The sequence below is a fragment of the Streptomyces sp. CNX435 genome, assembly GCF_059570575.1.
Map to the genome: position 1 here is coordinate 516,439 of NZ_JCANTA010000001.1, position 230,686 is coordinate 747,124.

Here is a 230,686-nt window from a genome sequence, read left to right on the forward strand (position 1 = left end):
CGCCGACCGGCGCCTCGGCGGCGCGGTCGTCGCCGCGAACGACGAGTTCTTCGCCCCGCGGGAGAACCTGCTGAGCCCGGAGCCGGCGGCGTTCGACCCGGCGGCCTTCGGCCACAAGGGCAAGGTCATGGACGGCTGGGAGACCCGCCGCCGCCGCGGCGCCGGCGCCGAGAGCCCGCACCCGGCCGACGGTGACCACGACTGGGCGCTGGTACGCCTCGGCGCCCCCGGCGTCGTCCGCGGCATCGTCGTCGACACCGCCCACTTCCGCGGCAACCACCCGCAGACCGTGAGCGTCGACGGCGCCGAGGTCCCGGGCACGCCGTCCCCCGGCGAGCTGCTCGCCGACGGCGTGCCGTGGACCGAGCTGGTGCCCCGTACCGCGGTCGGCGGCCACGCCGCCAACGGCTTCGCCGTCGCCGGCGACCGCCGCTGCACGCACCTGCGCCTGCGCCAGCACCCCGACGGCGGTATCGCCCGCCTCCGCGTCCACGGCGAGGTCGTCCCGGACCCGGCGTGGCTGGCGGCGCTCGGCACCTTCGACCTCGTCGCGCTGGAGCACGGCGGCCGCGTCGAGGACGCCTCCGACCGCTTCTACTCCCCGCCCGTCAACACCATCCGGCCGGGCCGCTCGCGGCAGATGGACGACGGCTGGGAGACCCGGCGCCGGCGGGACCACGGCCACGACTGGATCCGCTACGCGCTCGCCGGCCGCGGCGAGATCCGCGCGGTGGAGATCGACACGGCGTATCTGAAGGGCAACGCGGCGGGCTGGGCGGCGCTGTCCGTACGGGACGGGGACGACGGCGAGTGGACCGAGGTGCTGCCGCGCACCCGGCTGCAGCCGGACGCCAACCACCGTTTCGTGCTCGCCGCCGCGGCGGTCGGCACGCACGCGCGGATCGACATCCATCCGGACGGGGGGATCGCGCGGCTGCGCCTGCACGGAAGCCTTCTCCAGCGGTAGGCGCCGGGTCTGGCATGGTGACGGTGTCCGGATCGGTCAGTTGCAGATGTGCCAGCTGATGTCGGACTCGCGGTATGCGATCCTCGTCCCGGACTTGTTGTACCAACTGGCGGCGGTCCAGGTGCCGCCGTAGAAGGTGCACCCGACGTCCAACCACTTCGCGTCGGTATCGGCCGTGGTGTCCCAGCACTTCCTGCCGAGCGGACCGCCCGGGACTCCCGGGTTGCCGCCGCTGCCCGTGTAGTTGGCCTGGATGCATACCTTCCAGACGTTGGGTGCCGCGCTCCAGTAGGCGCGGAAGCGGACCCTTTCGCCGTCATCCACCTCATACGGGAGGCTTGCGAAGTACTGGCCCGCCTTGGTGTCGGCATCCCCCGCCTCGGCCGCGGTGGCGGCCGGGGCGAGAGCCGTCGCGGCGGTCGCGACCGCCGCGCACAGGCCGATACCGGCCGTCGTCTTGCGCAGGATCATGCGTCCACTACGTCGTACTGTTGCCATGCGTCGTCCTCCATATGGAGATGCGAAACTCACTGATGAGGCCGCTGTGGCACGACCTCGTCGAGTGTGCAGGCAGCACCTTGTACGCAACCTTGACGAGACCTGACGATTCGGCCGCAGCCGCTGTGCACCCCGCCATACCGGCGTGCCCGCCGACCGGGATAACGTTCGAGACACGAACGTGCCCACCACCGTGGAGGAACCGATGGCGGAATCCGCACCGGAGGTGCTGACCTGCGGCGAGGCCATGCTGCTGATGCTGGCCGAGCCCGGGATGCCGCTGGCGCGCGCCGTGAACTTCCGCCGCGCCATCGGCGGTGCCGAGTCGAACGTCGCCGCCGGGCTCGCCCGGCTCGGCCACCGGGCCCGCTGGTTCGGCCGCGTCGGCGCGGACCCCGCGGGGGAGGCCGTCCTCGCCCAACTCCGCGCGGACGGCGTGGACGTCTCGTACGCCGACGTCGACCCCGACGCGCCCACCGGCATGCTGCTTCGCGACAGCCACCCGCGGCGCGCCATCGACGTGCAGTACTACCGCGCCGGCTCCGCCGCCTCCCGTCTCGCCCCCGAGCACATCAGCCCGGAGATCGTCGAGGGCGTGCGGGTGCTGCACGTCTCCGGCATCACGCCGATCCTGTCGCCGTCCGCCGCCGAGGCGACGGGCAAGCTCGTCGAGCTCGCCCACGCCGCCGGCGCGCTCGTCTCCTTCGACCCCAACGTCCGCCGCAAGCTCGCCGGCCCCGAGCGGTGGGCCGAGGTCGTGGGCCCGCTGCTCGCCGAGGCCGACCTGCTGCTCGCCGGCGACGACGAGCTGGAGACGCTGACCGGCGAACCCGCCGACGACGCCGCGGCCCGGCTGCTGCGCGGCCGTACGGACACGGTGGTGATCAAGCGCGCCGACCACACCGCCACCGCGCTCACCGCCGCCGGCGAGCGCGTCGACCAGCCGCCGTACGACGTGCCGCTCGCCGACCCCGTCGGCGCCGGTGACGCCTTCGCCGCCGGTTTCCTGTCCGCCCGGCTGCGGGACCTGCCGCTGGACCGTGCGCTCGCCGAGGGCGCATGCGTCGCCGCCCTCGTCATCCAGACCGTGACCGACACCGACGGGCTGCCGACCGCCGCCGCGCGCGACCGCGCGCTCGCCGCGTTCACCGCCGGGGGCGACTCGGTCCACCGCTGAGCACCCGGTCCGTACGGGTCGCGGCGCCGCCCGGGCAGACCGCCGCACGGCCCGCACCACCGCCACCGCCACACCGCCGCACCACCACTGCCGTACCACCACCGCCGCACCGCCCAGAGAGAACCACCGGAGGAAGCACCGTGTACCGCTGGGAGATCACCCGGGCCGCGCTGGAGCAGCGGGTCGTCGCCATCGTCCGCAGCGACACCTACGACGGTGCCGCCGCCACCGCCGACTCGCTGCTGTCGGCCGGCCTCACCAGCCTGGAGGTCTCGCTCACCACGCCCTACGCGCTGGAGCTGGTCAGCTCGCTGCGCCGGGAGGTCGGCGAGGAGGCGGTCATCGGCGCCGGTACGGTGCTGGACGCCGCCTCCGCGCGGCTGGCCGTCGACGCCGGCGCCCGCTACCTCGTCGCGCCCGACCTCGACGCCGACGTCGTCGCCACCGCCCACCGGTACGGCATCCCGGTCTTCGCCGGCGTCGCCACGCCCACCGAGCTGGTGCGCGCGCTGGAGCTGGGCGTGGACGTCATGAAGCTCTTCCCCGCCGCCGCGCACGAGCCGGGCTGGGTCAAGGACGTACGGGCCGCGCTCCCGCAGGCGGCGATGCTGCCCACCGGCGGGATCTCGATCGCCGACGCCCCGGCCTGGATCGCCGCCGGCGCGGTGGGCGTCGGGATGGGCTCGGCGCTGTCCGGCGGCGACCGCGAGGAGGTCGCCAAGCGCGCGGCCGACCTGCTGGCCCGGCTGGCGGCGGCCTGACACCACCGCCGCCGCCCGCCGTACGACCCCTACGGCGCCTCCGCGATCTCCGCCACCCGTACCGGGCGGCGCTCCCGGCGGGACAGCTCGCACGCCTCGACCACATACAGCGCCGCCAGCGCCGCCGCCCCGTCGCACGGGTTGGCCAGCTCGCCGCGGGCCACCCGGAGGAACGCCGCCAGCTCCGCCTCGTACGCCGGCGCGAAGCGCTCCAGGAAGCCAGGCCACGGCGTGCCGCCCGGCGGCGGCCCGCCCGGCTCGACGGAGGTGATCGGGGTCCGCTCGGTCAGGCCCACCGCGATCTGGTCGCGCTCCCCGGCCAGCTCCATCCGTACGTCGTACCCCGCACCGTTCACACGGGTCGCCGTCGCCGTGGCCAGCGTGCCGTCGTCGAGGGTGAGCAGCGCCGTCGCGGTGTCGACGTCGTCCGCCTCGCGGAACATCGCCGGGCCCGCGTCCGAGCCCGCCGCGTACACCTCGGTCACCTCCCGGCCCGTCACCCACCGCAGCGCGTCGACGTCGTGGATGACGCAGTCCCGGTACAGCCCGCCGGACAGCGGCAGGTACGCCGCGGGCGGCGGCGCCGGGTCGGAGGTGACGGTCCGTACGGTGTGCAGCCGCCCGAGGCGCCCCGCGCGCACCGCCTCCCGCGCCGCCGCGTACCCCGCGTCGAAGCGCCGCATGAAGCCCATCTGCAGCACGATCCCGGCCGCCGCCACCTCCGCCAGCGCGGCCCTGGTGCCCGCCAGGTCGACGGCGATCGGCTTCTCGCAGAACACCGGCAGTCCGGCCCGTGCCGCCGCGCCCAGCAGCTCCGCGTGCGCGGCGGTGGCCGCGGCGATCACCACGGCGTCCACTCCCGCCGCCAGCGCGTCGTCGGGCGTGGCGACCGCCTCCGCACCCGTGTCCGCCGCCACCTCGGCGGCGCGCCGCGGGTCCGCGTCGGTCACGACGAGCGAGGTGACGTCCGGGTGCCGCCGCAGCGCGGCCGCGTGGAAGGCGCCGATCCTGCCGGTGCCGAGGAGTCCGATGCGCATGGCCTCAAAATCTCCCGCGGCCAGCGGCATTGTCAATTGTCAGGACAACCGGACGTGAAGGCTTCCGGTGTCCCGGCCCGGCGGTTACGCTCCCGAGCGTGACAAAGCGCGGTACAGCCCCCGTCCCTGCACTCCGGCTCGGTGTGGACCGCAGCAGCCCGGTCCCGCTGTACTTCCAGCTGTCGCAGCAGCTGGAGGCGGCGATCGAGCAGGGGGCGCTGACCCCCGGCAGCCTGCTCGGCAACGAGATCGAGCTGGCCGCCCGGCTCGGCCTGTCCCGGCCCACCGTGCGGCAGGCCATCCAGTCGCTGGTCGACAAGGGGCTGCTCGTACGGCGCCGGGGCATCGGCACCCAGGTCGTCCACAGCCAGGTCCGCCGCCCGCTCGGCCTGACCAGCCTGTACGACGACCTGGAGGCGGCCGGCCAGCGGCCCGCGACCCGGGTGCTCAAGGTGGCGGAGGTGCCGGCCACCGCGGACGTCGCCGCGGCCCTCGGCGTCGCCGAGGGCACGGAGGTCGTCCGGCTGGACCGGCTGCGGTTCACCCACGGGGAGCCGGTGGCCGTGCTCTGCAACCACCTGCCCGCCGCGCTGGTCGGGCTGCGCGCCGACGAGCTGGAGACGACCGGCCTGTACCGGCTGCTGCGCCGCGCCGGCATCGCGCTGCACAGCGCCCGGCAGCGGGTCGGCGCCCGGCCGGCCACGGCGGCGGAGGCGGAGCGGCTGGGTGAGGAGGAGGGCGCGGCGGTGCTGACGATGGAACGGTTCACGTACGACGACACGGGGCGCGGGGTGGAGTTCGGTGCGCACCTGTACCGGGCCTCGCGCTACAGCTTCGAGTTCCAGCTGCTCGACCGCGGCTGACCGCCCGGGGACCCCGCGAGGACCCCGTGAGCACCCCGCGGGGACCCCACGGGGTGACTGGCGGGTAGCCACGGGTCAGAATGATCGGACAAGGCATTGACTCGGTCCCCGCCCCCGGCTAGAACACCTCCAGCCGCCATGCGGGCGGCCGGGGACGACCTGGGAAGAAAGGCGGGTATCCAGATGGCGCGCAGCCGTATGGCCCGTAGCACGCGCGTGTTCGCGGCGGCGGCGATGACCGCCCTGCTGGCGGTCGCCGCCGCGGGCTGCAGCGACTCCGGTGGCAAGGACGCCGAGGAGAACGACGGCGGCGGTGGCGGCGGTGGGGGCGTGAACACGCCGCGCATGGAGATAGCGATGGTGACCCACTCCGCGCCCGGCGACACCTTCTGGGACATCGTCCAGAGCGGCTCCAAGCAGGCCGCCGCCAAGGACAACGTCGAGTTCCTCTACGCCAACAGCGAGAAGGACGACGAGCAGGCCCGGCTGGTCCAGACGTTCGTCGACAAGAAGGTCGACGGGATCATCGTCACGCTCGCCAAACCGGAGGCGATGAAGAGCGCGGTGCAGGCCGCCGTGGACGCCGGCATCCCGGTGGTGACGATCAACTCCGGCGCGGAGTTCTCCAAGGAGTACGGGGCGCTGAGCCACATCGGCCAGGAGGAGTCGGTCGCCGGTGAGGCGGTCGGCGAGGAGCTGAACGAGCGTGGCCGCAAGAAGGCCGTCTGCGTCATCCACGAGCAGGGCAACGTCGGCCTGGAGCAGCGCTGCGAGGGCGTGAAGAAGACCTTCTCCGGCTCGGTGGAGAACGTGACCGTCGACGGCGCGAGCAAGCCCAATGTGCTCTCCGGGATCCAGGCGGAGCTGGAGGCGGACGGCGGCGTCGACTCGGTCGTCACGCTCAACGCGGACGTCGCCGCCGCGGCCGTGGAGGCCAAGGACGCCGCCGGCAGCGAGGCCGAGGTCGCGACCTTCGACCTGAACGCGGCCGTGGCGGAGTCGCTGGAGAGCAAGCAGCTCACCTTCGCCGTGGACCAGCAGCCCTATCTGCAGGGCTACCTGGCGGTCGACGAGCTGTGGCTGTACGAGACGAACGGCAACGTCCTCGGCGGCGGCCAGACCGTGCTGACGGGCCCGGCCATCGTCACCGAGGAGGACGCCCCCGAGCTGAAGAAGTTCACGGAGCGCGGCACCCGGTGAGCCCGCGGTACGCCCCGGCCCGGCGGCACGACGCCGGCCGGGGCGCCCGTCGCACACAGTCAACGACCAGGACGAATCGGGGACCCCGATGACCACCACCCTTCCGGCGGACGCCAAGGCGCCGGACGAACGCCTGCTGCACGCCTCCCCGCTGCACCGCCTCCTCGGCCGTCCCGAGCTGGGCTCGGTGATCGGCGCCGTCGCCGTCTTCCTCTTCTTCGCCGTCATCGCGGACAGCTTCCTGTCCAGCCTCGACACCGTGCTGTACGCCGCCTCCACCATCGGCATCATGGCGGTGCCGGTGGCGCTGCTGATGATCGGCGGCGAGTTCGACCTGTCGGCTGGCGTGCTGGTCACCTCCGCCGCGCTGACGTCGACGATGTTCGCGTACGAGATGACCGCCAACGTCTGGGTGGGCGTCTTCGTCTCCCTGCTGGTCACCCTCGCCATCGGCTTCTTCAACGGCTTCATGCTGATACGCACCGGGCTGCCCAGCTTCATCATCACGCTGGGCACGTACCTGATGCTGTGGGGCGCCAACATCGGCCTCACCAAGAGGATCCAGGGCACGGTCTCCACGAACTCCATCGACGACATGCAGGGCTTCGAGTCGGCGCGGGTGCTCTTCGCCTCGTCCCTCGACATCGGCTCCTTCAAGCTGCGGGTGACGATCCTGTGGTGGCTCGCGCTGGTCGCGCTGGCCACCTGGCTCCTGCTGCGCACCCGCTGGGGCAACTGGATCTTCGCGGTCGGCGGCGGCAGGGACGCGGCCCGCGCGGTCGGCGTCCCGGTGCACCGCACCAAGATCGGGCTCTACCTCGGCGTCGCGCTGGCGGCCTGGATCTCCGGGCAGCACCTGCTGTTCTCGTTCTCCGGCGTCGTTCAGTCCGCGGAGGGCCGCGGCCTGGAGCTGCACTACATCGCCGCGGCCGTGATCGGCGGCTGCCTGCTGACCGGCGGCTACGGCTCGGCGATCGGCGCCGCTATCGGCGCACTGATCTTCGGCATGGCCAAGCAGGGCATCGTCTACGCGCAGTGGGACTCGGACTGGTTCTGGTTCTTCCTCGGCGCGATGCTGCTGCTGGCGACGATCCTCAACTCCTGGGTACGCAAGCGCGCGGAGGCGGCCAGATGAAGACGCAGGCCACGGACCACCCGGCCGCCTACGGCGGGCCCCTGGTGGAGCTGGCGGACGTCAGCAAGTACTACGGCAACATCCGCGCGCTCGAAGGCGTCTCCCTTGAGGTGCACGCCGGCGAGATCACCTGCGTGCTCGGCGACAACGGTGCGGGCAAGTCCACCCTGATCAAGATCATCTCGGGCCTGCACCAGCACGACGCCGGCAGCTTCCGCGTCGAGGGCCGGGACTCGCGGCTGTCGAACCCGCGTGAGGCGCTGGACCAGGGCATCGCCACCGTCTACCAGGACCTCGCCGTGGTGCCGCTGATGCCCGTGTGGCGCAACTTCTTCCTCGGCTCCGAGCCGACCCTGGGCCGCGGCCCGCTGCGCCGCCTGGACGTGCCGAAGATGCGCGCCACCACCCACGCCGAGCTGCTGCGCATGGGCATCGACCTGCGGGACGTGGACCAGCCCATCGGCACCCTGTCCGGCGGCGAGCGGCAGTCGGTGGCGATCGCGCGGGCGATCTACTTCGGCGCCAAGGTGCTGGTCCTGGACGAGCCCACGGCGGCGCTGGGCGTCAAGCAGTCCGGCGTGGTGCTGAAGTACGTCGCCGCCGCCCGCGACCACGGCCTCGGCGTCGTGCTGATCACCCACAACCCGCACCACGCCCACCTCGTCGGCGACCGGTTCATCCTGCTCAAGCGCGGGGTCATGGCCGGCAGCCACGCCCGCGCCGACATCACCCTGGACGAGCTGACCCGGCAGATGGCCGGCGGCAGCGAGCTGGAGCAGCTCAGCCACGAGCTACTGCGGGGCCCGGGGGGCGGCGACCCGGTCGGCAAGACCGGCAGGGTCGACAAGGTCAACAAGGCCGGCAGGGTCGACAAGGCATAGTGACACCGGGGGCGACGTTCACGCCGTGCGGCCACCCGGCTACCCTGCCGTCGTGCGGCGGGCCGTACGGGCGCCGGCGCTCCGTCGCGGTCCGCACGCGACCGCCATGCGGCACCCGGCTCTCGTAGGGCAGAATCGTCCACGTCAGCGATACCGACAGGGGAGAGGACGCCCCCTTGCGCGAACGTGCACGCAGTGAGCACCTCCGTGCCCCGCAGTGGTGTGGCCGGACGCACCGCCACGTCCCGCGAGGGCTCGCCGGCGGCGACTCTCGCCGGGACGCCGCCGCGGACGGGGGGAGCCGGTGAACCCCGCCGCGCCGCAGCGAGCGCCCCGCGGCGCCGCCCGCGCCACGGTGCTGCGCAGCGTGAGCCACCGCGAGCGGCGCTCGCACCTGACCGCGCCCCGGGTGCCCACCGTCGGCATCGACATCGGCGGCACCAAGGTCGCCGCCGGCGTCGTCGACGCCGACGGGCACGTCATGGAGCGTGCGACCACCGAGACGCCCGACAAGTCCAAGAGCCCGAAGGTCGTCGAGGACGTGATCGTCGAGCTGGTCCTCGACCTCTCCGAGCGCCACGACGTGCACGCCGTCGGCATCGGCGCCGCCGGCTGGATCGACGCCGACCGCAGCCGGGTGCTCTTCGCCCCGCACCTGTCCTGGCGGAACGAGCCGCTGCGCGACGCGCTCTCCGAGCGGCTCCGGGTCCCGGTGATGGTCGACAACGACGCCAACGCCGCCGCCTGGGCGGAGTGGCGCTTCGGCGCCGGCCGCGGCGAGGACTACCTCGTCATGATCACTCTCGGCACCGGCATCGGCGGCGCCATCCTGGAGGACGGCCAGGTCAAGCGCGGCAAGTACGGGGTGGCCGGGGAGTTCGGCCATATGCAGGTCGTGCCCGGCGGGCACCGCTGCCCGTGCGGCAATCGCGGCTGCTGGGAGCAGTACAGCTCCGGCAACGCGCTGGTCCGCGAGGCCCGCGAGCTGGCCGCGGCGGAGTCCCCGGTGGCGTACGGGATCATCGACCGCGTCAAGGGCAACGTCGGCGACATCACGGGCCCGCTCATCACCGAGCTGGCCCGCGAGGGCGACGCGATGTGCATAGAGCTCCTGCAGGACATCGGCCAGTGGCTCGGCGTCGGCATCGCCAACCTCGCCGCCGCCCTCGACCCCTCCTGCTTCGTCATCGGCGGCGGCGTCAGCGCCGCCGACGACCTGCTCATCAAGCCCGCCCGGGACGCCTTCGGCCGCAGCCTCACCGGCCGCGGCTACCGGCCGGAGGCCCGCATCGTACGGGCCCGCCTCGGCAACGACGCCGGGCTGGTCGGCGCCGCGGACCTGGCCCGGCTGGTGGCCCGCAGGTTCCGCCGGACCAACCGGCGGCGCGTCGAGCGCTACGAGCGATTCGCGCAGGTGGTCGGCAAGTGACCCTTCAAGACTCCGGGGAGCGGCCCGGGCCCGGGCCCGATCCCGCACACAATGGGCACATGCACCACCGCCCCCCGCGTCGTGTGACCCGTTCCTGGAAGGCGTACCTCGCCATCGCCCTGCTCGTCGGCATCCCGCTGGTCTACGGCTTGATCTCCACCCAGCAGAGCCGCGAGAGCGGCCGCGACAAGGCCGAGCGCGCCGCCTACACCGACATGCAGCCCGGCTGGCCGCCGCGGCTGCTGCGGCGCATCTACCAGGTGCCCGTCCCCGGCGGCGCCACGTACATCAGTTACTACGAGGAGAACGCGCTGCACGACAGCTCCCTGTACGTCGACTTCACCGGCCCGCAGGAGGCGCTGGACGAGTACCTGGAGACGATGCTCGCGCGCTCGGACGTCAGGCCCCTGCCCCGGCTGCGGGACGGCTTCAACCCCATCACCCCCGCGCAGGCGGAGACCGCCGGCTGGACCTTCACCGAGGGGGACTGGTCGGGACTGAAGCTCAAGCAGTCGGGCGCGCGGCCGGACCTGCTCGTCGCCGTCAACACGGCGAACCCCGAGAAGCTCGTGGTGCGTACGGTGTCCACGACGGAGTACTGACGAGGAGTTGTCACCGGCATCATGGAGTTGACGAAGAAGGGCCACTCCTGTGTCCGGCTCGCCAAGGACGGGGCGGTGCTGGTCGTCGACCCCGGCGGGTTCAGCGAGGAGGACGCCGCGGTCGGCGCGGACGTCCTGCTCGTCACCCACGAGCACCCCGACCACTTCGACGAGGGCCGGCTGCGCGCCGCGCTCGACGCCAACCCCGCGGCCCGGCTCTGGACGCTGCGCAGCGTCGCGGAGCGGGTCTCCGCGGCGTTCCCCGGGCGGGTGCACACCGTCGGCGAGGGCGACGTGATCACCGCGGCCGGCTTCGAGGTGGAGGTGCACGGCCAACTGCACGCCGTGATCCACCCGGACATCCCGCGGATCACCAACGTCGGCTACGTCGTGGACGGCGCCGTCTTCCACCCGGGCGACGCGCTGACCGTCCCGGGCCGGGCCGTCGAGACGCTGCTGCTGCCGGTCATGGCGCCGTGGAACAAGCTCTCCGAGGTCATCGACTACGTCCGCGAGGTCGCCCCGCGGCGCGCGGTCGACGTCCACAACGGACTGCTCTCCGACCTCGCGCCGCTGGTCTACGACCGCCTGCTGGGCCCGGACGGGCCGGGCGTCGGCGGCGCCGAGCACATCCGGCTCGACCGGGGGGCGAGCCTCACGCTGTAGGCGTACCGCCGCACGTGCCCCGCCCCCCCCGGTCGCCGCCGTCAGCGGGTGATCTCCAGCAGCTCGCCGTCGGTGCCGACGGTGTTGTTGGTGACGTACAGCTCGTCGTCCGGGCCGACGGCCAGGCCGTTCGACATCATCAGCCGGTCGCCGGTGGCGATCTCACCCACCTCGCCGGTGTCGGTGTCCACCTCGTGCAGCGCGCCCGGCTGCGGTGCGCCGTCCGCGCCGAACCCGGTCGTCAGCGACAGCGCGACCAGGTCGCCGGAGGAGTCCAGCCCCAGGTCGCTCACCGCGGTCAGGTCCTCGGCGAGCACGTGCGGGCGGTGGCCCGGCTCGATCTTCCAGATCCGCGCGGCGCCCGGCTGCAGGCCGCCCATGTCGGAGACGTAGACGGTGCCGTCGGGCGCGCGGACCACGCCGCCGGGCACCGCCTCGGTGCCCTCGCCGCCGGCCGTGCTGTGGGGGAAGACCGCCTCGGTGGTGATCTCGCCCGAGCGGGATATGCCGAGCAGGTCGTTGCCCGCGGAGTCGGTCACCAGGTAGCCGCTGTCGGTCTCGGCCAGGCGGGAGGCGTTGCTCTGCACGGAGGTCGGCTCGGCCTCGGTGGGCTCGTGGCCGAGCACCCAGTCGGGGTCCATCCGCGTCTCGTACGCGACCAGGTCGGCGTACGTGCGGCCGGTGGGGGCCCGGTGCAGGGTGCCGAGCCGGGCGGCGTCCGCGCCGAGCCCCGCGCGGAACTCCACGTCGGTGCCGCCGCCGTTGAGGACGACGTAGCCGAACGGCCCGGTGGCCACGTCCACCGGGCCGGTGACGACGGTCTGCCGGGTGTCGTCCATGATCACCGCGGCGGACGGCAGGCCGGTGACGACCCGGCCCTGCTGCTCGCCCTTGACCTGGTAGACCGCTCCCGTCCGGCCGACGCACGACGTGCCGTCGCCGGCGTCGCAGCCGGGCCGGCCCTCGCCGGACTCGGCGACCAGCACCGTGCCGTCCCGGTCGACGGCCACGCCGCGCGGGTTCTTCAGCCCCGCGGCTATCGTCCTGAACTGGACCTCGGCCTCCCGGACCTCGGCCTCCCGGACCTCGGCCTCCCGGACCTCGGCCTCCCGGACCTCGGCTTCCCGGGACTCGCCGGCGCCCGCCGCCGGCAGGGCCGTCGCCCCACCGATGACCCCCGTCACCAGGGCGGTGATGCCGCCCATCAGCCCGGTGGTCCGGGTCGCCCTCTTCAGTTTTGTGTTCGTGCTCGGCATCTCTCTCCTTGCGCGAATGTCGTGACCGGCGCCCGCGGGAGCGCAGCTCAAGTGTTCCAGCCGCACGCCCTTCCGGGCGGCGAACGACGGGATCCCCGGGGCCCGCTGTCAGAGCCGGGAGGTACCTTGTCGGCATGGCTGTGCGCATCGCTACGTGGAACGTCAACGGGATCAATCCCCGGCTGCCCCGCATCCTGCAGTGGCTTGAGGAGACCGCGCCCGACGTGGTGTGTTTCCAGGAGCTGAAGTGCACGGCGGAGGCGTTCCCCGGCGCCGCCCTGGCCGGCCTCGGGTACGAGGCGGCGATCCGCGCCGACGGCCGGTGGAACGGGGTCGCGGTGATCTCCAAGGCCGGCCTGGCGGACGTCACCGAGGACCTGCCGGACCAGCCGCCGTACGAGGGCGTGACCGAGCCCCGCGCGCTGGGCGCGACCTGCGGCCCCGTGCGCGTCTGGTCGCTGTACGTGCCGAACGGCCGCGACGTCGGGCACGCCCACTATGCGTACAAGCTGAGCTGGCTGGAGGCACTGCGCGCGATGGCCGCCGAAGAGGCCCAGGGTGAGCGCCCGTTCGCCCTCCTCGGGGACTACAACGTCGCGCCCAAGGACGAGGACGTCTGGGACATCTCCCTCTTCGACGGGCACACGCACGTCAGCGAGGCCGAGCGAGTGGCGCTCGTCGAGCTGCAGAAGTCCGCCGGCCTCGCCGAGGTCTACCCGCGCGCGCTGAAGTACGACATCCCCTTCACCTTCTGGGACTACCGCCAGCTCGGCTTCCAGAAGAACAAGGGCATGCGCATCGACCACATCTATGGCAACGGGTCGTTCACCGCCGCCGTGACCGACTCCTACGTCGACCGGGAGGCGCGGCGGCCGGGCAAGGACAAGAACCCGTCCGACCACGCCCCCGTCGTCGCCGATCTCGACCTCTAGCCGCTACGCCCCGGGCACGAGCAGCCCCAGGTCGATCGAGTCGGCCGCGGCCTTCAGGCCCGTGGGACCGGGGTGCAGGTGGTCGCCGCTGTCGTACGCGGGCAGCAGCCGCTGCGGGCGCTCCGGGTCCCGCAGGACGGCGTCGAAGTCGAGCACCGCGTCGAAGTCCGCGTCCGCGCCGTCGGCGCCCGCGCGGATGAAGTCGTTGACCGCGGTGCGCCGGGCGTCGACCTCGGGACTGCAGTCGCTCCAGCCCTCGCACGGCGCGATGGTCGCGGCCACCACGCGCAGCCCTCGGGCGTGCGCGCGTTCGGAGATGCTCCGCAGCCCGGCGATCACCTGGTCCGCGCTGCTGCCCGAGCGGACGTCGTTGATGCCCTCGAAGACCACGACGGTACGGGCCGAGGTCTGCGCCAGCACGTCGCGCTCCAGCCGGTTCTGGGCGCTGACCCCGCCGACGTCGGTGCTCACGCCGTCGCCCTTGTACCGGTCGGTGACGATGCGGTTCGCGGAGATGCCGTGGTTGAGCACGCCGTAGCGGGGCACGTCGTCCTGGGCGCGCAGCCGGGCGGAGAGCACGTCGGGCCAGCGCTGGTTGGTGTCGACGCCGGAGTCCTCCCCGTCGGTGATGGAGTCGCCGAGCGTGACGACGGAGCCGGGGCCGCCGCGCACGTCGACGCCGGTGAGGAACGGCCAGGTGCCGAGGGTGCCGGTGAAGGCGTCGGCGCCGGTGTCGGCGGCGCGGTCGCCGCTGCCGTCGGCGCTGATGTACGAGGTCTGCATGGCCAGCGCGTGCACCGGCGCGGCGCTCACGGTCTCCGGCAGGTGGATGCTGACCAGCAGGTTCGAGCCCGGCGGCACGGTGAAGCGGGCCGGGTCGCTGACCGCCTGGGCACCGGCGGCGACCGTGGTGCCGGTCCCGCCGCCGAACGTCAGCGGCACCGGCCGGCCGGCGGCGGCGGCGCCGTCGCCCTGCACGGCGACGGTCGCGTGCCCGATCCGTACCGGCGACGCGGCGAAGGTGTTGGCGAGGCGTACCCGGGTGTGCTCGCCGCCCGCACCGGCGTGCACCACGAGCCGCAGCGTCCGGTCGGTCCACGGCCCCACGGCGGTGTAGCCGGAGGTGCTCGCCGCCCAGCTGCCGGTCCAGCCGGTGGCCTCCGGCCGTACCGAGGCGGCGAAGACGTGCAGGTCGGAGTCGGGCCCCGGGTCGTCGGGCAGGGTGAGCGAGTCGATCCGCTTGCCGCGGGTGACCGGCACGGTCACCGCGTACAGCCGGGTGGGCTCGGCCCGCGGCCCGTCGGGGGTGTTCAGCCGCGGCAGGGCCAGCGCCTTGGTGGTGAGCGGCCCGGCGCGCCAGTCGGGCGCGGTCAGGTTGTACGGGCTGGAGCTGCCGTCCGCGTACCGCACGGTGCCGGTGCCGGAGACCCCGGTGCCCGGGCCGCCGGGCGAGGTGCCGGCGACGAGCAGCGAGACGGCGTTGCCGGAGCCGCGCAGCGCGACGGACTGGCCGTCGGCGACGACGTTGTCGGGTGCGCCGCTGCCGTAGCGCGGCAGCCGCAGCCCGGCCGCGTCGATGTCGAGCGTGCGCCCCGGCGTCCAGCCGGCGGCGGCCAGGTCCCGGGCGGGCAGGGAGCTGCCGGCGCCGTCGAAGTCCGCCGCGCCGGGGTCGGCGTCGTCGCTGACGGCGGTGTTGTCGAAGAGCCTGTCCAACGGCAGCGGTTCGGCGGGCCGTTCCGCGGCCTGGGCGGCCACCGGCGCGGCGGTGGCGGTGAGTGCGAGCAGTGTGGCGGTGGTGACGAGGCGAATCCGCAAGGTGGCCCTCCGGGTCCCGGTTCGGCTTCTCGACATGACCAGTTATCTCAGGGGGGCGCAATGAAGCTAAGGAGACACGGGTGAACGGTCAAGACGGCCTTCCGGGAAACTCCTGGTGAGCGAATCGGATCCGCGCGCCTGTGGTGCTGCCGCCCGCCCGGGTGCGAGGGTGGGAGCATGAACATCTCCTTCCTCGACAACTGGCGCAGACGGCACGGCTCCGCACGCGAGCCGCAGACGTCAGACGTGCCGGCGCCGGTCGACCAGGAAGGCGTGACCGAACTGCTCAGCGAATGCGAACTGCTGCGCGTCCAGGCGGAGTCGGCGGGCGTCGAGCTGGACGACACCCCGCGGTCGCTGGAGGAGCTGGACCAACTGCTGCCCGGCTGGCGGGACGACCCGGAGGTCACGCCCTGGCTGGGCAGCGACGCGGGGCTGTATCTGGGCACGGTGATCGTGCGGACGGTCGCGGGTGCGGAGTGGGCGATCGACCCGGAGGACGGTGCGCCGGTGGTCCGGCTGTCGTCGGGGCGGGAGATGGACGTCCTGGAGATCGGCGCCGAGTGGGCGGCGAACGGCTCGCCGGAGCTGTCGCAGATGTACGGCGAGGTGGCGGCGGGCTGAGCCCGGCGGCCGGGCACGAGCGGGCTCGTACGGCGTGCGGCAGACGCGCGCGGGTACGGTCCTTCTCCCCGGCGACCTGCCCCCCGGCGACCGCAGGGCGGCAGCGCCGGACCGCCGGCTACGTGAACGCGATGTCGTACTCCAGCCGCCAGCGGTCGGCCCGTACCACCGCCTCGGAGGTCTCCACCGCCCGGCCGTGCTCGTCGTAGTGCGTACGCTCCACCGTCGTCACGCACTGCCCCGGTGCGCAGCCCAGCGCCTCCGCCTCCGAGGTCGTCGCCGACCGCGAGCCGACCAGCTCCGCGGCCCGCACCACCCGGACCCCGATCGCCGCGAACCGCCCGCGCACACCGCGCCGGGCGTACGGCCCGCGCTCGGGGAAGACCACGTCGGTGCCGTCGGTGAGCGCCAGCGGCTCCCAGCTGACGGCCAGCTGCACCGGCTTGCGGTCGGCCAGGTACTCGTACTGTGTGCACATCACCCGGTCGCCCGCCGGGATGCCGAGCCGCCGGGCGGGCTCCCGCGGCGCGGACCCGGGCGTGGAGACCGCCTCCCAGGTCAGCGGCACGCCGTCGGGCAGGAGCCGGGCGGCGAAGGGGGAGTCGACCGCGCCCGTGCTGCGCAGCAGGCTGCCCACGGGGGTGCGGTCGGCGACGAACACGCCGCGGCCGAACTGCCCCTGGGCGTAACCGGCGGCCTTCAGCACCCGTACGGCCCGGTCCACGGTCTGGTCGCTCGCCGCGTACGCGCGCTTGAGCTGGGAGCGCGACGGGATCTGCGCCCCCACGGACAGCTCGCCGCCGTCGATCCGCTCCCGCAGATCGTCGGCGATGCGCTGGTACACCGGCCTGGCGTCGCCCATACCGGGGCTCCTCTCCCGCAACTCGCCCGACAGGCTAGGTACTCAGGGAGAGAGTGCGTACCTAGGTCGCGGAGGGTTCCGCGGCGCCCGCCGGGCGGGTACTCCGGCCGCTCGGGCGCGGTGGGGCAACGTCACGACTTGCCGTGCTTGCCCGCCGGCTGGGCGAGCGGCGTCTGCGCCTGCTTGGTCACGTCCCCGACGAGTTCCACCACATCGGGTCCGTACGACTGCGAGTTGACGACCTTCAGCAGCAGCACGAAGGAGCCGGTGCCGTACTTCCGGTTCAGCCGACTCTCGTTCTTCACCAGGTAGCGCATCGCCGCCTGGTTGGTGATGGAGCGCTGGCCGCAGGAGATGAACACCGGCCTGGCCTCCTGGCCGGCGGCCAGCCGGGCGAGGAGGACGTGCTCGCTCACCCCGTTGTCCAGCCGGTAGCGCTCCGTGCCGACGGCGAACGCACCGCGGTCGGGGCCCGGCTCGGGGTCGGTGTTGATCCGTACGCCCGGCAGCAGCGACTGCATGTGCGCGGCCATGCGGCGGTTGGATATCGGGGTGCCGACGCAGAACTCGGTGCGGTCGCCGAACGCCTGCTGCGCCGTGTCCTGCGCGACGACCTGCGCGTGCGCCCCGCAGGACTTGATCACCGCGGACAGCTCCAGCAGGGCGAGCGCGTCGTGCTTGGCCACGCTCCAGTCCCCGCCGCCGGCGTCCCGGTTCACCACCACGAGGGCCTCCGAGTTGCGCGGCAGCCCGAAGAAGCGCTCCCGGCGCCGGTGGCGGCGCCCGCCGAGGGAGCCGTGCACATACCACCCGAGCGCGGCGCCGACCACGAGGCCGGCGGCGGCCGAGACGAGGACGAGGATGGGTTCGCTCATGACGGGGCATGCTAGCGGTCGTCCGCATCGTTGTTCGAGGCCGCCGTCCGCACGGGTTCCGGTTACCGCGACCGCAAAGTCTCTGTAGCACGGACGAAATAATGCGGGTGTCGAATGCCCGCCGTGGCGGAACAGGCACTGCCGCCGGAAATGGCGGAATTCGCGCGATTCATACGGCAGATCACGGGATGGCTGGACGAAGAGTCCGGCTGGTACGGAGTCTTTCGCCGCGGCGATCCCGACGGGCTGCGGGCCTGCCTGGACGGCTCCGCTTTGCCCCCGTGGGACGTCGTCGAGTCGCTGCTACAGGACCTGGCCGGGCGCGGTGACCGGCGTGCGGCGGACGCGGCGCTGCCGCGCGCGCGCGAACTGCACCGGGCCGCCGTCGCCGCCCACGACGCCCGCCACCCCGACCGGGCCGCCCTGACCGCGGTGCTCCGCGCCCGGGTCGCGGAGCACCGCGAGGCGGAGGAGTCGGCCGGGCGGCTGCGGGACCGGCTGGCGACGGAGCGGAACCCCTGGACGGCGGAGCGGCTGGAGCACGAGCTGGCCTGGGCGTACGACGACGCCGCCCGCGCGGCGGCGCGCTGCGCGGAGCTGCGCGACCGGATCGAGGCGGTGCAGGCGGCGGGCCGGGCGCCCGCCGCGCCGCCCCCGGCGGCCCTGAGGGGCGCCCGGTTCGCGGGAGCCGCGCCGGCGCCGCCGCCGCTGCTGCCCGCCGTGGGCGCTGCATACGAGGGCGGTGTGGAGCAGGCAGGTGCGGACGGGGCAGGTGTGGACGAGGGCGGCGGCTACGGAGACGTGCCGCCGGACACCGCCGGGGGCGGTGCCGCGCATGGCGACGGGGGCACCGGGCCGCCGTCCGCTGCCGGCCGCGCCGACCGGCCCACCGCCGGCGCCGGCACGCCCGTGCCGCCCGGCCCGACCGCGACGTCGCTGCCGCCCGCGACGTCCGCACCCCGGGGCGCGCGCTTCCCGGATTCCGGCACCGGGCAGGCGCCCGGCCCGCCCGGGGCAGGCGCCCCGGGGTCCGCGGACGACGCGGCCATGCCGCCGCCCCGGGGCGCCCGCTTCCCGGGCTCCGGCATCGGGGAGGCGGGCGGCCGGCCCGCGGCCGGGACGGCCCCGGAGTCTCCGGGCGGGTCGACACCGGGGGCCGCCGCCGCGCCTGCCCTGCCGCCGCCGCGCGGCGCCCGGTTCGCCGGAACCGGCGCCGGCGGACGGGGGCGGCGGAAGGCCGCCGCGGAGGCCGAACGCGCCGCTGCCGACCGGCGGGCCGCCGCGCGACGGCTCGCCGGGGAGACCGCCGCCACCGTGGCCGCGCTGCGCGACGAGGGCCGTACCGGCGAGGCATACGCCCGGCTCAGCGCCGCCGCGGCGGGGCCGCCCGAGGCGCTGCCCGCCCTCGCCGCGGAGCTGGAGCGCACCGCCGGCACCGCCGAGGTGGCGACCCTGCTGTGGGAGGCCGCCGCGCTGCCCCCCGAGCGGCTGACCGGAGCCGCCGACGCCTTCGCCGCCGCCGGCCGGACGCGCGAGGCGCTGCAGCTCGTCCGGCACGCCGCCGCCCGGCCCGTATCCGAGCTGGCCGCGATCCTCGCCGCCCTCGACCGGGCCGGCCGCGACCGGGAGTCGGAGGAGCTGCTCGACGCCTTCGCCGGCGCCCGCAGCACCGACGAGGCCGTCGCGCTGGCCTCGGCCGACCCTGGCCGCCTGGTGCCGCTGCTGCTGCGCGCCGCCCGCCGCCACCCCGCCCAGCGGTACCGCCGGCTCGCCCACGCGCTGCGCTCCGCGGGCCTGCCCGGCGCGCCCGACTCGGCCTGACCCGGCCCGATCCGGCCCGTCGCCGTTCGGTGCGCCGCTCTTGCCAGCGCCTCCACGGCGACTTACGTTCAGACATCTGCCCCGGCTTCTACGTGCGTAGAGCTTCCGGCGTCCCGTCTCAGGAGCAGCCATGGCCAACGTTGTACGCGCCGCACTCGTCCAGGCGACGTGGACCGGCGACACCGAGTCGATGATCGCGAAGCACGAGGAGCACGCGCGCGCCGCCGCCGCCCGCGGCGCGGCGATCATCGGCTTCCAGGAGGTCTTCAACGCCCCCTACTTCTGCCAGGTACAGGAGCCCGAGCACTACCGCTGGGCCGAGCCCGTGCCGGACGGACCCACCGTCGTGCGCATGCGGGCGCTCGCCCGCGAGACCGGCATGGTCGTGGTCGTCCCCGTCTTCGAGGTCGAGCAGTCGGGCTTCTACTACAACACCGCCGTCGTCATCGACGCCGACGGCACGGTGCTCGGCAAGTACCGCAAGCACCACATCCCGCAGGTCAAAGGCTTCTGGGAGAAGTACTACTTCAAGCCCGGCAACGTCGGCTGGCCGGTCTTCGACACCGCCGTCGGCAAGGTCGGCGTCTACATCTGCTACGACCGGCACTTCCCCGAGGGCTGGCGCGCCCTCGGCCTCGGCGGCGCCCAGCTCGTCTACAATCCCTCGGCCACCTCCCGCGGCCTGTCGGCGTACCTGTGGCAGCTGGAGCAGCCCGCGGCGGCCGTCGCCAACGAGTACTTCATCGCCGCCATCAACCGCGTCGGCGTCGAGGAGTACGGCGACAACGACTTCTACGGCACGAGCTACTTCGTCGACCCGCGCGGCCAGTTCGTCGGCGACGTCGCGAGCGACAAGGAGGAGGAACTCGTGGTGCGCGACCTCGACTTCGACATGATCGAGGAGGTCCGGCAGCAGTGGGCCTTCTACCGGGACCGCCGCCCGGACGCGTACGAGGACCTGGTGCAGCCGTGAGCGCCGGAAACGCCGGGAACGCCGCCGGCGTACACCGCGACCTGCTCGCCCGGCACCGGGCCGTCATGCCCGACTGGCTCGCGCTCTACTACGCCGAGCCTGTCGAGATCACCCACGGCGAGGGCCGGCACGTCTGGGACGCCGAGGGCAACCGCTACCTCGACTTCTTCGGCGGCATCCTCACCACCATGACCGCGCACGCCCTGCCGGAGGTCACCAAGGCCGTCGCCGAGCAGGCCGGCCGCATCCTGCACACCTCCACCCTCTACCTCAACCGCCCCATGGTGGAGCTGGCCGAGCGCATCGCCCACCTGTCCGGCATCCCCGACGCGCGGGTCTTCTTCACCACCTCCGGCACCGAGGCCAACGACACGGCGCTGCTGCTGGCGAGCACGTACCGCGGCTCCAACCAGGTGCTGGCCATGCGCAACAGCTACCACGGCCGCTCCTTCACCGCCGTCGGCATCACCGGCAACCGCGCCTGGTCGCCCACCAGCCTCTCCCCGCTGCAGACCCTCTACGTCCACGGCGGCATCCGCTCCAGCGGCCCCTTCGCCCACCTCGACGACGCCGCGTTCACCGCCGCCTGCGTCGCCGACCTCCGCGACATGCTGTCCCAGACGCGCGGCGTCGCCGCCCTCATCGCCGAGCCGATCCAGGGCGTCGGCGGCTTCACGTCCCCGCCCGACGGCCTCTACGCCGCGTTCCGCGAGGTGCTCGCCGAGGAGGGCATCCTGTGGATCACCGACGAGGTGCAGTCCGGCTGGGGCCGTACCGGCGACCACTTCTGGGGCTGGCAGGCGCACGCCGCCAACGGCCCGCCGGACATGCTCACCTTCGCCAAGGGGATCGGCAACGGCGCCTCCATCGGCGGCGTCGTCGCCCGCGCCGAGATCATGAACTGCCTGGACGCCAACTCCCTGTCCACGTTCGGCGGCAGCCCGGTCACCATGGCCGCGGGCCTGGCCAACCTCGGCTACCTCCTGGAGCACGACCTGCAGGGCAACGCGCGCCGCGTCGGCGGCCTGCTCATCGAGCGGCTGCGGGCCGCGACGGCGGGCCTCGCCTCGGTGCGCGAGGTACGCGGCCGGGGCCTGATGATCGGCATCGAGCTGGCCACGCCCGGGCACGCAGCCGCGGTGCTGGAGCACGCCCGCGCGGGCGGACTGCTCGTCGGCCGCGGCAAGTTCGGCGAGACGCTGCGCATCGCGCCGCCGCTGTCATTGACCGTCGCGGAAGCGGAGGAGGGTGCCGCCGTTCTCGAACGGGCCCTGCACGCCGCCGACGCCGGAGAGGAGCACAGGCCGTGAGCCGTACAGTCATCACCGGCGGGCTGGTCATCACCGCCGCCGACGAGATCCACGCCGACGTGCTCGTCGAGGACGGCCGCATCACCGCCCTCGCCGCGCACGGCAGCGACGCCGCCGCCGGCTGGCGCGCCGGCGCCGCCGCGATCGACGCCACCGGCAAGTACGTCATCCCGGGCGGCGTCGACGCCCACACCCACATGGAGCTGCCCTTCGGCGGCACGTTCGCCTCGGACACGTTCGAGACGGGCACCCGCGCCGCCGCCTGGGGCGGGACGACGACCATCGTGGACTTCGCCGTACAGAAACAGGGCGGCGCGCTGCGCGAGGGTCTGGACGCCTGGCACGCCAAGGCGGACGCCCAGTGCGCCATCGACTACGGCTTCCACATGATCATGTCGGACGTGAACGAGTCGTCGATGAAGGAGATGGACCTTCTCGTGGGCGAGGGGGTCACCTCGTTCAAGCTGTTCACCGCGTACCCCGGGGTCTTCTTCAGCGACGACGGTCAGATCCTGCGGGCGATGCAGCAGGGCGCGGCCAACGGCGGCCTGATCATGATGCACGCGGAGAACGGCCTGGCCATCGACGTACTGGTGCAGCAGGCGCTGGCACGCGGCGAAACGGATCCGCGCTACCACGGCGAGGTCCGCAAGGCGCTGCTGGAGGCGGAGGCGACGCACCGGGTGATCAAACTGGCGCAGGTGGCCGGGGCGCCGGTGTACGTGGTGCACGTCTCGGCGCAGGAGGCGCTGGCGGAGCTGGCGCGGGCGCGGGACGAGGGCCTGCCGGTGTTCGGCGAGACCTGTCCGCAGTACCTGTTCCTGTCGACGGACAACCTGGCCGAGCCGGACTTCGAGGGTGCGAAGTACGTGTGCTCGACGCCGCTGCGGCCGAAGGAGCATCAGGCGGCGCTCTGGCGGGGCCTGCGCACGAACGACCTCCAGGTCGTGTCGACGGACCACTGCCCCTTCTGCTTCACCGGGCAGAAGGACCTCGGGCGCGGGGACTTCTCAAAGATCCCGAACGGGCTGCCGGGTGTGGAGAACCGGATGGACCTGCTGCACCAGGCGGTCGTCGACGGGCACATCTCGCGGCGCCGCTGGATCGAGATCGCGTGCGCGGCACCGGCCCGGATGTTCGGCCTGTACGGGCGCAAGGGCACGATCGCGCCGGGCGCGGACGCCGACGTCGTGGTGTACGACCCGGCCGCCGAGCAGACGATCAGCGCCGAGACGCATCACATGAACGTCGACTACTCGGCGTATGAGGGCAAGCGGGTGACCGGGCAGGTCGAAACGGTCCTGTCGCGCGGTGAACTCGTCATCGACCGGCGGACGTACGTGGGGCGGGCCGGCCACGGGGCCTATCTGGCGCGGGGGCTGACGCAGTACGCGTAGCCCGCCGGGCATCCCGCGGCGGTGGCGGGGGAGGGTCCCGCACGGCCCTCCCCCGCCCCGTACGGTCTAGCCGAGATCCGGGCGGTGGGAGACGCGGATCTTGTTGATCAGCGTCTTGCCCGTGCCCGCGACCAGACGCAGGTTGAGCTGCCCGTCGGTGACCGTCACCGTGAAGGTGCGGTCTTCGGCGGTGTAGATACCGGCCTCCAGCGCGAGGTCGAGGTTGTCGACCTTGACGCCGCCCTCGGCCATCACGTCGAAGACCCGTTTCGTCGGCTCCTTGGCGCTGAGCTCGGCGAAGCCGAGGTCGACCTCGTAGACCCCGTCGGGCAGGCTGTCGAAGCGGTACTCGTACGCGCCCTCGCGGGCGGTGGAGTACAGGGCCTGCTCGTCGGTGCCCGCGATGGTCTGCTTGGTGGACGTCTTCGACGTCGTACCGAGATACCCGAAGGAACCGGACGCGTACTCCTGGTCCGTGCCCCAGGTGTCACCCAGGGCGTCCACGGCCTTCGCGGACGCGCCGGAGTCGAGCGCCGCCTGGTAGGCGGGCACGACGACCTTCAGGGGGATCTCGATCACCGGCCTGCGGCCCGACTCGGAGCCGAGCAGCAGCGTGCCGGTGAGCACCGAACCGGGGGTGGCGCCCGTCGTGTCGAAGGTGAGTCCGAGCTTCTCGCTGTCGCCGGCTTCGAGAGTGCCGGAGGCGGCGGACGGGGTGACCCAGCCGGCGCCGTCCTTCTCGGCGACCGTATAGCCCGTCGACGTACCGGAGTTGGCGATCTCCAGGGTGCGGGTGCGGGACTGCTCGGTGGGCACCACCAGCTCGTACTCCTGGCTGGCCGCGCTGACCAGAGCCGTCGTCAGTGCCGTGTCGGCCACCTCGATGCCGGCGGCCTTCACCGAGCGACCGGCGGTGGCCGTCGAGTAGTGCGTGCCGGTGATCGTGATGTCGTAGTCCGTGGCGTCGGTGCCCGCCGGGACGGAGACGAGGTAGGCGCCGTCGGCGCCGCTGGTTCCGGTGGCGACCTCGCTGCCGTCCTTGGCGACCGTGACGGTGGCGTCGGCGACGCCCTCGCCGTCGTTGGCGTCCGTCACGGTGCCGGACACCAGGCCCGACTTGCTGGTGCGGAAGCCGATGGCGAGGCCGTCGGAGACGACCCCCTGGTTGAAGGAGTAGAGGAGGGCGTCGGTGCCGGTCGGGTTCTCGACGCCGATGGTGGCGCCGGAACCGTTCTCGTACGAGCCGGTGCCGATGTCCTTGTAGTGGTACGAGAACGAGCCGTCCTCGCCCGCGACCACGGAGAAGGAGATGCGCTGCGTGGACCCCGACGTGATCATCACGTCACGCCACTCGACGGTCACCGTGCGGTGCGGTGCGGTGCCCTGCGTCGACGTGTAGATGCCGGAGTCGGCGTCGAGCTGGAGGTTGTCCCAGAAGGGATAGAGGGCACCGTTCGGCGCCGAGGTCGTCGGCAGGGTGCCGTTCGCCGACGACGTCGAACTCGGGCCGAAGTAGAGCGAGCCCTCGGTGTTGGCCGTCAGGGTGTGGTACGTCTTGCCGTAGAAGGAGACGGGGAACGGCAGCGCGACCGGCGCGGTGCCCGTAGTGTTGCTGGACACGGTGAGCTTGGTGTCGCCGGTCGGGAAGCCGCCGCCGCCGACCAGCCGGCAGGTCGTGCCGAACGTGTCGGCCCGGGAGGCCAGTTCGAGGTTCTTCGTGGTGTCCGCGGTCAGCTCCAGTCCGATGCTGGAGACGGCGGCGCAGCGGCTGGCCGGAGTGACGGCCAGGTCGTACGTCCCGACGGGCAGCGTCAGTTCGTACGTGCCGTCGGCCGCCGAGGTCGTCCTCGCGGGCGTGCCCTGGACGACGATCGAGGCGCCCGCCTCGGCGCCCGTCTCGGTCGAGACGACACCCTTGAGGACCGCCGTCGGCGCCTCGTCGACGGAGACGTCCTTGGTGACCGTCTCGTTCTCGACGATGGTCGCGGTGGTCGTGGCCGGCAGGTAGCCGAACTTCGACACCGTGATCCTGTAGTCGCCGACCATGCCCTTCGGCAGTGCGTACGTGCCGTCGGCGGCCGTCGTACGGGTCGACTTCATCGGCCCGTCGAGGGTGACGGTGGCGTCGGCGAGCGGGCTGCCGCCCGAGGTCACCGTGCCCTGCAGGGCGCCGAGCGGGCCGCGCGGGGTGGCGCTGACCGCCGCGAACGCGTCGAGACGGCCCTCACCGAACACGTTGTTCCTGGCCGCCGTGCCGCCGCACGTCGTGTTGTCCACGTCGACCGCGGTCTCGTCGAGGATCTTCTCCGTCGCCGCGATGTCCCCGCGGATCGCGGGCGAGACCGACCACATCAGTGCCACCGTCGCCGCGGTGTGCGGCGAGGCCATCGACGTACCGGAGATCGCGTTGTATCCGCCGCCCGCCCAGGAGGAGCGGACGTTGACACCCGGAGCGGCGAGGTTCGGCTTGATGACGCCGTTCTCGCCGGTGCCGCGCGAGGAGAAGGAGGCGATGGTGTTGTTGATGTCGAAGGCGCCCGACGAGTACGAGTTGTCGTACGCGCCCGGGGCCCCCGACGTGTTGCAGGACGGGCCGGCGTTGCCGTTGGAGAACGCCGGGAAGATGCCCGCCGTGCGCCAGGACTGGACGGTGTCCTTGTACCAGGTGTCGATCACGTTGGCGCCCCACGAGTTGTTGACCACGTCGGGGGCGAGATCGGGACGGGGGCCGGCACCCGTCACGTCCGTCGGGGCGACGATCCACTGGCCCGAGGCGAGCAGTGACGCACGGGAGCAGGAGCTGGACTCGCAGCCCTTGGCGGCGATCCACTGCGCGCCGGGCGCGACGCCGACCTGGTTGCCGCCCTTGTCGTCGCCGGCCATGGTGCCCATGGTGTGGGTGCCGTGGCCGTTGTTGTCACAGGGGGCGTTGCCCGAGCACACCTTCGCCGGGTCGAACCAGTTGTAGTTGTGGTCGTACGTACCGTCCGACTTCAGGCCCCGGTACTGGGACCCCAGCGCCGGGTGGTCGTACTGGACGCCGGTGTCGATGTTGGCGACGACGACGTCCTCGCCGCGCCCGCCGAGCTCGTTCCACACCTTGGGAGCGTTGATCCGGTCGACGTTCCACTCCACGGCGTCGATCTTCGGCTCACCGGTGCCCGGCAGCGGGTCGGGGATCTCGACCGGGTCGTCCGCTTCCAGCGCGGCCACGTCGGAGCGGGCGGCGAGCTTCTCGGCGAGGGCCTCGGTGCCGGTCACCTTGATCTGGTTGCTGATCCAGAACGAGGTGTGCGCGGCGCCTGCGTCCTCGATCAGGTCGATCAACGGGGCCTGGGACTTCTCGGCGAACTCGGTCTTGACGGCCCGCAGTTCACGGGCCTTGGCCGTCTTGCTCTCGGCCTTGCCTACGTCACCGAGGTCGGCGGAGTCCTTGAGCACGACCCAGAAGTCGACCTTGCCCCGGTCGTTCCCGGTGCTCTGGGCGGCGAGCTGTCCGATCAGCTTGCTTTCGGCCTTCGCCTGGTAGGGGCTCGACGGCACGGGGGCCGGCCGGGCCTGTGCGGGTAGTGCGCTCAGCGTCAGTGGAAGTGCGACGAGGACCACGGTGAGACCCCGTCGTATCCAACTTCGTCTAGCCACGAACTCTCCTTGGGTGAAAGCGGGTTCGTACCGACGCTCAAGCCGCCCGTGCTCCGTGGTGCGGGCACAGGTGGGGGGCGCGCAATGGCGGGATGAGCCGCGACAGATCATGCAGAAGGGCGGCCCCGGCCGACAGGGCACGATTTGCGCCGCGTCCGGACCGCCGGGGCGCGCCCGGGCCCGCGAAGCCCACGCGCCGCTTCCCTCGCCACCTGCGCGTACGACGGCGGGAGCCCGCCCGGACCGGGCCCGGCTCAGGGCGAAATCTCGCCAGAACGCGTGATTGACGCCTTTATGACTTGTCGTTAACTCGACATACCCGTCGGTGGCCCGGCCGGTCGGATGGCCGGGCTCGGCCACGGCGCACTCCGGCAGCGGCGGTCGTCCGGCCGTATCCCGGCGGCGAAAGCTGGACGCGCGTAGACCACCTCTTGCCAACCCCCGGGAAGAAGTCCAGGATGGTGCCTCCCCGACGGGCGGGAGTTCACCCCCGGGCGGGACACGGCCAGCACGTCCCGCGCGGCGCCCGCCAGTTCCTGTAGAACCAGCCACCTGACCCACACATCCGGCATCGTTCCCGAAGGGGGCCGAAGTGGATTTCGGACTCGTGCTGCAGACCGACCCGCCCGCATCCGCCGTCGTCGGCCTGATGCGCCGCGCCGAGCGCAACGGCTTCCGCTACGGCTGGACGTTCGACTCCACCGTCCTGTGGCAGGAGCCGTACGTCATCTACAGCCGCATCCTGGAGCACACCGACCGGCTCACCGTCGGCCCCATGGTCACCAACCCCGGCACCCGCGCCTGGGAGGTCACCGCCTCCGCCTTCGCCACCCTCAACGAGATGTACGGCAACCGCACCGTCTGCGGCATCGGCCGCGGCGACTCCGCCATGCGCGTCGCCGGCCGCCCGCCGAACACGCTGGCCCGCCTCGGCGACGCCATCCGCGCCATCCGCGACCTCGCCGAGGGCCGCGAGGCGCTCGTCGACCGCGAGGCCGGCACCACCCTGACGCTGCCGTGGGTCGAGAACGGCCGGCTGCCGGTGTGGATGGCGGCGTACGGGCCGAAGGCGCTGGCGCTCGCCGGGCAGGTCGCGGACGGCTTCATCCTGCAGCTGTCGGACGTCTACCTCACGGAGTTCATGGTCAAGGCCGTCCGCACCGCCGCCGCCCAGGCCGGCCGCGACCCGGACGACCTGACGGTCTGCGTCGCCGCCCCCGCGTACGTCACGGACGGCACCCCCGAGGCACTGGCGCACGCGCGCGAGCAGTGCCGCTGGTTCGGCGGCATGGTCGGCAACCACGTCGCGGACCTCGTCGACCGCTACGGCGAGCACTCCGACGTCGTCCCCGAGGCGCTCACGGCGTACGTCAAGCAGCGCCAGGGCTACGACTACTCCCACCACGGCCGCGCCGGAAACCCCTCCACCGACTTCGTGCCGGACGACATCGTGGACCGCTTCTGCATCCTGGGCCCCATCGAGGCGCACCTGGAGAAGCTGCGCCGGCTGCGGGACCTGGGCGTGCACCAATTCGCGATCTACGCGATGCACGACGCGAAGGAGTCCACCATCGACGCGTACGGGAAACACGTCATCCCGGCGCTGGACTGAGGGAGGGACCATGGCCGCCGACGCCGCGTCGCCGTCGTACCCGCCGAAGTCCGCCGGTGGCAGGGTGGAGCTGTCGCCCGCCGACGACCTGACGCACAGCCGCTACGCCAACGGCGACCTGCTGCCCGTACCGGGCGAGCAGCGCACCTGGACCACGTACAACTTCGCCGCGCTGTGGATCGGCATGGCGGTGAACGTGCCGACCTGGACCCTGGCCGCCGGGCTCATCTCCCTCGGCATGGACTGGAAGCAGGCCGTCCTCACCATCACCCTGGCCAACGTCATCGTGCTGCTGCCGATGCTGCTCACCGGGCACGCCGGGCCGAAGTACGGCATACCCTTCCCCGTGCTCGCCCGCTCCTCCTTCGGGCTCAACGGCGCCAACCTGCCGGCGCTGCTGCGCGGCGTCGTCGCCTGCGCCTGGTTCGGCATCCAGACCTGGATCGGCGGCCAGGCGATCTACTTCCTGGCCGGGAAGATCTTCGGCGCCGGCAGCTGGTGGGCCGAGGCCGGCACCTGGGGCGGCTACCCGTGGCCGCAGTGGCTCTGCTTCGTCCTCTTCTGGCTGATCGAGGTCGGCATCATCCTCTTCGGCATGGAGGGCGTGAAGAAGCTGGAGAACTGGGCGGCGCCGCTGATGCTGGCCGGCGCGCTGGCGCTGCTGATCTGGATGGCCGACCAGGCCGGCGGCTTCGGGCCGCTGCTCGACCAGCCGTCGCAGCTGGGCTGGGGCACCGAGTTCTGGTCGAAGTTCTTCCCCGCGCTCATGGGGATGATCGGCTTCTGGTCGACGCTGTCGCTGAACATCCCGGACTTCACCCGCTTCGGCGCCGGACAGCGCGCGCAGATCTGGGGCCAGTCCCTCGGACTGCCCACCACGATGGCCGCGTTCGCGCTGCTGTCCGTGCTCGTCACCTCGGGGTCGCAGGCGGTCTACGGCAAGCCCATCTGGGAACCGGCGGAGCTGGCCGCGCAGATGGACAGCAAACTGGGCGTCGCCTTCGCCCTGTTCGTCATCCTCCTCGCCACGCTGACGACGAACGTCGCGGCGAACCTCGTCAGCCCCGCGTACGACCTGTCCAACCTGGCGCCGAAGGCCATCGGTTTCCGCACCGGATCGCTGATCGCCTGCACCGCCGGCATGCTGATGTTCCCGTGGGAGCTGATCGCCAACCCGGACATCTACATCTTCGTCTGGCTCGGCACCTACGGCGGCCTCCTCGGCGCGGTCGCCGGCGTGCTCATCGCCGACTACTGGCTCGTCCGCCGCACGGTGCTCGACCTGCCCGGCCTGTACCGCCGCGGCGGCGCGTACTGGTACGCGGGCGGCTGGAACTGGCGCGGCGTCCTCGCCTTCGCGGTCGGCGGGCTGCTGGCCGTCGGCGGCTCCCACACGGACGCGGGCGCGTCCGGCCCGTACCCGGAGGACGGGCTGATCCCGTTCCTCAAGCCGCTCGCGGACTACGGCTGGGCGGTGGGCCTGGGCGTGTCGCTGGTCCTCTACACCCTGCTGATGTCGGGTACGCGCGGCAAGCGGCTCACAGCCGGGCCAGCAGGGGCGGCAGTGCCTCGCTGATCGGCTCGCGGATCACCTCGGCGGCGAGGTGGTCGTACGGCGTGGGCTCGGCGTTGACGACGACTAGCCGGGCCCCCGCCGCCGCGGCCCGGCCCGCGAGCGACGCCGCGGGCTGCACCTGGAGGCTGCTGCCGACCGCGAGGAAGACCTCCGCCGCCTCGGCCACCGCCACCGCCGTGGCCAGCACCTCCGGGTCGAGCGGCTGCCCGAACATCACCGTCGCCGACTTCAGGATCCCGCCGCACTCCCGGCACGGCGGATCCGGCTCCCCGGCCGCCACCCGGCGCAGCGTCTCCTCCATCGGCCCACGCCACGGGCAGGCGGTGCACACCGCCGTACGGGACGAGCCGTGCAGCTCCAGCACCTTGCGCTCGGGCATCCCGGCGAGCTGGTGCAGCCCGTCGACGTTCTGCGTGACGACCCGCACCGGCGTCCCGGCCCTGGCCAGGTCGGCGAGGGCGGTGTGCGCGGCGTTGGGGCGGGCGTCGCGGGCGGCGCCGTCGCGGCGCATGAGCCAGGACCGGCGGCGGATCTCCGGGTCGGCCATGTAGTACTCGTACGTGACGAGCTTCTGCGCCTCCGGATCCCGCCGCCAGACCCCGTTCGGGCCGCGGTAGTCGGGGATCCCGGAGTCCGTGGAAATCCCGGCGCCGCTGAGGATCGCCACCAGCGGCCGCCGCCCGTCACCCTCCGCCGTCGTCGACATGCGCACAGGCTAGGGCCGCCGCCCCGGTCCGGCCACGGATTAATGCGAGAGCCCTCCAAGCCACCGCGCTGCGGGGGTGCACCTGTGTGGTTACGGGCGTGCCCCCGCAGCGGCGTCCCGGACCGCGTGGTCCGGGCCCGTCTCCGCCAGCTCGTCCAGCACCTCCAGCGCCTCAGCGGCCCAACGCCCGGTCGGAGACGCCCGGTTCCGCGGGGAGCGCTCCGCCCCGCCGGGGGTGCAGATCTCGGCGCAGGGGCTCGGAGAGGACTAGAACGTCCTCGGCCGGGGGGAAGCGATCGTCCATGGAAGATCACCATACTCGCCCTCGAATACAGCCCCCGATCCAAGTCGACCGCTCCGGAAGCCCCCGCAGCCGGTGTCTGGCCAGATGCCCCAAGTGGTGTAGCCGTAGGCCAGCGACGCGCCGTCGACTGGACCGGGTGGCCGGGTGGCCGGGTGGGAGCGGGGTGCCCTCAGGGGGTGGGATGACGAGGTCGGTCGTGCCGGAGGCGCACGCCTCCCCGTAGTCGTCAAGGTCCGCCATCTCGAAGTCGACGGTGGAGGTGAGGCGGCCGTGCTGATAGATCCTCAGCCGGTGAGCCGCAGCGATGCACACCTGCGGCCCTCGATCCGATGACCTGCTGACGGACGCTCTTACTCAAGCGACTCCGCGACCGTTGCACGTGGGGCAGCTATCGAAGTTCAAACCACTACCCGACCACGGCGCTTCCCTGGTAACTGTCCCAGACCCGTGGCATGTAAAACACGTGCCCGGCAGGCCGGGATTCGTCGTCCGCTTCCGGTTCCTCTTTCCCTTCCGGCGCTTTTCCTTGCGGTTCGACGTCTTGCCCATCTCGTCCCCTTCGACAGGCGGTGCGCGGTGCGGCCGGTAGGCGACGTCTCCTGCGTGGGGGAGACGCCGCCGTCGGGGCGGTGCCGCTTCCGTCAGGCGGGCGGGAGTTCGCCGGACTTGACGGCGTTCACGAACGAACTCCAGGCGTCCGCCGGGAAGACGAGCGCGGGCCCCTGCGGGTCCTTGCTGTCGCGGACGGGGACGGTGCCGGTGGCGGCCGCGGTGGCCGGTGCCCACTCGACGCAGTCACCCCCCGCGCCGTTGCTGTAGCTGGACTTGACCCACTCCGCGCGGGAGAGGTCAGGAGTGGTGTTCATTCGGCAGTTCCTCCATCGCCGATCGGATGAACTCCGCCGTCTCGGTGGGAGACAGCGCGTAGGACCTCACCAGATCGTATGCCCGCTGGCGGGCGGTGACGCCCGCCGGGCCCTCAAGCAGCGTTCCGGTGTCGATGCCTTCCTCGTAGGCGACCGGAAGGCCGGTGTCGAGGGTCATCAGCGTGAGCGCGCCGCTGCCCATCAACGCATGCTCCCCGTGTGCGCCCGGGAGCAGTTGGACGGTGGTCGACGAGGTGTCCACCGCCTCGGCGAGCCGGGCCAGTTGCTCGCGCATCACGGCCGGTCCGCCGACCGGCCGGACCAGCACGGCCTCGTCGATGACGCACGCGTAGTCGGGCGGGGTGTCGGCGTACAGCAGCTCCTGGCGGCCCAGCCGGGCCGCCACCTTGTCCTCGATCTCCTCCGGCGAGGCGTCCGGGTCGTAGGCGCGGAAGATCGCCCGGGCATAGGCGGCGGTCTGCAGCAGACCCGGCACGATCATCCCCGCGTACTGCCTGATGAGGCGCGATCTGTGCTCCAGCTCCATCCGCCGCCGGAACTGCGCGGGGTGGATCTCCAGCGACTGGCGCACCAGCTTCTCCAGCCGGGCGAAGTGGCCGCCGGTGTCGAAGAACTCGTCCAGCGCTTTCGAGAGTCCGGGCGGCGGCAGCACCTGGGCCGTCTCGACCCGGGACAGGTGGGCGCGGCTGGCCGGGACCTTCCCGGCCAGGTCTTCGAGGGACAGGCTCATCTCGGTACGGAGACGTCGCAACTCGGCTCCGTAGAAGTCCCTGTTCGAGCGGAACGGCGTCAGTTCGCGTGGCTGTTGCGACACGGTGGTACCCCCCGGGGTCCCTGGTACGGACGTGTCGAGACTAACCGAAGTGAACACGATATGAAATCGAACAACTACGTAAAGTCACCTAGTTGCGGGCAGCGCCGTGCGGGCCGGGTCGGCTCCGCACGGGGCTTCCCTGTCCGTCACGACCCGGCCCGTGGACTGGCGCTTCAGCCGCCGATGTCGGGCTGCGGCCCGGCGCCGTCCTGGAGGATGGCGGGGACGTCCTCGGCGGGGTCGAGGGTGTAGTCGTAGAACGAACGGGGGTCGAAGCCCTCGCCGCCGGTCTGCTGGTCGCCCTCGCAGTCGACGAAGATGTTGCCGTTGTCGACGAGCTGGGCGTCGTCGTCCTTGATGAGGGGGTCGGTGACGCCCTCGAAGTAGCTGTTTTCGATGACGGAGTTCGACGCGCCCCGGGACCAGTTGCCGCTGCCGGTGTTCTGCAGGTAGTTGTTGTACAGGTGGGCGTTGGCGACGTTGTCGGTGCTCGGGTTGCGCGAGTTGGTGTCGCTGAACCAGTTGTGGTGGATCGTCATCTGGGCGGTGACGTTGTCGGTCCAGCCGATGCCGAAGGTCTTGTTGTTCTCGTTGATGATGTTCCAGGACACCGTCAGGTTGGTGGTGTCCTTGCGGCTGTCGATCAGGCCGTCGTTCATCCGCTCCAGCCGGTTGTGGTCGATCCAGACGTGGTCGGCGGTGTCCATCTGGATGGCGTCGTAGTCGTAGTCGTCGTCGCCGGGGTCGTCGTCGGGCATCCGGGTGTCGCGGATGGTGAGGTTGCGGATGATGACGTTGCTGACGCCCTCGGCGAGGAAGAATCCGCCGCCGACGATCTCCCCCTCGGTGCCGGCTCCGACGATGGTCTTGTCCGAGGCGACGCGCACCTCGTGGCCCATCTCGGGGTACTCGATCGCCCCGCCGACCCGGATGACGTAGGGCTCCTCGGCGGTGGCGTACCGCTCAAGCTCCTCGAAGTCGGAGACGGTGACGGTCTCGCCGGCGGCGCCGCCCGTGGTGCCGCCGTCGGTGGAGGCGAAGCCGTCGGGCGTGTCCGGCCACTCCTGTACCGCCGGGGCGGCGGCGGTGGCGTCGCCGGACAGTGCCCGCGGGCCCAGTAGTGAGCCGCACAGGGCGACCGCCGCCGCCAGTCCGGCGTACCGCCACCAGCGGTGCCGGCGATGTCTCACGGTGGGTGAAGTCATGGTCTTCTCCAGTGTCGTGGGGGGTGAGAGACGGCCGGATCGATCCCGCACCTGGTCGAAATTTTCGAGCCTTCGCCATGAAGCGCGGTGAATATAGGAAGAGCTTGCTCACGCGTCAAGGCCTGAATCTGCGGGATTCCTGCGACGACCGGTGACTCGAAAAGTTCGAAGAGACGACTACTAGACTCTTGGCATGTCCTCAGCAGACCAGGCCCGCCCCGCCGACGGCCCGGCCACCGGGCCGCTGACCACCGCGGAGATCGCCGCGCACGCCGGGGTCTCCGTCGCCACGGTCTCCAAGGTGATCAACGGGCGGCCGGATGTCGCCCCGGGCACCCGCGCCCAGATCGAGGAGATCATCCGCTCCCACGGTCACCGCAGGCGGAAGCGGGCCGCCCGTCCTGCCGCCATGCTGGAACTCGTCTTCCGCCAGATCCGGGACTCGTACCACATCGAGATCATCAAGGGCGTCCAGCAGGTGGCGCGCGAACACCGGCTCGCCGTGGTGCTCTCCGAGCTGCAGGGCCGCCTGACACCCGGGCGCGGCTGGGTCGAGGACGTCTTGTTCCGGCGCCCGGCCGGCATCATCGAGGTCTATTCCGTGCTCACCGACAGCCAGAGCGGTCAGCTGCGCAGCCGTGGCATCCCCTTCGTCCTCGTCGATCCCAACGGGGAACCGGCTCACGCGTCCCCGTCGGTGGGCGCGACCAACTGGAACGGCGGCCTGTCGGCCGCACGTCACCTCCTCGGGCTCGGGCACCGGCGCATCGCCGTGATCACCGGGCCGGAAAACGCCCTCGCCAGCCGGGCCCGGGTGGACGGCTACCGGACCGCGATGGAGACCGCGGGCGTGCCCGTCGACCCGGCCTTCGTCCGCCTCGGCGACTACCGGGCCGAGGACGGCCTGCGGCACGCACGGGAGCTGCTGCGCCTGCCCGCTCCGCCGACCGCCATTTTCACCTGCAACGACGCGCTGGCGCTCGGCGTGTACCAGGCCGCCGCGGAGGCCGGGCTGCGCATCCCCGAGGACCTCAGCGTCGTCGGATTCGACGACCTGCGCCCGGCGCAGTGGACCGTGCCGCCGCTGACCACCGTGCACCAGCCGCTCACCGAGATGGCCGTCACCGCCGCGGCGATGGCGGTCAAGCTGGCCCAGGGGCAACCGCTGGCACAGACCCGGGTGGAACTCCCCACCGAACTCGTCGTGCGCGGCAGCACCATGCCGCCGCGCCGCCCGTGACAGGCGCGCGGGCCCGGAGGGGCAGGCCGGGCATGCTCCTCCCAGAAGGGCGGCCCCCACGGCCTGGCCACCGTCGCCGACCAGGCGGCCGGGCTGTGGTTGGAGCGCTCGCTGGCCGCGCTGCTGCTCGGGTCTGTGCTCGTCGGGGAGGAGGGTGTGCACGCCGGCCCCGGGCGGCTCGCGGCGCTGCGGGGGGACGCGCCGGTGTGGATCGTGGACCCCGTCGACGGCACCCGGCAGTTCGTCCGCGGCGAGCCCGGCTTCTGCATGCTCGTCGCCCTCGCGCACCGCGGCGAGGTGCTGGCCTCCTGGACGTACCTGCCGGCCAAGGACGTCATGGCCGTCGCCCGCCGCGGCGGCGGCGCGTACGTCGTCGGCGGCGAGGAGCTGCACGCCGGCGTGTCCGAGCCCGGGCGTGAGCTGGAGGTCGCTGTCTCCCACCACGACTTCACCACAGATGCCGAGAAGCGCGCCGTAGCACGCGGCAGCGGTCTTGAACCAGATGGGCAGCTGATGCGTTATTACGTGTGGACTGTGCGATGTTCGACTGACGGCTGGGCGCTGTCCTGCTGCTGAACGGTTTCTCGATTCCTGTGGAGCGGCTTTGTCGCAGCAGCGGGTGGTGATGTGGAAGGGATCGATGAGGTGAGATGCGTGGCACCACACGTGAACCAGACGGTGGGACCTCACGGCCGTCTGATTCAGAGCGGCAGCTGAGCAGGGTGCCCTCGGCACCGGCTGACGCCATCCAGGGCTGCGGCGACCCCAATACCGCCATCGCATCAGCGGCTTCCAGCTACTCGCCGAGTGCGCGAGGAGATCGATCCGTGCCATACACACAGGGCAAGCCGGCATCCCCGCCGGCAATGACAGCCAAGGCGGCTCATCGACATGCCGAGAAAAGAGACGGGTAAATCGTGAAGGGACCGGCGAGGTAGACATAATGGAGGAACAAGAGTCCACTGGGGCGGATCAGACTGAGCGGTGGCCACAGATGTCGGTCAGCGCGCGATTGGGCCTTCTTGGGGATCGCTGGGCTGGACTTGAGCGCAGTTTCGCTGCAATACATGCCTTCCATGAGCGGACCACGCGTAGAATAAATCATGGAACAAGTCAGGCGGATCGACAGGGTGCGGGGGAGGAGCTGCGCGGTCAGACGAACGCCTGGCTAGGGCGAGAGTATGACTGGTATGCAGCGGCACAGAGGATAGAGCCCGACGTAACGGATCCCGCTGACCAGCAAACGCTGAACGACCTGCATCGCCATGCTGCCGATTGGAGATCCAGCTTTGGCCATCAAGCAAACTGGAGCCGGATAGACCAGGTGCAGCGCTCGCTTCTTACGGAGGTCCGGCCGCCGGATCGGGACAGTCGGGTGAACCCGGAAACCCACCCGCGCGCATATCTGACGTCGCCGTCCGCTCCCTACTCTGACAACAATACACAGGGGCTGCTGCGGGATCGTACTGCGATGGATTATCTGCCGACGGGCTCAGGGTCGCGCGGCCCCGCTCCGGAAGGTCAGCAACACGACGCAAATCGGCCCACACGGCAGAATTCTCCGACTCCGACTCCGACTCCGGCTCCGACTGCGCGCCCCCGTGCGAGTGGGCGCTGAACGGGCATTCCACTCGTCAAGCGCCGGTGGGCGTCAGGAGGCGGGAAAGGTGCTTAGCTACTAGCTAACCGAAGAGAACACGATAAGAAATCGAACAACTGCATAAAGTCACCGAGTTAACGGTCGACTCCGCCCTGTTCGGGGCCCCGGCTCAACCCACCCCAACCCCTGTGCGGCCATCTTCAGGACGGTTCGGGTGCGGACCAGGGCGGAGAATCCGTACCGACAGTGACGGCAGCACCGGCGGAGCCATAGCGCACTGGCAGGGCGCTAGCCTGCACGCGTACTGCAGTAAGGAAGCCGACCGCTTGGTGCTGATCATTCAGTGGACATCCGGATCGGTCATCCCTTCCGCATTCCGCGCCCGGGGCCGCCGCATGGTTCGATGGACATGTGACCGACGATTTCGTGGCCTCCGCCGACGCCCTCGACCGGGTCGAGGACGCCCTGCGCAAGGCGGCGGCCGAGGAGGTCATGCCCCGGTTCCGGCAGCTCGGCGCGCACGAGATCACGCAGAAGGACGGCCCCCACGACCTGGTCACCGTCGCCGGCCAGGCGGCCGAGCTGTGGTTGGAGCGTTCGCTGGCCGCGCTGCTGCCCGGGTCCGTGCTCGTCGGGGAGGAGGGTGTGCACGCCGGCCCCGGGCGGCTCGCGGCGCTGTGCGGGGACGCGCCGGCCGGCGGCAACGCCCTTCCCTTCACCGCGGCGCGGGACGCCGAAACGGCGCGTCATATCCTTACCCTGCTGGCCGGACCAGGCCGGGGCGTACCCGGGGCGGCCCTTTGACGCGGGCCCTCAGCCCCGGTCGGCGACGACGGGAGTGGCGAGGCGGATGACGACGCTGGTCGACGTGGTGGTCGTAGGCGCGGGGCCCAACGGGCTGACCGCCGCCGTCGAACTCGCCCGACGGGGCTTCACGGTCGAGGTCTTCGAGGCCCGCGACACCATCGGCGGCGGGGCGAGCACCGCGGAGCTGACCCTGCCGGGCTTCCGGCACGACCCCTGTTCCGCCGCCCACCCCTTCGGCATCGGCTCCCCGGTCTTCAACGAACTCCCGCTGGCCGACCACGGCTTGGAGTGGGTGCACGGCGAACTGCCCATGGCGCATCCCTTTCCCGACGGCTCCGCGGCCGTGCTCTCCCGCTCCGTGGGCGAGACGGCGATGTCGCTCGGCAGCCGCGACGCGGGCGTCTACCGCCGGCTCGTCGAGCCGTTCCTGGGCAAGTGGGAGACGCTGTCGTGGGACTTCTTCACCGCCTCGCTGCGCTCCGTGCCCCGCGACCCCGTCACCCTCCTGCGGCTCGGTCAGCTCGCCATGCCCGCGTCCCTGCTGAACCGCCGCTTCCACGGTGCGCACGCCCGCGGCATGATCGCCGGCCTCGCCGCCCACGCCATCGCCCCGCTGCACACCCCGGTCACCGCCGCCATGGCGCTGACCTTCGCGCTCGCCGGCCACGCCGTCGGCTGGCCGGTGGCCCGCGGCGGATCGCAGGCCATCTCCGACGCGCTCGCGTCGTACCTGCGAGAGCTGGGCGGCGAGATCCACACCGGGATCGAGGTGAAGCGGCTGGACGAGCTGCCGCCCGCCCGCGCATACGTCTTCGACACCACCCCGACCGCGCTGGCGCGCATCGCCGGCCTCGGCGGCGCGTACGACGGCTTCCGCTACGGCCCCTCCGTTTTCAAGATCGACTACGCCCTGGACGGGCCGATGCCCTGGACCTCCGAGGAGGCGCGGCGCGCCACGACAGTGCACGTCGGGCCCACGGAGGGGGAGATCGGCGCGGCGCTCGACGCCGCCGTGCACGGGGTCGAGCCCACGGTGCCGTTCCTCATCACCTGCCAGCCCACGATCGTCGACCACACCCGCGCGCCGGCGGGAAAGCACACCCTCTGGGTCTACGGGCACGTGCCCAACAGCTGGGAAGGCGACGCCACCGACGTCATCGAGCGGCAACTGGAGCGCTTCGCGCCCGGCTTCCGCGACCTGGTGCTGGCCCGCGCCACCGCGGGACCGCCCGAACTGGCCGCGCGCAACGCCAACTACGTCGGCGGCGACATCGCCGCCGGCGCGTTCTCCGGCACCCAGACCCTGCTGCGCCCGCGGCTCGCCCGGGTGCCGTGGGCCACGGTCCACCCCCGCGTCTTCCTGTGCTCCTCGTCCACGTACCCCGGCCCGGGCGTGCACGGGATGGGCGGCCACAACGCGGCCCGCGCGGTCTTCCGGACGCTGACGCGGTCCCGCTGACCGGGCGGCGCCGAGGGCAGTGCCGACGGCGGCTCTCCCCGGCGGCGCTGTTCTCCCGAGGCGCTCTTTCCGGGGTTCCGCGGACCCCCAGCGTGATGTCGGATTCTCGCTAGCGTTCGCCCCCGCGGTGCCCGACTCTGGAGTCATGTTCACCGACACGGAGCGCTGCGTACGGGCCGTCCAGTCCAAGGACGCCCGCTTCGACGGCTGGTTCTTCACCGGCGTGCTGACCACGGGCATCTACTGCCGGGCCAGCTGCCCCGTCGTCCCGCCCAAGCCGCAGAACATGCGGTTCTACCCCAGCGCCGCCGCCGCCCAGCAGGCCGGCTTCCGCGCCTGCAAGCGGTGCCGCCCCGACACCAGCCCCGGGTCCCCGGAGTGGAACCACCGGGCCGACCTCACCGCCCGCGCCATGCGGCTCATCGCCGACGGCGTCGTCGACCGCGACGGCGTCGCCGGCCTCGCCGCCCGGCTCGGCTACAGCACCCGGCAGATCGAACGCCAGCTCCGCGCCGAACTCGGCGCCGGCCCTCTCGCCCTCGCTCGCGCCCAGCGCGCGCAGACCGCGCGCGTGCTCATCGAGACCTCCCCGCTGCCCATGGGCGACATCGCCTTCGCCGCCGGCTTCTCCTCCATCCGCACCTTCAACGACACCGTCCAGGAAGTCTTCGCGCTCGCCCCCACCGAGCTGCGCCGCCGCGCCGCCCGCAGCCGCGCCGGCCGCAACGGCACCACCCCCGGGGTTATCAGCCTCCGGCTGCCCTTCCGGCAGCCGCTCACCCCCGACAACCTCTTCGGCCACCTCGTCGCCACCGCCGTGCCCGGCGTCGAGGAGTGGCGCGGCGGCGCGTACCGGCGCACGCTGCGGCTCCCGTACGGACACGGCATCGCCTCGCTCACCCCCCGACCCGGTCCGCATCCCTATATCTCAGCCCGGCTCGCCCTCACCGACCAGCGGGACCTGGCCATCGCCATCAGCCGCTGCCGCCGGCTGCTCGACCTCGACGCCGACCCCGTCGCCGTCGACGAACAGCTCGCCCGCGACGGGCAGCTCGCCGAGCTGATCGCCAAGGCGCCCGGCCGGCGGGTGCCGCGCACCACGGACGGCGCCGAGTTCGCCGTACGGGCCGTCCTCGGCCAGCAGGTCTCCACCGCCGCGGCCCGCACCCACGCGGGCCGGCTGGTGACCTCGTACGGGACGGAGATCGAGGACGCCGAAGGCGGCCTCACCCACCTCTTCCCCGAGCCCGGCGCCCTCGCCGGACTCGACCCGGACGCCCTGGCCATGCCGCGCAGCCGGCGCACCACCCTCACCGCCCTCGTCGCCGCCCTCGCCGCCGGCGACCTCGACCTCGGCGGCGGCAGCGACTGGGAACAGGCCCGCCGGCAGCTCGCCGAGCTGCCCGGCATCGGCCCCTGGACCGTCGAGGTCGTCGCCATGCGCGCCCTCGGCGACCCCGACGCCTTCCCGGCCACCGACCTCGGCGTCCGCAAGGCCGCCGCCGGACTCGGCCTGCCCGGCAGCCCCGCGGCCCTCGTCCGCCACTCGGCCGACTGGCGGCCCTGGCGGGCGTACGCCGTGCAGTACCTCTGGGCGGCGCCGCCAGCCGGCGACCACCCGATCAACCTGATGCCCACGGAGTGAAGGACATGCGAACGCACACCACCGTCGACAGCCCCGTAGGACCCCTCACCCTCGTCGCCGACGACGACGACCTCGCCGGGCTCTACATGACCGACCAGCGCCACCGCCCCGCCGACGAGACCTTCGGCACCCCCGCCGACCCCGCCGACCCGCCGTTCGCGGCGGCGGCGGCGCAGCTCACCGCGTACTTCGCGGGCGAGCGCACCGACTTCGACCTGCCGCTGCGGCTGGCCGGCACGCCGTTCCAGCAGCGGGTGTGGGAGCAGCTGCGGCAGATCCCGTACGGCGAGACGATCTCCTACGGAGAACTCGCCGAGCGCGTCGGCAACCCGGCCGCCTCCCGGGCCGTCGGCATGGCCAACGGGCGCAACCCCGTCGGGATCATCGTCCCGTGCCACCGCGTCGTCGGCGCGAACGGCAGCCTCACCGGCTACGGCGGCGGCATCGACCGCAAGAAGCAGCTGCTCGCGCTGGAGCGGCGGGAGGGCTGAGAGCGTCCGCGGCCGTACGGGCCCGGGGCCGGCGGACGCGCGCCGGCCCCGGGTCCATGGGCATTCCGGCGGCCTTGCGGATAGGGTCGCAGCGGCGTGACCAGGACCAGAGCGAGGGGTGGCAAGTTGACGCACGGACCGGTGACCCGGGTGCTGATCGCGGCCGACAAGTTCAAGGGCTCCCTGACCGCCGAACAGGTCGCCCAGCGGGTGACGGCCGGCCTGCGCCGGGTCGCGCCGGACCTCGCCGTCGAGGCCCTGCCGGTTGCCGACGGCGGCGACGGCACCGTGGCCGCCGCGCTGGCCGCGGGCTTCGAACGCCGCGAGGCACGGGTCACCGGGCCGCTCGGCGAACCCGTCACCGCGGCGTACGCGCTGCGCGACGGCACCGCCGTCGTCGAAATGGCCGAAGCCTCCGGGCTGCAGCTGCTGCCCCCCGGCCACTTCGCGCCGCGCACCGCCACCACGTACGGCAGCGGCGAACTGCTGCGCGCGGCGCTGGACGCCGGGGCGCGGACCCTCGTCTTCGGCGTCGGCGGCAGCGCGACCACGGACGGCGGCGCGGGCATGCTCGCGGCGCTGGGCGGGCGCTTCCTCGACGCGGACGGGGCGGCGGCCGGGCCCGGGGGCGGGCCGCTCGCCGGGCTCGCCCGGGCGGACCTCACCGGTGTCGACCCGCGGTTCGCGGACGTGGAGCTGATCCTCGCCAGCGACGTCGACAACCCGCTGACGGGGCCGACCGGGGCGCCGGCGGTCTACGGGCCGCAGAAGGGCGCGAGTGCGGCGGACGTCGAGGCGCTGGACGCCGCGCTTGCGCACTACGTGCGGGTGCTGGAGAAGGCCGTCGGCCCGCGGGCGGCGTCGCTGGCGCGCCAGCCGGGTGCGGGGGCCGCGGGCGGCATCGGGTACGGGGCGCTGGTCGGCCTCGGCGCGGTGTTCCGGCCCGGGATCGAGGTGCTGCTCGACGTCCTCGGCTTTGAGGCGGCGCTCGCGCGGGCGGACCTCGTGATCACGGGGGAGGGGTCGCTGGACCGGCAGACGCTGCACGGCAAGGCGCCGGCGGGGGTGGCGGCGGCGGCGCGGGCGGCGGGGAAGCGGGTGGTGGCGGTGTGCGGGAGGCTGTCGATCGACGAGGCGGCGCTGCGGGCGGCGGGGATCGAGCGGGCGTACGCGCTGTCTTCGGTGGAACCGGACGTGGCGCGGTCGATGCGGAACGCGGGCCCGTTGCTGGAGTCGGTGGCGGAGACCCTGGCCCGCGACTACGTGTGAGGGTGTGGGGATCCCCGTACCCTCCCCCTACGCCCTGAGGGCGTGGGCGGTACCCCCACTTCCCGAAACTCAGGGCTGCGCCCCGAGACCCCCCGGGGGGCTGCGCCCCCGCACCCCGCCGGCCGCCGGGGCTGCGCCCCCGGACCCCGCTGGGGGCTGCGCCCCCGGATTCGGCCGGGGCTGCGCCCCCGGACCCGCTGGGGCTGGGCCCTGCACCCGGCCGGGGCTGCGCCTGCACCCCGCCGGGCTGCGGCCCCGGACCTCGCCGGGGCTGCGCCCCTGCACCCCGCTGGGGCCGCGCCCCTGCACCTCGCCGGTGCTGCGGCCCGACGGGCAGGCCGGAAACGCCGTCGCGCCCGGGGGAGGAATCCCCCGGACGCGACGGTGCGGTCCGTTCTCGTACGCCCCGGGCCCGCGGCTCAGCTCTGCGCTGTGGCGCGCGCCTCGCGGCGGCCGACGCGGAACGTGTTCACCCGGCGTGCGGTGGCGAACAGCGGGATCGTGGCGGCCGTCACTATCTGCAGCGCGCAGCCCGTCTGGAGCAGCAGCTGCCCGTTCGGCGCGTCGAAGGCCCACGCCCCCAGGCAGGTCATGCTGACGAAGATCCACACGAGCGTGGCCACCGCGAGCCGGCCGCGCGGCTTGGGGTACTCCACCCGGCTCACCATCAGCCAGGCCACCCCGATGATCGCCAGCAGCGTCGGCACGAACGGCAGCTCCAGCAGCACCACGGAGATCACCGTCAGCGCGCCGAAGGGGCTCGGCATGCCCTGGAAGACCCCGTCCCGCACCGTCGTGCAGGAGAACCGCGCAAGCCGCAGCACCACCGCCAGCACCACCGCGACCGCGGCCACCGTGGAGACCCGCTGGTACGCGTCATCCGCGACCATGCCGTAGACCAGCACGAAGTACGCGGGCGCCAGCCCGAAGCTGATCAGGTCGGAGAGGTTGTCCAGCTCCGCGCCCATCGCCGAGCTGCGCAGCTTGCGCGCCACCAGGCCGTCGAAGAGGTCGAAGACCGAGGCGAGCAGCATGAGGATCACGGCGGTCGCGGCGCTGTGCCGGGCGATGCCGCCGGCGTCGTCCTCGCCCATCAGGTGCGGGACGAGCACACCGGTGGTGGTGAAGTAGACGGCGAGGAAGCCGCAGGTCGCGTTCGCCAGCGTGAGGGTGTCGGCGATCGACAGCCGCGTCGACAGCGGCATGTCGTCGTCCTCGTCGACCTCGGAGACCCAGCCGGCCTTCGTGTCCGGATCAATCACGGTCAAGGCGCGTCACCCCCGCCGTGGTGGCCTGGCCGACGTCCACGCCGGCGGCGACGCCCTGCGGCAGGTACACGTCGACCCGGGAGCCGAAGCGGATCAGACCGACGCGCTCGCCCTGCTCGACCTTGGTGCCGCGCGTCACGTACGGCACGATGCGGCGCGCGACCGCGCCGGCGATCTGGACCATCTCGACGTCGCCGAGTTCGGTGTCCAGGTGCCATACGACGCGTTCGTTGTTCTCGCTCTCCTTGTTGAACGCCGGGACGTAACCGCCGGGGACGTGCTCCACGGAGCTGACGGTGCCGGCCAGCGGCGCCCGGTTCACGTGCACGTTGAGCGGGCTCATGAAGATCGCGACGCGGGTGCGGCCGTCGGGCCACGGCATGATGCTCTGCACCACGCCGTCGGCCGGGGAGATGACCCGGCCCTCGGCGATCTCGCGGTCGGGGTCGCGGAAGAACCACAGCATGCCCGCTGCCAGCGCGGCGGGGGGCACGGCGGCCAGCCGGGCGGGCCAGCGCCCGGCGCGGCGGGCGCGGACGGCTGTGACGGCCGCGGTGGCCAAGGTCGGCAGGAGCCACGGCGATGCTCCGCGCGCCAGGCGAACCCGGCGGCGCGGAACGGTATCTGAGCTGTGGGGCATGTTTGACCTTCGTAGCGGGAGGGGGCCGCGGTGATGGGGGACGGCGGCTTGTCGGGGATGCTATCGGTTGGCACCGGCAACTCGGCAAGCCGAAGCGAGCTTTCATCTGCCGGGGCGCCGTGGCCGGCTGCCACGCCACCCCTTGCCGCCTGCCCCTGAAGCTGTCCTTCAGCCCTGGGGCCCGTACTCCTCCAGCAGCCGCCGCCCGATGATCATTTTCTGGATCTCGGCCGTCCCTTCGCCAATGAGAAGCATCGGCGCCTCCCGGTAGAGGCGCTCGATCTCGTACTCCTTGGAGAAGCCGTAGCCGCCGTGGATGCGGAACGCGTCTTCCACGACTTCCTTGCAGTACTCCGAAGCGAGATATTTGGCCATCCCCGCCTCAAGGTCGTTACGTTCTCCGGTGTCCTTTTTGCGTGCCGCTCGGACCATCATCGCATGGGCCGCCTCGACCTTGGTAGCCATCTCGGCCAGTTTGAACTGGATCGCCTGGTGCCGGGCGATCGGACGGCCGAAGGTCTGCCGTTGCTGGGCGTAGTCGACGCCGAGTTCGAAGGCGCGCTGGGCGACGCCGCAGCCACGCGCGGCGACGTTCACGCGGCCCACCTCGATCCCGTCCATCATCTGGTAGAAACCCCGGCCGGCCCCGCCCGGGCCGCCAAGCACGCGGTCCGCCGGGACGCGCAGCTCCTCCATGATCAGCTCGGTGGTGTCGACGCCCTTGTAACCCATCTTGTCGATCTTGCCGGGGATGGTCAGTCCCGGCTGCACCGTGCCGAACCCGGGCTCCTTCTCCACCAGGAACGCCGTCATCGACCGGTGCGCCGGCGCGTCCGGGCCCAGCCCCTCGTCCGTGCGGCACAGCACCGCGACCAGTGTCGACGTGCCGCCGTTGGTGAGCCACATCTTCTGGCCGGTGAGCAGGTAGTCACCGCTCTCCCCGTCCCGTACGCCCTTGGACGTGATCGCCGCCACATCCGAGCCGAGCCCCGGCTCCGACATCGAGAACGCGCCGCGCACCTCCCCGGCGGCCATCCGGGGCAGGAAGTGCTCCCGCTGCTCGGGGGTGCCGTGCTGCTTGAGCAGGTACGCCACGATGAAGTGCGTGTTGATGATCCCCGACACGCTCATCCAGCCGCGGGCGATCTCCTCCACGCACAGCGCGTACGTGAGCAGCGACTCGCCGAGGCCGCCGTACTCCTCCGGGATCATGAGGCCGAAAACGCCCAGCTCCTTCAGGCCCTCGACGATCTGCGCGGGATACTCGTCCCGGTGCTCCAGCTCCGTGGCCACCGGCAGGATCTCCTTGTCGGTGAAGTCGCGGACCGTGGCGACGATCTCGCGCTGGATCTCCGTCAGCCCCTCCGTCTGCGCCAGTCGCCCCATCACCGCTCCCCGCCGCGCTCGACCGGCTCCGGGCGGCCCGGCTGCTCCCCGCCGCGCTCCTCGGCGTACGCCGCCGTGGGGACCATCACCTTGCGCCGGAAGACGCAGACCAGGGTGCCGTCCTGGTTGTGGCCGCGGGTCTCGACGTACACGATGCCGCGGTCGTCCTTCGACTTCGACGGCCATTTGTCCAGGACCGTCGTCTCGCCGTAGACCGTGTCGCCGTGGAAGGTGGGCGCCACGTGCTTCAGCGACTCGACCTCCAGGTTGGCGATCGCCTTGCCGGAGACGTCCGGCACGGACATGCCGAGCAGCAGGGAGTACACGTAGTTGCCGACGACGACGTTGCGGCCGAAGTCGGTGGCCCGGCCCGCGTAGTGGGCGTCGAGGTGCAGCGGGTGGTGGTTCATGGTCAGCAGGCAGAAGAGGTGGCCGTCGTACTCGGTGACGGTCTTGCCGGGCCAGTGCTTGTACACCGCGCCCGGCTCGAACTCCTCGTAGGTGCGCCCGAACTGCATGTCAACCCTCCGGCGGGGTGAAGGCGGTGGTGCGGGTCAGGCCGGCGGCGCGGCCCTTGCCCGAGACGACGAGGGCCATCTTGCGGCTCGCCTCGTCGATCATCTCGTCGCCGAGCATCGCCGAGCCCTTCCTGCCGCCCTCCTCGGAGGTGAAGTACTCGTACGCGTCGAGGATCAGCTCGGCGTGGTCGTAGTCCTCCTGCGACGGCGAGAAGACCTCGTTGGCGGCCTCCACCTGGCCCGGGTGCAGCACCCACTTGCCGTCGAAGCCGAGGGCGGCGGCGCGGCCGGCGACCTCGCGGAAGCCGTCGACGTTGCGGATCTGGAGGTACGGGCCGTCGATGGCCTGCAAGTCGTGGCTGCGGGCGGCCATGAGGATCCGCATGAGGATGTAGTGGTAGGCGTCGGCCGGGTAGCCGGGCGGCTGTTCGCCGACGACCAGGGACTTCATGTTGATCGACGCCATGAAGTCGGCGGGCCCGAAGACGATGGTCTCCAGCCGCGGCGAGGCGGCGGCGATGTCGTCGACGTTCACCAGCCCCTTCGCGTTCTCGATCTGCGCCTCGATGCCGATCCGGCCCACCTCGAAGCCCATCGTCTTCTCGATCTGGGTGAGCAGCAGGTCCAGGGCCCTGATCTGCTCGGCGTCCTGCACCTTCGGCAGCATGAGGCAGTCCAGGTTCGGCCCCGCGCCCTCGACGACCGTGATGACGTCCCGGTACGTCCAGTGCGTCGTCCAGTCGTTGACCCGTACCACCCGGGTCTTGCCGCGCCAGTCACCCTCGTTGAGGAACTTCACGACGGTGTGCCGCGCGTCCGGCTTCGCCAGCGGCGCGCACGCGTCCTCCAGATCCAGGAACACCTGGTCGGCCGGGAGCCCCTGGGCCTTCTCCAGGAACCGAGGGTTGGATCCCGGAACGGCGAGACAGGAACGCCGCGGCCGCAGGCGGTCGGGCCGGGGGTGGGCGGGGCTCATGAGGGGACCTCCAGGGGGTCGAGCTTGTTCGCGAGCCGGATCTCGTCGACGATACGAAGGCCCGCTGCGCGGAGCGCGTCCGGTCGTGCCGCCGGTGCGTACCCGTCCGCGAGGTCCGGGCGGGCCTGGCCGGCCGGCAGTCCCCGGGCACCTTCCCGGGGTCCGGGGTCCGATCCCGGTACGGCGCGGCGGGCGCGCCGTGGTCGCTGGCGGTGGGCGGGGCTCATGAGGGGACCTCCAGGGGGTCGAGCTTGTTCGCGAGCCGGATCTCGTCGACGATACGGCCGATGATCTGCGTGATTCCGAAGTCCTTCGGGGTGAACACGGCGGCCACTCCGGCGGCGCGCAGCGCCCCGGCGTCCGCGGCCGGGATGATCCCGCCGACGACGACCGGCACGTCGCCGGCGCCCGCGCGGCGCAGCAGGTCCAGCACGTCCGGGACCAGCTCGGCGTGCGATCCGGAGAGGATGGACAGGCCGACGCAGTGCACGTCCTCGGCGGCGGCGGCCGTGGCGATCTGCTGGGGCGTCAGCCGGATGCCCTGGTAGACGACCTCGAAGCCGGCGTCCCGGGCGCGTACGGCGATCTGCTCCGCGCCGTTGCTGTGGCCGTCCAGGCCCGGCTTGCCGACGAGCAGCCGCAGCCGGCCGGTGCCCAGTTCCGCGGCGGTGCGCGCGGCCCGGGCCCGTACGGCGGTGAGCGCGGCGGCGCCGTCCGTGCCGGCCGCACCGTGCGGGGCCGCCGACGCGGCGACCGGCGCGCCGCCGACGCCGGTCGGGGCGCGGAACTCGCCGAAGACGTCGCGCAGCGCCCAGGCCCACTCGCCGGTGGTGACGCCGGCGCGGGCGCACTCCAGCGACGCGGGCATGAGGTTGGCCGTACCGGCGGCGGCGGCCTTCAGCGCCGTCAGCGCCCGCTGGGCGCGGGGCTCGTCGCGGGACAGCCGCCACTCGTGCGTCGCGGAGACGACGCGCGCCTCCACGTCCGCGTCGACGGTCATGATCGCGGCGTCCAGGTCCGCGGTGAGCGGGCTGGGCTCGGTCTCCGTATGGCAGTTGACGCCGACGACCCTCTCCTCGCCCGACTCGACACGGGCGCGCCGCTCCGCGTGCGAGGCGACCAGCTGCCCCTTGAGATAGCCGGACTCCACGGCCGCGACGACCCCGCCCAGCCGCTCGATGTGCGCCATCTCGGCGGTCGCGCCCTCGACCAGCCCGGCCACCCGCGCCTCCACCACATGGCTGCCGTCGAAGAGGTCCGGGTACTCCAGCAGGTCGCTCTCGTACGCCAGCACCTGCTGGATGCGCAGGCTCCACTGCTGGTCCCACGGGCGCGGCAGGCCGAGCGCCTCGTTCCAGGCGGGCAGCTGCACGGCGCGGGCGCGGGCGTCCTTCGACAGCGTCACCGCCAGCATCTCCAGCACGATGCGCTGGACGTTGTTCTCCGGCTGCGCCTCGGTCAGGCCGAGGGAGTTGACCTGCACGCCGTAGCGGAAGCGGCGCTGCCGGGGGTCCTCGATGCCGTAGCGCTCGCGCGTGACGGCGTCCCAGATGCGGGTGAACGCCCGCATCTTGCACATCTCCTCGACGAAGCGGACACCGGCGTTGACGAAGAAGGAGATGCGGGCGACGACGTCGCCCATCTTCTCCGGCGGCACCTGGCCGGAGTCTCGGACCGCGTCCAGGACGGCGGTCGCGGTGGACATCGCGTACGCGATCTCCTGCACCGGCGTCGCGCCCGCCTCCTGCAGGTGGTAGCTGCAGATGTTGATGGGGTTCCACTTCGGCATCCGGCCCACGGTGTACGCGATGGTGTCGGTGGTCAGCCGCAGCGAGGGCCCGGGCGGGAAGACGTACGTGCCGCGGGAGAGGTACTCCTTGACGATGTCGTTCTGCGTGGTGCCCGCCAGCCGCGCGATGCCCGCCTCGTCCAGGCCCTGTTCCTCGGCGACCACCTGGTAGAGCGCCAGCAGCCACATCGCGGTGGCGTTGATGGTCATGGAGGTGTTCGTCCGCGTCAGCGGGATGCCCTCGAAGAGCCGGCGCATGTCGCCCAGGTGCGAGACGGGCACGCCGACACGGCCGACCTCGCCGCGGGCGAGCACGTGGTCGGGGTCGTAGCCGGTCTGGGTGGGCAGGTCGAAGGCGACCGACAGGCCCGTCTGGCCCTTGGCCAGATTCCGCCGGTACAGCTCGTTGGACGCCTCGGCGGTGGAGTGGCCGGCGTAGGTGCGCATCAGCCAGGGCCGGTCCTTGGCCGCCATCAGACGTTCCCGGCGTGCTCGACGGCCCGCGCCGGCGCGCTCCCGCGGCCGGGCCCGGCGGGCGGGCGGGGCGGCGCGTCCGCCGCACCGGGCGTGCGGAAGAGCTGGATCGCGTCGATGTGTGCGGCGCGCTTCTCCTCGTCGCGTACGCCCAGACCCTCGGCGGGGGCGAGGCAGAGCACGCCGACCTTGCCCTGGTGCAGGTTCCGGTGCACGTCGTACGCCGCCTGGCCGGTCTGGTCGAGGGGATAGCTCCGGGAGAGGGTGGGGTGGATCTTTCCCTTGTCGATCAGCCGGTTGGCCTCCCACGCCTCGCGGTAGTTGGCGAAGTGCGAGCCGATGATCCGCTTCAGCGACATCCACAGGTAGCGGTTGTCGTACTCGTGCACGAAGCCCGAGGTGGAGGCGCAGGTGACGATGGTGCCGCCGCGGCGCGTGACGTAGACGGAGGCGCCGAAGGTCTCCCGGCCGGGGTGCTCGAAGACGATGTCGACGTCCTCGCCGCCGGTCAGCTCGCGGATGCGCTTGCCGAAGCGCTTCCACTCCCGCGGGTCCTGCTCGTGCTCGTCCCGCCAGAAGCGGTAGCCCTCGCCGCGGCGGTCGATGATCGCCTCGGCGCCCATGCGGCGGCAGATCTCCGCCTTCTCGGGGCTGGAGACCACGCAGACGGGGTTGGCGCCGCCGGCGAGCGCGAACTGCGTGGCGTACGAGCCGAGTCCGCCGCTGGCGCCCCAGATGAGCACGTTGTCGCCCTGCTTCATGCCGGCGCCGTTCCTGGAGACGAGCTGGCGGTACGCGGTGGAGTTGACGAGCCCCGGGGCGGCGGCCTCCTCCCAGGACAGGTGGCCCGGCTTGGGCATCAGCTGGTTGGACTTCACCAGCGCGATCTCCGCCAGTCCGCCGAAGTTGGTCTCGAAGCCCCAGATGCGCTGCTCGGGGTCGAGCATCGTGTCGTCGTGGCCGTCGGCGCTCTCCAGCTCCACCGACAGGCAGTGCGCGACCACCTCGTCGCCCGGGTGCCAGGCGACGACGCCCGGGCCGGTGCGCAGCACGACGCCGGCGAGGTCGGAGCCGATGACGTGGTACGGCAGGTCGTGCCGCCTGGCGAGTGGGGAGAGGCGGCCGTAGCGCTCCAGGAAGGCGAAGGTGGACACCGGCTCGAACAGGGACGTCCACACCGAGTTGTAGTTCACGGAGCTGGCCATGACCGCCACCAGCGCCTCGCCGGGGCCGAGTTCCGGCACCGGCACCTCGTCCAGGTGCAGCGACCTGCGCGGGTCCTTCTCGCGGGTGGTGAGGCCGTCGAACATCCGCGCCTCGTCCTTGTGCACCGTCACGGCCCGGTAGGACTCGGGCAGGGGCAGGGAGGCGAAGTCGGCGGCCGTGCTGTCAGGTGCCTGAATCGCGGCGAGTATCTCGTGCGTCTCGTTCATGGTGCTGCCTCCGGCGAAGCGCGTCGGGGACGCTTGAGGGACGTCGGGGGTGAGAGCTGTGCGTGCGGTTCGGCTCCGGCGGGTGGTGCCGGTGTGCGAGGTGCGGCGCGGTGGCGCCGGGGCGCCTGTGACGAGGCGCGTCCGGGTGCGCGAGCCGGGGGCTTGCGGGGACGGCCGGCGCACGCTCTGCCGTCGTGCGCCGGTCACCCGGATGTCCCGTACCGTATGGCACGGCGTGCCAGGCCGCAAGACACTCGGTGCCAACAAATTCCCTCAGATGTCGCCACCGGTGCACGGATGAGCGTGTTTAGCTACGCGAACGGCCACACGTAGGCTCCCCGGCCGGGAGCGGCCGGGGAGCCCGTGGTGCGGGTGAAACGCCTGGTCAGCCCTTCTTCAGCGCCTTCTCGATAGTGCGCATGACCTCGCTCAGCGGCGCGTCCGTGCGGGCGACCGCAACGAGTACGTCCGAGCCCTCGCCGCCGGCCGTGAGGACCGCGGGCGTGCCCGCCGCAGCTGCCTCCGCGGCGCCCGGCCCCGTCGGTCCGTGCGGCAGTCCGACGCCGGCGAACCGGGTCCGTACCACCGCGAAGGCCCGGTCGAGCTGACCCTCCACGTCGCCCTCCGCGCCCCCGCGCAGCCAGCGGCGCAGCACGTGGTTGTGGGCGGTGACCACGGCCGAGGCCGCGACCTCCGCGAGCAGCGGGCCGTCGTCGCCGTCCTGGTGCGCGCCCTCGTCGAAGTGGCCCAGCAGATAGCGGGTGAAGAGCCGCTCGTAGCGGGAGACCGAGGCGATCTCGCGCTCGCGCAGCGTCGGCACCTCCCGGGTCAGCCGGTAGCGCTCGACGGAGACCGCGGGCTGCGCGGCGTACATCCGCATGACCTCCCGGATGCCCCGGCACACGGTGTCCAGCGGGTACTCGTGCGGCGGCGCGGCGTCCAGGACGGCCTTCACCCGCTCCAGGGTGTCGTCGTGGTCCGGGAAGATCGCCTCCTCCTTGGAGCGGAAGTGGCGGAAGAAGGTGCGGCGGGCGACGCCCGCGGCGGCGGCGATCTCGTCGACTGTCGTCGCCTCGTAGCCCTTGGTCGCGAACAGCTCCATCGCGGCGGCCGCGATGTCGCGGCGCATCTTCAGGCGCTGGCTGCTGGAGTTCGAACGGCTGGGCTTCGCTGGCTGGGACATGTAAGGAACGTACTCCATGCGCGGGCCCCCTTCGGCCGCCAAGCCGCGGGCGGGGCCGCCGGGGCGGGGGCGGCCGGCGCGCTCAGCGCCGGGCGGTGGCGTACTCGCGGAAACCGCGGCCCGTCTTCACGCCGAGGCAGCCCGCGGCGACCAGGTGCTCCAGCAGCGGCGCCGGAGCCAGGCCCGGATCGCGGAACTCGCGGTGCAGCACGCGCTCGATAGCCAGCGAGACGTCCAGGCCGACGACGTCCAGCAGTTCGAACGGGCCCATGGGGTAGCCGCCGCCGAGCTTCATCGCGGCGTCGATGTCGTCGAGGGAGGCGTAGTGCTCCTGGGCCATCTTCACCGCGTTGTTCAGGTACGGGAACAGCAGCGCGTTGACGATGAAGCCGGCCCGGTCGCCGCAGTCCACCGCGTGCTTGCGCAGCCGGACGCAGACCTTGCGGACGGTGGCGTGGGCGTCGTCCGCGGTACGGACCGTGCGCACCACCTCGACGAGCTTCATCACCTGCGCCGGGTTGAAGAAGTGCATGCCGATCACGTCCTCGGGGCGCGCGGTCGCGGTGGCGCAGGCGATGACGGGCAGCGAGGAGGTGGTGGTGGCCAGCACCGCGCCGGGCCTAGCCACCTTGTCCAGGGCGGCGAACAGCCCCCGCTTGACCGCCAGGTCCTCGGCGACGGCCTCCACGACCAGGTCGGCGCCGGCCAGCGCGTCGAGGGCGCCGGCGGGGGAGATCCGGGCCAGCGCGGCGTCGCGGTCCGCGGGGGAGAGGCGGCCCCTGTCGGCGGCGCGGCGCAGCGACGCGGCGATACGGGCCTTCGCCGCCTCCGCCTTCGCCGCGCCGCGGGCGGCGAGCACGACCTCGTACCCCGCCTTCGCGAACACCTCCGCGATGCCGCTCGCCATCGTGCCGGAGCCGGCGACGCCGACCGCCTCGACCGGCCGCGGCGGCGCCGCCCACGCCGCACCGGCGGCGGGGGAGCCGGCGGCGGGAGGAGAGGCGTCCGGCACGACGGTGCCGCTGCCGGGGGCGTCGTACGCGTAGAAGCCGCGGCCCGCCTTGCGGCCGGTCAGCCCCGCGGCGGTGAGCTGGCCGAGGACGGGCGCGGGGGCGTGCAGCCGGTCCTGCGACGCGGCGTACATGGCCTCCAGCACCGTACGGGCGGTGTCGACGCCGATGAGGTCGAGCAGCTCCAGCGGGCCCATCGGCAGGCCGCAGCCGAGCTTCATCGCCGCGTCGATGTCCTCGCGGGTGGCGTACCGGGACTCGTACATCGCCGCCGCCTGGTTGAGATACCCGAAAAGCAGCCCGTCGGCGATGAACCCGGGCCGATCGCCCACCGCGACGGGCTCCTTGCCCAGCTCCCGCACCAGCGCGTTGACCTGCTCCACCGCGGACGGCTCGGTGAGGACCGAGGAGACCACCTCCACCAGCCGCATCGCCTGTACCGGGGTGAAGAAGTGCAGGCCGAGGACGCGCTCGGGACGGGCGGAGGAGGCGGCGAGCCGGGTGACGGACAGCGCGTTGGTGCCGGTGGCGATGACCGCGCCGGGGCGGACGACGCGGTCGAGTCCGGCGATGACCTGCTGCTTGATCTCGTACGACTCGGGCACCACCTCGATCACCAGATCCGCGTCGGCGGCGGCGCGCAGGTCGGGGAAGGTGCGCAGCCGGGCCAGCACGCCGGCGCGGTCGCCCTCGGTGAGCCGGCCGCGGGCGACGGCGCGGTCGGTGGCGCGCTCCAGCGCGGCGACGCAGCCGGTGGCGGCGGCCTCGCTGACGTCGATGCCGACGACCTCGCGGCCGGCGCGCGCCAGCACCTCGCACAGGCCGGTGCCCATCGTGCCGAGGCCGACGACGGCCACGGTGGGGAAGGGGATCGAGGGGGACTCGGGGGACTCGGGGACATGGCTGCGGTCCATCGCGGGACTCCAGTCGTGACGCGGGAGATGAGGGTCGGGCCGGGCCGCGTACGGCGGCGGGGGCCGCGCACGGCGGCGGGACCGGGGCACGGCGGCCCACGGCGGGAACCGCGCGGCGGCGGGGCGCGCGGCCGGCCCTGTCCCGGGGCCGGGCGTCCTCGCCACGGACACCGGGGCGCCCGTCGCGCGTGCTGTCAGTTGCCGAACCGACTTCAGCTCTCGGCGGCTGCGTCACCAGACCGCCCGAGCAGGGTGTGCTGCTCGTTCGCCGAGCTTAACTCGCGAGTAACCATGGGCGCCAGGGGGAGATTCGGGGAATGTACCTACCAGCCGGGGCACACATGGAGTGAACCCCGATCGACGAGGCCCTCACCGACCGGTGACGGGACACTACTCTGGGTGCCGGCGAGGGCAGGGGGCGAGGCATGGACCAGGAGTATCTGGCGCTCACCGAACGGATCCGCGGCAGGCTGGAGGACCCGCCGGCGCGGGCGCGGTTCGACCGCATGACCGCGCTCGCGCGACAGCGGACGACCACCGCCCACGACGAGCTGGCGCGGGTGCTGGAGCTGCCCGGGGAGCCGCTGTGGGCCCGGGAGCTGGCGGCCTTCGCGCTGGGTACCGCGGGGGACCGGCGGGCGTTCGAGACGCTGGTGCTGCTGCTCAATTACCGCGATCCGGTACGGGCGGAGAGCGCGGCGTGCGCGCTGGCCCGGCTCGGCGACCCGCGCACCGCGCGGGCGGCGGCGGCGCTGGCGACGAACCCGCTGCGCACCGCGTACGCGCTGCACGCCATCCGGCTGCTCGTCCGGCTGCGCGCGCCGGAGTCGGCGCCGGCGCTGATCAGCACCCTGCAGCGGCTGGTGCGCGAGCCGCAGCACCACTGGCCGATCGCCACCGCCTGCGTGGAGGGGCTGGGTGAGCTGGGCGACCCGGGCGCGATCCCGGCGCTCTCCGAGGCGCTCGGCTTCCCGCAGCTGTGGCGCGCGGCCACGGCGGCCATCACCCGCATCGGCCCGCGCACCCCGTCGCAGTGAGGCGGCGGACCCGGGGAGCGGCGCGAGCCGCGGGCGCGGCGGTACGGGCGGGCGCCCGGGGCGTACGGCCGTGAACCGGCGTCAGAGCAGGGTCAGCTGCGTGTTCTCCGGGCCGTCCGGCTGCGCTCCGGGCTCCTCCGCGGGCTCGATGCGGCGCGCGACGCCGGGCGCCGACGGACCTATACCCAGCTCCGTCGCGTACTCGTGCACCTGGCGGGTGATCTGGCGCTGGTACCACTTGGGCGCGTACGACCCGCCCGCGTACATCGTGCGGTACCGGCGGACCAGGTGCGGGTGGTGCCGCTCCAGCCAGGCCATGAACCACTCCCGCGCGCCCGGCCGCAGGTGCAGCACGAGCGGCGTCACGGACGTCGCGCCCGCCAGCGCCACCGCCCGTACCGTGGCGCGCAGTTGCTCAGGTGAGTCGCTGAGGAACGGGATCACCGGCGCCATCAGCACCCCGCAGCCGATGCCGTGCTCCGCCAGGGTGCGGACCACGTCGAGCCGGCGGTGCGGCGCCGGCGTGCCCGGCTCGACGGTCCGCCACAACTCGTCGTCGAGGAAGCCCACGGAGACCGCGACGCCGACGTTCGTGACCTCGGCCGACTGCTTCAGCAGCGGCAGGTCGCGGAGGATGAGTGTGCCCTTGGTGAGGATCGAGTACGGGTTGGCGAAGTCCCGCAGGGCGGCGAGGATGCCGGGCATCAGCCGGTAGCGCCCCTCGGCCCGCTGGTAGCAGTCCACGTTCGTGCCCATGGCGATGTGCTCGCCGCGCCACCGGCGGCTCGCCAGCTCGCGCCGCAGCAGCTCCGGGGCGTTGACCTTCACCACGATCTGCGAGTCGAAGCCGCGGCCGGTGTCGAGGTCCAGGTAATCGTGGGTCTTTCTCGCGAAGCAGTAGACGCAGGCGTGACTGCAGCCCCGGTAGGGGTTCACCGTCCAGTCGAAGGCCATCCGCGACGCCCCCGGCACCTTGTTGACGATGGAGCGCGCCCGCACCTCGTGGAACGTGATGCCCTGGAACTCCGGGGTGTCGAACGTGCGGGTGACGACGGCGGCCGTGCCGAAGAGGGCGGGCGGCACGCCCCCCGGGCCCGCGCCGCCGTCGGCGGCCTCGTCGGTCAGGTTCTCCCAGCGCATCGGTACCTCCCGTTGATCTGTCGCCGAGAATAGAACACACGTTCCCTTCTCGTCGAGTCCCCCGATCGAGTGATGCCGAACGGTGCCGCGTGGGACGCGCTTGCCGCGCGGTTCGCTGCTTCGGGTGGTTTTCTCCCACCGTCTTTACGTTCCTCCCGCGCCCCGGCTCCGCCCGTCCGCCGCGAAAGCCGCTGATGAGCGGCCCGATGGACGCCCTGGGCAACCGAGTTGGCGCGCCGCTTCGCGGCCGTACGGGGGGTGTGATCGCGTTTGCCCCGGGATCTGGTGCGGTGCGAGAAATGGTCCGGCGCAGGCGGACGATGGGGAGCTGGCAGGTGGGGACGACCCTGGTGAACGACGAGCCGGTCACCGTGCCCGCGGCCGGCCCGGCAGCGGGACCGGCGCAGCCGTCGGTACGTACCGGAAAGGTGGGACGTACCGGAAAGGCGGGACGCACCGGCAAGGCCGGGCCGCCGGCCGGGCCCGGCACGGCCGACGGCGACGGCGACGGCGGTGCGCTCAGTCCTCGGCGCGTACGGCTGGTCTTCCCGGCTCTGATGCTCGCGCTGCTCCTCGCCGCGCTGGAGCAGATGATCATCGCCACCGCCCTGCCGAAGATCGTCGGCGAACTGCACGGCCTGGACCGGATGTCCTGGGCGATCACCGCCTACCTGCTCACCGCCACCATCGGGCTGCCGATCTACGGCAAGCTCGGCGACCTCTTCGGCCGCAAGGGCGTCTTCCAGTTCGCCATCGTCGTGTTCGTCATCGGCTCCGCGCTGGCCGGCGCCGCACGCAGCATGGACCAGCTGATCGCGTTCCGCGCGATCCAGGGCATGGGCGCCGGCGGCCTCATCATCGGCGTGCAGGCGATCATCGCCGACATCGTCCCGGCGCGTGAACGCGGCCGCTACATGGGCCTGATCGGCGGCGCCTTCGGCCTGGCCTCGGTCGCCGGACCGCTGCTCGGCGGGTTCTTCACCGACGAGCTGTCCTGGCGCTGGTGCTTCTACTTCAACGTGCCCTTCGGTCTGGTCACCCTGCTGGTGACCGGCCTGGTGCTGAAGCTGCCCAAGCCCACCGCCCGGTCCCGTCTCGACGTCCTCGGCGCGCTGTTCCTCGCCGCCGCCTCCACCTGCCTGGTGCTGCTGACCAGTTGGGGCGGCGTGGAGCACGCCTGGACCTCCGACGTCATCCTCGGCCTGGGCGCGGGCGCCGTCGGCGCCACCGTACTGCTGCTCGTCGTGGAACACTTCGCCGTCGAACCCGTCATGCCGCTGCGGCTCTTCCGCGACAGCATCTTCAACGTCACCTCCCTGGTCGGGGTGGTGACCGGGGCGGCGATGTTCGCCGCGGCCAGCTACCTGCCGACCTTCCTGCAGATGGTCGACGGCGCCAGCGCCACCGAGTCCGGACTGCTGATGCTGCCGCTGATGATCGGCACCGTCGTCGCCTCCATCGTCGCCGGCCTGCTCATCACCCGCACCGGCCGCTACCGCCCCTACCCGGTGCTCGGCTGCGCCCTCGGCGCCGTCGGCATGTGGCTGCTCTCCCGCCTGGACGAGGACACCGGGCAGCTTTCGTACAGCATCTGGATGGCCGTCCTCGGCGTCGGCCTCGGCCTCGTCCTGCCGGTGCTCATCCTCGCCGTGCAGAACGCCGTACGCCCCACCGACCTGGGCATCGCCACCAGCGCGCACAACTACTTCCGGCAGATCGGCGGTTCGGTCGGCGCGGCCGTCTTCGGCACCGTCTTCTTCGACCGGCTCGCCCGAGAACTGGCCGGCACCCTTCCCTCGCCGCCCGCCGGCGAAACGCTGCTGGACCCGGAGTCGATCACCCCGGAGGCCGTCCACGCGCTCGACGCCGAGTTGCGCGACGGCTACATCCGCGCCTACGCCGAGGCCATGCCGGGCATCTTCCTCTACCTGGTGCCCGTGCTCCTTCTCGGTCTTCTGTTCGCCTTCCTGCTGAAGGAGAGACCACTGGTGTCCCAGAACCTCCCGGGGCCGGGCCCCGTCGCGGACGAGTATCCGACGGTCGACTCCGCGGTGCCCGCGGCCCGCGCCGGCACACTCACGGGCGCCGGCGCCGGCGTGCCCGTGTGCGGCAGCGTGCAGCACCAGGACGGCACCACCGTGCCGCGCGCGGCGCTCACGCTCATCGACGGCGCGGGCCGCCAGGTGGGGCGCGACGCCAGCCGCGAGGACGGGCGGTACGTGCTGCCCACGCCGGGCTCCGGCTCGTACGTCCTGGTGGCCGCGGCCGGCGGGCACCAGCCGCAGGCCGTCACCGTCACCGTCGGGGACCGGCCGGTCGAGCTGGACCTCGTGCTCGGCGGCGCCGGCCGCATCTGCGGCACCGTCGCGGCGGCCGACGGGACGCCGCTGGGGAACGTCGTCGTGACGCTCACCGACGCGCGCGGGGAGGTCGTCGCCTCCGCGCGCAGCGGCCACGACGGCGCGTACGCCATCGGCGAGCTGGTCTCCGGCGAGTACACCCTCGCGGCCACCGCCCCCGGCTTCCGGCCCGCCGCGCTGCCGGTCTCCGTGCAGGCGGCGCGCGAGACCCGGCAGGACGTCGAGCTGGCCGGCGGGGCGATGCTGCGCGGCACGGTACGGGCGTACGGCGGCCGGCCGGTGGAGGACGCCAGGGTCACGCTGCTGGACGCGGCCGGCAACGTCGTCGACACCGGCACCACGGGCCCGGACGGCGCGTTCCGCTTCGTCGACCTGTCCGCCGGCGAGTACACCGTCATCGCCGCCGGGTACCCGCCGGTGGCCACGGTGCTGCGCGTCGAGGGCGGCGGGCGCACGGAGCGGGACCTCCAGCTGGGGCACGGCGACTAGACCCCGCCCGGTCGGCGCGGGACCGGCCGGCGGGTGCTCGCCGCGGGCGCGGCGCCGTCGCTCGCAACCGCGCGTACACCGGACGGCTGAGGGCCCGAACCGACCTCGAAGTGGCTGGTCGCAGGGTGTTCCAGGGCAGTTGACGTGGTCTGGACCTCTGTACGTATCCACAGGGGTTTCACCGCTTCGTCCGACCGCGTACCGTGGCTCGTCATGAAGGTCTTGATCAGCGCCGACATGGAGGGGGCCACCGGCGTCACATGGCCCGCCGACGTGCTTCCCGGCGGCCCGCAGTGGGAGCGCTGCCGGCCCATGTTCACGTCCGACGTCAACGCCGCCATCGAGGGCTTCTTCGCCGGCGGCGCCGACGAGGTGCTGGTCAACGAGGCGCACTGGACGATGCGCAATCTGCTGCTGGAGCGGCTCGACGACCGCGCCCAGCTGCTCACCGGGCGGCACAAGTCGCTGTCCATGGTCGAGGGCGTGCAGCGCGGCGACGTCGACGGCATCGCCTTCGTGGGGTACCACACGGGTGCGGGCACCGAAGGGGTCCTCGCGCACACCTACCTGGCGAACTCGATCACCGGCGTCTGGCTCAACGGTGCGCGGGCCAGCGAGGGCCTGCTCAACGCGCACGTCGTCGCCGAGTTCGGGGTCCCCGTCGTGCTCGTCACCGGCGACGACAAGACCGTCGAGGACGCCAAGGGGTACGCGCCCACGGCCCCCGGCGTCGCCGTCAAGGACTACGTCTCGCGGTACGCCGCGGTGTGCCGCACCCCGGCCCGTACCGCGGCCGACATCCGGGCGGCGGCCACCGAGGCCGCCGCGCTCGCGGTGCGGACGGAGCCGGTGCGCGGCGGGCCGTTCACGGTGGAGCTGGAGTTCGACGCGGAGCACCTGGCGGGCGCGGCCACGGTCGTGCCGGGCGTGGCGCCGACCGGCGAGCGGCGCGTGGCGTATACGACGGAGACCATGTACGACGGCATCCGCTGCTTCAAGGCGGTCACCACGCTCGTCTCGGCCGCCGTGGAGGAGCAGTATGGCTGACCCGACCGCACCCGGCCCGACCCCGCACGCCCCGGCCCCGCACGCCCCGTCCGCGCCCGCCCCGGGCCCCGACGACGCGGCGCTGGACGAGGTGGTGCGCTTCACCTCCGACCTGATCCGCGTCGACACCACGAACCACGGCGGCGGCGACGGCGTCGAGCGCCAGGCCGCGGAGTACGTCGCGGAGCGCCTCGCCGACGCCGGCATCGAGCCCACCCTGTTGGAGAAGGCCCCCGACCGGACGAACGTGGTGGCCCGCATCGAGGGCACCGACCGCGGCGCCGACGCCCTCCTCGTCCACGGCCACCTCGACGTGGTGCCCGCCGAGCCCGCCGACTGGACCGTGCACCCGTTCTCCGGCGAGGTGCGCGACGGCGTGGTCTGGGGCCGCGGCGCCATCGACATGAAGAACATGGACGCGATGGTCCTCGCGGTCGTACGGGCCTGGGCGCGCGCCGGCGTCCGCCCCCGCCGCGACATCGTCCTCGCCTTCACCGCCGACGAGGAGGCCAGCGCCGAGTACGGCTCCGGCTACCTCGCCGAGGAGCACGGCCCGCTCTTCGACGGCTGCACCGAGGGCATCAGCGAGTCCGGGGCCTTCACCTTCCACGCCGGCGACGGCCTCCGCCTGTACCCGGTCGCGGCCGGCGAGCGCGGCACGGCCTGGCTGCGGCTGACCGCCCGTGGCCGCGCCGGCCACGGCTCGAAGGTCAACGCCGACAACGCCGTCTCCCGCCTGGCCGCCGCCGTCGGCCGGATCGGCGAGCACCGGTGGCCCGTCCGGCTCACCCCGACGGTCCGCGCGGCGCTGATCGGGACCGCCGCGGTGTACGGGGTCGAGGTCACCCCTGAGGAACTCGACGAACCCGGCTTCGACGTGGACGCGCTGCTCGCCAAGCTCGGCCCCGCCGCCGCCCTCATCGCCCCCACCGTGCGCAACAGCACCAACCCCACCGTCCTGGCCGCCGGCTACAAGGTGAACGTCATCCCGGGCAGCGCCACCGCCCAGGTCGACGGCCGGATGGTGGCCGGCGGCGAGGAGGAGTTCGCCCGCACGCTCGACGAGCTGACCGGACCGCACGTCGACTGGGAGTTCAGCCACCGCGAGGTGCCGCTGACCGCCCCCGTCGACGCGCCCCTCTACGCCGCCATGCGCTCCTCCCTGCAGCGCTTCGACCCCGACGCGCACGTCGTGCCGTACTGCATGTCCGGCGGCACCGACGCCAAGCAGTTCTCCCGCCTCGGCGTCGTCGGCTACGGCTTCTCGCCGCTGAAGCTCCCCGCCGGCTTCGACTACCAGGCGCTGTTCCACGGCGTGGACGAGCGTGTGCCGGTGGAGGCGCTGCACTTCGGCGTGCGCGTGCTGGACGACTTCCTCAGATCGGCCTGACGGCACACCGCCCCCGAAACCGCGCGGGAAGCAAGCAACGACCAGCGAGCGCGCCGGTGAGCGCACCGGCGCCGCGACCACCAGCGGAAAGAGACGACGCCGCCCGTGACCACCGCACCGTACGGCACCTGGACCTCCCCCCTCACCGCCGCCCTCGCCGCGACCCACGACGGCCGCCCGGAGTATCTGGACACCGTCGGCGACGAGGTGTGGTGGACCGCCCCGCGACCGCGGGAGGGGGGCCGCCGGGCGCTGGTGCGGCTGCGCCCGGACGGCACCGAGGAGTCGGTGCTGCCGCCGCCGTGGAACGTGCGCAACAGGGTCATCGAGTACGGCGGCCGGCCCTGGGCGGGCGGGCCGCGCGCCACCGGCGGCCCGCTGATCGTCTTCACCCACTTCGCCGACCAGCGGCTGTACGCGTACGAGCCCGACCGGGGCGCCGCGCCGCGCCCGCTCACGCCCGTCTCCACGCCCGGCGGCGGGCTGCGCTGGTGCGACCCCGTCGTGCTGCCCGAGCGCGGCGAAGTGTGGTGCGTGCTGGAGGAGTTCACCGGCCCGGCCCCCACCGACGTACGCCGCGCGCTCGCCGCCGTGCCGCTCGACGGCTCGGCGTCCGCCGACCGCGCCGCCGTCCGCGAGCTGACCGACGACCGGCACCGCTTCGTCACCGGCCCGCGCCTCTCCCCGGACGGCCGGCAGGCCGCCTGGATCGCCTGGGACCACCCGCAGATGCCCTGGGACGGCACGGAGTTGCGCGTCGGCGACGTCACCGGCGACGGCCGGCTGGCCGGGGTCACGACGGTGCTCGGCGCCCAGACCGGCCCCGAGGCGGAGTCCGTGGCGCAGGCCGAGTGGCTGCCGGACGGCACGCTCGTGGCCGCCACCGACCGCAGCGGCTGGTGGAACCTGCACCGGGTCGACCCCGCCACCGCCGTGACGAGCCCGCTCTGCCCGCTGCCCGAGGAGTTCGCCGACGCCCTGTGGAAGGTCGGGCTGCGCTGGTTCGCCGTCCTCGGCAGCGGCCTCGTCGCCACCCTGCACGGCACCGGCGGCACCCGCCTCGGGGTCCTCGACCCCGCCACCGGCGACCTGGCCGACGTGCCGGGCCCCTGGTCGAACTGGGCCGCGGCCCTCGCGGTCGCCGGCGACCGGGTCTTCGGCCTGGCCGCGAGCCCCGCCACCGGGTACGAGGTCGTCGAGCTGGACACCGCCACCGGCTACGCCCGGGTCGCCGGCAACGCCCATTCGGACGCCGTCGACCCGGCCCTCCTGCCGCGGCCCGTCTCCCGCACCTTCGCCGGACCCGAAGGACGCGAGGTGCACGCCCACGTCTACCCGCCGCGGCACCCGGAGTTCACCGGTCCCGAGGGCGAGCTCCCGCCGTACGTGATCTGGGCGCACGGCGGCCCCACCGGGCACGTACCGCTCGTACTCGACCTGGAGATCGCCTACTTCACCTCCCGCGGCATCGGCGTCGCCGAGGTCAACTACGGCGGCTCCACCGGCTACGGCCGCGCCTACCGCGAGCGGCTGCGTGAGCAGTGGGGCGTCGTCGACGTCGAGGACTGTGCCGCCGTCGCCCGCGCGCTCGCCGGCGAAGGTACCGCCGACCCCGCCCGGCTGGCGATCCGCGGCGGCAGCGCGGGCGGCTGGACGACCGCCGCGTCCCTCACCTCGCCGCTCGCCGAGGGGCTGTACGCGTGCGGCACGATCACCTATCCCATCCTCGACCTGGCCGGCTGGGCCACGGACGAGACCCACGACTTCGAGTCGCGCTACCTGGAGTCGCTGGTCGGCCCGTTCGCCGAGGTGCCCGGGCGGTACCGCGAACGCTCCCCGGTCCACCGCGCCGACCGGATCACCGCGCCGTTCCTGCTGCTGCAGGGGCTCGACGACGTGATCTGCCCGCCGGTGCAGTGCGAACGGTTCCTGGACGCGGTCGCCGGCCGGGGCGTGCCGCACGCGTACCTCACCTTCGAGGGCGAGGGCCACGGCTTCCGGCGGGCCGACACGATGATCCGGGCGCTGGAGGCCGAGCTGTCGCTGTACGCGCAGACGTTCGGCTTCGCGGCGCCGGACGTGCCCGCCGTCGACCTGGGCGCGCCCGTACTCCCCGCCGGTACCGCCGTCCCCGCCGCCGCTGCTGCCGTCCCCGCTTCCTCCGCCCCGGCTGCCGGGTCCGCCGTCGCGCTCGTCCGCCCCCGCCGCCTGCGCCCCGGCGACCGGGTCGCGGTGGTCGCACCCAGCAGCGGGTTCCCGCGCAAGGAGCTGGACGCCGGCGTCGAGGTGCTGCGCGGCTGGGGCCTCGACGTCGTCGTCCACCCCACCGCCTACGGCGAACACGACCGGCTGTCCTACCTCGCCGCCGACGACGCCGCCCGCGCCCGCGACTTCGAGCGCGCGTGGTGCGACCCGGAGGTCGCCGCCGTCTTCTCCGGCCGGGGCGGCTACGGTGCCCACCGCATGCTCGACCACGTCGACTGGACCGCCCTGCGCACCGCCGGACCGAAGGTCTACGTCGGCTTCAGCGACGCCACCGCCCTGCACGAGGCCGTCGCCACCCACCTCGGCGTGGTCACCCTGCACGCCCCGATGCCCGCCTGGGTCCCGTTCGCCGCGGACGACGCCACCCGCGAGCACCTGCGCCGCACCCTCTTCGAGCCGGCCTCCGTGCAGCGCCTGACCAGCCCTGGCGCCCGCGCCCTCGTCCCCGGCCGCGCCCGCGGCGTGACCCTCGGCGGCTGCGTCAGCCTGCTGGCCGCCGGCCTCGGCACCCCCGGCGCCCGCACCGGCGCCGCCGGCGGCATCCTGCTCATCGAGGACACCGAGGAGGAGGACTACCGCCTGGACCGCATCCTCACCCAGCTCCGCCGCACCGGCTGGCTGACCGGCGTCGCCGGCGTCGTCTGCGGCACCTGGGCGGACTGCGGCCCGTACGACGACGTCCGCGCCGTGCTCGCCGACCGGCTCGGCGATCTCGGCGTGCCGGTGCTGGAGGGCCTGGACTTCGGCCACGGCGTCCCCGCCCTCACCGTGCCGCTCGGCGTCCCCGCCGTCCTCGACGCGGACGCCGGCACCCTCACCTTCGACACCCCGGGGCTCGCATGAGACGACCCGCCCGCGGCGCCGCGCGAGCCGCGCCGCGGCCGCCCGGCCGGTCGCGGATGCCGATCGACGAACCCGCGCCCGGCTCCCGTACGGACCCGCGCGAACTGCTGGACACGTACCTCGACCACTACCGGGCCGAGGTGCTGCGCAAGCTGGACGGCCTCGCCGAGGAGGAGCTGCGCTCCAGCCGGGTGGCCTCCGGCTGGACGCCGCTGGAGCTGCTGGTCCACCTGACGTGGGTGGAGCGGCGCTGGTTCGCGTGGGGCTTCGCCGCCCGGCCGCTGCCGGACCCGTGGGGCGACCGCGACCCGGACGACCGCTGGACGGTCCCGGCCGACGTCACCACCGAGGAGCTGAAGGAGGCGTTCCGCGCGGCGTGCGCCGGCTCCCGGGAGATCGTCGCCGGCGTCCCGCTGGACCGCACGGCCGCCGTGGGCGGGCGCTTCGCGACCGCCGCCGAGGCGCCGTCGCTGGCGCTGATCCTCTTCCACGTGCTTCAGGAGTACGCGCGCCACGCCGGCCATCTCGACATCGTCCGGGAGTTGGCCGACGGCGTCACCGGCGAGTGACGTCCGTCTGAGCGTCCCCGCCGCCGGGCACCGCCTCGGTCGCGCGCCCATGCCGGGCCCACGGCTCGTGGCCGGCGCCGAGCAGGGCCGCGCGGAGTGCCCGTACGGGGGCGGTGGCGGCGTCCTGCGAACGGTGGGCCAGAGCGAGGGTCAGCTCCCAGCGCGGCAGGTCGGCGACGGGCAGTTCGACGAGTGCGCCGGCGGAAAGGTCCGGGCCGACCGTCGAGCGGGTCAGCACCCCGACGTGGCTCCCGCGGCGGGCCAGGCTCGCCACCGTCTCGGCGGGCGAGACGGGGTACAGCCGGGTGGACGGCACGGGCGCCGCGCGCAGCAGGTCGAGGAAGCGCGCCGCGCCGTCGCCCCACGTCGTACAGGCCACCGGGTGCGCCGCGAGGTCCCGGATCCGCAGCGGGCCGCCGCCGTCCAGCGCGTGCCCCGGGCGGGCGACGCAGACCACCGGGTCGGTCAGGAACGGCTCCACGGTCAGCGTGTGCGGGTACGGGCCGGGCACCACGAACCCGACGTCGACGGTGTGGTCGTCCAGGCCGCGCACCACCTCCTCGCTGTGCGCGTCGGTGCACGCGACCTCCACGTCCAGCGGCGCGAGCGCGTCGAGCACCCGTGGCACCACGCTCGGCGCGAACGTGGCATGCAGGGCGACCCGCACCCGCGGCCGGCCGCGCTCGGCCCGTACCACCGCGACCGCCTCCTCGGCGAGCGCGAGGCAGCGTTCGGCGTACGGCAGCAGCCGCTCGCCGGCCGCGGTGAGCCGCACGCCCCGGCCGCCGCGCACGAACAGCAAACGGCCGAGATCGCGTTCGAGCCGGGCCATCCGCTCGCTGACGGCCGGCTGGCTCAGCCGCAGCCCCGCCGCGCCCCGGCCGAAGCTGCCGGCCGCGGCCACCGACCGGAACACCCGCAGATCCTCCAACGACACAGCCATAGGAAAACCCTATGTCCGGCCATCGGAAAGTCGCCCCTTCCCTGCCGCCGGGCCCGCTTGTGAAGATCGGCCCATGAACGGGTACGCACCGATGCACGACGACGACCTCACCGCGGCGGCGCTCGCCGCCGAACACCGGCGCCTCGGCGCCGCCGCGACGCGGCTGGTCGCCGACTACGCCGCCGCGCTCGACGGCCTCCCCGTCTGCTCCGGCGCCACCGCGGCCGAGCTGCGCGAGCGCTTCGCCGGGCCGCTGCCCGACCGGGGGGCGGACCCGGTGGAGCTGCTCGACGCGCTCGCCCGCGACGTCGTCGCCGACGCCACGCACATCTCCAGCCCGCGCTACTTCGGGTTGTTCAACCCGGCGCCGCTGCCGGTGGCCGTCTGGACCGACGCGCTGTGCTCCGCGCTCAACCAGAACGCCGCGGCCTGGCGGCAGTCGCCGACCGCGACCGCGCTGGAGGAGCGCGTGCTGCGCTGGCTGTGTGACCTGCTCGGCTACGGCGACGGCGCGTTCGGCACGCTCACCAGCGGTGGGTCGGAGGCGAACCTCATCGGGCTGAAGTGCGCCCGGGACGCGGCGGCCGGGTCCGCCGCCACCGCAGGGCTCGGCGGGGCGCAGTTGCGCGTGTACGCCTCGGAACAGGCCCACTTCTCGCTGGTCAAGGGCGTGGACATGCTCGGGATCGGCCGGGCGAACCTGCGCCGTGTCGACACCGACGCGCGTTTCCGCGTCCGCGTCGGCGAGCTGCGCGCCGCCGTCGAGCGGGACCTCGCCGCGGGGCTGCGGCCGGCCTGCGTCGTCGGCGTCGCGGGCACCACGTCCACCGGGGCCGTCGACCCGCTGGCCGAACTCGCCGAGGTGGCCGCGGAGTACGGGCTGTGGTTCCACGTCGACGCGGCGTACGGCGGGGCGCTGGCGTTCTCCCCGGAGCACCGCGGGCTGCTGCGGGGCGTGGCGCGGGCGGACTCGGCGACGCTGGACCCGCACAAGTGGATGTTCGTGCCGTTCTCCTGCGGCGCGCTGCTGGCCCGCGGCGGTGCGCGGGTGCTGCGGGACGCGTTCGACACCGACCCGGCGTACCTGGACGACCGGCGGGGCGCGGAACGGCCGCCGGCGGACGGCGCCCCGGACGACGGCCCGCCCGACTTCTTCCGGCTCGGGCAGCTCGGCACCCGGCGCGCCAACGCGCTCAAGCTGTGGGCCGCGCTCGCCGGCCTCGGCCGCGACGGCTACCGGCGCATCGTCGAACGGCAGGTGGACCTCACCCGGCACCTCGCCGCGGAGCTGGCCGCCGCCGACGGCTTCGAGCCGGTCGGCGACGTGCAGACCGCGGTGTGCTGCGTGCGCTACCTGCCCGCGGCGGTACGCCGGGCGCCGGCGGGGACGCGGGACGCGGTGCAGCGTGCGCTCCAGCAGCGCGTCGAGCGCGGCGGGCGGGCGTGGGTGGCTACCACGGTGCTGGACGGGCGGCGGGCGCTGCGGATCAACGTCAACGGGTTCCTCACCCGCCGGGAACACGTGGACGAACTCGTCGCGCTGCTGCGGGCGGAGGGGCCGCGGGCGGCGGCCGAGGTCGGTGCCGATGTCAGTGCCGATGGCAGTGGCGATGTCAGTGGCGGGCCGTAACGTCGGGGCATGAGCAGCACGCCACCGCCGGGCCGCGAGGTCCCCGCCTGCCACGAGTGGACGCCGCCCGACGAGCCGGGCGGCGCGGCCCGCTCACCCGCCGCCGCGTCCCCCGTGCCCGCCGCCGGGCAGGGCGGGGCGCTCGCGGCGATACGGCGGTGGCAGGCCGGCCGGTGCGCGGTCTGCGGGCTGCGTCCGGTCCGGCTCGTCATCGACCACCACCACGTCTCCGGGCTGGTCCGCGGGCTGCTCTGCGAGTCGTGCAACGTCGCCGAGGGCCGCCGCACCTCGTACTACGCCGAGCCCTACGCCTCGTACCGCCGCCGCCCGCCCGCGGTGATCGTCGGTCTCACCGAGCGCTACCCCCACTGGCGCCCCAACGCCTACCACTACGTCCTCGGCGACCCTCCCGACGACCCCGCGCTGGCCGCCCGCGTCCTGGACCACCTCATACGCCACCCGCCCCGGCGCCCCGCCGGCCGCCCGGTCGAGATCCCCGGGCTGCCCGGCCACTACCTGGTGGGCGACGAGATGCGCCGTCTCGCCGAGCGGCTGGCGGCGGAGGCATAGTGGAGACATGACTGTCCTCTTCAGACGCACGGTTCCGGTCCTCCGCATCTTCGACATCGCGAAGGCCCGCGAGTTCTACGTCGACTACCTGGGCTTCACGGTCGACTGGGAGCACAGGTTCTCCGACGGCCTCCCGCTCTACATGCAGGTCTCCCGCGGCGGCCTCACCCTCCACCTCAGCGAGCACCACGGCGACGCCAGCCCCGGCGGCACCGTCTACGTCGAGGTCGACGGCGTGGGCGAACTGCACGCGGAGCTCAAGGCCAAGGACTACGCGTACCTGAAGCCGGGGCTTGAGGAGGACGCCGGGATCGGCACGGTCCTGGAGCTGACCGACCCCTTCGGCAACCGGCTGCGGCTCGTCCAGCCGAACCCCTGACCCGGGGCCGGGGCGTACACTCACCCGGTGCCCGAGAACGACTTCATCGCGGCCGGCGCCCGCACCGCGATCCGACTCCCGCGCCCCGCCGACGAGGAGGAGTTCCTCGCCCGCGCCCGCGACAGCGCCGCGCTCCACCGCCCGTGGCTCGCCCCGCCCGCCACCCCCGCGGACTACCGCGCCTATCTGGAGCGGCTCACCGAACCGCAGACCGAGGGATTCCTCGTCTGCGAGCGGGAGTCCGGCGCGATCGCCGGCTTCGTCAACATCAACGCCATCGTCCGCCGCGCCTTCCTCTCCGGAGCCCTCGGCTACGCCGCCTTCGTCCCCTACGCCGGCCGCGGCCACATGTCCGAGGGGATCGACCTCGTCGTCCGCCACGCCTTCACCGATCTCGGCCTGCACCGCCTGGAGATCAACGTCCAGCCGGGCAACGCCGCCTCCATCGCGCTGGCCAAGCGCGCCGGCTTCCGCCTGGAGGGCTTCTCGCCCGACTACCTGTTCATCGGCGGCGCCTGGCGCGACCACGAACGCTGGGCCCTGACCGCCGAGATGGTCGACGGCCTGGGCGGCCGACGTTAGGGCCTGTCGTCAGCGGCGGCGGTCGACGTACTCGAAGATGCTGCCGTCGGGGTGGCGGGCCACCAGGTTGCGCCCGATCGGGGTCTCCGAGGGGCCCGCGACGATCTCGGCGCCGACCGACCGCAGCGTCGCGTACGCCTCGGTCACGTCCTTGACCGCCAGCGTCGCGGTGATCTTGCGCAGCACGTCGAGGGTCTGCGGCGGGCCGGACATCAACAGGAAGCAGCCGACCGCGGCGACGGAGACGCCCGCGTGCGAGAAGCGCTGCGCCTGTTCGCCGGTCAGCCTCTCGTACGCGGCGACGGCGGACTCCAGATCGTCCACGCAGATGCGCAGTGAGGTGCCGAGGATCTCCATGGGGAGAGTCTAGGGGCGGCGAAGGCGCGCGGGACGCCGGGCCGTTGGAGCAGATAAGGGCCGGGGCCGCCGACGGTCCGGCTGCCGCGCGCGGGCGCCGCGGCCTCACGGCACCCGGCAGAGCACCTCGCCGTGCAGCACGGCGAACCACGCGCCCGGTGCCCCGCCCCACTCCCGCCAGCCGGCCGCGATCCGCTCCAGCGCCGCCGCGTCCGCGTGCCCGCCGTCCACCGCGAGGCGGGCGTACGACGACGCCGTCGTACGGTCCGCCCACGACTCGCTCCACCACGCGCGCTCCTCCGCCGACGCGAAGCACCACGCGCTCGCCGAGGCCGTGACGTCCGCGAACCCCGCCTCGCCGGCCCACGCCCGCAGCCGCCGTCCCGCGTCCGGCTCGCCGCCCGAGGCGCGGGCCACCCGGCGGTAGGTGTCCAGCCAGCCGTCGAGGGCGGGCACGTCGGGGTACCAGGTCATCGCGGCGTAGTCCGCGTCCCGCGCGGCGACGAGCCCGCCGGGCCGGCACACCCGGCGCATCTCCGCCAGCGCCCGCACCGGGTGCGCGAGGTGCTGGAGGACCTGGTGGGCGTGGACCACGTCGAACGAGTCGTCCGGGAAGTCCAGCGCCTCCGCGTCGGCGACGGCGAACTCCACGTTCGCCACGCCCCGCGCCGCCGCCACCGCGCGCGCCTGCGAAAGGATCCCCGGCTGCGCGTCCACCGCCGTCACCCGGCCCCGCGGCACGAGGTCGGCGAGATCGGCGGTGATCGTGCCGGGGCCGCAGCCGAGGTCGAGGACGTGCATCTCCGGGCGCAGTTCGCCGGTCAGGTACGCCGCCGAGTTGGCGGCCGTGCGCCAGCGGTGCGAGCGCAGCACCGAGTCGTGGTGTCCGTGCGTGTATACGGCCATGGGCGGCAGCGTAGCTCCGGTCTCGTATGACGAGAAGTATCGTCTCGGAATGCGGTCACCGAAGGCACGGCCCCTGTCTGTGCGCGCGTCGCCCGGGTAGTCGCCCGGGTAGCAGCCGGGTCGGGATTGCCTGATCCTGGAGACGGAGACAGCCGGCGAAGGAGAGCCGCAGATGGGCGATAGCGACCGGCGCCGGGGCGGCATCGCCCCCGCGCAGCTGAGCGACCAGCAGCTGATCAAGGAGCTGGAGACCATCCACCGCACCCGCCACGACACCCTGCTGCACGGCTCGGCGGCGGCGCTGGCCGCGCACAACACCCGCATGGCACAGCTGGAGGGCGAGTACCTGAGCCGGCACCCCGAGCGCTCCGTCGCGCTCGGCCGCACCCGCGAGGGCGCGCGCGAGCGCGGCTAGCGGACGGTGCCACGGGCACACCCCGAGGGCCCGCCGGGCCAGCGGTCGTGAGCGGGGCGTCGTCGGCGTATCGTGGAAAACGCCCCGTTCCGCCCCTGTTTGCAGCGTCCGGCGGCGGGAAGGCGGAACGTACGTGCTTCGGTCCAGAGGCACGCCGCGGGAGTGGTCGGCTTCTCAGCCGCCGGCGCTTCGGCCGCGTGTGGCCCGGAGCGTTGCCGTTCCCGGCCGCGCGCTGTCTCCCGTGAGAACTGAACGTCCGTAATTCGCCCGAGGGAGGCCACCGTGGCGCATGTCCGGGCAAGGGACAGGAACAGGAACAGGCACCCGCACGACGACGCCCCCGACACCTCCGCGCAGTTCCGCCGGCTCGCCGGAATGCCGGACGGGCCCGACAGCAAGGCGCTGAGGCAAGAGGTCGTACGCGCCTGGATGCCGATGGCGGAGCGGCTCGCCCGTCAGTTCAGAAACCGCGGCGAGGCGCTGGAGGACCTCGAACAGGTCGCGCACCTCGGCCTGGTGAAGGCCGTCGCGCGCTACGACCCGGCGCGCGGCAACGCCTTCGAGAGCTTTGCCGTGCCGACGATCGTCGGCGAGCTGAAGCGGCACTTCCGCGACCACATGTGGGGCGTGCACGTGCCCCGCCGGGTCCAGGAGCTGCGCAACCGCGTCCGCAGCGCGAGCATGTCGCTGGCCGCCACGGCCGACGACCGGTTCCCGCCGACCGCGGACATCGCCGAGGTCGCCGGGCTGACCGAGGACGAGGTACGCACCGGGCTGGAGGCCCTGGAGAGCTATGCCACCCTGTCCCTCGACGCCGCCCTCACCGGCGCCGGGGACGGCTACGCGCTCATCGACACCGTCGGCGGCACGGAGCCCGGCTTCGAACAGGCCGTGGACCGCGAGGCCGTGCGACCCCACCTGCGCCGGCTGCCCGACCGCGAACGCGAGATCCTCTATCTGCGGTTCTTCTGCGACATGACGCAGAGCAGCATCGCCGACCGCCTGGGAATCTCGCAGATGCACGTCTCCCGGCTGATCAGCCGCACCTGCGAGCGGGTCTGTGAGCGCGTCGAGTCGGATCGGGCCGCCGCTGCGACGCGGTAGGCGGCACGGTCCCGCACGCCGCACGCGCCGCCCGCCGCTGCCGTCCCCCTTCCCGTCCCCCTTCACCTGACCAGGTGCACCGCACCGCCCCGGCGGCCTCCTGATCTGGGACAGTGGGAGGGTTCGCACTCTTGTGAACGTCCGACGGGCGAGTCACGGAGGGAGGTGGCGCATGACGCAGGCCGTCCCCGACGCCGGTCTGCCACCCCCCGCCGAACTCGTCGACGGCTTCGCCGGCGCCGCCACCGCCGCCCCGGGACCGCCCGGCGGCGGGCCGGAGTTGCGCGCCGCCGCCGCGGGCTACTGGCACCGCCGGGGCCTGGCCACCGACCCCGGGCAGACCGCCGCCGCACCCGGCGGCCCCGCGCTGCTGCTGGCCCTGGTCGCCGCGGCCGGCGGCGAGGTGCTGCTGCCCCGGCCCTCGGCGTCCTGGTACGAGGCGCAGCCGGTGATCCTCGGCCGCGCCGTGCACCGCGTGCCCACCACCGCGGAGTCCGGCGGCGCTCCCGACCCGATCGCCCTGCTGGAGACCGTGCGCCGGGTACGGGCCGAGGGCGGCGACCCGCGGCTGCTGGTCCTGTCCGTCGCCGACGACCCCACCGGCACGGTGCCGCCGCCGGAGGTGGTGCACGAGGCGTGCGAGGCGGCGGCGGGGGAGGGGGTGCTCGTCGTCAGCGACGAGACGTACCGCGACGCGATCCACGACCCGCACGCCACCGTGCTCGTCAGCCCCGCCGAGATGCTCCCCGACGACGTCGTCGTCCTCGCCGACCTCGGCGGCACGCTCACCCCGCCCGGCTGGCCCGCCGCCGTCGCCCGCTTCCCCGCGACCCGCGCGGGCGCCGCACTGCACGACGCCGCGCTGGCCGTGCTCGGCACCGCCGTCCCACCGCTGCCGCCGCCCGTCGAGGCCGCCGCCGCGGCGGCGCTCGCCGAGCCGCCCGCCGTCACCGGCCGGCTGGCCGCGGGCGTCCGGCTGCACGCCGCGCTCACCGAGGCGGTGCGGAACGTGCTGACCGCCGCGGGCGCGCTGGTCCGCCCGCCGCAGGCCGGCTACCACGTGTACGCGGACCTCGAAGCCCTGCGCCCGGCCCTCGCCCGCGGCGGCGTCGTGGACGCCGTGGACCTGGAGACCGCCGTCGTCCGCGCCCTGGGCCCCGCGGCCGGCCGGCCCGGTGCCCGCGCCCGGGCGGTCGGCGGCGGGCACCGCTTCGGCGACGACCTGACCGCGCTGCGGCTGCGGGTGGCGACGGGTCCGCTCCTCGGCGACGCCGGCGGCGCGCACGCCGCCGCCCTGGCCTCCGCCCACGCCCGCCCGCCCGCCGCCGCGACCACCCTGACCCCTGCCGCTCCCGTCTCCGCTGTCGCCCCCGCCACCCCGGAAACCCCGGGAGCGGGGCCGCCGGAAGCGCCGGAACCGCAGGAACCGCCGGAGCCCACGCAGTGGCCGCAGGTGGCGGAGGCGTTGAGATCCCTCGGATCAGCCATCACCGAGCTGACAGGAGCCCGCCGTTGACCGGCCAGTCAGAGCAGACGGGAGCCACCAGCCCCGCTGCACCGACCGAGCGCTCCGCCGCCGACCCGCGCCCCCTCGGCGAGATCCGCCGCTGGCCGCGGTCCTTCACCGACCGGCTCACCGCCCCCCTCCCCGGCATCGGCATGCTCGCCCGGCTGGCCCGCACCGGCCAGTTCCGCCCCGACCCCGCAGCCCTCGAAGAGATCCCCGAGCTGCCCTTCGAACCCGGCCCGCCCCCCGCCGCCGGCCCTCACACCGTCGCCGTGACCTGGGCCGGGCACGCCAGTTGGGTGCTGCGCATCGGCGGCCTGACCGTGCTCACCGACCCGCTGTGGTCCCGGCGGATCCTCGGCACCCCCGCCCGCGTGACCCCCGTCGGCGTGCGCTGGGAGGACCTGCCGCCCGTCGATGCCGTCGTCGTCTCCCACAACCACTACGACCACCTCGACCGCCCCACCCTGAAGCGGCTGCCGCGCACCACCCCGCTGTTCGTCCCCGCCGGGCTCGGCCGCTGGTGCCGCCGCCGCGGCTTCACCCGCGTCACCGAGCTGGACTGGTGGGAGGCCGCGGAGCTGCCCGCGCCCGGCGGTCCCGTGCGCTTCGACTTCGTACCGGCGCACCACTGGAGCAAGCGCACGCTGACCGACACCTGCCGTTCGCTCTGGGGCGGCTGGGTCCTCACCGACGGCGCCGGCCGCCGGGTCTACTTCGCGGGCGACACCGGCTACGGCCACTTCTTCGAGGAGATCGGCCGCCGCCACCCCGGCATCGCCCTCGCGCTGCTGCCCATCGGCGCGTACGCGCCACGCTGGATGCTCGGCCCGGTGCACATGGACCCCGAGCAGGCCGTGCGCGCCTGCGCGGACGTCGGCGCGCGGCGGATGGCGCCGATGCACTTCGGCACGTTCCTGCTGTCGGCGGAGCCGCCGCTGGAGCCGCTCACGCGGGTGCGGGCGGCGTGGGAGCGGACGGGCCGGCCGCGGGCCGAGCTGTGGGACCTGCCGGTGGGGGCGTCGCGCGTGCTGTGACGGCGGGCGTTCGGCGCGCGCCTACCGGCCGTCGCCGCGCACCCGGCGCCACACCGGCGGCGCCACGCTGATCACCACCGTCAGCAGCACCGCCGCCGCCACCCCCTGCCACGGCTCGGGGAACAGCGAGCCGCCGAGAATGCCGATCAGCTGGTACGTGGCCGCCCACGCCAGGCAGGCGGGGAAGTTGCCGCGGACGAACGTGCGCAGCGGCATGCGCGCCAGCAGGCACGCCAGCATCACCGGGATCCGCCCGGCGGGCATCAGCCGCGACAGCACCAGCACGGAGATCCGGTGCCGCTCCAGCTTCCGCTGCGCGTTCGCCAGCTGCTCGGGCGCGACGCGCTCGCGCAGCCGGTCGAGCCAGCGCGAGCCGTTGCGCGAGCGCACGCCCCGGCCGCCCAGCCAGTACAGCGCCACGTCGCCGAGGAAGGCGGCGATCGCGGCGGTGGCGAACACCAGCAGCAGTGCGTACGCGGCCTCGTGGTGGAACGCGACGACGGCGGCGGAACTGACGACCGCGCCCGTCGGCACCACGGGCACCAGCGACCCCACGAGCACGAGCAGGAACAGCGACGGGTAGCCCACCGCCTGCTGTGCGGGAGCCACGTCCGGGGCGGCGGCGAGCAGCCCGGGCGCCACGCCCGGCATCCTCAACGGGCCGCCTCCAGCCGCATGCTCTCGCCGTGCCCCAGCCGGTGCACCGCCACCCCGGGCGCGAGCGCCGCGGCCCGGCGCACGAAGTCGTCGCCGGGGGCGTGGAACTCGTGCGGGCGGACGGCGTCCATGCCGATCGGCCAGTACGTGCCGTAGTGCACCGGCACCGCCGCGCGCGGCGCCAGCTCGGCGAGCGCCTCGGCGGCGCGGCCGGGGTCGAGGTGCCCGTGGCCGAGGAACGGGCCCCAGCCGCCGACGGGCAGCATCGCCACGTCGCACGCGCCCACGGCGCGGGCCATGCCGTCGAAGAGGCCGGTGTCGCCGGCGAAGTAGGTGCGGGCCTCGCCCTGGATCACGTAGCCCAGCGCGGGCGCCGTGCGCGTCCCGTACGGCCAGCGGCGGCCGTCGTGCGCGGCGGGCACGGCGCGGATCGTCAGCGCACCGGCGGCGATCTCGTCGCCCGGGCGCACCTCGGTCACCGGCAGCCCGCGCACCGCGGCGAGCCGCCGGAGCCCCGGCACCGCGGCCCGCGCACCGTGCGGCACCACGAGCCGGGTGCCCGGCGCGAGCCGGGCGAGGGACGGCAGGTGGAGGTGGTCGGAGTGCAGGTGGGAGACGACCACGACGTCGGCGATCGCGGCCGACGGCGGGGGCAGCGCGCCGCGGCGGCGGCGCAGGTGCATCAGCCGCGCCACGAACAGCGGGTCGGTCAGGACCCGTACCCCGGAGTCCCGCACCGTCGCGGTGGCGTGTCCCCACCACGTGATCTCGACCGGCAACGCCCGCTCCTTCCGCCGCCGCCACCTGCTCCGGCCCCACCGAGGGTACGGCGTCCCCCGCGCCCGGCGCGGTGCCGCGGGGCCGGGCGCGGGGCCGGGCGGAACTGACTGTCGTCCGGCTGTGGAAGGCTGGTACGACAGGAGCGGAGGTGAGAGAGCGCATGGCAGAGCCGGAGAAGGAGCCCGGGGAGGACGCCGGGCCGGGGGCGGAGCCCGGGTCCGGGAGGGGCGCGGGCCCCGACGCCCGCGGGCTCACGGCCCTGCGCGCCGCCGCCACCCGCAAGGGGCGCCGCGCCGCCGCCCGCGGCCTCGGCCGGATCGTCGTCGTGTGGGCCGTCGGCACCCTGACCATGCTCATCCTCGCCGGTGCCCTGCCCGACTTCCGCCTCCAGTCGCCCGGCGGCGACAGCGCCACCCACATCGCCGTCACCGCCGCCATCGGCGCCGGCGTCTTCGGCGTGCTCTCCGCGCTGGTCTGGCCCGTCCTCGTACGGGCCCTGCTGCTGGTGCCCGCGTTCGTGCTCGGGCTGCTCGTCTTCTTCCTCAACGGCTCCCTGCTGCTGATCGCGCTCAGCCTCATCCCCACCGGCCGCGGCGAGGCCAACCCGGAGACGGCCGTCGTCGTCGCCGCCGTGATGTCCGCGGCGTCCTCCGCCACCAGCACCGCGCTCACCGTCCGCGACGACGGCGCGTACCGCCGCCGGCTCGCCCGGCTCGCGTACCGCCGCGGCGCCCCCGCGGTCTCCCCGGACGCCGACCCCGGCATCGTCTTCCTCCAGCTCGACGGCGTCGGCCACGACGTGCTGCACGCCGCGCTGCAGGAGCGCGAGCGCGCCGGCGGGCGCAGCCTCGGCGGGCAGCGGCTGCTGGCGCACCGGCTGCCGCCGGTGATGGAGACCGTCGCCTCCTGGCACGGCACCAGCCACCGGCTCGTCCCCTGGCGTACCGACTGGTCCAGCCAGACCGGCGCCAGCCAGCTCGGCATCCTGCACGGCTCCAACGAGGACGTGCCCGCGTTCCGCTGGTACGAGAAGGAGACCGGCGAGGTGCTGGTCTGCAGCCACCCGTCCACCGCGCTGGAGCTGGAGCGCCGGGCCGCCGCCCGCGCCGCCGGTGCCGCCCGCGCCGCCGGTGCCGCCGGTGAAGAGGCCGCCGCGGCCGGCGGGCTGCTGGCCACCGGCACGCCCGGGGACACCGCCAGCCGCGGCAACCTGTTCACCGGCGGCGCCACGCAGCTCGCCCTGGTGCTGTCGGTGGCGGTCCGGCGGCAGAAGAAGACCCGCTCCCGCGCCGGGTACTTCGCCTACTTCTCCGACCCCGCCAACGCCTCCCGCACCTTCGCCTCCTTCGTCGCCGAGGCCGGCCGCGAGGTGTTCCAGTCGCTGCGCTCCCGGCTGCGCCGGGAGACCCCGCGCGTCGGCCGCGGCGGGCTGTACCCCTTCATCCGCGCCTTCGCCACCGTCGTCTCCCGGGACGTCGTCGTGGCCGCCGTCATCGGGGACATGCTCGCGGGGCGCACGGCGGTGTACGCCGACCTCGTCGCGTACGACGAAGTGGCCCACTACGCGGGCCCGCGGCACCGCGACACCCAGCAGGTGCTGCGCCGCCTCGACCGTTCCGTCGCGCTCATCGCCAAGGCCGCGGAGCACGCCCCGCGCCCGTACCGGATCGTGCTGCTGTCGGACCACGGGCAGAGTCACGGCCCGACGTTCGCCGCGGCGTACGGGCTCACGCTGCAGGACCTGGTGCGTGCCGGCTGCGGGCTGCCCGTCTCCCGCCGGGTGGGCAAGACCCCCAGCGGCGCCGAGGCGCGCACCGCCGCCCGCGCCGCGCTGCGCCGCCCGGAGCGCCGCGAGGAGGCGTACGACGGCGAGGGCAGGCGCGGTCTGGAGCCGGTCGTCCTCGGCTCCGGCAACCTGGGGCTGGTGTCCTTCCCCGAACTGCCCGGTGTGGCCAGCCGGGAGACGATCGAGCGCCGCCACCCGGCGCTGCTGCCCGCGCTGACGGAGCACCCCGGCGTGGGCTTCGTGCTGGTGCGCTCCGAGGAGCACGGGCCGATGGTCCTCGGCGCGGACGGCGCGGAGCACCACCTGCAGACCGGCAAGGTCGTCGGCGTCGACCCGCTGCTGCCCTTCGGGCCGGGCGCCGCCGAGACGGTGCTGCGCACCGCCGGCTTCCCGCACGCCGCGGACATCATGGTCAACTCCTCGTACGACCCGGAGACCGGCACCGTGCACGCCTTCGAGGACCAGATCGGCTCGCACGGCGGCCTCGGCGGCGAGCAGAACCGGGCGTTCCTGTTCTGGCCCGAGGGCCTGACGCCGCCGACGGCGGCCGGGGAGGTGCTGGCCGGCGCCGAGTCGGTGCACCGGGTGCTGCGCCGCTGGATCGGCGAGTGCGGGGGGCCGGTCGTGCGCCGGGCGGCGGCGCCGGCGGACGAGGTGCGTCCGCGGCCCGTCGCGGAGGATCAGCGGGCGGGCTGAGCGGCGTCGGCACGCGTCGAGCGGAGGTTCCGCGCGCTCCTCTCGTGCGCGTTTCCGCGGGGCCGCATTACCCGGCGGGTAATCGACGCGCCGGGCGGGGGCGGGCACCGTAGGGGCAACGGGGCCCGGACCGGCGCACTCCGGCCCGGGTTCCGGCTCTGACCACCATCGATGTCGTCCGGAGGGTGATCCGCCATGTCCGCAGCCGTCTCCCCGACCGTCGCCACCGCCCCGCAGCTTCCGCTCCGCCGCTGGCTGGGCCTGGACGCCCTCGTCACCGCCGGCAACGGGCTGGCGTACCTGGTGCTCGCCGGCCCGCTCTCCGACCTGCTGGACGTGGACCGCGGGCTGCTGCTCGTGCTCGGCGCGGCGCTCGTCGTCTACGCACTCGACGTCGGCTGGCTCGCCCGCAGGGCCGTCCCGTCGCCGCGGCTGGTGTCGCTGGTGATCGACGTGAACGCCGCCTGGGCCGTGGCGAGCGTCGTCGTCCTGGTCACCGGCGTCCTCGACCCGTCGACCGCCGGGTACGTCTGGATCCCGCTGCAGGCGGCGGTGGTGATGGGCTTCGCGGTCGTCCAGTACGGCGCACTGCGCGCCGTCCGGGCCTCGTCCTGAGGGATCAGCGCACCAGCAGCGCCACGATCTTCCAGTTCGCGGTGTCCGGTGCGCTGACCCGCAGCTCGGTCACCCGGCCCGCGGCCCCGCCGTCGAGGGTGAACTCCTCCCACTGGTACGCGCCCGCCGGTATCTGCGGGCCGGGCGCGAGGACCTCGGTCCCGTCCGCCGTCAGGGCGATCCCGGGCGTGGCGTACTCGTCGTCGCCGCGCAGCACGGAGACCCGGCGCCGGCCCGCGGGCAGCCGCAGCCGGAGCACCGCCGGCGGCTGGTCGCTGACCAGGTCGCGGCGCAGCGCGTCCGGGGCGCCGCGGTCGCGGGACATGGGCGGCGGGGCCCCGGGCGCCCAGCCGTAGCCGGCGGCCTCGTCCCAGGCGGAGTCCGGGGTGAGGGCGGCGTACGAGGGCGTGACCGGGGAGCCGGCCGGGCCGGCGTCGAGCGCGCGGGCGATGTCGTCGCCGTGCGGCACGGCGTACACGAGCACCGGCTCGCCCGCCACGGTTTGCCCCCCGACCTCGGCCCGCGGCGTCAGTTCGTACGTGCGCAGCCGGCCCGCGGGGGCGGCGACCGCGGCGGGCGGGGTGACCTCGATGTCGACCACCGGATCGGTGCCGAGGTCCACGACCCGGCGCACGGTCGTCGAGCCCCAGCCGTCGGGCGCCGCCAGCGACACCGTGACCTCCACGAGGGGGTCGCCGGCGGGGCGCAGCGCGCGGGTCAGCCGTACCCGTACGGTGTTGGCGCGGTCCGCGAGCAGCGGCGGGTCGGCGGTCAGCTCCACCGCCGGGCGCTCCGGGGCCGCTATGTCCTCCTCCAGGGCCGTCAGGAACTCCTGCAGCCGCGCGGTCACCTCCGGCCGCCGCCCCGCCAGGTTCACCGACTCCCGCGGATCCCCGTCGAGGTCGTACAGCTCCGGCAGATAGCGCTGGTCCGAGCCGCGCCGCCGCACGTGCAGCTTCCACCTGCCGTCGCGTACCGCCGCGGCGTGCTCCTGGAGGAAGAACGGCACCGGCGGTCTCTCCCGCAGCCGTCCGCCGCGCAGCAGCGCCCCGACGTCCGTGCCGTCCAGCGCCACGTCCGGCTCCGGCTCGACGCCGGCGAGCGCGCACACCGTGGGCAGCAGGTCGAGGAAGGAGACCACGTCGTGCGACTCCCGGCCGCGCGGCACGGTGCCCGTCCAGCGGGCGACGAACGGCACCCGCACCCCGCCCTCGAAGACCTCGAACTTCCGGCCGCGCAGCCCGGCCGTCGAGCCCTCGAACCAGGGGCCGTTGTCGCCGGCGACGACGATCAGGGTCTCGCGGTCCAGCCCGCGGTCGGCCAGCGCGTCGAAGAACCGGCCGAGGTGGTGGTCGACGGACTCGACCGCGTCGCCGTAGAGGCCGCCGCGGGAGCGGCCGGCGAAGTCCGGTTCGACGGCCAGCGGCAGGTGCGGCACGCACTCCGCGAGGTAGAGGAAGAACGGCCGGTCCCCGGCGCGGTCCACGACGTCGATCGCCTCGTCGGTGAACCGCCGGGTGAGCGCCGCCAGGTCGGCGTCGCTGTGCAGCGTCTCCACCGGTTCCCCGTCCCGCCACAGCTCCGTGGGGTACGTGTCCGCGGTGTACATGGCGTCGACGCCGAAGAAGGAGTCGAAGCCGTGCCGCGCCGGGTGGTGCCCGTCGAGCCGTCCGAGGTGCCACTTGCCGATCGCCGCGGTGACGTAGCCCGCCGCGCGCAGGTACTCGGGGATCGTCCGCTCCCGCGTGCGCAGCCCGTGCGGATCGTCCCGGCTCAGCACCTCCGGCAGCCCGGTGCGCGGCGGCACCCGGCCGGTGAGCAGCGCCGCACGGGACGGGCTGCACACGGGGGAGCCGGCGTAGCCGTGGGTGAACCGGGTGCCCTGGCGGGCGAGCCGGTCCAGGTGGGGGGTGCGGATCAGCGGGTGGCCGTAGCAGCCGAGATCGCCGTGGCCGAGGTCGTCCAGGACGATCAGCACGACGTTCGGGCCGCGGCCCCGGGCGGGTTCGGCGGTCGCCGACTGCAGGTGCGGGCCGCCGGCGGAGACGGGTAAGGCCGTCGCGCCGAGCGTGAGAGCCGATCCGGCGAGGACGTCGCGGCGGCTGACCATGGCGGGCTCCCTTCGGGCGCCGGTGCGCTGGGGAGACCGGCAGGTGCCGCTGATCTTGCGACTTCAGCGACCACTGCGTCAAATAAGGGGGTATTAAAGGTTTATGAAACGCCGTTGGTAGGAATCGCCCGGTGTCCCGCGGGCGGTCAGGAGCCGAGCTGCTGCCGCAGGTACTTCGTCGTCTCCGGGTCCGCGGGCAGCAGCGTCTCCAGGGCCAGCTCCGACACCGTCACGTCCATGGGCGTGTTGAAGGTGGAGACGGTGGAGACGAACGACAGCAGGTGACCGTCGTGTGCGATCCGCAGCGGCAGCGCGAACGGCGCCCGACCGCCGACCGCGCCGACCTCCTCGTCGCCCGCCTCCGGCGCCGGCGGGTACGCGGCCACCTCGTCGTACAGCTCCTTCAGCGCGGGCGAGCGCACCAGCGACAGCTGGCGGTCCATCTGGTGCAGCAGATGCGCCCGCCACTGCGGAAGGTTGCGGATCTTTTTGGCCAGACCTTCGGGGTGCAGTGTCAGCCGCATCGCGTTCAGCGGCGGGCGCAGCAGCTCCGCCGGCACCTCGTCGAGGACCAGCAGGATGCCGCGGTTGGCGGCCACCACGTCGTACGTCCCGTCCATCACCAACGCGGGGAACGGCTCGTGCGCGGCGACGAGCTGCTCGACGCCCTGGCGCAGCTCGGCCATCGCCGGGTCGTCGAGCGGCGTCTCGGGGTAGTGCGGCGCGTAGCCGGCGGCCAGCAGCAGCGCGTTGCGCTCCCGTACGGGCACGTCGAGGTGCTCGGCCAGCTTGAGCACCATCGCCCGGCTCGGCCGCGACCGGCCGGTCTCGACGAAGCTGATGTGGCGCGCGGAGGAGTCCGCGCGCAGCGCCAGCTCCAGCTGACTCAGACCGCGGCGCTCCCGCCAGTCGCGCAGCAGCGCGCCGGCGGTGGCGGCGCCGTCGGAGCCGCCGGTACGGGCCGCGCCGCCCGCGTTGCCCGCGCCGCCCGCGTTGCCCGCGCCGTCCGCGCCGTCCGCGCCGTCCGCGCCGCGCGTGTCGTCCGTGCCGGGTGTGACGGGGAGGCCGGGGGTCGTCATGTCATCGACGGTAACGGAGCGCCGCGCGGTACTGTCGGCCGGGAACCGCCCCGCCGCGAAGGGAGCCCCTCGCATGGCCGTCGAACCGCTTTCCCCCGAGGCCACCGAGGCCCGGCTGACCGGGCTGCCGGGCTGGTCGGTGGCCGAGGGCGAGCTGCTGACGCGTACGTACCGCTTCGAGTCGCACCCGCCCGCCGCGGCGATGGTCGCGGACGTCTCCCGGATCCAGGAGGAGCTGGGGCACCACGCGACGCTCACGCTCGGCTACAACACCCTCGAAGTCGCGGTCAACACCCACAGCGTGGGCGGCCGGGTCACCGAGCTGGACTTCGACCTCGCCCGCCGGGTCGAGGCCGTCGCACCGGAGCACGGCGCGAGCTGAGGCCCTGCCGCCGCCGTCTCACCGTCGCGTCCGCCGACCGGCCGGCTCCCCGTCTCACCCGGCGGCGAGCAGCCGCTCCCGGGCCGCCGCGATCACCGCGTCCGGCACCCCGGCCGCGGCCAGGTACGCCGCCGGGTCGAAGCCGGCGTGCGTGTCGGCGATCACCTGCGTGGCGGTCCGGCCCGAGCGGGCCTGGATCTCGGCGATCTCCATCGTCTGGTCGGTGAGCCCGAGCGCCGCCGCGGCCCGCCGGTGGTTGGGCCCGCTGAGCAGGTAGTCGGCGGCGATGTCCGCCGCGGACACCCCGGCGAGGGACAGCAGCACGAAGGACGCGAAGCCGGTACGGTCCCGGCCCGCGGCGCAGTGCACCACGACGCCGCCGGGCGGCGCCGCGGCGACCGCCGAGACGATCGCCGCCGGCACCCCGGGGAAGTGCTCCAGGTACGCGGCGAAGGTCAGCGGCGTGCCCTCTACGTGCCCCCACTCCCGCCACCACCGCTCGTCGCCCGCCAGCTCGTCCACCGGCACCCGCACCAGCCCGATCCCGTCCGGGCGCGGGCGCTCGGGGGCGTGGTCGTCGGCGTTGCGGAGGTCGACCACGGTGCGTATCCCGTGGCCGGCGACGGCGGCCCAGCCGGCCGCGGTCAGCCGGTCCAGGGAGTCGGCGCGCACCAGCGCGCCCCGGGCGGTGCGCCGGGCACCGGCGGCGGGCAGCCCGCCGAGGTCGCGTACGTTGAAGCAACCGTCCCAGTCGAGCTCGCGTCCGGCCGGCGCAGCCATCTGATTCCCCCTCGATGATCGACTCCCGGTCGCTCCTTCAGACGCCGTTGCGGGTGCAACGGTTCCGAGCGGGACGGCCGGCGGTCCGCGGGCGGGGGCGGGGGCGAACACCATCCGGACCCGGGCCTACGTCTGGTAGAGGGCCTCGACCTCGTTCGCGTACGCCTTCTCTATCGCCCTGCGCTTCAGCTTCAGCGAAGGCGTCACCAGCCCGTGCTCCTCGGTGAACTGCACGGCCAGGATCCGGAAGGTACGTATCGACTCCGGCGGCGACACGTGGGTGTTGGCGGCCACCACCGCCCGCCGGATCTCGGCCTCCAGGTCCCCGTCCCGCACCAGCTCCGACGGCGTCATCGACGGCCGGCCGCGCATCAGCTGCCAGTGCGCGACGCCGTCCGGGTCGAGGGTGACCAGAGCCGCGACGTACGGCCGGTCGTTGCCGACCGCCAGGCACTGCGAGACCAGCGGGTGCGCCCGCACCCGCTCCTCCAGCGGCAGCGGGGAGACGCTCTTGCCGTTCGACGTCACCAGCATCTCCTTCTTCCTGCCGGTGATCGTCAGATAGCCGTCCTCGTCGAGGCGGCCCAGGTCGCCGGTGGCCAGCCAGCCGTCGCGCAGCCCGGGGTCGGCGCCGGGGCGGTCGCCGACGTAGCCGGCGAAGACCTGCGGGCCGTGCAGCCACACCTCGTCGTCGGGGGCGACGTAGACGGTGATGCCGGGGATGGGGATGCCCACGGTGCCGTAGCGGGGGCGCTCGGGCGGGTTGGCGACCGCGGCGGCGGTGGTCTCGGTCAGGCCGTAGCCCTCGATGACCGTGATGCCCGCGCCGGCGAAGAACAGCCCGAGCCGGCGCTCCATCGCCGAGCCGCCGGAGAAGACGTAGCGCGCCCGGCCGCCGAGCGCCGCGCGCATCTTCGCGTAGACCAGCTTGTCGAACACCTGGTGTTCCAGCCGCAGCGCCGGGCTCGGCCCGCGGCCGGAGCCGAAGGACCCCTCCTCGCGGGCCTCGGCATACCGGACGGCGACGTCGGCGGCCTTGTCGAAGACGGCGAGCCGGCCCTCGGTCTCGGCCTTGCGGCGGGCGGCGGCGTAGATCTTCTCGAAGATGTGCGGTACGGCCAGGATGAGGCTGGGCCGGAACGCCTTGAGGTCCGCGAGCAGCACCGGCGCCGACGGGTCCGGCTGGTGGGCCAGCCTGACCCCGCCGCGGACGGCGGTGACCTCGATCATCCGGCCGAAGACGTGCGCGAGGGGGAGGAAGAGCAGGGTGGCGGCGGGCTCGCCGTGGTGGGGGCGGAAGAGTGCCTCGTAGCGCAGCAGGATGTTGTCGGCCTCGGCCATGAAGTTGGCGTGCGTCAGCTCGCAGCCGCGGGGGCGGCCGGTGGTGCCGGAGGTGTAGATCAGGGTGGCGGGGGAGTCCGGGGTGACGGCGAGCCGGTGGCGCTCGACGACGGCGTCGTCGAGGTGCGCGCCGGCGGCGGTCAGCTCGTCGATGGCGCCCTCGTCGATCTGCCAGAGCAGCTTGAGCCGGGGCAGCCTGTCGATCACCGAGCCGACGGTCATCGCGTGGTCCGCGTGCTCGACGACGCAGGCCACGGCGCCGGCGTCGTGCAGCATCCAGTACGCCTGGTCGGGGGCGGAGGTCGGGTAGACGGGCACCGCCTGGGCGCCGATCGACCAGAGCGCGAAGTCCAGCTGGGTCCACTCGTACCGGGTCCTGCACATGATCCCCACCCGGTCGCCGAAGCGCAGCCCCGCGGCCAGCAGCCCCTTGGCGAGGGCGAGGATCTCGTCGCGGAACGCCCCGATCGTCACGTCCTGCCAGCGGCCGTCGACCTTGCGGGCGAACGCGACCTGCCCGGGCTCCCGCGCGGCCCGCTGGAAGACCACGTCCGCCAGGCCCCCCGACTTCGGCGCATCCGCGAGGGGAGGCACGGTGAACTCGCGCAACGCTTTTCTCTCCTCAGCACGGTGGGGCGCCCGGCGCGGCGACCGTACCGGAGAAGGCCGCTGATCTGCGATCCTCCATCACCTCTGCACGGAACCTCTGCGAGGGGCGCACCTCCGGCGGCTCGCCGGGGAACGCCTGGGGAGTCCAGCATGGCGCGGCGTGCGGGGGTGCGGGGCGGGGACGGGGAAAGTGCGGGGGCCCGGTTCGTACGCCGTGGACGGCGCTCTCGTACGAACCGGGCCCCGGCGGGGCCGTGTCCCGCTACAGCGCGCCCGCGTCCCGGGCCGTCCACAGCGACGGATACAGCGGCCGGAAGCCCAGCTCCTCCCGGATCCGCCGGTTCGAGACCACCCCGTGCCACGGGTCGTCCGACGCCCGCTCCGCCATCCCCTCCGGGATCCGCGCGCCGGTCAGCTGCAGCAGCTCCAGCGCGCTGACCGGCGCGTCGTCGGCGACGTTGTAGACCCGCCCGGCGATGCCGGGAGCGCGCAGCACCCGCCACAGCGCCTGGGCGGCGTCCGCCTGGTGCACCAGCTGCACCCGCTGGTGCGCGGCCATGTGCGGGGTCCAGCGCAGCGACGCCCGGATGTGCCCGTCGCCCTCCCCGTAGACGAACGCCAGCCGCGCGACGCGCACGTCGAGGCCGCGCTCGCGGTGGAGTCCGAGCAGGCCCCGCTCGGCGTCCGTCTTCGACCGCTGGTACGCACCGGCCAGCGGACCGTCCGCGCGCGGCTCGTCGGTCTCCACGGCGGGCCGGCCGCGGCCGGCGCCGTAGACGACGTTGGTGCTGACCAGGACGAAGCGCCGCACGCCGGCGCCGACGGCCGCCTCCCCGAGCGCGAGCGTCGCGTCGCGGTTGACCGCGTACGCCTCCTCGTCCGGCACGTCGCGGAACGCCGCCGCGAGGTGCACCACGTCCCGGACCCCGGCGAGCGCCCGGCGCCGGTCGTCCGCCTCGCGCAGGTCGCCCACGACGAGCCGGGCGCCGAGCCGGGCGAGCGGCTCGGCCCGCCCGGCGTCGCGCACCAGCAGCCGTACCTCGTCGTCGCCGCCCGTCCACTGCAGCAGCCGCGGTACGAACCGCTGCCCGACCGCACCCGTCGCTCCCGTCACCAGCACGCTCATGGTCACTCCGTTCCTCTCCTCGTACGCCGTCCCCGCCACCCTGCGGGCGGGCCGGACGCGGCGGGAGAGACGGCTTCGTCCGGGGACGGGCGGTCCCTGGCTGCGCGTCCGCCGGCACGGCACCCTTGGTGGGCATGGACAGAACGGAGCTGGGCGACTTCCTGCGCCGCAGCCGCGCGCGGCTCACGCCCGCGGACGTCGGCCTGCCGCCGGGGGCGCGGCGCCGCACGCCGGGGCTGCGCCGCGAGGAGGTGGCGCAGCTCGCCGGCATGTCCGCCGACCATTACACCCGGCTGGAGCAGGCCCGCGGCTCCCGCCCGTCGCGCCAGATGCTCGCCGCCGTCGCCCGCGGACTGCGGCTCGGCGACGACGAGCGCGACCACCTGTTCCACCTGGCCGGCGAGGAACCGCCGCGCGCCCGCGGCGCGGGTGCGCACGTACGCCCCGGGCTGCTGCTGATCCTCGACCGGCTCACCGACACCCCGGCGCAGGTGCTCGCCGACTGCGGCGACGTGCTGGCGCAGAACGCCCTCTCCCGGGCGCTGTCCGGGGACACCGCCGCCCGCGCCGGGGACGGGCGCAACATCGTCTGGCGCTTCTTCGCCGAGCCGGACGGCCGCGCGCTCATCCCGCCCGAGGACCGCGAACACGTCGCCCGCCGCTCCGTCGCCGACCTGCGTGCCACCCTCGCCCGGCGCCCGGACGACGACCGGGTCGCCGGGCTGGTGCGGCGGCTGCGGGCGCGCAGCGCGGAGTTCGCGGCGCTGTGGGAGGCACACGACGTGGCGGTGCGGCGCCGGGAGGTCAAGCGGTTCGTCCACCCGGTGGTCGGGCTGCTGGAGCTGGACTGCGAGGTGCTGCTGAACCCGGAGCACGACCAGCGCCTCGTGGTCTACACGGCGCGGCCGGGCAGCGAGTCGTACGAACGGCTGGAGCTGCTGCGGGTGGTGGGGCTGCAGCGGCTCGCGAACCCGGGCTAAGAAGCCGTCCGCCCCTCGGCCGTCACGGGCGCCGCGTACTCGCCCACGAACTCCCGCCGCCACCACGCCCGCGTGCGGCGCAGCTCCGCCCAGTCGGTGTACTCGTACCGGAAGAGCCGGGCGCGCACGCTGCCCGGCGGCCGGTCCGGGAACGGGTTGTGGCGCAGCAGCCCGAGCGTGTCCCGGTCGCCGTCGAGCAGCCGGGTGAGGAAGGCGCCGAACCACCGCTCCGCGTACGCGGGGGAGAGCGCCGCGAACCACATCAGCCAGTCGAGCCGCAGGTGGTACGGCGCGAACTGGCGCGGCAGCCGCCGCGGATCGCCGGGCTTGCCCTTGAACCCGTACTCTCGCCACTCGCTCGCCTCGGTGGGCCGCGTGTCCGCCGTTCCCTCGACGACGATCTCGTGCCGGACGCGGGTGATGCTGCCGAAGGCGCCGTAGGTGTTGACGAGGTGGAGGGAGTTGAACGAGGCGTTCATGCGCTGCCGCCGGGAGAGCAGGTTGCGGGCGGGCCACCAGCTGAGTGCCAGCACGATCGCGGTCACGGCGAAGACGGCGACGGTGAACCACACCGGCGTGCCGCCGGCCTCCCGCGGCTCGGGCAGCGGCGTGAGGTCGGCGACGCGCCGGCCGTCGACGGCGGTCAGCGCGATGAGGATGGTGATCCAGTTGAGCCAGGCGAAGTTGCCGGAGAGCACCAGCCAGAGCTGGGTGACGATCATGGCGGCGGCGGCCCAGGTGGCGACCGGCTGGGGGGTGAACAGCAGTAATGGCAGGCCGAGTTGGGCAACGTGGTTGGCGGCGACCTCGACGCGGTGCAGGGGCCGCGGCAGATGGTGGAAGAACCAGCTGAGCGGGCCGGGCATCGGCTGGGTCTCATGATGGAAATACAGACACGTGAGATTCCGCCAGCACCGGTCGCCGCGCATCTTGATCATCCCGGCGCCGAACTCGACCCGGAACAGCAGCCAGCGCAGCAGGAAGAGCACCAGCACCGGCGGCCCCACGGTGTCGTTGCCGAGGAAGACCGCGAGGAAGCCGGTCTCCAGCAGCAGCGACTCCCAGCCGAACGAATACCACGCCTGGCCCACGTTGACGATCGACAGGTACAGCAGCCACAACACCGCCCACAGCAGCATCGCCGCCCACAGCGGCACGGCATCCGCCGCACCGGCGGCCACCGCGGCGGCGAGCACGGCACCGCCCCAGGCGACGGCGGCGAACAGCCGGTCGGAGTAGCGCCACTGGAAGAGGCTCGGCGCCCGCTCGAACGGCACCCGGGCGGTGAACAGCGGCACGGGCAGCATGCCGCGCTCCCCGATGAGCGGCCGGAACTGCCGCGCCGCGGCGACGAACGCGACGACGTACAGCACGGCGAGCCCGCGCTGGAAGACCAGCCGGCTCAGCCAGTACCCGTCAGACGAAAACCACTCCACGCCGCCATGCGTACCACGCGTCCGGGGCCCGCCGGCCGGCAACGCGCGACGACCCCGATCCGCACCCGCGGAAACCGGCCCCGCCCCGTACCGCTCCGGTGTCACACCGCGTACGGCCCGGTGCCTCCCCGGGAGGCACCGGGCACGGTCGGCGGGCGGCCGTTGTCAGGACTGCCGGGGCAGGCGGGCCAGTTGGCGGGACTGGGCCACCAGGCGGTCGGCGGAGTCCCAGATCTCCGCGTCCTCCTCCATGTAGCCGCCCGCGACGTTGCGCGTCGCGTGCACCACCCGCAGCCACCCCGGCGCCGGGCGGGCGCGGACGTGGGCCGTCAGCTCCAGCGTCGGGGCCCAGCCGACCATGCCCAGGTCGAAGCTGGCCGGGGGCAGCAGGTCCACCGCCATGAGCAGGAGGAAGGGGTCCGGCTCGCGGCCCTCCGGCAGGCGGAACCAGCCCTTCATCTCACCCTTCCCGGACGGCGCGCCGACCACCCAGCCCACGCACGACGGGTCCAGCCGCAGGTCGGCGCGGCTGAGCATCGGGGACTCCGCGCGGATCTCCGGCGGTGCCGCCTGGTGGCCTATGCACTGCTCCACCGGGGCCAGCGCCGGCGGCTTCGCGGCGGTCAGGACGTCGCCGGCCTGGTCGTCGAGGTTTCCGTACGCCGCCAGCACCCGCAGCCGGGCCACCGGGTCGGCGCCGGGCTCCTCCTGCTGGAGCAGCTCCGCGCCGCCGTGGGAGACGGAGTTGCCGCGGCGGACGGTTTCGGTGCGGATGACCGCCGGGCCCGCGGTGGCGGTGGAGAGGTAGTACGCGGAGACGGACAGCGGGTCGGGATGGCTGCCGTCCGGGCGGTCGTCGGGGGCCTCGCCGAGGTCGGCGGAGAGGGCGCGGGCCGCCATGGCCAGCAGCACGCCGCCGTTGATGCCCTGGCCGACCTTCCATGCGCCGGGCAGGTCCGCGTCGTACGAACCGGGCTCGCCCGGCCTCGCGTGGACGGCGGTCTCCCGGTCGAAGTCCGGGGGAGGGGCTGGGGAGGAGGTGGTCATGGCGTGGTTCGCTTTCGTCGTGCGGTGGGTGGGTCGATCTCGAACGCCCCGCAGAGGCCGTCGAGAACGTCGTCGATGGTCGTCGCGCCGGTGGCCAGCGGCAGGGAGCCCCAGGACCACAGCTCGGCGGTGCCGTGCATGGCGGACCACAGGGCGCCGGTGAGCAGCCGCGGGTCGGCGTCGGCCCGCCAGCCCTCGGCCTGTCGGGCCTCGACGAGGCGGACGAGGCTGTCGAAGCCGCCCAGCGAGGCGCGGGCCAGCTCGCGGTCGTGCGCGTCGAGCAGGTCGCGCCGGAACATCAGCGCGAACATCGCGGGCCGGGCCACCGCGTACTCCACGTACGCGCGCGTGCTCGTGCGCAGCCGCCGGGCCGGGCTCGCGTCCGGCGGCAGCTTCGCCAGCGCCTCGCCGGCCCACTCCGTCAGCTCGTGGAACCCCTGGGTGGCGACGGCCGACAGCAGCGCCGCGCGGTGCGGGAAGTGCTTGAGCGGGGCGCCGTGGGAGACGCCGCAGCGCCGGGCGATGGCGCGCAGGGTGAGGGCCTCGACGCCTCGCTCGTCGAGTAGTTCGAGCGCCGCCTGCAGCAGGCGTGCGCGGGTGTCCCGAGCCATGGTGGACAGTGTCTACCACGGTGGTGGACAGTGTCTACCCAGGCCGGGGGCTCAGCGGGGCTCAGTCGTCGAGCGCGATCCGGTGCTCGCCCGCGTACACGTTCATGCTGTCGCCGCGCAGGAAGCCGACCAGCGTCATGCCCGACTCGGCGGCGAGGTCGACGGCCAGGGAGGACGGCGCGGAGACCGCGGCCAGGACCGGGATCCCGGCCATCGCCGCCTTCTGCGCCAGCTCGAAGGAGGCGCGGCCGGAGACCATCAGCACGGTGCCGGCCAGCGGGAGCCGCTCCTGCCGCAGGGCGCGGCCGACGAGTTTGTCGACGGCGTTGTGGCGGCCCACGTCCTCGCGCAGGTCGATCAGCTCGCCCTCGGGGGTGAACAGGGCGGCGGCGTGCAGGCCGCCGGTGCGGTCGAAGACGCGCTGCCCGGCGCGCAGCCGCTCGGGCAGCGCGGCAAGCACGCCGGGCGTGAGCCGCATGCCGTCGTCGACCGTGACCGGCCAGCGGGTGGTGGTACGGACCGCGTCCAGGCTCGCCTTGCCGCACAGCCCGCACGACGACGTCGTGTAGACGTTCCGCTCCAGCGTGATCCGCGGCAGCACCACGCCCGCGGCCGGGCGCACGTCCACCACGTTGTACGTGTTCCCGCCCGTCGTGTTCCCGCCCGCCGCGCCGGCCGTCGCCCCCGCGCAGTACGTCACCGACGCCAGCTCCTCGCCCCGCGCCAGGACGCCCTCGCTGACCAGGAACCCGGCCGCCAGGGCGAAGTCGTCGCCGGGTGTGCGCATGGTGATCGCCAGCGGCCGGCCGGCCAGCCGGATCTCCAGCGGCTCCTCCGCGACCAGGGTGTCCGCCCGCCGGTCCACCCGCCCGCCCCGGACACGTACCACCGGACGCCGCTCCGTCACCCGACCCATGGCGGCCAGCGTACGCCGCCGATCGAGGCCCCCTCTTTGTCCTGACGGTGGAGAAAGTAGATACCGATTCCTGCAGAACTTCTTCCCTCAGTGGCCAAGCGCTGCTACGTTCCCCGTGGAAAGCCGACGACGGCGTACGAGGACGTACGAGGCCGGGGAGGAGTGGCGTGAGGCGCATGACAGCTCGGCCCGCGAACGCGCACCAGGCGCGACTGCTCCGCCTGCTGCGTGACGGCGGCCCGAACTCCCGGGCGCAGCTCGGCGACCAGGTGGAACTGTCCCGCTCCAAGCTGGCGGTCGAGATCGACCGGCTGCTGCAGACCGGGCTCGTGGTCGCCGACGGCCTCGCCGCCTCCCGGGGCGGTCGCAGGTCGCACAACATCCGCCTCGCGCCCTCGCTGCGGTTCCTCGGCGTCGACATCGGCGCCACCTCCATCGACGTGGCGGTCACCAATGCCGAGCTGGAGGTGCTCGGCCACCTGACCCAGCCCATGGACGTGCGCGAAGGCCCGGTTGCGGTCTTCGAGCAGGCGCTGGCGATGGCGGCCAAGCTCCGCGCCTCCGGGGTGGCGGAGGGCTTCGACGGCGCCGGCATCGGCGTCCCGGGTCCCGTCCGCTTCCCCGAAGGCGTGCCGGTCGCGCCGCCGATCATGCCCGGCTGGGACGGCTTCCCGGTCCGCGAGGCCCTCAGCCAGGAACTGGGCTGCCCGGTCATGGTCGACAACGACGTGAACATCATGGCCCAGGGCGAGCAGCACGCCGGTGTCGCCCGTGCCGTACGGGACTTCCTCTACGTCAAGATCGGCACCGGCATCGGCTGCGGCATCGTCGTGGGCGGCGAGGTGTACCGCGGGACGAACGGCAGCGCGGGCGACGTCGGCCATATCCAGGTGGAGGTGGACGGGCGCCCATGCGCCTGCGGTAACCGCGGCTGCCTGGAGGCGTACTTCGGCGGTTCGGCCCTCGCCCGGGACGCCGAGAACGCCGCCCGCGAGGGGCGCTCCGCGCAGCTGGCCGCCCGGCTGGAGGAGGGCGGCGAGCTGGTGGCCAAGGACGTCGCCGCGGCGGCGACCGCCGGCGACGCGGTCGCGCTGGACCTCATCCGCGCGGGCGGCACCCGAACCGGCCAGGTCATCGCCGGCCTGGTCAGCTTCTTCAACCCGGGGCTCGTGGTCATCGGCGGCGGCGTCACCGGCCTCGGCCACACGCTGCTCGCCGCCATCCGCACCCAGGTCTACCGCCAGTCGCTGCCGCTGGCGACCGGCAACCTGCCCATCGTGCTCGGCGAGCTGGGTCCCACCGCCGGCGTGATCGGCGCGGCCCGGCTCACCAGCGACCACCTGTTCTCGCCCGCCTGACGCCGGGCGCGGACACCGCGTACCACCCGCACGATCCGTACCGCCCGCACCACCCCTGGCCCGCGCACCACCGCGTACGACCCACGCACCACCCGCACCACCGCACCGCCCGCAGAGCACCACCGGCTCCACCGCAGCACCACCCGCGCAGGCACCCGCACGACTCCGCCGCCCGCCGACGACACCCGCACCGCATCGCACCACCCGGTGAACCCGCCCGTTTGCGCTCCACCCTGCCCAACCTGCGCATGCGCAGGCGCAGCCGGAGCACCGCCGAGGAGATCCGTACATGGCGCTCAAGTCCGATACGCCGCCCGCCCCCGCCGCACCCCTGCTCACCATGACGGGGATCACCAAGTCCTTCCCCGGCGTCCGCGCGCTCGACGGCGTCGACCTCGACGTCGAGGCCGGCGAGGTGCACTGCCTGCTGGGCCAGAACGGCGCCGGCAAGTCCACCCTCATCAAGGTCCTGGCCGGCGCCCACCAGCCCGACGAGGGCACCATCGTCTGGCAGGGCGAAGAGACCGCGCTGAAGTCGCCCGTGGCCGCCATGCGCCTGGGCATCTCCACCATCTACCAGGAACTCGACCTGGTGCGGCACGTGTCGGTGGCGGAGAACGTCTTCCTCGGCCACGAGCGCTCCTCCGGCGGGTTCATCAGGCCCCGCGAGGCGCACACCGCCGCCCAGGACCTGCTGGGCCGGCTCGGCCACCCGGAGATCTCCGCCCACACCGTCGTCGGCAACCTCTCCGCCGCCGGCCAGCAGGTCGTCTCCATGGCCCGGGCGCTCTCCCACGACGTGAAGCTCATCGTCATGGACGAGCCGTCCGCCGCTCTCGACCCCGACGAGGTCGACAACCTCTTCCGCATCGTCGCCGACCTCACCGCGCAGGGCGTCGCCGTCGTCTACATCTCCCACCGGCTGGAGGAGATCCGCCGCATCGGCGACCGCGTCACCGTCCTGAAGGACGGCCGCGCCGTCGCCCGCGGGCTGCCGGCGCAGAGCACCTCGACCAACGAGATCGTCACCCTGATGACCGGCCGCAACGTCGCGCACGTCTTCCCCGAGCGGCCGGCGGCGCCGGCCGCCGGGAAGGCGCCCGTGCTCACCCTCGAAGGGCTGGCCAGGCAGGGCGAGTTCGCGCCGGTGGACCTGGAGCTGGCCCCCGGCGAGATCGTCGGCCTCGCGGGCCTGGTCGGCTCGGGCCGCTCGGAGATCCTGGAGACCGTCTTCGGCGCGCGCAAGCCGACCGCCGGCCGGGTGCTCGTCGACGGCCGCCCGCTCCGCCCCGGCAGCGTCACCGCCGCCGTCAAGGCGGGCGTCGGGCTGGCCCCCGAGGAGCGCAAGTCCCAGGCGCTGCTCATGACGGAGTCGGTCAGCCGCAACGTCTCCATCTCCTCCCTCACCCGCTTCTCCACCGGCGGCTGGCTGGACCGGTCCGGGGAGCGGTCCGCGACCCGGGAGGCCGTACGCGACCTGTCGCTGCGCCCCGACAACCCGGACGCCCTCGTCCGCACGCTCTCCGGCGGCAACCAGCAGAAGGCGGTGCTCGCGCGCTGGCTGCTGCGCGACTGCCGGGTGCTGCTGCTGGACGAGCCGACCCGCGGCGTGGACGTCGGCGCCCGCGCCGAGTTGTACGCGCTCATCCGCAGGCTCGCCGACGAAGGCGTCGCGGTCCTGCTCGTCTCCAGCGAACTCCCCGAGGTCCTCGGCCTCGCCGACCGGGTCCTCGTGCTGCGCGAGGGCCGGGTCGTGCACACCGCCCCGGCCCGGGATCTCGACGAGCACCGGGTGCTCGACCTCGTCATGGAAGGGACCTCGTAAGTGCTGAGCAAATCTGACTCGCTTCCCGCCCCGGCGCCGGAGAAGCCGAACGGGAACGGCCCCGCCGCCGGGTGGCAGAGCCATCTGGACTTCAGACTCCTGGCGCTGGTCGGCGTGCTCGGCCTGCTGGTCGCCGTCGGCGCCCTCACCAAGCCCGACCAGTTCATCGACGTCGACAACTTCCGGCTGATCCTCACCCAGTCGTCCGCGATCGGCGTGGTCACGATCGGCGTGACGCTGGTCATCATCGGCGGCGGCATCGACCTGTCGGTCGGCGCCATCGTCGCCCTCGCCTCGGTCTGGGCGACGACGCAGGCCACCCAGGACTACGGCCTGACGGGCATGCTCTTCTGCGCCGTAGCCGTGGGCATCGGCTGCGGCCTCGTCAACGGCGTGCTCATCGCGTACGGCAGCCTCGTGCCGTTCATCGCCACGCTGGCCATGCTCGCCTCCGCGCGCGGCTTCGCCGAGCAGATGAGCGACGGCCAGACGCAGATCGTCGAGGTACAGGCGGTGCTGGACCTCGGGAACGCGGACGCCCGCATCCTCGGCATCCCGTACCTGGTGCTCATCTTCCTCGGCGTCTCCGCCCTGGGCTGGGTGCTGCTCAACCGCACCACCTTCGGCCGCCGCACCGTGGCGGTCGGCGGCAACCCCGAGGCCGCCCGGCTCGCCGGCATCGACATCAAGCGGCAGCGCCTGCTGCTGTACGCCTTGTCCGGGCTCTGCTGCGGCATCGCGGCGTTCATGCTCATCGTGCTCGCGGGCTCCGGCCAGAACACCAACGGCAACCTGTACGAACTGGACGCCATCGCGGCCGCGATCATCGGCGGCACCCTGCTCAGCGGCGGCCGGGGCACCATCATCGGCTCCGTGCTGGGCGTGGTCGTCTTCACCACCATCACGAACATCTTCGCGCTCAACAACGTGCAAAGCGACGTCCAGAAGATCGCCAAGGGCGCGATCATCGTCGCCGCCGTTCTTATCCAGCACCACACTTCGCGTAAGTCCTCGACGCAATGAAGGGTCGTACTCACATGCCCGAATCGCCTTTCAGCCGCAGAAACATGCTCTTCGGTGCCGCCGGTGTCTCGGCCGCCGCCGTTCTCACCAGCTGTACCAGCAATGACGACAGTGACGACGACGGCGGCTCCGAGCAGCAGCAGGCGAACGTCTCGGACGACAAGCCCGGCAAGCCGGTCACCATCGGCTTCGCCGGCCCCGAGGCCGACCACGGCTGGCTCAACGCCATCAACGACAACGCGCGCTCGCGCGCGGAGAAGTACGAGGACGTCACCCTCGACATCACCGAGGGATCCAACGACACGGCCACCCAGATCGGCCAGGTCGACTCTTTGATCAACAAGAAGGTCGACGTCCTGGTCATCCTGCCGGCCGACGGCAAGGCGATGACGCAGGCCGGGCTGAAGGCCATGAAGGCCGGTATCCCCGTCATCAACCTGGACCGGATCTTCGACGACCCGCAGGCGTACCGCTGCTGGATCGGCGGCGACAACTACGGCATGGGCCTGAACGCCGGCCGTTTCATCGGCGAGCAGCTCAAGGGCAAGGAGAACGCGAAGGTCGTCGAGCTGGCCGGGCTCGACAACCTGGAGCTGACCCAGCAGCGCACGGCGGGCTTCGACGACGCGCTGAAGAACTACCCGAACATCGAGAAGGTGGCGCGGCAGGCCGCCGAGTTCACCGTCGAGTCGGGCCAGCGCAAGATGTCCGACCTGCTGCAGGCCGTGCCGGAGTTCGACGCGATGTGGAACCACGACGACGACCAGGGCGTGGGCGTCAAGCGGGCCATCGACCAGTCGGGCCGCGACGAGTTCATCATGGTCGGCGGCGCCGGCTCCAAGGCGGTGATGGACTCCATCAAGGCCGACGACTCGGTGATCAAAGCCACCGTCCTGTACCCGCCGACGATGGCCGCCTCCGCGATCGACCTGGCGCGCGCCCTCGGCCAGCAGAAGGGCGTCTCGGGCATGGCCGAGTTCGAGATCCCGGCGTCGATCACGCTGTACTCCGCCGTCGTGAGCAAGGACAACATCGACCAGTACCTGCCGACCGGCTTCAAGTGACGGGATTCCAGCGCCAGGAGCCGCACGCGCAGACAACCGGGAACGACCGCTGCGGCGCGCCGGAAGCAGCCTACTGACAAGGAGTTCTATGTCCCACGACACGACCGCACCCGCGCTCGGCGTCGGCATGGTCGGCTACGCGTTCATGGGGGCGGCCCATTCGCAGGGCTGGCGGACCGCCGCCCGGGTCTTCGACCTTCCGCTGGACCCCGTCATGGCCGCGATCTGCGGGCGCGACGAGGACAAGGTGGCCACCGCGGCCCGCAAGCTGGGCTGGGCCGCCGCGGAGACCGACTGGCGCCGGCTCATCACCCGGGACGACGTTCAGCTCGTCGACGTCTGTACGCCGGGCGACAGCCACGCGGAGATCGCCATCGCCGCGCTGGAGGCGGGCAAGCACGTGCTGTGCGAGAAGCCGCTCGCCAACACCGTCGCCGAGGCCGAGGCGATGGTCGACGCCGCGGCGCGGGCGCGGGAGCGCGGGCAGCTCGCCATGGTCGGCTTCAACTACCGCCGGGTGCCCGCGCTGGCGTACGCGCGGGAGCTGATCGCCCGCGGCCGGCTGGGTGCGCTGCGGCACGTGCGTGTGACGTACCTGCAGGACTGGCTCGTCGACCCGGAGTTCCCGCTCGCCTGGCGGATGCAGCGGGAGAAGGCGGGCTCCGGGGCGCTCGGCGACCTCGGCGCGCACATCGTCGACCTGGCCCAGTTCCTCACCGGCGAGCCGCTGGTGGGGGTCTCGGCGCAGACCGAGACGTTCGTCAAGGAGCGCCCGCTGCCGTCGGCGGCGGCGGGGCTCTCCGGCGCGGCGGCCGGCGGCGGCGAGCGCGGCCCGGTCACGGTGGACGACGCCGCCCTGTTCACCGGCCGGATGGCCTCCGGGGCGCTGGCGTCCTTCGAGGTCAGCCGGATGGCGGCGGGCCGCAAGAACGCCCTGTCGGTGGAGCTGAACGGCGAGTCCGGCTCGCTCTCCTTCGACCTGGAGCGGCTGAACGAGCTGCAGCTGCACGACCACGCGGAGCCGGCCGAGACCGCGGGCTTCCGCCGGGTGCTCGTCACCGAGCCCGAGCACCCGTACCTGGAGGCGTGGTGGCCGCCGGGCCACGGGCTCGGGTACGAGCACACCTTCGTCCACCAGGCCCGCGACCTCGTCCACGCCATCGCCGCCGGCGCGCAGCCCGCGCCGTCCTTCGCGGACGGGCTGCAGGTGCAGCGGGTGCTGGCGGCCGTGGAGGAGAGCGCGGAGAAGAACGCGGTCTACACGGCCGTGGGCCAAGCCGACCAAGCCCCCTGACCCCACCCGACCTGGATCAGCCGGATCACCCCCGGAGGAACTCCGGAGAAAGAGGCACGCAGATGCCCCGGTCCTTCACCCTGTTCACCGGCCAGTGGGCGGACCTCCCCCTAGAGGAGGTCTGCCGGCTGGCCCGCGACTTCGGCTACGACGGCCTCGAACTCGCCTGCTGGGGCGACCACTTCGAGGTGGACAAGGCCCTGAACGAGCCCGGTTACCTCGACGGCCGCCACCAGCTGCTGGAGAAGTACGGCCTGAAGTGCTGGGCGATCTCCAACCACCTGGTGGGCCAGGCGGTCTGCGACCACCCCATCGACGAGCGCCACCAGGCCATCCTCCCGGCCCGTATCTGGGGCGACGGCGAGCCCGAGGGCGTCCGGCAGCGGGCCGCCGCCGAGGTGGCCGACACCGCGCGGGCGGCGGCGGCCTTCGGCGTGGACACCGTCATCGGCTTCACCGGCTCGTCGATCTGGCACCTGGTGGCGATGTTCCCCCCGGTGCCGCCGCACATGATCGAGCGCGGCTACCAGGACTTCGCCGACCGCTGGAACCCGATTCTCGACGTGTTCGACGCCGAGGGCGTGCGCTTCGCGCACGAGGTGCACCCGTCGGAGATCGCGTACGACTACTGGACGACGCACCAGGCGATGGAGGCGGTCGGCCACCGGCCCGCCTTCGGGTTGAACTTCGACCCCAGCCACTTCGTCTGGCAGGACCTCGACCCGGTCGGGTTCCTGTGGGACTTCAAGGACCGCATCTACCACGTGGACTGCAAGGAGGCCCGCAAGCGGCTCGACGGCCGCAACGGCCGGCTCGGCTCGCACCTGCCCTGGGGGGATCCGCGGCGCGGCTGGGACTTCGTCTCGGCCGGTCACGGCGACGTGCCCTGGGAGGACGTCTTCCGGATGCTCCGCTCGATCGGCTACGAAGGGCCGATCTCGGTGGAGTGGGAGGACGCCGGCATGGACCGTCTGCAGGGCGCCCCCGAGGCGCTGCGGTCGCTGAAGGCTCTCGACTTCGAGCCTCCGCAGACGTCGTTCGACGCCGCCTTCGGCGGCGACTGACCGCCGTCGCGGCGGGGAGCGGAGCCCGGCGGCGGCAGCGCCGCCGGGCTGCTCCGGCATGCCTGGACGCCACTTTGTCCGCATCGAGGATGAAGATAACTGAAGTTACTGTCAAAGGGCTTCTCCATCCCGTAAAAGACGGTTACGTTCCTGTGATGTCCCTGACATAAACCTCGCACTCCCGGCAGGAGAGATCAGGTGCACTCCATGACGGACGCCGCCGGCACCGCCGGCAGCGGCACAGGTGCGCTGCACGACGTGGACGACTTCACCCGCACCACCGGATAGCTCCCCCCACCACCCCGCCGGCCTCCCGGCCGGCGGGGTGCCATCCATCCGACCACCCGCAAGGAGCGCTCCCATGAAAGCTCCCGGACGTCTCGCCCTCGCGGCGGCGGCCGTCTTGCTCACCGCCATGGCCATGAACACCTCCACCGCCGTCGCGGAGAGGCCGACCGAGAAGGCGGAGGGCGAGCACGTGCTGGTCTTCTCCAAGACCGCCGGCTTCCGCCACGACTCCATCCCCGACGGCATCGCGACCATCCAGCAGCTCGGCGCCGACAACGGCTTCACCGTCGACGCCACCGAGGACGCCGGCGCGTTCACCCCCGGCAACCTCCAGCAGTACGACGCCGTCGTCTTCCTCTCCACCACCGGCGACGTGCTCGACGACGCCCAGCAGCGGGCCTTCGAGGACTACGTGGGCGCGGGCGGCGGCTACGTCGGCGTCCACGCCGCCGCCGACACCGAGTACGACTGGCCGTTCTACGGCGGCCTGGTCGGCGCGTACTTCGACTCGCATCCGCAGAACCAGACGGCCACGGTCAAGGTCGAGGACCACGACCATCCCGCCACCGCCCACCTGGGCGACGAATGGGTGCGCTTCGACGAGTGGTACAACTACCGCAGCAACCCGCGTGGTCAGGCGCGCGTCCTCGCCACCCTCGACGAAAGCTCGTACACCGGCGGGAACATGGGCGACGACCACCCCATCTCCTGGTGCCAGACCTACGAGAGCGGCCGGTCCTTCTACACCGGCCTCGGACACACCAAGGAGTCCTACGCGGAGCCGGAGTTCCGCGCCCACCTCCTCGGCGGCATCCAGTACGCCGCCGGTGCGGTGGAGTCGGACTGCAGTGCGGCCCAGACCGACTACACTCCGATCTTCGACGGCACCTCCACGGAGGGCTGGAAGCAGGCCGGCCCGGGCTCGTTCCGCCTGGAAGACGGCACCCTGACCTCGGAGGGCGGCATGGGCATGCTCTGGTACGAGGCCAGGCAGTTCACCTCGTACTCCCTGATGCTCGACTGGCGGGTGGAAGGCGACGACAACTCCGGCGTCTTCATCGGCTTCCCGCCCTCCGACGACCCCTGGTCCGCGGTGGACAACGGCTACGAGATCCAGATCGACGCCACCGACTCCGAGGACAAGACCACCGGGGCCGTCTACGGCTTCCAGTCCGCCGACATCGCCGCGCGCGACGAGGCGCTCAACCCGCCGGGGGAGTGGAACACCTTCGAACTGCGCGTCGAGGGCGAGCATCTGCAGATCTTCCTGAACGACGTGAAGATCAACGACTTCACCAACACAGACCCCGTCCGCAGCCTTGCGGACGGACATATCGGGATCCAAAACCACGGTGTCGACGACCAGGTGTCGTTCCGCGACATCAGGGTGAAGGATCTCCCGTGAACGCCGTGGGCGGGGGGCCGCAACACCCCCCGCCCGCGGGCGCACCGTGTAGCTGAACTGAACGTACGTGGGAGGCAGCAGCCGTGACGGTCCATCCACAAGACACCCCGCCGAAACCGGCGCATCCGGTGACGGCCGATACCGGCGTCTGGCTCGTCGGCGCCCGCGGCTCCGTCGCCACGACCGTGATCACCGGCTGCGCCGCGCTGGCCGCCGGACTCCACCCCGCCGCCGGCATGGTCACCGAGACCGCGCCCTTCACCGACTGCGGGCTGCCGGCACCCGGCCGGCTGGTCTTCGGCGGCCACGACGTGGCCTGCACCCCACTGCCCAAGCGCGCGGAGGAACTCGCCGCCGGCGGCGTGCTCCCGCACGGGCTGCCCGCCGCCGTCGGCGCCGAACTGGCCGCCGCCGACGAGGAGATACGAAACGGCGGCCCGGAGCCCGGCGAGCCGTACGACGAGGAGTCGCTGATCGCCTCGTACGCGGCCGACATCACCGACTTCGCCCGCCGCCGCAACCTCGCCCGCGTCGTCGTCGTCAACGTCGCCTCCACCGAGCCGGTCGCCGAGGGCGACGCGCTGCCCGCCTCGTCCTGCTACGCCGCCGCCGCGCTGCGGGCCGGCTGCGCGTACGTGAACTTCACCCCCTCCACCGGTCTGCACCACCCGCGGCTGCGCGAGGTGGCCGCCGCCGCCGGCCTGCCGTACGCGGGGCGGGACGGCAAGACCGGCCAGACGCTGCTGCGTTCGGTGCTGGCGCCGATGTTCCTGCAGCGGGCGCTGGAGGTGCGCGCCTGGTCCGGCACCAACCTCCTCGGTGGCGGCGACGGCGCCAACCTGGCCGGCGACCCGGCCGCCGCGGCGGCCAAGAACGTCGGCAAGGAGCGGGTCCTCGCCGACTCCCTCGGCGCCGGCGTCGACGGCGAGGTGCACATCGACGACGTCCCCGCCCTCGGCGACTGGAAGACCGCCTGGGACCACGTCGTCTTCGACGGCTTCCTCGGCACCCGCATGGTGCTGCAGACCATCTGGCAGGGCTGCGACTCCGCGCTCGCCGCGCCGCTGGTCCTCGACCTCGTCCGGATCGTCGCACGCGCCCACGAGGCCGGGCTGTCCGGGCCGGTGCCGGGCCTCGGGTTCTTCTTCAAGGACCCGGACAGCGGCCCGCCCGGGCTGGCCGACCAGTGGCACGAGTTGCTGGCCGTCGCGGACCGCCTGCGGGTGCCGCGATGAGCGCCGCGAAGGACACGGCCCCGGCCGGATGGGCAGCCCGGCCGGGCAGAACGCACCGTACGGGACGCACCGGAACCCGCCGCCCGGCGACCGCGACACGGCCGGGCGGCTTCGGGCTGCTCGCGCAGGTCGCGGGCGCGAGCGTGGCCGGCGTCGCCGCCGCTGCCGCGGTACGGGGCCGGCGGTCGCCGGCGGTGGCGGTGGCCGCAGGAGCCGGGTTGCTCGCGCTGGGCGCGGGTGCCGCGAGCGCCACGGGTGCCGCGGGTGCCGTCGCGCGGTCGGCAGACAGGCGTACGACCGGCAGGCCGTCGCCGGCTGCCGCGGCGGTCGGTGGCGCCGGGCTGCTCGCGCTGGGCGCGGTTGCCGTGGCGCGGCGCCGGCGGGCCACGGGCCGTAGGCCGGTCGCCGCCGTCGTCTCCGGGGTCGTGCCGGGCGCGGGTGCCGCGGGGGTGGCCGCGCAGGTACGGCGACGCAGCGACGCCGCGCCGGCGGGCCGTAGCCCGGTCGCCGCCGCGGTGGCCGGGGGAGTCGGGCTGCTCGCCGCCGCGGCTGGGGGTACCTCCCATGTCCGCAGGGCTATGGGGGAGCCCGGGGGCGGGACCTCCGTGCTGCGCCGGCCGCGTACGGCCGGACCTACCGAGCCGGAGGCGCGCAGCGCCCAGGGACGCCGGCCGGCCACGTCGAAGGCCGCGCAGGCCCGCGCCTGGGTGGAACTGCTCCGCGTCTCCGCGCTGTTCACCGTCCCCGGCGACGCCCTCGCCGGCGCCGCCGCCGCCGGGCTGCGCCCCAACCGCGGCACCGCGCTGGCCATCGGCTCCTCCCTCTGCCTCTACGAGGCGGGCATGGCGCTCAACGACTACGCCGACCGCGACGTCGACGCCGTCGAGCGCCCGCACCGCCCCCTCCCCTCCGGCCGGATCACCCCCCGCGCCGCGCTGACCGCCGCCGCCGCCCTGACCGCGGCGGGCCTCGGTCTGGCCGCCGCCGCGGGCCGCCGGCCGCTCGCGCTCGCCACCGCGCTCGCGGGGGCGGTGTGGGCGTACGACCTGAAGCTGAAGAACACCCCCGCGGGACCGGCCGCGATGGCCGCTGCCCGCACCCTGGACCTGCTCCTCGGCGCCGCGGCCACGGACGCCCGCGCGGCGCGGAAGGCCGGCCCCGCCGCCGGGCGGTCGGCTGCGGGCCCCGGTCGCGCCAGGCCCGTGAGCGGCGGGTACGTACGCACCGGGCCCGTGCGCGGCGTTTCCGTATCCGCCGGTCCCGGCACCGCCGATCTTGCGTACGCCGCCGCGGCCCGACCCGCCGGGGCCCTGCTCCGCCGGCGCGGCGGCGACCGCATCGGGCCCGTGCGCGGCGTTTCCGTATCCGCCGGTCCCGGCACCGCCGACCTTGCGTACGCCGCCGCGGCCCGACCCGCCGGGGCCCTGCTCCGCCGGCGCGGCGGCGACCGCACCGCCGTGGCCGCCGTCGCCGACGGCCCGCTCGCCGCCGCCGTCCTCCTCGGCGTCCACACCTACGCGGTCACCGTCGTCTCGCGCCGCGAGGTGGAGGGCGGGTCGACGGCCGTCCCGCTCGTTGGCCTCGCCGTCACCACCGCGGTCGCCGCCACCCTGCGCCGCGGCAACGGCCCGTACCCGCAGGCGGATCCGCAACCGCATCCCCATCCGAATCCGCGGACCGGCACCGGCGCACCGCCACCCGGCGGACCACCGTCCGGCGGGCCCCGGCTGGCGCTCACCCCCGGCGACCTCCTCGCCGGCGCGTACGCCGCCACCGCCGTCCGCCCGTACCTGCACGCCGCCCTCAACCCCAGCCCGCAGCTCACCCAACGCGCGGTCGGCGGCGGCATCCGCGCCATGATCCCGCTGCAGTCCGCCCTCGCCGCCCGCGCGGGCGCCCCGGCCAGCGCCGCCCTGCTGCTGGCCCTCGTACCCGTCGCCCGCCGGCTCGCGAGGAAGGTGAGCCCGACATGACCCGGCTGCGCCTGGCCTACGGCACCAACGGCCTGACCGACCTGCGCCTCACCGACGCCGTCGCGCTCCTCGCCGACCTCGGCTACGACGGCATCGCGCTCACCCTCGACCACATGCACCTCGACCCGCTCGCCCCCGACCTGCCCGCCCGCACGGCCACCGTGCGGCGGCTGCTGGCCCGGCACGGGCTCGCGGTGACGATCGAGACCGGCGCCCGCTACGTCCTCGACCCGCGCCGCAAGCACCACCCCACCCTCCTCGACCCGGACCCCGAGGCGCGCGCCGTACGCGCCCGGCTGCTGCGCACCGCCGTGAACGTCGCCGCGGAGCTGGGCGCCAACGCCGTGCACTGCTTCAGCGGCACGCGCCCGTACGGGGTGTCGGAGCCGGACGCCTGGAAGCGGCTGGGCGCGGAGCTGACCCCGGTGCTGCAGGCGGCGGACGCGGCCGGCGTGCCGCTCGCCATCGAGCCGGAGCCCGGCCATCTGCTGTACGACCTCGCCGGGTTCCACCGGCTGCGCGAGGAACTGGGCGACCCGCCGGCGCTGGCGCTGACCCTCGACATCGGGCACTGCCAGTGCCTGGAGGAGGCGCTGCCCGCCGACTGCGTGCGCGCCGCCGCGCCGTGGCTCGCGCACGTGCAGATCGAGGACATGTGCCGGGGGGTGCACGAGCACCTGCCGTTCGGCGAGGGCGAGATCGGCTTCCCGGCGGTGCTCGAAGCCCTGCAAACCACCGGCTACCGGGGCCTGATCAGCGTCGAGCTGCCGCGGCACTCGCACGCCGGGCCCGAGCTGGCGGGGAGTTCCATCCGCTTCCTGCGCGCGGCGGAGGAAGAGGCGCGGGCGAGGGGAGCGGTGCCGTGCTGACCCCGCCCCCGCCCCCGCCCCCGTCTGTGTCTCTGCCCCCGTCCCCATCTCTGTCCCTGTCCCCGTCGTACGTACCGGCCGCCGCCGCCGTGCGGACGACCGGGGTTCGCCGGCCCGCCGGGGCCGCGCCGTGTCCCGGTATCCGCGCGCCGCGCAGGGCCGCCCGGACCCGAGTGAAAGGAGCCGCGCAGTGGTGACTCCCAACCCCGGCGCACCCGCCCCAGCACCCCCCGCCGAGCCCGCCGCCGCCTCCGCCGGAACGGCCGCCGCCCTGCGCGCGTCCGTCGACGCGGGCCTCGCGCCCGAGGCCCGCGAGTGGCTCGCCGCCGCGCTCGCCGACGCCGCCGCGGACACCCCCGGCCCCAGCGCCGGACTGCTCGCCTGGGAGGCGCACTTCGCCGCCGCCCGCCGTCGCTGCGGCGCCGAGGCCGCCGACGCCGTACGCGTGCTGATCCTGCACGCCGCCCGTGCCGACGAGCAGGTCGCCACCCGCGTCTACGACCGCGGCGACGCCGCCGAACGCCGCGCCGTGCTGCGCGCGCTGCCCCACCTCGGCCTCGGCCCCGGCGCCGTACCGCTGGTCGAGGACGCGCTGCGGACGAACGACACCCGCCTGGTCGCCGCCGCCCTCGGCCCGTACGCCGCCGAGCGCCTCGGCGACCACGCCTGGCGGCAGGCCGTCCTCAAGTGCCTGTTCACCGGCGTACCCGCCGACGAGATCGCGGGCCTGGCCGCACGCGCCGCCGGCGACGGCGAACTCGCCCGCATGCTCACCGACTACGCCCGCGAGCGGACCGCCGCCGGCCGCGCCGTACCCGCCGACCTCGACCGGATCCTCGACCTCACCCGCAAGGAGGTGTGATGCGCATCTTCGACCCGCACATCCACATGACGTCCCGCACGACCGATGACTACGCGGCCATGTACGACGCGGGCGTGCGCGCCCTCGTCGAGCCCTCCTTCTGGCTGGGGCAGCCCCGCACCTCCCCGGAGAGCTTCTACGACTACTTCGACTCGCTGCTCGGCTGGGAGCCCTTCCGCGCCGCCCAGTACGGCATCGCGCACCACTGCACGCTCGCCCTCAACCCCAAGGAGGCCAACGACCCGCGCCTCCTGCCGGTCCTTGCGGAGCTGCCGCGCTACCTGCTGAAGGACCACGTCGTCGCCGTCGGCGAGATCGGCTACGACTCCATGACCCCGGCGGAGGACCACGCGCTCGCCGCCCAGCTGGAGCTGGCCGCCGACCACGGGCTGCCCGCCATGGTGCACACGCCGCACCGCGACAAGGCCGCCGGCCTCGCCCGTACGCTCGACGTCGTACGCGAGTCCAGGCTGGCGCCCGAGCGCGTCATCCTCGACCACCTCAACGAGACGACGGTGGCCGCCGCGAAGGACAGCGGCTGCTGGGCGGCGTTCTCCATCTACCCCGACACCAAGATGGACGAGGACCGCATGGTCCGCATCCTGCGCGAGTACGGCACCGAGCGGATGCTCGTCAACTCCGCCGCCGACTGGGGCAAGAGCGACCCGCTCAAGACCCGCAAGACCGCCGACGCCATGCTCGCCGCCGGTTTCACCGACGCCGACGTCGACAAGGTGCTGTGGCAGAACCCGGTGGAGTTCTACGGCCAGAGCGGCCGGCTGGAGCTGGAGCCGGAGAAACCGGAGGCCGGCGGGGCCACGTACGAAGGGAACTCCATCCTCCGAGGGGGCAGCTGAGCCATGCGCTTCCGGCACCCCGACGGCTCCCTCGTCCACCTCGCCTACTGCACCAACGTGCACCCCGCCGAAGACCTCGACGGGGTGATGGCGCAGCTGCGCGACCACGCCGAGCCGGTGCGCCGCCGGCTCGGCCGCGACCGGCTGGGCATCGGCCTGTGGCTCGCGCGCGACGCCGTACGCACCCTCGGCTCCGACCCCGCCGCGCTGCGGCGGCTCAAGAAGGAACTCGACGACCGCGGCTTGGAGGCCGTGACCCTCAACGGCTTCCCCTACCAGGGGTTCGGCGACCAGGTCGTCAAGTACCGCGTCTACCGCCCCGACTGGACCGAGCCCGAGCGGCTCGACCACACCGTCGAGCTGGCCCGGCTGCTCGCCGTGCTGCTGCCCGACGACGTCACCGAGGGCACCATCTCCACCCTCCCGCTCGCCTGGCGCACCGACTTCGACGCCGCCGCCCGCAAGGCGTCGCTGACGGCGCTGGGCACCCTGGCCGCGCGCCTCGACGCCATCGAGGAGCTGACCGGCCGCTCCATCCGCGTCGGTCTGGAGCCGGAGCCCGGCTGCACGGTCGAGACCACCGCCGACGCGGTCGCCGCGCTCACCGCGGAGGGCGCGCCGCCCGCCGAACGCATCGGCGTCTGCGTCGACACCTGCCACCTGGCCACCTCCTTCGAGGACCCGGCCACCGCCATCGCCGGCATCACCGGCGCCGGCCTGCCCATCGTCAAGTCCCAGCTGTCGGCGGCGCTGCTGGCGGACCGTCCCGCGGAGCCCGGCGTACGGACCGCGCTCGCCGCCTTCGCGGAGCCGCGGTTCCTGCACCAGACCCGTATCCGCGCCGCCGACGGCACCGTACGCGCCACCGACGACCTCGACGAGGCCCTGGCCGGCGGCCTCCCCGACGACGGCCCCTGGCGCGCCCACTTCCACGTGCCGCTGCACGCCCCGCTGGAGCCGCCGCTGAAAGCGACGACGCCGGTGCTCGAAGAGACGCTGGCGCGCCTCGTCGGCGGTCCCGCGCCGCTGACGCGGCACCTGGAAGTGGAGACGTACACCTGGCAGGCGCTGCCCCCCCACCTGCGACCGCGCAGCCGCGCCCAGCTCGCCGACGGCATCGCCGCCGAGCTGACCGTCGCCCGCGACCTGATCACCTCGCTCGGCCTGAAGGAGCTGCCATGACGCCCCCGAAGCGGCTGGTCGTCGTCGACGTCGTCGGCCTCACGCCGCGTCTCCTCGACCACATGCCGAACCTGCGCGCGCTGGCCGACGCCGGCTCGAACAGCGCGCTGACGCCGCCGCTGCCCGCCGTCACCTGCACCGTGCAGTCGACGATCCTCACCGGCGAGCCGCCGGCGGAGCACGGGATCGTCGCCAACGGCTGGTACTTCCGCGAGCTGGGCGAGATCTTCTTGTGGCGCCAGCACAACGCGCTCGTCGGCGGCGAAAAGCTGTGGGACGCCGCCCGGCGCGCGTACCCCGGCTACACCGTGGCCAACGTCTGCTGGTGGTACGCGATGGGCATGGACACCGACTACATCGTCACCCCGCGCCCGATCTACTACGCCGACGGCCGCAAGGAGCCCGACTGCTACACCCGGCCGCCGGAGCTGCACGACGAACTGACCGCCGCCTTCGGCACGTTCCCCCTGTTCAACTACTGGGGGCCCACGGCGAGCATCGCCTCCTCGCAGTGGATCATCGACGCCTCGCGGCACATCCTCGACGCGTACAGCCCCGACCTCACCCTCGTCTACCTCCCGCACCTCGACTATGACCTGCAGCGCTACGGCCCCGACGACCCGCGCTCGCACGCCGCCGCGCGCGAGCTGGACGACGCGCTGGCGCCGCTGCTGGCGGACGCGCGGGCGGCGGACGCGGAGACCGTGGTGCTGTCGGAGTACGGCATCACGCAGGCGTCGAAGCCCGTGGACGTCAACCGCGCGCTGCGCAAGGCCGGGCTGCTGGAGGTCTACACCCAGGACGGGATGGAGTACCTCGACCCGTGGGCGTCGCGCGCCTTCGCGGTCTCGGACCACCAGATCGCCCACGTCTACGTCCGCGACCCCGCCGACACCGAGGCCACCCGGGAGATCCTCACCCGGCTGCCCGGCGTCGCCGACGTGCTCTCCGACACCGGCAAGAAGGCCCACGGCCTGGACCACCCGCGCGCCGGCGAGCTGGTCGCGGTGGCGGATCCGGAGGCCTGGTTCACGTACTACTACTGGCTCGACGACGACCGCGCCCCGGACTTCGCCCAGCTCGTCGAGATCCACCGCAAACCCGGCTACGACCCCGCCGAGCTGTTCATGGACCCCACCGACCCGTACGTACGCCTGCGTGCCGTCTCCGCGATCGCCCGTAAGAAGGCCGGGATGCGCTACCGCCTGGCCGTCGTCCCGCTCGACCCCGCCCCGGTGCGCGGCAGCCACGGCCGCCTCCCGGACGACGAGCGCGACGGCCCGGTGCTGATCACCACCCGGCCGGGGGCGACCTCGGGTCCCGTACCGGCGACCGACGTGAAGTCCCTGCTGCTGTCGCTAGCCGGCCTCGACTAGCTCATCCCCGTCCAAGGAGCAATGCCATGTCCACCAGACCCAGCGAAGAACTGGACCACGCCCTCAACAGACGCAGATTCCTCGGCGTGGCCGCCGGCACCACCGCGGCGGCCGTCGCCGGCGCGGCGGCTGCCCCGAGCGCCGCGGCGACGCCGCACGGCGGTGGCCGGCCCGCGGTCCCGCGGGGCCGGCTGGGCATCCAGCTGTACACCCTCCGCGACCAGGTCGGCACGGTCGGCTTCGGCAAGGTCTTCGACGCCTTGGAGCGCTACGGCTACGACCAGGTCGAGTACGCCGGCTACACCCAGGGCAACGGCCCCATCACCCTGCCCCGGCTGCGCCGCCTGGCCCGCGACCACGGACTGCGCGCCATCGGCAGCCACGTCTCGTACCACGTCGACGACCCCGCGGGCTACTCCTTCGCCACCAGCCTGGAGCAGGTCCTCGACGACGCCGAGGCCCTGGACCTGCCGTACGTCGGCACCTGGGACGGCCCGTTCCGTTACGGCAACACGGTCGACGGGGTCAAGCGCGCCGCGGCCGAGTTCAACGACTACGGCGCGGCGGCCCGGCGCCGCGGCATACGGTTCTACACCCACAACCACGGCAACGAGTTCGGCTTCTGCACCGACGACCCGTCGGTCCGCATCTACGACCTGATGCTCGCCGAGACCGACCCGGACCTGGTGTACCTGGAGATGGACATCTACTGGGCCTACACCGGAGTCCACCGCTTCAGCGCCCGCCCGGACGGCACCCCGGCGCCGTTCGACCCGCTGGACTACGTCACGGCCGACCCGCGGCGCTTCCCGCTGTTCCACGTCAAGGACGGCGAGCACGACGAGGCATCCCAGGACGGCTACCACATGGTCGACGTGGGCGACGGCGACATCGACTACGAGCGCTTCATCGGCACCGTCACCCGCGGCCGGTACCGCACGTACCACAACTGGCTCGTCGAGCGCGACGACGCGGTGGACCCGGCCACGAACCCGGCCGGCTCCTTCACCACCGCCCGCCGCTCCGCACACCACCTCCACCACCTCCACGCCTGACCCACCCCACCCGACCGCCCCCAACCCCCCGGCCCGCCGCCCCACCGGCGGGCCGGGGCCACGACGGTCACAGAATGAGACCTCTACTCGCGCTCCGTGCCTGAATACCGGTGCGAGCAGCCCCCGAATCCTTGATATCGTGGGGGTTGCCCCGCGGCCCTCTGCCGCGGCACGGCAATCCGGTCCGGGTGGCGGAATGGCAGACGCGCTAGCTTGAGGTGCTAGTGCCCGTAAAGGGCGTGGGGGTTCAAGTCCCCCCTCGGACACATAATTACCCCGCGATCATCGGTTCGCGGGCAGGCGCCATTGGCACCCGGCTCTCACCTGGAGTGAGGGACGGGTGCATTTTGTCTTTCCGTCCCTGGCGGTGGAGGGGCGCTAGGTCAGCCGATACGGATCCTTTCTCTCGTCGGGGTGCCGGCGGTGAGGGTCTGGTCCGCCGGGTCGTAGGCCAACGTCACGCTCTCGGCCCGCGGCCGGGCGGCTGCCGCTTCGGGGGCGGTCGGCTCGTCGCCTGGGGTGAGGCGGAGCAGCAGGGCGGGCAGGTGGGCCAGGATGCGGTCCTCGCGGAGGTAGGTGCTGCGGGGCAGGTCCGTGCCGGGGCCGGTGGCGCTGGTGCGGCCGTGGCGGCAGCGGTAGGCCGGGCGATCGTGAGACCAGCAGGAGTCCATCCGCCGCCCGCACACCCCGCCAGCCACACGGGGAGCCGTATAGCATGCTCGGCGCCGTCCGGCCCTGGCAGCTTGTCACCTGACCTGGTGGCCTGATGGAGATCGCCCAGCTTCTGAGTGAGGCCGCCTGGCGACGTCGGGCCGGGGCGGCCAGCTTCCCGACAGGCGGCGATCGACTGGGCGGTGACCAGGTCGAGAGCGGGCACGAGGACTAAGACTCGGCCGCGGGATCCGGCGGGCTTCTGCGGCGGCTATGGGGGTTTCTCTTCGAGGCGGCCGTCCGCGCCGGTGAGCAGGCGCGCGCGACCGCCGCGCTGGAGCTGCTCGGCTCCCGGGCGCGCGCCAGCGGCACTCAGTGGGCGCTGACGAGCACCGGGCCGGCCGCCGAGGCGTACTACCGCGAGGCGGTCCAGCGGCTCGGCCGCTGCCGGATGGTCACCCATCTCGCCCGCGCGCACCTGGTCTACGGCGAGTGGCTGCGCCGCGAACGCCGCCGCCAGGACGCGCTGGAGCACCTGCACACCGCCCACGGGCTGCTGTCCGGCATGGGCGCCGGGGCGTACGCCGCCCGCGCCGCCCGCGAGTTACGCGCCGCCGGCGAGCAGCCCCGCCGGCCGGCCGACCACCCGGCCGACGCGCTCACCCCCCACGAGCTGCACGTCGCGCGGCTGGTGGCCATCGGGGCGACCTCCAAGGAGGTCGGCGCGCAGCCCTTTCTGAGCCCCCGCACCATCGACGCGCACCTGCGCAGCATCTTCCGCAAGCTCGGCATCACCTCCGCCGCCAGCTCCGGAACCTGCGGCTTCTCTGACTCCTCAACCGCCGTGCACCCGGCGGAGATAGGCGAGTTTCGCAGATGCGACCGCGGTGCGGCGTTGTGAGCGTGGACCGCGTCCCGGGACAACCGGGCCGTACACCATCCTTGGGGGAGAACGTCTTGAGAGAAGAGTTGTCCACCGCGACCGCTCAGGCCGCGCGATCGTCCCGACCGCGCCCTCGTGCGCGGCTGCGCCGCCGGGGTTCCGCGCTGTTCGCGGTGGCGGTCGTGACCGCGCTCGTCGCGGCGGTCACCCTCGTCACAGTCCTGAACCCGGCCATTCCGTCCGCCAGCGCCCAGCCGGCCTTCACGTACTCGTCGAGCTGGAACATGAACGGCGAGATGGGGGGCCCGGGCCAGGCGCCCGGGACCGGCGTGGTGCGCCCGGAGAGCCGCTGGGTGGCGGACCTCCGGCCGGAGCTGACGCGGGGCGCGCATCTGATCGCCGTCCAGGAGGCGGGCACCCGGCCGCCGCCGCAGTCGGCAGAGACCCGGTCGTGGGCCAACGGCGCGGTCACGGAGAACGCCTGGAACGCCGGCACCGACCGAGTGGCTCACGCGAACGTCTACTTCGCTGACGTGGGCCAGCAGCGCAACGGCCTGGCCATCGTCACCCGGGAGGCCGCGGACGATGCCGTGCTGCTCCCCGTGCGCAACCACCCGACGCCCGACCGACGCTCGGCGTGCGGTTCGGTGTCATCTGGTACTTCACCGCGCACGCGCCGTCCGGCCGCGGTCGCAGTGCCGACGACGTCGTAGACACGGCCAACCAGTTCATGGCGAACCGGCCGGGCACCGAGCGCCACCGTGTCCTGGCCGACTTCAACGAGAACCCGGCCAACATGCCGGTGCAGTACCACCGGCACATCGTGCGCTCGAACCAGCCCACTCACCAGGGCGGCGAGGAACTCGACTGGGCCTATTACGGCGACGCTGACCAGCGCACCGTCCAGGTCGAGCGACAGGGGCTCGGCTCCGACCACTGGATGCTGCGCTTCTTCATGCTCCCGGGCTGCGGCCCCCGGCCGATGGCCGCGAGGGCCGCGGAACCGCCGGGCGCCGCTGAACCGCGGGGCGCCGCCGCGGAGCCGGACTGCGACGCACCGGTGCCCGGCCCTACGTGCCTCATCCACTCTTGGTACCTCAACGACGCCGTCATCACGCGCGCCGCGTCGTACCGGACGGAAGGGCCGACCGTGACGCCTGTGGAGGACGGCAGCAACAGGATCACGCAGCCAGGTGCTGCAGGTGCGCTTCAGCTCCGAGCCCGGCCGGTACCTCCTCACCTTCGTCACCAGCGAATGCATCGGGCGCAGCGCCGACGACTCGGTCTACATCACCCCGCGGTGCGACCCCCGGCGACGAGAGCAAGCAGTGGGAGTTCCGGGAGGGCCGGATCCACTCCCCCCACCTCGGGCCGGAGCTGCAGCCGAGCCCGGACGCGGTGTGGGAGCCCATGCGGGTGGAGACCAGGTTCTACCAGTGGCGGTGGGAGCGGTTCGACATGCCGCCCCGCGACGGCGGGGCGGACCACGACGAGCCGAGGAGGCGAGACCTCGTCGAAACCGGGGAGACACAGCCGGACCAGGGCGTCGACACCGGCGTCGGCGAGAGCGAGGACACCCCCGGCACGAGCACGGATGCGGAGGAGTCCCCCACCGGGGCGGAGCCGGTGCATCCGGGCGCTGGCGCCGGCGAACAGCAGCCGGCGGCCGGGCCGTAAGGGAGCCGGCCGGCGACGGCGCACGGGCCGGCCGTGTCCTCCGTACCCCGGAGGGCACGGCCGGCCCCGCCCCCGCCCCCGGCCGGGCCCGGTCACTGCAGCAGCTGGTCGACGACGCCCGGGAGATCCAGGCCATCACCGACGAATAGCCGTCCACGCCCTGGACCGCACGCTGCCCGCCCTGTCCGTCGACCCCGCACTCGGTACCCCGATCCCCGCCACCCACCCCGAACTACGCGAGTACGCCGACGACGTCGACGACATCCGCGTCATCTACTACGTCACCGCGCTGCGCACCGTCATCGTCGTCGCCTACGTCGGGTACTGACCAGGTGCCGGTTGCGTGCCGCTGAAGGAGTGCGAACGCCGGCTGGCGGAAGGGTAGCCACGCGGCGGGCCGGGGAAGGGCCCGCCCGTCGCGGGCATGCCTTGAGCATCTGCAGGATCTGGTCGACGCCCCGGCTGCCACGACACGGGGTGCCGGCTACGTTCCGTGCGCCGCCGAAGGGAACCGCGGCTGGTCTTCGGGGAGCAGTGGCCCGCCTCGCCGGCCGCGTCCATCTGGCGGGTTACGGCGGGAGCGATCACGGCGTCCGGTCTAGATTGGCAGCAGGCTGGCAGTCTCTCCGGGGGGTGAAAGGGCTGGTAGAGGCCTGTGACCTCGCAGATCGACTACAAGGCGCTGTTCATGGCCGTGCCCAACGCGAACCTGGTGCTGCGCCCCGATCTGGTGATCGTCGACGTCAACGAGGCGTACCTGCAGGTGACCGGCCGGAGCCGGGAAGACCTGATCGGCCAGTACCTGTTCGACGCCTTCCCGCGCAATCCGGCGGACCCGCACGCCACCGGGATGCGGGACCTGGACGCCTCGCTGCACCGGGCCCTGCGCACGAAGAGGCCGGACACCATGGCGCTGACGAAGTACGACATCCCCTGCCCCGGCCGGCCGGGGACGTTCGAGGAGCGGTGGTGGTCTCCGATCAACACCCCCGTCCTCGGGCCGGACGGGCAGGTCGCGTGGATCATCCACCGGGTCGAGGACGTGACCCCGTTCATCCTGGCCCGTGCGGCTCAGTCCGCCGCCGACGACGCCCAGGACCGCGCCCTCAGCGAACAGGAGGCGATGGACGCCGAACTGTACGTGCGGGCACGAGAGCTGCAGCGGCTCAACGAGGAACTGCGCCGTGCCCACGCCAGGGAACGGCAGGTTGCCGTGACCTTGCAGGAGACCATGCTCCGTTCACCGGACCTGGCACACCACCAGCACATCACCGTGCGCTACCTGCCCGCCTCCGGCTCCCTGAACGTGTGCGGCGACTGGTACGACGTGATCGACCTCCCGGACAACGGCTTCGCCGTCGCCGTCGGCGACGTCGTCGGGCACGGCCTTCAAGCCGCGGCCACCATGGGCATGCTGCGCAGCGCACTGTCCGCCGGGGTCCGGGCACTGCGCGAACCGGGCAAGGCACTGGATCTCCTGGACCTGTACTCCTACGCCGTGGAAGGAGCGCTGGCCACCACCGCCGTCAAGGCCGTCATCGACCCCGCCGGCCACCGGATCACTTACAGTAGCGCCGGCCACCTCCCGCCGATCCTGCTCCATCCCGACGGCACCTGCGATCTGCTGGACAGGGCCACCGACCCGCCGCTGGGCACACGCCCCCGGCACATCCCGCGACCCCACGCCAGCCTGCCCTACCGCACCGGCGACACCCTCGTCCTGTACACCGACGGGCTCATCGAGCGACGCGGCGAAGACATCGACGCCGGCCTGCACCGGCTGACAGACACACTCGCCCGCTACAGCACCGCCGCCACCGAACGCCTCGCCGACACTCTGCTCGCCCGCCTCGGCGTAGCCGGCGGCGCCCGTGACGACATCGCCCTGATCATCGTCCGCCTGTGAGGGGTAGGTCACGGACGCCGACGACGGCGTTACTCCGCCAGCAGCAGCTCCGCGGCCCCGAACTGCTGCCCTGCCGGTGGCCGCAGACGGCCGCCACGGCATCCATCCCGACTCTGCGGTCCCGAATGCCATTGACGGCCAGCACGTCCTGCCAGACGAGGTCACTGGCTTCGGCTCGGCGGTGTAGCCGCCGCCCGATCGGGGACGTCACCCGCAACGATGAACCTGCGATCAGCGCCGCTTCGATCTCCTCCGGCGCGAAACGGATCGGCCCTCATCCCGCTCACCGTGGCAGAGATAGGGCGACTCCTGGACGCTCTCCTACCCCACCACCGAGCCGCCCACGATCCCGTCACTCACGCACTGAACTGGTCGGCCTGGCGAAGACGCCGCCAGGCCATCGCCCGCCACTGCCACTACCGAAGTCACAGCTCAGGACACGAACCGCTGCTGGAGTACTACGGCGCGACCCGCTCTGCCCAGGTCGGGCCGTAGTGCTCCTCGAAGACACGGCGCACCATGGTGGCGACCTCGGGTGGTGCGACCGCGAGCGAGCCCGCGTTATGCGGAGGCTGGGGGTCGTACTCGATGGCGAGCTGGATGGACTGCGCGTATGCCGGTCCCTCAAGCTTCTCGGCGAGTATGAGGGCCATGTCGATGCCGGACGAGACGCCGGCCGAGGTGATCACCCGGTCGTGCACCACGACGCGCTCGGCCGTCGGCGTCGCCCCGAAGACAGCCAGGCTCTCCAGCTCGTACCAGTGCGTCGTCGCGGGCACGCCGCGGAGCAGGCCCGCGGCGCCGAGGACCAGAGAACCGGTGCAGACTGAGGTCGTCCACCGGGTCGTCTCGTGCGCGGTGCGGACCCAGGAGAGCACGTCCTCGTCCTCCAGTAGGCCCTGAGTCGAGCTGCCGCCCGCGACGACAACGATGTCCGGCTCGGTGAACTCGGCGAGCGGCAACGACGGCAGGGCGAACCGTGTCTGGTCGGCGACGACCATCCCGCCCGTGGCGGAGACGAAGGCGATGTCGACGTCCGGGAGACGGCACAGGACCTCGAACGGGCCCGTCGCGTCGAGTGAGGTGAAGCCTTCGTAGAGCACGATCGCGATGCGCATGGAAAACCTCTCGAAGTTGATCGAATGTTCGACTAAAGTCTAAGCTCGTGAAGAGGCTGAGAACCATAGTTGCCGACGTTGCGGTGATCGGAGCCGGCGCGGCCGGTTCGCTGGTCGCCCGGAAGGTGCTGGACGCCGGTGGCGGCACGGTCGTCCTGGTCGAGGCAGGCCCTGACTACGGGGCACGTGTGTCCGGCCTGTGGCCGACAGACCTGCTGAATGCCGATACCCTCCCGACCAGCCACGACTGGGGTTACTCCGGGCCTGGGCACGGCGGGACCTGGCACTTTGGCCGTGCCAAGGTGATCGGCGGCTGCACCGCGCACAACGGCTGTTCCCAGACGAGCGGCCTGCGCGCGGACTACGAGGCGCTCGGCATCGCCTGGGGACACGGTGAGCTGGACGCCCGGGTTCGCGACTCGTTGGACGTCGGCCGTGCGACGGTCCCGCGCGACGCCGAGCTGACTCCGTTCCAGTCGGCGCTGATCGACGCTTTCGACGAGGTGGGTGTCCCGCGCACTGACGACCTGGCCGACCTGGACGGACGCTCCGGCTGTGGCCCGGCGCCGATGAACTCACCGGGAGGCGTGCGCTGGAACAACGCCTTCACCTACCTCGACGAGGTCCGCGGCAGCGAGCGGCTCGAGATCCTGGCCGGCGCCACCGTCGACCGGCTCATCCTGAACGGCACCACCGCGGTGGCCGCCCTCTGTGTGGACGAAGCCGGGAAGCCGGAGATGGTGCGAGCGGCCGTGTTCGTGCTCTGCGCGGGTGCCTACGGCAGCCCGGAGATACTGCTCCGCAGCGGGATCGGGCCCGCGGACGACCTGGCGGACCTCGGCATCGGTGTGGCCGTCGACCTTCCGGGGGTCGGGGCGAACCTGCACGACCATCCGACGGTCGAGGTGCGGTTCGAGGCCAGTGCCGCGCTGGTGCGGGACATGGCGGCGTTCGAGGCCGAACGCCGTGCGCCCGACGAGCAGGTGATCGGCAAAGTGGACAGCGGTGCCGGCACCGGTCCGTACGACCTGCATGTCTTCCCGTACACCGACCATGCCGGCGATCGTCTCGAGTGCGTCCTTCCGGCCGGTGCGGTCGTGCCGCGGTCTCGTGGCCGACTCCGGCTGCGGAGCACGGACCCGGCGGTGCGCTCCCACCTGGAGCACGCCTATATGACCGACCCGGCAGGGACCGACGTGGCAACCCTCCGGGCAGGCCTCGATTTCGTCCGTGCCCTGGGCGCGACCACGTCGTTCGCTCCGTTGCTCAACGACCTTGTCGCCGACCGGTCCTCGGGGTCTGACCACACCTTCTTCCACTACTGGCACCCAGCAGGTACCTGTGCCCTCGGGATCGACCCGGCGGCCGGGGCCGTCGTCGATGTGCACGGACGCGTGCACGGGACCGAGAACATCCGGGTCGTCGACGCCTCCGTCTTTCCGCAGGTGCCCCGCGCCACGACCCACCTGCCCACCACACTCCTGGCGGACCGGCTCTCCGACGACCTCGTCGGCCGGGCCTTCACTCCACCCCACGGAATCGAGTAACGCGTTGAACTCCATCACCCACATCCGGCACGCGACCGTCCTGGTCGAATTGGACGGTCTGACCGTCCTGGTCGACCCGCTGCTCGGCGAACAGGACGCCTATGACCCGGTCGAGGGCACGACCAACCCCCGCACCTGGCCCCTGGTCGGGCTGCCTATCCCCGCGGAGGAGGTCGTCGCGCGCGCGGACGCGGTGGTCTTCACACACACCCACGTCGACCACATCGACGACGTGGCCGTGACACTGATCGCGGCGGCCGGAATCCCGGTCTTCTGCCAGCCTGAGGACCAGACTGAGCTGTGCGAGCGCGGCGCGGGCGACGTTCGGCCGGTCGAGGCCGAGGCACGTCTGGGGCACGTCACCCTCGTGCGCACCGGTGGCCAGCACGGTACCGGCGAGACCGCGAACCTGATGGGACCGGTGTCCGGGTACGTGCTCAGCGTCGGCGAGGACAGCGTGTACGTCGCCGGCGACACGGTCTGGTGCGAGGAGGTTCACACCGCCCTCGGCGGCCACCAGCCGCGGGTCACCGTGGTCAACAGCGGCGAGGCCCGGATGGAATACGGGGACCCGATCACCATGTCGGCTGCGGACGTCATCCAGGTTGCCACCGCGATGCCCGAGACCGTAGTGGTCGCCGTCCACCTGGAGGCGCTGAACCACTGCGGTCTCGGGCGCGGCGAGTTGCTGGCTGCGACGGAGCGTGCCGGTGTGACCGTGCACGTCCCTGCCGACGGCCAGCGACTCGAGTTCAGTGCAATCGCGAGGTAGGACGCAGCCCGAAGTGGAGCCTGACGGCGTCGAGCGACTCCTGTCGCTCGACGCCGTACAGGTCCTCGGGTGCCGGGATCTCCGCGCCGACCACGTCCGAGAGCCAGGCGGTGTCCAGGCCGAAGCCGTCCTGGCCATGGTCCACGGACCCGGTGCCGGTCAGGTTCGAGGAGAAGATCCCAGCGGCCGAACGGGGCAGGAAGTCCTCGTAGACGATCGGCGCGACCGTGACCAGGTTGCGCCGCAGCAAGGTCTCCAAGTCGGCTTCGTTCGGACCGCTCGGCGCCGCTCCCCGGGTGATCTCGTAGGTGAAGAACGCGAGGTCCTGGGCGTGCCAGTCGGTCTCCGAGATCGGCAGGAGGGCGTTCCACGTGTCCCGGGCCACGGCGGCAGGGTCGGCGTCGGGTCGCGCGGCACGAGCGTCGTCGACCGCAACGGTCACTTCGTCGTACCGCTGCCGGCCGGCGGGCGTCAGGGCGATGCCGCGGGCCTCGACCTCACCGAACCGGACCCGCAGGCTGCTGGTGGTGATGGCTCCGTCGTCCTCGCGGAAGCGTCGTGGCTCAGCGAGGGCCCGGAACGAGGTCTGGCGCAGGAGGACGTCAGGCCCGTTCCACGCGGGAGGTCCCTGGATCGCGTCGATCATCTCGATTCCGCGCACCGACATCGATCGGTACAGGTCGTCTATATCCAGGACCCGTGGCGTCAGGTGGTTGATGTGGGTGCTGCGCACCCCGCCGATGTCCGCCGCGACGCTTGAGACCGCCTCCAGCTCCTCGTACCAGCCGCGGTCGACGGGCTCGCCGGAGAGGGCGAACGAGCCGATCGCGAGGTCGAGGAAGACCTCGGCGTCCGAGTTCCCGAGGCCACCATCCGCGACGGCGCGGTCTGCCAGCGAGAGGAGGTCGTCCCTGAACAGGCGGCGGGTATGGAGAAAGTTCCGCAGCCGGCCCGCGAGATCGGCGCTGAAGAAGCGCCGGTCGCTCACGGCCAGCAGCGAGGTGAAGACCCGGAACGGGTTGGCCGCCAGTTCCTCACGCGAGTGCGGTCGGAACGCTGTCGACACCACCGGGATCGGATGAGGGTGCGCGTCGCGGAGGTCGTAGAAGCCGGTGGGGTGCATCCCCATCGCGCCGAACACGCGGGCCACCTGGGCCAGTTCCTGCGGAGTCCCGACTCGGATGGCGCCGTGCCGCTCGGCAGTGACGCGGTCGATCGAGCCCAGGTGCTGGGCACCCAGCGGGTCCCGGTGCAGGGCCCGTTCGTTGACCTCCTGGGAGACCTCGACGAGCGTCGTGTACGCGGGCACCTCCCGGCCGTACAGGGCGGACAGCCGGTGCGCGAAACGGGCACGCAGCTCGGTCGGTGTCACGTGCCCGGCGCTCAACGTGCCGCCGCCGTCCGGGAGGGCGCCTGACCGCGGAGTTCCATGGCCTGGAATACCCGGTCATGGGCCAGGTTCCGGGCGGCGACATGGGGCGTCGTGCCGGAGCGCGCCGCGTGCTCGAGGACGGACGCCACGTTGGCCCGCATCTTGGCGCTGACCGTGGCGAAAACCTTCTCCGTGTCGACAGGGAACGGGGAGAGTCGTGCGTCCATGGAATGCGCCGCGGCGATTGCCCCGCCGGCGTTGGCGATGAAGTCGGGGACGACCGTGACCCCGCGCTGGTCGAGCTCCTGCAGGGCAGGCGCCGTCACCGGCATGTTGGCGCCCTCGACGATCAGCTTCGCACTGATCCGCCGCGCGTGGGTCGGATGGACGACGTCCTGGAGCGCGGCCGGGACGAAGATCTCCGCCGGAGCGGTGATCGCGTCCTCCGGGGGGCGCACCGACCCGTAGGCTGTCACACAGCCGTCCCCGTGCTCGGCGGCCAACGCATCCAGGCGGGCCAGGTCGATGCCGTCCGGGTCGAGCACGGCGCCGTCCACCGTCGACGCCGCGACCACGAGGGCACCGAGAGCGGTGAGCCTGTGGGCCACCGCCCGGCCGACCGCGCCGAACCCCTGGATCGCGACACGTGCCCCGGGTAGCGGCAGACCGATCCGCGCGGCGGCCGCGTCGGTCGCCTCCGCCACACCAAAGCCGGTCACGCCGAGCTGGTCGTACGGGAGTCCGCCGAGCTCGCGAGGAAGACCGACGGCGACCCCGCGCGAGTCGAGCTCGTCGACGAAGATCGCGGCGTCCCGCTCGGTGAGCCCCATGTCGAGCCCGAAGACGTACTCCGCGGGCACCTCGTTGGCAAGGGCGCGCGCGAAGGCGCGTAGTTGCTTCTCCTTGTCCGGGCCCTGCGGGTCGCCGAGCAGACCCGCCTTGGCGCCTCCGTGGTACAGGTCCACCGCCGCCCACTTCCAGGTCATCGTCCTCGCCAGGCGCATCACCTCGGAGACGCTCAGCGTCGGGCTCATCCGGGTGCCGCCCTTGCCCGCGCCCCGGGCCGTGTTGTCGATGACCAGGACACCGCGCATTCCTGAGCGGTGGTCGGAGACGCAGACCACCTTCTCGGGGCCCCAGTCGTCGACCGAGGCGAGGATCTCTGCATGCATGTCGTTAGCGCTTCCTTACGTTGTAGGTGATCAGCTCCTGACGAGCGAGGCGCCGTCCCGGACACCGGACCGCTCGGTCACCATCCGGGCCAGGGCGCTCGCCGACGGCGACCCGTGCCGGACCACCTGGACCAGGGTGCGCAGGAGCACGGGGTTGAGCATCATGCCCCGGTCCGCGTCGTCGCGGCCTGGAGGAGCTGGGTGAGGTGGACCGCTGGCCGGTCGGCCAGGTCGCGCAGCTGGGTGCGGCACGAGAACCCGTCGGCGAGCACGATGGCGTCCTCAGGGAGGGAGCGGACCGCAGGGAGGAGCTCCAGCTCGGCCACCTGGACGGACAGGTCGTAGTGCCCGCGCTCCATCCCGAAGTTCCCGGCCAGGCCGCAGCACCCGCCGACCTGGACCACCTCCGCCCCGGACCGTGCGAGCAGGGCGGCGTCGGCCTCCCAGCCCATCACCGCGTGGTGGTGGCAGTGGGGTTGTGCAAGCACCGTCGTGCCTGTCAGGTTCGGCGGCTCCCAGTCCATGGAACTGAGCAGCTCGGCCACGGTGCGGGTCGCGAGCGCGACGTCGCGGGCGGCCTGCGTCCCCAGCAGCTCGACGGCGTCGCGCCGCAGGACTGCTGTGCAGGAGGGCTCGATCCCGACGATCGGCGTTCCCGCGAGTGCGTGCGGCAGGAGCAGGTCGACCGTGGACCCGAGCCGTTCCCGGGCGTGGTCGAGCTGACCGGTCGAGATCCAGGTCAGCGCGCAGCAGGCCGACGGCGAGGAAAGCAGCGGTTGGAAGCCGGCCGACTCGAGCAGCCGGATCGTTGCCTGTCCGGCCTCGGGGGTGAAGGTGTCGGTGAAGGAGTCGACGAAGACGACGACCGCCCGGGTGGTGGCCGATCCCGGCGTCGACGGCGCGGGTCGGGACCGGTACCAGGACCGCAGCGTCTGCGGAGCGAATGGCGGTACCCCCCGGCGGGGATCGGCGCCGGCTGCGGAGAGGGCGAGACGGCGGGCGGGTGCGAACCTGAGTAGCTGGTTCAGCAGGCGCGGGATCCTGCGGCCGAGCCGGAGCCACTGCGGCAGTCGGCCGAGGGTGTAGTGGCTGCGCGGCCGCAACCGGCCGCGGTAGCCCTGGTGAAGCACCTCCGCCTTGTATGTCGCCATGTCCACCCCGGAGGGGCAGTCGGACGCGCACCCCTTGCAGGCAAGACAGAGGTCGAGCGCCTGGTGCAGCTCGGCCGACCGCCACCCGTCGCTGAGATCTCCGCGCATCAGCTCCTGGAGGAGTCGCGAGCGGCCGCGGGTGGAGTCGCGCTCGTTGCGGGTAGCCCGGTACGACGGGCACATCACCTGGCCAGGACCGTGATGGGGCGCTCGGCAGCTCCCGACGCCGGTGCAGCGGTGCACCGCCTGAGCCAGGTCACCGCCGTCCTTCCGGTAGCCGAAGGCGAGCTCTCCGCGGGGCGGTCTGCTGACGGCGAGTCGCAGGTCGTCGTCGAGCCGGGCGGGTGTAACCAGGACGTTCGGATTCAGCAGGCCGGTCGGATCGAAGATGGACTTGACCCGTGCGAACAGGTCCAGGACCGCGGGTGAATAGAGGGCGGGCAGGAGCTCGCTGCGGGCCCGGCCGTCACCGTGCTCGCCGGAGAGGCTGCCGCCGTAGCCGACCACGCACGCTGCTGCCTCCTCCAGGAAGGTGCGGAACCGCGCGCGTCCGTCGCCGGTCACCAGGTCGAAGTCCAGGCGCACGTGGATGCAGCCCTCGCCGAAGTGTCCGTACGGCATCGCGGTCAGTCCGTGGTGGTCGAGGAGCCGCTCGAAGTCACGCAGGTAGGTGCCGAGGTGCTCCGGTGGCACGGCGGCGTCCTCCCACCCGGCCCACGCCGGCTTGCCGGAAGGAGCACGACCGGCGAGGCCAGCGCCGTCGGCCCGGATTTTCCACATCCGCGCGGCGTCGGCAGGGTCGCTCAACAGCACGTGGTCTACCGGGGCGACGTCCTCGACGAGCGCCCGGGCCCGTGCGTGCAGGTCGGTGCGATCGTCGCCGGACAGCTCGACGAGCAGCCAGGCGTCGCCCCGGGGCAGTGGCGGGACCCACCCTGACCCGATCCGGGCGCGGACCATGTCGACGATCCGGCGATCGAGACCTTCGCAGGCGGTGACCCGGTGCGCGAGGATCGCCGGTACGGTGTCGCCCGCCTCGGCGAACCCGCTGAACCCGAGCACGGTGAGCACCCGCTCTCGAGGAACGGGGGTGAGGTCGACCTCGGCCTCGGTGACGATGCCGAGGGTCCCTTCGCTGCCGACGACGAAACCGGTGAGGTCGAAGCCGTGCTCGGGGAGGAGTCGGTGCAACGCGTACCCGGAGATCTGTCGTGGGAACCGGCCGAGTTCGGTACGGATCGCTGCCAGGTCGGACCGGACCAAGTCGGTCAGCGCGGCACGTCCGGTCTCGAACCCGCGGTGTGTCGGTCCGTCGGCGGTACGGCGGGTGTTGACCGTCTCCCCCGAGGCGGTCAGGAAACGAAGGCCGCGGACGTTGTCGGCCGTCCGCCCGTGGGCTACCGAGCGAGACCCGCAGGAGTCGTTCCCGATCATGCCGCCGATGGTGCAGCGGCTGGCGGTCGACGGGTCGGGTCCGAATCGGAGGCGGTGCGGGTCTGCTGCTGACTGGAGGACGTCGAGGACGGTGCCAGGCTGCACGCGAGCGGTCCGAGCAACCGGGTCGAGGTCGAGAACGCGGTTCATGTGCCTGCTGAAGTCGACGACGATCCCCGGTCCGATCGCGTTCCCGGCGATCGAGGTTCCGCCGCCCCGGGCGGTGACTGCGGTTTCGAGGCTGCGCGCGACCGCCAGCGTGGCGGCGACCTCGTCGTGGTCGTGGGGCCGCACGACTGCCGCGGGCCGGACCCGGTAGAGCGACGCGTCGCTGGAGTAGGCGGCCGTGTCGACGGGCGCGTCGAGTACGTCCCGGATCCCCGTGGCGCGGAGTGCGTGGGCGAGATCCCGACTGTCCGGCTCGTGGTGTGGCATCGCGACGCCCCCTGGAATTGATCGAACGATTTATCGTGAACACAATCTGGCGGGCCGCGCGGCCCGTCGTTCGACCGAACCGGGACCATGCACAGGCGGAAGCGCCGCGCGGCTCAGTAGAATCCGCGTCCCGATTTTCGGCCCAGGAGTCCAGCAGCGACCATTCGGTTGAGCAACGGGGGAGGTGCGTACTGCGGCTCCTTGAACTCCTCGTACATCGAATGGCCAATTGCTTCCACTGTGTCGAGTCCTATCAGGTCGCACAGGGCAAGAGGCCCAATTGGGTGGCCACAACCAAGGGTCATCGCACGGTCAATGTCCTCAGCCGTCGCACCACCCGCCTCGTACATCCGTACGGCTGCGAGCAGGTAAGGGACGAGCAGCGTGTTCACGAGGAAGCCAGCTCGATCCTTGGCCAGAACGGGGGACTTTCCCAACACGTTCAGCACGAGATCTTGCATGCGCTCGACCAGCGATGGCGCTGTAAGCACCGAGGGGATGATTTCCACCAGGCGCATCGTCGGAACTGGGTTGAAGAAATGCAGGCCGATCACATCCTCGGCGCGGCCCGAAGCCGTCCCGAGATGGATGATCGGCACTGAGGAGGTGTTGGTGGCGAGGACGGTACCTGGAGTCGTCACCTGGCCGAGCTCACGGAAGAGTTCGACCTTCAGGCTCTGGACTTCGGGCGCCGCTTCCACGATGAGATCGCATTCCCGGAGATCAGAAAGTGTGGTGGTTGCGCGAATTCGATCCAATACCGGAGCGACAGCCTCATCCGAGGCTATGGTGCCGGCTTTCGCGGAGTACCGGGCCAGCGAGGTCCGCAACCGTTCGACTGCGGACCCACAGGCAGCGTCATCGATTTCCACCAGCACAACGTGGAGACTCCGCTGTGCAAAGACCTGAGCGATGCCTGAGCCCATGACGCCACCGCCGATGACTCCGACCACTGACGGCTCCATCAGACGAACTCCACGCCTTGGGCGAGTGGGAGGTCAGCGGAGTAGTTGACGGTGTTCGTTGCCCGTCGCATGTAGCTCTTCCAAGCGTCCGAGCCCGACTCGCGTCCGCCGCCGGTCTCCTTCTCGCCGCCGAATGCGCCCCCGATCTCGGCGCCGGACGGTCCGATGTTCACGTTCGCGATCCCGCAGTCAGAGCCAGCTGCCGACAAGAAGCGCTCGGCCTCGCGCACGTCGGTGGTGAAGACAGAGGAGGACAGGCCCTGGGGCACGTCGTTCTGGAGCCGTACCGCCTCGTCGAAGTCCTGGTACGTGAGCACGTAGAGCAGCGGTGCGAACGTCTCCTGCCGGACCACCTCGGTTTGGGCGGGCATCTGCACGATGGCCGGCCTGACGTAGCAGCCGGAAGCGCTCTCCACGACGCGGGTACCACCGGTGAGTACGGTGCCGCCGTCCGTGACGGCCTGGCTGATCGCGTCGTCGAAACCGGTTCCCGCAGCGTCGTCCACGAGCGGGCCGACGAGCACCGCCGGGTCGAGAGGCGAGCCGATGGGCAACGACTTGTAGGCACTCATCAGGCGAGCGACCAACTCGTCGCGGACGGACTCATGCACGATCACCCGGCGCAACGAGGTGCACCGCTGCCCGGTGGTCCCGACGGCCGAGAAGACGATGCCGCGGACGGCGAGGTCGAGGTCCGCCGACGGCGCGACGATCGCGGCGTTGTTCCCGCCGAGTTCGAGGAGCACCCGTCCCAGTCGAGCGGCCACCCGTGGTGCGACTGCCTTCCCCATCCGAGAAGAGCCGGTGGCGGAGACGAGCGCCACGTCCGGGTGGTCGACGACGACCTCACCGGCCTCCGAGGTGCCCAGGGCGAGTGTCGCGATGCCCGCCGGGGCGCCGACGCGCTCGCGCGCCAGCTCGAGCAGCGCGGACACGGCGACAGCGCTGAGCAGGGTCTTCTCGGACGGCTTCCAGACGACCGTGTCACCGCACACCAGTGCGATCGCCGCGTTCCAGGACCAGACCGCGACCGGGAAGTTGAAGGCGGAGATCACACCGACGACACCGAGCGGATGCCACTGTTCCATCATCCGGTGGCCTGGCCGCTCGGTGGCCATGGTGAGGCCGTGGAGCTGGCGGGACAGGCCCACGGCGAGGTCGCAGATGTCGATCATTTCCTGGACCTCGCCACGACCCTCCTCAAGGATCTTGCCGGTCTCGATCGTCACCAGCGTGGCCAGGTCCTCCTTGTGCTCGCGTAGCAGGAGCCCGAGCTGGCGTACGAGTCCGCCACGGACTGGCGCAGGCACCGAGCGCCAGGTGGCGAAGGCGGATCGCGCGTCTTCGATGCCGCTCATCACCTGGTCCCGTGGTTGCGAGCGGATCCGGCCGAGCTCGCCGCCGTCTATCGGCGACCGGCAGACCAGGTCGCCGTCGTCTGCGAACGGGTCCGTTGCTCCGAGCCGTCGGAGGATGTCGGTCGTGGTATCGCGCAGGTCGGTCATCGGGGTCAGGGTCCTCGTTCCTGGCGCGGAGGTGGTCGGGGCGGAGCGGATCAGGTCGTCCAGAACAGGTCGCGGGTGTTGCCGCCGAGAAGGCGCTCGAGCACCGGCTCATCGAGGCCGAGGCCGCGCCACTCGTCGATGACGCGCGCGAAGGGCATCACCGGCCAGTCGGTGCCGAAAAGCACCTGGTTGGTCAGCAGCTTGGGCAGGTACGTGAAGAGCACCTCCCAGCCGGTGCCCCGCTGACCGACGTACCGGGGGGCCAGGCCGCCGAGTTCGAGGTAGACCGTCGGGTGCCGCCGGGCGACGGCGCAGAACTCGTTCACCCAGGGCCAGCCGGAGTGGCAGGCCATGAGCCTCAGGGAGGGGAAGTCGCATGCCACCTGGTCGAGGAGTTCGGCCCGCTCGTGGCGCATGGGGCTCATCCGCGAGTAGTTGATCCCGGTGTGCAGGGCGACGACCAACCCGAGTTCCTCGGCCCGGGAGTAGACCGGGTACAGCCGCCGGTCGTCGATGTCCATGTTGAAGAATGTCGGCTGGATGTTGACGCCGAGCAGGCCCATCCGGTGGATCTGGTCGACCTGCCGGGCCGCAGCGGTCGGAGTCTCCAGCGGCAGGTCGATGGTGCCGACACCGCGAAACCGCTCCGGGAACCTCGTGACCAGTGCTGCGACCGCCTCGTTGAGCTTGGCCGCGTCGGCTCTGTCCTCGTACTCTGCATGGATCACCGCCCGGGAGACCGACGACGCGTCAAGGTCGTTCATCAGGACGTCGAAGGTGCCCGCCGCGGTCTTCGCCGACAGGTCGAGTACGCGGTCGTACTGCTCGTGGAGGAGTGGCGAAGAGCTTCCGGGGGCACGGCCCCTCAGATCCTCCGGCAGGCGGACCCGTGCGTCAATCAGCTCCATCGGCGGACCTCAGTTCCTCAAATTTTGATCGGTCGTTCGAGAAGTTAAATTGATCGGGCGCTCGACTGTCAAGCGGTGGCCCCACCTGCTGAGAATTAGGCGAACGTTCGATAGACTTTGAGGGTGACGACCACCAATAGTGCAGACGACCGGGCGGTCAGGACCGTGCTGGGCGACATCCCGGCCACCGAGGCCGGGCATGTCCAGCCGCACGAGCATGTATTGTGCGATATGTCCGGTATCGTCAAGCCGTGGGGGGTGGATGCGGTCTGGCCGGCCACGGCGGCCGCTGACCGTCCCATGAGCCGTGTCGCCGCCGAGACTCCGGCGTCAGCGCGATACCTGATCGACGCGCCGATCACCCTGGAGACCTACGACCGGATCCGTCGAGACGTGGTCAACCGGGATAACCTCCAACTGACCAGCGTGGACGACGCCGTTGAGGAGATGAGTCGGTACCGCGCCGCGGGCGGCGGTACGGTGGTGGACTCGTCCGCGATCGGGATGGGCCGTGACCCGGTCGGTCTGGCGTCCGTTTCCCGGGCGAGCGGAGTCAGTATTGTCATGGGCAGTACCTACTACACGCGCCAGTACCACCCGCCCGGGCTCGACGACCAGGACGTCGAGCAGATCGCCGACGCGATCGTCCGGGACGTTGAGGTGGGCGTCGGCGACACCGGGATCCGAGCCGGGATCATCGGAGAGGTCGGGCTGAGCCACCCTGTCCATCCCACGGAACGGAAGGTTCTCGACGCAGCCTGTCGCGCCCAGATCCGCACCGGGGCGTGTCTTCAGCTTCACCCCGGTCGTGACCCGAGGGCACCGATCGAGGCGATGTGCGCAGTGGCCGATCTTGGCGGCGACCCGAGCCGGACGATCATCTCCCACGTCGACCGGACGATCTGGGAGCCCGCCGCGCTGCGCGAGCTGGCCGGGACCGGTTGCTACGTGGAACTCGACCTCTTCGGCCAGGAGTCCAGCTACTACGCCTTCAACTTGGACGCGCGGCGCCCCAACGACCGGAGCCGTATCGAGTGGGTCCTCGACCTCTTCGACGCCGGACATGCTGACCGGCTACTCCTGTCGCAGGACATCTGTCAGAAGGTGTACCTGCGCAAGTACGGTGGCCCCGGATATACGCACATCCTGGAGAACGTGATCCCGCTGATGCGCCGGATGGGCCTCCAGGAGGAGCAGATTCGGATGCTCACCCACGACAACCCAGTCGCAGCACTCGGAATGGAGATGGGCGCCTGATGGGCTCGCAGGCAGAACGACAGACGTCGACGCGCCGGGCGCGGGCAGCCGGGAGCAAGCGGGTGCGCTCAGAGCAGACCGAGCTCAACCTCTTGCGCACCTCGGTCTGGCTCTTCTCCGAGCGCGGCTTCCACGGCACGGGGATCCGGGACATCGCCGACGCTGCCGACGTCGCGGTCTCGGCGATGTACTACTACGCCGCCTCCAAGGACGAGCTCCTCGAGAAGATCATGGTTCGGTCGCTGACGGTGCTCAACGACGCCGGACACGCGGCGGTCGCCGATGTCGACGACCCCGCCGAGCGACTCGCCATGCTGGTCGGTTCACACGTCGCGTTCCACACCAGCAACCCGCGTGCCGCCCGGGTCACAGACCACGAGTTCCGAGCCCTCTCCGGCCCGACCAAGCGCCGTGTGCTCAAGATGCGCGACTCCTACGAGAAGCTCTGGGCGGAGACGATCGACGCCGGCGTCGCTGATGGCACCTTTGCCGACCGTGGACCGACAGCTCGGCTGGCGCTGCTTCAGATGACCACCGGCATCGCGCACTGGTACAACCCGCGCGGTGCCCTGACAGCGGCGGACCTCGGGGCGGACTTCGCGACGATGGCGTTGGCTCTCCTCGGGGCGAGCCGCCACGGTAAACCGGTTGACTTCGCGAGTCTGGAGCTCGGGGCGCCGTCCGTGCTCAGCGAGCGGATCGACCTCAGCATCGAGCCGCGCTCGAAGCCGAAGGGCCTCTGAACGGCTGGGAGGGGCTGGCCCGGGATGCCCCCGGACAGGCCCCTCCGTCGTGCCGGCGTGTTCAGCCGAGTGTTTCCTCCACCTCGGCCAGCGCCTCCTCGAAGACCCCGACGAACCAGGCGCAGTCCTCCCGGGTCAGCACCATCGGCGGCTTGATCTTGATGACGTTGTCGTCTGGTCCGTCGGTGGAGACCATCGCGCCACGTCGCTTGACCGCCTCCTTGAGGGCCCGCGCATGCGCGGGCGCAGGGACCCGGTCCTCCTGGCTCAGCTCGATCCCGATGAACAGGCCCTGGCCTCGAACGTCACCGACGAGCGGGTGGCTGACTGAGGCCCGGGTCAGACCCGCCATGAGCTCGGCGCCGCGATCGACGGCGTTGGCCTGCAGCCGTTCGTCGCGGAGCACGTCGAGAACGGCGAGCCCGACCTCCGCGGCGACCGGGTTGCCGCCGAAGGTGTTGAACCACTCCATGCCGGTCTCGAACGAGCGGGCGATCTCCGGGGTGGTCACCACCGCGGCGAGCGGGTAGCCGTTGCCGAGCGGCTTGCCGAGGGTGACGATGTCGGGGACGACACCCTGGGTTTCGAAGCCCCAGACGTGGCTGCCGACCCGGCCGAGGCCGACCTGGATCTCGTCGGCCACCGTCACGGCTCCCTCGGCCCGTGCCAGGGCGAACGCCTCCTGGAGGTAGCCGGGAGGGAGCACGATCTGCCCGCCACAGCTCTGCAGCGACTCGACGAAGAGGGCTGCTGGTCCCCGGCTGATTCCGCGGATCGAGTGCAGCTGCTCGGCCACAGAACCGGCGTACGCCACGCCCTGGGCGGTGGGCGGCAGGTCGCGCAGGCGGCCCCGGTACATGTCGGGGAGCTCGCAGACCCACGTGCCAGAGGGCTGGCCGAGACCACCGGCCCGGTTGAACTTGTACGGGCTCAGATCGATCTGCGATGTCAGGTTGCCGTGGTAGGCATGATCGAGCACGAGCACGTCCCGGCGGCCGGTGTGCGCGCGGGCCAGTCGGAGAGCCAGGTCGTTCGCCTCCGATCCCGAGTTGACGAAGAAGCACACGTGCAGCGGGTCCGGAAAGAGCTCGATGAGCCGGCGCGCGTACTCGACCATGGACTCATGTAGGTAGCGGGTGTTGGTGTTGAGGACCTTCGCCTGGTCGGTGGCGGCCGCCACGACCCGCGGGTGGCAGTGGCCGACGTGGCAGACGTTGTTGACCAGGTCCAGCCACCGGTTCCCGCCGCGGTCGAAGAGGTGGGCACCCTCACCGCGGACGACGCGGACGGGATCGGCGTAGGAGAGGCCGAGGGCCGGACTGAAGTTGGTGCGCCGACGACGGATCAGTCCGCGGTCCTCCCGGACCGGGCGTTTGCGTGCCGGCCGGCGGTCACCGACGAGCAGGTTGGGGTCCGGGTGCACACTCCGCCAGAGGTCGAACTCCACGGCCGGCACGGCGGGGACGAAGCCGCTGCCCCCGTGGGCGGGCAATGTGTGGAACTGCACGCGGACGACGCCGTGCGGAAATTCGTCGACTGCCCAGGCCGGGGCGGGCGCGGGTGCGGCGTGCCCGAGGAGGGTCCCGGCGTGCACAGTGGTCCCGACGGCAGGAGGGGCGTCGCCGAGGTCCAGTCCGCTCACGGCCAGGCACAGCTCGATGCCGTCGTCGCTCCGGTGGCGGAGCATCACCTCGTCCTTGCCGACAGCGACGACAGTGACGTCCAGCGGAGCGGAAACCGCGGCGCCGGGCAGGACCGGGATGCCGCGGTCTACATGCACTGAGCCTGGGTCGCTCGCGGTCGTGGCGCCGTAGGGGTGGCCGAGGTCGGCTGCCAGCCGATCGACCGCCGCGATCATCGGCGCCGGACGCGCGCGGCCGGACTCGAAGTACTGCCGGATCGTGCGCGCGGCGGGGACGGCTTCGAAGCCGAGCGGATCGCGCACCCGGCTCCGGAGTATGTCGGCGTCCGTTCCCGCCAAGGAGGCCAAGGCGGCCTCGACTCCGGCCTGGCTGATCAGGAGGTACTCGTTGCCGGGGGAGCGGGCGAACTGATGGGCCGACATGGTGATGCTGGTGGCCAACCGCAGCTGCACCAGCGGCACGAGTACCTCGAGCTCATCGGCCTGGAGCGGGTTGGTGCGGTGGTAGCCGGCGACGAGCGGAACGATGGCGTCCGCAGGGTCGGAGAACCCCTGCAGAGCGTAGGCGCAGGCCACCGCAAGCTCGGTGATGCGCGGCACCCGAGCCACGTCCCCGAAGTCGATGAACCCCCACACGGTCCCGTCGGGCCCGAGGATGATGTTGTTCTCGTTCACGTCGTGGTGGATCACTTGGTGCGGAAGTGCGTCCAGGGCGGGCTCCACCTCGGTCACATGCCGGTCGAAGACCGGGCGGACCAGGTCGCGGATCTCGTCCCGCACCTCTTCGACGTGCGCCGCGACCTCCTTCGCAGCGGTGATCCGCCAGAGCAGGTCGCTCCGTCCTTCGGCCGCATGGGTGAAGTCGGCCAGTGCGCGGTCGAGCGTTCCCAACCGCGCGCCGAGGTCCTCCAGCCGTGCCGGCGTCGCGTCGGCTGTAGTCCACGGTGAGCCGCTGATCCAGGTCAGGAGACGAACTGGGCGGAGTCCGTCGACCCAGACAGCGTGCGCGACCCTCGTGCCGGGGGTCGTCTCGACCGGTGCCGGGACCGCTGCTCCAGCGAGGCCGGAAGCAAGGTGTAGCAGCACCTGGTTCTGCATGTCGAGGACGGCGAGATCGGTCGCCGGGTGGTGGAGCTTGAGCACGTGGCGCTCTCCGGCGCCGGACTCGATCAGGTAGTTGAGATCCGACTCCCCATCGAGCCGACGGGCACTGCCGTGAACTCCGAAAACGGTCGCGGCGACGGTGGCCGCCAGTTCCTCGTGTGTCTTCATCCCGGGGCCTCCTGAGCCAAGGTATTGGTCAAACGTTCGCTCAAAAAGTGCAGGACGTCAAAGCCGCGAGGGAGTTGACAATCATCTGGGCTTGAGCGATCGTTCGACTAATTAGTGCCTGGTCTCGGCCGTATGAAGAGGTCCGCATGAAGCACCTTCGCCCCATCGCAGCCGCTGCTGCGGCGCTTGCCCTGTCGCTCGCTGTCACCGCCTGCTCCTCCACCCCCGGAGAGGGGGACGTGCCCTCCGCCGCAGGCAGCCTGGCGACGACCACCAAGCCCGGAACCGGCCCCGTCGACGAGATCACCTGGGCGCTGTACCGCGCCCCGACATCGATCGACCCGATCACCGCCGGCGACTATCCAGAGCTCACCGTGACCAGCCTGATGTGCGAGTCGCTGTTCAAACAGGAGCCCGACGGTAGTGTCGTCCCCGGTCTGGCCACCAAGATCACCTTCCCGCAACCGACGACCGCCGAGATCGCGCTTCGTGGCGACGTGACCTTCGCGGACGGGTCGCCGATGACCGCCGACGACGTCGTGTTCAGCATCCAGCGGAACATCGACCCGGCGCTCGGGGGCTATTGGAGCACTGTGCTCGACCGCATCGAGTCGGTGAGCAAGAAGGACGAGAGCACCGTTGTGATCAAGCTGACCGAGCCCGACTACTGGCTTCAGAGCGCGCTCTCCTTCATGGCCGGCGTGGTTGTGAAGAAGTCGTACGTCGAGGAGACGGGCAAGGACTACGGCACGCCCAAGGGCGGCGAGATGTGCACCGGTCCGTACAAGCTCGACGACTGGCGGACGGGTGACGTCCTCTCGGTCGTGGCCAACGAGAACTACTGGGACAAAGACGCCGAAGTGCTCGTCCAAAAGGTCAACTTCAAGGGCATTCCCGATGAGGCGACCCTGACCTCGGCACTGCAGACCGGAGAGGTCGACGGAAGTTACCTGGAACTCCCCCTGAGCACCCTGGAGCAGGTGACCAACAGCGGCACCGTGGACATTTACCGCGGTCCGTCGTACACGATCGACGCCTTCGTCGTCGCCGACACGACCCGAGGACTGCTCAAGGACACCCGGGTACGGCGGGCGCTGTCCCTGGCCTTCGACCGGGACTCCTACGTCAAGGCTCTGTACAAGGGCACCGCGCAGCCTGCCCGTGCGATCGGCAGCCCCGGCACCTGGGGCTACGAGCGCGACACCTTCGCCCGGGCCTGGGACGCGCTGCCCGAGCCGAAGGTCGACCTGAAGGCCGCAAAGGCACTGATCGAGAAGGCCGGGGTGACCGGCGAAACCCTGACCATCGGTACGAGCAACGAGATCAACAAACTCGCCACCGAGGCGAGCGCGATGAAGGCGGCGGCAGAGAAGATCGGCCTGAAGGTCAAGCTGTACCCCCTGTCCGCCGACGCCTACAGCGGCTTCTTCCTGGACGCCAAGGTCCGCGCCAAGGTCGACGGATTCTTCACCACCAACTTCCCGACCTGGGCCGACCCAGGCCGGCTCCAGTCGTCCCTCGCGGTCCCCGGTGCGGAGCAGGACTACGGCAAGTACGACAACCCGGAGGTGGCCCAGCTCCTGCAGCAGGCCCGCAGCGAGGCAGACCCGAAGAAGCGGGCGGACCTCGTCGTCCAGGCACAGGCCATCCTCGCCAAAGACCTCCCGTGGATCCCGATCGTCGCGCCGGACACGGTGCTCGTCATGAATAAGCGCCTGACCGGTGCGACCGTGACCTCGCAGCACTACTTCGCGCCGTGGGCCACCGACCTCGGGGCTGTGGGCTAATTGGCCAGGTACCTGTTCCGACGGCTGGCGATGCTGGTCGTGACTCTGGTCGTGTCGAGCTTCGTTGTCTTCTCCGGCGTCCGCATGGCGCCCGGCGACCCGATCGCGGCCCTGGCCGCGGGGCGGTCGCTGCCCCCGGAGAGTGTCGCTGTGCTCAAGGAGCGCTACCAGCTCGACGCACCCTTCATGGAGCAGTACACGAGTTGGGTCGGCCACGCCCTGCAGGGTGACCTCGGGATGTCGATCACCCTGCGGCAGGAGGTCACCGACCTGATCGCCGCCCGGGTCGGTACGACCCTGTTCCTGGTCGCCTACGCGACCCTCATCATCATCGTGATCGGACTGGCCCTGGGCATGATCGGTGCACTCGGGCCCCGAAAGGTGGACTCCGCGGTGGTCGTCTCAACCTCTGTCATGGTCGCGGTGCCGCCGTTCGTGGCCGCCATCGCGATGATCGCGGTCTTCGCGGTCGGGCTCGGCTGGTTCCCGGCGTTCGGGGCCGGATCGGGCTTCCTCGACAGCGTGCAGCACCTGACCCTTCCGGCGTTTGCGCTGGCAGCTGCCGCCGCAGCCAGCCTCGCCCGGGTGACCCGGGCCACGGTACGCGAACAGCTTGCCCGTGAGCATGTGCAGACCGCGATCAGCAGGGGGATCGCCTACCCGCTGGTCGTGTGGCGGCACGCCATCAGGAACGCGGCGGGCCCGATGGTCACGCTGACCGGTATCACCGTCGCGTCCCTGATCCCGCTCGCCGCCGTTGTCGAGCGGAGCTTCGGCCTCAACGGGCTCGGTGCGTACCTGGTGAACGCGACCCTGTCGAAGGACCTGGCCGTCGTCCAGGGCATCTGCCTGGTGATGGTGGTCGCGTTCATTCTGGTGAACACCGTGGTCGACGTGGCCGTGGCCCTGATCGATCCGCGGATCAGGCTGGGACAGCGATGAGCGCCATCGATCTCGGCCGTCCGGACACGGAGCCGACGAGGCGTCCGGACCGGCCGGCCCTCGGCGGCCTCGGCACCGCGGCACTGGTGTTCGTCGTGCTCGCCGTGCTGGTGGCGCTGCTGGGTCCGCTGCTGGCGCCGTACGACCCGAATGCCTCGGACCTGTCGCGCAGCTTCGGCGGGGCCTCTCCGGAGCACCTGCTCGGCTTCGACGCCCAGGGCCGGGACATACTCTCCCGGCTGCTCACCGGCGCACGCAGCTCGCTGCTCGGGCCGCTCACGGTCGTGGTGATCAGCATGGCGGTCGGCGTGGTCGTCGCCGTCCTCGCGGCGTGGACCGGTGGCTGGTTTGACTCCCTGGTGTCCTCCACCCTCGAGATCATGTTCGCCTTCCCCGGCCTGTTGCTTGCGATGCTGGTCACTGCGGTGTTCGGGGCTGGGCTCTGGACGGCGGCGCTTGCCCTCGCGGCCGCCTACGTTCCCTATGTGGCACGGGTGATGCGTAGCGTCGCCGTGACCGAGCGAAGCAAGGCCTACGTGCGCGCGCTCGAGATCCAGGGCTTCCGAGCGACCACCATCTGGCGGCGCCATCTGGTGCCCAACATGGCGCCGCTGATCGTCGCGCAGGCGACGCTGTTCTTCGGCTACGCGATGGTCGACCTCGCCGTCCTCTCGTTCTTCGGGCTGGGTGTTCAGTTCCCGAACGCCGACTGGGGGGTGATGGTCGGGAGCGGCCAGTCCGGGGTCCTACAGGGGCATCCCATGGAAGCTCTCTCTGCCGGGGCCTGCGTGGTACTCCTCGTCGTCGCGGTCAATGTGCTGGGGGAGCGGCTCGCGGGCGTCGAGTCGGCCGCCCTGAGGCCGCGTCGTACGCGAAAGGGGCGGTCGTGACGGGGCACTTGCTGGACGTCTCGGGATTGAACCTCACCGTGTGGTCCCGGGAGGGTGAGCGCCGCATCCTGCGTGACGTCGCCTTCGCCATCGACGCCGGGGAGGCCCTCGGCCTGGTCGGCGAGTCCGGCTCCGGGAAGTCGATGACCGTGCGGTCGATCGCCGGTCTTCTGCCTGCCGGTGCCCGGGCCGAGGGAAGCATCCTCTTCGACGGCACCGAACTCCTCGGCTGCAACGCGACGACCATGCGGGCGGCGCGTGCCCGGACCGCGCTGGTCTTCCAGGACCCGCGGGCGCACATCAATCCGGTCCGCAGCGTCGGCGACTTCCTCACCGAGGCACTCCGGCTGAACCGGGGGGTCGGGCGCCGCGAGGCCGAGGCTCGCGCAGTCCGGGTACTGGACGACGTCGGGGTCTCCCAGGCCGGCCGTCGGCTGCGCCAGTACCCGCACGAGCTTTCCGGAGGTCTCCTGCAGCGGGTGATGATCGCGAGTGCGTTCCTGGTCGAGCCGGACCTACTTCTCGCCGACGAGCCGACCACCGCGCTGGACGTCACGACTCAGGCGGACGTGATGGCGATCATCGACGGCCTCCGGCGGGACCTGGGACTGGCGCTCCTGCTCGTCACCCACGATCTCGACCTTGCTGCCGCGGTGTGCGACCGAACCGCGGTGATGTACGCCGGCGAGGTCATCGAGGTGCAGACCTCGGAGGATCTGCACGACGACCCGCGGCACCCCTACACCAAGTCGCTGACCGCCGCGCGGCCCAGCCTGACCACGACGAGCCACCGGCTCCCGATCACCCCTGGGCGGCCGATCGCCGCCTTCCAGGTGCCCGGCGGCTGCGCTTTCGAACCGCGGTGCGGGTTCGCGACTGAGCGATGTCGCGCGGAGCGACCCGCGATGCCCGGAAGCGGGCCTGGTTCGGTTGCATGCCACTACGCGGCTGAGCTGAACGGAGGAACGGGTCGTGTCTGAGCCGATCCTGGAGGTCGCTGGACTGACAAAGACCTTCGGCGCGAACACAGTCGTCGAGGAAGTCTCGTTCTCGCTGATGCCGGGGGAGTCCCTGGGTGTCGTGGGCGAGTCCGGCTCGGGGAAGACCACCGTCGCCCGGATGGTCGTGGGCCTCGAGACGGTGACCCGGGGGACGGTCCGGGCTTGTGGCGTGGACCGGACCCGGGCCGCGCGGTCGGCGTCCGAGCGGCGACGGCGGGGACGGGAGGTGCAGATGGTCTTCCAGGACCCGTACCAGAGTCTCGACCCGCGGCAGACGGCTGGAGCCGCGATCGCCGAGGTCCTCCGCCACCATGGGCCCGCCAGCCCGCGTGACCGGTCGCGTGAGGTGGGCGAGCTCGCCGACCTGGTGGGTCTCGACGACCATCAGGTCAAGTCACGCCCGCAGAACCTGTCCGGAGGGCAGTGCCAGCGGGTCGCTATTGCCCGGGCCCTCGCCGCGAAGCCCCGGATCGTCATCCTCGACGAATCAGTGTCCGCCTTGGACGTCTCCATCCAGGCCCAGGTGCTGAACACCCTGGCCGACATCCGGGAGAGGACCAGTGTCGCCTACCTGTTCATCAGCCACGACCTGGCCGTGGTGCGCCAGGTGACCGACCGGATCGTGGTGATGAAGGAGGGCACCATCGTGGAGAGCGGGTCGACGGCGACGATCCTCGACGACCCGACCCACCCGTACACCCGTCTGCTGCGTGAAAGCGTCCCCCGGCCGGGATGGAAGCCCCGGCACCAGAGTCGGCGAACGAGCTAGGAGCCAGTAGCCCATGAACAGCTCACCCGTCCGCGACCTGCCGGCCCCCGTCGGCACCACCGAACTCGGCTGGCCAACGGCGACAGAACTCGCTGCCGCCGTCCGGAGCGGCTCTGTGACTTCGCGTGAGGTCACAGGGCGCTACCTCGAGCGGATCGAAGCAATCAACCCGGAGTTGAACGCGTTCTGCACCGTGCGGCGGGACGAGGCCCTGGCCGCCGCGGACTCGGTCGACCGTGCTGTCCGTGACGGCGCGGACCTGGCTCCGTTCGCCGGTGTCCCGACGGCGATCAAGGACCTGCACCCGGTGAAGGACTGGGAGCTGTGCAGTGCCTCGGAGGCGGTCGGCCAGGAGCTCATGGAGTCGGACGCGGTTGCCGTGCGAGCACTGCGCAACGCCGGCTTCGTCTTCGTCGGGTCCACCACCTCGCCCGAGTTCGGGACGGTCTCGGTGACCGAGTCGGCACGGCACGGCGTGACCCGCAGCCCCTGGGACACGGATCGGAGCCCGGGAGGATCGAGCGGCGGTGCGGCGGCTGCGGTCGCCTCGGGCATGCTGCCGATCGCGCACGGCTCCGACGGCGCCGGGTCCATCCGGGAGCCCGCCAGCTTCTGCGGGCTGGTGGGCATGAAACCGAGCCGTGGACTCGTCCCCGGCGACGCGTTGTTCATGGAGGGCTACGCGACGGAGGGTGTGCTCACCCGGACGGTGGCGGACACGGCAGCGGCCTTGGACGTCTTCGCCGCCGAGAAGCCGGTCGGCTGGTACCGCCACCCAGCGCCGCCTACGTCCTACCGGGAAGCTGCCGAGCGTGACCCGGGCCGGCTGCGGGTCGGGTTCAGCATCCGGCCCGCGTTCCCGCAGCGTGTCGACCCGGCGGCGGCGGCGATGGGCCGCCAGGCCGCGGAGCTGGTGGCCTCCCTCGGTCATGAGGTGGTCGAGGTCGACATTCCGGGCCTGGACCAGGAGTGGTTCCAGGAGATGTTCGAGATCATCTATGCGACCGGGTCTGCCGACGTCGACGTGCTCGACGAGGATCGTGTCGAACCGCTGAACCGGACGCTGCGTGCGGCGAGTCGCCGGACGGACTCGCTCACCTACGTCCGGGCCGTCATCGACGTCCAGCTGCAGGTGCGAGCGATGTACCCGCTCTGGGAGGACATCGACATCCTGCTTACCCCGACGAATCCGGTACTCAGCCCGGGGGAGGGCGCGCTCTGGCAGGGGCAGGACGCCGACCCGTGGCTCCCGCTCCGGAGGGCGGAGGAGACCGCGTCGCTGACCGTGATCGCAAACGTGCTCGGCCTCCCCGCGATCTCCGTGCCGTTGGTCGAACACGTCAACGGGATGCCGTTGGGCACCCAGCTCATCGGCGGGAACAACGACGACTGCACCGTGCTGGCGCTCGCCGGCCAGCTGGAACGGGCGTTCCCCTGGCGTACCCGACAGCCGAAGGGGATCACCCTGTGACGGGCCCAGCGGCGCGCACCGCGTACCGGAACGGGGAGGGCAGCCTGCTCCCGGTGTTCGACCGGGTCTCCGACTACGTGGCCTACTGGTCGGAGACCCGTCCGGACCGGGAGGCACTGGTCGACGGCAGCACCCGGATGACCTACCGGGATCTCTGCTTCGCCGTCGACCGGACCGCGTCAGCGCTCCTCGCCGCCGGGGTGCGACGGGGCGATCGGGTCGCGCTGCTCGGTCGGCCGCGGCCGGAGTGCTTCGCGAACTTCCTGGCAGCTGCGAGCGTCGGCGCGATCTGGATCGGTCTGAACCCCAAGTACACCGCGGACGAGGTGGCAACCGTGCTGACGGACTGCCGACCGTGCCTGCTGTTCGCGCTGCTCGACTTGGACGAGCACGCCGAGGCCGTCCTCGACCGGGCGCAGGAGGTCGTGGCGGACCTGAGGGTCGTTGTCGACGACACCAGCGGTCTGTCGGCGTTCGAGACGCTCGGGGATTTCTTGCGTACGGGCGCCGACCCGGCAGCGTTGGTCGCGGCGCGAGACGCCGTGTCCGGCGCGGACGCCGCGGCGATGATCTACACCTCGGGCACCACCGGACGTTCGAAAGGTGCGCTGGTGCCGCACCGCGGGCTTGCCGAGTGCGGTGTCATCCAGAGCACCCGCTGGTACGGCGACTCACCGCGCAAGCTGTGCGACCTTCCGCTCAACCACATCGGTGGGCTCGGCGACATCTGCACGTCGATCCTTACCGCGGGCGGCACGACTGTGTTCATGGAGCGCTTCGACCCGGCGGGTGCGCTGCGCACCGTGGAGGGCGAGCGGCTGACCCACTTGTACTGCATCCCGACCCAGCTTCTCGCCATGGTCGAGACCCGGGAGTGGGAGTCGTGCGACCTCTCCTCGCTGGAGTGGATCCTCTGGGGAGGGGCGGCCGCGCCGCAGGGCCTGCTCGAGACGCTCTCCCGCCGGGTGCCCCGGCTCGGCACCTCCTACAGCCTCACCGAGTCAACCGGCTCGGTGACTTACACGGACGTCGACGCCACGCTCGAGGTGCTCAGCTGGAGCGTCGGCAAGGTAGACGCCCGGTACCACGTCCGGGTGGCGGCGCCGGACGGTTGCGATGTGCCGGCCGGCGAGTCCGGTGAGATCCTCGTCCGCGGGAACCACATCACCCTCGGCTACTTCGGTCGTGAGGACGCGACCCGGGAGGCCATCGACCCGGACGGCTGGCTGCACACGGGTGACCTCGCCCGGGTCGAGCCCGACGGCAACGTGCGCCTGGTCGGCCGGCTCAAGGAGATGTACAAGTCCGGGGGGTACAACGTGTACCCCCGCGAGATCGAGGCCGTGCTGGAGGAGAATCCCGCAGTCACGCTGGCCTCGGTGGTCGGTGTCCGGGACGAGCGCTGGGGCGAGGTCGGCGTCGCCTTCGTGGTGGCCGCCGGCACGACGGCCACCGAGCTTGAGGAGTACCTCCGCGAAAGGCTCGCCAACTACAAGATCCCCAAGCAGATTCGGATCCAGTCCGATCTGCCGACGCTACCCATCGGCAAGGTGGACAAGGCGGCCCTGCGTCGCGCTGTCACCCGCTGACCGGCATGACCACTAAGAAGGGCCCGACCGTGAACTCATACTCTGCCCCTGCCCGCCCGGCGTTTCTCGACGGGTCGGTCAAGGGACTGTTCATCGACAACGACTTTGTCGAGCCGTACGAGCACGCGGTCATCGACGCACTCGACCCGGCTGACAACAGCCTGCTCGGCCAGGTCTACGCCGCCGGCGCCCAGGACGTCGACCGGGCGGTCAGCAGTGCGCGCCGTGCCTTCGAGGGACCCTGGTCCCGGTTGAGTGCGGCCGAGCGCGGCCGCTTCCTGTGGCGCCTGGCCGACCTCGTCGACGAGCACGCCGACGAGCTGGCGCTGCTGGAGACCCTGAACAACGGCAAGCCGCTTCGGATCGCCCGTGAGGACGACCTTCCCGAGACGGCCAACGTCTTCCGCTACTTCGCCGGGTTCGCGACGAAGAACTCCGGCCAGACGATCGATGTCGGCGACGTCGACGCGCACGTCTACACCCTCCACGAGCCGATCGGCGTGACCGCCGGGATCATCCCGTGGAACTACCCGCTGGTGCTGGCGGCGTGGAAGCTGGCTCCGGCGCTGGCCGCGGGCAATGTGATGATCCTCAAGCCCGCCGAGCAGACGCCCCTGTCAATCCTGCGGCTGGCGGAACTGGTCCGCGATGCCGGTTTCCCGCCAGGCGTCGTCAGCGTCCTGAACGGCCACGGTCACGTCGCCGGCGAGGCGATCACCCAACACCCGGGGATCGACAAGGTGGCGTTCACCGGCGAGATGAGCACCGGCCAGCGCATCGCTGTCGCTGCCTCCGGCACGCTGAAGCGGGTCACCCTCGAGCTCGGTGGCAAGTCACCGAACGTCGTCTTCGCCGACGCCGACCCCGCGCAGCTGCGCTCTGGTGCTCTTTGGGGGATCTTCTACAACATGGGGCAGGACTGCTCCGCGGGCTCACGCCTGCTGGTGGAGGATTCCATCTTCGATGAGGTCGTGGAGAACCTGGCTGCTGACGCGGCCGACCTCAAGGTTGGCCCGGGAACCGACAGTGACACCGACATCGGCCCACTGGTATCCGTCGGTCACACAGAGCGGGTGCTGAGCTACCTGGACCTCGCGGCGCAGGAGGGCATGGTCCGCGCCGGTGGAGGTCGCGAGACCGGACCCGGTCGCGACGGGGGCAACTTCGTCCAGCCGACCCTGATCACCGGCACCGGTACCGGTGCCCGGGTGGTGAACGAGGAGATCTTCGGCCCGGCGGTCGTCGCGATGCCCTTCAAGGACGAGGACGACCTCGTCGCCCTGGCCAACGGAACTTCCTTCGGTCTTGCCGCGGGCATCTGGACGCGCGACGTCGGGCGGGCGCACCAGGTGGCGCGACGTCTGCGTGCCGGGACGGTCTGGGTCAACACCTACGGTGACGCCGACGCCGCGGTGCCGTTCGGCGGTACCCGGATGAGCGGGTACGGCCGGGACAAGGGCTCCTACGCGATCGAGGCGTACACCCAGGTAAAGGCCGTCTGGGTGAACACGGCTCGGCCGCAAGGGCACGTCTGACCGTGCGGGCCGATGATCAGGGCTCGTCGGCGTGTTGACCAGGTCTTTTGTCGTGTGGACGCGGTGTGGACCGATACGGACGGCTTGCTTCCCGCAGCCGTCCCCAGGATGTCACTGGCCGGCGACCAGCTTCCTCAGTGCAGGGGTCAGCCTGCTGGCCATCAACTCATGCCCTTCCGGGCCTGGATGGACGCCGTCCGTCAGCAGGCCGGTGTCCGCGTGGCCGAGGATGTCAGGGCCGTCGATGAGGTGGAGGTCGGTGTCCCCGTGGCTGTTCAGCAGGGTCACCGCCTCGGCGACCGTGTGGCGGATCCGGGACAAGGTCATGCCGCCTGGGCCCGTGGTGTCCTCCTTGGCCGGGGAGACGAGGGGGGAGATGACGGCGAGCGGCACGCCGGGGTGGCCGTCGCGGATGGTGCTGAGGAGGCCCAGCACGGCCGGCAGGAAGGAGCGTTCGGTGAACGTGCCCTGGCTGCGGACGTTGATGCCGAGGCAGGTCACGATGAGGTCGGCAGGGCGGTCACGGATGAGGCGGGCGATCATGGGGTCGAGGTGGCACTCGCCGGCGTAGCCGAGGCAGGTCAGCTCGTATCCGAGGGCCCGGGCGGTGAGGGCGGGCCAGGTGCGGGTGGGGGAGGCGGCCTGCCTGCCATGGGTGAGGGAACTGCCGTAGGTGATCAGCGCGGGCCGGGCGGCCGGCTCGGCTCGCCAGACCCGGGCGCCGGCGTCGACGGACAGCCCACGCAGGCGCAGTTCGCCGAATTGCGGCAGCCATAGCGCCAGGGTGTGGTCGCCGGGCGGGAGTCCGGCGAAGCGGAATGCTCCCTCGGCGGTGAGCTTCTGGGTGCGTACGGGCTCGCCGTCGACCAGCAGGTCGACCGGGGAGAGTTCGTCCCGCCCCACGGGGAGGAACCGGCCGGAAAGGCACGTGCTGTCGGTGCCGAGCACGATCCGTACCCCTGCCGCCATCGCGGCGCGGCGGCGCAGCACGTCGCCGGGGAAGAGGGAGATCCGGCTGTGGGGCAGGCGCCACGGGCGGGAGAAATCCGGGGTGTGTTCCACCTCGATGGCGCCGGCCCACAGCAGCGCAGGGTCGTCGCCGCGGATCTCGCGCAGTCGCTCCGGCTCGTTCGGTGTGTCCACGAAGCGGCTCATCTTTCTGCATCAGGGCTGGTGGTGACGCACGTCCCGGGGCGCGGCGACGTCGATGGTGACCTCCGCATGCCGGGTTGTCAACGGTAAGTACTTCTTCACGACGACCCCTTGACGTTCTCCGAGACCTGTACGTAGCGTCCACGCCATCTTGGCTTCATACGTATTAAGGATCCCGGAATGGCAGCACAGCGACGGCGCCCTACCCAGGTGGACATCGCCCGTCGGCTCGGCATATCGCAGGCGACCGTGTCGCTTGTGGTCAGCGGTGGGCCTGCGAGCTTCCAGGTCGCGGACGAAACCCGCCGGGCCGTGCTGGAGGCCGCGGCCGAGCTCGGCTACACGGTCAACGCCGCTGCTCGCAGCCTCAAGGGCGGCCGGAACCGGCTGCTCGGCCTGTATACGTTCGAGCCGGTCTTCCCGGTCGACCGGCGCGACTTCTACTTCCCCTTCCTGCTCGGCGTGGAGGAGGCGACCGCCGAGCGCGGCTACGACCTGCTGCTGTTCAGCTCGGTCACCGCGCGCGGTGACCGCAGCATCTACGCCAGTGGGGCCAACCGGCTCAGGGTCGCCGACGGATGTGTCCTCCTCGGTCGCCACATCGACCGCGCCGAACTGGCCGAACTCGTCCGCGAGGAGTTCCCGTTCGTCTTCATCGGACGACGTGAGGTCCCCGGTCAGGAGCTGTCGTACGTCGCCCCCGACAACGTCGGGGCCACCCGGGACACCGTGCGATCACTGGCCGGCCTCGGGCACCGGCGCCTGGCCTACCTGAAGCTGGCCGATGACCAGGAACCCACGCGTGACCGTGTGGCGGGCTTCCGGCAGGGGATCGCCGACGCCGGGATCGGCGAAGACCAGGTTCTCGTCCACGCCATGGACGAAACGGCCGCTCTCACCGGCGAACTGCTCAAGGAGTGGCTGGCCGGCGGGATCACCGCGCTGCTGGTCGAGCCGAGCGAGGACGATGCCGCGGTCGCGGCCGTCGAACGCGCCGCCGCCGAGGCGGGGATCGGCATCCCGGAGGACTGCTCGGTGGTCCTCCTCGGTGATCCGCCACTGAGCGAGAGCACGCGTGACTGGACTCGGTACACGCCCCCGCGGGAGCAGATGGCCCGCGAAGCCGTCCGGCTGCTCCTGGAACTGCTCGACGACGAGGAGGGCCGACCGCGCCACCTGCTCGTCGACTGCAGGCCGATCGCCGGAGAGACCGTCGCCGGACCGCGCGGGGGCCGCCCGTCATGACCCATGAGCTCGTACCGCTGAAAGGGCTGCCGCAGTGATCCACTATCTCGCCAAGCGGCTGGCGATCGGCCTCCTCACGATCTGGGGCGTCGTCAGCGCCGTGTTCGTCGTGATCCGGCTGGCGCCGGGTGATCAGGCCACAGTCGCGCTGGGTCCGGGCGCGAACGCCGAGGAGATCGAGGCACTGCGCCACTCGCTGGGCCTCGACGAGTCGCTGCTGGTCCAGTACTTCTCGTACCTGGGCGATGTCGCGACGCTCGACTTCGGCCAGTCGTACCGCTACGGGCGACCGGCGATGGAGGCCGTCCTTGAGCGGTTCCCGGCGACCATCGAGCTCACCATCGCCGCCACGGTGATCGCGATCCTCGTCGGCCTCGTGCTCGGGATCGTGTCCGGGCACCGGCCCGGCAGCCTGATGGACCGGGCCGTGTCGATGTTCGCGCTGGGGCTGCAGGCGGTGCCGCCGTTCTGGGTCGGCATCATGCTGATCCTGCTCTTCGCGCTGCAGGCGAAGATGCTGCCGAGTGCGGGCGGCGGGAGCTTCGCCCATCTGATGCTGCCGGCCGTCACGTTGTCGATCCCGTTCACGGCGCTGGTCGCCCGTATGACGAGAAGCGGCGTCGCCGAGACCATGACCGAGCCGTTCGTCCAGACCGCCCGGTCGAAAGGGCTCACCGAGACCCAGGTGCTCGGCGGGCATGTGCTGAAGAACTCGCTGATCCCGGTCGTCACGGTCGTGGGCCTCCAGATCGGGACGCTGCTCGGCGGCGCCGTGGTGGTCGAGACGATCTTCGCCTGGCCGGGGCTCGGACAGCTTCTCGTGAGCGCGGTCGGCAATCGCGATTACGCGGTGGTGCAGGGCGCGACGTTCCTCATCGCCATCTGCGTGATCGTCCTCAACCTGGCCGCAGATCTGGTCAACGCCAAGCTCGACCCCCGGATCCGAGTGGAGGCACGTCGATGACCCGGTCGGAAGCCCTGATTGCCGATCCGAAGCCGGATCCCGCGGCAGCCCCGGTTCGCCGCCGGCGACGTCGTCCACTCGCCGCGCTGCCCTACGTGATCATCGGCATCTATCTGCTCACCGCGATCTTCGGGCCGCTGCTCATCGATTACGACCCCGTGGCGACGACGGTGAAGGACCGGCTGCTGCCACCCGGATCCGAAACCGCGTCCGGCACCGCGTGGCTGGGCACCGACGGCGTCGGCCGCGACGTGCTGGCCCAGGTCGTCTACGGGGCCCGGACCTCGTTCATCATCGGGATCGCGGTGGTTCTGCTCTCCGGCCTCATCGGCGTCGGGCTCGGCGCGATCGCCGGCTACTTCGGGCGGCTCCCGGACATGGCCGTGTCCCGCGCCATCGACGTGCTGATGGCCTTCCCCGGCATCCTGCTGGCGATCGTCATCTCGGGTCTGCTGGAGCGCGGGACGCACGTCGTGATCATCGCGTTGTCGGTGGGCGGCTGGGTGGGCTTCGCCCGGCTGTCGCGCAGCATCACGATGTCCACCCGGGAGCGGGACTGGGTCGACGCCGCCCGGATCATGGGCGTGTCGAAGCCGGCGACGCTGACCCGGCACATCGTGCCGTTCCTCGCCGGGTCGGTGATCGCGCTCGCCACGATCGAGCTCGCCTCGGCCGTGCTGTCCGAAGCGGCCCTCAGCTTCCTCGGTCTCGGACTCCCGCCCGACGTCGTGTCCTGGGGCCAGAGCATCGCGAACGGCCGGGACTATCTCGCAACCGCCTGGTGGATCACCGTCTTCCCGGGCCTCGCCCTCACCGTCCTCGTCATCTGCATCGGCCTGGTCGGCGACAAACTCACGCGGCGATACGCCCGCACCCTGGACTAGCGCGCGGTGTCCCGTACCCCAGCATTCGAAAGGAAACCCGGCATGGAAACCCGCACCCGGAAACCGCTCGTGACGGCCGCCGTATCGATCAGCCTGCTCATGGTCACGGCCGCATGCTCGTGGTCGGACACGCCTGCCTCGGGGGCGGGCGGTGACGGCACCCTGACCGTCGCCGGGCCGCTCCCGATCGAGAACCTCGACCCGCACGGCCCGGCGAGCATGGACGGCGGGACGCAGCTGGCGGCCCGGGCGCTGTTCAGCCCGCTGGTCACCGCCACCGGACCCGGCGAGTTCAAGGGCGACCTGGCGACCAGGTGGGCGCCGAACAAGGACGCCACCACGTGGACCTTCACGCTGCGCTCGGGGGTGACGTACACCGACGGCACACCGGTGACCGCGCAGGAGGTCGTCGCCTCCTTCGAGCGGATGCTCGCCGCGAAGGGGCCGCTGGCCGGCAACTTCGGCGGGTACAGCGTGACCGCGCCGGACAAGAAGACGGTGGTCTTCGCCTCCAAGACGCCCGACGCCGCGTTCCTCGGGAAGATCACGTCGTTCTTCGTCACCCCGAAGACGGCCGAGGAGAACGGCTTCTTCCAGAAGCCCATCGGTTCCGGGCCCTTCAAGGTCACGTCGTTCGAACCCGGTCAGTCGCTGAAGCTCTCCCCGAACTCCGGTTACTGGGACGGCAAGCCGGACGTGAAGAACCTGGAGTTCATGTCGATCCCCGAGGTGTCGGCCCGGATGACGGCGCTCAAGACCGGAGAGGTCGACGTCACCTGGGGCATGCCCGACGACCAGATAGCACAGCTGAAGTCGGACCCGAACATGACTGTCGACACCGTCCCGAGCCCCGGCGTGAACACGATGTGGATGAACAGCTCCACCCCGGCGCTGAAGAAGGCGGCCGTCCGGCGGGCGCTGTGGCAGGCAGTCGACTTCAAGTCGATCATCGAGTCGCTGTACCCGGAGACCGGATCACCCGCTGACTCGGTGGTCAGCCCCGCGGTCCTCGGCTACGCGAAGCAGGAGCCGGTGAAGTTCGACCGGGCCGCGGCGAAGGCGGCGCTGAAGAAGGCCGGATTCGACTTCGGCACAACGCTGCGCTTCCAGTACTCGCAGCCCAACTTCCGGCAGTTCGTCGAGGCCGTGGCGTCGGATCTGGCGAAGGTCGGCGTCAAGGTCGACCCCATCGAGAAGGAGCAGGCGGTGTTCCTTGAGGACCTGCTCGCCATGAAGTGGGACATCAACATCCAGCAGATCGGCTCCCAGGGCTACGACGCGGCCACCAACCTCGGCCGGCTCTACCCCTGCGCGGCCAAGCGCACCGGCTACTGCAACAAGGAGCTGGACAAGAACCTGGCCGCGGCGGGGGCGACCACCGACACCGCCGAGCGGAAGGACCTCTACGCGAAGGCGACCAAGACGATCTGGACCGACGCGGTCGGCATGTACCCCATGTTCGTCAAACAGCCCTACGCGTGGCGCACGTCCGTCAAGGGACTTGAGCCGGCCCCCGACGGCATGCCCACCTTCGCGGACGTGCAGGTCTCGGATGACTGACCTGCACCCACCCACCGCGATGCCGTCCGCGGCAGACGACGCCGCCGCGCCGGGAACACCGCTGCTCGAAGTGGAGGACCTTCAGGTCACCGTCGCCGGGGGCGCCGGTGAGGGCACGGTGATCGACTCGGTGTCCTTCTCGGTGGCCGCCGCCCGCACGACCGGGCTGATCGGCGAGTCCGGCAGCGGCAAGACGATGAGCTCGATGTCCATCGTCGGCCTGCTGCCGGCCGGGGCGCAGACCTCGGGCCGGATCGCGTGGAAGTCGGAGAACCTGCTCGACACGCCCGCCCGCCGGCTCCGGCAGGTGCGCGGGCACGAGATCGGCGTCATCTTCCAGGACCCGCTCGCGGCCCTGAACCCGATCCAGACGGTCGGGCGCCAGGTCGGCGAGATCCTGCGCCGCGGCGGCATGCGGCGCCGCGAGGTCCGTACGAAGGTGCTGCAGCTCCTCGACCGGGTGGGCATCCTGGATCCCGGGCAACGCATCGACGCCTACCCGCACGAGATGTCCGGAGGCATGCGCCAGCGCGTGATGATCGCGATGGCGCTCGCCGGCGGGCCCCAGTTGATCATCGCCGACGAGCCGACGACCGCCCTGGACGTCACCACCCAGGCGCGCATCCTGAAGCTGCTGGCGGACCTGCGCGAGCAGGAGGGTGTGGCCATGCTGCTGGTGAGCCACGACCTGCGGGTGATGGCCCATGTGGCGGACGACGTCGTCGTCATGTACGCGGGCCGGGTCGCCGAGCGCGGCCCGGCGCGCGAGGTGCTCGATCAGCCCCGGCATCCGTACACCCGGGCGCTGGGCAACAACGTGCCCGCGGTGAGCACGAAGACGGCGATCGCCGAGCCGCTGCAGGGCGCCCCGGCCAATCCGTTCGATCGGCCGTCCGGGTGCGCCTTCCATCCCCGCTGCCCGATGGCGCGCGAGCGCTGCCGGACCGAGGTGCCCCGGCTGCGGGAGGCCGGGCCGGGCCGCTTCAGCGCCTGCCATTACGCGTCCGAGGTGAGTTCATGACGTCGGCGGACACCCTTCTGGAGATCCGCAACCTGCGGGTGTCGTTCTCCGGTCCGCGACGGTCGCTGCGGGCACCCCGGACGAGGATCCAGGCCGTGGACGACGTCAGCCTGGACGTCCGCGTCCAGGAGATGCTGGCGCTGGTCGGCGAGTCCGGTTCCGGCAAGTCGACCGTCGCCCGCTGCGTCCTCGGGCTCGTACGCCCTCAGGCCGGCACGATCTCCTACGCGGGCCGGCCGCTGGGACCGATCGACAAGCGGACGCCCGAGCTGCAGCGCGCCATCCAGATGGTCTTCCAGGACCCCGGCTCGTCGCTGAACCCGCGGATGACCGTCGGCTCGATCATCCGCGAGGCGTGGAAGGTCCACCCCTCCGTGGCGCCGGCCGGCGACCGCGTGAAGGCGCTACAGGCGGTACTCGCCGACGTCGGTCTCGACGGGGGTGTGGTCGACCGGCGGCCCTCGACGCTGTCCGGCGGGCAGCGGCAGCGGGTCAGCATCGCGCGGGCGCTGGCGCTGCGGCCGCGGCTGCTGGTGTGCGACGAGGCGGTGTCCGCGCTGGACGTATCGGTCCAGTCCCAGATCCTCCGGCTCCTCGTCGACCTCCAGAAAACGCGCGAGCTGGCCGTCCTGTTCATCACCCACGACCTGGCGGTGGTGCGGCAGATCGCGGACCGGGTCGCGGTGATGAAGAAAGGCGAACTGGTCGAGTGCACCTCGGCCGAGCAGTTGTTCACCGCGCCGTCCCACCCCTACACGCAGGGCCTCTTGGAGGCCGCCTACGACCTGGAGGGCGCGGACGTGCCGGTCAGGGAGACACGGGAGCCAATCAGTTGAGTAACGAGCACAGCATCCGAACCGACGTCCTCATCGTCGGGGGAGGCGTCGGCGGCGTCGCCGCGGCCCTCGCGGCGCTGCGCCGCGGCCGGTCGGTCGTCATCACCGAGGAGTACGACTGGCTCGGCGGCCAGCTCACCAGCCAGGCCGTCCCGCCCGACGAGCACGCCTGGATCGAGCAGTTCGGCTGCACCCGCTCCTTCCGCGCCTTCCGCGAGGGCGTGCGGGAGCACTACCGCACCTGGTACCCGCTGACGTCGGCCGCGCGCCGGCAACCGGACCTGAACCCGGGCCTGGGCCGGGTGAGCCGGCTGTGCCACGAGCCGCGCGTCGCCCTCGCCGTACTGGAGGGCATGCTCGCGCCCTACCGGTCCGCGGGCAAGATGCGCGTCCTGACCGGGCACCGGGCCGTGGCCGCCCACGTCGACGGCGACCGGATCACCGCCGTGACCGTCGCGTCCCGTACGGGCGAGGAGTGCACCATCGAGGCGCCCTACGTCCTGGATGCCACCGAACTCTCGGACCTGCTGCCGCTCGCCGACGTCGAGCACGTCATCGGCTTCGAGTCCGCGGCCGAGACCGGCGAGCCCAGCGCGCCCAGAGAGGCGCAGCCGCTCAACCAGCAGGCGTTCTCGTGGGTGTTCGCGGTCGAGCATCTCGACGGCGAGGACCACACGATCGACCGTCCCGCCCAGTACGGCTTCTGGCGGGAGTACCGGCCGGGCTACTGGCCGGACCGCCTGCTCAGCCTCACGGCGCCGGACCCGCGGACCCTGGAGACGCTCACCCGGACGTTCGTGCCGCACGCGCCGTCCGGCCCGATCGTCGCCGATCAGAGCACCGACCCGGGCGACCGTGACCTGTGGCAGTTCCGCCGTATCTTCGCGCGCGAGCAGTACGAGCCGGGCTTCGCGGCGAGCGACATCACCGTCGTCAACTGGCCGATGATCGACTACCTCCCCGGCCCGCTGGTCGGCGTCACCGACGACGAGCGCGACAAGCACCTGGAGGGCTCGCGGCAGCTGTCGCTGAGCATGCTGTACTGGCTGCAGACCGAGGCACCGCGGCCCGACGGCGGCACCGGCTGGCCCGGCCTGCGCCTGCGCCCGGACGTGATGGGCACCGCCGACGGCCTGGCCATGGCGCCGTACATCCGCGAATCCCGCCGGATCCGGGCGCACACCACCATCGTCGAGCAGGACCTGTCCATGGCGGTACGGGGCGACGCCGGCGCCGTGCACTACCCGGACTCGGTCGGGGTGGGCATGTACCGGATCGACCTGCACCCCTCCACCGGCGGCGACAACTACATCGACGTGCCCAGCAGCCCGTTCCAGATACCCCTGGGCGCCCTGCTGCCGGTCCGTGTGCGCAATCTCCTCGCCGCGGGCAAGAACATCGGCACGACGCACATCACCAACGGCTGCTACCGGCTGCATCCGGTGGAGTGGAACATCGGCGAGGCGGCAGGCGCGCTGGCGGCGCACTGCCTCGCCAACTCCCTGACGCCGGAGCAGGTCAGGGCCGATGCCCGACACCTCGGGTCCTTCCAGAGTGAGCTCGTGCAGGACGGTTTCGAGCTCGCCTGGCCCGAGGTGAAGGGCTACTGATGACGAGCGATGGCATATCACTGCTCGGCGGGGTCACCGTGCCGCTCGTCACGCCGATGGACGAGACCGGGCGACCGGTGGCCGCCGACGACCTGCTCGCCGCTCTTGCCGGTGCGGGGGTCGAGAAGCTGATGCTCCTCGGCAGCAACGGGGAGGGCCCGCTGCTGCCGACGGCGACCGTCGGAGCGTTCGTCGACGGCGTGATGAAGGAGTGGCGGGCGCTCACCGGCGGCGGCGTGGTCACGGTGAACGTGACCGCGGCCGGCACGCTTGAGGCCCTCGAACGGGCGGAGATCGCGGCAGCGGCCGGTGCCGACGCGCTGGTCATGAGCCCGCCGATCTACTTCCACCACCGCGACGACGAGATCGTCGCCCACTACGCCGCGCTGGCCGACGTCGGCCTTCCGGTCATCGCGTACAACGCGCCGCGCTACAGCAACCCGCTCACGCGCGAGCTGATCGACGCGCTCCTCGACCTCGACCACCTCGTCGGGATCAAGGACAGCTCCGGCGACATCGGGTTCCTCGGCGAGCTCGTCGAACGGGCGCGGACCCGGCCCGGCTTCGCCGTCAGCCAAGGCGCGGAGACTCAGCTCGCCGCAGCCCTCGAACTCGGCGCCGACGGCATCGTCCCCGGCGTCGCCAACATCGGCCCCGGCCTGTCACTGCAGCTGGTCGCCGCCCACGAGGCCGGCGACCGCGACGAGACACACCGGCTCCAGGCGCTCATCACCGAACTCACCAAGCTCCACGCCATGCGTCGCGGGACCCCGGGCGTCAAGGAGATCCTTGCGCAACTGGGCCTGTGCCCTCCGTACGTGGCGCCGCCCCTGCTCCGCAGCGAGCCGGGCGAGCGCGTCGCCTTCCAGGAGTTCATCGCGGCGCACCGGAACCAGCTACTCCACCCACCGAAGGGATAGCGGCAGCATGGGCACGAGCGTGAACAGACGTCATCTCCTGCGCGCCGCCGGCATCGCGGGCGTCACCACCGCGACGGCCGGCGCCGTCAGCGCGACCGCGCAGGCCATGCCGGCGGACCCGGCCGACGTGGCGAATGCCGCCACGCCGCAGGACTTCGGTGCCGTCGCCGACGGTGTCGCCGACGACACCGGGCCCATCCAGGAGGCCATCGACGCGCAGCGCGAGCGGACAAACAAGATCGTTTACTTTCCGCCGGGCGCATATCGCATCACCAAGACGCTGGTCGTCCCCGACGCGGAGAGCGCGGGAGGCACGCACTTCAACCGCCTCGTCCTCGCCGGTGCCGGCACCATGGGCTCGCGGACCTCGATCATCGACGTCGACTTCGACGGGACCGCGATGGAGGTGCGCGCCCCGCTGGCGGCGGTGCGCGGCCTCGCCTTCGTGGCGCCGCCGAGCCTGAAGAACACGGTGGGCCTGCGCATCGCCCGGGACCCCGGAGCCGAGCCGCCGAACACCGACGACATGGACGCGACGGTCACCGAGTGCACGTTCATCGAGTTCTACACCGCCGTGCGGCAGGTGGGGCGCGGTCTGGTCTTCACGAACAACCTGGTCGCGGTCGGTGACGTGGGCCTGGAAATCTCGTGGCCGACCTCGGGGGTCGGCGGCGACGGCGTCCATGTACTGCCGTACGGGATGCGCAAGTGGCTCATCGAGGGCAACCACTTCCACAGCATGGGCACGGCCATCGTCACCAGCGGCGCGGACGCCCACAACTTCCGCGGCGCGGTGATCGCGAACAACATCCTCGACATCGGCAAGCGGCTGTTCTCCGGCGGCGTCATCAACTCGACCTTCGCCGGAAACGTCGTCGAGAACGGCACCGGAGGAGGGGTCGTCACCGTCTCCTCCGGCGGTACGAACCTCACCTTCACCGGCAACATCCTCGGCGGCGGCGACCCCGGCGGCGGCGCCCGCCCGCCGCACGCGATCGAGTTCCGTCCCGAGGCGAAGGCGCGCAACGTCACGATCACCGGCAATGGCTTCAACTGGATCGAGGGCTCGCCGGTCTACTTCGGCGGGGAAGTATCCGACGTCACGGTCGCCTCCAACTCCTTCGAGAACTGGAACCTCCTCAAGGAGGAGCGGTGGAGCGCGGTCCGTATCAACGGCGACGCCGCCGGCGTCGCGGTCATGGGCAACGCCTTCGGCGACAACCCGGTCGACGCGTCGCCGCCGGTGCGCGTGATCGGGAAGGTGACCGGTTCCACGATCGTCGGCAACACCTTCCGCAACACCGCCGGCGTGCTGTACGCCGAGACGGTCGGCGACGGGAACTACATCGAGCGCCGCGGCGCCGGTGCCAACAAGCACGAGCTCACCGCGAACAAGGACGGCGCGCTCGTCGTACGGTCGACCACCACTGGCGCTCCCGCTGTCGGCTCCGACGCGTACGGCAGCTTCGTCGCCGCATCGGACCAGACCGCGGGTGCGGGACCCGGCGTGAAGGGCGGCGTACGGGTCGTACCGGCCAATGAGTCCGGCGCCGCGGCCGTCGAGCTGCTGTGCGCGACGAACAGCACCAACGGGGTCGCGGCCCTGCGGGTGGACATCAACGGACTCGTCCCGACGGCCGACAACGCCCGCGACGTCGGCTCGGCGGAGAGGCGCGTGCGGACGGTCTACGCCCACAACCTGCAATTGGCGACCGTGCCGGCCGCCGACTTGCCCGAGCCGAAGCCCGGCGCGGTGGCCATGGTGAACGACTCGTCCGACAACCCCGTGCTCGCGATCTCCGACGGCAAGGGCTGGCGCCACCTGCCGCTGGGCGATCCGATCTGATCGCCGACCCCTGAGACACCCGAGGAAGTATCACGTGAGACTGGCCAGTTATCTGTATGAGGGCACCGAGCGGTGGGGGTTCGTCATCGAGCCTTCCGGCGGAACGGCGTGGGTGGTCGAGCCCGGCCGGGCCGAGGCATTCCTCACGACGTACGCGTCTATCCCGTCGTCCGGCCTCGTGGCCACGCGCCCCCGCTTCCTCCAGGACGCGTGGCCGGCCACGCTGGCGGACTTCCTGGCGCTCGAGGACGCGGGTATGGAGGCGCTGTCGCGGCTGGCCGGCTACGCAGAGCGGTTCGTGGCCCAGACCGACGCGACGCTGCTGCCGCGCGCCGGGCACCCCGTCGACGAGGTCGAACTGCTCGCTCCCCTCCCACGGCCGCGGCTCTACTGGGGACTGGTCACGAACTCCCCGTCGTTCGTACGCAACAACCCGGACATCGGCAGCCTGAACCTGTTCCCGCTGGGCCACCAGCGACCGCAGGGCGCGGCGATCGGCCCCGGCAGTCCGGTGACGATGAAGCACGACCACCACCTGCCGCACATGGCCTACAACGTCGAGCTCGCGATCGTGATCGGCAAGGCCGGGCGCTACATCCCGCTCGACCGGGCCATGGACCACGTCGCCGGCTATACCGTGGTGAACGACGTGTCCGGCAGCTACTACTACCGGGCGGTCACCGGCAACGCCGGCAACGGGTACTGCCTCCCGGCCGGCTACGACGACTGGCTCTACCAGGCCACCGCGTCCTGGGGTGGAAAGAAGGCCGACACCCTGTGCCCGATGGGCCCGTACCTCGTGACGAAGGACGAGGTGGCGGACCCGTACAACCTGCTCATGTACACCCGGCAGTCGGGCCGGACGCGCGACCGCGCGCACACCGCGGCGACCCTGATGGGGATCGAGCGGGTCATCCACTGGTACTCGTCGTTCGCCTCGCTGGAGCCCGGTGATGTCATCCACTTCGGCACGATGGGCGTCGACGGCCTTCCGGTGTTCCCGGACGACGCGGCGAACCCGGAGACCCGGCTGGAAGTCGAGATCGAGCAGGTCGGCACCCTGGTCAACCCGGTCCGGATCGCCGACGCGGGGGAGCGGCCGCGCGTGCCGATGGAGTCCCACCCCTCGTACGCCATCCGGGAGGTGGCCGCGTCGGGCAGGCGCGTGCTGGACGCGCCGGGGGAGTGGTCGGTGAGCGGGGCACGCCACTTCTACACGTCGTTCGGCAACGACCGATCCGTGGCGGCGGCGGCCGGCCTCGCGCAGCTGGAGGTGCCACGCTTCCTGAACGGCCCGGCCAGGTCGCTCACGGCCAGTGGAGCGGTCGTCGAAATCCCGCCGCGCGCCCACGACATCGTCGTAAGTATCGAACTGGCCGCGGTGGTACGCGAACTGGCGGCAGACGTCGAGGACGGCCGATCGGTCATCCTCGGCTACACACCGCTCATCTCGCTCTGCGACCTCTCCTTCGCCGATGCGGTGGTCGAACCGGCGCGGCTCGGCGAGCGCGGCATTCCCGCGGTGTACGGCAGGTGGGCGGACGGCTTCAATGTCGTGGGTGACCCGCCCGTGCCGCTGCCCGATCACGACTGGAGCGGCCGGGCCATGTCGCTGGAGGCCGGCGATCAGGTGATCCACGGCAAGACCTCGCAGTACATCGCGGGCCCGGACGAGCTGGTCACCACGATATCGAGCGTGATCACACTGTTCCCCGGCGACGTGATCACACTCGGCCGTACGGGCGCGCACCTCCGCGTCTCCCGGGAAACCTACGAATCCGGCCTCGTGGTCCGCGGCGAGATCGAAGGCCTCGGCACGGTGGAGGCCGAGCTGGCACCGAGGGAGCAGCATGACGGACAGTGACCGGAGCGGGCGCCCGACGCGGGCGATCCTGGTCTTCTTCGACACCCTGAACCGGCGCTTCCTGCCCCCGTACGGCAATGACTGGGTGCACGCCCCGAACTTCCGCCGTCTCGCCGAGCGCAGCGCGACCTTCAGCAACTGCTACGGCGGTTCGATGCCCTGCGTCCCCGCCCGCCGGGAACTGCACACCGGCCGGTACAACTTCCTGCACCGCAGCTGGGGCCCGCTGGAGCCGTTCGACGACTCGATGCCGCGGCTGCTGGGGGAACACGGCGTCCACTCCCACCTGGCCACCGATCACCAGCACTACTTCGAGGACGGCGGCGCGACGTACCACACCCGCTACACCACCTGGGAGTTCTTCCGCGGCCAGGAAGGCGACCCCTGGAAGGGCCAACTCGCCGACCCGGACATCCCCGAGGCGGCCAGGCTGCAGCGCAATGCGCTCTGGCGCCAGGACTGGGTCAACCGCGGCCACCTCGAACGCGAGGAGGACCACCCGCAGTCCCGCACCTTTGCCGCGGGCCTGGAATTCATCGAGACGAACCACGCCCAGGACAACTGGTTCCTGCAGATCGAGACCTTCGACCCGCACGAACCCTTCTACACGTACAAGCAGTACAAGGACCTGTACCCGCACACGTACGACGGCCCGCACCTCGACTGGCCGGAGTACAAGCGCACCACCGAACGCCCCCAGGCCGTGGAGCACGTCCGCTACGAGTACGCCGCGCTGCTGAGCATGTGCGACCGCTCACTGGGCCGGGTGCTGGACGCCATGGACACCCACGGGATGTGGGACGACACGATGCTCATCGTCGGCACCGACCACGGCTTCCTGCTCGGCGAGCACGGCTGGTGGGGCAAGAACGTCCAGCCCTGGTACGACGAGAACATCCACACCCCGCTGTTCGTCTGGGACCCGCGCACCGGGGTCCGCGGCGAACGCCGCGACAGCCTCGTGCAGACCATCGACCTCGCCCCGACCCTGCTGGAGTACTTCGGGGTCGACCGGCCGCCGGACATGCGGGGCGCACCCTTGCGCGACACGACCGCGAGCGATGCCCCGGTGCGGGAGGCGGCGCTCTTCGGCTCGTTCGGCGGCCACGTCAACGTTACGGACGGCCGCTACGTCTACATGCGCGCGAGCGCGAGCGAGGACAACGCGCCGCTCTACGAGTACACGCTGATGCCCACGCGCATGAAGGGCCACTTCTCGGCGGAGTCACTCCGCGCGGCCGAACTCGCCGCCCCGTTCTCCTTCACCAAAGACTGCCCGGTGCTGCGGGTGCCCGTCCACGGTCAGCGCAACACCCACCACCATGGCTCACTCCTCTTCGACCTCGAAGCCGACCCCCGGCAGGAACACCCCCTCCTCGACGACGAGCTGGAACTGCGGATGGCCGGCCACCTGGTCTCACTCCTGCACGCCAATGACGCCCCGGCCGACCAGTTCCAGCGGATGGGCCTCCCGGCGGAGGGCGAGGTGGGCCGCGAGCACCTGCTCGTACGCGCACAACGCGAGGCGGCAGACCGGGCCGCCGCAGCCCTGCCCACCGAGGACGATCTGCCCCAGGGCCGCTTCGATCCGCGCAGCCCGCTGTCCACCATCCTCGCGGAACCGGCAGCGGCCGAAGCCATCGAGAAGGCGGTCCCCGGGCTACTCAGCAACCCACGGATCGCCACCCTTGGCCACATAACCCTGCGGGACCTGGCCGCCCTCGCCCCCGCGGTACTGGACGGCCCTCGTCTCCGCGCCCTCGCCGAAGCGCTTGCCGCGGTGCCCTAGGGTCTGTCGGCCGCGGCAGCAACACACCGGACGGCTCCGGCGCCAACCTGGGCTTCCGCTGCGCCCCCGGACACTCAGCAGCTAACGAACGCATCCTGTGCCGACCCCCCGAGAGGAGCCCGCGGATGGCCGAGACGGCTACGAGGACGGACCTGGCCGAGTCAGCCCCGCCGCGCCCGAACATCGTGGTGATGCACTGCCACGACCTGGGCAGGTTGCTGGGCTGCTACGGCAATCCGACCGTGCACACGCCCCACCTCGACGCCTTCGCGGCCGACGGGATTCGCTTCGACGGCATGTTCGCGGCGGCCCCGCAGTGCAGCCCGTCGCGCGCGGCGCTCTTCACCGGCCGCTGGCCGCACGCCAACGGCGTCCTCGGACTCACCCACAACGAGTTCGCCTGGGACCTGCACCCCGGCGAGCGCCACCTCGGCGGTATCCTGCGCGAGGCTGGCTACCGCAGCGTTCTGCTCGGCGTCCACCACGAGTCCCGGACCCTCCCGGACCAGGAGATCGCCGAGCAACTGGGCTTCGACCTCGTCGACAAGTCGGAAGTACTCGCCGATCCCGTGGCCGATCGCGGCATCGCCCACCTCAGTGAACTCGCCGCCGGCGAGAAGCCGTTCTTCCTGGAACTCGGCTTCTTCGAGCCGCACCGCATCCCCGGCCGACGCGACCCGCACGGCGTCCAGGGCTTCCTCGGCAACCACGTCGAGCCCGACGACAGCCGGGGCGTGGCCGTGCCGCCGTATCTGCTGGACACCGAGGCCGCCCGCACCGAGCTGGCTGAGCTCCAAGGCGCCGTCCGCCACATGGACGCCGCCGCGGGCCGGGTCCTTGCCCACCTGGACGAGCTCGGCATCGCCGACAACACGCTGGTGATCTTCACCACCGACCACGGGCTCGCCCTGCCGCGTGCCAAGTGCTCCCTGTACGACCCCGGGCTCGAGGTCGCCTTCATCGCCCGCTACCCGCGACGCGGCTGGACCGGCGGGCGCGTCCACGACGAACTGCTCTCCCACACCGACTTCGTGCCGACGTTGCTCGAACTCCTTCAGCGGCCCGCGGACGACGACCTGCACGGCCGCAGCTTCCTGCCGCTGCTCGACGGTGGGCAGCCGTACACTCCGCACGCCGAGGTCTACGGTGAGATGACCTATCACGACTACTACGACCCGCGCCGTTGTCTGCGCACCAGGACCCACAAGCTGATCGCCAACTTCAGCTCCGCGCACGCCTTCATGGATCCGAGTCAGTCCTGGCACCGGCGCTGTATCCCCAGGGTGCAGATCGCTGGACCGAAGTCGAGCCACGCCGCCCTGGAACTCTACGACCTGCGTGCGGACCCGGCCGAACTCAACGACCTCGCCGGGGACCCTGAGCAGGCCGAACTCCTCGCCGACCTCTCCCGGCGTCTGTACGCGTGGCTGCGGCGGACCGAGGACCCGCTGCTCCATGGCGCGATCACCTCGCCCCTGCACATCAAGACCGCCGGTCTGCTGGGCGGGGTGGCGGATGACTGAACCGTGCTCAAGGCCGGTCGCCCTTCGGGCGGCCGGGTTGCTTCGGGGTGCCGTGGGGTGGCGGGTGGATCGGCGGGGCGGCCGTGTCCGGGGTGACGGGTGAGGTGCCCTGCGGGGGCGGGGTCACCGAGGCCCCACCGAGCCCGCCGGAAGCGGCCTTGGCTCCCGCGTCGACCTGCCGCAGCCGGAAGCGGAGCAGTTCGATCACCTGCCGGCGGTCTGCGGCCCGCTGCCCGGCCAGCCCGTGGTAATCAGGCGCTGACCTGCACGAACCCGACCGGCCGGCGGCCGATCCCCGCCCTCCGAAATCTCCGGGTTCATCCGCGTCCCCCTGGGAACCCGGTTCACATCGGCAACGCCTCAAGCACCGCAGGGAGGCGAGGCAGACATGGCCCAGCACGGCAGGAACAAGACCAGCCCGATACGCGACGACGAGATCGCCAAGGAGATGAGCGGCGAGCTACGCGCGAACCGGTCCACCCGCGCGGAGGAGGAGCGCGAGCTCCAGCCGCCGGGAGAGGACCAGCCGGAGACGGACCGCGCACCCGGCACCACGCTCACCGGCGGCACGCCCCCGGGGATCACCGCGGAAGGCGTCGAGCTGCGCAGCGAGCTGGGCCGGCACCTCGGGCGCGTCTACCCCGCCGACCGCGAGGCGGTGCTGAAGACGCTGCGCCGCAACCATGCCCCGGACCGGCTGGTGGAGCTGGCTCAGCGGCTTCCCGACGGGGAGTACGGCAACCTCCAGGCGATCGCCGACGCCCTCGGCCTCGGCAGGGAGGACCGCCGCACGTGAGCTGAGCGGCCCCGTCGTGGCCCCTCTGGCGCTGCGCTCGATGTCCTGCAGATGCGCACGCAACGGCTCCTCGTCGAAGTCTGCGGCCGGTACCGCGCTCTCCCCGAACGGGGTCATGAGCAGCCGTCCCGGGGCGGCGCCGGCACGGGCGAACCGGCTCGGATCGTAGAAGGACTCCGCCGAACGCGGACCCGTCCGGATGACGGCCCGGGTGTGACGACCGGCGCAGAGCGCCATTCATGCCGGAGGGCCCGGGGTTCCGACGGAAGATATCCAGTTCCACCGGGGCCGCCGGCGGCTGGCCGGCCCCTGCTTCCGGGGTCGTGCCCAATCGGCTCGTATCCGGGGGGGTCTGCCGGGACGGAATTTACCTCGGCTTTGTTGTGGCCTGACCATTTGAGGGTAGCGGCCACGGCGGGTCGGGCCTGCCCGCGAGACCGGGGCACGAGCCGGCCTCTGTGCAGTTGAGGGTCAAGCGGCTCACGATAGCGATCGGTCGGTGTGGCATGATCGAGCTCTCCCCACAGGCGGCGGGCTCGCGGCAATCGTGGATGCGCTTTCCGAGGAGGAGACGCGCATCGACGGCCCGGCCGCAACCGGCTCCGCCCCGGACGGTAGTCCGGGGCAACGTCCATCACAGGAGGTCCCCCTTGGCGCGCCAGGAGCGAGCGGTCCGAACCCGCGCTCAGATCCTCACCGCGGCTGCGTCCGTCTTCGGGGAGCGCGGCTACCAAGCCGCAACCGTCAGCGAGATATTGGCCAGGGCCGGGGTCACGAAAGGCGCCCTGTACTTTCACTTTCCGTCCAAGCGGGCACTCGCCGAGGGCGTCCTGGCCGAGCAGTTGAACGACATAGACACGCCCTCCCGCGACTACCGAGTCCAGGAAGTGATCGATACGGGTCTCGCGCTCGCCTATCGCGTGCGCCGGGATCCGGTCATCAGCGCGCGCGCCTGGCTGTCGCTCGGGCAGGAGATGCAGCGGCTGTTCGGCGGCGGCGTCATTCCGGTGTGGCTGGCGGAAACTCGTCGACTGCTGGAACAGGCCAAGGACGAGGGCGAATTGCTGCCGCACATCACCCCCGCCGAAACCGCCTGGGTCGTATCCGCCTGCTGGACCGGAGTGCAGGTCTATTCGGCGACGCTGTCGAACGGCGACGACCTGGAGGAGAAGGTGTCGCTGCTCTTCGCCCATCTCCTGCCGTTCATCGCCGCCCCGCACGTCATCGGGCAGCTGGACTACCGCGCCGAGCGCGCGGCGGAGGTCGTCGCCGAGATGGACCGCCGGTTCGAGGAGCGGGAAGCGGCGGGGGAGACGGGGGCCGTGGAGCGGCTCCGGAGGGCCGGGGAGGCCGGGGAGGCCGGGGAACCCGGCGGGCTCAGGGCCGCCGGCGCATGACCGTCCGGGCCGCCTCGGCGCGCCCGTACGACGGCGGCTCCCGCGGCCGACCACTTGCGCGGCCCTGAACTCCACCGCCCGCGCCGGCCGCCGGGCGGGCCCCACGCGCTGGCCGCCCGCTCTGCCGGCGCTTGCGTCCCGTTGGAGTCCGCGGACGCGCGAGGCGGCGTCGAGCGGGAGACCAGCCGTGCTGCAGCACCGGCGCCGATCGTGTCCGAAAGACCTCAAGGAGGTGGCCCGTGCGTGGCGTCGGCGTGCTGAAGGTCGAGCGGGGCTCGGCGGATGCGGAGGAACTCGCCGCGGTCACGGTGGCCGTCCTGTCGAGACTGCGTACCCGCGCCGGGCGCCCCGGCGGGTACGCGCCGCACTCAGCGGCCGGCCGGCGCCCGTGGGCAGGCGCCGCCGCCTATCGCGCTCCGCACAGTTGGCAGTGAGGGGACATCTGATGACGACCGTCGAGGAACCGGCGTCGGCGCGGCTCCGTACCGAGACCGGAGTCGCGTGCGAACGGATGCAGCAGTTCCGCCGGATTCGCGGGCAGGCGTTGGCGGGGCCGAGTGAGCGGTCGACCGCGGCGCAGCGGGCGAGGGGGAAGCTGACGGCGCGGGAGCGGATCGACCTGTTGCTGGATGAGGGGTCGTTCTGTGAGGTGGAGCAGTTGCGTCGGCATCGGGCGTCGGGTTTCGGGTTGGAGGCGAAGCGGCCGTACACGGATGGTGTGATCACCGGGTGGGGGACGGTGCACGGGCGGACGGTGTTCGTGTACGCGCATGACTTCCGGATCTTTGGTGGTGCGTTGGGCGAGGCGCATGCGCACAAGATCCACAAGATCATGGACAGGGCGATCGCGGCGGGCGCGCCGTTGGTGTCGTTGAACGATGGTGCGGGTGCGCGGATTCAGGAGGGGGTGTCGGCGCTTGCGGGCTACGGGGGCATCTTCCAGCGCAATACGCGGTCCTCGGGGGTGATCCCGCAGATCTCCGTGATGCTCGGCCCGTGCGCGGGTGGGGCGGCGTACTCGCCGGCGTTGACGGATTTCGTGTTCATGGTCCGGGGCACCTCGCAGATGTTCATCACCGGCCCTGATGTGGTCAAGGCGGTGACGGGTGAGGAGATCAGCCAGAACGGTCTGGGTGGTGCGGACGTGCATGCGGAGACGTCGGGGGTGTGTCATTTCGCGTATGACGACGAGGAGACGTGCCTGGAGGAGGTGCGTTATCTGCTGTCGTTGCTGCCGCAGAACAACCGGGAGAACCCGCCGGCGGTCACCTGCGTGGACCCGGTCGACCGTGCCGGGGACGTGCTGTTGGATCTGGTGCCGGCGGACGGCAACCGGCCCTATGACGTGCGCAGGGTCATCGAGGAGATCACCGACGACGGTGAGTACCTCGAAGTCCACGAGCGGTGGGCGACCAACCTGATCTGTGCCCTGACCCGGTTGGACGGTCAGGTGGTGGGGGTGGTTGCGAATCAGCCGCAGTCGTTGGCGGGGGTGCTGGACATGGAGGCGTCGGAGAAGGGCGCCCGGTTCGTGCAGATGTGTGATGCTTTCAACATTCCGATCGTCACGCTGCTGGATGTGCCGGGGTTCTTGCCGGGGGTGGATCAGGAGCACGCGGGGATCATCCGGCACGGGGCGAAGCTGTTGTACGCGTACTGCAATGCGACCGTGCCGCGGATCTCGGTGGTGCTGCGGAAGGCGTACGGGGGTGCGTACATCGTGATGGACAGTCAGTCGATCGGTGCGGATCTGACGTTTGCGTGGCCGACGAACGAGATCGCGGTGATGGGTGCGGAGGGCGCGGCGAACGTGATCTTCCGTCGGGACATCGCGGCCGCGGAGGATCCGGAGGCCAAACGGGCGGAGATGGTCAAGCAGTACAAGGCCGAGTTGGTGCATCCGTACCACGCGGCCGAGCGCGGTCTGGTCGACGACGTCATCGACCCCACCGAGACCCGCCAGACCCTCATCCGGTCCCTGGCGATGCTGCGCGTCAAGCACGCGGACCTCCCCGCCCGCAAGCACGGCAATCCGCCCATGTAGTGCGGAATATCGCATGTCGCCGCGCGACGCGGCCGCCACGGCAGCGCAGTTCACCGCCGCGGTCACACCGGGTGACCGGAGTATCGATACGGCGATGCATTGACAAACCGACCGCTCCGTATCTTTAATCGAGTGATTCGCGTCACGGTGCACACTGTGATCACGGGCGATGCAGCGGACACGGGCGCATCCGGGCCTGGGTCGATGCACACATGGGGGAGCGATGAACATCGAAGTGCTTGGTCCGTTAGCGGTGCAAATAAGCGGGAAAGTTGTGCTCCCGACGGCGCCCAAACCGAGGAAACTGCTCGCCATGCTCGCGCTGCGAGCCGATCAGATCGTGCCGATCCCGGTGCTGATCTACGAGCTCTGGGGCGGAAATCCGCCGCGGAGCGCCCGCACCACCATGCAGACCTACGTGCTCCAGCTGCGCGAACTCATCGCGGAGGCGCTGGAGCTGGATGGGAAGGACCGCCGGGCCGCCAAGGACGTGCTCGTCACCCTGCCCGGCGGGTACCGGCTGGAGACCTGCGGTGGAAGCGTCGACTTCCGCGAGTTCGAGCGCCGGTTGGTCGCCGGCTACCGCGCCTTCGACGCGGAGGACTACCACGCCGCCGCGCGGCTGCTGCGCAGCGCGCTCTCCCTCTGGACCGCCCCCGCCCTCGCTGACGTGCAGTCGGGACCGTACATCCGGATGGAGGTCAACCGCCTGGAGGAGGCGCGTCTGTGCGCGCTCGAACGCCGGATGGAGGTCGATCTGCGCCTCGGCCGGCACCGGGAGGTCCTCTCCGAGCTGACCCTGCTCGTCAAGCAGCACCGCACGCACGAGAGCCTGCACCGGCAGTTCATGCTGGCGCTCCACCGCTGCGGGCGGCGCGGCGAGGCGCTGAGCGCCTACCAGCGGCTGCGCGCCACGCTCGTGGAGGAGCTGGGTCTGGAGCCCTCGCCGCGACTGCAGCGGTTGCAGCGGGCCATCCTCACCTCGCGGAGGGCTCAGACCCCGGGGCGCGGGCTCCTTGAGGAGTCACGCGCAGAGCCAGCTCGGCACGGATGACCGGGGTGGTCCGTGTGCCGCTCGTCGGGCCTGCCGGCCGCGGCGGGCGGCCGTCCGTCAGCGGCTGCCCGCGGGGCGGGCGGCGAGTTGGTCGAAGCGCCGAAGCAGCGCCTGATGGTCGCGGGTGAGTCTGTCGATGTGGCGCCGCAGCCGGGCGATCTCGCCGTGCAGGGCGGGGTCGCCGCCGTCCCCCGGCCCTGCGGTGTCCGTACGCGCACCGGGGCCGCCCGCGTCGACGACGTCGACGACGTCGAGGCTGTCGAGGCGCCGTCCCGTCGGGCCGCCGTGTCGGCCCATGTGCCCGGCGCAGTCCGGCAGATCGAGCCCCGGGTCGTGGTCGAGCACCGCCCGCAGGCGGCCGCGGAGTACGGGGCCCGGCTCGATGCCCAGCTCCTGGGCGAGCCGGGCGCGTGCCCTGTCGTACACGCTCAGCGCGTCGGCCGGCCGGCCGCAGCGGTAGAGGGCGACCATCAGCAGGTCGTAGAAGCGTTCCCGGAGCGGATGGTGGACCGTCAACTCGGTCAGCTCACCGGTGATCTCCTGGTGCCGGCGGGTCCGCAGGCACGCCTCGTACAGCGCCTCCAGTGCCACGAGGCGCGCCTCCTCCAGCTGCGCCACCTCGCCCGCGCACATGTCGAGCGACGCGCCGTCCAGCACGGGGCCGCGCCAGTACGCCAGCGCGCGCCGCAGCAAGCGGGCGGCCCGGGCGGGATCGCGGTCCAGCAGTGAGCGCCCCTCCAGAGCGCTCCGCCGGAACCGGCCCGCGTCCGTCGCCGCCCCTCCGAGGCGCAGCGCGTAGCCCGCCGAGCAGGTGGTGATCCACTCCTGGTGCGGCTCTTCGCGGCGGGAGGGAGGCAGCAGCCGGCGCAGCCGCCGTACGTGGGCCTGGAGGGCGTTGGCCTTGTTGGCGGGCGGGGTCTCGGCCCAGAGTTCGTCGATCAGCTGCCGGGCCCGCACCGTTCGGTTCGCCTTCGTGATGAGCACGCCGAGGAGAGCGCGCTGCTTGGCTCCGCTCGGCACGATGCGCAGGCCGGTGCGCTCATCGTGGACCTCCACGGAGCCCAGGATGCGAAACTCCATCGCTTTTACTCCTTGCCCCAGTGGACTCGAACGGAACGAGTGCGGCAGCGAAATCTCAGGTGGCCGAGCCGAATCAACCCGCCGTGTTTATCCCAACGAGGATCTTAGGGCCCTGCACGGTCGCACGCTCGCCTGCTCAAGCGGTTTTCAGGGTGTTGTGGAATCAGGCTCAAGTTCTGTGTAGGTGATTGTTAAGTACTCCCGGACCAAGAGAATTGGAGGGCCACTTGAAGGGCGATCCAGGGGCGGTGGGGGGAAGCAGGGTTGGTTGTTAACGTGCTTCCTGCCAATGGCTCGTGCGGAAGATCGTCGGAGTCCGACGATGCGACAAAATCGACATCTACGGCTGGCTGCCTGCCCGAGAAAGGCGGAGGCCGGGTGAGCTACGGAGGAAACCGTGCGAATGAAGGTTTTGGGTCCGCTTAACGCCGAGGTCAACGGGTCACCCGTGGTACCCACGGCCAGCAAGCCTCGTCAGATCCTGGCACTGCTCGCCCTATATCCGGGGCGAGTTGTTCCAGTCTCAACACTCATGGAGGAGATCTGGGGTACGAAACTGCCCGCGAGCGCCATGACCACCCTGCAGACCTACATCCTTCAGCTGCGCAGACGCCTCGGCACCGCCATGGGCCCCGACGCCCCGGGAACGGCCAAGGACATCCTCGCCACCCGCTACGGGGGCTACGTCCTGCAGATACCGCCCGAACGGGTGGACGTCTACGAGTACGAAAGGCTCGTCGCGGCCGGTCAGCGCGCCGCCGAGGAGCGCGGCGACGACCGTGAGGCGGCCGAGCTGTTCCGCCGCGGACTCGACCTGTGGGACGGCTCCGCCCTCGTCGACATCCGGCTCGGCCCGGTCCTGGAGATCGAGGTGACCCGGCTGGAGGAGAGCCGGCTGGTGACCCGGGAGCGGCGCATCGACGTCGACCTGCGACTCGGCCGGCACATCGAGCTGATCGCCGAACTCACCGACCTGGTCGCCCGCCACCCCCAGCATGAGGGCCTGCACTCCCAGGCGATGGTGGCCCTCTACCGGTCCGGCCGCCAGGCGTCGGCGCTGGAGGTCTACCGCCGGCTGCGCCGCCGGCTGATCGAGGACCTCGGCGTCGAGCCGTCGCCGCAACTCCAACGCCTGCACCACGCCATGCTGTCCGTCGACCCGCAGCTCGACGTCGTCGCGGGCCCCCGCCGGACGTCCACCTTCGACCTGTACGCCGTCTGAGTCCGACCCTCGCCCGGCCCGAACGAGCCCCCCACCGCCGCCGCCAGGCGTATCGATCACGATCACGGCGAAGACCTCCGGTGTGGTGGAGCCGCGCATGACTGCACCGCACGGAGGTCTTCGTCTCCCCTCGCAGTGACCGCCGGTACGGACCGCGCGCCGGTCCATACGGTCAAGCGCCCTTCCACGCTCCCTCAAGCGCCGCGCCGCAGGCTGAGCCCGCGAAGTTGTGAGCGGGACCCGAGGGACGAGAACCGGCATCCGGCCCAGGAAGGGGACACCACATGCCGACGAGCGACGTGCACCGCACCTGCCAGCGTATGGAGGTGGCTTCTCCCGCGGGTGTGGTCTACGGCCTCATCGCCGACGTGGGCCGATGGCCCATCTTCTTCCCCCACCACATCCACGTGGAGCAACTCGCCTTCGACGGCGGGGTGCAGCGGCTGCGGATGTGGGTGAGCGCCGCGGGCGAGATCAGGTCGTGGACCCTCGTCCGTTCGCTCGACGCGGTACGGCGACGCGTGGACTTCCGGCTGGAGGTGCAGGCCGAGCCGGTCAACGCGGTCGTCGGCAGCTGGAGCGTCGACCCGCTGGGCCCCGGGCGGGCCCGCGTGGCCTTGCGGCACCACTTCTTCGTCGCCGGGGACGCCGCCGACGCCGCCGCCTGGGTGATGCGGGCGATGGACGACACCAGCAGGGTCGAGCTGGCGCAGCTCAGGTCGCTCGCCGCGCGCTGGAGCCGCCTCGACGACCTCGTGCTCACCTGCGAGGACTCCGTCCACGTCAACGGTCCCGTCGAGCGCGTCTACGACTTCTTCTACCGCGCGGGCCACTGGCCGCGGCGGGTCCCGCACATCTCCAACGTGCAGCTGCGCGAGCGGCAGCCCGGCATCCAGACGATGGCCATGGACATCCGCGCCCCCGACGGCAGGATGCTCCGCTCGCAGTCGGTGCGCCTCGGCTTCCCGCACGCGGGCCGGATCGTCTACAAGGACACGGCCATGCCGTCGCTGATGGCCGCGCACACCGGCGAGTGGTCGATCGAGCCGGAGATCCACGGCGTACGGGCCGTCTCCCACCACAAGGTGGTGCTCCAGGAGGACGTGGCCCGGTCCCTCGACGGCACCCGGACGGCCCTCGCGACCGTCATACGGCGCGTCAGGGAGCGGCTGGGGCGCAGCAGCGCCGCCGCGCTGAACCTGGCGAAGAAGCATGCGGAGAGCGCGGTCCGGCCACGGTGACCGGCAGCCCGTCCACCCCGACCACGCCGGCCTGCCCCGCGGCGGACCGAGCGGCCCGGCTGGAGGCGTTGCTCGGCGATCCGCGGGACCCGCGCAACCCGCACGGGCGCGCCGCGCTGCTGCGGGCGGACGAGGCCGGCGGACTCCCGGCCCTCACCGAGGCGCTGCTCGCCGGGGTGTCGCTCACCGCGGAGCTGGTACCGCGCGCCCTCGGCGGTCGCCTCGACGGGCTCGACGGGCTCGCCGTCGTGCTGCGCCCCCTGAGCCGCCGGCACTTCCTGCTCGGCTGGACCCGCGGGGCCGCGCCGCTCGCCGCGGCCGCCGCGGTGTGGGCGGACGGCACCGAGGGGCAGCGCACGGCGGCGGCGCGGCTGCTGCTCGGCGGCGGGCGGATCGCCGCGCTGCCCCGCGCGCCCGCGACCGGCGCGGAGCCGGTACGCGGCGGGCTGCGGGCCCGGCCGACGGCCGGCGGCTTCGTGGTCAGCGGGTACGGCGCCGCCGGGCCGGACGCGCACCGGGCCGAGGCGCTCCTCGCGTACGCCCGCACCGGCGGCCCCGCCGGGCCGCGGAGCCACTCGACGCTGCTGCTCGACGTCCGCCGGCTGCCCGCGGGCCGACTGTGCCACGTCCCGCGCGCGGCGTCGCCGTACGGCCGCGGCGCCCGCTTCGCCCGCGTCGAGCTGGACGCCTGCGACGTACCGCGGTCGCAGCTCGTCGGGGACGTCGGCGCCGGGGTGCCGCTGGAGGTGCGTACCGCACAGGTCTCCCGGTGCCTGCTGCCGGCCGTGGCCGTCGGCGGCGTCGACAGCGCGCTGCGGGACGCGCTGGACGTCGCGTTCGCCGGGGACCGCCCCGCCCGCCGCGGCGGGCGGCGGCACCGGGTGCTGGCGGGCGTCTTCACGGATCTGCTGACCGGGGACTGCCTCGTCCGGGCGGCGCTGCGCACGCTGGCGCGCGCGCCGGAGAGCGCGCCCGTCGCCGCCGCGGCGGCCCAGTACGTGGTCTCTGCCCTCTGCCGGGACGTCCTCGACGACCTGGCCGGGGTGCTGGGCGCCCGCGCGTACGAACCGGACCCGGCCGGCGAGTGGTTCCGGCGTACGGTGCGCGACCTGGCCGCCGCCGGGCTCGGCCACGCCGGGCACCGCGGGAGCCTCGGCACGCTCGTGGCGCACCTGCGGCTGCCCGCCGCGCGCGTGCCCGGCGGCGTCGAGCCGCCCTGCGGCCCGGTGTTCCGCCCCGGGAGCGGCCCCGCGCCGCCGGACGCCCCCTTCGACGCGGCGCGGCTGGCGCCCGCCGCGCACGCCGACGTGCTCACCGCGGCCCTGCTGGACGCCGCCGCCCGGCCGCCGGGCGCGGGCGGCGCGGCGAGGGCGCTGGCCCGGCTCACCGGCATGTTCGCGGACGAGGTACGGGTCCTGGGGCGCCGCTGCGCGGCGCTGCCCGGCCTCGGCACCGCCGCCCCCGCGCTGCCGGAGGCGCTGGTGCTCGCCGACCGCTACGCGTGGGTGCTCGCCGCCGCGGCCTGCGTGGTCGTCAGGCAGGAGCACGAGGGCCGCTCCTGGCTGGGCGAACCGGACTGGGCGGTCGTCGCGCTCGGGCGGATCGCCCGGAGGCTGGCCATGGACACGCCGACGCCGGCCGCGGAGTCCGCCGAAGCGGTCGCCGGCGAACTGTTGCGGCGCCACCGGCAGTTCCGCAGCTTCGACCTGTACGGCGTCCGGCTCGCCGGCCAGGGTGCGGCGCTCGGGAGGCGGTAGCCGTGGGTACGGCCACGAGCACGGCACCGGTCCACGTGCCGGTGCCGGAGTACGCGGGGCCCGCCGTCACCGGGCGGCTGGCGGAGAACGGCAGCGTCGTCGTCTTCGCCACCTGGGGCGAGTGGCTCCCCACGCTGCTGACGGTGCCGGGGCTGCGCGGGCTGCTCGGCACCGACTGGCAGCGCTACCGGCAGAGCCCGCAGGGCGCGGCGCGCTACCGGTTCGCCGCGGCCGGCCTGCTGCTGCGGTACGCCGCCGCCGCGGCGCTGCACACCGACCCGGCCGTCCTCGACCTGGCGCGCCGCCCCGGCGGCCGCCCGTACCTGCGCGGCCTGGAGCACCTGGAGGTGACGCTCACGCACTCCGACGAGCTGGTGGCGGCGGGCCTCAGCCGGGTCGGGCGCATCGGCGTCGACGCGGAACCCGCGGACCGGCGGCTGGCGCTGGACGCCGTACGCTCGCGGATCCTCACCCCGGCGGAGTCCGCGGACCTCGACCGGATGCCGGCGGGGCGGCGGACCGCGCACCTCCTGCGGCTGTGGACGCTGAAGGAGGCGTACGCGAAGGCCATGGGCCAGGGTCTGCGCATGGACTTCACCGCCTTCGGCTTCGGGCCGCGGGGGGAGTCGCTCCGGCGCGCGAACGGCGCGGCGGCGCCGTGCGGCGGCGACTGGGCGTTCGCCACCCACCGGGTGCTGGGACGCTACCTGCTCAGCGTGGCCAGGCAGGACACCGGCGGCGGCGAAGGGCCGTGCGGCGCCGCGGACACCGCGGCGGACGCCGCGCTCGACCCGGCGGCGCTGGCGGTCGAGTCGAAAGCGCCGGCGGTCGAGCCGGCGCCGCGGCCGCAGGCGCCGCGGAGGGCAACGGGGCGCCGGCCCGGCTCCACGGCCCGTCGAGCCGGTCTTCCGGCGCGCTTCCATCCAGCCCCCAGCGCGGCGCGTGAAGCTGCAGGGACCGCGCGACCGCAGAAGGACCCCGAGGAGGGGACCATGGACGAGGAGGACTCCGTGTTCCGTTCGCCCGACATCCCGCTGCCCGCCCCGCCGGGGAGACTCCCGGGCCGCGGCGCCGACCCGACGGAACCGGACGCGGTACGGGGGATCGACCGACGATGACGCTGTCCCACCGCCCCGAGGCGACCCGCGGCCAGGACGGCCAGGACGGCCCCGCGACCGCGCCCGACGTCGCGCCGGCGGTCGCCGCCTTGCTGACCGCGCCGCACGTCGCCGTGCTCACCACCCTCAGGCACGACGGGTCGCCGCACCTCACGCCCGTGCGCTTCACCTGGGACCCCGTCGCGGGCCTCGCCCGGGTGCTGACGGTGCGGACGGCCCGCAAGGCCCGCAACCTGCTCGCCAGGCCTGGCACCGCGACCGCGCTGTGCCAGGTCGACGGCTTCCGGTGGGTGACCCTTGAAGGGCCGGGCGAGGTGTCAGAGCACCCCGCCCGCATCCAGGAGGGCGTGCGCCGGTACACCGAGCGCTACTGGTCGCCGCCGCCGAACCCGCCCGGCCGCGTGGTGGTGGAGATACGGATCGAGCGGGTGATGAGCCTGAACTGCTAGCCGCCGGCGCCCGCCCGGCGGTCCGCACCGGCGCCGGGCGGCGTCCCCTCCATCCAGATGACGGTGAACTCCAGCCGGGAGAGCCGCCAGTGGCCGCCGTCCGAGCGCCGGGCCTCGCCGGTGACCCCGGTGCCGGTGACGAAGAGCGGCGGGCGGTCGCCGCCCGGGTGGTGCACGTGGGTCGAGACGAGGTTCGCGCGCAGCGTCGCCACGCTCCCGCGTACGTCGGTCACCGCGGGCGAGTGCAGGTGCTGGGTGGCCGCGAAGGCGGCGAGCGACTCGCGGTGCCACGCCGCGAGCCCTGCGATGCCGTCGTGCCGGCTCATCGGAAACACGACGGCGGCGTCGTCCGTGAAAAGCCCGCGGGCCCAGTCGTCGTCGAGTTCCCCGGTGTCGAGACCGATCAGATAGGAATCGAGGAGCCGGGCCACCGCCGCGGCGTCGAGAATATCGGAGAGTGCGGGAGATCCGGCCGAAGGTGTCGAGGTCGTCGAGGTCGTCGATGTCATTGCACGAGGATGCTGCAGGAGCCGCTGCCGGCCAAGCGCCGATGCGGTGCATCTGACATTCTTGACGTTTCTCTGTATTTCTCTGTCAGAGATCTGTACTGATTCTTCTTTACCCCCCGTGAGTCGCCTGCCCATACTCGTCTGACATCAGTGGGAACGACGACAGTTGGGCGACGATGGATAATCATGAAGCAGATGTGATCATCGTGGGTGCGGGGCCCACCGGGCTCATGCTGGCGGGCGAACTGAGCCTGCACGGGATATCCGTCACGGTGCTCGAAAAGCTCACCGAGCCCATGCGGCAGTCCCGCGCCCTGGGCTTCTCCGCCCGTACCATCGAAGAATTCGCGCAGCGCGGTCTGCTCAGCCGGCTCGGTGACGTGGACGTCATTCCCGTCGGTCACTTCGGCGGCGTCCAGCTCGATTACCGGGTGCTCTCCGGCGGTTCCTACGGCGCCCGCGGAATACCGCAGTCGCGCACCGAGGGCATGCTGGCGGGCTGGATCGCGGAACGCGGCGTCGAGGTGCGCCGCGGCGTCGAGGCGAGCGGCCTGGAGCAGGATGCGGACGGGGTCACCCTCGGCCTCGCCGGCGGCGGCAGCCTGCGGGCGCGATACGTCATCGGCTGCGACGGCGCCCGCAGCGTCGTGCGCACCGCCGCGGGCATCGACTTCCCCGGTACGGACCCCGCCATCGAGCTGCGGTTCGCCGACATCTCCGGGGTGCGGCTGCGGCCCCGGTTCAGCGGCGAGGCGGTGCCCGGCGGCATGGTGATGGTGCTCCCGCTCGGCCCCGACCGCTGCCGCATCATCTACTACGACCGCCGCGAGCCGCTGCGCACGGGCACGGAGCCGATCACCTTCGAGGAGGTCGCCGAGGCGTTCGGGCGGCTGTCCGGCGAGGACGTCTCCGGCGCCACCGCGCACTGGGTCAGCTCCACCACCGACGTGAGCCGGCAGGCCGCCGAGTACCGGCGCGGCCGGGTCTTCGTCGCCGGCGACGCCGCCCACATCCACCTGCCGATCGGCGCGCAAGGCATGAGCGCGGGCATCCAGGACGTGGTCAACCTCGGCTGGAAGCTCGCCCTGGTGCTGAAGGGCCAGGCGCCCGACGAACTGCTGGACACGTACCACACGGAGCGCCACCCCGTCGGCGAGCGCATCCTCACCAACACCCTCGCCCAGCGCATCCTCTACCTCGGCGACGACGAGGTCACGCCGCTGCGCGACGTGTTCGCCGAGCTGACGCGCCACGACGAGGTGCAGCGGCACCTGGTCGGCATGGTCACGGGCCTGGACATCAGGCACGACATGGGCCCCGGCGACCACCCGCTGCTCGGCCGCCGGCTGGAGGACGCCGAGCTGGTCGCGGACGGCGCGAAGACCACGGTGTACGAACTGCTGCGGACCGGCCGCGGCGTGCTCCTCGACCTCACCGGCGGCCCGCGGCTGCGGGCGGCGGCCGGCCCCTGGCGCGACCGGATCGACGTGGTGGCCGCCGAGCCGGGTGAGGGCCTGCCGGAGAGCGGCGCGATCCTCGTACGCCCCGACGGCTACATCGCCTGGATCGCCGGGACCCGCGAGAGCGGCGACGGACTCGGCGAGGCGCTCGGGCGCTGGTTCGGCCCCGCGGCCTGACACCTGCCATACCGGCACGCAACCCCTTCTCCACCGACACGAGGACACAAGGACACAAGGAGCTACGCCATGCCCATTCTCTCCCCCGAGGACAAGCACCTGACCGTCCTCAACCTGTTCACCACCGACAAGCCCGAGAACCAGGACCGGCTCATCACGGAGATGAAGAAGATCGTCGACACCGCCGCCTTCGAGGGCTGGCTCTCCTCGACCGTGCACGCCGGCCAGGAGAGCCCGGGCACCGCCAACTTCATCCAGTGGCGCAGCGGCGAGGACCTGGAGGCGCGGTACGCGGGCGAGGAGTTCAAGCACCGCACGCTGCCCGTCTTCACCGAGATCACCACCTCCATCCGGCTGCTGCAGAACGAGATCGTCTACACCCGGCGCCACCCCTCCCAGGGAGACGCCACCGAAGTGTCCCCCGACCGCGACGACTTCACCGTCATCGAGGTCTTCAAGACCACCGAGGAGAACCAGGCGGAGCTGATCGAGGCGCTGGGCGAGGGCCAGAAGTGGCTGCTGGACGTGCCGGGCTACCGCTCCCACACGGTGTTCCGGGGCCTGCGCGCCCGCTTCCTGGAGGGCGCCTTCGCCGTCGTCTACTCCCAGTGGGAGAGCAAGGAGGCGCACGACGCCTTCCGCAACGTGCCGGAGGCCGGCCAGTCGGAGAGCCGCCGCACGTCGATGGCGCGGCTGAAGTCGCTGGCCACCGAGCGCGACTGGAACTCCTACCGCGTGGTGCACAGCCGCAAGGCCGGTGAGTGACCGCCCCCGACCAGCGCGAGGAGAGAGACCCATGCACCGCAGCACCCTGATCGTGGCCCGGATGATGCCGGACTCCGCCGCCGATGTGGCCCGGCTGTTCGAGCAGTTCGACAGGACCGACATGCCCGAGCGCATGGGAACCAGGCGCCGGCAGCTGTTCAGCTTCCACGGGCTGTACTTCCACCTCCAGGACTTCGCGTCCGACGAGGGCGAGGAGCGCATCGAGGGGGCCAAGGACGACCCCCGGTTCGTGCGCATCAGCGACGACCTGAAGCCGTACATCGAGCCGTACGACCCGGTGACCTGGCGTTCGCCGCGCGACGCCATGGCCACGCGCTTCTACGCCTGGGAGGCGGACGCATGACCGGGCGTCGCGTCGTGATCACCGGGATGGAGGTGGTAGCGCCCGGTGGGGTCGGCCGGGAGGCGTTCTGGGAGGAGATCAGCGAGGGCCGGACGGCGACCCGCGACATCACGTTCTTCGACCCCGCCCCGTTCCGGTCCCGCGTCGCGGCGCAGATCGACTTCTGCGGGCTCGACCACGGCCTGAGCCCGCAGGAGGTACGCCGCATGGACCGCGCGGCCCAGCTCGCGGTGGTGGCCGCCCGCAACGCGGTCGCCGACAGCGGCCTCGACCCCGCGGCGCTCGACCCCTTCCGGGTCGGGGTGACGGTCGGCAGCGCCGTCGGGGCCACGATGAGCCTCGACACGGAGTACCGGGTCGTCAGCGACGGAGGCCGGCTGGAGCTCGTGGACCACCACTACGCCGTCCCGCACCTGTACGACCACCTCGTCCCCAGCTCCTTCGCGGCCGAGGTGGCCTGGGCGGTCGGCGGCCAGGGACCCACCGCCGTGGTGTCCACGGGCTGCACCTCCGGCATCGACGCCGTCGGCTACGGCGTCGACCTGCTGCGCGAGGGCTCCGTGGACGTCATGGTGGCCGGGGCCTCGGACGCGCCGATCTCGCCGATCACCATGGCGTGCTTCGACGCGATCAAGGCCACCACCCCCCGCCACGACGAGCCGGAGACCGCCTCGCGGCCCTTCGACGGCACCCGCAACGGCTTCGTCCTCGGCGAGGGCAGCGCCTTCTTCGTACTGGAGGAGCTGCAGAGCGCGAGGCGGCGCGGCGCGCACATCTACGCCGAGATCGCCGGCTACGCCACCCGCTCGAACGCCTACCACATGACCGGACTGCGCCGCGACGGCGCGGAGATGGCCGAGGCGATCAAGGTCGCGATGGACGAGGCCAGGCTCGACCCCGGGGACGTCGACTACGTCAACGCGCACGGCTCGGGCACCAAGCAGAACGACCGCCACGAGACCGAGGCGTTCAAGAAGAGCCTCGGCGACCACGCCTACCGCACGCCGGTCAGCTCGATCAAGTCGATGGTGGGGCACTCCCTCGGCGCCATCGGCTCCATCGAGATCGCCGCGTCCGCCCTGGCGATGCAGCACGACGTCGTGCCGCCCACCGCCAACCTCCACACCCCCGACCCCGAGTGCGACCTCGACTACGTGCCGCTGACCGCACGCGAACACCAGGTGGACACCGTGCTGACCGTCGGCAGCGGTTTCGGCGGCTTCCAGAGCGCCATGGTGCTCGCCACTCCGGAGAGGAGCCCCCTATGACCGCGGTCGCGGTCACCGGCCTGGGCATCGCCGCGCCCAACGGCCTGGGCACCGCCGACTACTGGGCGGCGACCCGCGGCGGCAAGAGCGGCATCGGCCGCATCACCCGGTTCGACCCGTCCGGCTACCCGGCGCGGCTGGCGGGGGAGATCCCCGGCTTCGTCGACGCCGATCACCTGCCCAGCAGGCTGCTGCCGCAGACCGACCGCGTCACGCGGCTCGCGCTGACGGCGGCCGACTGGGCGCTGGCCGACGCGGGCGTCGACACCGGGGCGTTCGACCCGCTGGACATGGGCGTGATCACCGCGAGCCACGCGGGCGGCTTCGAGTTCGGCCAGTACGAGCTGCAGAGCCTGTGGTCCAAGGGCAGCCAGTACGTGTCCGCGTACCAGTCCTTCGCCTGGTTCTACGCCGTCAACAGCGGCCAGATCTCCATCCGCCACGGCATGAAGGGGCCGAGCGGCGTCGTCGTCACCGACCAGGCCGGCGGTCTCGACGCGCTGGCGCAGGCCCGCCGGCAGATCCGCAAGGGCACGCCCCTGGTGGTGTCCGGCGCCGTCGACGCCTCGCTGTGCCCGTGGGGCTGGGTGGCGCAGCTGGCCGCCGGGCGGATGAGCGAGCGCGACGAGCCGACGCGCGCGTACGTGCCGTTCGACCGCGACGCCACCGGCTACGTGCCGGGGGAGGGCGGGGCGATCCTCATCCTGGAGGACGCCGCCGCCGCCCGCGCCCGCGGCGCCCGGAGCTACGGGGAGATCGCCGGCTACGGCGCCACCCTGGAGCCCCGGCCCGGAGCCGGCCCCGGCGCCGGCCCCGGGCACGCGCACCAGCGGGCGCTGCGCAGGTCGATCGAGATCGCCCTGGCCGACGCGGGTCTGGACACCGGCGACGTGGACGTCGTCTTCGCCGACGGCGCGGGCGTGCCCGAGGAGGACGCGGTCGAGGCCGAGACGCTGTGCGAGGTCTTCGGGCCGCGCGCGGTGCCGGTCACCGTGCCCAAGTCGATGACCGGCCGGCTGTACTCCGGCGCCGCGCCGCTGGACGTCGCGGCGGCGCTGCTGGCCATGCGCGACGGGGTCATCCCGCCCACCGTGCACGTCGACCCCTGCCCCGAGTACGACCTGGACCTCGTGCTGCACCAGGCCAGGCCGGTCGCGGTGCTGCGGCACGCGCTCGTACTCGCCCGCGGCCACGGCGGCTTCAACGCCGCCACGGTGCTGCGCGCCCACCCGACCACCACCGGCTGAGACGGACGGACACCCATGACCGACAAGCCCTTCACCCTCGACGACCTCACACGGATCCTGCTCCAGGCCGCAGGCGCCGACGAGTCCACGGACCTCGACGGCGACATCCTCGACGTCACCTTCGACGTCCTCGGCTACGAATCGCTCGCGCTGCTGGAGACCGGCGGCCAGATCGAGCGCGAATACGGGATCTCCCTCGACGACGACGCGCTGGCCGACGACCTGACCCCGCGCGCCCTGATCGACACCGTCAACGCCCACCTGGCAGCGGCCCGCGCCGCCACCGCCCGAGCACAGTGAGGAAGAAGCCATGACACCAGAGCCGGCCCGCGTCGCCCTCGTCACCGGCGCCACCAGCGGCATCGGACTGTCCGTCGCCGCGCTGCTCGCCTCCCGCGGCTACCGGGTCTTCCTCGGGGCCCGTACGGAGGACAACGTCGTCGCCACCGTGAAGTCCCTCAAGGACAAGGGGTACGACGTCGAGGGCCAGGTCCTCGACGTCCGCGACCCCGCCTCGATCGAGAGCTTCGTCCGCGCGGCCGTCGAGACCTTCGGCGACGTCTCCGTGCTCGTCAACAACGCCGGCAGGTCCGGCGGCGGCGTCACCGCCGACATCGCCGACGAGCTGTGGGACGACGTCATCGACACCAACCTCAACAGCGTCTTCCGCATGACCCGCGCCGTGCTGACCCTCGGCGGGATGCGCGACCGCGAGAGCGGCCGCATCGTCAACATCGCCTCGACCGCGGGCAAGCAGGGCGTCGTGCTCGGCGCCCCCTACTCGGCCTCCAAGCACGGCGTCGTCGGCTTCACCAAGGCGCTCGGCAACGAGCTGGCGCCCACGGGCATCACGGTCAACGCCGTCTGTCCCGGCTATGTCGAGACGCCGATGGCGCAGCGGGTGCGCCAGGGCTACGCGGCCGCGTACGAGACGAGCGAGGAGGCGATCCTCACCAAGTTCCGGGCGAAGATCCCGCTCGGCCGCTACAGCACCCCCGACGAGGTCGCCGGCATGGTCGGCTACCTCGTCTCCGACACCGCCGCTTCCGTCACCTCCCAGGCGCTGAACGTCTGCGGCGGCCTCGGCAACTTCTGACCACCGGCAAGGAGCAGCCGTCATGACAACTCGCGAGGTCGAGCACGGGATCGACATCAGCGCTCCCGCCGACACCATCTACACGCTGCTGGCGGACGTGGGCAACTGGCCGCGGATCTTCCCGCCGACGATCTACGCCGACCGGGAGGAGACCGGGCCGAACGAGGAGCGGATCAGGATCTGGGCCACCGCGAACGGCGCGGCCAAGAGCTGGACGTCGCGCCGCTTCCTGTACCCGGGGACCCGGCGCATCCGGTTCCGCCAGGAGGTGAGCACACCGCCCGTCGCCGAGATGGGCGGGACCTGGATCATCGAGGAGCTGGGTGCGCAGGAGTCGCGGGTGCGGCTGCTGCACGACTACCGGGCGATCGACGACGTCCCGGAGGACCTGGCCTGGATCGACCGCGCCGTGGACACCAACAGCACCTCCGAGCTGGCCTCGCTGAAGGAGAACGTCGAGCGGGGGCACGCCGCGGACCGGGACGAGCTGACCTTCTCCTTCTCCGACGCGGTGCGGATCGCGGGCGCGGCCAAGGACGCCTTCGACTTCATCAACGAGGCCGGCCAGTGGCCCGAGCGGCTGCCGCACGTGGCGACCGTGCGCTTCAGCGAGGACACCCCGGGCCTCCAGTCGCTGGAGATGGACACCCGGGCGAAGGACGGCTCGACGCACACCACCAAGTCGTACCGGGTGGCCTTCACACCGCACCGGATCGCCTACAAGCAGGTGACGCTGCCCGCGCTGATGACCCTGCACACGGGGATCTGGACGTTCGACGAGGACGGCGGCGGCGTCACCGCCACCTCCCAGCACACCGTCACCCTCAACACCGACAACATCGCCCGCATCCTGGGTGAGAAGGCCACCGTGGCGGACGCCCGTGCGTACGTCCAGGGCGCGCTCAGCGCCAACAGCAGCGCCACCCTGTCCCACGCCAAAGACTACGCGGAGCGGATGGCCTGAGATGAGCGCGCAGGACGGCGTCGCGGGCGTACGGGCCGGGGGGTCCTCGCGGACCACCCGGCTCGACGCCCAGGTGATCATCGTGGGCGCGGGGCCCGTGGGGCTGATGCTGGCGGGCGAACTCAGCCTGCGCGGTGTCCGCGTGGTGGTCGTCGAGCAGCGGCACGGCCCGACGACGGAGTCGCGGGCCTCCACGCTGCACGCCAGGACCATGGAGATCTTCGACTCCCGCGGCCTCCTCCCCGACATCGGCCGGCCGCCGAACGCCACCCGTGGCCACTTCGGCGGCATCCCCCTCGACCTGACGCTGCCCGGCGCGTACCCGGGGCAGTGGAAGGTGCCGCAGGCCAAGACCGAATCCGTACTGGAGGAGTGGGCCCTGTCGCTGGGCGCCGACATCCACTGCGGCACCCGGCTGCGGGTACTGGGCGTCACGCAGGAGGGCGACTCCGTCGAGGCCGAGGCCGTCGGCCGGGACGGCGAGGCGGTGCGGCTGCGGGCCGCGTACCTCGTCGCCTGCGACGGCCAGGACTCGACGGTACGCCGGCTGACGTCGGCCCCGTTCCCCGGCCGCGCCGCCACGCGCGAGCTGCTCCGCGCCGACGTGGCGGGCGTCGACATCCCGGACCGCAGGTTCGAACGGCTGCCCCGCGGCCTCGCGATCGCCGCCCGCCGCGAGGACGGCGTGACCCGCGTGATGGTGCACGAGTTCGGCGCCCCCGTACGCGCCTCCGGGGAGCCGGACTTCGCGGAGTTCTGCGCCACCTGGCGGCGGGTGACGGACGAGGACCTGAGCGGCGGCACCCCGCTGTGGGTCAACAGCTTCGACGACGCCAACAGGCAGCTCGCCACGTACCGGCAGGGCCGCATCCTCTACGCCGGGGACGCCGCCCACCAGCAGCTGCCCATCGGCGGCCAGGCGCTCAACCTCGGCGTGCAGGACGCCTTCAACCTGGGCTGGAAGCTCGCCGCGGAGATCCGGGGCACCGCCCCCGCCGGGCTGCTCGACTCGTACCACGCCGAACGGCACGCGGTCGGCCGCGCGGTGCTCGGCAACATCCGCGCCCAGGCGCTCCTCCTGCTGGGTGACCACGACGCCGACCCGCTGCGGGCGGTGCTGGCCGAGCTGATCCGCCACGAGCCGGTACGCGCCACCCTCGCCGGGGCCGTCAGCGGACTCGGCATCCGCTACGACGTCGGCGGCCCCCCGCACCCCCTGCTCGGCGCGCGGCTGCCGCACACCCCGCTCCGGGTGGGCGGGACCGTACGTACGACGGCGGAGCTGCTGCGCTCCGGACACGGCCTGCTGCTCGGCCTCGACGGTGCGCCGCCGCCCGGCGCGGACGGCTGGGCGGACCGGGTCGACGTCGTCGCCGCCCGCCCCGCGGCGGCCGGAGCCGCCGGAGCCACCGGTGCCGCCGCGCGGCCCGACGCCCCCGACGTCGTGCTCGTACGCCCCGACGGCTACGTGGCCTGGGCCGGCGGACGCCGCGGCGACGGGCTGGAGCAGGCGCTCCTGCGGTGGTTCGGGGCGCCGCGCGGCCGGGCCGCCGGGGCCGCCGCCGACCGGCAGACGGAACGCACCCACACGCCGGCCCGCGCATACCACGGGCCGGCCTGACGGACACGAGAGGGACGACGTGGATACAGATGTGATCGTCGTCGGTGCCGGCCCGACCGGGCTGATGCTGGCGGGAGAGCTGCGGCTCGGCGGGGCCCGCGTGGTGGTGCTGGAGCGCCTCGCGCGGCCCACGGGCCAGTCGCGCGGACTCGGCTTCACCGCGCGCGCGATGGAGACGTTCGACCAGCGCGGGCTGCTGCCCAGGTTCGGGCAGGGCGAGACGTTGGAGACCAGCCCGATGGGGCACTTCGGCGGCGTGCAGTTCGACTACACGGTGCTGCCCGACGGCCACTTCGGTGCCCGCGGCATCCCGCAGAACCAGACCGAGGCGGTGCTGGAGGAGTGGGCCGCGGAGTTGGGCGCGGACATCCGCCGCGGCACGGAACTGGTGGAGATCGCCGACGGATTCCTCGACGGCGACCACGTCGAGGTGGCCGTCGCGACGGACGGCGGCGTGGCACGGCTGCGCGCCGCCTACCTCGTCGGCTGCGACGGCGGCCAGAGCCGCACCCGCAGGCTCGCCGGGTTCGACTTCCCCGGCCTGCCGGCGACCCGCACGATGTTCCTCGCCGACGTGGTGGGCTGCGACCTGAAGCCCCGCTTCCTCGGTGAGCGGCTGCCCAACGGCATGGTGATGGCGGCGCCGCTCCGCGAGGGCGTGGACCGCATCATCGTCTGCCCGCACGGCGTGCCCGCGCGCGACCGCGACGACGACGTGACCTTCGACGAGGTGGCGCGGGCCTGGCAGCACATCACCGGCGAGGACATCAGCGGCGGCGGCGCCGACTGGGTCAGCTCGTTCAGCGACGCCGCGCGGCAGGTCGGCGAGTACCGCAGGGGCCGGGTGCTGCTGGCGGGCGACGCCGCCCACATCCACCTGCCGGCCGGCGGCCAGGGCCTGAGCACCGGCGTGCAGGACGCGGCGAACCTGGGCTGGAAGCTGGCCGCGGAGATACGCGGCACGGCCCCCGCGGGGCTGCTCGACAGCTACCACGTGGAGCGGCACGCGGTGGGGCGGCGGCTGCTGATGAACACCCGCGCGCAGGGCATCGTGTTCCTCGGCGGGGAGCAGTCGGACCCGCTGCGGGAGCTGTTCACCGAACTCATCGAGGGCTACGACGACGTCAAGCGCCATCTGGCGGGCTTCGTGAGCCACCTGGACATCCGCTACGACCTCGCCGCGGACGGAGCGGACGGAGCGGACGGAGCCGACGCGGCCCAGGCCCATCCGCTGCTCGGCCGCCGGATCGGCAAGCGCTCCCTGACCGGCGCCGACGGCGACACCGACACCGTACGGCCGCTGCGGCGCGGCCACGGCGTGCTGCTGGACCTCGCCGACGACGCCGCCCTCAGGGCCGCCGCCGCGCCGTGGGCGGACCGGGTCGAAGTGGTCACCGCAGTGGCCAAGCCGCCCGAGGACGGCGAGGACGTGCTCGACGGCGTCGACGCCGTGCTCGTACGCCCCGACGGCTACGTGGCGTGGATCGGCGCGGGCTCGGCGAAGGACCCGGCTCCCGCCCTCGTCCGCTGGTTCGGCGCCGGCCGGAGCGCGTGAGCGCCGACGCGCGGCCCGTCGCGCTGGAGGCGGCCGGGACCCGGCTGTCAGCTCTGCTCAGCGAGCCGCCCGGGAGCCGGCCGCCCCTGGCGACGGTCGTCGCCCTGCACGGCGGCGGGATGACGGCCTCGTACTTCGACGCACGCTCCCGCCCCGGGCTGTCGCTGCTGGAGCTGGGCGCCACGCTCGGCTTCTCCGTGCTCGCCGTGGACCGCCCCGGCTACGGCCGCTCGGCGCGCGAACTGCCGCAGGGCGTGAGCCTGTCGCGGCAGACCCGGCTGCTGCGGGCGGGGCTCGCCGACTTCGCCGGGCGGCACCCGACGGGCGCCGGGGTGTTCCTGCTGGCGCACTCGTACGGGGGGAAGCTGGCCCTGTCGCTGGCCGCCGCGGCGGACGCCGGGGACCGGCTGCTGGGCGTGGACGTCTCCGGCTGCGGGCACCGGTACGAGGCGCTGCCCGCCGCTCCGGGCGCGGCGGGGCCGTCGCGGCGCGACACCCTGCGGCACTGGGGTCCGCTGCGGCTCTATCCGCCGGGTACGTTCCGCGCGGGCCGCGGCATGACGGCGCCGATGCCGGGCCGGGAGGCGGCGGGGCTGGCGCGCTGGCCGCGGGTCTTCGCCCGGCTGGCGCCGTGGGTCCGGGTGCCGGTGCGGCTCACCTTCGCCGAGCACGAGCGCTGGTGGCGGCACGGCGAGCCCGATCTCGCCGATCTGGCGGGCCGGTTCACGGCGAGTCCGCGCGTCCAGGTCGACCGGCAGCCGGGCGCCGGGCACAACATCAGCCTCGGCTGGGCGGCACGCGCCTACCACCTGCGGGCGCTGGCGTTCTTCACGGAGTGCCTGGCACGGGCGGACTGATGGGCTCCCGGTCCGCGAGCCCCACGATGTCGAGCCCGGCCAGCCGCTCCGCGTCCGCCACCAGCTCGATCGCCGTGACCAGGCCGTCCGCCACGGTGAAGCGGAAGACCACCGCGGGCCGCCCGCCCTTCTCCCACACCGCGCCGGGCACGCCGTCGACGAGCGCGGTACGGGCCTCCCGCGCCCGGCCCGAGAAGCTCTTGGCAACGTCGTGCGCGCCCCGTACGAGCGCGGTCGCGCCGATGTCCACGGACGTCCTGTCGGCGTTCATCACCACGTCGGGGGCCAGCAGTTCCAGAAGGCCGTCGAAGTCGCCGCCGCGGGAGGCGGCGAGGAACGCGTCGACGATCTTGCGCTGCCTGCGCAGGTCGGGCAGCGGCACCGCGCCCTGCACCCGGCGCCTGGCGCGGCTGGCGAGCTGCCGGGCGGCGGCCGGGCTGCGGTCCACGATCGGGGCGATGTCGGCGAAGGGCACGGCGAACATGTCGTGCAGGACGAAGACCAGCCGTTCCACCGGGTCCAGCGTGTCCAGCACCACCAGCAGCGCGAGCCCCACCGACTCGGCGACGACAGCGGCGTGTTCGGGGTCGTCGGCCTCGGTGCGCGGCGCCGGCGGCGGGGTGCCGAAGTGCTCCTCCAGCATCTCCTCGCGACGCGCGCGGGCGCGCAACATGTCGAGGCAGACCCGGCCCACGACGGTGGTGAGCCAGCCGTCGAGGTTCTCCACCATGTCCGCGTCGCTGCGGTGCAGCCGGATCCACGTCTCCTGGACCGCGTCCTCCGCCTCGCTGGGGGAGCCCAGCATGCGGTGGGCCACGGCGTGCAGCCGCGGCCGCTTCTTCTCGAACTGCCGGGCCAGCCAGTCGCGCTCGTCCATGTGCCTCCTCCGTCCGGGCGCGCGCCCGGGGGCGTACGCGCACCCCCTGTCACAACTTCGTTGTGCGGGGCGTCATAGCAGTGACGATCCGAAAGCACCGGCGTGGCAGGAGCGGGACCACCCCTGCCACGGCCGCGGCGGACGGCGGGCCCTGGTCCGGCTCCGCCTTCCGCGGTCGACCTTTCCATCCGTGCGGCGACGACGCGTGTTCGTCGTGGAACCACGCTGGACGAGCCACAGGCATCTGGCTCCCGACATTTTAGCGAGCGTATATGGCAACCCACCAAACGGCATCCGGCGACAGCGCCGGCCTGAACACCCGTTCCCGTCTGACAGCCCGGTACGCCGGGCTGGTCTCCGGCCGCCGGACGAAATGGGCCGTGCTCGTGCTCTGGCTGCTGCTCGTGGGAGTGGGCGGCTCGTTGGCGAGCAAGCTGGGTGACGTACAGGACAACGACCCCGTGACCTGGCTGCCGTCCAGCGCCCAGTCCACGCAGGCGGTGGAGCTGGCCGAGGAGCACTTCGCGGACAAGGACAGCGGCACGGCCGTCGTGGTCTACGCCCGCGGCGACGGCCTCACGGCGGCCGACCTGGTCGAGATCGAGGACGACCGGGCCCGGCTGGCCGACGAGGCCGGCGCGGGCGAGGTGGCGCCGCCGGCGGTCTCCGAGGACGACAAGGCCGCCTTCCTGACCGTGCCGCTGCGCACGCACCCGAGCGAAAACAAGGTGCTGACCGACGGCGTGGACGAGACCCGGGCGATCGCCGAGGACGGCGCCGCCGACGGTCTCGACGTCAGGATCGCGGGCGAGGCCGGCAACATCGCCGACTACGACGAGATCTACGCCGGCATGGACGCGGCGCTGCTCGGCGCCGCCCTCGCCGTCGTCACGATCCTCCTGCTCGTCACCTACCGCAGCCCCGTCCTCTGGCTGATCCCGCTGACCGCCGTCTTCCTCGCCAGCCAGGTGGCCAGCGGCGTCGTCTACCTCCTCGCCGAGTACGCGGGACTCGTCGTCAACGGGCAGAGCGCGTACATCCTGCTGATCCTCGCCGTCGGCGTGGGCACCGACTACGCCCTCCTGCTCATCGCCCGCTACCGCGAGGAGCTGTACCGGCACGAGGACCGGCACGAGGCGATGGCCGTCGCCGTGCGGCGCTCCCTGCCCGCGATCGCGGCGTCCGCCGCGACCGTCGGCATCGCCACCCTGTGCCTCGTCTTCGGCAGCATGAACTCCACCCAGGGCCTCGGCCCGGTCGTGGCCATCGGCATCGCCGTGGTCTTCCTCGCCATGACCTCGATGCTGCCCGCCCTGCTGGTGATCCTCGGCCGCTGGCCGTTCTGGCCCTTCGTCCCGCGCCCCGGGTCCGACGCCGACGCCGCCGCGAAGAAGGCGGGCGTGTGGACCCGGGTCGCCGGTGTCGTCTCGCGCAGGCCCCGGCTGGTCTGGGCGGCGGCCGGCGCCGCGCTCGCCGCGATGGCCCTGGGGACGATGACGGTGGAGACCGGCCAGACCCAGGAGGAGCAGTTCACGAAGACCGTCGACTCCGTCGAGGGCCAGGAGCTGCTGGAGGCGCACTTCCCGGCCGGCTCGTCCGCGCCCGCGGAGGTCTACGTACGGGCCGACGCGGCGGGCGACGCGCTGCGGGCCGTGCAGGACGTCTCCGGCGTGCAGTCCGCCGAGACCGCCGGCTCCCGGGGCGGCTGGACCCGGGTCGACGCCGTTCTCGCCGACGCCCCGGACACCTCGGCCGCCAAGGAGACGGTCGAGCGGATGCGGGACGCGCTCGACGACGCCGGGGGCGGGGCCGCGGACGCGGTCGTCGGCGGGCGCACCGCCATGCTGCTCGACACCGCCGACGCGCAGGGGGACGAGGAGATGCTGCTCATCCCGCTGATCCTCGGCGTCGTGCTGGTCATGCTCGTGCTGCTGCTGCGCGCGCTGGTCGCGCCGCTCGTGCTGCTGGCGTCCGTCGTGCTCTCGTACGCCGCCGCCGTCGGCGCCGCCGTGCTCCTCTTCCAGGCGCTCGGATACCCGCGCATCGACCGGGGCCTGCTGCTCTTCGGCTTCCTGTTCCTGGTCGCCCTGGGCGTCGACTACACGATCTTCCTGATGACCCGGGTGCGCGAGGAGGTGCGCGCACGCGGGCACCGCGACGGGGTCCTCGCCGGGCTCACCGTCACCGGCGGGGTCATCACCTCCGCCGGCGTCGTGCTGGCCGCGACGTTCTGCGTGCTGGCCATGGTCCCCACGGTGACGTCGCTGCAGCAGGGGCTGCTGGTGGCGGTCGGCGTGCTCCTGGACACCTTCCTGGTCCGCAGTCTCCTCGTGCCCGCGCTCGCGCTCGACATCGGCCCCCGCGTCTGGCGGCCGGGACACCCCGAGGCCGAGGCGGAGCCGGCCGGCGGTCCGGTCAGCCCCGCCAAGGCCGGCGTCGGCGTGTGACCACAGACCCCCTGCGGGCGTGGGATCACCGCCACCGCCCCCGGCACCAACGGATGTGAGGAAAACAGATGTCAGAGCCGATACTCGTCACGGGAGGTACCGGCACGCTCGGTCGCCAGGTGGTCAGGCGACTCAGAGAGGCCGGCCGCGAGGTGCGGGTCCTCAGCCGCGGCGCCCAGGAGGGCCCGGCGAGGATCCCGGACGTCGAGTACGTCCAGGGCGACCTGCTGAAGGACAGCGGCCTCGCCCCGGCGCTGGAGGGCGTACGCACCATCCTGCACTGCGCCAGCGACAAGAAGGGCGACGAGAAGGCCACCGCCAACCTGGTACGCGCCGCCCAGGCCCTCCCGCAGGCGCCGCACGTACTGTACGTCTCCATCGTCGGCGTCGACGACGTGACGTTCGGCTACTTCAAGTCCAAGCGGGACTCCGAACACGTGCTCATGGACTCCGGCCTGCCCTGGACGATCATGCGGGCCACGCAGTTCTACGACCTGATCCTCAAGGGCGCCAAGTCCGGCGCCCGGTTCCCCGTGGTACCGGTGCCCTCCGGCTTCCTCGTGCAGCCGATCGACCCGGACGAGGTCGCGGCCCGGCTGGTCGAGCTGGCGCTCGGGCAGCCGGCCGGGCGGGTCCCCGACATGGCGGGGCCCGAGGTGACCAGCGCCGCCGACCTGATCAAGCGTTACCTGCACGCCAACAGCCGGCGCAAGAAGGTGCTCCAGGTGTGGATGCCGGGGCTCGGCAAGATCAGGGCGGGCAAGCTCCTGGTGCAGGACGGGGAGGGCCACGACGGGCGCACGACCTGGGAGGAATTCCTCGCCGCCAAGGCAGGGGTGTAGCGCCGCGCGGTGCGCGGCCGGGAATTCGCACATTCCCGTCCAGTCGCCTGCCCGGTCACATGTACTGGCCGCCGGACGTCATAGCAGTGAGCACGGGACGCCCCGGCCGACAGCAGTCGATGAATCTTCGGAGGAGAGTATTCCGATGGAAGCCCGTATGAAGAACCCCGCCGTCGTTCTCCCGGACGCCATGCAGCCCATTCAGGACGCGTTCAAGGCGGCATTCGGCGGCAGTGTGCCGAAGGCCACCCTCGATCTCGTCCATCTGCGGGGCAGCCAGATCAACGGCTGCAGCGCGTGTGTGGATTCCGGCTCCCGCAACGCGCGCAAGAGCGGCGAGACCGACGAGCGCCTCGCCGCGGTCGCCGCGTGGCGGGAGGCGCCCTACTTCACGGACGCGGAGCGCGCCGCTCTGGCCCTGACCGAGGCGGCCACCCGGCTCGCCGACCGCTCGGACCCCGTGCCGGACGAGCTGTGGGACGAGGCCGCGAAGCACTACGACGAGAAAGGGCTCGCCGCCCTCGTCCTCATGATCGGAGTGACCAACCTGTTCAACCGGCTGAACGTCGCCACCCGTCAGGTGGCCGGCGAGTGGGGCGCCTGACGAAGGAGCCCCGCCTGTTCCGGCCCCCGCGTACGACCCCCGTGGTGCGCGGGGGCCGAACGGCTGCCGCCGTCCGGCCCCGTGACCGCCGTACCGCGTCCGCCCGTTCTCCGGTCCCTCAGCCCGTGCCGCCGGACCCTCCGGACCCGCCGCCCCGGCGGGTCCTGCGGTGGTGCCCGGCGGCCTCCGCGAGCGCGAGGAACGGGCGGTCGTCCGCGCTCTCCTCGGCGTGCCACTGCACGGTGACGCCGAAGGGGTGGTCGGGCGCCTCCAGCACCTCGACGATCCCGTCCGCCTCCGACCACGCCGTGGCCCGCAGGCCCGTGCCCAGCCGGTCGATCGCCTGGTGGTGGTGGCAGGGCACCGTGGTCGCCTCCGCTTCGAAGATCTTCGCGACCCGGCTGCCGCTCTCCAGCGACACCCGCTGGTCCCCGTAGTCGCGCAGCCCGGGGGAGTGCCCGGTGTGCCCGACGAGGTCGGGAAGGTGCTGGTGGAGCGTGCCCCCGCGGAGCACGTTGAGCAGTTGCATGGCCCGGCAGATGCCGAGGAACGGCACGCCCAGGCGCAGCGCCTCGTCGAGGACCGCCGACTCCGCCTCGTCCCGCACGGGGTCGACCGAGACCGTGGCGGGGTGCCGCTCGGCGCCGTAGCGCGCCGGCTCCACGTCCGGGCCCGCCAGCAGCAGCAGCCCGTCGAGGCCGGCGACCGCGGTCGCGGCCTCCGGCAGCGGCGGCAGGAGCACGGGCGTGCAGCCGGCCTTCGCGACGCGGTCGATGAACGTCTGCGGGGTGAACGTGGCCCGCATGTCGAAGATGGCCACCTTGATGTCGGACGTGGCCGCGGTGATGCCGATGAGGGGCCGCTCGGTGCCGCCCGGGTGCTCGCTCGCCGTCGTCATGCGCCGCCCCACCCCTACGCGCGGCCGCTCGTGGCGGACTCGGACAGGTTGATGCGCCAGGACACGCCGAACCGGTCGTTCACCCATGCGAACTTGGCGCTGAAGCCGTGCGTTCCGATCGGCATGATCACTTCGCCGCCCTCGGCGAGCGCCGCGTACACGCGGTCGAACTCGGCGTCGGAGTCGCACTGGACGTACACGGCCGTGGCGGGCGTGAACGCGTACGAGTCCCACGGGGCGTGGTCGTGGCCGCGGGCCGGCGGCCTGGGCATGTTGATGCACATGAACGGCTGGCCGGCGAGCGTGAAGACGGCGTGCTGCAGCGTGCCCTCTTTCCAGCCCGGTTCTTCTGCGGTGGCCCGTATGACCCGTACGATCTCGGAATTGTCGAACAGCGACGTATAGAGTTCGACGGCCTCCTCCGCGTCCTGTCTGAATGCCAGAAAAGTGGTGAGCTTCTGCCGGGCATGTGCGGCCATGGACGGCTCCTGTTCTCGTCGGGCGCGCGTACGACTTCCCTGCGGATCGCACGTTAACCGGTTGCCCAGGGCGTTCAACTGCTCAATTCGCCACTTGAACAAAGCTGCTCAGGAGTCATGCTCTGGGCGACGAAAGGCAGTGGCCTGCACATGATCTCGGCTGGGAGGCAGTAATGACAGAAGTGGTGATCGCGGGCGCGGGGCCGGTCGGGCTCATGCTCGCGGGCGAACTGCGGCTGTGGGGCGTGGACGTCGTCGTGTACGAGCGGCTGAGCGAGCCCACCGGCGAGTCCCGCGGGGTGGGCTTCACCCGCCGTGCGGCCGAGACCTTCGACCAGCGTGGACTGATGGAGCGGCTGGGAGAGGTGGAGATCGGCACCCAGGGCCACTTCGGCGGCGTACGGATCGACTTCCACGCGCTCGACGACGTCCACTTCGGCACCCGCGGAGTGCCGCAGTACCGCATCGAGGCCATGCTCGACGACTGGGTGCGCTCCCTGGGCGGGCGGATCGAGCGCGGCCACGAGGTCACCGGCTTCCGGGAGACCGCGGACGCCATCGTGGTGGAGACCGAAGGACCCGAGGGGCGCGCGGAGACCCGCGCCCGGTACCTCGTCGGCTGCGACGGCGGGCGCAGCGTCGTCCGCAGGCTCGCCGGCATCGACTTTCCCGGACTGGCGGCCACCCGGGGGATGTTCGTGGCGGACATCGCGGGCTGCGACATCCGCCCGCGGCCCATCGGCGAGCGCGTCGAGGGCGGCATGGTGATGGCCATCAGCCTGGAGGACGGGGTGGACCGGATCATCATCCACCCCGACGGCCAGCCGCCGCACGACCACAGCACGGGAGAGGCGACGTTCCAGGAGGTCGCCGACTCCTGGGAGCGGCTGACCGGCCAGTCCGTGCACCACGCCGACGTCCGCTGGGTGAGCGCGTTCACCAACACCACCCGGCAGGCGGCCGAGTACCGGCGCGGCCGGGTGCTGCTCTCCGGCGACTCCACCCACGTGCACGTCCCCGCGGGCGCGCAGGGCCTGAGCGTGGGCGTCCAGGACGCCGTCAACCTGGGCTGGAAGCTGGCGGGCACGGTCCTCGGCTGGGCGCCCGAGGGGCTGCTCGACACGTACCACGCGGAGCGGCACCCGGTCGGGCAGCGGCTGCTGCGCAGCACCCTCGCGCAGTCGCAGCTCTACCTCACCGGACCCGAGATGGAGCCGATCCGGCAGGTGATGCGGGAGCTGGCGCGCATCCCCGCCGCGGCGACCGCGCTCGCCGGCATGGTCAGCGGCCTGGAGGTGAACTACGACGTGGGCGCCACCGGGCACCCCCTGCTCGGCGTACGGCTGCGGCCCGACCAGGAGCTGGAGCTGTCCGACGGCACCCGCACCACCGCCGTGCAACTGCTGCACCCGGGCCGGGGCGTGCTGGTCGACACCGACCCGTCGGGCCGCCACGCCGCGGTCGCCGCCGGTTGGGGGGACCAGGTGGACGTCCTCCGCGGCTCGTGGCGGCCCGGCCCGTGGGCCGCGACCCGGCGCCTCGGCTCCGTCCTCGTCAGGCCCGACGGGTACGTCGCGTGGGCGGAGCCGGACGGCGGCGACCTCCCGGCGGCCCTGCGGCGCTGGTTCGGGGCCGCGGGCGCTCCCGGCGCGGAGCCGGCGCGGGCCGGCAGCGTGGCCGCGCGCGGCTGAGGACGTCTTCGCGTACGCCCCGGGCCTCGTACTTCTCGCTGCGGGCCCGGGGCGTCCGCGCGGAGTCCACCGGACCACCAGCGGCGCTCCGGGGGCGGTCGAGACGCTCCGGCAAGCATCGGCACCGAGCACACCCACGTCCCTCCGCATCCCCTCGCGCCCCGCCGACTCGAAGGGTGACCACCCGTGAACGACGACATGGCACCGGCCGCCAACGCCGAGCGCAACGAGCGGATCGCGACGCGGTCCCGCGCCGCCAACTGGAAGAAGCCCCCGCGGCGTATCGAGACGTCGGAGTGCATCACCTGCGACAGCTGCCTGCGCAGCTGCCCCGAGGAGTTCGGCGCCATCTTCGACCGCGGCCTCGACGTCGTCATCGTGCCGGAGCTGTGCTCCGGCTGCCCCGTGTGCGTACTGGAGTGCCCCGTCGACTGCATCTACGTGGACGAGGACTGGGCGCCGACGGACGAGTCGATGTGGAGCCACATCGAGGTCACTCCGGTGAGCGCCCCGTGACCGCCCCCGCACACCGCGACGAGCCGCGCGAGACGCGCCGGGCCGCCAACGCCCGCAAGCGCATCAGCCGCAGGCCCAGCCGGCTCGGCAGCCGCGCGGGCACCACGCCCAAGCCCGACCGCGAGCGGGAGCCGGGCGCCGGCTTCGCCGGGCTGCTGGAGCGCACCTGGGAGCGGGCGCGGCAGGCCCCCGACCCGCGCGCCGCGGCCGGCATCCTGCTCACCCTCGACGGGCACGTGCCGTTCGAGGTGCAGCTGCGGGCGCTCGGCACGACGGAGGAGGCCGCGTTCCTGGCGCTGTGGGGCCTCACCTGGCGCCCGGGCGGGACGGCCGCGGACGACACCGCCGACGCCACCTCCGACGACACCGCGGGCCCCGCCGCCGACGGCGACGAGCCGGTCTTCACCGGCGAGCTGGCGCTCGCCCGCACCGGCCGCGTCGTCGTACGGGCCCCCTCGCAGGGCCCGCTGCGCCACCGGGACCTGGTCGGCGGCTCCCTGCGCGTGCCGTGGACCGCCCGGGCCGTACGCGCCTACCAGCGCGAGACGGCCGCCGCCGCCGCGCGGCGGGCGGACGCCGTCGCGCACTGCCGCGCCTTTCTCGCGGAGCAGGGCGGCGCCGGCCGCGACGCACTGCTCGACCTGGCCACGGAGGCGGCCCTGCGCACGGCGCCGTTCGTCCTCTACCAGGAGGAGATCCAGTACACGAACTTCCGCGACCAGAACAACATCACCGGCAAGACCCTCTTCCCCGGGCACCCCGACTGCGCACTCAGCAGCCTCAAGGGGCTGCCGCTCGACCTGTGGTCGGACAACGACGTGCAGCTCCTGGTCTGCCTCGTCCTCCTCATCCGCTCGGCGGGGCCGGGCCGGGTCGAGGAGGCCAACGGCACCCAGCTGAGCCTCAACCACGTCGCCGCCATGCTGGACCGGGTCAGGCGCGGCTACAACGCCGTTGCCGGCGGCGACCCCGTCCCGCCCGCCGCCGCGCCGGACGTCCACGCGCTCGCCGCGCTGGCCGAGGCGCTCGGCGCCGTCCGCACGTGGTTCCCCGGCCGGGTCCGGCTCTACCGCGAGATCCACGGCGCCCTCATGCACAAGATCGAGCGCGTCGCCGCCCCGCCGTCGCGGCGCGTACGGCGGTACGAGGACGACATCTGCGCACGCCTCACCGAGCGGCTGCCGCTGTCCGGCGGCACCTTCGAGGCGCTGGTGCGCGGCGCCGCCGAGGCGCCGGAGTGGCTGGCCAGGCCGCACGGCGCGTTCGGCAGCGGCCTGGAGTCGCTGGTGTACGAGACCGTCGCCGCCAGCGCGGAGGTGTTCCGCACCGACTTCGCCATGAGCCGCGGGATGCGGTCGCTGCCCACGCTCGTCGCGATGCTGCGGGCGGAGGACTGGGCGGAGATCTGCGGCTGGGACATCACCAGGTACTTCTGCTGCGTGGTGCCCGCGCCCGAGGCGCGCCGGCACTTCGGCGACTCCGCCGCCGCGCTGGCGGACGCGGCGTGGGCGATGTCGTCGCGGATGCAGTACAACTCCTGGCACTTCGTCCCCGGCAACCTGCCGCGCACGGATGTGGTCCTGGCCCGCGACCACTTCGTGCCGCCCACCATCCCGGACGTCGCATTCTTCTCCGACCAGCACCACCATGGCCACGTCACCAACAAGGTCCGCTTCTCCATCCGCTCGCCGCAGGCCGTCGAGGTCGCGGGGCGGCGGTTCAACGGCTTCGTGGACCTGCGGCTGCTGCGCTGCGACGGCACCCCCTTCGACGAGCGGGACCTGCTCGCCGCGCACCGGGTGTCGGGTCTCGTCGGCCGGGTCACGGAGCTGGCCGCCCGGCTGGCCGCCGCCGGGGAGCCGGTGGAGGTGACGGCGTTCGACTCCGCCTGGCACTGGGCGGCCGTCGCGGGGGCCGGAGCCGCCGCCGAGACCGCCGAGACCGCCGAGACCGCCGGGGCCGCCGAGACCGCGGGGGCCGCCGGCAGAGCGACGGGCTCGTCGTGAGGGCGGCGAAGAGTGCGGGGCCCGCTCCGGGACCCGCCCGGCTCAGGGAGCAGCTCACCGCGGGCGAACTCACCGTGGAGGAGCACGTACGGGCCGTGCTGGACGCCGTCCACGCCGACACCACGGGCGCGTACGTCGCCGTCGCCGGCGAGGGCGCGCTGCGCGCCGCGCGGGAGGCGGACGTGCTGATCCGCGAGCGCGGCCCGGCAGCCTGGCGCGAGCGGCCCCTGCTCGGGGCGACGGTGTCCGTGAAGGACCTGCTGCAGACCGGCGACCTGCCCACCGGCCGCGGCTCGCTGATCCCCAACTCCCGGCCGCGGAGGGACGCGCCCGCCGTGGCGCGGCTGCGCGCGGCCGGCGCGATCGTCGTCGGCAAGACCGCGACCTCCGAGTACGGCTGGAGCGCGAGCACCGCGAGCCGCTTCGCCCCGCCCGTACGCAATCCGTACGAGCACCGCCGCACCGCGGGCGGCTCCAGCGGGGGCGCCGCAGCGGCCGTGGCGGCGGGGCTGTGCGACGGGGCGCTCGGCACGGACGGCGCCGGCTCTGTGCGTATCCCCGCCGCGTTCTGCGGCGTCGTCGGCTACAAGCCCTCTTATGGCCGCATCCCCTACGTCCCCGGCAGCATCGAGCGGCTGTCCCACCAGGGCACGCTGGCCCGGCGCGTCGAGGACGCCGCCGCCCTGGCGGCCGTCGCGGCGGGCCCGCACCCGTACGACCCGGACTCCGCCCTCGGCTCCCGCGACCCGGAGCGCGGCGCGCGGCGGCTGCGCGTCGCCTGGGTCGAGTACGAGGGGACCGGCGCGGGCGTCCGCGAGGCAACCGAGCCGGCCGTGGCGGCGCTCGCCTCCCGCGGTCACCGGGTGGAGCGGATCGAGGTGTCCTGCGAGGGGCTGTACCCGGCGCTGGTCGACATCCTCGCCGTGGCCGAGGCGGTCTCGACCGGCCCGGAGGACGAGGAGCTGTGCGACCCGGGCCGTCTGGAGGTGGTCCGTCACGGCCGCACCCTCAGCGGCACCGCGGTCATGCGGGCCGAGGAGGTGCGCCAGGCGCTGCGGACGAAGCTGCGGTCGGTGATGGAGTGCTACGACCTCCTGGCGATGGCCACGGTGCCGGTCGAGCCGTTCGACGCCTGGGCCATCGCGCCCGAGTGGGCCGCCGACCCGCGCGACCTGCTGTGGCTCGCCTGGTCCCCGGCCACGTACCCGTTCAACATGACCGGACAGCCGGCCGTCTCGGTCCCGGCGGGTCTCACGCCCGCAGGACTGCCCGCCGGGGTGCAGGTGGTTGGGCCCGTGGGCGCCGACGCGCTGGTGCTCGCGACCGCCGCGCGGCTGGAGGCCGACCTCGGTGTCCTGCCGGCCCCGCCGGTCCCGTCCGCGCCGCAGCCGCCGCCCGGCCCCGGCCCTGCCGCCGCCGCCCTTCCCGTCGTCGAAAGGTCCTAGCCGTGTACTCCAGACAGTGGCGTTCGCCGTCGGGCGAGGACAGCGTGGGGCGGCCGTCGTTCGTCGCCGACCACGACCTGTGGACCGAGGACCAGCGCGCCGCCGCCGACCGGATCGAGGCGGACGTGGGGCAGATCGAGCTGGTACGCCTCGTCTTCGGCGACCCGCACGGGCTCGTCCGGTCCAAGACGCTGACCGCTGCGGCCTTCCGCTCCGTGCTCCGCAACGGCATGAACTTCAGCCCGGGACCGTTCCTCTTCGACACCGGGCACGCGGTCGCCGTCGACTTCCTCGGCGACCCCGGCATCGGCGTCGAGGAGATCGCCGGCGCCGGGAACTTCATCCTGGTGCCCGACCCGCTGACGTTCCAGGTGCTGCCCGGCACGGAGCCGCGCACCGCCTGGGTCATCGGCGACGAGTACCTGCGCGAGGGCAGTCCGCACCCGCTGTCGTCCCGCGCCGTGCTGCGCGCCGTCGAGGCGCAGTACGCGGCGCGCGGCCTCGACGCGCTGCTCGGCCTGGAGGCCGAGTGGTACCTCACCCGGCGGCTCGACGACGAACCGGGCAACGAGGGCAACGGCTTCGGCTCCCAGGGCCGGGCGCCGCGCGTAGCGGCCGTCAACGCGGGCTACCAGTTCAACCTGGACTTCCGCTACGACTCCGTCGCCGCCGTCGCCGACCCGCTGGCGCAGTGCCTCACCGCGCTCGGCCTGCCGCTGCGCTCGATGGAGCACGAGTCGGGACCCGGCCAGGTCGAGACGACCTTCGACCCGATGGGGCCGCTCGACACCGCCGACGCCATGCTGCTGTTCCGTACGGTCACCAAGCGGCTGGCCGCCCGCCGCGGCTATCACGCCTCGTTCATGTCGCTGCCGAAGCTGGCCTCGTTCGACCCCAGCGGCTGGCACCTGCACCAGTCCGTGCGGGAGGCCGCCACGGGCCGCAACCTGTTCGGCGCCGAGGGCCTCACCGGCGGACTGTCACCGGAGGGCAAGGCGTACACCGACGGCCTGCTGTCCTGGGCGCGGGAGCTGTTTCTGCTCTCGGTGCCCACCGTCAACGGCTACCGGCGCCTCAACTCCGCCCACACCCTCGCCCCGACCCGGATCGGGCTGAGCGTCGAGGACCGCACCGTGATGCTGCGGGTGGCCGGCGGCGGCGCCAACGCGCGGATCGAGAACCGCATGGGCGAGCCGTGCGCGAACCCGTACCTGAACATCGCGGCGCAGCTGTTCGCCGGGCTCGCCGGGCTCGCCGGGCTCGACGGCGGCGCCCCCGGCGGCGCGCAGCATCGCGGCGCGACCCCCGGCGCCGACCTCGTGCCGCAGTCGCTGCGCGAGGCGTTCGAGGCGTTCCGCACGGGCCGGGCGGAGCAGCTGCTCGGCGCGCCGCTGACGGCCTGCCTGACGCGGCTGAAGGAGAGCGAACTCGAACGCTACGAGACCTGGTGCGCGGCGACCGGGGCGCCGGCCGGCGAGGTCACCGACTGGGAGCAGCGCGAGTACTTCGAGGCGTACTGAATCCGAGGCGCGCGGCAGCAGACGACGACGGACGGGTGACAGGGATGATTCCCCGCTACACGCTGCCCGACATGGGGCGGCTCTTCTCCGATCAGGCACGGTACGAGACCTGGGTACGGGTCGAGATCCTCGCCTCCGAGGCGCAGGCGCGGCTCGGCCGCGTCCCCGCGGAGGCGGTCGAGGACATGCGCCGGGCACCGGTGCCCGCCGCCGCGCGCGTCGCCGAGCTGGAGAGGGAGCGCGACCACGAGGTCCTCTCCTTCCTCGCCGCCTACTGCGAGGGCCTCCCCGACGCCTCAGCCCGCTGGGTGCACCTCGGCATGACCAGCTACGACCTGGTGGACACCGCGCTCGGCAGCACCCTGGCCGCCGCCTGCGACCTGCTGAGCGGCGCCGCGAGGCGGCTGCGGCGCACGCTGGCGGACCGCGCGCTGGAGCACTGGGACACGGTGATGATCGGACGCACCCACGGGGTGCACGCCGAGCCCACCACCTTCGGGCACAAGCTGGCCGGCTTCGCGTTCGCCGTCGACCGGTCGCTGCGCCGGCTGGCGGCGGCGCGCGACGCGGTGGCGGTCGGCACCGTCTCGGGCTCCGTCGGTACGTACGCGCTCATCGACCCGGCGGTGGAGGCGCATGTCTGCGCGGCCCTCGGGCTCGGCGTGGAGGACTGCCCCAGCCAGGTCGTCGCCCGCGATCGGCACGCCCAACTGCTCCAGGCCGTCGCCGCGCTCGGGGCGTGCGTGGAGCAACTCGCCCTGGAGCTGCGGCTGCTGCAGCGCACGGAGGTCGCGGAGGTGGAGGAGGGCAGGTCGGCGGCGTACCAGGGCTCCAGCGCCATGCCGCACAAGCGCAACCCGACCACCAGCGAGCGGCTGTGCGGACTCGCGCGGCTGCTGCGCGGCTACGCCACCGCCGCCCTGGAGAACGTCCCGCTCTGGCACGAGCGGGACCTCGCCCACCAGTCGGTCGAGCGGGTGATCCTGCCCGACAGCCTGACCGTGGGGCACTTCCAGGCGACGAAGGCCGCGGAGCTCGTCGCCTCGCTGCGGGTGCGTCCGGAGCGGATGCGCGCCCACATCGACCAGACGGGGGGCCTCGTGCACAGCTCCGCGGTCCTCGCCGACCTGCTGACCGGTGACGGCGCGGAGCGCGAGGCCGCGTACCGCGCGGTGCAGCGGGCCGCCGACCGTACCGTGGCCACCGGGGAGCACTTCGGTGACACCCTCGCCGGCGAGGGCATCGCCCTCGGCGAGCTGCGCCCGGAGCGCTTCCTGACCCGCCACGACGTGATCCGCGACCGATTGGAGAAACTCGGTGCACTGGAAGACTGAACGCACCCCCGGCGCTTCGCTGGACCTCGACGAGGTGCTCGCGGTCTACCGCGACTCGGGTCTCGGCGAGCGGCGGCCGGTGGACGACCGCGAGCGGATGGCCACGATGATGCGCGAGGCCAACCTGGTCCTCGTCGCGCGCGACGAGGACGGCGCCCTCATCGGTCTCGCGCGCAGCATCTCCGACTTCGCGTACGTCACCTACCTGTCCGACATCGCCGTCGTCCGCGCCCACCAGCGCGCGGGCGTGGGCCGCGCCCTCATCGACGCCACCGCGGCGGAGGCCCCGGCGGCCAAGCTCGTCCTGCTGTCCGCGCCCGCCGCCCGGGACTACTACCCGCACATCGGCTTCGCCAGGCACGACTCCGCATGGGTGCGCGGCACGTAACCACCGTGCGCGCCGACCGTCCCAGCCGCCGAGCACACCACACGGGGGAGGCATGACCCAGATGACGTCGCAGGTGCTGCCGGACCTACGCACGCCGTTCCCGCGGCCCGCCGCGCCCGAAGGGCCGGCGGACGCCGCAGCCGCCGCAGCCGCCGCAGCCGCCGCAGCCGCCGCAGCCGCCGCAGGAGCCGGGGGAGCCGCGGGCCCGGCGGGCAGGCGCATCCTCGTGGTCGACGGGGACGCCGACACGGGCGAGTCGCTGATGGCCCAGCTGCGCCGCTACGGGCACGAGCCGGTGGGCGCGAAGCAGGGCGGCGCCGCGCTGCGGGCGCACCAGGACGCGGAGATCGTGCTGCTCGACCTCGAACTCCCCGACCTCGACGGCCTTGAGGTGTGCCGGGCCATCCGCGCGGTCAGCCACGTGCCCATCATCATCGTCACCGCCCGCGAGTCCGAGCTGGACTGCGTGCTCGGGCTCCAGGCCGGCGCGGACGACTACGTGACCAAGCCGCACGGGATGCGCGAGCTGATGGCCCGCATGGAGGCCGTGCTGCGCCGCTCCCGGTGGCAGCCCGCGGCCGGCCGGCACATCCGGCACGGCCGGCTGCACATCGACGTGGGCTCCCGCGAGGTCACCGTCGGCGGTACCGAGGTGGCGCTCACGCGCAAGGAGTTCGACCTGCTGTGCCTGCTCGCCTCCCACCCGGACACGGTCATACCGCGCAAGCAGCTCCTGCAGCGCGTGTGGGGCGACTCGTGGTCGCGGCGGACGGTCGACACGCACGTCAGCAGCCTGCGCGGCAAGCTCGGCGGTAGCGGCTGGGTCGTGACCGTACGCGGAGTGGGGTTCAAGCTGGGCCACGCGTGACGGCACGCGCCGCCGGGCGGCGCGTGCCCTCCGTACACCCGGGGGGCGGTCAGCGCACGGCGCCGACCGCCCCCAGCTCGCCCGCCAGCTCGCGCCACAGGCTGGCGTAGCCCTGCAGCAGCTCCGCCAGCTGCTCCTTGCAGTGCGGAGGCAGGTTCACCGTGATCTTCTCGCGGTCCCGCGCGATGAGGTTGCAGGCGTCGAGCATGCGTAGGACCGCGCGGCCGGTCTCCGTCATCCGCAGCGACGGGTCGCGGCACAGCGAGTCGAAGATGACGAACAGCTCCCCGGGCGACAGCGCCGGCACCGGCGGCGGCGCCGGCTCGCGGGCCGGCTGCTCGGCCGCGGGCACGTCCCGCTGGCCCACCGGCACGGGGTCGTCGCCGCGGTGCAGCCGGTCGCGTACGTCGGCGACGGTCGCGGGGGAGATCCCGGCGCGCCTGGCGATCGACCGCAGCGACGCCCCCGGCTCCTCCCCGAGCAGCCGCGCCGCCAGCTCCCGGCCCGGCGCGGAACGGAACGGCCTGCGCCTGCCGTCGAGCCCGATCCGGGGCGCGTCGTGCGGCTGCCCCAGGGCGCGGCTGCGGATCTCGGAGACCTTCCGCGCGGACAGCCCGGCGACGGCCGCCACGGAGCGGTCCGACCACTGCGGCCGGGCGGTGAGGATGCGCAGCGCGGACGCGATGCGGTCGTCCCGCGACAGGGGCAGCCCCTGGGCCACGTTCATCGCGACCGCCAGCAGCTTCGCGTCGCCGTCCGAGCCGTCGAAGAACCGCGCGCTGATGGACGCGGCGCCCTTGAGCCGGGCGGCCCGCAGCCGGTGCCGGCCGTCGATCACGGCCATCCGCCCGCGGTGCACCAGGATGGGCGGCAGCTCCGCCTCCACCTCGGAGAGCGCCAGCGCGTAGGCGGCGTCCACGCCCGCGGCGCGCGGGCTGAACGTGACCACCAGGCCGGCGACCGGCACCCGTTCGACCGGCAGGTCGCGGACCGCCTCACGCAGGGCGAGCAGGGTGTCGGAGCCGCCCGCGTGCTCGGCGCGCACGATCTGGTTGGTGAGCACAGACTCCTCCAGGGGCAGTCCGGTCCGGCGGCGCGGCCCCGTGTACCCGTTGTACGAGGACGGGACCGCTGTCCCGCATCGAAGGCTCCCAGGGCGTTCTGACGGACCGCTGACACGCCGCTGACACGGCGCCGGGGGCCTGCCGGGGCACCGGCGCCGCGCGACCCGTACGCGAGTTGGCCCTGCTGGACTGCGGCTGCTCCCGCTTGACGGGGGAAGCACGTCCAGAGCTGGAGGAGACCATGGTCACCCGTCGCAGAGCCCTCGCCGCTCGACCACTCCGCCATGGGCGTGAGGGCGACGATGAGGATCGGCTGGCCCGTTGACCGCCACCGACCGCGCCGCGCCGGAACCGCGGGCCCGCCTCCGGGCCGGGGTACCGGTCACGCTGCTGCCGCTGCTGATCGCGCTGCTGCTGTCCTCCCTGGACACGATGGTGATCGGCACCGCCATGCCGACGGTCGTCGGGGAGCTGGGCGGCTCCGGGCAGATGGCCTGGACGGTCACCGCGTACACGCTCGCCGCCGCCGCGACGACCGCCGTGTGGGGCAAGCTCGGCGACCTGCACGGCCACCGCGGGGTCCTGCTGGCCTCGTTGGGCGTGTTCGCCGCCGGCTCCGCTCTCTGCGCGGCCGCCCAGGACATGCCCCAGCTCATCGCGTTCCGGGCGCTCCAGGGCCTGGGCGCGGGCGGGATCGCGGTGGGAGCCATGTCCGTGCTCGGGGAGCTGGTGCCCCCGCGCGAGCGCGCCCGCTATGCGGGCGTGATCACCAGCGTGATGGCCGTGTCGATGATCGGCGGCCCGCCCGTCGGCGGCCTCATCACCGACCACCTCGGCTGGCGTTGGGTGTTCCTGCTCAACCTGCCGCTCGCGGCCCTGGCCGCGGGCCTGGCCGTCGTGCTGATCCGCCGCCCGGCGAAACCGCCCAGGGCCGGTGCGCCCGTACGCATCGACTACGCCGGGGCCGCCCTGCTGGCCGCGGGGGTCACCGCCGTGGTCCTCGCCACCACGTGGGGCGGCACCGAGTACGCCTGGGACTCGCCCCCGGTCCTCGGCCTCACGGGCGCCGCCGCCGTGGCGCTGGCGGGCTTCCTCGCCGCCGAGCGCCGGGCCGCGGAACCGGTGCTGCCGCTGCGCCTGTTCCGTATCCGCAACTTCTCGCTGATGTCCGCGCTCGCCTTCCTCACCGGGTTCGTGATGTTCGGCGCCGTGCTCTACCTGCCGCTCTACCAGCAGGCGGCGCAGGGCCTGTCCGCCACCGGGTCCGGGCTCCTGCTGCTGCCCATGCTCGCCACGCTGCTGCTCGTCTCCCAGCTGTCCGGCAGGTACACGGCGCACACCGGCGCGTACAAGCTCACGCAGGTGGCGGGCGGCTCCTTCATGCTGGCCGGCACCCTCCTGCTCACCCGGCTCGACGCCGGCACCTCCCGCCTCACCACGGGCGTGTCCATGGCGGTGCTCGGCGCCGGCATGGGCTTCCTGACGCAGATCGTCGTCACCGTCGCGCAGAGCAGCGTCTCCGTACGCGAGACCGGCGTCGCCTCCTCGGCCGTCACGCTCTGCCGCACGCTCGGCAGCTCCCTCGGGGTCGCCGTCATGGGGGCCCTGTCCGGTGGGCTCGGCGACTACGGCGAGCCCACCGCCGCGGCGGCGGCCGAGGGTGTCCGCTCGGCCTTCTGGGCGGCCGTCGCCGCCGCCGCGCTGACGCTGCTGGCCGCGCTGTGCGTACGCGACGTGCCCCTGCGGAGCGCGGGGCCGAAGAAGTGAGCGCCACCCGTACGTACGGGAGCCGCCGGCTGTGACAGCCCGGCTGGACAGGGCTTCCAGCCCGGATCGACCGCGGCTCCTCCGCACCCGCCGACGCTTGACGGGTCAACCACGCAACCCGCGAAGTCGACACCAGAGAGGCAGGGAGATCACATGCCCGCACGCCGTATCCGTCTGGCCACCGCCGGAGTTCTCGGAACCGCCGTCGTCGTCGGTGCCCTGGCGACGAGTCCCGCCGCGGCGTCCGCCGCGGCCGTCACGGTGACGCCGAGCACCGGGCTCACCGACGGCCAGACGGTGGCCGTGAGCGGCACCGGCTACGTCGCCGGCAGCGAGATCGGCGTCAGCGAGTGCGTCCGCGACACCGTGTGCTCGGAGACCACCGTGCACACCACCGCCGGCGCGGACGGCACGTTCGCAGTCGATTACGTGGCACGGAAGCAGTTCACGGCCACCGACTGGAGCACCGGCGAGACCGTCACGGTGGACTGCGCCGTGGAGCAGTGCCAGGTCGTGGCCTGGGAGCAGGAGATCGGCCCGATCGGCCAGCCCATCTCCTTCGGCTGACGACGTGCCGGCCCGGCGCTGACACGAAAGCGCCGCGCACCGCCCGGTGCGCGGCGCGCCGTCACACTCTCCCGCCGCCGTTCGTCATGGAGATGACGGACGGCACCCCAGCGAGGAGCGACATGCACGCGCGAATAGCCAGTCCCACGGCCGCGGTGCCCGGTGCGGTACCGGCGCTGCGGGCGCTGGGCGAGGCACTGAAGAGGTCCGGGGTCCCGGAGAGCACCCTGCGGCTCGTCTACCTGCGCACCAGCCAGATCAACGGGGCGAGTTGGAACGTCGACAGGCACGCCGCCGAGATGCGCGCCGCGGGGGAGCCGCCCGAGCGGATCGCCGCCGTCGCCGCCTGGCGCGACGCGCCGTACTTCCGCGACGACGAACGCGCCGCGCTGCACCTCGCGGAGACCTCCGCCCGGCTCGGCGACCGGCCGGACGCGGTCCCCGACACCGTATGGAACGAGGCCGCCCGCCACTTCGACGAGAGCCAACTGGCCACCCTCGTCCTCGCCTCCGGCTTCTGCAACCTGTGGCACCGGGTCGTCGCCGCCACCCGGCGGCCGGCCGGCCAGCCGCCGGGATGAGCGCGGGCGCCGCACCGGCGCACCGGGCGGGCCGGACCCCGGCTAGAGCCGGCTCGCCTCCACGACGGAGATGGCCGCGGGCGTCCGCACCACGCGCTCCACCTTCAGCCCCGCCTGCGCAAGCAGCTCACCGTAGAGCGCCTCGGTCCGCTCCCGGCCGCCGACCAGCAGCATCAGCCACAGGTCGACGAGCTTGCCGGCGTGCGGCGCGTTGCGCTTGTCCGGCAGCACCATCTCCATGATGAGCACCCGGCCGCCGGGGTTCATCGCCTTCCGCACGTTGGTGAGGATCTCCACGGCCTGCGGCTCCGGCCAGTCGTGCACGATGTGCTTGAGGACGTACGCGTCCCCGCCCTCCGGCACCGGGTCGAAGAGGCCGCCGTCCGCGATCGTGCACCGGTCGGCGACGCCCTCCTGCTCCAGAAAGGCGGCAGCGCCGTTCTCCCCGACCCGGGGATCGGACAGCACGCCGCGGGTCTTCGGTGACTTGCGGAGCACGCCGGCGAGGAAGTCGCCCCGGCCGCCGCAGAAGTCCACGACGGTACGGAAACGGGAGAAGTCGTACGCGGCGAGCAGCGGTTCCGTTTCCGTGGCCGACATCGAGCCCATACCCCTGATGAAAACTCCCCCGTACTCCGGATTCGCCTCCAGATACTCGAACGCGCCCATGCCGCGGAGTTTCGGCAGGCTCGGTTCTCCCGTGCGTACCGCCTCGGCGAAGTGCGCCCAGTCCTCCCAGTGCGTGGGATGCCCCATCAGCAGAGCGATTCCGTTCATCGACATCGGCGCGTCCGGCAGCAGCGCCCGGGCCATCGGGGTGAGTTCGAAACGGCCGTCCTTCCGCTCGCTGAAGATCCCGTACGTGGCGAGGAGCCGCAGCAGCCGGCGCAGCGACTCGGCGTCGGTCTCCGTCTTCTCGGCGAGCCGGGCCACCGGCAGCGGCCCGTCCGCCAGCGCCTCCGCGACCCGCAGCTCCGCAGCCGCGTATATCGCCTGGGAGACCATGGCGCCCTGCGCCAGCTCCAGCAGCGCGAACGGCGGCGGCGCCATCTTGCGGGTCAGCGACTGCAGTGCGGAGCGAATCCCTTCGACGACGCGGACGACACGAGCGGGTGGCAGCGGTGGCATCGGATTCCTCCGTAAGGCGAGTTCCCGTCTTTCCCGGATTCCGCCGACGGTAGGCCAGTGCACCGCCGACCGCCACGTGTCCAATACCGGTGCGAAAACGGAGCGCGACTTGAGTGCCACTTGAATGCACGAGAGTTGTCCAACTGTGTCCGCTGCGCAGTCGAACAGCCCACGACGTAATACCGGGGCAGTGTTTATGCTGTCGCGGATCGCCCATATCAAGCCGGCTTCACGCGGCAAGAAGGAGTGAGATGTCGAGTAGGAATCGGAAGTGGAAGAAGGCTGCCCTGTCCGCCGGAGTGCTGGGCGGAGTCACAGCGGTGACGCTGCCCGCGCCCGCGGTTGCGGACGAGACCCAGCCGGCGATCGAGGTCGTGGCCGACGAGCTGAACAATCCGCGCGGGCTGCACGTGGACCACCACGGCCGGATACTCGTCGCCGAGTCCGGCACGGGGAAGGAGGGCTGCGAGGCCGGCAAGCAGTGCGTCGGCGCCAGCGGTTCGGTCTACCGCATCGACGGCGAGAAGCAGGGCCGCGTACTCAACGGGTTGCCGTCCGTCGCCGCCGGTGTGGCGGACCCGCAGCAGCCCATATCCGCCTCGGGCCCCGTCGACGTGCTTCCCGGCCCGTTCGGCTACGTCGTTCTCCACGGCGGCGGCAACTCCAACGAGTACCGTGCCGGGCTCGGCGCCGAGGCGAAGGCCCTCGGCACCCTGCGGCACTCCTCCGGGCACACCGTCGCCGACCTGGTCGACTACGAGACGCGGATGGACCCCGACTGGGTGCTCGGCGAACCCGACACCCCGAACGAGCCCTCGTCCGTGCACAGCAACGCCTGGCGGTTGGCCAAGTCCGACAAGGGCTACCTGGTGACGGACGCGGCGGGCAACGACCTGCTGGGCATCTCCCCGTTCGGCACGACAAGGACCGAGGCGGTGTTCCCCGGCAACACCGTGAACGACCAGCTGTCGGAGGCCGTGCCCGGCGGCGTCGTCGAGGCCCGCGACGGCACCGTCTACGTCTCCGACATGGGCGCCCTCAAGCCCGGCGCGGCCCGGATCTGGAAGATCGAACCCGGCCACCGCCCCGTGGTGTTCGCCGAGGGTCTGACCGCCGTCAGCGACCTCGCCCTGGACGGCTCCGGCGACCTCGTCGCGCTCACGCTCACCGGCGGCTACCAGCAGAGCGGCCCGCCGCTGCCCGGTGAGATCAACGTGATCGACACCGACACCGGCGACGTCACCCCCGTCGAGACCGGCGACCGCCTGACGATGTCCTCGGGCGTCGACGTCGGCCCGGACGACGAGATCTACGTGACCAACAACTCCGTCGGGACCGGCGGCGAGGTGCTCAGGATCACCCGCTGATCGGTGCCGGGGTGTCCGTCACCGGCCGCCGGGGCCGGTGACGGACACCTCTGTCACCGGCGATTCACATGGGCCGTTGCTGAACTTGACCCGGTGGGGATCTTGGCCTTCCCGGTGTGAGTTTCGTCGCCGCAGGTGGGATTTCGGTGGGACGGGCGGCCTTCACGCCGCCGGGCGCGCCGAGGCCAGTGGCACGGTCGAGAGGGTGAAGGGGAGCGACTCCGGGGGGAGTCCGGCGCTCCAGCGGTTGTACTGGCTGTTGACCACCAGGGCCCGGTCGCCGGGGAGGGTGATCGAGCTGGGGTGCAGGAAGCCGCCGGGCGGGACGAGGCGGCCCGTGAGACGGCCGCGGGCCAGGTCGGGGGAGAGCCGGATGACGGTCACCTGCGGGGTGAGTCCGGGGACGTCGTTGAGGCTGCCCTGGACGACGTAGAGGTTGCCGTCGCGGAAGGCCAGTCCGTCGCCGTTGGGCAGCAGATCACCGCCGAGATCGACTTCGTGCGGCTGCCGGGTGCGCCGGTCGATGTGCCAGAGTCGGCCGGTGGCGCTGTTGACGGTCAGCAGGTGGTCGTCGATGCAGATGATGCCGTTGAGGTTGTGGCGGCCGTCGACCCAGTCGATGGGTGTCGTGGCGACGTCCAGCCAGCGCTCCAGCCCCCACGAGCTCCCGGTGCGGGTGAGCCGGTAGATCATCGGCCGGAAGGAATCGGTGACGTAGGAGGTGCCGTCGGGCGCCGCCGCGATCTCGTTCAGGAAGCCGCCCTCGACGCCGTGCAGCTGGGCGAGCAGGGTGGCGTCGGCCGGGTCGTACACGCGCAGCGTGCCGGTGTCCGCGCCGCCGACGAGGAGGCGGCCGGCGGCGTCGACGGTCATGCCGGAGGTCGTGGCGCGGCCGTCGGCGCCGTGCGGCGACCAGGGGCGCAGGGTGGGCTCCGTGAGGTGGCCGCGGAAGATCGTGCCGTCCTCGGCGCTGCCGACGTAGATGTGGCTGGTGCGCGGGTCGTAGGCGTGGCCGGTGGGGAAGGCCCGGTCTCCGGGCACCACGTACGTCGCCGGCAGCCCGGCCGGCCCCGGAGCGGCGGTCGCCGGCCTGCGCCAACCCGCGGTGGCCGCCGTCGCGGCGGTGACGGCGGTGGCGGCCAGCACGGTCCGCCGGGACATGGGCTGGTGTCCCATCACAGCTCCTTCTCGTCGTCGTGCTCGGGGCATTGTCCGGTCATCGTGACCCGGCGCGCGGCGCGCTCCGGCGCCCCGCTGTTCCAGGGGACCGCCAGAACCACCCACGTGCCGGATCGTTCGGCGATGATGAACTGATGACCCGGCGCACCGACCTCCGAGAGTTCCTGTCCTCCCGCCGCGCCCGGCTGCGCCCGGAGGATGTCGGCCTCGCCCCGGGCGGCGGGCTGCGGCGGGTGCCCGGACTGCGCCGTGAGGAACTGGCCTTCCTCGCGGGGATCAGCGCCGAGTACTACGTACGCCTCGAACAGGGACGCACTCCGAACGTCTCCGCCGACGTGCTCGACGCCGTGGCCGACGTCTTACGCCTCGACGCGGACGAGCGCGCCCACCTCCACCGCATCGCCCGCCACCCGACGACCCCGCCGCGCCGCCCGCGGGCCCAGCACGTGCGGCCCGGCATGCTCCAGATGCTGCACGCCATGGGCGACAGCACCCCGGCGTTCGTCTTCGGCCGGCGCATGGACATCCTGGCCTGGAACCGGCTGGCCTGCGCCCTCATCACCGACTTCGGCGCGCTGCCGCCGCAGCGCCGCAACGTCGCCCGTCTCGTCCTGCTGGACGAGGACGTCGTCCGCCTCTACCCGGACCGGGAGTTCGTGGCCCGGGACACCGTCGGCCATCTGCGTGTCGACGCCGGGCGCAACCCCGACGACCCGAAGCTGGCGGCGCTGGTGGGCGAGCTGTCGCTGAAGAGCGAGGAGTTCCGCAAGCACTGGGCGTCGCACACCGTCAAGAGCAAGTCCCACGGCTACAAGCGCATCGACCACCCTGTCGTCGGGCGGCTGACGCTGAACTTCGAGACCCTGCACCTGCCCGACGACCCCGAGCAGTTCCTCACCGCCTACACCGCCCCGGCGGGCTCACCGGACGCGGAGCGCCTGCGGTTGCTGAGCAGTTGGCAGGGCCAGGGGAACGAAGCCGCCCCCGCCGCACGCGCCGCGGACCACGACGCGCTCGGCGCACCCGGCGGATGACGTCCGCGCCGCGGGGTCACCGTCAGTCCCGGGCATCGGTCGGGGTGTCCTGGGTGTCGGCTCTAGCCCTGGTTGATCGCCTGGCGGCGGTAGGCGCCCGGGGTGAGGCCGTGGGCGGAGCGGAACGTGCGGACGAAGACTGCGGGGTCGGTGAATCCCACGCGGGTGCCGATGAGGTGGATGGGAAGGTGCCCGAGTGTGGAATCGGCCAGGTGACTGCGGGCGCGTTCGAGGCGCTGCTGGCGGATCCATCCGGAAACGGTGTCGCCCTCGGCTTGGAAGAGGCGATACAGGTAGCTGACCGAGATGTGATGCGCGGCGGCGATGACGGGCGGGGCCAGGGCCGGGTCGTGCAGGCGTTGTTGGATGAACGCGCGGATGTGCCGGGTCAGCATCTGGGTGCGGGTCTCGGGCGGCAGGTCGCCCTGCGCATCGAGACGGTGCGCCAGCGTCGCGGACGTCAGGTCCGTGACGGCCCGCTCCAGGCGGGGGGCGTCGGGCTCCCGGAAGGTGTCGAACTCCTCCACCGCACCGGTGAGGAATCCCGCCAGCAACGCGCCCACGCCCGACCGGCCGGACAGCCGTCGTGCTGCTATCCGCGCAGTCCGGTCCGGATGCAGCGGGAGCGCCTTCTTGGGGATCTCCAGGCAGATCGCCTTCGTGACGCGGTCTCCCATGACGCAGTCACAGGGAATCGACGTGTCGATGATGTACATCTCGCCCGGGCCGTGCACCGCCTCGTGCCCGGCCTGGCGGATCCCTATGCTTCCCCGCAGGGGGAGAACCAGGTGGAGGATTTCGGGATCGGCTTGCTTGATCAGCCTTCGCGTGCGCTGTGCCTGCAGCGGCTGCTGGGTCGTCGGCCAGATCCGTATGGCGCCGATCTCCAGCACGCGCGCCTCCGCGTGGAAGTCGTCGGCGTTCTCGCTCGCCATGTCCATGGGGCAGACGGTTGTCAGCATCAGGTCGCGCCAGTGGTCGAACCGGTCCTCCTTCGCCACCTCACTGGTACGGAACAGTGTTTCCCTGAGCATGGATCCCCCGTATTTCTTGTCCTGCGGTGCACGGCTCGGTCAGCCCGGTGCCGTTGAGCGGCGGCACCGGTAGTCCAGCGCATCACCGATGGGCTTCGAAAGCGCACAACGTGGAGACCTTGATCGACGAAAGTTGTATGCGGACTGCGCAGGGCAGCTATGCCGATGGCGCTGCCCGGCCGCATCGGGCGAGTCGTCGCGGCTAGCGTGTCGGTGATGAACCGGCCGCAGTGCACCTGGACGTTCCCGCTGTGGCGGAGCCGCCGGGAAGGTGCCTGGCTGCTGACCGCGGCGGCGCTCTTCGCCGCACTGGACGTGCTCGTGTCCCTCACCAGACCGCCGACGACGCAGTGGGCGGGCCCGCACGCGGGACTGATCCTGCAGCTGTCGGTGGATGCGGCGCTCCTGTTCGCGGTGCGCTTCCCCGCGTGGGTCGGCGGTTGGGTGGTGCTGGTCGCGGTGCTGATGCTGGTGTCGGACGCGCACGCACCGGGCCTGTTCACGGTGGAGCACTCGGCCGCCCACACGACGACACCGTTCGTCACCCCCGTGATCGCCGCCAACCTCGTCCGCCTGCTCGACCGCAGGCTCGCGTTCGTCCTCATCGGCCTGCTCGCCGCGCTCGGAAGCCGGTTCTGGGCCCCGACCTGGGATGTGACCCCGTACGGGCTGCTGAATACCGTGGTGCCGCTGCTGGCTGTGCTGTACGTGGACGCCCGCCGCCAGCTCATCGCGTCCCTGCGCGAACGCGCCGAGCGGGCCGAGCGCGAGCAACGGCTGCTCGCCGAGCAGGCCAGAGCTCAGGAGCGGCGGCGGCTGGCCGAGGAGATGCACGACGTGGTGAGCCACCAGCTGAGCCTGGTGGTGCTGCACGCCGGCGCGCTGGGGACGAGTTCCACCGAGGCGGTCGTCCGCAGGGCCGCGGAAGACATCCGGCAGGCGGGCGTGCAGGCGCTGACCGAGCTGCGGGACCTGGTGGGGGTGCTGCGGGAGCCGCACGCGGTGGGCGCCGTGGGTCGAGTGCCGGAACAGGCCGCCGCGCCGGACGTGACGACCCTGATCGAGGAGGCGCGCGCGGTCGGTGAGCGCATCCTGCATACGGCGTCGGGGGATCCGGACCTGCTCTCGTCCACCATCCGGCGCACCGTCTACCGCGTCGTGCAGGAGTCGCTGACCAACGCGCGCAAGCATGCGCCCGGCGCCGAGGTGCGCGTGGCGCTGCGCTACGGCGGTGACGGAGCAGCGGTGCGCGTCACCAACGACGCCATCCGCCGGCCGCCGGACGCGGCGCTCGCCGGCAGCGGCTGCGGTGTCGGGTTGCAGGGCCTGCGCCATCGCGTCGAGCTGAACGGGGGAACGCTGCGCGCGGCCCCGAGATCCGGCGGCGGTTTCGAGGTGGATGCGATACTGCCCGCCTACGTACCCACGGGGGAGGACGGGCAGCCGCGTGATCCGGGTCATCGTCGTCGATGACGAGCCGATGGTGTGCGCGCACCTGCGCACCATCCTCGGCGCGGGCGGTGGCATCGAGGTCGTCGCGGACGGGGCCGACGGCGCCGAAGCGGTCGAGGCGGTCATCCGCCACCGCCCGGACGTCGTGCTGATGGACCTGCGGATGCCCGGCGTCGACGGGCTCACCGCCACCGAGCGGATCGCGTCTCTGCCCAGCCCACCGGTTGTCGTCGTGCTCACCACGTTCGACGCGGACAGTTACGTGCTGCGGGCCCTGCGCGCCGGCGCGGTCGGCTTCCTGCTGAAGTCCACCCCACCGGACGACTTGGTCGAGCTGGTGCGGGTGGCCGCCGCCGGCCACACCGTCCTCTCTCCCGCCGCGGCAGCCCGGCTGGTCGCCGCCTCCGCTGCCGGACAGCGCCGCCACACGGACGCCGAGGCCCGCTTGCAGGAGCTGACCGAACGGGAGCGGGAGGTACTGACCTGCCTCGGCCGCGGCCTGTCCAACGCCGATGTCGCCCGACGGCTGCAGCTGTCCGAAGCGACCGTCAAGAGCTACGTCTCCCGCCTGCTCGTGAAGGTCGGCTGCCGCAACAGAACACAGGCCGCCCTGCTGGCCCACGAAGCGGGCCTGGTCTCCGACGCCACGTGACCGCCGCCGGGGAGGGAAGGCCCACTGGCCGGGTCGGCCGGGCAGGGAGCGACAAGCAGGGGTGCAGGCTGTGTCAATGACAACGGCGTACGCACGTCCCATGCTGGGCCCGCGGCCGTAGCTCATGCAACGACAGGGACGTGCACGGTGACCCAAACGACAGACACCGATGTCGCCGCGGCACGCCGCCGCCCACTCCGGGTCGGCGACTCGGTGCTGTGGGCGCTCGGGACCGCCGCCTTGCTCACCATCGCCGCGACGCTGAGCCAGATCCGCACGTGGGGCCTGTGGGCGGGCGTCGTCCTCACCCTCGCGACCGCCGGCATCGCCGCTATCCGTGTGGGCGGCGTATGGCATCGGGCCGGTGCGGCGACGCTGACGGCCGTGTTCGGGGGTGCCGCGGTGCTCTTCGCCGGTCCGGCGGCGTACGAGGTCTACATGCAGTCCGTCGGCGAGCCGGCGCGCGCGTCCGTCGCCGACATCTACGACGTCGAGGGCGAGATCCGCGAGTGCACGGTCGTGGAACTCGGCGGCGACAAAGCCACCCACGTGCTGGACCAGAGAAGCAACTGCTTCGACCACATCCGCCGAGGCGAGGTGGTCACGCTCTACCAGGACCCGCTGGGTGCCCTCCCGCCGCGCCTGGAAGATCCGCCGGACGGGATCGGCGTCACCACGACGGTGACGATCGCGGCAGCCCTGCTCGTAGCGGCCGGTGGCAGCGTCCTGTACGGCGGACTGCGCCGGCGGGACGCCGGTGAGCTGCCCGCCCGCAAGCCCCCGGAGCCGCGGCGCGATGTCGTGTGGCTGGACACCGACGCCGGGCCGGGAGGGCCGACGGGCACACAGCCGCCCGCTCATATGGTGATGCCGGTCGTCAGGGCCACCGGCGCCGATGGCGTGACGACCGCCGTCGGGTTCGCGGACCGGTCGGAGCACGGGCTGGTGCTGTGGCGGGACGCCGGGCGCACCGAGGAGTTCGCCCGCGTGGTCGCCGTACCGGCATCCACCCGCCGCACCGCGCAGTTCGTGGTGACGGACAGCGGCGGACGACCCGTAGCGGCGATCTCGCGCCGGCGGGCCGGATGGCTGCCGATCCGGCGGACCCGCTGGATCATCCGGCAGGAGGGGCGCCCGGAGGCCGTGGGCCGCAAGGGCAGCCCCGGCTGGTGGCTCGTGTGGTGGGTCACCTGGCCGCTGCAGTTGGTGTTTGTCCCGATCGTGTTCGTGATCAGCGTCGTGACCCTCAGCGACGCGCTGGAACCGGTTCGCTCGCCCCTGCGCACGAAGTGGCGTATCGACGGCGAGATCGTCTTGGAGTACCGGACCGGAGGCACGGCCGGCGGCCCGGCGAAGGATCACCTGCACGCCCTCGCCACCTGGTGGGATCCGCGGCTGACGGTCGCGCTCACCGCGCTGGTCCGCCGCTACGACAGCTGGTTCGGCGACCGCTGGGGCGGCCGCAGACCCGGCCGGAACCCGTGAGCGGGCGTTCGAATCGGATCTGTTCATCGCTCGGGTGCGCTGGTCAGAGACGCACGCGGCGGCGCGTCCGGCGGGCGAGCGGGGCGGGCATCCACCAGGCCCACTTGCCGAGCATCTGCATGACGGCGGGGACGATCAGGCAGCGGATGACCGCCACCAACACGAACACCCCGATCGCCAGCGCGGCGTCGGCACGGGCGCCACGGAGCAGCCGGACACGGATCTGATCGAAAGACGACACGCGTCCATTTTGCGCGCGATACCGATCACAGGAGGAGACCCGTAGGACGGCCAGGTCTGGAATGCGTCATGTCCCGCAAGTCGGTCTCCCGTTCCTGGGTCTGTGTTTCCGTGAGCTGTCGCCGTGCCGTGAGGAGCCGTCAGACGTGGGTGCCCGCGGCCCATGTCGGCCCGCGGTCCAGGCCGTCGAGCAGGTTGCGGATCGCGGTGGTCAGTGTGGGGACGTCGGCTGCGTTGCCCAGGCAGAGCCTGACTCCCCGGGGGACGGCCTGGTCGCCGGTGCCGAAGTACAGCGTGGGGCTGATGGAGATGCCCAGACCGTCCGCGAGCGCGACCACATCGGACGCGCTCCAGGGTTCGCGCAGCTCCACCCAGGCGTGCAGGGCGGCGGTCCTGACGCGGCTGATCTCGCGCTGTGCGCTGAGCAGGTGCGCGGCTGCCGCTCGCCGATGTGCCATCTCCTCGCGTTGCCAGTCGAGGAGCCGGTCGGCGGTGCCGTCGTCGAGCCAGCGCATGGCGACGGCTGTGGAGAGCGGCGAGGGATTGAAAACGGTCGCGCGGATGAGGGCACCGAGGCGGTCGGCCAGCTCGGCCGGGCCGGCGAGGAATCCGCAGCGCAGGCCCGGCGCCAGGATCTTCGACAGGCTGGTGAGGAAGAGGGTGCGTTCGGGCGCCAGGGCGGCCAGCGGGGTGACGTCGGTGTCGGTGTCCGGGAGCAGCAGTCCGAAGACGTCGTCCTCGATGATCAGCAGGTCGTGGCGGCGGGCGATGTCGACGATCGCCTGCCGTCGCCGCGGGGACAGGGTGATCGCGGTCGGATTGTGGGCGGTGGGCATGCAGTACAGCGCCTTCGCGTCCGTACCGGACGCGCATGCCTCCGCCAGCGCCTCCGGGATCAGGCCCTCCGCGTCCATGGCGACGGCCGACATCCCGACGCCCAGCAGTTGGGCGGCGGACTTGACCCCGGGGTACGTCAGAGACTCGATGAGCAGAACCTCGCCGGCCCGGAGCGAGGCGGCGAGCGCCACCAGGAGGGCGTGCTGGCCCCCATGGCAGATCGCCACCTGACCGGGGTCGACATCGAGGCCGCTGCGCGCCAGCCATCTGCTTGCGCTCCGGCGGTGCTCGTAGCTGCCGATGTCGGGCTCGTAGCCCAGGAGCACGCGGGTGTCGACGGTGGTGGACATCGCAGAAAGCGCCCTGCGCAGCAGTTCCTCGTGCATACCTCTGGCGGGGGCATTGACCGCCATGTCGAGCCGCCCGTCAGCGGCGGGCTGCCCGGAAGCCGGCGTGTCCCGCAGGTGGGGAATGCCTGAGCCACCCGAGATGAAGGTGCCCCGCCCGACGGTGCTGCTGATCAGCCCTTGCTGTTCGGCCTCGCGGTACCCGCGGCTGACCGTCGGAACCGCGACGCCCAGCTCGCGCGCCAGCTCACGGTGGGTCGGCAGGCGGTCTCCCGGCACCAAGCGGCCGGTCGTCACGGCGGCGGCGATGACCTCCGCGATGCGCCGGTAGACCGGTCTCGTCTGGACCGTGTCCTCCAGCAGCTCCGTGAACAGGCTCGGATCGGCCGACATCACCCTCCTCTTGCTGTGGACCTACAGATCGATCATGACGCTCGTGGTGGGACGAGCACAGCACACTGTTACCTGTCCGGGCTGGACGTCGTTCACCGGGTCGATCGCGTACTCGACCTCGCCGTCGTCGATCCTGCACACGCAGGTCCCGCATACCCCGGTGCGGCAGGAGGCTTCGGGACGCAGGCCGGCCCGTTCGGCGAGCGCGAGCAGGCTGAAGGTGTTCTCGCGCCACTCGACGGCGATCCCCGAGCGGGCGAAGGTGACGACGATCGGCCGTCCCTCGGCGTCAACCGCCACCGGACCCGCCTCCGCGCCCGCGCCCTCGGCGGCGCTGAGCAGGGACCTCGCGGCACCGAAGAACTCGAAGTGCACCCGGTCTTCTGGTACCCCGCGGTCGGTCAGGCCGGCGACCATGTCGGCCATGAAGTCGGCGGGCCCGCAGATGTAGTAGTCCGCCTCCAGCGAGGGCAGGACCCGCTCCAGTGCTGCGGAAGTGAGCCGACCGGCCTCGTCGAAATCCCGCCCGAGGACGTCCTCGGGCGCGGGACGGCTGAACATCAGATGGATGAGCAACTGCTCACCGGACTCGACCAGGCGGCGCACATGCGGGCCGAAAGCGAGTTCGTGCGACGAGCGGGCCCCATGTGCGAAGAGGACCGGACGCCCCGGTTCGCGTCCGGCGAGCTGTTCGAGCATGGCGAGCATCGGCGTGATCCCGATCCCCGCACTGACGAGCACCACCGGCCTGTCACCGGGCTGCACGACGAACCGCCCACGCGGCGAGCGCGCCAAAAGCCGCGCCCCCTCCTCGACCCGGGCGTGCAGGTGTCCGGAGGCGATCCCGGCGGGGGCGTCCGGCGTATCGGCCGGGGCGGGTTCACGCTTGACGGCGATGCGGTAGCCGTGGCCGTCCTCGCTGCGCCCGACCAGCGTGTACGTCCGTACCACCGGCTTGTCGCGGCCCGGTACATCGAGCGACAGGGTCAGGAACTGCCCCGCCTCGAAATCCGGCAGACACGCACCGTCCGGGTCGGCCAGGTCGAAGGAGACCACCTCGGCCGCTTCAGGTCGGCGGGCCGTGACGACCAGTGCACGGCTTCGCGCCCCCTCGTTGCTTCCTCGGGCACGGCGGAGCAGCGTTTCGGCCTTGGCGCGCAGAGCCGTCGGCAGCGCGGAGCAGGCCAGGACGCGGCTGAGCTCCTCGACGTCGGACTGCTGCAGATGCAGTATGCGGGCGAGGTCGGCCACGGACATGCCGTCCTCGCTCCGGCGCAGCAGTTCGATCTTGTCGCCGGGCCGGACGAGGCCGGGCTCGATGACGCTGCAGAAGAAGCCCGTCCGCCCGCTGCGCAGGTAACGCGTCGGGAAGTCCTCCTCCCCGAGCCGGACCGCCATCTTCCGGCAGGGGATGCGCGGCTGCGTCACCCGCAGGCGGACCCGGCCGATGCGCAGTTCGTCGCCGAGCATGACCTCGTTGTCCGCAGGTCCGTCGATGGTCAGGTTCTCGCCGAAGGTGCCGTGGGGCAGCCGCCGGCCGAGCTCGCTGTCCCAGCTGTCGTAGTAACTGCGCTGGTAGAAGAGCAGCGCGCGGTCCAGATCATCCGCGTCGTCGACGTGGTCGTCAGTGACCAGGCCACTCGCCTCGACCCGCACGGCGCCATCCGTGGGGCGTTTGTCGAAGCCGGTGATGATCGTCTCTCCCTGGACGGTCATCGGCTTCGCCTCCCCGACGTTGACCGAGAGGAGCGCCCCGGAGAACCTGTACGTCATGGTAGCGAAAGTAACATTACAATTCTCTCCTGTCAATGTATTGTCACTAGACAATCGCGCCGGAGTTCAAGAGAGCAGCGGCCTGTCCGCCTTGGGGGGCGCCGACGCCGATCGCGACCAGTGGCTGTGGGGCCCGGAACGCCAGGCGGCCAAGCGGGCCGTTGCTCGGTTCACCGGGGACCGATCCGGTCTCGGTCCACGAGCGAGCCCTCGTCGCGGGTGGCGTCCTTGCCGGTGGCGTAGCGGTACGCCGACCGGATCACAGACCGTGCGACGTCCAACTCCTCGCCGGTGCGCGGCCCGTAGAGCATGACGACGTTGATCCGGGCGGAGTACAGCGGGTGCCGCTCGCCCCAGCCCTTGCCGATCAACTCCTGCTGGTCGCCGGGCGCGAGCGACAGGTGCAGGCTGCCGTCCGGGTGGAGGTGCGCGAACTCCGCGGTCAGCCGCGGCGGCATGAGTACCGCGCCGTCCGCCGGCGCGACGCCGTCCAGGAACAGTCCCAGCGCCTCCTCGCCCGGAAGGTCGTGGGGGAGATCGACGTTGGGGAAGGTGGTGGAGATCCACCGCGTCATCTTCACCGGCTCGGAGATCTCGCTCGGCCCTGTGACGACGCCGGGCACGGCGGTGGACATCCAGTCCCGGAGCGATGCGCGCACCGCCGGCGGACTGGTCTGGGACAGCTGGACGTGCGGGACGGAGGGCCCGGTCTCGGGGCGGGCTCCTGCGCGTACAGGAAGGTGCAGTGATGCCATGGCGTGCTCCTCGTGTCGTACCGCATCGGCTCTGGCGTATTCTTCGCTGCACGAGGAAGCTAGCATTTAGAATATAGTAGGTTCCTAGAAGATAGTGGCTCTCACCTGCGATATCTCGCTGGTCCGCAGGGAAAGAGCCGGAAAGGGCGAGTCGCTATGAAGGAACGGCCGGGGCAGGTCTGCCCGATCAGCCCGGTGGTGGACCTGGTGTTCAGCCGGTGGACCACGCCGATCCTGTGGGTGCTTCGGCACCACGGCCCCCGGCTGCGCTTCAACGAGCTGGAGCGCTTCCTCGGCCCGATCACACCGAAGGTCCTGACCCAGCGCCTACGCCAGCTGGAACGCGACGGGTTGCTCACGCGCACCTACCACCCTGAGATTCCACCCCGCGTCGAATACGAGATCACCGAGCTCGGCCGCAGCCTCAGCCCGGTCTTCCAGGCCCTCGTCACCTGGTCGGACAAGCACCTCGACCAGGTGGACGCCGCCCGCCGCACCTACGACAGCACCGAGCAGCCCGATCCGGCCAGACCGTAGCGCGCAGCCTCGCCGTCCACGACGTTGCCATGGACCGCTCACCATCTTGCTCCGCCGGGGACTGCTGGGCGCACGAACAACGCTCACCGGGGGGCGGATTGGGCGGGACGATGGTGATCGAGGGCTGTCTTGAGCTGGTCGAGGAGGGGTGCTGTCGTTGGGTGTGGCTCGCGGCGTGGTGTGATCGCGTAGATGCCGCGGGTCGGGGGGTCGACGAGGGCCATGGTGGTGACGTCGGTGCGCAGCGCGGACTTCAGCACTCCGGGGATCAGGGCGATGGCGTGGCCGGTGGCGACCAGGGCTATCTTGCCGGGCAGGTCGGCCGCGGTGAGGTCGATGCGGGGGGTGACTCCGGCTCGGGCGGCGTGCTGGCGCAGCAGCGCCGCCGAGCCGTCGTTGTCCTCGACCCAGGTCTGGTCGGCCAGCGCCCTGATCTGCACCGGACCGCGCCCGGCTCGCGGATGGCCGAGGGGCAGCACCACGACCATCTCGTCCATCCCCAGGAACCGTCGTTCGACCCGCGGCTCATGGGGCAGCCCCGGTGGCGCGTCGGTGACGACGGCGACGTCGAGATCGCCGGCGAGTACGCGGTCGTGCAACTGCGGGCTCAGCCCGGGCAACAGGCTCCATCGGAGGGGAGCGGTTCTCTGCAGCAGGCGGCGGATCGCCGCGGGCACGATCCCGGCGGCCAGAGACGGCGTCGCGCCCACAGCCAGCGGCTGCGGGGGCAGCCCGTCACGAGCGTCCCGTGCGGCACGCACGGCGCGGTCGACCTCGTTCAGCGCCACCCGGGCGTGGTGACGGAACACCTCTCCGGCCGGCGTCGCACGCACGCCTCGCGCCTGCCGGTACACCAGCGCCACCCCCAGCTGGCGCTCCAGGGCGGCGATCTGCCGGGACACGGCCGACTGGGTGTAACCGAGCTCGGTGGCCGCCGCCGACAGCGATCCGAGCCGGCACACCGCAACGAACGTCCGCCACGTCGTCAACTCCATCGCATCCATCACACCAGTATGGGCAGGTGGTATGCGTCTCCCGCATGGCCATCCTGCCAGATAGTCGCTTGTCGCAGACGTCGTGATGCCCCCACGCTGGGTTCCATGAGCGCGCCGCACACCATCGCCGTCCTCGGCTTGGGCCGCATGGGCACCGCCATCGCGACACGACTCGACCACCACTGGGACGTCGTCGGCTGGACACGCTCCCCACGCGCGGTGGGCACCCTCGACACGACCGGCGACGCGAGCGACGCCGTGGCCAAGGCCGACACCGTGCTCCTGGCGTTGTTCGACGGCCCAGCCTGCCAGCAGGTCCTCGCCCACGTCCGCGACTCGCTGCGCCCGGACGCGATCGTCGTGAACACCAGCACCGTCGCCCCCGCCGAGGCGGCAAGCCTGGCGCGGCAACTCGGCCCGTCGTACGTCCACGCGCCCGTGCTCGGCTCCGTGCCGGCTGCCGCGGCCGGCACCCTGCAGATCCTCGCCGCCGCCGACCACGACGCGCTCAAGCACGTCCGACCGATTCTGCAGGCACTCGGCACCGTGCGGCGCGTCGACGACGCCGCTACGGCCGCCGCCCTGAAGCTGGTCGCCAACAGCAGCCTCGCCGGCTCCCTCCTCGCGCTGCGCGAGGCACTGCAGCAGGCCGACGCCCTGCGCCTGCCCCGGGCCCAGGTGCTCGACGTCCTCGAACTCGGCCAGCTCGGCGCGCTCGTCACCCGTAAGCGCCCCTTCCTCGAAAGCCAACCAACCACCGCACCCGCCACGGCCGAGTTCACCCTCGGCGCGCTGGCCAAGGACATGGCCCTGCTGGCCGCCGCGTCACACACCCCCCTGCGCAGCGCAGCCGACCTGGCCGACACGCCTGCCGACCCCGAGGCCGACATCGCCGCCGCCGCCACGCTCCCGGCCGTGGAGGCCACCGTGTTCGAGCCACTCCGCGCCTACATCCGCGGACACGCCACCGGCGACCCCACCCACTTCCGCGACGCGTTCTTGCCCACCGCCCACATCGAAGGCATCCGCGACGGAGAGTTCGTCTCCTGGCGCCTGGAGGAGTACTGCGCGATCTTCCCCGGCCGGCCCGCCCCGGACGAGGCGACCCGCTCCCGCCGCATCGACGCCATCGACGTCCACGGCACCGTCGCGACCGCCTCCATGACGCTCTGGCACGGCCCGGACACCTTCACCGACATCCTCCTGCTGGTCCACGTCGATGGCCGCTGGCGCATCGCCAACAAGGTCTACCACCGACACGCCTGACAGGACGGGCAACCATGGTGACGTTGAGTCGGAGTTTTCGTGGACAGGTGCGCTGGGATCGGCGGGTGTCCGGTGCCTCGGCCAAGTCGATGGCGTCTCGGGGCTCTTGTCGAGTCTGTCAGAGGCTGTCGGCTTCGGCATACATGGGAAGGAGCCCGCGTATGACTCGCTTCTGGCCACCGGCCGCCCTCCTCTACCTGACCGCCGGTCATGTGATCCGCCTGCTGCTGCGCTCCCCGCTGCACCCGCTCTTCAGCCGCCGCTTCATGCTGCTCACGTACGAAAGCCCCGGCCGGGGGCACAGGCGCCAGCTTCCGATGCCCTACCACCAATGGAATCCGGACGAGATCTGGTTGTTCATCGTCCGCGCCGTGGAGAGCGCCTTCGAGGAGCCGCAAACGGTGCGCCTGGTGCTGCGCGGCCGTGAACTCACCGCCGAGACCTCGCTGGTGGAGGACCGGGCGGAGGTGGCGCGCCTACTGGTGGAGCACGCCCGCCGTCATGGCCCGATCAAGGAGGGCTTCCTCAACTACCTCGGCATCCCACGCGACCGCGTCCCCACCCCCGAGGAGGCGCTGGCCGCGGCGGATCGTACCCGCATCGCCCGCTTCCGCCTGCTCGTCGAATCCACGGACGAGTGAGGTTTTCTCAGCGGTGATCACGTTCCGAACAGCGACTTCCCTCGCCTTGCAGCCCCGGCCCGGACCTTAACTACCCGGCCTTGGGGGAACTTCACTACCGCGTGGTGAAGGCGCCTCCGTTGACGTGGATGGTCTGGCCGGTGAGGTGACGGGCTCCTTGGGAGGCGAGGAAGTAGGCCGTCTGGGCGATGTCGTCGACCGTGCCCGGTCGCTTGTTGTGTGTCTCCTCCACAAGAGCGCGACGGCGTTCGTCGCTCAGCTGACCGTGGAAGAAGTTGGTGTCGGCGATGTAGCCCGCGGAGATGACGTTGCAGGTGGCACCCTTGGGAGCGAGCTCGGCGGACAGCGAAGCGTTCCATGCGGCCAGAGCCGCTTTGGCTGCTCCGTAGGACCCGCCTCGGCGCTCGGCACCGATCGAGCCGATGCTGATGATGGAGCTGCCACTGGTGAGCTTGTCTTGGACCGAGGCCGTGGTCAGCACCGCAGTGAGTAGGTTCTGAGCCAGGTTGGCATGCCACTGGGCGAGCAACACGTCCAGTGTTGATCCTTCACCAGAGGTTGCCTGAGGCAAGCCGCCGGCGGCGTTGACCAGCACGTCCACCTCGTTGAGCCGGGCGGCAAACGCCTCGACCTGCCCGGAGTCGGCCGCGTCGCAGACGACGCCGTGCACCCCCAGCTCTTTGGCGGTCTGTTCGACGGTCTCGGGGGTGCGGCCGGTGATGAAGACCTCTGCCTGGTCGGCGGCGAATCTACGGGCGATGGCATGGCCGATGCCGCTGGTGCCTCCGGTGACGAGCACGGTGCGGGTCAAAGGATCCTCCTGCTGAATGCTACGTTTAGACCTAAACATACCTGACGATGACAGGGGATCGCACCGTGGCCGACGCCGCCGTCACATCGGGGGACCCCGCGCCTGCCCGTTCCGCCGCCGAGATCGCCGCGGCCTGGCGGCGGGAACGACCGGGCACCCCGACCGAATCGATCGAGATCGTCACCCCCATCTGGCGGCTGGCCAAGCTCTTCGCCGATGACCGCAACCGGGTGCTGAGAGAGGCGAGGATCGACGCAGCCACCCTCGACCTGCTGTCCGTCATCCGCCGATCCGGGCCGCCCTACACCCTCAGCACCCGAGAGATCGCACAGGCGACGTTGGTGACCGCGGGAGCCATTTCTCAGCGTGTCGCCCGAGCCGAACGCGGCGGCTTCGTCCAGCGAGCACCAGGGACCACCGGCCGCCGAACCGTCCTGGTGAGCCTCACAGCCGAAGGCCACGCGCTCATCGAGCGATCCGTCGATGCCGTACTCGGCCGAGAGGCCACACTCGTCAGCTGCCTGTCGACACGCGAACTCACCGCGCTCATCGAGCTGCTGGACAAACTGATGACCGACGTCCGCCGGCGCACGGCCCCCGAAGGGCGCTGAACCGGCCGCCCGGCGAAGGTGACTTGAAGGAACAAGTTAAGGGAGGCCGTCACCGTGCATTCGTCTCAGCACTACCCCGGTGGGGCGGTCGCAGCGCCCGGATCAGGCGCAGGACGATGAGGGCGGCGCCGGCCACCGCGGCTACGGCCACCGCGATGAAGGCATCGGGTACCCAGGTCCACAACTGGCCGGGACTGATCGTGTCGGCGAGCAGCGCCAGTGCGATCCAGGGCAGGGCGCCGGCCAGGCACCACAGGGTGGTCAGCGCGACGCGGCGCTGTGTCGGGGCCGTCCACCGCGGGCGGCGGAGCAGCAGAGTCGAGCGGACGGCCGCCAGCAGCAGGGTCAGGGCCAGGGTGGTCAGGCCCCACACCATGGCGTAGTACGTCGTCGCGGACGCGCTGTCGCCGGGTGAAGCGCCCGCCAGTACCCGGGCGGCGCCGAAGCCGACCTGCATCATCGCGCCGTCCTGCGCCAGCCCGTACAGGTTCTGCTGGAGGACGAGTGCGCGATTCCGTGCGGGCAGCAGGAACAGCATCGCCGAGTAGCCCGGGGTGCCGCCCGTGTGCCAGACGGACTGGTCGAGCGGCGCCTTGAGGCCGCCGACCCGCCAGCCCAGCCCGTAACCCGTGCCCGCGCCGCCGGGCTGGAGCCGGCCCTCCTTGCGCATCAGGCGGACCGAGCCCTCGGTGAGGACGGTGCCGCCGTCGGCGGTCCTGCCCGAGCGGAGCTGGAACGCGGCGAAGGCCGCCAGGTCGTGCAGGTCTCCGCCCAGGTAGCCGTAGCCCGCGCCGCTGTCGTCCACGCCGTCGGCGGTTGCGGCGGGTACGCCCCAGAGGAGTTGGTGCCCCGGCGCCAGTTTCCGCTCGCGGGCTGAGGCTTGGCCGGTGATGGCGCCGTCCATCCCGGCCGGGTCCAGCACGGACCGCCGGAGGTGGTCGGCGTAGGGCTGTCCGGTGACGGCCTCGACCACGGCGGACAGGAGCAGGTAATTGGCGCTGCTGTAGGCGTACTCGGCGCCGGGCGGGCCCAGCGGTTCTACGTCGTCCAGCGCACCGATGCGGTCGGCTGGGCGTGGGCAGTCGGCGTCCACGCAGTCGGTGACCTTGAAGGTGGCCGACCCGGGTATACCGGCGGTCTGGTTGAGCAGGTGCCGGACGGTGACCCGCGAGGCGTGCGCGGCGCCGCCGAACCGGAACTCCGGGAGGTGGTCGACCACCCGGTCGTCCAGGCGGAGCCGCCGGTCCTGGACGAGGGTCATCACGGCGCTCGCGGTGACCGGTTTGGCCACCGAGCCCCAGAGGAACGGGGTGTCGGCGGTGACGGCCTCTCCGTGTCCGTCGGTGCCCCAGGAGCGCTGGTGGACCGGGCCGTCGGGGCCGACCACGGCGTAGGAGAGGCCGGGGGTGCGGGTGGCGTTCATCCGGTCGTGGATATAGGCGTCGAGGGCGGCAAATCTGTCTGCGCTGTCTGCGCTGCCGGCCCGGGCGGACGAGATGCCTGTGAGCAGGCACAGCAGCAGTGCCGCCGCGCCCGAGACGATGCGCCGCAGTCGTATGTGCATGGGGCTTTCTCCCTGGTCTGCTGGAGGGAACGCATAACCGTATGGCCGTACAGTTATAGCCATACGGTGGTACGGTTATCAAGTGCCGAGGGTTGCCGATCACGAAGAACGCCGACGTCAGATCGCAGCTGCCGTCTGCGAGCTGATCTCGGAGCACGGCCTCGACGCCGTCACCGTCGCCCGTACCGCCGCCACTGCCGCGATGTCCGTCGGCCTGGTGCAGCACTACTTCCGTACCAAGGACGAGATGCTGTTCCACGCGTTCAACGAGGTGACCGCACGTCTCCGCGCCCGGGCCGAGGAGCGGATCCGGGCCGGGATCGAGCACCAGCAGCCCATCGCATGGGTGATGGCCCAGGTGATGGCGGAACTCATCCCCCTGGACGAGATGCGCCGGACCGAATTCCGCGTCACCCGGGCCTTCGCCGGGCGCGCTCTGGACGCGCCCGCACTGGCCGAGGTCGACGTCGCAACGGCGCGGCGGCTGCGCGAGGACATCGCCCGGGCCGTCCACAACGGCAAGGAGTGCGGCGAGGTCGAGGCGGAGCTGGACCCGCAGCCGGCAGCCGCACGGCTCGCCGCCGTGACGGAGGGGCTCGCGATGCAGGTCTATCGCGATCCCGCCGGGGTGGGCGGGGTGCCGGCGGCCGAGTTGGTGCGGTCGGTGATCGAGGCGGAGCTGGCCGAGGTGTTCACCGGAGAGTGCCGGCAGTACGTCAAGAAGCCGCGGGCGTCAGGGCAAAGCTGACTGGGCCTGCTCCCTTTCCGCGTAGCAGGCGGCCAGCGCGGCGGCTCCCGGCGTCAGCACCTGCCGCGGCTCTGCCTGCACCCGGTCGCATGCGGCCGGGGGAGATTGGCAGGGTTCGGGAAACCGAACCTTGGGATTGGGTGCTGCCACGATCGTTTCGGCCCGGGGCGCGCGGGAGTGTGGAGACACCGCGACACCGGCACCCGCCGACCGGCCGGTGGCCCTTCCCGCAGAGGTGACTGCCATGGACTCCACGCTCGCTCGCTCCGCAGCCGCCGACCGCGCCCGGACGGCGTCAGCGGGCCGGCACGCGCGGATCGTGTTTCAGGCCCCGTTCATCGCCGACACCTGGATGCGGCTGGCGTACCTTCTCCTGGCCGTGCCCGTCGGGTTGCTCTGCCTGCCGCTGGGCCTCATCGCTCCGGGGACGGCAGGGCGGCTGCAGCGAGCGATGGCGCACAGACTGCTGCGGGTGGCAGCCGAGCGGCCGCGCCGGGTCGGGGCTCTGGCCTTTGCGCACGCGGTGCTCACGACACCGCTGAACGTGGCCGGCGCAGTCGTCAGCCTCTTCCTCTGGTCGGTCGTGGCGATGAACGTGGGCTATCCGCTGCGTCCCGGGCTCGATCCCACGCACGCCTGGGGTGGCCCCACTCTCGCCGGGGCCTGGGCCATTCACGCCGTCTTCGGCGGGCTCGCCTTCCTGTTGCTGACCCCGTGGGTGATGAAGGGCCTCACCTCACTGCAGGCGCGACTGGTCACCGGCTTCCTCGGCACGAACCGTGCGGGCTTGGTGCGGCCGGTGGGCCTTGCGCTCGCCGTCGCGGTCGTGTGCGCACTGCTGGGCGCGCCAGTGATCCAGCAGCTGTAGCATCGAATGGCCGGTCAGGCGGGACGAGTGCCGGGCCTGCCACATCCGGGATCCCGCGTCCGGCGCCTCCCGCGTCCGGCGCCCTTCGCCCACGTCCGCCCGAGGCCGCTTCGTCATGTCCCTGCACCGTCCGCTCCGCCGGTTCGGGCCGCTGCCGCGTCCGCTCGTGTCCGCCGCGTCCGCCCCCTTCGCCCCGCGTGCTCTGGCCGCGTTGCTGTACGCGGTGGTGGCGCTGCCGCTTGCGGTGACGTCGCTGCTCGTGGTGCTCGTCGGTCTCGTGGTGGGCGGGGCGATGTCGGTGACCGCGATCGGACCGTGGCTGCTCGCCCTGACCGTACGTGCGGCCGCGGCGCTCGGCGCCGCGCAGCGGGCGGTGGCCGGCCGCCTGCTCGGTGTGTCCGTCGCGGCGCCGCCGCAACCGGCGTCGCGCGTGGTGGCGCTGCTGGGGTGGCGGCGAGCAGTGCTGCGCGACCGGGCCGGGTGGCGGGCGGTCGCGTTCGCGCTCGCCGCGCCGCTGACGGCGCTGCTGCCCGTGCTTGCTGCGGCGGCATACGTCTACGGGGTGCTGTTCTTGCTGCATCCCCTGCTCAAGCGCTGGAACTACCACCATGAGCGGGGGTCCGATGGAGTGGTGCGCCGGGTCTCGCTCAGCGTCGCCGGGGTGCAGTTCGACACCTGGCCGCGGTGGCCGGCGGTGGTCCTCGCCGGCGTCGTGCTGCTGGTGCTCGCGCCGTGGCTGCTGCGCCGCGCCCTGGTGCCGCAGCGGCTGCTGCTGCGTACGCTGCTGGGCCCGAGTGCGTCCGAGGAGCGTATCCGCGCCCTGGAGGAGACACGGGCGCATGCCGTCGAGGACGCCGCGGCCGTGCTGCGCCGGATCGAGCGAGACCTGCACGACGGCACCCAGGCACGCCTCGTCGGTCTCGGCATGCAACTCACCGTGATCGCGGAGCTGCTCGGGGCGGACGCCGGGCGGGAGCAGGTGCTCGCCGTCGTCGACAAGGCGCGCGGCAGCGCCAAGCAGGCCGTCGCCGAACTGCGCGATCTCGTACGCGGCATCCATCCGCCCGTCCTCGACCAGGGACTTGAGGTGGCACTCGACACGCTCGCCGCCGGCAGCGCCCTGCCGGTACGGCTCACCACGGACCTGCCGCGGCGCCCGCCGGCGGCCATCGAATCCATCGCCTACTTCTGCGCCGCCGAACTCCTGACCAACGTCGTCAAGCACAGCGGCGCCGCTGCCGCCTGGGTCGACGTGCGCGGAGAAGGCGGCGTGCTGCACCTGTCCGTACGGGACGACGGACACGGCGGCGCGGTGATCGGCGGCGGCACCGGACTGCGCGGGCTCCGCGCCCGGGTGCGTACCGTCGACGGCACGCTGACCTGCGACAGCCCGGCCGGAGGCCCTACGATGATGACCGTCGAACTGCCGTATCCATAAGCTGCGAGGCCCCATGCGCGTCGTCATCGCCGAGGACTCCGCGATCCTGCGTGACGGGCTGGTGCAACTGCTGCAGTTGCGCGGCGTGGAGGTCGCCGCGGCCGTGGGCGACGCCGAGGCGCTGCTGGCGGCGATCGCCGCCCACCAACCCGAGGCCGCCGTGATCGACATCCGCCTCCCGCCGACGCAGACCGACGAGGGCCTGCGCGCCGCCGTGACCATCCGCCGCGACCACCCCGGCACCGGGGTCCTGATCTTCTCGCAGTACGTGGAGACAGCCTACGCGGCACAGCTGATCGGCGACGGCGGAGCGGGCGTCGGATATCTGCTCAAGGAACGCGTGATGGACATCGGTGAGTTCACCGACGCCCTGCAACGGGTGGCGGCGGGCGGCACCGCCCTCGACCCCGAGGTGATCTCGCAGTTCTTCGGCGCCAGCCGCCGCGCCTCGGCGCTCGACGCCCTCACCCCACGGGAGCGCGAGGTCCTGTCCCTCATGGCGCAGGGGCGCACGAACAGCGCCATCGCGAAGACCTTCGTCGTCTCCGACCGTGCAATCGAGAAGCATGTGGCGAACATCTTCGCCAAGCTGGACCTGCCACCCTCGGGCAGCGACCACCGCCGGGTGCTCGCCGTCCTGCACTACCTCAACGGCTGACATCGCCGGCCGGCGACCGGTCCTCCTACGCCGCGGACGTCGGGCCGTCACACACGCACAGGGGCAGTGACCCAGCCCGGCGTTCGGGCATTCCGCGATCTGCCTCCGGGCACGGAGCCAGACGTAGAGGCTGCGTCAATCGATCGTGGAGTCAGTGTCAATGACAGACCGGCACGAACCCAAGATCCTGATGGCTGACCAGTATCGGCACTGCGAGGCGCGCTCGTGCGGGGAGGACAGCACAAGGCGTCAGCACCATGCGTGACGGGGACGCGACGTCTTCGGTCCCCGGGGAGAGAAGAGGCATGCGACGCTCCATCATTCTGGCACCCGTGCTGTTGGCCGGGGTGACCTTTCTGGCCCCCGCTGCCGCGGCAGATGACCGAGCCGGCCATCGTCCGAGCCGGGGAAAGCAGAATCTACTCCCCCCTCTCGGCGATCCAGGGGCCGTGGTACGTGGAACAACAAGATTGACGTAGTGGAGCTTTTCACCTCCTGACGGAGCCCTGCGGCTGCGCGACGACGAGGGCGAAAGGGCTGCCGGGGGTCGTGTCTCACGACATGCTCGTTGCGAGCCCTGTGTGTTCGCCCGACCACTCGGCGCTCCGCCCCGGGCCGGCGGCAGTCGCTTGACCTTGATGGAAGCTTGATCAAACCTTGCCGGAGGTCTCCCCGAGTGCGAATGGGCATGTACCCGTGGCCCCGCTTCGGTATTACTTGAGACGGCTGGCTTTGATCGTCCGCTTCCCGGACCCCGGTTCACCGACGCCAGACAGCTCGTCACCCTCAGACCCTGGAAGGACTTTTGTGATACGACGCAGGCTCACGGCCGTGCTGGGCGCCGCCGCGCTCTCCGTCCCGTTGTTCATAGTCGCCTCAGCAACCGCCGACGCCGGGTCGAGTGGCCCAGGCGATGACGCCGCCGATCTGGCCGGCGAACTGGTCGAGTCGGCGAATGCCGACTCCGCGAAGGGGACCCTGGAGAAGCTTCAGGAGATCGCCGACGCCAACGGCGGCAACCGGGCGGCCGGCGGCCCGGGTTACGACGCCTCCGCCGAATATGTCTACAACGAGCTGGAGAAGGCCGGCTACGACGTCTCCTACGACGACTTCGACTTCACGTATTTCGAATCGCAGACGGAGGAAATGTCCGTCGTCTCCCCCGAGGCGCGGGACGTCGAGGTCCTGGCGCTGACGTACTCGCCGTCCACGCCCGAGGGCGGAATCGAGGCGCCGCTCGCCGCTACGCCGGTCGACGCCGACGGCACCAGCGGCTGCGAGGCCGAGGACTTCGCCGGGGGTGATTTCGAGGGCAAAGTCGCGCTCATCCAGCGCGGCGAGTGCACCTTCGCGCAGAAGCAGACCAACGCGGCGGACGCCGGCGCGGTCGCGGTCCTCGTCTACAACAACGTCGAGGGGCCCGTGAACGGCACCCTTGAGGACCCCGCGAACGCCGTCATCCCCAGCGGCGGCATCACCCTCGCCGAGGGCGAGGCGCTGGCCGGGCTGCTCGACCAGGGCGAGGTCACCGTCAACCTGGACCTCCAGACCCTGACCGAAGAGCGCAGCACGCGCAACGTCATCGCCGAGACCCCGGGCGGCGACGCCGCCAACACGGTCATGTTCGGCGCACACCTCGACTCCGTCCCCGAGGGCCCCGGCATCAACGACAACGCCTCCGGCGCCGGTGGCATGCTGGAGGTCGCCAAGCAGCTGGCCAAGGCGGAGGACGACCCGCGCAACAAGATCCGGTTCGCCTGGTGGTCGGCGGAGGAACTGGGCACGGTCGGCTCCGCGGACTACGTGTCGCGGCTCAGCGAGGAGCAGCGGTCGCAGATCAGGGCGTACCTGAACTTCGACATGATCGCCTCGCCCAACTACGGCGTGTTCGTCTACGACGGCGACGACTCCGACGCCGACGGCGAGGGCGCAGGCCCGGAGGGCTCGGCACAACTGGAGAAGCAGATCACCGACTTCCTGGACGAGCAGGGCGTGCCGCACGAGGGCACTGACCTCTCCGGCCGCTCCGACTACGCACCGTTCGTCGAGGCCGGCATCCCCTCCGGCGGCGGCAACACCGGCGTCGACGCCATCAAGACCGAGGAGCAGGCCGCGAAGTGGGGCGGCGAAGCAGGGATCGCGTTCGACCCCTGCTACCACACCGACTGCGACGACCTCGACAACGTCAACATGACGGCGTTCAACCACGGCATCGACATCATCGCCAACGCCGTGGGCACGTACGCCCACGACCTCAGCGCCCTGGGGCAGGAGGTCGCGTCCGCGCCCGCTGACGAGGGTGACGCGGGCAACGGCGGCGTGCGCACGGATCACCACCACCACGGCGTGGCCAAGTGACCTGACGGCACGCACCCTGCGCGCAGATCGACGAGGGGCCCGGGCCTGACGGCCTGGGCCCCTCCCCGACGAGACCGGAATACCCTCGTGCCATGCCAGTGAGCCAGTACGCCTACTTCGCGTTGGGCAGCCGTCACACCACCGCGATCGAGATGGCCGCGTTTCTGGGCCTGGAACCAGACGAGACGAGGATCCGCGGCAGCCGCGTGAGCAACCCCCCGCGCCCGGTCTTCCACAGCTGGAAGATCGTATGCCGGGAGCCCGGCCTGAGAGTGGACGAGCAGCTCGCCCGCGTCCTGGACAGGCTGCGACCGCACACCGACCGTATCGCCGAACTCACTCGGCGCCTGAGCGCCCAGGACGAAGCAGGCACCTCCGCGGTGCTGCAGGTCGTGCGCTACTTCAACGACGACGAGGACCTCGGACAAACCCCCTCGCCCGACTCGCCGGACCAGCCCAATCTGTTCGGCTGGCACCTGGACCCGGACGTGCTGACGTTTCTCTCGGCCACCGGCGCAGAACTCGACGTCGACGAGTACGACATGACCCCGGACCCGTCCGACGACGAAGACGACTCCTCGAAACGGCATGCACAGCCATGACGACGTCATCCGGCGAGAAAATCTCGGCGGGTCGGCGCTGTGCCCGGACGTAGAGCCTGCGCCAATCGATTGTGGAGTCAGCATCAATGACAGCTCTGCCAAGGACTCGGCATCCTGATACAGCGGCGGGCGACAGTAAACCGCGCCCAGGAACGGGCATCTGGTGAAGGTGCTTTAAATAGCCTTGGTA

The 230,686-nt window shown here is 72.5% G+C and carries 196 protein-coding genes, 1 tRNA gene and 3 pseudogenes (1 of these 200 cut by a window edge); 137 read left to right on the forward strand and 63 right to left on the reverse strand.

Going from position 1 to position 230,686, the window contains the following annotated elements; translation table 11 throughout:
• Positions 1-967: the 3' portion of an allantoicase gene (alc, locus tag T328_RS02175; protein WP_496494064.1), read on the forward strand. The gene continues 110 nt to the left of window position 1, outside the view; only the last 967 of its 1,077 coding nucleotides appear in the window; the start codon falls outside the window, past its left edge; its stop codon occupies positions 965-967.
• A gap of 36 nt (positions 968-1,003) precedes the next feature.
• On the opposite strand, the gene T328_RS02180 is transcribed toward alc, so the two are convergent.
• The gene (locus T328_RS02180) at positions 1,004-1,465 is read right to left on the reverse strand and encodes a hypothetical protein (protein WP_496494065.1); all 462 of its coding nucleotides are present in this window, start codon (positions 1,463-1,465) and stop codon (positions 1,004-1,006) included.
• A gap of 205 nt (positions 1,466-1,670) precedes the next feature.
• On the opposite strand from T328_RS02180, the gene T328_RS02185 reads away from it, so the two are divergent.
• A complete protein-coding gene (locus tag T328_RS02185; protein WP_496494066.1) occupies positions 1,671-2,642 on the forward strand; it encodes a sugar kinase in 972 nt (323 codons plus the stop codon).
• A gap of 140 nt (positions 2,643-2,782) precedes the next feature.
• Entirely contained in the window at positions 2,783-3,403 is a 621-nt protein-coding gene (locus tag T328_RS02190; RefSeq protein WP_496494067.1) for a bifunctional 4-hydroxy-2-oxoglutarate aldolase/2-dehydro-3-deoxy-phosphogluconate aldolase, read from the forward strand.
• 29 nt (positions 3,404-3,432) lie between these two features.
• Here T328_RS02190 and T328_RS02195 read toward each other — a convergent pair whose 3' ends face one another.
• Entirely contained in the window at positions 3,433-4,440 is a 1,008-nt protein-coding gene (locus T328_RS02195; RefSeq protein WP_496494068.1) for a Gfo/Idh/MocA family protein, read from the reverse strand.
• 98 nt (positions 4,441-4,538) lie between these two features.
• On the opposite strand from T328_RS02195, the gene T328_RS02200 reads away from it, so the two are divergent.
• From T328_RS02200 to T328_RS02230, 7 genes are all read left to right on the forward strand, one after another.
• Positions 4,539-5,303 (forward strand): GntR family transcriptional regulator, encoded by a 765-nt coding sequence (locus T328_RS02200; protein ID WP_496494069.1) that lies wholly within the window; start codon positions 4,539-4,541, stop codon positions 5,301-5,303.
• 198 nt (positions 5,304-5,501) lie between these two features.
• Positions 5,502-6,503: a sugar ABC transporter substrate-binding protein gene (locus tag T328_RS02205; RefSeq protein ID WP_496494070.1), complete on the forward strand. Its 1,002-nt coding sequence runs from the start codon at positions 5,502-5,504 to the stop codon at positions 6,501-6,503.
• Positions 6,504-6,591: 88 nt separating this feature from the next.
• A complete protein-coding gene (locus tag T328_RS02210) occupies positions 6,592-7,638 on the forward strand; it encodes an ABC transporter permease (RefSeq protein WP_496494071.1) in 1,047 nt (348 codons plus the stop codon).
• The gene (locus T328_RS02215) at positions 7,635-8,519 is read left to right on the forward strand and encodes an ATP-binding cassette domain-containing protein (RefSeq protein WP_496494072.1); all 885 of its coding nucleotides are present in this window, start codon (positions 7,635-7,637) and stop codon (positions 8,517-8,519) included. The genes T328_RS02210 and T328_RS02215 overlap by 4 nt, the downstream gene beginning before the upstream one ends.
• A 304-nt stretch (positions 8,520-8,823) precedes the next feature.
• Positions 8,824-9,948: an ROK family glucokinase gene (locus tag T328_RS02220; protein WP_496494073.1), complete on the forward strand. Its 1,125-nt coding sequence runs from the start codon at positions 8,824-8,826 to the stop codon at positions 9,946-9,948.
• Between the two features lie 59 nt (positions 9,949-10,007).
• Positions 10,008-10,550, forward strand: a complete 543-nt coding sequence (locus T328_RS02225) for a hypothetical protein (RefSeq protein ID WP_496494074.1) — start codon at positions 10,008-10,010, stop codon at positions 10,548-10,550.
• A gap of 21 nt (positions 10,551-10,571) precedes the next feature.
• Positions 10,572-11,216, forward strand: a complete 645-nt coding sequence (locus T328_RS02230) for an MBL fold metallo-hydrolase (RefSeq protein WP_496494075.1) — start codon at positions 10,572-10,574, stop codon at positions 11,214-11,216.
• 41 nt (positions 11,217-11,257) lie between these two features.
• Here the strand turns inward: T328_RS02230 and T328_RS02235 are convergent, their stop codons facing one another.
• Positions 11,258-12,472 (reverse strand): ScyD/ScyE family protein, encoded by a 1,215-nt coding sequence (locus tag T328_RS02235; protein WP_496494076.1) that lies wholly within the window; start codon positions 12,470-12,472, stop codon positions 11,258-11,260.
• Between the two features lie 140 nt (positions 12,473-12,612).
• Here T328_RS02235 and T328_RS02240 point away from each other — a divergent pair, with 140 nt between their 5' ends.
• Complete coding sequence (locus tag T328_RS02240; RefSeq protein ID WP_496494307.1) at positions 12,613-13,404, forward strand: exodeoxyribonuclease III; 792 nt, start codon at positions 12,613-12,615, stop codon at positions 13,402-13,404.
• A 3-nt stretch (positions 13,405-13,407) separates the two neighbouring features.
• Here the strand turns inward: T328_RS02240 and T328_RS02245 are convergent, their stop codons facing one another.
• Positions 13,408-15,219: an SGNH/GDSL hydrolase family protein gene (locus tag T328_RS02245; protein WP_496494077.1), complete on the reverse strand. Its 1,812-nt coding sequence runs from the start codon at positions 15,217-15,219 to the stop codon at positions 13,408-13,410.
• Between the two features lie 177 nt (positions 15,220-15,396).
• Here T328_RS02245 and T328_RS02250 point away from each other — a divergent pair, with 177 nt between their 5' ends.
• Complete coding sequence (locus T328_RS02250; protein ID WP_496494078.1) at positions 15,397-15,843, forward strand: DUF6278 family protein; 447 nt, start codon at positions 15,397-15,399, stop codon at positions 15,841-15,843.
• A 118-nt stretch (positions 15,844-15,961) separates the two neighbouring features.
• On the opposite strand, the gene T328_RS02255 is transcribed toward T328_RS02250, so the two are convergent.
• Together T328_RS02255 and T328_RS02260 are read right to left on the reverse strand one after the other, a co-directional pair.
• Complete coding sequence (locus tag T328_RS02255; RefSeq protein ID WP_496494079.1) at positions 15,962-16,705, reverse strand: GntR family transcriptional regulator; 744 nt, start codon at positions 16,703-16,705, stop codon at positions 15,962-15,964.
• Positions 16,706-16,836: 131 nt separating this feature from the next.
• Positions 16,837-17,580: a hypothetical protein gene (locus tag T328_RS02260; protein WP_496494080.1), complete on the reverse strand. Its 744-nt coding sequence runs from the start codon at positions 17,578-17,580 to the stop codon at positions 16,837-16,839.
• 123 nt (positions 17,581-17,703) lie between these two features.
• Here T328_RS02260 and T328_RS02265 point away from each other — a divergent pair, with 123 nt between their 5' ends.
• The 4 genes from T328_RS02265 to hydA all read left to right on the forward strand — a co-directional run bounded on the left by T328_RS02265 (position 17,704) and on the right by hydA (position 23,081).
• Positions 17,704-19,401 (forward strand): hypothetical protein, encoded by a 1,698-nt coding sequence (locus T328_RS02265; RefSeq protein ID WP_496494081.1) that lies wholly within the window; start codon positions 17,704-17,706, stop codon positions 19,399-19,401.
• A 130-nt stretch (positions 19,402-19,531) separates the two neighbouring features.
• Positions 19,532-20,374: a nitrilase-related carbon-nitrogen hydrolase gene (locus T328_RS02270; protein ID WP_496494082.1), complete on the forward strand. Its 843-nt coding sequence runs from the start codon at positions 19,532-19,534 to the stop codon at positions 20,372-20,374.
• A 65-nt stretch (positions 20,375-20,439) separates the two neighbouring features.
• Positions 20,440-21,684 (forward strand): aspartate aminotransferase family protein, encoded by a 1,245-nt coding sequence (locus tag T328_RS02275; protein WP_496494308.1) that lies wholly within the window; start codon positions 20,440-20,442, stop codon positions 21,682-21,684.
• Entirely contained in the window at positions 21,681-23,081 is a 1,401-nt protein-coding gene (gene hydA / locus T328_RS02280) for a dihydropyrimidinase (RefSeq protein WP_496494083.1), read from the forward strand. Before T328_RS02275 ends, hydA begins: the two co-directional genes overlap by 4 nt.
• A gap of 66 nt (positions 23,082-23,147) precedes the next feature.
• Here the strand turns inward: hydA and T328_RS02285 are convergent, their stop codons facing one another.
• Complete coding sequence (locus tag T328_RS02285; RefSeq protein ID WP_496494084.1) at positions 23,148-26,723, reverse strand: S8 family serine peptidase; 3,576 nt, start codon at positions 26,721-26,723, stop codon at positions 23,148-23,150.
• Between the two features lie 592 nt (positions 26,724-27,315).
• On the opposite strand from T328_RS02285, the gene T328_RS02290 reads away from it, so the two are divergent.
• Complete coding sequence (locus T328_RS02290; protein ID WP_496494085.1) at positions 27,316-28,335, forward strand: TIGR03842 family LLM class F420-dependent oxidoreductase; 1,020 nt, start codon at positions 27,316-27,318, stop codon at positions 28,333-28,335.
• Between the two features lie 10 nt (positions 28,336-28,345).
• Entirely contained in the window at positions 28,346-29,911 is a 1,566-nt protein-coding gene (locus T328_RS02295) for an NCS1 family nucleobase:cation symporter-1 (RefSeq protein ID WP_496494086.1), read from the forward strand.
• On the opposite strand, the gene T328_RS02300 is transcribed toward T328_RS02295, so the two are convergent.
• From T328_RS02300 to T328_RS02315, 4 genes are all read right to left on the reverse strand, one after another.
• Entirely contained in the window at positions 29,874-30,617 is a 744-nt protein-coding gene (locus tag T328_RS02300) for an SIR2 family NAD-dependent protein deacylase (protein ID WP_496494087.1), read from the reverse strand. The two genes, T328_RS02295 and T328_RS02300, sit on opposite strands and share 38 nt — an antisense overlap.
• A 945-nt stretch (positions 30,618-31,562) precedes the next feature.
• Positions 31,563-31,787, reverse strand: a complete 225-nt coding sequence (locus T328_RS02305; protein WP_496494088.1) for a DUF397 domain-containing protein — start codon at positions 31,785-31,787, stop codon at positions 31,563-31,565.
• On the reverse strand, positions 31,771-32,622 hold the full coding sequence (locus tag T328_RS02310) for a helix-turn-helix domain-containing protein (RefSeq protein ID WP_496494089.1): 852 nt from the start codon (positions 32,620-32,622) through the stop codon (positions 31,771-31,773). The genes T328_RS02305 and T328_RS02310 overlap by 17 nt, the downstream gene beginning before the upstream one ends.
• Positions 32,623-32,795: 173 nt before the next feature.
• A complete protein-coding gene (locus tag T328_RS02315) occupies positions 32,796-33,827 on the reverse strand; it encodes a pectate lyase family protein (protein ID WP_496494090.1) in 1,032 nt (343 codons plus the stop codon).
• Between the two features lie 193 nt (positions 33,828-34,020).
• Here T328_RS02315 and T328_RS02320 point away from each other — a divergent pair, with 193 nt between their 5' ends.
• From T328_RS02320 to T328_RS02350, 7 genes and pseudogenes are all read left to right on the forward strand, one after another.
• The gene (locus T328_RS02320; RefSeq protein ID WP_496494091.1) at positions 34,021-35,067 is read left to right on the forward strand and encodes a LacI family DNA-binding transcriptional regulator; all 1,047 of its coding nucleotides are present in this window, start codon (positions 34,021-34,023) and stop codon (positions 35,065-35,067) included.
• Positions 35,068-35,106: 39 nt separating this feature from the next.
• Positions 35,107-35,550: pseudogene (locus T328_RS02325) on the forward strand (inositol monophosphatase family protein); the annotation flags it as partial.
• Positions 35,551-37,078: 1,528 nt separating this feature from the next.
• Positions 37,079-37,360, forward strand: a pseudogene (locus T328_RS02330) (inositol monophosphatase family protein); the annotation flags it as partial.
• 157 nt (positions 37,361-37,517) lie between these two features.
• Entirely contained in the window at positions 37,518-38,933 is a 1,416-nt protein-coding gene (locus tag T328_RS02335; protein ID WP_496494092.1) for a phytoene desaturase family protein, read from the forward strand.
• A 145-nt stretch (positions 38,934-39,078) separates the two neighbouring features.
• The gene (locus T328_RS02340; RefSeq protein WP_496494093.1) at positions 39,079-40,578 is read left to right on the forward strand and encodes an AlkA N-terminal domain-containing protein; all 1,500 of its coding nucleotides are present in this window, start codon (positions 39,079-39,081) and stop codon (positions 40,576-40,578) included.
• A 5-nt stretch (positions 40,579-40,583) separates the two neighbouring features.
• Positions 40,584-41,069, forward strand: coding sequence for a methylated-DNA--[protein]-cysteine S-methyltransferase (locus T328_RS02345; protein WP_496494094.1), 486 nt, complete (start codon positions 40,584-40,586; stop codon positions 41,067-41,069).
• 141 nt (positions 41,070-41,210) lie between these two features.
• Positions 41,211-42,338, forward strand: coding sequence for a glycerate kinase (locus T328_RS02350; protein WP_496494309.1), 1,128 nt, complete (start codon positions 41,211-41,213; stop codon positions 42,336-42,338).
• A gap of 419 nt (positions 42,339-42,757) precedes the next feature.
• Here the strand turns inward: T328_RS02350 and pssA are convergent, their stop codons facing one another.
• From pssA to T328_RS02395, 9 genes are all read right to left on the reverse strand, one after another.
• The gene (gene pssA / locus T328_RS02355) at positions 42,758-43,606 is read right to left on the reverse strand and encodes a CDP-diacylglycerol--serine O-phosphatidyltransferase (protein WP_496494095.1); all 849 of its coding nucleotides are present in this window, start codon (positions 43,604-43,606) and stop codon (positions 42,758-42,760) included.
• Positions 43,593-44,246 carry a phosphatidylserine decarboxylase gene (locus T328_RS02360; protein WP_496494096.1) on the reverse strand — a complete coding sequence of 218 codons (654 nt, stop codon included), beginning with the start codon at positions 44,244-44,246 and terminating at the stop codon, positions 43,593-43,595. Before T328_RS02360 ends, pssA begins: the two co-directional genes overlap by 14 nt.
• 168 nt (positions 44,247-44,414) lie before the next feature.
• Positions 44,415-45,632 (reverse strand): acyl-CoA dehydrogenase family protein, encoded by a 1,218-nt coding sequence (locus T328_RS02365; RefSeq protein ID WP_496494097.1) that lies wholly within the window; start codon positions 45,630-45,632, stop codon positions 44,415-44,417.
• A complete protein-coding gene (locus tag T328_RS02370) occupies positions 45,632-46,150 on the reverse strand; it encodes a MaoC family dehydratase (protein WP_496494098.1) in 519 nt (172 codons plus the stop codon). The genes T328_RS02365 and T328_RS02370 overlap by 1 nt, the downstream gene beginning before the upstream one ends.
• 1 nt (position 46,151) lies before the next feature.
• Positions 46,152-47,126, reverse strand: coding sequence for an HpcH/HpaI aldolase/citrate lyase family protein (locus T328_RS02375; RefSeq protein ID WP_496494099.1), 975 nt, complete (start codon positions 47,124-47,126; stop codon positions 46,152-46,154).
• A 223-nt stretch (positions 47,127-47,349) separates the two neighbouring features.
• Complete coding sequence (locus T328_RS02380) at positions 47,350-49,389, reverse strand: protein meaA (RefSeq protein ID WP_496494100.1); 2,040 nt, start codon at positions 49,387-49,389, stop codon at positions 47,350-47,352.
• Positions 49,389-50,822, reverse strand: a complete 1,434-nt coding sequence (gene ccrA, locus T328_RS02385) for a crotonyl-CoA carboxylase/reductase (RefSeq protein WP_496494101.1) — start codon at positions 50,820-50,822, stop codon at positions 49,389-49,391. Before ccrA ends, T328_RS02380 begins: the two co-directional genes overlap by 1 nt.
• A gap of 385 nt (positions 50,823-51,207) precedes the next feature.
• Positions 51,208-52,005, reverse strand: coding sequence for a TetR family transcriptional regulator (locus T328_RS02390; RefSeq protein ID WP_496494102.1), 798 nt, complete (start codon positions 52,003-52,005; stop codon positions 51,208-51,210).
• Positions 52,006-52,087: 82 nt separating this feature from the next.
• Positions 52,088-53,929: a 3-hydroxyacyl-CoA dehydrogenase family protein gene (locus T328_RS02395; RefSeq protein WP_496494103.1), complete on the reverse strand. Its 1,842-nt coding sequence runs from the start codon at positions 53,927-53,929 to the stop codon at positions 52,088-52,090.
• A 425-nt stretch (positions 53,930-54,354) separates the two neighbouring features.
• Here T328_RS02395 and T328_RS02400 point away from each other — a divergent pair, with 425 nt between their 5' ends.
• Positions 54,355-54,966 (forward strand): HEAT repeat domain-containing protein, encoded by a 612-nt coding sequence (locus T328_RS02400; RefSeq protein ID WP_496494104.1) that lies wholly within the window; start codon positions 54,355-54,357, stop codon positions 54,964-54,966.
• Positions 54,967-55,047: 81 nt separating this feature from the next.
• Here the strand turns inward: T328_RS02400 and T328_RS02405 are convergent, their stop codons facing one another.
• On the reverse strand, positions 55,048-56,106 hold the full coding sequence (locus tag T328_RS02405; protein WP_496494105.1) for an Rv2578c family radical SAM protein: 1,059 nt from the start codon (positions 56,104-56,106) through the stop codon (positions 55,048-55,050).
• Positions 56,107-56,441: 335 nt separating this feature from the next.
• Here T328_RS02405 and T328_RS02410 point away from each other — a divergent pair, with 335 nt between their 5' ends.
• The 5 genes from T328_RS02410 to T328_RS02430 all read left to right on the forward strand — a co-directional run bounded on the left by T328_RS02410 (position 56,442) and on the right by T328_RS02430 (position 65,069).
• The gene (locus tag T328_RS02410) at positions 56,442-58,955 is read left to right on the forward strand and encodes an MFS transporter (RefSeq protein WP_496494106.1); all 2,514 of its coding nucleotides are present in this window, start codon (positions 56,442-56,444) and stop codon (positions 58,953-58,955) included.
• 213 nt (positions 58,956-59,168) lie between these two features.
• A complete protein-coding gene (locus T328_RS02415; RefSeq protein WP_496494107.1) occupies positions 59,169-60,002 on the forward strand; it encodes a M55 family metallopeptidase in 834 nt (277 codons plus the stop codon).
• Positions 59,995-61,392 (forward strand): M20/M25/M40 family metallo-hydrolase, encoded by a 1,398-nt coding sequence (locus tag T328_RS02420; protein WP_496494108.1) that lies wholly within the window; start codon positions 59,995-59,997, stop codon positions 61,390-61,392. The genes T328_RS02415 and T328_RS02420 overlap by 8 nt, the downstream gene beginning before the upstream one ends.
• 105 nt (positions 61,393-61,497) lie before the next feature.
• Positions 61,498-64,500 (forward strand): prolyl oligopeptidase family serine peptidase, encoded by a 3,003-nt coding sequence (locus T328_RS02425; protein WP_496494109.1) that lies wholly within the window; start codon positions 61,498-61,500, stop codon positions 64,498-64,500.
• A 56-nt stretch (positions 64,501-64,556) separates the two neighbouring features.
• Positions 64,557-65,069, forward strand: a complete 513-nt coding sequence (locus T328_RS02430; RefSeq protein WP_496494310.1) for a DinB family protein — start codon at positions 64,557-64,559, stop codon at positions 65,067-65,069.
• Here T328_RS02430 and T328_RS02435 read toward each other — a convergent pair.
• Positions 65,056-66,012 (reverse strand): LysR family transcriptional regulator, encoded by a 957-nt coding sequence (locus T328_RS02435; RefSeq protein WP_496494110.1) that lies wholly within the window; start codon positions 66,010-66,012, stop codon positions 65,056-65,058. The two genes, T328_RS02430 and T328_RS02435, sit on opposite strands and share 14 nt — an antisense overlap.
• A gap of 73 nt (positions 66,013-66,085) precedes the next feature.
• On the opposite strand from T328_RS02435, the gene T328_RS02440 reads away from it, so the two are divergent.
• Genes T328_RS02440 through T328_RS02455 form a run of 4 tightly spaced genes read left to right on the forward strand, consistent with a single transcriptional unit; the run spans position 66,086 to position 69,173 of the window.
• Positions 66,086-67,642 carry a pyridoxal phosphate-dependent decarboxylase family protein gene (locus tag T328_RS02440; protein ID WP_496494111.1) on the forward strand — a complete coding sequence of 519 codons (1,557 nt, stop codon included), beginning with the start codon at positions 66,086-66,088 and terminating at the stop codon, positions 67,640-67,642.
• 9 nt (positions 67,643-67,651) lie between these two features.
• Positions 67,652-68,212, forward strand: a complete 561-nt coding sequence (locus T328_RS02445) for an endonuclease domain-containing protein (protein WP_496494112.1) — start codon at positions 67,652-67,654, stop codon at positions 68,210-68,212.
• 7 nt (positions 68,213-68,219) lie between these two features.
• Complete coding sequence (locus T328_RS02450) at positions 68,220-68,591, forward strand: glyoxalase superfamily protein (protein ID WP_496494113.1); 372 nt, start codon at positions 68,220-68,222, stop codon at positions 68,589-68,591.
• Between the two features lie 27 nt (positions 68,592-68,618).
• Positions 68,619-69,173, forward strand: coding sequence for a GNAT family N-acetyltransferase (locus tag T328_RS02455; RefSeq protein ID WP_496494114.1), 555 nt, complete (start codon positions 68,619-68,621; stop codon positions 69,171-69,173).
• 9 nt (positions 69,174-69,182) lie between these two features.
• Here the strand turns inward: T328_RS02455 and T328_RS02460 are convergent, their stop codons facing one another.
• Both T328_RS02460 and T328_RS02465 read right to left on the reverse strand, forming a co-directional pair.
• Positions 69,183-69,530 carry a VOC family protein gene (locus tag T328_RS02460; RefSeq protein ID WP_496494115.1) on the reverse strand — a complete coding sequence of 116 codons (348 nt, stop codon included), beginning with the start codon at positions 69,528-69,530 and terminating at the stop codon, positions 69,183-69,185.
• Between the two features lie 105 nt (positions 69,531-69,635).
• The gene (locus T328_RS02465; protein WP_496494116.1) at positions 69,636-70,436 is read right to left on the reverse strand and encodes a methyltransferase domain-containing protein; all 801 of its coding nucleotides are present in this window, start codon (positions 70,434-70,436) and stop codon (positions 69,636-69,638) included.
• A gap of 172 nt (positions 70,437-70,608) precedes the next feature.
• On the opposite strand from T328_RS02465, the gene T328_RS02470 reads away from it, so the two are divergent.
• The 4 genes from T328_RS02470 to T328_RS02485 all read left to right on the forward strand — a co-directional run bounded on the left by T328_RS02470 (position 70,609) and on the right by T328_RS02485 (position 74,499).
• Entirely contained in the window at positions 70,609-70,851 is a 243-nt protein-coding gene (locus T328_RS02470; RefSeq protein WP_496494117.1) for a DUF6158 family protein, read from the forward strand.
• A 282-nt stretch (positions 70,852-71,133) separates the two neighbouring features.
• The gene (locus T328_RS02475) at positions 71,134-71,955 is read left to right on the forward strand and encodes a SigB/SigF/SigG family RNA polymerase sigma factor (RefSeq protein WP_496494118.1); all 822 of its coding nucleotides are present in this window, start codon (positions 71,134-71,136) and stop codon (positions 71,953-71,955) included.
• A 172-nt stretch (positions 71,956-72,127) separates the two neighbouring features.
• Positions 72,128-73,471, forward strand: coding sequence for an aminotransferase class I/II-fold pyridoxal phosphate-dependent enzyme (locus T328_RS02480; protein ID WP_496494119.1), 1,344 nt, complete (start codon positions 72,128-72,130; stop codon positions 73,469-73,471).
• Positions 73,468-74,499 (forward strand): MBL fold metallo-hydrolase, encoded by a 1,032-nt coding sequence (locus tag T328_RS02485; protein WP_496494120.1) that lies wholly within the window; start codon positions 73,468-73,470, stop codon positions 74,497-74,499. Before T328_RS02480 ends, T328_RS02485 begins: the two co-directional genes overlap by 4 nt.
• Before the next feature lie 21 nt (positions 74,500-74,520).
• Here the strand turns inward: T328_RS02485 and T328_RS02490 are convergent, their stop codons facing one another.
• Together T328_RS02490 and T328_RS02495 are read right to left on the reverse strand one after the other, a co-directional pair.
• Positions 74,521-75,150 (reverse strand): DedA family protein, encoded by a 630-nt coding sequence (locus T328_RS02490; protein ID WP_496494311.1) that lies wholly within the window; start codon positions 75,148-75,150, stop codon positions 74,521-74,523.
• A 2-nt stretch (positions 75,151-75,152) separates the two neighbouring features.
• Positions 75,153-75,935 carry an MBL fold metallo-hydrolase gene (locus T328_RS02495; protein ID WP_496494121.1) on the reverse strand — a complete coding sequence of 261 codons (783 nt, stop codon included), beginning with the start codon at positions 75,933-75,935 and terminating at the stop codon, positions 75,153-75,155.
• Between the two features lie 161 nt (positions 75,936-76,096).
• Between T328_RS02495 and T328_RS02500 the strand changes: the two genes are divergently transcribed.
• Together T328_RS02500 and T328_RS02505 are read left to right on the forward strand one after the other, a co-directional pair.
• On the forward strand, positions 76,097-78,418 hold the full coding sequence (locus tag T328_RS02500) for a phage holin family protein (protein WP_496494122.1): 2,322 nt from the start codon (positions 76,097-76,099) through the stop codon (positions 78,416-78,418).
• A gap of 195 nt (positions 78,419-78,613) precedes the next feature.
• Positions 78,614-79,033: a hypothetical protein gene (locus T328_RS02505; RefSeq protein WP_496494123.1), complete on the forward strand. Its 420-nt coding sequence runs from the start codon at positions 78,614-78,616 to the stop codon at positions 79,031-79,033.
• Positions 79,034-79,037: 4 nt separating this feature from the next.
• Here T328_RS02505 and T328_RS02510 read toward each other — a convergent pair whose 3' ends face one another.
• Together T328_RS02510 and T328_RS02515 are read right to left on the reverse strand one after the other, a co-directional pair.
• On the reverse strand, positions 79,038-81,143 hold the full coding sequence (locus T328_RS02510) for a sulfatase family protein (protein ID WP_496494124.1): 2,106 nt from the start codon (positions 81,141-81,143) through the stop codon (positions 79,038-79,040).
• Positions 81,144-81,289: 146 nt separating this feature from the next.
• Positions 81,290-82,222 carry a helix-turn-helix domain-containing protein gene (locus T328_RS02515; protein WP_496494125.1) on the reverse strand — a complete coding sequence of 311 codons (933 nt, stop codon included), beginning with the start codon at positions 82,220-82,222 and terminating at the stop codon, positions 81,290-81,292.
• A gap of 73 nt (positions 82,223-82,295) precedes the next feature.
• Between T328_RS02515 and T328_RS02520 the strand changes: the two genes are divergently transcribed.
• The gene (locus T328_RS02520; protein WP_496494126.1) at positions 82,296-82,604 is read left to right on the forward strand and encodes a 4a-hydroxytetrahydrobiopterin dehydratase; all 309 of its coding nucleotides are present in this window, start codon (positions 82,296-82,298) and stop codon (positions 82,602-82,604) included.
• A 54-nt stretch (positions 82,605-82,658) separates the two neighbouring features.
• On the opposite strand, the gene T328_RS02525 is transcribed toward T328_RS02520, so the two are convergent.
• The 3 genes from T328_RS02525 to T328_RS02535 all read right to left on the reverse strand — a co-directional run bounded on the left by T328_RS02525 (position 82,659) and on the right by T328_RS02535 (position 86,460).
• Positions 82,659-83,384: a tyrosine-protein phosphatase gene (locus tag T328_RS02525; RefSeq protein WP_496494127.1), complete on the reverse strand. Its 726-nt coding sequence runs from the start codon at positions 83,382-83,384 to the stop codon at positions 82,659-82,661.
• A gap of 126 nt (positions 83,385-83,510) precedes the next feature.
• Positions 83,511-85,334 carry an AMP-dependent synthetase/ligase gene (locus T328_RS02530; protein ID WP_496494128.1) on the reverse strand — a complete coding sequence of 608 codons (1,824 nt, stop codon included), beginning with the start codon at positions 85,332-85,334 and terminating at the stop codon, positions 83,511-83,513.
• A 262-nt stretch (positions 85,335-85,596) separates the two neighbouring features.
• Positions 85,597-86,460, reverse strand: coding sequence for an NAD-dependent epimerase/dehydratase family protein (locus T328_RS02535; protein ID WP_496494129.1), 864 nt, complete (start codon positions 86,458-86,460; stop codon positions 85,597-85,599).
• Positions 86,461-86,594: 134 nt separating this feature from the next.
• Here T328_RS02535 and T328_RS02540 point away from each other — a divergent pair, with 134 nt between their 5' ends.
• Positions 86,595-87,440: a helix-turn-helix transcriptional regulator gene (locus tag T328_RS02540; protein ID WP_496494130.1), complete on the forward strand. Its 846-nt coding sequence runs from the start codon at positions 86,595-86,597 to the stop codon at positions 87,438-87,440.
• On the opposite strand, the gene T328_RS02545 is transcribed toward T328_RS02540, so the two are convergent.
• The 4 genes from T328_RS02545 to fdhD form a co-directional block, all read right to left on the reverse strand.
• On the reverse strand, positions 87,437-88,876 hold the full coding sequence (locus tag T328_RS02545; RefSeq protein ID WP_496494131.1) for a lipase maturation factor family protein: 1,440 nt from the start codon (positions 88,874-88,876) through the stop codon (positions 87,437-87,439). The genes T328_RS02540 and T328_RS02545 overlap by 4 nt on opposite strands.
• 165 nt (positions 88,877-89,041) lie before the next feature.
• Positions 89,042-89,923 carry a thioesterase family protein gene (locus tag T328_RS02550; RefSeq protein WP_496494132.1) on the reverse strand — a complete coding sequence of 294 codons (882 nt, stop codon included), beginning with the start codon at positions 89,921-89,923 and terminating at the stop codon, positions 89,042-89,044.
• Entirely contained in the window at positions 89,920-90,534 is a 615-nt protein-coding gene (locus T328_RS02555; protein ID WP_496494133.1) for a TetR/AcrR family transcriptional regulator, read from the reverse strand. Before T328_RS02555 ends, T328_RS02550 begins: the two co-directional genes overlap by 4 nt.
• A gap of 61 nt (positions 90,535-90,595) precedes the next feature.
• Entirely contained in the window at positions 90,596-91,450 is an 855-nt protein-coding gene (gene fdhD / locus T328_RS02560; RefSeq protein WP_496494134.1) for a formate dehydrogenase accessory sulfurtransferase FdhD, read from the reverse strand.
• A gap of 176 nt (positions 91,451-91,626) precedes the next feature.
• On the opposite strand from fdhD, the gene T328_RS02565 reads away from it, so the two are divergent.
• The 16 genes from T328_RS02565 (at position 91,627) to T328_RS02640 (ending at position 110,446) form a co-directional block, all read left to right on the forward strand.
• Positions 91,627-92,808 (forward strand): ROK family protein, encoded by a 1,182-nt coding sequence (locus T328_RS02565; protein ID WP_496494135.1) that lies wholly within the window; start codon positions 91,627-91,629, stop codon positions 92,806-92,808.
• Positions 92,809-93,097: 289 nt separating this feature from the next.
• Positions 93,098-94,633, forward strand: coding sequence for a sugar ABC transporter ATP-binding protein (locus T328_RS02570; protein WP_496494136.1), 1,536 nt, complete (start codon positions 93,098-93,100; stop codon positions 94,631-94,633).
• A complete protein-coding gene (locus T328_RS02575) occupies positions 94,634-95,656 on the forward strand; it encodes an ABC transporter permease (protein ID WP_496494137.1) in 1,023 nt (340 codons plus the stop codon).
• A 14-nt stretch (positions 95,657-95,670) separates the two neighbouring features.
• Entirely contained in the window at positions 95,671-96,720 is a 1,050-nt protein-coding gene (locus tag T328_RS02580; RefSeq protein ID WP_496494138.1) for a substrate-binding domain-containing protein, read from the forward strand.
• 88 nt (positions 96,721-96,808) lie between these two features.
• Positions 96,809-98,014: a Gfo/Idh/MocA family protein gene (locus tag T328_RS02585; RefSeq protein ID WP_496494139.1), complete on the forward strand. Its 1,206-nt coding sequence runs from the start codon at positions 96,809-96,811 to the stop codon at positions 98,012-98,014.
• Positions 98,015-98,076: 62 nt separating this feature from the next.
• Positions 98,077-99,078, forward strand: coding sequence for a sugar phosphate isomerase/epimerase family protein (locus T328_RS02590; protein WP_496494140.1), 1,002 nt, complete (start codon positions 98,077-98,079; stop codon positions 99,076-99,078).
• Positions 99,079-99,439: 361 nt separating this feature from the next.
• Positions 99,440-100,771: a ThuA domain-containing protein gene (locus T328_RS02595; RefSeq protein ID WP_496494141.1), complete on the forward strand. Its 1,332-nt coding sequence runs from the start codon at positions 99,440-99,442 to the stop codon at positions 100,769-100,771.
• 83 nt (positions 100,772-100,854) lie between these two features.
• On the forward strand, positions 100,855-102,006 hold the full coding sequence (locus tag T328_RS02600) for an inositol-3-phosphate synthase (RefSeq protein ID WP_496494142.1): 1,152 nt from the start codon (positions 100,855-100,857) through the stop codon (positions 102,004-102,006).
• The gene (locus T328_RS02605) at positions 102,003-103,979 is read left to right on the forward strand and encodes a UbiA family prenyltransferase (RefSeq protein ID WP_496494143.1); all 1,977 of its coding nucleotides are present in this window, start codon (positions 102,003-102,005) and stop codon (positions 103,977-103,979) included. Before T328_RS02600 ends, T328_RS02605 begins: the two co-directional genes overlap by 4 nt.
• On the forward strand, positions 103,976-104,848 hold the full coding sequence (locus T328_RS02610) for a sugar phosphate isomerase/epimerase family protein (RefSeq protein ID WP_496494144.1): 873 nt from the start codon (positions 103,976-103,978) through the stop codon (positions 104,846-104,848). Before T328_RS02605 ends, T328_RS02610 begins: the two co-directional genes overlap by 4 nt.
• Before the next feature lie 190 nt (positions 104,849-105,038).
• Complete coding sequence (locus tag T328_RS02615) at positions 105,039-105,710, forward strand: EboA domain-containing protein (protein ID WP_496494145.1); 672 nt, start codon at positions 105,039-105,041, stop codon at positions 105,708-105,710.
• Entirely contained in the window at positions 105,710-106,567 is an 858-nt protein-coding gene (locus T328_RS02620) for a TatD family hydrolase (protein WP_496494146.1), read from the forward strand. Before T328_RS02615 ends, T328_RS02620 begins: the two co-directional genes overlap by 1 nt.
• Before the next feature lie 3 nt (positions 106,568-106,570).
• On the forward strand, positions 106,571-107,749 hold the full coding sequence (gene eboE / locus T328_RS02625; RefSeq protein WP_496494147.1) for a metabolite traffic protein EboE: 1,179 nt from the start codon (positions 106,571-106,573) through the stop codon (positions 107,747-107,749).
• On the forward strand, positions 107,746-109,125 hold the full coding sequence (locus tag T328_RS02630; RefSeq protein ID WP_496494148.1) for an alkaline phosphatase family protein: 1,380 nt from the start codon (positions 107,746-107,748) through the stop codon (positions 109,123-109,125). The genes eboE and T328_RS02630 overlap by 4 nt, the downstream gene beginning before the upstream one ends.
• 26 nt (positions 109,126-109,151) lie before the next feature.
• On the forward strand, positions 109,152-110,180 hold the full coding sequence (locus T328_RS02635; protein WP_496494149.1) for a sugar phosphate isomerase/epimerase family protein: 1,029 nt from the start codon (positions 109,152-109,154) through the stop codon (positions 110,178-110,180).
• Positions 110,181-110,362: 182 nt separating this feature from the next.
• Positions 110,363-110,446, forward strand: a tRNA-Leu gene (locus tag T328_RS02640).
• A gap of 117 nt (positions 110,447-110,563) precedes the next feature.
• On the opposite strand, the gene T328_RS02645 is transcribed toward T328_RS02640, so the two are convergent.
• The gene (locus T328_RS02645; protein ID WP_496494150.1) at positions 110,564-110,878 is read right to left on the reverse strand and encodes a hypothetical protein; all 315 of its coding nucleotides are present in this window, start codon (positions 110,876-110,878) and stop codon (positions 110,564-110,566) included.
• Positions 110,879-111,282: 404 nt separating this feature from the next.
• Between T328_RS02645 and T328_RS02650 the strand changes: the two genes are divergently transcribed.
• The 4 genes from T328_RS02650 (at position 111,283) to T328_RS02665 (ending at position 115,297) form a co-directional block, all read left to right on the forward strand.
• A complete protein-coding gene (locus T328_RS02650; protein WP_496494151.1) occupies positions 111,283-111,732 on the forward strand; it encodes a helix-turn-helix transcriptional regulator in 450 nt (149 codons plus the stop codon).
• A gap of 164 nt (positions 111,733-111,896) precedes the next feature.
• Positions 111,897-112,427, forward strand: a complete 531-nt coding sequence (locus T328_RS02655) for an exonuclease/endonuclease/phosphatase family protein (RefSeq protein WP_496494152.1) — start codon at positions 111,897-111,899, stop codon at positions 112,425-112,427.
• Positions 112,428-113,130: 703 nt separating this feature from the next.
• The gene (locus tag T328_RS02660; protein ID WP_496494153.1) at positions 113,131-113,391 is read left to right on the forward strand and encodes a hypothetical protein; all 261 of its coding nucleotides are present in this window, start codon (positions 113,131-113,133) and stop codon (positions 113,389-113,391) included.
• A gap of 655 nt (positions 113,392-114,046) precedes the next feature.
• Positions 114,047-115,297: a PP2C family protein-serine/threonine phosphatase gene (locus tag T328_RS02665; RefSeq protein ID WP_496494154.1), complete on the forward strand. Its 1,251-nt coding sequence runs from the start codon at positions 114,047-114,049 to the stop codon at positions 115,295-115,297.
• Between the two features lie 458 nt (positions 115,298-115,755).
• Here the strand turns inward: T328_RS02665 and T328_RS02670 are convergent, their stop codons facing one another.
• Positions 115,756-116,415 carry a DJ-1/PfpI family protein gene (locus T328_RS02670; protein ID WP_496494155.1) on the reverse strand — a complete coding sequence of 220 codons (660 nt, stop codon included), beginning with the start codon at positions 116,413-116,415 and terminating at the stop codon, positions 115,756-115,758.
• Positions 116,416-116,462: 47 nt separating this feature from the next.
• Between T328_RS02670 and T328_RS02675 the strand changes: the two genes are divergently transcribed.
• Entirely contained in the window at positions 116,463-117,962 is a 1,500-nt protein-coding gene (locus T328_RS02675) for a GMC family oxidoreductase (protein ID WP_496494156.1), read from the forward strand.
• Positions 117,963-117,966: 4 nt separating this feature from the next.
• Complete coding sequence (locus T328_RS02680) at positions 117,967-118,734, forward strand: MBL fold metallo-hydrolase (RefSeq protein ID WP_496494157.1); 768 nt, start codon at positions 117,967-117,969, stop codon at positions 118,732-118,734.
• Here the strand turns inward: T328_RS02680 and hglS are convergent.
• From hglS to T328_RS02715, 7 genes are all read right to left on the reverse strand, one after another.
• Positions 118,715-120,106 carry a 2-oxoadipate dioxygenase/decarboxylase gene (gene hglS / locus T328_RS02685; protein ID WP_496494158.1) on the reverse strand — a complete coding sequence of 464 codons (1,392 nt, stop codon included), beginning with the start codon at positions 120,104-120,106 and terminating at the stop codon, positions 118,715-118,717. The two genes, T328_RS02680 and hglS, sit on opposite strands and share 20 nt — an antisense overlap.
• Before the next feature lie 11 nt (positions 120,107-120,117).
• Positions 120,118-121,278: a Glu/Leu/Phe/Val family dehydrogenase gene (locus T328_RS02690; protein WP_496494159.1), complete on the reverse strand. Its 1,161-nt coding sequence runs from the start codon at positions 121,276-121,278 to the stop codon at positions 120,118-120,120.
• Positions 121,279-121,308: 30 nt separating this feature from the next.
• On the reverse strand, positions 121,309-121,443 hold the full coding sequence (locus T328_RS02695; RefSeq protein WP_496494160.1) for a hypothetical protein: 135 nt from the start codon (positions 121,441-121,443) through the stop codon (positions 121,309-121,311).
• On the reverse strand, positions 121,440-124,298 hold the full coding sequence (locus T328_RS02700; RefSeq protein ID WP_496494161.1) for an FAD-binding and (Fe-S)-binding domain-containing protein: 2,859 nt from the start codon (positions 124,296-124,298) through the stop codon (positions 121,440-121,442). The genes T328_RS02695 and T328_RS02700 overlap by 4 nt, the downstream gene beginning before the upstream one ends.
• 113 nt (positions 124,299-124,411) lie before the next feature.
• Complete coding sequence (locus T328_RS02705) at positions 124,412-125,263, reverse strand: 3-hydroxybutyryl-CoA dehydrogenase (protein WP_496494162.1); 852 nt, start codon at positions 125,261-125,263, stop codon at positions 124,412-124,414.
• Positions 125,263-126,768, reverse strand: coding sequence for an L-piperidine-6-carboxylate dehydrogenase (gene amaB / locus T328_RS02710; protein ID WP_496494163.1), 1,506 nt, complete (start codon positions 126,766-126,768; stop codon positions 125,263-125,265). Before amaB ends, T328_RS02705 begins: the two co-directional genes overlap by 1 nt.
• A 50-nt stretch (positions 126,769-126,818) precedes the next feature.
• Positions 126,819-127,676, reverse strand: a complete 858-nt coding sequence (locus T328_RS02715) for an amidohydrolase family protein (protein ID WP_496494164.1) — start codon at positions 127,674-127,676, stop codon at positions 126,819-126,821.
• Between the two features lie 123 nt (positions 127,677-127,799).
• On the opposite strand from T328_RS02715, the gene T328_RS02720 reads away from it, so the two are divergent.
• Positions 127,800-128,933: a phosphotriesterase family protein gene (locus T328_RS02720; protein ID WP_496494165.1), complete on the forward strand. Its 1,134-nt coding sequence runs from the start codon at positions 127,800-127,802 to the stop codon at positions 128,931-128,933.
• On the forward strand, positions 128,933-129,676 hold the full coding sequence (locus T328_RS02725) for a TetR/AcrR family transcriptional regulator (RefSeq protein ID WP_496494166.1): 744 nt from the start codon (positions 128,933-128,935) through the stop codon (positions 129,674-129,676). The genes T328_RS02720 and T328_RS02725 overlap by 1 nt, the downstream gene beginning before the upstream one ends.
• A 61-nt stretch (positions 129,677-129,737) precedes the next feature.
• Here the strand turns inward: T328_RS02725 and T328_RS02730 are convergent, their stop codons facing one another.
• A complete protein-coding gene (locus tag T328_RS02730) occupies positions 129,738-132,590 on the reverse strand; it encodes an aminotransferase class III-fold pyridoxal phosphate-dependent enzyme (protein ID WP_496494167.1) in 2,853 nt (950 codons plus the stop codon).
• A 146-nt stretch (positions 132,591-132,736) separates the two neighbouring features.
• On the opposite strand from T328_RS02730, the gene T328_RS02735 reads away from it, so the two are divergent.
• From T328_RS02735 to T328_RS02770, 8 genes are read left to right on the forward strand one after another with little or no spacing between them, the layout of a single operon-like run.
• Positions 132,737-134,377, forward strand: a complete 1,641-nt coding sequence (locus T328_RS02735; protein ID WP_496494168.1) for an ABC transporter substrate-binding protein — start codon at positions 132,737-132,739, stop codon at positions 134,375-134,377.
• Positions 134,378-135,319: an ABC transporter permease gene (locus T328_RS02740; RefSeq protein ID WP_496494169.1), complete on the forward strand. Its 942-nt coding sequence runs from the start codon at positions 134,378-134,380 to the stop codon at positions 135,317-135,319.
• Positions 135,316-136,209 carry an ABC transporter permease gene (locus T328_RS02745; protein ID WP_496494170.1) on the forward strand — a complete coding sequence of 298 codons (894 nt, stop codon included), beginning with the start codon at positions 135,316-135,318 and terminating at the stop codon, positions 136,207-136,209. Before T328_RS02740 ends, T328_RS02745 begins: the two co-directional genes overlap by 4 nt.
• On the forward strand, positions 136,206-137,189 hold the full coding sequence (locus tag T328_RS02750; RefSeq protein ID WP_496494171.1) for an ABC transporter ATP-binding protein: 984 nt from the start codon (positions 136,206-136,208) through the stop codon (positions 137,187-137,189). Before T328_RS02745 ends, T328_RS02750 begins: the two co-directional genes overlap by 4 nt.
• Positions 137,182-137,979, forward strand: a complete 798-nt coding sequence (locus tag T328_RS02755; RefSeq protein WP_496494172.1) for an ABC transporter ATP-binding protein — start codon at positions 137,182-137,184, stop codon at positions 137,977-137,979. Before T328_RS02750 ends, T328_RS02755 begins: the two co-directional genes overlap by 8 nt.
• 13 nt (positions 137,980-137,992) lie before the next feature.
• Positions 137,993-139,450, forward strand: a complete 1,458-nt coding sequence (locus T328_RS02760) for an amidase (protein WP_496494173.1) — start codon at positions 137,993-137,995, stop codon at positions 139,448-139,450.
• Positions 139,447-141,039 carry a class I adenylate-forming enzyme family protein gene (locus T328_RS02765; protein ID WP_496494174.1) on the forward strand — a complete coding sequence of 531 codons (1,593 nt, stop codon included), beginning with the start codon at positions 139,447-139,449 and terminating at the stop codon, positions 141,037-141,039. Before T328_RS02760 ends, T328_RS02765 begins: the two co-directional genes overlap by 4 nt.
• Positions 141,040-141,068: 29 nt before the next feature.
• Positions 141,069-142,574 carry an aldehyde dehydrogenase family protein gene (locus T328_RS02770; protein WP_496494175.1) on the forward strand — a complete coding sequence of 502 codons (1,506 nt, stop codon included), beginning with the start codon at positions 141,069-141,071 and terminating at the stop codon, positions 142,572-142,574.
• Positions 142,575-142,685: 111 nt separating this feature from the next.
• Here the strand turns inward: T328_RS02770 and T328_RS02775 are convergent, their stop codons facing one another.
• Positions 142,686-143,717: an SGNH/GDSL hydrolase family protein gene (locus T328_RS02775; RefSeq protein WP_496494176.1), complete on the reverse strand. Its 1,032-nt coding sequence runs from the start codon at positions 143,715-143,717 to the stop codon at positions 142,686-142,688.
• Positions 143,718-143,906: 189 nt separating this feature from the next.
• Here T328_RS02775 and T328_RS02780 point away from each other — a divergent pair, with 189 nt between their 5' ends.
• From T328_RS02780 to T328_RS02835, 12 genes are all read left to right on the forward strand, one after another.
• Complete coding sequence (locus tag T328_RS02780; protein ID WP_496494177.1) at positions 143,907-144,971, forward strand: LacI family DNA-binding transcriptional regulator; 1,065 nt, start codon at positions 143,907-143,909, stop codon at positions 144,969-144,971.
• 34 nt (positions 144,972-145,005) lie between these two features.
• A complete protein-coding gene (locus tag T328_RS02785) occupies positions 145,006-145,935 on the forward strand; it encodes an ABC transporter permease (protein ID WP_496494178.1) in 930 nt (309 codons plus the stop codon).
• On the forward strand, positions 145,932-146,819 hold the full coding sequence (locus T328_RS02790) for an ABC transporter permease (protein WP_496494179.1): 888 nt from the start codon (positions 145,932-145,934) through the stop codon (positions 146,817-146,819). Before T328_RS02785 ends, T328_RS02790 begins: the two co-directional genes overlap by 4 nt.
• A 42-nt stretch (positions 146,820-146,861) precedes the next feature.
• The gene (locus T328_RS02795; protein ID WP_496494180.1) at positions 146,862-148,379 is read left to right on the forward strand and encodes an ABC transporter substrate-binding protein; all 1,518 of its coding nucleotides are present in this window, start codon (positions 146,862-146,864) and stop codon (positions 148,377-148,379) included.
• Positions 148,372-149,400: an ABC transporter ATP-binding protein gene (locus T328_RS02800; protein ID WP_496494181.1), complete on the forward strand. Its 1,029-nt coding sequence runs from the start codon at positions 148,372-148,374 to the stop codon at positions 149,398-149,400. Before T328_RS02795 ends, T328_RS02800 begins: the two co-directional genes overlap by 8 nt.
• On the forward strand, positions 149,397-150,236 hold the full coding sequence (locus tag T328_RS02805) for an ATP-binding cassette domain-containing protein (RefSeq protein WP_496494182.1): 840 nt from the start codon (positions 149,397-149,399) through the stop codon (positions 150,234-150,236). The genes T328_RS02800 and T328_RS02805 overlap by 4 nt, the downstream gene beginning before the upstream one ends.
• A 14-nt stretch (positions 150,237-150,250) precedes the next feature.
• A complete protein-coding gene (locus T328_RS02810) occupies positions 150,251-151,846 on the forward strand; it encodes an FAD-dependent oxidoreductase (RefSeq protein WP_496494312.1) in 1,596 nt (531 codons plus the stop codon).
• The gene (locus T328_RS02815) at positions 151,846-152,766 is read left to right on the forward strand and encodes a dihydrodipicolinate synthase family protein (RefSeq protein ID WP_496494183.1); all 921 of its coding nucleotides are present in this window, start codon (positions 151,846-151,848) and stop codon (positions 152,764-152,766) included. The genes T328_RS02810 and T328_RS02815 overlap by 1 nt, the downstream gene beginning before the upstream one ends.
• 7 nt (positions 152,767-152,773) lie before the next feature.
• Positions 152,774-154,612, forward strand: coding sequence for a glycosyl hydrolase family 28-related protein (locus T328_RS02820; protein WP_496494184.1), 1,839 nt, complete (start codon positions 152,774-152,776; stop codon positions 154,610-154,612).
• A gap of 34 nt (positions 154,613-154,646) precedes the next feature.
• Positions 154,647-156,476 (forward strand): fumarylacetoacetate hydrolase family protein, encoded by a 1,830-nt coding sequence (locus tag T328_RS02825; RefSeq protein ID WP_496494185.1) that lies wholly within the window; start codon positions 154,647-154,649, stop codon positions 156,474-156,476.
• Entirely contained in the window at positions 156,463-158,265 is a 1,803-nt protein-coding gene (locus T328_RS02830; RefSeq protein WP_496494186.1) for a sulfatase, read from the forward strand. The genes T328_RS02825 and T328_RS02830 overlap by 14 nt, the downstream gene beginning before the upstream one ends.
• Positions 158,266-158,390: 125 nt before the next feature.
• Positions 158,391-159,788 (forward strand): sulfatase family protein, encoded by a 1,398-nt coding sequence (locus T328_RS02835; RefSeq protein ID WP_496494187.1) that lies wholly within the window; start codon positions 158,391-158,393, stop codon positions 159,786-159,788.
• A 7-nt stretch (positions 159,789-159,795) separates the two neighbouring features.
• On the opposite strand, the gene T328_RS02840 is transcribed toward T328_RS02835, so the two are convergent.
• A complete protein-coding gene (locus tag T328_RS02840; RefSeq protein ID WP_496494188.1) occupies positions 159,796-159,996 on the reverse strand; it encodes a hypothetical protein in 201 nt (66 codons plus the stop codon).
• Positions 159,997-160,176: 180 nt separating this feature from the next.
• Here T328_RS02840 and T328_RS02845 point away from each other — a divergent pair, with 180 nt between their 5' ends.
• The 5 genes from T328_RS02845 to T328_RS02865 all read left to right on the forward strand — a co-directional run bounded on the left by T328_RS02845 (position 160,177) and on the right by T328_RS02865 (position 165,079).
• Complete coding sequence (locus T328_RS02845) at positions 160,177-160,584, forward strand: DUF2795 domain-containing protein (protein ID WP_496494189.1); 408 nt, start codon at positions 160,177-160,179, stop codon at positions 160,582-160,584.
• Between the two features lie 650 nt (positions 160,585-161,234).
• A complete protein-coding gene (locus tag T328_RS02850; protein WP_496494190.1) occupies positions 161,235-161,981 on the forward strand; it encodes a ScbR family autoregulator-binding transcription factor in 747 nt (248 codons plus the stop codon).
• Between the two features lie 239 nt (positions 161,982-162,220).
• Positions 162,221-162,415, forward strand: a complete 195-nt coding sequence (locus T328_RS02855; RefSeq protein WP_496494191.1) for an acyl-CoA carboxylase subunit epsilon — start codon at positions 162,221-162,223, stop codon at positions 162,413-162,415.
• Between the two features lie 77 nt (positions 162,416-162,492).
• Complete coding sequence (locus T328_RS02860) at positions 162,493-164,025, forward strand: acyl-CoA carboxylase subunit beta (RefSeq protein ID WP_496494313.1); 1,533 nt, start codon at positions 162,493-162,495, stop codon at positions 164,023-164,025.
• 223 nt (positions 164,026-164,248) lie between these two features.
• On the forward strand, positions 164,249-165,079 hold the full coding sequence (locus tag T328_RS02865) for an AfsR/SARP family transcriptional regulator (protein ID WP_496494192.1): 831 nt from the start codon (positions 164,249-164,251) through the stop codon (positions 165,077-165,079).
• A gap of 57 nt (positions 165,080-165,136) precedes the next feature.
• Here the strand turns inward: T328_RS02865 and T328_RS02870 are convergent, their stop codons facing one another.
• A complete protein-coding gene (locus tag T328_RS02870; RefSeq protein WP_496494193.1) occupies positions 165,137-166,159 on the reverse strand; it encodes an AfsR/SARP family transcriptional regulator in 1,023 nt (340 codons plus the stop codon).
• Between the two features lie 397 nt (positions 166,160-166,556).
• On the opposite strand from T328_RS02870, the gene T328_RS02875 reads away from it, so the two are divergent.
• The 5 genes from T328_RS02875 (at position 166,557) to T328_RS02895 (ending at position 171,946) form a co-directional block, all read left to right on the forward strand.
• A complete protein-coding gene (locus T328_RS02875) occupies positions 166,557-167,381 on the forward strand; it encodes an AfsR/SARP family transcriptional regulator (protein WP_496494194.1) in 825 nt (274 codons plus the stop codon).
• A 284-nt stretch (positions 167,382-167,665) separates the two neighbouring features.
• Complete coding sequence (locus tag T328_RS02880; protein WP_496494195.1) at positions 167,666-168,622, forward strand: aromatase/cyclase; 957 nt, start codon at positions 167,666-167,668, stop codon at positions 168,620-168,622.
• Entirely contained in the window at positions 168,619-170,379 is a 1,761-nt protein-coding gene (locus T328_RS02885; RefSeq protein ID WP_496494196.1) for an acyl-CoA dehydrogenase family protein, read from the forward strand. The genes T328_RS02880 and T328_RS02885 overlap by 4 nt, the downstream gene beginning before the upstream one ends.
• A 2-nt stretch (positions 170,380-170,381) precedes the next feature.
• A complete protein-coding gene (locus T328_RS02890) occupies positions 170,382-171,497 on the forward strand; it encodes a 4'-phosphopantetheinyl transferase family protein (protein WP_496494197.1) in 1,116 nt (371 codons plus the stop codon).
• Positions 171,494-171,946 (forward strand): pyridoxamine 5'-phosphate oxidase family protein, encoded by a 453-nt coding sequence (locus T328_RS02895; protein ID WP_496494198.1) that lies wholly within the window; start codon positions 171,494-171,496, stop codon positions 171,944-171,946. Before T328_RS02890 ends, T328_RS02895 begins: the two co-directional genes overlap by 4 nt.
• Here T328_RS02895 and T328_RS02900 read toward each other — a convergent pair.
• Positions 171,943-172,455, reverse strand: coding sequence for a nuclear transport factor 2 family protein (locus T328_RS02900; RefSeq protein WP_496494199.1), 513 nt, complete (start codon positions 172,453-172,455; stop codon positions 171,943-171,945). The two genes, T328_RS02895 and T328_RS02900, sit on opposite strands and share 4 nt — an antisense overlap.
• Positions 172,456-172,631: 176 nt before the next feature.
• Here T328_RS02900 and T328_RS02905 point away from each other — a divergent pair, with 176 nt between their 5' ends.
• From T328_RS02905 to T328_RS02955, 11 genes are all read left to right on the forward strand, one after another.
• Positions 172,632-174,092 carry an FAD-dependent monooxygenase gene (locus T328_RS02905; RefSeq protein ID WP_496494200.1) on the forward strand — a complete coding sequence of 487 codons (1,461 nt, stop codon included), beginning with the start codon at positions 172,632-172,634 and terminating at the stop codon, positions 174,090-174,092.
• A gap of 69 nt (positions 174,093-174,161) precedes the next feature.
• Positions 174,162-174,857 carry an antibiotic biosynthesis monooxygenase gene (locus T328_RS02910; RefSeq protein ID WP_496494201.1) on the forward strand — a complete coding sequence of 232 codons (696 nt, stop codon included), beginning with the start codon at positions 174,162-174,164 and terminating at the stop codon, positions 174,855-174,857.
• Positions 174,858-174,888: 31 nt separating this feature from the next.
• Complete coding sequence (locus T328_RS02915) at positions 174,889-175,221, forward strand: TcmI family type II polyketide cyclase (RefSeq protein ID WP_496494202.1); 333 nt, start codon at positions 174,889-174,891, stop codon at positions 175,219-175,221.
• Positions 175,218-176,489 carry a beta-ketoacyl-[acyl-carrier-protein] synthase family protein gene (locus tag T328_RS02920; protein ID WP_496494203.1) on the forward strand — a complete coding sequence of 424 codons (1,272 nt, stop codon included), beginning with the start codon at positions 175,218-175,220 and terminating at the stop codon, positions 176,487-176,489. Before T328_RS02915 ends, T328_RS02920 begins: the two co-directional genes overlap by 4 nt.
• Complete coding sequence (locus T328_RS02925) at positions 176,486-177,736, forward strand: ketosynthase chain-length factor (protein ID WP_496494204.1); 1,251 nt, start codon at positions 176,486-176,488, stop codon at positions 177,734-177,736. Before T328_RS02920 ends, T328_RS02925 begins: the two co-directional genes overlap by 4 nt.
• A gap of 15 nt (positions 177,737-177,751) precedes the next feature.
• Positions 177,752-178,036 (forward strand): phosphopantetheine-binding protein, encoded by a 285-nt coding sequence (locus tag T328_RS02930; RefSeq protein WP_496494205.1) that lies wholly within the window; start codon positions 177,752-177,754, stop codon positions 178,034-178,036.
• Positions 178,037-178,046: 10 nt separating this feature from the next.
• Complete coding sequence (fabG, locus tag T328_RS02935) at positions 178,047-178,832, forward strand: 3-oxoacyl-ACP reductase FabG (RefSeq protein ID WP_496494206.1); 786 nt, start codon at positions 178,047-178,049, stop codon at positions 178,830-178,832.
• 22 nt (positions 178,833-178,854) lie between these two features.
• Positions 178,855-179,796: an aromatase/cyclase gene (locus tag T328_RS02940; protein WP_496494207.1), complete on the forward strand. Its 942-nt coding sequence runs from the start codon at positions 178,855-178,857 to the stop codon at positions 179,794-179,796.
• 1 nt (position 179,797) lies between these two features.
• Entirely contained in the window at positions 179,798-181,417 is a 1,620-nt protein-coding gene (locus T328_RS02945) for an FAD-dependent monooxygenase (RefSeq protein ID WP_496494208.1), read from the forward strand.
• Positions 181,418-181,436: 19 nt separating this feature from the next.
• The gene (locus T328_RS02950; RefSeq protein ID WP_496494209.1) at positions 181,437-182,972 is read left to right on the forward strand and encodes an FAD-dependent monooxygenase; all 1,536 of its coding nucleotides are present in this window, start codon (positions 181,437-181,439) and stop codon (positions 182,970-182,972) included.
• Positions 182,969-183,829, forward strand: a complete 861-nt coding sequence (locus T328_RS02955) for an alpha/beta hydrolase (RefSeq protein WP_496494210.1) — start codon at positions 182,969-182,971, stop codon at positions 183,827-183,829. The genes T328_RS02950 and T328_RS02955 overlap by 4 nt, the downstream gene beginning before the upstream one ends.
• Here T328_RS02955 and T328_RS02960 read toward each other — a convergent pair.
• Positions 183,801-184,706, reverse strand: a complete 906-nt coding sequence (locus T328_RS02960; RefSeq protein ID WP_496494211.1) for a sigma-70 family RNA polymerase sigma factor — start codon at positions 184,704-184,706, stop codon at positions 183,801-183,803. The genes T328_RS02955 and T328_RS02960 overlap by 29 nt on opposite strands.
• Positions 184,707-184,978: 272 nt before the next feature.
• Here T328_RS02960 and T328_RS02965 point away from each other — a divergent pair, with 272 nt between their 5' ends.
• The 3 genes from T328_RS02965 to T328_RS02975 all read left to right on the forward strand — a co-directional run bounded on the left by T328_RS02965 (position 184,979) and on the right by T328_RS02975 (position 188,599).
• Positions 184,979-187,153, forward strand: a complete 2,175-nt coding sequence (locus tag T328_RS02965; RefSeq protein WP_496494212.1) for an MMPL family transporter — start codon at positions 184,979-184,981, stop codon at positions 187,151-187,153.
• Positions 187,154-187,221: 68 nt separating this feature from the next.
• On the forward strand, positions 187,222-187,995 hold the full coding sequence (locus T328_RS02970) for an SDR family oxidoreductase (protein ID WP_496494213.1): 774 nt from the start codon (positions 187,222-187,224) through the stop codon (positions 187,993-187,995).
• 145 nt (positions 187,996-188,140) lie between these two features.
• The gene (locus tag T328_RS02975; RefSeq protein ID WP_496494214.1) at positions 188,141-188,599 is read left to right on the forward strand and encodes a carboxymuconolactone decarboxylase family protein; all 459 of its coding nucleotides are present in this window, start codon (positions 188,141-188,143) and stop codon (positions 188,597-188,599) included.
• A 118-nt stretch (positions 188,600-188,717) separates the two neighbouring features.
• Here T328_RS02975 and T328_RS02980 read toward each other — a convergent pair whose 3' ends face one another.
• Positions 188,718-189,497, reverse strand: coding sequence for a gamma-glutamyl-gamma-aminobutyrate hydrolase family protein (locus T328_RS02980; RefSeq protein WP_496494215.1), 780 nt, complete (start codon positions 189,495-189,497; stop codon positions 188,718-188,720).
• A 14-nt stretch (positions 189,498-189,511) separates the two neighbouring features.
• Positions 189,512-189,976: a VOC family protein gene (locus tag T328_RS02985; RefSeq protein WP_496494216.1), complete on the reverse strand. Its 465-nt coding sequence runs from the start codon at positions 189,974-189,976 to the stop codon at positions 189,512-189,514.
• A 173-nt stretch (positions 189,977-190,149) separates the two neighbouring features.
• Between T328_RS02985 and T328_RS02990 the strand changes: the two genes are divergently transcribed.
• The 8 genes from T328_RS02990 to T328_RS03025 all read left to right on the forward strand — a co-directional run bounded on the left by T328_RS02990 (position 190,150) and on the right by T328_RS03025 (position 199,744).
• Entirely contained in the window at positions 190,150-191,667 is a 1,518-nt protein-coding gene (locus tag T328_RS02990) for an FAD-dependent monooxygenase (RefSeq protein WP_496494217.1), read from the forward strand.
• A 186-nt stretch (positions 191,668-191,853) separates the two neighbouring features.
• Positions 191,854-192,183 carry a 4Fe-4S dicluster-binding protein gene (locus T328_RS02995; protein WP_496494218.1) on the forward strand — a complete coding sequence of 110 codons (330 nt, stop codon included), beginning with the start codon at positions 191,854-191,856 and terminating at the stop codon, positions 192,181-192,183.
• A complete protein-coding gene (locus T328_RS03000; protein ID WP_496494219.1) occupies positions 192,180-194,189 on the forward strand; it encodes a hypothetical protein in 2,010 nt (669 codons plus the stop codon). Before T328_RS02995 ends, T328_RS03000 begins: the two co-directional genes overlap by 4 nt.
• A complete protein-coding gene (locus T328_RS03005; RefSeq protein WP_496494220.1) occupies positions 194,186-195,634 on the forward strand; it encodes an amidase in 1,449 nt (482 codons plus the stop codon). Before T328_RS03000 ends, T328_RS03005 begins: the two co-directional genes overlap by 4 nt.
• 2 nt (positions 195,635-195,636) lie before the next feature.
• On the forward strand, positions 195,637-197,154 hold the full coding sequence (locus tag T328_RS03010; protein WP_496494221.1) for a glutamine synthetase family protein: 1,518 nt from the start codon (positions 195,637-195,639) through the stop codon (positions 197,152-197,154).
• 44 nt (positions 197,155-197,198) lie between these two features.
• Positions 197,199-198,488, forward strand: coding sequence for an adenylosuccinate lyase (gene purB / locus T328_RS03015; RefSeq protein ID WP_496494222.1), 1,290 nt, complete (start codon positions 197,199-197,201; stop codon positions 198,486-198,488).
• The gene (locus T328_RS03020) at positions 198,472-198,876 is read left to right on the forward strand and encodes a GNAT family N-acetyltransferase (RefSeq protein WP_496494223.1); all 405 of its coding nucleotides are present in this window, start codon (positions 198,472-198,474) and stop codon (positions 198,874-198,876) included. Before purB ends, T328_RS03020 begins: the two co-directional genes overlap by 17 nt.
• 52 nt (positions 198,877-198,928) lie before the next feature.
• A complete protein-coding gene (locus T328_RS03025; RefSeq protein ID WP_496494224.1) occupies positions 198,929-199,744 on the forward strand; it encodes a response regulator transcription factor in 816 nt (271 codons plus the stop codon).
• Between the two features lie 49 nt (positions 199,745-199,793).
• Here the strand turns inward: T328_RS03025 and T328_RS03030 are convergent, their stop codons facing one another.
• The gene (locus tag T328_RS03030) at positions 199,794-200,807 is read right to left on the reverse strand and encodes a ParB/RepB/Spo0J family partition protein (RefSeq protein ID WP_496494225.1); all 1,014 of its coding nucleotides are present in this window, start codon (positions 200,805-200,807) and stop codon (positions 199,794-199,796) included.
• A 322-nt stretch (positions 200,808-201,129) separates the two neighbouring features.
• Between T328_RS03030 and T328_RS03035 the strand changes: the two genes are divergently transcribed.
• The 3 genes from T328_RS03035 to T328_RS03045 all read left to right on the forward strand — a co-directional run bounded on the left by T328_RS03035 (position 201,130) and on the right by T328_RS03045 (position 203,723).
• Positions 201,130-202,575 (forward strand): MFS transporter, encoded by a 1,446-nt coding sequence (locus tag T328_RS03035; protein WP_496494226.1) that lies wholly within the window; start codon positions 201,130-201,132, stop codon positions 202,573-202,575.
• 153 nt (positions 202,576-202,728) lie between these two features.
• Entirely contained in the window at positions 202,729-203,142 is a 414-nt protein-coding gene (locus T328_RS03040; RefSeq protein WP_496494227.1) for an enediyne antibiotic chromoprotein, read from the forward strand.
• Positions 203,143-203,264: 122 nt separating this feature from the next.
• The gene (locus T328_RS03045) at positions 203,265-203,723 is read left to right on the forward strand and encodes a carboxymuconolactone decarboxylase family protein (protein WP_496494228.1); all 459 of its coding nucleotides are present in this window, start codon (positions 203,265-203,267) and stop codon (positions 203,721-203,723) included.
• Between the two features lie 42 nt (positions 203,724-203,765).
• On the opposite strand, the gene T328_RS03050 is transcribed toward T328_RS03045, so the two are convergent.
• The gene (locus T328_RS03050) at positions 203,766-204,851 is read right to left on the reverse strand and encodes a methyltransferase (protein ID WP_496494229.1); all 1,086 of its coding nucleotides are present in this window, start codon (positions 204,849-204,851) and stop codon (positions 203,766-203,768) included.
• 251 nt (positions 204,852-205,102) lie between these two features.
• Between T328_RS03050 and T328_RS03055 the strand changes: the two genes are divergently transcribed.
• A complete protein-coding gene (locus T328_RS03055; protein WP_496494230.1) occupies positions 205,103-206,218 on the forward strand; it encodes a ScyD/ScyE family protein in 1,116 nt (371 codons plus the stop codon).
• A 162-nt stretch (positions 206,219-206,380) separates the two neighbouring features.
• Here T328_RS03055 and T328_RS03060 read toward each other — a convergent pair whose 3' ends face one another.
• On the reverse strand, positions 206,381-207,394 hold the full coding sequence (locus T328_RS03060) for an SMP-30/gluconolactonase/LRE family protein (protein ID WP_496494231.1): 1,014 nt from the start codon (positions 207,392-207,394) through the stop codon (positions 206,381-206,383).
• A 137-nt stretch (positions 207,395-207,531) separates the two neighbouring features.
• Between T328_RS03060 and T328_RS03065 the strand changes: the two genes are divergently transcribed.
• Positions 207,532-208,431, forward strand: coding sequence for a helix-turn-helix domain-containing protein (locus T328_RS03065; RefSeq protein WP_496494232.1), 900 nt, complete (start codon positions 207,532-207,534; stop codon positions 208,429-208,431).
• A gap of 62 nt (positions 208,432-208,493) precedes the next feature.
• Here T328_RS03065 and T328_RS03070 read toward each other — a convergent pair whose 3' ends face one another.
• The gene (locus T328_RS03070) at positions 208,494-209,432 is read right to left on the reverse strand and encodes an AraC-like ligand-binding domain-containing protein (protein ID WP_496494233.1); all 939 of its coding nucleotides are present in this window, start codon (positions 209,430-209,432) and stop codon (positions 208,494-208,496) included.
• A 249-nt stretch (positions 209,433-209,681) separates the two neighbouring features.
• Here T328_RS03070 and T328_RS03075 point away from each other — a divergent pair, with 249 nt between their 5' ends.
• The 3 genes from T328_RS03075 (at position 209,682) to T328_RS03085 (ending at position 213,054) form a co-directional block, all read left to right on the forward strand.
• A complete protein-coding gene (locus tag T328_RS03075) occupies positions 209,682-210,938 on the forward strand; it encodes a sensor histidine kinase (RefSeq protein ID WP_496494234.1) in 1,257 nt (418 codons plus the stop codon).
• Positions 210,913-211,569: a response regulator gene (locus T328_RS03080; protein WP_496494235.1), complete on the forward strand. Its 657-nt coding sequence runs from the start codon at positions 210,913-210,915 to the stop codon at positions 211,567-211,569. Before T328_RS03075 ends, T328_RS03080 begins: the two co-directional genes overlap by 26 nt.
• A gap of 147 nt (positions 211,570-211,716) precedes the next feature.
• Positions 211,717-213,054 (forward strand): hypothetical protein, encoded by a 1,338-nt coding sequence (locus tag T328_RS03085; protein WP_496494236.1) that lies wholly within the window; start codon positions 211,717-211,719, stop codon positions 213,052-213,054.
• A gap of 43 nt (positions 213,055-213,097) precedes the next feature.
• On the opposite strand, the pseudogene T328_RS03090 reads toward T328_RS03085, so the two are convergent.
• From T328_RS03090 to T328_RS03105, 4 genes and pseudogenes are all read right to left on the reverse strand, one after another.
• Positions 213,098-213,235, reverse strand: a pseudogene (locus tag T328_RS03090) (MMPL family transporter); the annotation flags it as partial.
• 199 nt (positions 213,236-213,434) lie between these two features.
• Positions 213,435-214,871: an aminotransferase-like domain-containing protein gene (locus T328_RS03095; protein WP_496494237.1), complete on the reverse strand. Its 1,437-nt coding sequence runs from the start codon at positions 214,869-214,871 to the stop codon at positions 213,435-213,437.
• 21 nt (positions 214,872-214,892) lie between these two features.
• Positions 214,893-216,644, reverse strand: coding sequence for an MOSC domain-containing protein (locus T328_RS03100; protein WP_496494238.1), 1,752 nt, complete (start codon positions 216,642-216,644; stop codon positions 214,893-214,895).
• A gap of 170 nt (positions 216,645-216,814) precedes the next feature.
• Entirely contained in the window at positions 216,815-217,399 is a 585-nt protein-coding gene (locus tag T328_RS03105) for a luciferase domain-containing protein (protein ID WP_496494239.1), read from the reverse strand.
• Between the two features lie 156 nt (positions 217,400-217,555).
• Between T328_RS03105 and T328_RS03110 the strand changes: the two genes are divergently transcribed.
• On the forward strand, positions 217,556-217,936 hold the full coding sequence (locus T328_RS03110) for a winged helix-turn-helix transcriptional regulator (protein ID WP_496494240.1): 381 nt from the start codon (positions 217,556-217,558) through the stop codon (positions 217,934-217,936).
• 83 nt (positions 217,937-218,019) lie between these two features.
• Here the strand turns inward: T328_RS03110 and T328_RS03115 are convergent, their stop codons facing one another.
• A complete protein-coding gene (locus T328_RS03115; RefSeq protein WP_496494314.1) occupies positions 218,020-218,931 on the reverse strand; it encodes a LysR family transcriptional regulator in 912 nt (303 codons plus the stop codon).
• A 105-nt stretch (positions 218,932-219,036) separates the two neighbouring features.
• On the opposite strand from T328_RS03115, the gene T328_RS03120 reads away from it, so the two are divergent.
• Both T328_RS03120 and T328_RS03125 read left to right on the forward strand, forming a co-directional pair.
• Positions 219,037-220,197 carry a nuclear transport factor 2 family protein gene (locus tag T328_RS03120; protein ID WP_496494241.1) on the forward strand — a complete coding sequence of 387 codons (1,161 nt, stop codon included), beginning with the start codon at positions 219,037-219,039 and terminating at the stop codon, positions 220,195-220,197.
• A 161-nt stretch (positions 220,198-220,358) separates the two neighbouring features.
• Complete coding sequence (locus T328_RS03125) at positions 220,359-220,838, forward strand: hypothetical protein (RefSeq protein ID WP_496494242.1); 480 nt, start codon at positions 220,359-220,361, stop codon at positions 220,836-220,838.
• 94 nt (positions 220,839-220,932) lie between these two features.
• Here T328_RS03125 and T328_RS03130 read toward each other — a convergent pair whose 3' ends face one another.
• On the reverse strand, positions 220,933-221,649 hold the full coding sequence (locus T328_RS03130) for an SDR family NAD(P)-dependent oxidoreductase (RefSeq protein ID WP_496494243.1): 717 nt from the start codon (positions 221,647-221,649) through the stop codon (positions 220,933-220,935).
• 47 nt (positions 221,650-221,696) lie between these two features.
• Here T328_RS03130 and T328_RS03135 point away from each other — a divergent pair, with 47 nt between their 5' ends.
• Positions 221,697-222,260, forward strand: a complete 564-nt coding sequence (locus tag T328_RS03135) for a MarR family winged helix-turn-helix transcriptional regulator (protein ID WP_496494244.1) — start codon at positions 221,697-221,699, stop codon at positions 222,258-222,260.
• A 49-nt stretch (positions 222,261-222,309) separates the two neighbouring features.
• Here the strand turns inward: T328_RS03135 and T328_RS03140 are convergent, their stop codons facing one another.
• Complete coding sequence (locus T328_RS03140) at positions 222,310-223,824, reverse strand: serine hydrolase domain-containing protein (RefSeq protein ID WP_496494245.1); 1,515 nt, start codon at positions 223,822-223,824, stop codon at positions 222,310-222,312.
• Positions 223,825-223,906: 82 nt separating this feature from the next.
• On the opposite strand from T328_RS03140, the gene T328_RS03145 reads away from it, so the two are divergent.
• The 6 genes from T328_RS03145 (at position 223,907) to T328_RS03170 (ending at position 230,496) form a co-directional block, all read left to right on the forward strand.
• Complete coding sequence (locus T328_RS03145; RefSeq protein WP_496494246.1) at positions 223,907-224,572, forward strand: TetR/AcrR family transcriptional regulator; 666 nt, start codon at positions 223,907-223,909, stop codon at positions 224,570-224,572.
• 244 nt (positions 224,573-224,816) lie between these two features.
• Positions 224,817-225,440 (forward strand): hypothetical protein, encoded by a 624-nt coding sequence (locus tag T328_RS03150; RefSeq protein WP_496494247.1) that lies wholly within the window; start codon positions 224,817-224,819, stop codon positions 225,438-225,440.
• A gap of 115 nt (positions 225,441-225,555) precedes the next feature.
• Entirely contained in the window at positions 225,556-226,878 is a 1,323-nt protein-coding gene (locus T328_RS03155; RefSeq protein WP_496494248.1) for a sensor histidine kinase, read from the forward strand.
• 13 nt (positions 226,879-226,891) lie between these two features.
• Positions 226,892-227,536 carry a response regulator transcription factor gene (locus tag T328_RS03160; RefSeq protein ID WP_496494249.1) on the forward strand — a complete coding sequence of 215 codons (645 nt, stop codon included), beginning with the start codon at positions 226,892-226,894 and terminating at the stop codon, positions 227,534-227,536.
• Positions 227,537-228,343: 807 nt separating this feature from the next.
• The gene (locus T328_RS03165) at positions 228,344-229,894 is read left to right on the forward strand and encodes a M28 family metallopeptidase (RefSeq protein WP_496494250.1); all 1,551 of its coding nucleotides are present in this window, start codon (positions 228,344-228,346) and stop codon (positions 229,892-229,894) included.
• A gap of 92 nt (positions 229,895-229,986) precedes the next feature.
• Positions 229,987-230,496, forward strand: a complete 510-nt coding sequence (locus T328_RS03170) for a DUF4279 domain-containing protein (protein ID WP_496494251.1) — start codon at positions 229,987-229,989, stop codon at positions 230,494-230,496.
• The last annotated feature ends 190 nt before the right edge of the window (positions 230,497-230,686 follow it).

Bases quoted from the DNA above. Each gene is read 5' to 3' on its own strand.
- T328_RS02180 (WP_496494065.1), bottom strand. From the start codon at position 1,465: ATGGCAACAGTACGACGTAGTGGACGCATGATCCTGCGCAAGACGACG.
- T328_RS02185 (WP_496494066.1), top strand. From the start codon at position 1,671: ATGGCGGAATCCGCACCGGAGGTGCTGACCTGCGGCGAGGCCATGCTG.
- T328_RS02195 (WP_496494068.1), bottom strand. From the start codon at position 4,440: ATGCGCATCGGACTCCTCGGCACCGGCAGGATCGGCGCCTTCCACGCG.
- T328_RS02205 (WP_496494070.1), top strand. From the start codon at position 5,502: ATGGCCCGTAGCACGCGCGTGTTCGCGGCGGCGGCGATGACCGCCCTG.
- T328_RS02210 (WP_496494071.1), top strand. From the start codon at position 6,592: ATGACCACCACCCTTCCGGCGGACGCCAAGGCGCCGGACGAACGCCTG.
- T328_RS02215 (WP_496494072.1), top strand. From the start codon at position 7,635: ATGAAGACGCAGGCCACGGACCACCCGGCCGCCTACGGCGGGCCCCTG.
- T328_RS02225 (WP_496494074.1), top strand. From the start codon at position 10,008: ATGCACCACCGCCCCCCGCGTCGTGTGACCCGTTCCTGGAAGGCGTAC.
- T328_RS02230 (WP_496494075.1), top strand. From the start codon at position 10,572: ATGGAGTTGACGAAGAAGGGCCACTCCTGTGTCCGGCTCGCCAAGGAC.
- T328_RS02235 (WP_496494076.1), bottom strand. From the start codon at position 12,472: ATGCCGAGCACGAACACAAAACTGAAGAGGGCGACCCGGACCACCGGG.
- T328_RS02250 (WP_496494078.1), top strand. From the start codon at position 15,397: ATGAACATCTCCTTCCTCGACAACTGGCGCAGACGGCACGGCTCCGCA.
- T328_RS02255 (WP_496494079.1), bottom strand. From the start codon at position 16,705: ATGGGCGACGCCAGGCCGGTGTACCAGCGCATCGCCGACGATCTGCGG.
- T328_RS02260 (WP_496494080.1), bottom strand. From the start codon at position 17,580: ATGAGCGAACCCATCCTCGTCCTCGTCTCGGCCGCCGCCGGCCTCGTG.
- T328_RS02270 (WP_496494082.1), top strand. From the start codon at position 19,532: ATGGCCAACGTTGTACGCGCCGCACTCGTCCAGGCGACGTGGACCGGC.
- T328_RS02275 (WP_496494308.1), top strand. From the start codon at position 20,440: ATGCCCGACTGGCTCGCGCTCTACTACGCCGAGCCTGTCGAGATCACC.
- T328_RS02295 (WP_496494086.1), top strand. From the start codon at position 28,346: ATGGCCGCCGACGCCGCGTCGCCGTCGTACCCGCCGAAGTCCGCCGGT.
- T328_RS02300 (WP_496494087.1), bottom strand. From the start codon at position 30,617: ATGTCGACGACGGCGGAGGGTGACGGGCGGCGGCCGCTGGTGGCGATC.
- T328_RS02305 (WP_496494088.1), bottom strand. From the start codon at position 31,787: ATGAACACCACTCCTGACCTCTCCCGCGCGGAGTGGGTCAAGTCCAGC.
- T328_RS02315 (WP_496494090.1), bottom strand. From the start codon at position 33,827: ATGACTTCACCCACCGTGAGACATCGCCGGCACCGCTGGTGGCGGTAC.
- T328_RS02320 (WP_496494091.1), top strand. From the start codon at position 34,021: ATGTCCTCAGCAGACCAGGCCCGCCCCGCCGACGGCCCGGCCACCGGG.
- T328_RS02335 (WP_496494092.1), top strand. From the start codon at position 37,518: ATGACGACGCTGGTCGACGTGGTGGTCGTAGGCGCGGGGCCCAACGGG.
- T328_RS02340 (WP_496494093.1), top strand. From the start codon at position 39,079: ATGTTCACCGACACGGAGCGCTGCGTACGGGCCGTCCAGTCCAAGGAC.
- T328_RS02345 (WP_496494094.1), top strand. From the start codon at position 40,584: ATGCGAACGCACACCACCGTCGACAGCCCCGTAGGACCCCTCACCCTC.
- T328_RS02360 (WP_496494096.1), bottom strand. From the start codon at position 44,246: ATGCCCCACAGCTCAGATACCGTTCCGCGCCGCCGGGTTCGCCTGGCG.
- T328_RS02365 (WP_496494097.1), bottom strand. From the start codon at position 45,632: ATGGGGCGACTGGCGCAGACGGAGGGGCTGACGGAGATCCAGCGCGAG.
- T328_RS02370 (WP_496494098.1), bottom strand. From the start codon at position 46,150: ATGCAGTTCGGGCGCACCTACGAGGAGTTCGAGCCGGGCGCGGTGTAC.
- T328_RS02375 (WP_496494099.1), bottom strand. From the start codon at position 47,126: ATGAGCCCCGCCCACCCCCGGCCCGACCGCCTGCGGCCGCGGCGTTCC.
- T328_RS02380 (WP_496494100.1), bottom strand. From the start codon at position 49,389: ATGGCGGCCAAGGACCGGCCCTGGCTGATGCGCACCTACGCCGGCCAC.
- ccrA (WP_496494101.1), bottom strand. From the start codon at position 50,822: ATGAACGAGACGCACGAGATACTCGCCGCGATTCAGGCACCTGACAGC.
- T328_RS02390 (WP_496494102.1), bottom strand. From the start codon at position 52,005: ATGTCCCAGCCAGCGAAGCCCAGCCGTTCGAACTCCAGCAGCCAGCGC.
- T328_RS02395 (WP_496494103.1), bottom strand. From the start codon at position 53,929: ATGGACCGCAGCCATGTCCCCGAGTCCCCCGAGTCCCCCTCGATCCCC.
- T328_RS02400 (WP_496494104.1), top strand. From the start codon at position 54,355: ATGGACCAGGAGTATCTGGCGCTCACCGAACGGATCCGCGGCAGGCTG.
- T328_RS02405 (WP_496494105.1), bottom strand. From the start codon at position 56,106: ATGCGCTGGGAGAACCTGACCGACGAGGCCGCCGACGGCGGCGCGGGC.
- T328_RS02415 (WP_496494107.1), top strand. From the start codon at position 59,169: ATGAAGGTCTTGATCAGCGCCGACATGGAGGGGGCCACCGGCGTCACA.
- T328_RS02420 (WP_496494108.1), top strand. From the start codon at position 59,995: ATGGCTGACCCGACCGCACCCGGCCCGACCCCGCACGCCCCGGCCCCG.
- T328_RS02430 (WP_496494310.1), top strand. From the start codon at position 64,557: ATGCCGATCGACGAACCCGCGCCCGGCTCCCGTACGGACCCGCGCGAA.
- T328_RS02435 (WP_496494110.1), bottom strand. From the start codon at position 66,012: ATGGCTGTGTCGTTGGAGGATCTGCGGGTGTTCCGGTCGGTGGCCGCG.
- T328_RS02440 (WP_496494111.1), top strand. From the start codon at position 66,086: ATGAACGGGTACGCACCGATGCACGACGACGACCTCACCGCGGCGGCG.
- T328_RS02445 (WP_496494112.1), top strand. From the start codon at position 67,652: ATGAGCAGCACGCCACCGCCGGGCCGCGAGGTCCCCGCCTGCCACGAG.
- T328_RS02450 (WP_496494113.1), top strand. From the start codon at position 68,220: ATGACTGTCCTCTTCAGACGCACGGTTCCGGTCCTCCGCATCTTCGAC.
- T328_RS02460 (WP_496494115.1), bottom strand. From the start codon at position 69,530: ATGGAGATCCTCGGCACCTCACTGCGCATCTGCGTGGACGATCTGGAG.
- T328_RS02465 (WP_496494116.1), bottom strand. From the start codon at position 70,436: ATGGCCGTATACACGCACGGACACCACGACTCGGTGCTGCGCTCGCAC.
- T328_RS02470 (WP_496494117.1), top strand. From the start codon at position 70,609: ATGGGCGATAGCGACCGGCGCCGGGGCGGCATCGCCCCCGCGCAGCTG.
- T328_RS02480 (WP_496494119.1), top strand. From the start codon at position 72,128: ATGACGCAGGCCGTCCCCGACGCCGGTCTGCCACCCCCCGCCGAACTC.
- T328_RS02490 (WP_496494311.1), bottom strand. From the start codon at position 75,150: ATGCCGGGCGTGGCGCCCGGGCTGCTCGCCGCCGCCCCGGACGTGGCT.
- T328_RS02500 (WP_496494122.1), top strand. From the start codon at position 76,097: ATGGCAGAGCCGGAGAAGGAGCCCGGGGAGGACGCCGGGCCGGGGGCG.
- T328_RS02505 (WP_496494123.1), top strand. From the start codon at position 78,614: ATGTCCGCAGCCGTCTCCCCGACCGTCGCCACCGCCCCGCAGCTTCCG.
- T328_RS02510 (WP_496494124.1), bottom strand. From the start codon at position 81,143: ATGGTCAGCCGCCGCGACGTCCTCGCCGGATCGGCTCTCACGCTCGGC.
- T328_RS02515 (WP_496494125.1), bottom strand. From the start codon at position 82,222: ATGACGACCCCCGGCCTCCCCGTCACACCCGGCACGGACGACACGCGC.
- T328_RS02520 (WP_496494126.1), top strand. From the start codon at position 82,296: ATGGCCGTCGAACCGCTTTCCCCCGAGGCCACCGAGGCCCGGCTGACC.
- T328_RS02525 (WP_496494127.1), bottom strand. From the start codon at position 83,384: ATGGCTGCGCCGGCCGGACGCGAGCTCGACTGGGACGGTTGCTTCAAC.
- T328_RS02535 (WP_496494129.1), bottom strand. From the start codon at position 86,460: ATGAGCGTGCTGGTGACGGGAGCGACGGGTGCGGTCGGGCAGCGGTTC.
- T328_RS02540 (WP_496494130.1), top strand. From the start codon at position 86,595: ATGGACAGAACGGAGCTGGGCGACTTCCTGCGCCGCAGCCGCGCGCGG.
- T328_RS02550 (WP_496494132.1), bottom strand. From the start codon at position 89,923: ATGACCACCTCCTCCCCAGCCCCTCCCCCGGACTTCGACCGGGAGACC.
- T328_RS02555 (WP_496494133.1), bottom strand. From the start codon at position 90,534: ATGGCTCGGGACACCCGCGCACGCCTGCTGCAGGCGGCGCTCGAACTA.
- fdhD (WP_496494134.1), bottom strand. From the start codon at position 91,450: ATGGGTCGGGTGACGGAGCGGCGTCCGGTGGTACGTGTCCGGGGCGGG.
- T328_RS02565 (WP_496494135.1), top strand. From the start codon at position 91,627: ATGACAGCTCGGCCCGCGAACGCGCACCAGGCGCGACTGCTCCGCCTG.
- T328_RS02570 (WP_496494136.1), top strand. From the start codon at position 93,098: ATGGCGCTCAAGTCCGATACGCCGCCCGCCCCCGCCGCACCCCTGCTC.
- T328_RS02580 (WP_496494138.1), top strand. From the start codon at position 95,671: ATGCCCGAATCGCCTTTCAGCCGCAGAAACATGCTCTTCGGTGCCGCC.
- T328_RS02585 (WP_496494139.1), top strand. From the start codon at position 96,809: ATGTCCCACGACACGACCGCACCCGCGCTCGGCGTCGGCATGGTCGGC.
- T328_RS02590 (WP_496494140.1), top strand. From the start codon at position 98,077: ATGCCCCGGTCCTTCACCCTGTTCACCGGCCAGTGGGCGGACCTCCCC.
- T328_RS02595 (WP_496494141.1), top strand. From the start codon at position 99,440: ATGAAAGCTCCCGGACGTCTCGCCCTCGCGGCGGCGGCCGTCTTGCTC.
- T328_RS02605 (WP_496494143.1), top strand. From the start codon at position 102,003: ATGAGCGCCGCGAAGGACACGGCCCCGGCCGGATGGGCAGCCCGGCCG.
- T328_RS02610 (WP_496494144.1), top strand. From the start codon at position 103,976: ATGACCCGGCTGCGCCTGGCCTACGGCACCAACGGCCTGACCGACCTG.
- T328_RS02620 (WP_496494146.1), top strand. From the start codon at position 105,710: ATGCGCATCTTCGACCCGCACATCCACATGACGTCCCGCACGACCGAT.
- eboE (WP_496494147.1), top strand. From the start codon at position 106,571: ATGCGCTTCCGGCACCCCGACGGCTCCCTCGTCCACCTCGCCTACTGC.
- T328_RS02630 (WP_496494148.1), top strand. From the start codon at position 107,746: ATGACGCCCCCGAAGCGGCTGGTCGTCGTCGACGTCGTCGGCCTCACG.
- T328_RS02635 (WP_496494149.1), top strand. From the start codon at position 109,152: ATGTCCACCAGACCCAGCGAAGAACTGGACCACGCCCTCAACAGACGC.
- T328_RS02650 (WP_496494151.1), top strand. From the start codon at position 111,283: ATGGTCACCCATCTCGCCCGCGCGCACCTGGTCTACGGCGAGTGGCTG.
- T328_RS02670 (WP_496494155.1), bottom strand. From the start codon at position 116,415: ATGCGCATCGCGATCGTGCTCTACGAAGGCTTCACCTCACTCGACGCG.
- T328_RS02690 (WP_496494159.1), bottom strand. From the start codon at position 121,278: ATGCATGCAGAGATCCTCGCCTCGGTCGACGACTGGGGCCCCGAGAAG.
- T328_RS02695 (WP_496494160.1), bottom strand. From the start codon at position 121,443: ATGATGCTCAACCCCGTGCTCCTGCGCACCCTGGTCCAGGTGGTCCGG.
- T328_RS02700 (WP_496494161.1), bottom strand. From the start codon at position 124,298: ATGCCACACCACGAGCCGGACAGTCGGGATCTCGCCCACGCACTCCGC.
- T328_RS02705 (WP_496494162.1), bottom strand. From the start codon at position 125,263: ATGGAGCCGTCAGTGGTCGGAGTCATCGGCGGTGGCGTCATGGGCTCA.
- amaB (WP_496494163.1), bottom strand. From the start codon at position 126,768: ATGACCGACCTGCGCGATACCACGACCGACATCCTCCGACGGCTCGGA.
- T328_RS02715 (WP_496494164.1), bottom strand. From the start codon at position 127,676: ATGGAGCTGATTGACGCACGGGTCCGCCTGCCGGAGGATCTGAGGGGC.
- T328_RS02725 (WP_496494166.1), top strand. From the start codon at position 128,933: ATGGGCTCGCAGGCAGAACGACAGACGTCGACGCGCCGGGCGCGGGCA.
- T328_RS02730 (WP_496494167.1), bottom strand. From the start codon at position 132,590: ATGAAGACACACGAGGAACTGGCGGCCACCGTCGCCGCGACCGTTTTC.
- T328_RS02735 (WP_496494168.1), top strand. From the start codon at position 132,737: ATGAAGCACCTTCGCCCCATCGCAGCCGCTGCTGCGGCGCTTGCCCTG.
- T328_RS02745 (WP_496494170.1), top strand. From the start codon at position 135,316: ATGAGCGCCATCGATCTCGGCCGTCCGGACACGGAGCCGACGAGGCGT.
- T328_RS02760 (WP_496494173.1), top strand. From the start codon at position 137,993: ATGAACAGCTCACCCGTCCGCGACCTGCCGGCCCCCGTCGGCACCACC.
- T328_RS02780 (WP_496494177.1), top strand. From the start codon at position 143,907: ATGGCAGCACAGCGACGGCGCCCTACCCAGGTGGACATCGCCCGTCGG.
- T328_RS02790 (WP_496494179.1), top strand. From the start codon at position 145,932: ATGACCCGGTCGGAAGCCCTGATTGCCGATCCGAAGCCGGATCCCGCG.
- T328_RS02795 (WP_496494180.1), top strand. From the start codon at position 146,862: ATGGAAACCCGCACCCGGAAACCGCTCGTGACGGCCGCCGTATCGATC.
- T328_RS02800 (WP_496494181.1), top strand. From the start codon at position 148,372: ATGACTGACCTGCACCCACCCACCGCGATGCCGTCCGCGGCAGACGAC.
- T328_RS02805 (WP_496494182.1), top strand. From the start codon at position 149,397: ATGACGTCGGCGGACACCCTTCTGGAGATCCGCAACCTGCGGGTGTCG.
- T328_RS02815 (WP_496494183.1), top strand. From the start codon at position 151,846: ATGACGAGCGATGGCATATCACTGCTCGGCGGGGTCACCGTGCCGCTC.
- T328_RS02820 (WP_496494184.1), top strand. From the start codon at position 152,774: ATGGGCACGAGCGTGAACAGACGTCATCTCCTGCGCGCCGCCGGCATC.
- T328_RS02830 (WP_496494186.1), top strand. From the start codon at position 156,463: ATGACGGACAGTGACCGGAGCGGGCGCCCGACGCGGGCGATCCTGGTC.
- T328_RS02835 (WP_496494187.1), top strand. From the start codon at position 158,391: ATGGCCGAGACGGCTACGAGGACGGACCTGGCCGAGTCAGCCCCGCCG.
- T328_RS02845 (WP_496494189.1), top strand. From the start codon at position 160,177: ATGGCCCAGCACGGCAGGAACAAGACCAGCCCGATACGCGACGACGAG.
- T328_RS02860 (WP_496494313.1), top strand. From the start codon at position 162,493: ATGCAGCAGTTCCGCCGGATTCGCGGGCAGGCGTTGGCGGGGCCGAGT.
- T328_RS02865 (WP_496494192.1), top strand. From the start codon at position 164,249: ATGAACATCGAAGTGCTTGGTCCGTTAGCGGTGCAAATAAGCGGGAAA.
- T328_RS02870 (WP_496494193.1), bottom strand. From the start codon at position 166,159: ATGGAGTTTCGCATCCTGGGCTCCGTGGAGGTCCACGATGAGCGCACC.
- T328_RS02880 (WP_496494195.1), top strand. From the start codon at position 167,666: ATGCCGACGAGCGACGTGCACCGCACCTGCCAGCGTATGGAGGTGGCT.
- T328_RS02895 (WP_496494198.1), top strand. From the start codon at position 171,494: ATGACGCTGTCCCACCGCCCCGAGGCGACCCGCGGCCAGGACGGCCAG.
- T328_RS02900 (WP_496494199.1), bottom strand. From the start codon at position 172,455: ATGACATCGACGACCTCGACGACCTCGACACCTTCGGCCGGATCTCCC.
- T328_RS02905 (WP_496494200.1), top strand. From the start codon at position 172,632: ATGGATAATCATGAAGCAGATGTGATCATCGTGGGTGCGGGGCCCACC.
- T328_RS02910 (WP_496494201.1), top strand. From the start codon at position 174,162: ATGCCCATTCTCTCCCCCGAGGACAAGCACCTGACCGTCCTCAACCTG.
- T328_RS02915 (WP_496494202.1), top strand. From the start codon at position 174,889: ATGCACCGCAGCACCCTGATCGTGGCCCGGATGATGCCGGACTCCGCC.
- T328_RS02920 (WP_496494203.1), top strand. From the start codon at position 175,218: ATGACCGGGCGTCGCGTCGTGATCACCGGGATGGAGGTGGTAGCGCCC.
- T328_RS02925 (WP_496494204.1), top strand. From the start codon at position 176,486: ATGACCGCGGTCGCGGTCACCGGCCTGGGCATCGCCGCGCCCAACGGC.
- T328_RS02930 (WP_496494205.1), top strand. From the start codon at position 177,752: ATGACCGACAAGCCCTTCACCCTCGACGACCTCACACGGATCCTGCTC.
- fabG (WP_496494206.1), top strand. From the start codon at position 178,047: ATGACACCAGAGCCGGCCCGCGTCGCCCTCGTCACCGGCGCCACCAGC.
- T328_RS02940 (WP_496494207.1), top strand. From the start codon at position 178,855: ATGACAACTCGCGAGGTCGAGCACGGGATCGACATCAGCGCTCCCGCC.
- T328_RS02945 (WP_496494208.1), top strand. From the start codon at position 179,798: ATGAGCGCGCAGGACGGCGTCGCGGGCGTACGGGCCGGGGGGTCCTCG.
- T328_RS02960 (WP_496494211.1), bottom strand. From the start codon at position 184,706: ATGGACGAGCGCGACTGGCTGGCCCGGCAGTTCGAGAAGAAGCGGCCG.
- T328_RS02965 (WP_496494212.1), top strand. From the start codon at position 184,979: ATGGCAACCCACCAAACGGCATCCGGCGACAGCGCCGGCCTGAACACC.
- T328_RS02970 (WP_496494213.1), top strand. From the start codon at position 187,222: ATGTCAGAGCCGATACTCGTCACGGGAGGTACCGGCACGCTCGGTCGC.
- T328_RS02975 (WP_496494214.1), top strand. From the start codon at position 188,141: ATGGAAGCCCGTATGAAGAACCCCGCCGTCGTTCTCCCGGACGCCATG.
- T328_RS02980 (WP_496494215.1), bottom strand. From the start codon at position 189,497: ATGACGACGGCGAGCGAGCACCCGGGCGGCACCGAGCGGCCCCTCATC.
- T328_RS02985 (WP_496494216.1), bottom strand. From the start codon at position 189,976: ATGGCCGCACATGCCCGGCAGAAGCTCACCACTTTTCTGGCATTCAGA.
- T328_RS02990 (WP_496494217.1), top strand. From the start codon at position 190,150: ATGACAGAAGTGGTGATCGCGGGCGCGGGGCCGGTCGGGCTCATGCTC.
- purB (WP_496494222.1), top strand. From the start codon at position 197,199: ATGATTCCCCGCTACACGCTGCCCGACATGGGGCGGCTCTTCTCCGAT.
- T328_RS03025 (WP_496494224.1), top strand. From the start codon at position 198,929: ATGACCCAGATGACGTCGCAGGTGCTGCCGGACCTACGCACGCCGTTC.
- T328_RS03040 (WP_496494227.1), top strand. From the start codon at position 202,729: ATGCCCGCACGCCGTATCCGTCTGGCCACCGCCGGAGTTCTCGGAACC.
- T328_RS03045 (WP_496494228.1), top strand. From the start codon at position 203,265: ATGCACGCGCGAATAGCCAGTCCCACGGCCGCGGTGCCCGGTGCGGTA.
- T328_RS03050 (WP_496494229.1), bottom strand. From the start codon at position 204,851: ATGCCACCGCTGCCACCCGCTCGTGTCGTCCGCGTCGTCGAAGGGATT.
- T328_RS03055 (WP_496494230.1), top strand. From the start codon at position 205,103: ATGTCGAGTAGGAATCGGAAGTGGAAGAAGGCTGCCCTGTCCGCCGGA.
- T328_RS03060 (WP_496494231.1), bottom strand. From the start codon at position 207,394: ATGGGACACCAGCCCATGTCCCGGCGGACCGTGCTGGCCGCCACCGCC.
- T328_RS03065 (WP_496494232.1), top strand. From the start codon at position 207,532: ATGACCCGGCGCACCGACCTCCGAGAGTTCCTGTCCTCCCGCCGCGCC.
- T328_RS03075 (WP_496494234.1), top strand. From the start codon at position 209,682: ATGAACCGGCCGCAGTGCACCTGGACGTTCCCGCTGTGGCGGAGCCGC.
- T328_RS03095 (WP_496494237.1), bottom strand. From the start codon at position 214,871: ATGTCGGCCGATCCGAGCCTGTTCACGGAGCTGCTGGAGGACACGGTC.
- T328_RS03100 (WP_496494238.1), bottom strand. From the start codon at position 216,644: ATGACGTACAGGTTCTCCGGGGCGCTCCTCTCGGTCAACGTCGGGGAG.
- T328_RS03105 (WP_496494239.1), bottom strand. From the start codon at position 217,399: ATGGCATCACTGCACCTTCCTGTACGCGCAGGAGCCCGCCCCGAGACC.
- T328_RS03110 (WP_496494240.1), top strand. From the start codon at position 217,556: ATGAAGGAACGGCCGGGGCAGGTCTGCCCGATCAGCCCGGTGGTGGAC.
- T328_RS03115 (WP_496494314.1), bottom strand. From the start codon at position 218,931: ATGGAGTTGACGACGTGGCGGACGTTCGTTGCGGTGTGCCGGCTCGGA.
- T328_RS03120 (WP_496494241.1), top strand. From the start codon at position 219,037: ATGAGCGCGCCGCACACCATCGCCGTCCTCGGCTTGGGCCGCATGGGC.
- T328_RS03125 (WP_496494242.1), top strand. From the start codon at position 220,359: ATGACTCGCTTCTGGCCACCGGCCGCCCTCCTCTACCTGACCGCCGGT.
- T328_RS03135 (WP_496494244.1), top strand. From the start codon at position 221,697: ATGACAGGGGATCGCACCGTGGCCGACGCCGCCGTCACATCGGGGGAC.
- T328_RS03140 (WP_496494245.1), bottom strand. From the start codon at position 223,824: ATGCACATACGACTGCGGCGCATCGTCTCGGGCGCGGCGGCACTGCTG.
- T328_RS03150 (WP_496494247.1), top strand. From the start codon at position 224,817: ATGGACTCCACGCTCGCTCGCTCCGCAGCCGCCGACCGCGCCCGGACG.
- T328_RS03155 (WP_496494248.1), top strand. From the start codon at position 225,556: ATGTCCCTGCACCGTCCGCTCCGCCGGTTCGGGCCGCTGCCGCGTCCG.
- T328_RS03160 (WP_496494249.1), top strand. From the start codon at position 226,892: ATGCGCGTCGTCATCGCCGAGGACTCCGCGATCCTGCGTGACGGGCTG.
- T328_RS03170 (WP_496494251.1), top strand. From the start codon at position 229,987: ATGCCAGTGAGCCAGTACGCCTACTTCGCGTTGGGCAGCCGTCACACC.